At 73.5% G+C, this 180,346-nt stretch carries 160 protein-coding genes, 1 tRNA gene, 1 other RNA gene and 2 pseudogenes; 91 read left to right on the forward strand and 73 right to left on the reverse strand.

The features are described from left to right. Positions 1-315 precede the first annotated feature (315 nt). The 8 genes and pseudogenes from ACFOW4_RS24575 to ACFOW4_RS24610 all read left to right on the forward strand — a co-directional run bounded on the left by ACFOW4_RS24575 (position 316) and on the right by ACFOW4_RS24610 (position 5,398). Positions 316-726, forward strand: coding sequence for a secondary thiamine-phosphate synthase enzyme YjbQ (locus ACFOW4_RS24575; protein WP_377531752.1), 411 nt, complete (start codon positions 316-318; stop codon positions 724-726). Positions 727-936: 210 nt separating this feature from the next. After that, positions 937-1,161 carry a hypothetical protein gene (locus ACFOW4_RS24580; RefSeq protein WP_377531755.1) on the forward strand — a complete coding sequence of 75 codons (225 nt, stop codon included), beginning with the start codon at positions 937-939 and terminating at the stop codon, positions 1,159-1,161. A gap of 100 nt (positions 1,162-1,261) precedes the next feature. Further along, positions 1,262-1,675: a MarR family winged helix-turn-helix transcriptional regulator gene (locus ACFOW4_RS24585; protein ID WP_377532105.1), complete on the forward strand. Its 414-nt coding sequence runs from the start codon at positions 1,262-1,264 to the stop codon at positions 1,673-1,675. Positions 1,676-1,726: 51 nt separating this feature from the next. After that, positions 1,727-2,099 (forward strand): annotated as a pseudogene (locus ACFOW4_RS24590) (transketolase); the annotation flags it as partial. A 65-nt stretch (positions 2,100-2,164) separates the two neighbouring features. Continuing rightward, a pseudogene (locus ACFOW4_RS24595) lies at positions 2,165-4,135 on the forward strand (thiamine pyrophosphate-dependent enzyme); the annotation flags it as partial. Positions 4,136-4,247: 112 nt separating this feature from the next. Next, the gene (locus ACFOW4_RS24600) at positions 4,248-4,685 is read left to right on the forward strand and encodes a DUF3052 domain-containing protein (protein WP_121400356.1); all 438 of its coding nucleotides are present in this window, start codon (positions 4,248-4,250) and stop codon (positions 4,683-4,685) included. A gap of 83 nt (positions 4,686-4,768) precedes the next feature. Continuing rightward, positions 4,769-5,233, forward strand: coding sequence for a peroxiredoxin (locus tag ACFOW4_RS24605; RefSeq protein WP_377531758.1), 465 nt, complete (start codon positions 4,769-4,771; stop codon positions 5,231-5,233). Positions 5,234-5,323: 90 nt separating this feature from the next. Further along, positions 5,324-5,398 (forward strand) — tRNA-Val (locus ACFOW4_RS24610). Positions 5,399-5,640: 242 nt separating this feature from the next. Here the strand turns inward: ACFOW4_RS24610 and ACFOW4_RS24615 are convergent. Together ACFOW4_RS24615 and ACFOW4_RS24620 are read right to left on the reverse strand one after the other, a co-directional pair. After that, positions 5,641-6,252 carry a hypothetical protein gene (locus tag ACFOW4_RS24615; RefSeq protein ID WP_377531761.1) on the reverse strand — a complete coding sequence of 204 codons (612 nt, stop codon included), beginning with the start codon at positions 6,250-6,252 and terminating at the stop codon, positions 5,641-5,643. 224 nt (positions 6,253-6,476) lie between these two features. Next, entirely contained in the window at positions 6,477-7,112 is a 636-nt protein-coding gene (locus ACFOW4_RS24620) for a hypothetical protein (RefSeq protein WP_377531764.1), read from the reverse strand. A 917-nt stretch (positions 7,113-8,029) separates the two neighbouring features. Between ACFOW4_RS24620 and ACFOW4_RS24625 the strand changes: the two genes are divergently transcribed. From ACFOW4_RS24625 to ACFOW4_RS24635, 3 genes are all read left to right on the forward strand, one after another. Beyond that, the gene (locus ACFOW4_RS24625) at positions 8,030-8,476 is read left to right on the forward strand and encodes a hypothetical protein (protein WP_377531765.1); all 447 of its coding nucleotides are present in this window, start codon (positions 8,030-8,032) and stop codon (positions 8,474-8,476) included. 225 nt (positions 8,477-8,701) lie between these two features. Continuing rightward, positions 8,702-9,259, forward strand: a complete 558-nt coding sequence (locus ACFOW4_RS24630) for a GrpB family protein (protein WP_377531767.1) — start codon at positions 8,702-8,704, stop codon at positions 9,257-9,259. A 103-nt stretch (positions 9,260-9,362) separates the two neighbouring features. Next, positions 9,363-9,905: a hypothetical protein gene (locus tag ACFOW4_RS24635; protein WP_377531769.1), complete on the forward strand. Its 543-nt coding sequence runs from the start codon at positions 9,363-9,365 to the stop codon at positions 9,903-9,905. Between the two features lie 49 nt (positions 9,906-9,954). Here ACFOW4_RS24635 and ACFOW4_RS24640 read toward each other — a convergent pair whose 3' ends face one another. Next, a complete protein-coding gene (locus ACFOW4_RS24640) occupies positions 9,955-10,842 on the reverse strand; it encodes a winged helix-turn-helix transcriptional regulator (RefSeq protein ID WP_377531770.1) in 888 nt (295 codons plus the stop codon). A gap of 25 nt (positions 10,843-10,867) precedes the next feature. Between ACFOW4_RS24640 and ACFOW4_RS24645 the strand changes: the two genes are divergently transcribed. Further along, positions 10,868-12,106, forward strand: a complete 1,239-nt coding sequence (locus ACFOW4_RS24645) for an MFS transporter (RefSeq protein WP_377531773.1) — start codon at positions 10,868-10,870, stop codon at positions 12,104-12,106. A 23-nt stretch (positions 12,107-12,129) separates the two neighbouring features. Here ACFOW4_RS24645 and ACFOW4_RS24650 read toward each other — a convergent pair whose 3' ends face one another. Further along, complete coding sequence (locus ACFOW4_RS24650) at positions 12,130-12,876, reverse strand: SDR family oxidoreductase (RefSeq protein WP_377531774.1); 747 nt, start codon at positions 12,874-12,876, stop codon at positions 12,130-12,132. A gap of 167 nt (positions 12,877-13,043) precedes the next feature. Here ACFOW4_RS24650 and ACFOW4_RS24655 point away from each other — a divergent pair, with 167 nt between their 5' ends. Continuing rightward, the gene (locus ACFOW4_RS24655; protein WP_377531777.1) at positions 13,044-13,517 is read left to right on the forward strand and encodes a GNAT family N-acetyltransferase; all 474 of its coding nucleotides are present in this window, start codon (positions 13,044-13,046) and stop codon (positions 13,515-13,517) included. Between the two features lie 79 nt (positions 13,518-13,596). Beyond that, positions 13,597-14,739, forward strand: coding sequence for a polysaccharide pyruvyl transferase family protein (locus tag ACFOW4_RS24660; protein ID WP_377531779.1), 1,143 nt, complete (start codon positions 13,597-13,599; stop codon positions 14,737-14,739). Positions 14,740-14,745: 6 nt separating this feature from the next. Here the strand turns inward: ACFOW4_RS24660 and ACFOW4_RS24665 are convergent, their stop codons facing one another. Together ACFOW4_RS24665 and ACFOW4_RS24670 are read right to left on the reverse strand one after the other, a co-directional pair. Beyond that, entirely contained in the window at positions 14,746-14,952 is a 207-nt protein-coding gene (locus tag ACFOW4_RS24665) for a hypothetical protein (RefSeq protein ID WP_377531782.1), read from the reverse strand. 74 nt (positions 14,953-15,026) lie between these two features. Then, positions 15,027-15,899 carry a carbohydrate kinase family protein gene (locus ACFOW4_RS24670; RefSeq protein ID WP_377531784.1) on the reverse strand — a complete coding sequence of 291 codons (873 nt, stop codon included), beginning with the start codon at positions 15,897-15,899 and terminating at the stop codon, positions 15,027-15,029. 61 nt (positions 15,900-15,960) lie between these two features. On the opposite strand from ACFOW4_RS24670, the gene ACFOW4_RS24675 reads away from it, so the two are divergent. After that, positions 15,961-19,242, forward strand: a complete 3,282-nt coding sequence (locus ACFOW4_RS24675) for an SNF2-related protein (RefSeq protein ID WP_377532107.1) — start codon at positions 15,961-15,963, stop codon at positions 19,240-19,242. Then, positions 19,239-20,183 (forward strand): SWIM zinc finger family protein, encoded by a 945-nt coding sequence (locus ACFOW4_RS24680; RefSeq protein ID WP_377531787.1) that lies wholly within the window; start codon positions 19,239-19,241, stop codon positions 20,181-20,183. Before ACFOW4_RS24675 ends, ACFOW4_RS24680 begins: the two co-directional genes overlap by 4 nt. On the opposite strand, the gene ACFOW4_RS24685 is transcribed toward ACFOW4_RS24680, so the two are convergent. Further along, the gene (locus ACFOW4_RS24685) at positions 20,152-20,409 is read right to left on the reverse strand and encodes a DUF3040 domain-containing protein (RefSeq protein ID WP_377531790.1); all 258 of its coding nucleotides are present in this window, start codon (positions 20,407-20,409) and stop codon (positions 20,152-20,154) included. The two genes, ACFOW4_RS24680 and ACFOW4_RS24685, sit on opposite strands and share 32 nt — an antisense overlap. Before the next feature lie 435 nt (positions 20,410-20,844). On the opposite strand from ACFOW4_RS24685, the gene ACFOW4_RS24690 reads away from it, so the two are divergent. Genes ACFOW4_RS24690 through ACFOW4_RS24710 form a run of 5 tightly spaced genes read left to right on the forward strand, consistent with a single transcriptional unit; the run spans position 20,845 to position 27,130 of the window. Further along, positions 20,845-22,941 (forward strand): DUF1800 domain-containing protein, encoded by a 2,097-nt coding sequence (locus ACFOW4_RS24690; protein WP_377531792.1) that lies wholly within the window; start codon positions 20,845-20,847, stop codon positions 22,939-22,941. An 8-nt stretch (positions 22,942-22,949) separates the two neighbouring features. Then, complete coding sequence (locus ACFOW4_RS24695; RefSeq protein WP_377531795.1) at positions 22,950-24,332, forward strand: DUF1501 domain-containing protein; 1,383 nt, start codon at positions 22,950-22,952, stop codon at positions 24,330-24,332. Beyond that, entirely contained in the window at positions 24,329-25,747 is a 1,419-nt protein-coding gene (locus ACFOW4_RS24700; protein ID WP_377531798.1) for a ferric reductase-like transmembrane domain-containing protein, read from the forward strand. The genes ACFOW4_RS24695 and ACFOW4_RS24700 overlap by 4 nt, the downstream gene beginning before the upstream one ends. An 11-nt stretch (positions 25,748-25,758) precedes the next feature. Next, positions 25,759-26,358 carry an FMN-binding protein gene (locus ACFOW4_RS24705; protein ID WP_377531801.1) on the forward strand — a complete coding sequence of 200 codons (600 nt, stop codon included), beginning with the start codon at positions 25,759-25,761 and terminating at the stop codon, positions 26,356-26,358. Between the two features lie 49 nt (positions 26,359-26,407). Further along, a complete protein-coding gene (locus ACFOW4_RS24710; RefSeq protein ID WP_377532110.1) occupies positions 26,408-27,130 on the forward strand; it encodes an FAD:protein FMN transferase in 723 nt (240 codons plus the stop codon). Positions 27,131-27,405: 275 nt separating this feature from the next. Here ACFOW4_RS24710 and ACFOW4_RS24715 read toward each other — a convergent pair whose 3' ends face one another. Further along, a complete protein-coding gene (locus ACFOW4_RS24715; protein ID WP_377532113.1) occupies positions 27,406-28,077 on the reverse strand; it encodes a bifunctional DNA primase/polymerase in 672 nt (223 codons plus the stop codon). A gap of 250 nt (positions 28,078-28,327) precedes the next feature. Here ACFOW4_RS24715 and ACFOW4_RS24720 point away from each other — a divergent pair, with 250 nt between their 5' ends. The 7 genes from ACFOW4_RS24720 to mctP all read left to right on the forward strand — a co-directional run bounded on the left by ACFOW4_RS24720 (position 28,328) and on the right by mctP (position 35,052). After that, the gene (locus tag ACFOW4_RS24720) at positions 28,328-29,557 is read left to right on the forward strand and encodes a helix-turn-helix domain-containing protein (RefSeq protein WP_377531804.1); all 1,230 of its coding nucleotides are present in this window, start codon (positions 28,328-28,330) and stop codon (positions 29,555-29,557) included. A gap of 16 nt (positions 29,558-29,573) precedes the next feature. Continuing rightward, positions 29,574-30,146, forward strand: a complete 573-nt coding sequence (locus ACFOW4_RS24725; RefSeq protein WP_377531807.1) for a flavoprotein — start codon at positions 29,574-29,576, stop codon at positions 30,144-30,146. A 113-nt stretch (positions 30,147-30,259) separates the two neighbouring features. Then, on the forward strand, positions 30,260-31,132 hold the full coding sequence (locus ACFOW4_RS24730; protein WP_377531810.1) for a Nif3-like dinuclear metal center hexameric protein: 873 nt from the start codon (positions 30,260-30,262) through the stop codon (positions 31,130-31,132). Further along, positions 31,122-31,859 (forward strand): zinc ribbon domain-containing protein, encoded by a 738-nt coding sequence (locus ACFOW4_RS24735; RefSeq protein ID WP_377531813.1) that lies wholly within the window; start codon positions 31,122-31,124, stop codon positions 31,857-31,859. The genes ACFOW4_RS24730 and ACFOW4_RS24735 overlap by 11 nt, the downstream gene beginning before the upstream one ends. 3 nt (positions 31,860-31,862) lie before the next feature. Further along, positions 31,863-33,008 (forward strand): bifunctional RNase H/acid phosphatase, encoded by a 1,146-nt coding sequence (locus ACFOW4_RS24740; protein ID WP_377531816.1) that lies wholly within the window; start codon positions 31,863-31,865, stop codon positions 33,006-33,008. 152 nt (positions 33,009-33,160) lie between these two features. Continuing rightward, positions 33,161-33,403, forward strand: a complete 243-nt coding sequence (locus tag ACFOW4_RS24745) for a DUF3311 domain-containing protein (RefSeq protein ID WP_377531818.1) — start codon at positions 33,161-33,163, stop codon at positions 33,401-33,403. After that, positions 33,403-35,052 carry a monocarboxylate uptake permease MctP gene (mctP, locus tag ACFOW4_RS24750; protein WP_377531820.1) on the forward strand — a complete coding sequence of 550 codons (1,650 nt, stop codon included), beginning with the start codon at positions 33,403-33,405 and terminating at the stop codon, positions 35,050-35,052. Before ACFOW4_RS24745 ends, mctP begins: the two co-directional genes overlap by 1 nt. 55 nt (positions 35,053-35,107) lie before the next feature. On the opposite strand, the gene ACFOW4_RS24755 is transcribed toward mctP, so the two are convergent. Beyond that, complete coding sequence (locus tag ACFOW4_RS24755; protein ID WP_377531822.1) at positions 35,108-35,578, reverse strand: MarR family winged helix-turn-helix transcriptional regulator; 471 nt, start codon at positions 35,576-35,578, stop codon at positions 35,108-35,110. A 54-nt stretch (positions 35,579-35,632) separates the two neighbouring features. On the opposite strand from ACFOW4_RS24755, the gene ACFOW4_RS24760 reads away from it, so the two are divergent. Next, positions 35,633-36,865: an MFS transporter gene (locus ACFOW4_RS24760; protein ID WP_377531824.1), complete on the forward strand. Its 1,233-nt coding sequence runs from the start codon at positions 35,633-35,635 to the stop codon at positions 36,863-36,865. Between the two features lie 13 nt (positions 36,866-36,878). On the opposite strand, the gene ACFOW4_RS24765 is transcribed toward ACFOW4_RS24760, so the two are convergent. Continuing rightward, complete coding sequence (locus tag ACFOW4_RS24765; protein ID WP_377531827.1) at positions 36,879-37,640, reverse strand: sulfite exporter TauE/SafE family protein; 762 nt, start codon at positions 37,638-37,640, stop codon at positions 36,879-36,881. Between the two features lie 121 nt (positions 37,641-37,761). Here ACFOW4_RS24765 and ACFOW4_RS24770 point away from each other — a divergent pair, with 121 nt between their 5' ends. The 4 genes from ACFOW4_RS24770 (at position 37,762) to ACFOW4_RS24785 (ending at position 41,850) form a co-directional block, all read left to right on the forward strand. After that, the gene (locus ACFOW4_RS24770) at positions 37,762-38,280 is read left to right on the forward strand and encodes a SigE family RNA polymerase sigma factor (protein ID WP_377531829.1); all 519 of its coding nucleotides are present in this window, start codon (positions 37,762-37,764) and stop codon (positions 38,278-38,280) included. Then, the gene (locus ACFOW4_RS24775) at positions 38,277-39,734 is read left to right on the forward strand and encodes a hypothetical protein (protein ID WP_377531832.1); all 1,458 of its coding nucleotides are present in this window, start codon (positions 38,277-38,279) and stop codon (positions 39,732-39,734) included. The genes ACFOW4_RS24770 and ACFOW4_RS24775 overlap by 4 nt, the downstream gene beginning before the upstream one ends. Before the next feature lie 83 nt (positions 39,735-39,817). Then, an RNA gene (rnpB, locus tag ACFOW4_RS24780) (RNase P RNA component class A) lies at positions 39,818-40,232 on the forward strand. A gap of 436 nt (positions 40,233-40,668) precedes the next feature. After that, positions 40,669-41,850: a low temperature requirement protein A gene (locus ACFOW4_RS24785; RefSeq protein ID WP_377531834.1), complete on the forward strand. Its 1,182-nt coding sequence runs from the start codon at positions 40,669-40,671 to the stop codon at positions 41,848-41,850. A 342-nt stretch (positions 41,851-42,192) separates the two neighbouring features. Here the strand turns inward: ACFOW4_RS24785 and ACFOW4_RS24790 are convergent, their stop codons facing one another. Then, positions 42,193-42,444: a hypothetical protein gene (locus ACFOW4_RS24790; RefSeq protein WP_377531836.1), complete on the reverse strand. Its 252-nt coding sequence runs from the start codon at positions 42,442-42,444 to the stop codon at positions 42,193-42,195. Between the two features lie 58 nt (positions 42,445-42,502). On the opposite strand from ACFOW4_RS24790, the gene ACFOW4_RS24795 reads away from it, so the two are divergent. Both ACFOW4_RS24795 and ACFOW4_RS24800 read left to right on the forward strand, forming a co-directional pair. After that, positions 42,503-42,766 (forward strand): hypothetical protein, encoded by a 264-nt coding sequence (locus tag ACFOW4_RS24795; protein ID WP_377531838.1) that lies wholly within the window; start codon positions 42,503-42,505, stop codon positions 42,764-42,766. Positions 42,767-42,866: 100 nt separating this feature from the next. Continuing rightward, positions 42,867-43,073, forward strand: a complete 207-nt coding sequence (locus tag ACFOW4_RS24800) for a tyrosine-type recombinase/integrase (protein WP_377531840.1) — start codon at positions 42,867-42,869, stop codon at positions 43,071-43,073. A gap of 128 nt (positions 43,074-43,201) precedes the next feature. Here ACFOW4_RS24800 and ACFOW4_RS24805 read toward each other — a convergent pair whose 3' ends face one another. Beyond that, on the reverse strand, positions 43,202-43,573 hold the full coding sequence (locus tag ACFOW4_RS24805; protein ID WP_377531843.1) for a hypothetical protein: 372 nt from the start codon (positions 43,571-43,573) through the stop codon (positions 43,202-43,204). 516 nt (positions 43,574-44,089) lie between these two features. Here ACFOW4_RS24805 and ACFOW4_RS24810 point away from each other — a divergent pair. Genes ACFOW4_RS24810 through ACFOW4_RS24820 form a run of 3 tightly spaced genes read left to right on the forward strand, consistent with a single transcriptional unit; the run spans position 44,090 to position 46,670 of the window. Then, entirely contained in the window at positions 44,090-45,406 is a 1,317-nt protein-coding gene (locus ACFOW4_RS24810) for a ferric reductase-like transmembrane domain-containing protein (RefSeq protein ID WP_377531846.1), read from the forward strand. A gap of 53 nt (positions 45,407-45,459) precedes the next feature. Then, a complete protein-coding gene (locus ACFOW4_RS24815; RefSeq protein WP_377531848.1) occupies positions 45,460-45,939 on the forward strand; it encodes an FMN-binding protein in 480 nt (159 codons plus the stop codon). Continuing rightward, positions 45,936-46,670: an FAD:protein FMN transferase gene (locus ACFOW4_RS24820; protein ID WP_377531851.1), complete on the forward strand. Its 735-nt coding sequence runs from the start codon at positions 45,936-45,938 to the stop codon at positions 46,668-46,670. Before ACFOW4_RS24815 ends, ACFOW4_RS24820 begins: the two co-directional genes overlap by 4 nt. Positions 46,671-46,737: 67 nt before the next feature. On the opposite strand, the gene ACFOW4_RS24825 is transcribed toward ACFOW4_RS24820, so the two are convergent. Further along, complete coding sequence (locus ACFOW4_RS24825) at positions 46,738-47,310, reverse strand: TetR/AcrR family transcriptional regulator (protein WP_377531854.1); 573 nt, start codon at positions 47,308-47,310, stop codon at positions 46,738-46,740. 60 nt (positions 47,311-47,370) lie between these two features. Between ACFOW4_RS24825 and ACFOW4_RS24830 the strand changes: the two genes are divergently transcribed. Continuing rightward, complete coding sequence (locus tag ACFOW4_RS24830; RefSeq protein ID WP_377531856.1) at positions 47,371-47,856, forward strand: FBP domain-containing protein; 486 nt, start codon at positions 47,371-47,373, stop codon at positions 47,854-47,856. Between the two features lie 53 nt (positions 47,857-47,909). Here ACFOW4_RS24830 and ACFOW4_RS24835 read toward each other — a convergent pair whose 3' ends face one another. Further along, entirely contained in the window at positions 47,910-48,365 is a 456-nt protein-coding gene (locus ACFOW4_RS24835) for an ArsI/CadI family heavy metal resistance metalloenzyme (protein ID WP_377531859.1), read from the reverse strand. A 114-nt stretch (positions 48,366-48,479) separates the two neighbouring features. Between ACFOW4_RS24835 and ACFOW4_RS24840 the strand changes: the two genes are divergently transcribed. Further along, the gene (locus ACFOW4_RS24840) at positions 48,480-48,845 is read left to right on the forward strand and encodes an ArsR/SmtB family transcription factor (protein WP_377531861.1); all 366 of its coding nucleotides are present in this window, start codon (positions 48,480-48,482) and stop codon (positions 48,843-48,845) included. A 146-nt stretch (positions 48,846-48,991) separates the two neighbouring features. Then, positions 48,992-49,864 (forward strand): GyrI-like domain-containing protein, encoded by an 873-nt coding sequence (locus ACFOW4_RS24845; protein ID WP_377531864.1) that lies wholly within the window; start codon positions 48,992-48,994, stop codon positions 49,862-49,864. A gap of 25 nt (positions 49,865-49,889) precedes the next feature. On the opposite strand, the gene ACFOW4_RS24850 is transcribed toward ACFOW4_RS24845, so the two are convergent. Then, the gene (locus tag ACFOW4_RS24850) at positions 49,890-50,393 is read right to left on the reverse strand and encodes an NUDIX domain-containing protein (protein WP_377531867.1); all 504 of its coding nucleotides are present in this window, start codon (positions 50,391-50,393) and stop codon (positions 49,890-49,892) included. A gap of 56 nt (positions 50,394-50,449) precedes the next feature. Further along, positions 50,450-51,670, reverse strand: a complete 1,221-nt coding sequence (locus ACFOW4_RS24855; protein WP_377531870.1) for a M48 family metalloprotease — start codon at positions 51,668-51,670, stop codon at positions 50,450-50,452. A gap of 231 nt (positions 51,671-51,901) precedes the next feature. Here ACFOW4_RS24855 and ACFOW4_RS24860 point away from each other — a divergent pair, with 231 nt between their 5' ends. The 4 genes from ACFOW4_RS24860 to npdG all read left to right on the forward strand — a co-directional run bounded on the left by ACFOW4_RS24860 (position 51,902) and on the right by npdG (position 55,394). Next, positions 51,902-52,105 carry a hypothetical protein gene (locus ACFOW4_RS24860; RefSeq protein WP_377531873.1) on the forward strand — a complete coding sequence of 68 codons (204 nt, stop codon included), beginning with the start codon at positions 51,902-51,904 and terminating at the stop codon, positions 52,103-52,105. Between the two features lie 82 nt (positions 52,106-52,187). Further along, positions 52,188-53,075 carry a histone gene (locus tag ACFOW4_RS24865; protein WP_377531876.1) on the forward strand — a complete coding sequence of 296 codons (888 nt, stop codon included), beginning with the start codon at positions 52,188-52,190 and terminating at the stop codon, positions 53,073-53,075. 105 nt (positions 53,076-53,180) lie between these two features. Next, positions 53,181-54,611, forward strand: a complete 1,431-nt coding sequence (locus ACFOW4_RS24870; protein WP_377531878.1) for an RNB domain-containing ribonuclease — start codon at positions 53,181-53,183, stop codon at positions 54,609-54,611. 84 nt (positions 54,612-54,695) lie between these two features. After that, positions 54,696-55,394: an NADPH-dependent F420 reductase gene (gene npdG, locus ACFOW4_RS24875; RefSeq protein ID WP_377531881.1), complete on the forward strand. Its 699-nt coding sequence runs from the start codon at positions 54,696-54,698 to the stop codon at positions 55,392-55,394. A gap of 70 nt (positions 55,395-55,464) precedes the next feature. On the opposite strand, the gene panB is transcribed toward npdG, so the two are convergent. Both panB and ACFOW4_RS24885 read right to left on the reverse strand, forming a co-directional pair. Further along, positions 55,465-56,310, reverse strand: coding sequence for a 3-methyl-2-oxobutanoate hydroxymethyltransferase (gene panB / locus ACFOW4_RS24880; protein WP_377531884.1), 846 nt, complete (start codon positions 56,308-56,310; stop codon positions 55,465-55,467). A gap of 118 nt (positions 56,311-56,428) precedes the next feature. After that, the gene (locus tag ACFOW4_RS24885) at positions 56,429-58,189 is read right to left on the reverse strand and encodes an NAD+ synthase (RefSeq protein ID WP_377531887.1); all 1,761 of its coding nucleotides are present in this window, start codon (positions 58,187-58,189) and stop codon (positions 56,429-56,431) included. 214 nt (positions 58,190-58,403) lie between these two features. On the opposite strand from ACFOW4_RS24885, the gene glnA (ACFOW4_RS24890) reads away from it, so the two are divergent. The 3 genes from glnA (ACFOW4_RS24890) (at position 58,404) to ACFOW4_RS24900 (ending at position 63,664) form a co-directional block, all read left to right on the forward strand. Next, positions 58,404-59,753 (forward strand): type I glutamate--ammonia ligase, encoded by a 1,350-nt coding sequence (gene glnA, locus ACFOW4_RS24890; protein ID WP_377532116.1) that lies wholly within the window; start codon positions 58,404-58,406, stop codon positions 59,751-59,753. 91 nt (positions 59,754-59,844) lie between these two features. Further along, a complete protein-coding gene (locus ACFOW4_RS24895) occupies positions 59,845-60,270 on the forward strand; it encodes a DUF350 domain-containing protein (protein WP_377531889.1) in 426 nt (141 codons plus the stop codon). Positions 60,271-60,343: 73 nt separating this feature from the next. Next, positions 60,344-63,664 carry an NACHT domain-containing protein gene (locus ACFOW4_RS24900; protein WP_377531891.1) on the forward strand — a complete coding sequence of 1,107 codons (3,321 nt, stop codon included), beginning with the start codon at positions 60,344-60,346 and terminating at the stop codon, positions 63,662-63,664. 50 nt (positions 63,665-63,714) lie between these two features. On the opposite strand, the gene ACFOW4_RS24905 is transcribed toward ACFOW4_RS24900, so the two are convergent. Next, entirely contained in the window at positions 63,715-64,179 is a 465-nt protein-coding gene (locus tag ACFOW4_RS24905; RefSeq protein WP_377531893.1) for a hypothetical protein, read from the reverse strand. A gap of 156 nt (positions 64,180-64,335) precedes the next feature. Next, the gene (locus tag ACFOW4_RS24910; protein WP_377532118.1) at positions 64,336-65,211 is read right to left on the reverse strand and encodes an LD-carboxypeptidase; all 876 of its coding nucleotides are present in this window, start codon (positions 65,209-65,211) and stop codon (positions 64,336-64,338) included. Between the two features lie 195 nt (positions 65,212-65,406). Between ACFOW4_RS24910 and ACFOW4_RS24915 the strand changes: the two genes are divergently transcribed. Both ACFOW4_RS24915 and ACFOW4_RS24920 read left to right on the forward strand, forming a co-directional pair. Beyond that, positions 65,407-66,177, forward strand: a complete 771-nt coding sequence (locus ACFOW4_RS24915; RefSeq protein ID WP_377531895.1) for a type 1 glutamine amidotransferase — start codon at positions 65,407-65,409, stop codon at positions 66,175-66,177. Further along, a complete protein-coding gene (locus tag ACFOW4_RS24920; RefSeq protein ID WP_377531897.1) occupies positions 66,174-69,248 on the forward strand; it encodes a bifunctional [glutamine synthetase] adenylyltransferase/[glutamine synthetase]-adenylyl-L-tyrosine phosphorylase in 3,075 nt (1,024 codons plus the stop codon). The genes ACFOW4_RS24915 and ACFOW4_RS24920 overlap by 4 nt, the downstream gene beginning before the upstream one ends. Positions 69,249-69,307: 59 nt before the next feature. Here ACFOW4_RS24920 and ACFOW4_RS24925 read toward each other — a convergent pair whose 3' ends face one another. Then, positions 69,308-70,978, reverse strand: coding sequence for a hypothetical protein (locus ACFOW4_RS24925; RefSeq protein ID WP_377531899.1), 1,671 nt, complete (start codon positions 70,976-70,978; stop codon positions 69,308-69,310). 44 nt (positions 70,979-71,022) lie between these two features. Between ACFOW4_RS24925 and mptB (ACFOW4_RS24930) the strand changes: the two genes are divergently transcribed. Beyond that, positions 71,023-72,423, forward strand: coding sequence for a polyprenol phosphomannose-dependent alpha 1,6 mannosyltransferase MptB (gene mptB / locus ACFOW4_RS24930; RefSeq protein ID WP_377532120.1), 1,401 nt, complete (start codon positions 71,023-71,025; stop codon positions 72,421-72,423). 14 nt (positions 72,424-72,437) lie between these two features. Continuing rightward, positions 72,438-73,973 (forward strand): polyprenol phosphomannose-dependent alpha 1,6 mannosyltransferase MptB, encoded by a 1,536-nt coding sequence (mptB, locus tag ACFOW4_RS24935; protein ID WP_377531901.1) that lies wholly within the window; start codon positions 72,438-72,440, stop codon positions 73,971-73,973. A 68-nt stretch (positions 73,974-74,041) separates the two neighbouring features. Here mptB (ACFOW4_RS24935) and ACFOW4_RS24940 read toward each other — a convergent pair whose 3' ends face one another. The 3 genes from ACFOW4_RS24940 to glnA (ACFOW4_RS24950) form a co-directional block, all read right to left on the reverse strand. Continuing rightward, a complete protein-coding gene (locus tag ACFOW4_RS24940) occupies positions 74,042-74,998 on the reverse strand; it encodes a hypothetical protein (protein ID WP_377531903.1) in 957 nt (318 codons plus the stop codon). Further along, positions 74,995-75,354, reverse strand: a complete 360-nt coding sequence (locus ACFOW4_RS24945; RefSeq protein WP_377531906.1) for a PadR family transcriptional regulator — start codon at positions 75,352-75,354, stop codon at positions 74,995-74,997. Before ACFOW4_RS24945 ends, ACFOW4_RS24940 begins: the two co-directional genes overlap by 4 nt. A 119-nt stretch (positions 75,355-75,473) precedes the next feature. Continuing rightward, positions 75,474-76,898 carry a type I glutamate--ammonia ligase gene (gene glnA / locus ACFOW4_RS24950; RefSeq protein WP_377531908.1) on the reverse strand — a complete coding sequence of 475 codons (1,425 nt, stop codon included), beginning with the start codon at positions 76,896-76,898 and terminating at the stop codon, positions 75,474-75,476. A gap of 261 nt (positions 76,899-77,159) precedes the next feature. Between glnA (ACFOW4_RS24950) and ACFOW4_RS24955 the strand changes: the two genes are divergently transcribed. Next, on the forward strand, positions 77,160-77,555 hold the full coding sequence (locus ACFOW4_RS24955) for an RDD family protein (protein ID WP_377531910.1): 396 nt from the start codon (positions 77,160-77,162) through the stop codon (positions 77,553-77,555). A gap of 64 nt (positions 77,556-77,619) precedes the next feature. Here the strand turns inward: ACFOW4_RS24955 and ACFOW4_RS24960 are convergent, their stop codons facing one another. Further along, positions 77,620-78,306 carry a DUF4191 domain-containing protein gene (locus ACFOW4_RS24960; protein ID WP_377531912.1) on the reverse strand — a complete coding sequence of 229 codons (687 nt, stop codon included), beginning with the start codon at positions 78,304-78,306 and terminating at the stop codon, positions 77,620-77,622. Between the two features lie 182 nt (positions 78,307-78,488). Here ACFOW4_RS24960 and ACFOW4_RS24965 point away from each other — a divergent pair, with 182 nt between their 5' ends. Both ACFOW4_RS24965 and ACFOW4_RS24970 read left to right on the forward strand, forming a co-directional pair. Then, on the forward strand, positions 78,489-78,689 hold the full coding sequence (locus tag ACFOW4_RS24965) for a hypothetical protein (RefSeq protein ID WP_377531915.1): 201 nt from the start codon (positions 78,489-78,491) through the stop codon (positions 78,687-78,689). Between the two features lie 176 nt (positions 78,690-78,865). After that, complete coding sequence (locus ACFOW4_RS24970) at positions 78,866-81,763, forward strand: ATP-binding protein (RefSeq protein WP_377531916.1); 2,898 nt, start codon at positions 78,866-78,868, stop codon at positions 81,761-81,763. 186 nt (positions 81,764-81,949) lie between these two features. Here ACFOW4_RS24970 and ACFOW4_RS24975 read toward each other — a convergent pair whose 3' ends face one another. Both ACFOW4_RS24975 and lipA read right to left on the reverse strand, forming a co-directional pair. Next, entirely contained in the window at positions 81,950-83,773 is a 1,824-nt protein-coding gene (locus tag ACFOW4_RS24975) for a hypothetical protein (RefSeq protein WP_377531919.1), read from the reverse strand. Positions 83,774-83,861: 88 nt separating this feature from the next. Further along, positions 83,862-84,851 carry a lipoyl synthase gene (gene lipA, locus ACFOW4_RS24980; protein WP_377531921.1) on the reverse strand — a complete coding sequence of 330 codons (990 nt, stop codon included), beginning with the start codon at positions 84,849-84,851 and terminating at the stop codon, positions 83,862-83,864. A 471-nt stretch (positions 84,852-85,322) separates the two neighbouring features. Here lipA and aspS point away from each other — a divergent pair, with 471 nt between their 5' ends. Then, the gene (aspS, locus tag ACFOW4_RS24985; RefSeq protein WP_377532123.1) at positions 85,323-86,609 is read left to right on the forward strand and encodes an aspartate--tRNA(Asn) ligase; all 1,287 of its coding nucleotides are present in this window, start codon (positions 85,323-85,325) and stop codon (positions 86,607-86,609) included. 85 nt (positions 86,610-86,694) lie between these two features. On the opposite strand, the gene nadE is transcribed toward aspS, so the two are convergent. The 3 genes from nadE to ACFOW4_RS25000 all read right to left on the reverse strand — a co-directional run bounded on the left by nadE (position 86,695) and on the right by ACFOW4_RS25000 (position 90,144). Then, on the reverse strand, positions 86,695-87,534 hold the full coding sequence (gene nadE, locus ACFOW4_RS24990) for an ammonia-dependent NAD(+) synthetase (protein WP_377531924.1): 840 nt from the start codon (positions 87,532-87,534) through the stop codon (positions 86,695-86,697). Positions 87,535-87,581: 47 nt separating this feature from the next. Then, entirely contained in the window at positions 87,582-88,223 is a 642-nt protein-coding gene (gene lipB, locus ACFOW4_RS24995; protein ID WP_377531926.1) for a lipoyl(octanoyl) transferase LipB, read from the reverse strand. Positions 88,224-88,323: 100 nt separating this feature from the next. After that, positions 88,324-90,144, reverse strand: coding sequence for a DUF2079 domain-containing protein (locus ACFOW4_RS25000; RefSeq protein ID WP_377531928.1), 1,821 nt, complete (start codon positions 90,142-90,144; stop codon positions 88,324-88,326). 209 nt (positions 90,145-90,353) lie between these two features. On the opposite strand from ACFOW4_RS25000, the gene ACFOW4_RS25005 reads away from it, so the two are divergent. Next, a complete protein-coding gene (locus tag ACFOW4_RS25005) occupies positions 90,354-91,547 on the forward strand; it encodes an alpha/beta hydrolase family esterase (protein WP_377531930.1) in 1,194 nt (397 codons plus the stop codon). Between the two features lie 36 nt (positions 91,548-91,583). Here ACFOW4_RS25005 and ACFOW4_RS25010 read toward each other — a convergent pair whose 3' ends face one another. Next, the gene (locus ACFOW4_RS25010; RefSeq protein WP_377531933.1) at positions 91,584-92,483 is read right to left on the reverse strand and encodes a TIGR01777 family oxidoreductase; all 900 of its coding nucleotides are present in this window, start codon (positions 92,481-92,483) and stop codon (positions 91,584-91,586) included. 322 nt (positions 92,484-92,805) lie between these two features. On the opposite strand from ACFOW4_RS25010, the gene ACFOW4_RS25015 reads away from it, so the two are divergent. Further along, positions 92,806-93,657 carry an NAD(P)H-binding protein gene (locus ACFOW4_RS25015; protein ID WP_377531936.1) on the forward strand — a complete coding sequence of 284 codons (852 nt, stop codon included), beginning with the start codon at positions 92,806-92,808 and terminating at the stop codon, positions 93,655-93,657. Positions 93,658-93,681: 24 nt separating this feature from the next. Here the strand turns inward: ACFOW4_RS25015 and ACFOW4_RS25020 are convergent, their stop codons facing one another. Next, the gene (locus ACFOW4_RS25020; RefSeq protein ID WP_377531939.1) at positions 93,682-94,680 is read right to left on the reverse strand and encodes an aldo/keto reductase; all 999 of its coding nucleotides are present in this window, start codon (positions 94,678-94,680) and stop codon (positions 93,682-93,684) included. A 56-nt stretch (positions 94,681-94,736) separates the two neighbouring features. On the opposite strand from ACFOW4_RS25020, the gene ACFOW4_RS25025 reads away from it, so the two are divergent. After that, positions 94,737-95,090 (forward strand): MerR family transcriptional regulator, encoded by a 354-nt coding sequence (locus tag ACFOW4_RS25025; RefSeq protein ID WP_377531941.1) that lies wholly within the window; start codon positions 94,737-94,739, stop codon positions 95,088-95,090. A 188-nt stretch (positions 95,091-95,278) separates the two neighbouring features. Here ACFOW4_RS25025 and ACFOW4_RS25030 read toward each other — a convergent pair whose 3' ends face one another. Then, entirely contained in the window at positions 95,279-96,214 is a 936-nt protein-coding gene (locus ACFOW4_RS25030) for an LLM class flavin-dependent oxidoreductase (RefSeq protein ID WP_377531944.1), read from the reverse strand. Positions 96,215-96,299: 85 nt separating this feature from the next. Then, positions 96,300-97,637 (reverse strand): low temperature requirement protein A, encoded by a 1,338-nt coding sequence (locus ACFOW4_RS25035; RefSeq protein ID WP_377531945.1) that lies wholly within the window; start codon positions 97,635-97,637, stop codon positions 96,300-96,302. A gap of 168 nt (positions 97,638-97,805) precedes the next feature. Here ACFOW4_RS25035 and ACFOW4_RS25040 point away from each other — a divergent pair, with 168 nt between their 5' ends. Next, a complete protein-coding gene (locus ACFOW4_RS25040; protein ID WP_377531948.1) occupies positions 97,806-98,741 on the forward strand; it encodes an SDR family NAD(P)-dependent oxidoreductase in 936 nt (311 codons plus the stop codon). A gap of 75 nt (positions 98,742-98,816) precedes the next feature. On the opposite strand, the gene sucB is transcribed toward ACFOW4_RS25040, so the two are convergent. Together sucB and lpdA are read right to left on the reverse strand one after the other, a co-directional pair. Further along, positions 98,817-100,670: a 2-oxoglutarate dehydrogenase, E2 component, dihydrolipoamide succinyltransferase gene (gene sucB / locus ACFOW4_RS25045; protein WP_377531951.1), complete on the reverse strand. Its 1,854-nt coding sequence runs from the start codon at positions 100,668-100,670 to the stop codon at positions 98,817-98,819. 66 nt (positions 100,671-100,736) lie between these two features. Further along, positions 100,737-102,128: a dihydrolipoyl dehydrogenase gene (lpdA, locus tag ACFOW4_RS25050; protein ID WP_377531954.1), complete on the reverse strand. Its 1,392-nt coding sequence runs from the start codon at positions 102,126-102,128 to the stop codon at positions 100,737-100,739. Positions 102,129-102,306: 178 nt separating this feature from the next. Here lpdA and ACFOW4_RS25055 point away from each other — a divergent pair, with 178 nt between their 5' ends. Then, positions 102,307-102,636: a hypothetical protein gene (locus tag ACFOW4_RS25055; RefSeq protein WP_377531956.1), complete on the forward strand. Its 330-nt coding sequence runs from the start codon at positions 102,307-102,309 to the stop codon at positions 102,634-102,636. 61 nt (positions 102,637-102,697) lie between these two features. Here ACFOW4_RS25055 and ACFOW4_RS25060 read toward each other — a convergent pair whose 3' ends face one another. After that, positions 102,698-104,272 (reverse strand): leucyl aminopeptidase, encoded by a 1,575-nt coding sequence (locus tag ACFOW4_RS25060; RefSeq protein ID WP_377531958.1) that lies wholly within the window; start codon positions 104,270-104,272, stop codon positions 102,698-102,700. 161 nt (positions 104,273-104,433) lie between these two features. Here ACFOW4_RS25060 and gcvT point away from each other — a divergent pair, with 161 nt between their 5' ends. Beyond that, positions 104,434-105,564: a glycine cleavage system aminomethyltransferase GcvT gene (gene gcvT, locus ACFOW4_RS25065; protein WP_377531960.1), complete on the forward strand. Its 1,131-nt coding sequence runs from the start codon at positions 104,434-104,436 to the stop codon at positions 105,562-105,564. 1 nt (position 105,565) lies between these two features. Here gcvT and ACFOW4_RS25070 read toward each other — a convergent pair whose 3' ends face one another. The 4 genes from ACFOW4_RS25070 to ACFOW4_RS25085 all read right to left on the reverse strand — a co-directional run bounded on the left by ACFOW4_RS25070 (position 105,566) and on the right by ACFOW4_RS25085 (position 111,368). After that, entirely contained in the window at positions 105,566-106,858 is a 1,293-nt protein-coding gene (locus ACFOW4_RS25070; protein WP_377531963.1) for a DUF2314 domain-containing protein, read from the reverse strand. A gap of 66 nt (positions 106,859-106,924) precedes the next feature. Next, positions 106,925-107,698 carry an adenosylcobinamide-GDP ribazoletransferase gene (locus tag ACFOW4_RS25075; RefSeq protein WP_377531966.1) on the reverse strand — a complete coding sequence of 258 codons (774 nt, stop codon included), beginning with the start codon at positions 107,696-107,698 and terminating at the stop codon, positions 106,925-106,927. Then, positions 107,688-109,583, reverse strand: coding sequence for a bifunctional adenosylcobinamide kinase/adenosylcobinamide-phosphate guanylyltransferase (locus ACFOW4_RS25080; protein WP_377531968.1), 1,896 nt, complete (start codon positions 109,581-109,583; stop codon positions 107,688-107,690). Before ACFOW4_RS25080 ends, ACFOW4_RS25075 begins: the two co-directional genes overlap by 11 nt. Before the next feature lie 75 nt (positions 109,584-109,658). Beyond that, positions 109,659-111,368 (reverse strand): protein kinase, encoded by a 1,710-nt coding sequence (locus ACFOW4_RS25085; RefSeq protein WP_377531970.1) that lies wholly within the window; start codon positions 111,366-111,368, stop codon positions 109,659-109,661. Between the two features lie 134 nt (positions 111,369-111,502). Here ACFOW4_RS25085 and ACFOW4_RS25090 point away from each other — a divergent pair, with 134 nt between their 5' ends. Beyond that, a complete protein-coding gene (locus ACFOW4_RS25090) occupies positions 111,503-111,703 on the forward strand; it encodes a hypothetical protein (protein WP_377531973.1) in 201 nt (66 codons plus the stop codon). After that, positions 111,703-112,500 carry a site-2 protease family protein gene (locus tag ACFOW4_RS25095; protein WP_377531975.1) on the forward strand — a complete coding sequence of 266 codons (798 nt, stop codon included), beginning with the start codon at positions 111,703-111,705 and terminating at the stop codon, positions 112,498-112,500. Before ACFOW4_RS25090 ends, ACFOW4_RS25095 begins: the two co-directional genes overlap by 1 nt. Before the next feature lie 46 nt (positions 112,501-112,546). On the opposite strand, the gene ACFOW4_RS25100 is transcribed toward ACFOW4_RS25095, so the two are convergent. The 8 genes from ACFOW4_RS25100 to nadA form a co-directional block, all read right to left on the reverse strand. Continuing rightward, positions 112,547-113,545, reverse strand: coding sequence for an aldo/keto reductase family protein (locus ACFOW4_RS25100; RefSeq protein ID WP_377531978.1), 999 nt, complete (start codon positions 113,543-113,545; stop codon positions 112,547-112,549). A gap of 47 nt (positions 113,546-113,592) precedes the next feature. Further along, a complete protein-coding gene (locus tag ACFOW4_RS25105; RefSeq protein WP_377531981.1) occupies positions 113,593-118,971 on the reverse strand; it encodes a WG repeat-containing protein in 5,379 nt (1,792 codons plus the stop codon). Between the two features lie 444 nt (positions 118,972-119,415). After that, positions 119,416-120,156, reverse strand: coding sequence for an SDR family NAD(P)-dependent oxidoreductase (locus ACFOW4_RS25110; protein WP_377531983.1), 741 nt, complete (start codon positions 120,154-120,156; stop codon positions 119,416-119,418). Positions 120,157-120,305: 149 nt separating this feature from the next. After that, complete coding sequence (locus ACFOW4_RS25115; protein WP_377531986.1) at positions 120,306-121,217, reverse strand: LysR family transcriptional regulator; 912 nt, start codon at positions 121,215-121,217, stop codon at positions 120,306-120,308. A 72-nt stretch (positions 121,218-121,289) separates the two neighbouring features. Continuing rightward, on the reverse strand, positions 121,290-121,862 hold the full coding sequence (locus tag ACFOW4_RS25120) for a helix-turn-helix domain-containing protein (RefSeq protein WP_377532125.1): 573 nt from the start codon (positions 121,860-121,862) through the stop codon (positions 121,290-121,292). Between the two features lie 134 nt (positions 121,863-121,996). Then, positions 121,997-122,590 (reverse strand): DUF3043 domain-containing protein, encoded by a 594-nt coding sequence (locus ACFOW4_RS25125; protein WP_377531990.1) that lies wholly within the window; start codon positions 122,588-122,590, stop codon positions 121,997-121,999. A 74-nt stretch (positions 122,591-122,664) separates the two neighbouring features. Beyond that, positions 122,665-124,020, reverse strand: a complete 1,356-nt coding sequence (gene murA, locus ACFOW4_RS25130) for a UDP-N-acetylglucosamine 1-carboxyvinyltransferase (protein ID WP_377531993.1) — start codon at positions 124,018-124,020, stop codon at positions 122,665-122,667. A 212-nt stretch (positions 124,021-124,232) separates the two neighbouring features. Next, positions 124,233-125,429, reverse strand: coding sequence for a quinolinate synthase NadA (nadA, locus tag ACFOW4_RS25135; protein WP_377531995.1), 1,197 nt, complete (start codon positions 125,427-125,429; stop codon positions 124,233-124,235). A gap of 68 nt (positions 125,430-125,497) precedes the next feature. Here nadA and ACFOW4_RS25140 point away from each other — a divergent pair, with 68 nt between their 5' ends. The 3 genes from ACFOW4_RS25140 to ACFOW4_RS25150 all read left to right on the forward strand — a co-directional run bounded on the left by ACFOW4_RS25140 (position 125,498) and on the right by ACFOW4_RS25150 (position 128,311). Further along, a complete protein-coding gene (locus ACFOW4_RS25140; RefSeq protein WP_377532128.1) occupies positions 125,498-126,637 on the forward strand; it encodes a glycerate kinase in 1,140 nt (379 codons plus the stop codon). Between the two features lie 149 nt (positions 126,638-126,786). Further along, positions 126,787-127,155, forward strand: a complete 369-nt coding sequence (gene erpA, locus ACFOW4_RS25145; protein ID WP_242793048.1) for an iron-sulfur cluster insertion protein ErpA — start codon at positions 126,787-126,789, stop codon at positions 127,153-127,155. Between the two features lie 178 nt (positions 127,156-127,333). Beyond that, on the forward strand, positions 127,334-128,311 hold the full coding sequence (locus ACFOW4_RS25150; protein WP_377531998.1) for a carbohydrate kinase family protein: 978 nt from the start codon (positions 127,334-127,336) through the stop codon (positions 128,309-128,311). 13 nt (positions 128,312-128,324) lie between these two features. Here the strand turns inward: ACFOW4_RS25150 and ACFOW4_RS25155 are convergent, their stop codons facing one another. Both ACFOW4_RS25155 and ACFOW4_RS25160 read right to left on the reverse strand, forming a co-directional pair. After that, the gene (locus ACFOW4_RS25155; protein ID WP_377532001.1) at positions 128,325-128,558 is read right to left on the reverse strand and encodes a sulfurtransferase TusA family protein; all 234 of its coding nucleotides are present in this window, start codon (positions 128,556-128,558) and stop codon (positions 128,325-128,327) included. A gap of 31 nt (positions 128,559-128,589) precedes the next feature. Further along, positions 128,590-129,741 carry a cysteine desulfurase family protein gene (locus ACFOW4_RS25160; protein WP_377532003.1) on the reverse strand — a complete coding sequence of 384 codons (1,152 nt, stop codon included), beginning with the start codon at positions 129,739-129,741 and terminating at the stop codon, positions 128,590-128,592. Between the two features lie 231 nt (positions 129,742-129,972). Here ACFOW4_RS25160 and coxB point away from each other — a divergent pair, with 231 nt between their 5' ends. Both coxB and ACFOW4_RS25170 read left to right on the forward strand, forming a co-directional pair. Continuing rightward, entirely contained in the window at positions 129,973-130,944 is a 972-nt protein-coding gene (gene coxB, locus ACFOW4_RS25165) for a cytochrome c oxidase subunit II (protein ID WP_377532005.1), read from the forward strand. Positions 130,945-130,953: 9 nt separating this feature from the next. Further along, positions 130,954-131,379, forward strand: a complete 426-nt coding sequence (locus ACFOW4_RS25170; RefSeq protein WP_377532007.1) for a cytochrome c oxidase subunit 4 — start codon at positions 130,954-130,956, stop codon at positions 131,377-131,379. 237 nt (positions 131,380-131,616) lie between these two features. On the opposite strand, the gene ACFOW4_RS25175 is transcribed toward ACFOW4_RS25170, so the two are convergent. The 4 genes from ACFOW4_RS25175 to ACFOW4_RS25190 all read right to left on the reverse strand — a co-directional run bounded on the left by ACFOW4_RS25175 (position 131,617) and on the right by ACFOW4_RS25190 (position 134,917). Next, positions 131,617-131,823 carry a hypothetical protein gene (locus ACFOW4_RS25175; RefSeq protein ID WP_377532009.1) on the reverse strand — a complete coding sequence of 69 codons (207 nt, stop codon included), beginning with the start codon at positions 131,821-131,823 and terminating at the stop codon, positions 131,617-131,619. A 481-nt stretch (positions 131,824-132,304) separates the two neighbouring features. Beyond that, the gene (trpD, locus tag ACFOW4_RS25180; RefSeq protein WP_377532012.1) at positions 132,305-133,351 is read right to left on the reverse strand and encodes an anthranilate phosphoribosyltransferase; all 1,047 of its coding nucleotides are present in this window, start codon (positions 133,349-133,351) and stop codon (positions 132,305-132,307) included. A gap of 86 nt (positions 133,352-133,437) precedes the next feature. After that, positions 133,438-133,833: a hypothetical protein gene (locus ACFOW4_RS25185; RefSeq protein WP_377532015.1), complete on the reverse strand. Its 396-nt coding sequence runs from the start codon at positions 133,831-133,833 to the stop codon at positions 133,438-133,440. Between the two features lie 106 nt (positions 133,834-133,939). Further along, complete coding sequence (locus ACFOW4_RS25190) at positions 133,940-134,917, reverse strand: cytochrome c oxidase assembly protein (protein WP_377532018.1); 978 nt, start codon at positions 134,915-134,917, stop codon at positions 133,940-133,942. A gap of 108 nt (positions 134,918-135,025) precedes the next feature. Between ACFOW4_RS25190 and ACFOW4_RS25195 the strand changes: the two genes are divergently transcribed. The 5 genes from ACFOW4_RS25195 (at position 135,026) to ACFOW4_RS25215 (ending at position 140,208) form a co-directional block, all read left to right on the forward strand. Beyond that, complete coding sequence (locus ACFOW4_RS25195) at positions 135,026-135,625, forward strand: heme-copper oxidase subunit III (RefSeq protein ID WP_377532021.1); 600 nt, start codon at positions 135,026-135,028, stop codon at positions 135,623-135,625. A 73-nt stretch (positions 135,626-135,698) separates the two neighbouring features. Further along, on the forward strand, positions 135,699-136,535 hold the full coding sequence (locus ACFOW4_RS25200; protein WP_377532024.1) for a cytochrome c: 837 nt from the start codon (positions 135,699-135,701) through the stop codon (positions 136,533-136,535). A 64-nt stretch (positions 136,536-136,599) separates the two neighbouring features. Next, complete coding sequence (locus tag ACFOW4_RS25205) at positions 136,600-137,682, forward strand: ubiquinol-cytochrome c reductase iron-sulfur subunit (RefSeq protein ID WP_377532026.1); 1,083 nt, start codon at positions 136,600-136,602, stop codon at positions 137,680-137,682. After that, complete coding sequence (locus tag ACFOW4_RS25210; protein WP_377532029.1) at positions 137,679-139,310, forward strand: cytochrome b N-terminal domain-containing protein; 1,632 nt, start codon at positions 137,679-137,681, stop codon at positions 139,308-139,310. The genes ACFOW4_RS25205 and ACFOW4_RS25210 overlap by 4 nt, the downstream gene beginning before the upstream one ends. 214 nt (positions 139,311-139,524) lie before the next feature. Continuing rightward, entirely contained in the window at positions 139,525-140,208 is a 684-nt protein-coding gene (locus ACFOW4_RS25215) for a DUF4142 domain-containing protein (protein ID WP_377532032.1), read from the forward strand. A gap of 84 nt (positions 140,209-140,292) precedes the next feature. Here ACFOW4_RS25215 and ACFOW4_RS25220 read toward each other — a convergent pair whose 3' ends face one another. The 5 genes from ACFOW4_RS25220 to ACFOW4_RS25240 all read right to left on the reverse strand — a co-directional run bounded on the left by ACFOW4_RS25220 (position 140,293) and on the right by ACFOW4_RS25240 (position 145,769). Next, on the reverse strand, positions 140,293-140,580 hold the full coding sequence (locus tag ACFOW4_RS25220; protein WP_074313163.1) for an Lrp/AsnC family transcriptional regulator: 288 nt from the start codon (positions 140,578-140,580) through the stop codon (positions 140,293-140,295). Continuing rightward, entirely contained in the window at positions 140,577-141,503 is a 927-nt protein-coding gene (locus ACFOW4_RS25225) for a sugar phosphate nucleotidyltransferase (RefSeq protein ID WP_377532035.1), read from the reverse strand. Before ACFOW4_RS25225 ends, ACFOW4_RS25220 begins: the two co-directional genes overlap by 4 nt. After that, positions 141,500-142,042, reverse strand: a complete 543-nt coding sequence (locus tag ACFOW4_RS25230) for an NUDIX hydrolase (protein ID WP_377532037.1) — start codon at positions 142,040-142,042, stop codon at positions 141,500-141,502. The genes ACFOW4_RS25225 and ACFOW4_RS25230 overlap by 4 nt, the downstream gene beginning before the upstream one ends. A 54-nt stretch (positions 142,043-142,096) precedes the next feature. Further along, positions 142,097-143,884, reverse strand: a complete 1,788-nt coding sequence (locus tag ACFOW4_RS25235; protein WP_377532130.1) for a RelA/SpoT family protein — start codon at positions 143,882-143,884, stop codon at positions 142,097-142,099. A gap of 130 nt (positions 143,885-144,014) precedes the next feature. Continuing rightward, a complete protein-coding gene (locus ACFOW4_RS25240; RefSeq protein ID WP_377532040.1) occupies positions 144,015-145,769 on the reverse strand; it encodes a DEDD exonuclease domain-containing protein in 1,755 nt (584 codons plus the stop codon). Between the two features lie 127 nt (positions 145,770-145,896). Here ACFOW4_RS25240 and ACFOW4_RS25245 point away from each other — a divergent pair, with 127 nt between their 5' ends. The 4 genes from ACFOW4_RS25245 to ACFOW4_RS25260 all read left to right on the forward strand — a co-directional run bounded on the left by ACFOW4_RS25245 (position 145,897) and on the right by ACFOW4_RS25260 (position 150,384). After that, a complete protein-coding gene (locus ACFOW4_RS25245) occupies positions 145,897-147,354 on the forward strand; it encodes an NYN domain-containing protein (RefSeq protein ID WP_377532042.1) in 1,458 nt (485 codons plus the stop codon). Between the two features lie 228 nt (positions 147,355-147,582). Beyond that, positions 147,583-147,798, forward strand: a complete 216-nt coding sequence (locus ACFOW4_RS25250; protein WP_377532045.1) for a hypothetical protein — start codon at positions 147,583-147,585, stop codon at positions 147,796-147,798. A 205-nt stretch (positions 147,799-148,003) separates the two neighbouring features. Further along, positions 148,004-149,263 (forward strand): M48 family metalloprotease, encoded by a 1,260-nt coding sequence (locus ACFOW4_RS25255; RefSeq protein ID WP_377532047.1) that lies wholly within the window; start codon positions 148,004-148,006, stop codon positions 149,261-149,263. Beyond that, positions 149,260-150,384 carry a glycosyltransferase family 4 protein gene (locus ACFOW4_RS25260; RefSeq protein WP_377532050.1) on the forward strand — a complete coding sequence of 375 codons (1,125 nt, stop codon included), beginning with the start codon at positions 149,260-149,262 and terminating at the stop codon, positions 150,382-150,384. The genes ACFOW4_RS25255 and ACFOW4_RS25260 overlap by 4 nt, the downstream gene beginning before the upstream one ends. A 75-nt stretch (positions 150,385-150,459) precedes the next feature. Here the strand turns inward: ACFOW4_RS25260 and ACFOW4_RS25265 are convergent, their stop codons facing one another. The 7 genes from ACFOW4_RS25265 to ACFOW4_RS25295 all read right to left on the reverse strand — a co-directional run bounded on the left by ACFOW4_RS25265 (position 150,460) and on the right by ACFOW4_RS25295 (position 159,031). Continuing rightward, complete coding sequence (locus ACFOW4_RS25265) at positions 150,460-151,131, reverse strand: lysophospholipid acyltransferase family protein (protein ID WP_377532053.1); 672 nt, start codon at positions 151,129-151,131, stop codon at positions 150,460-150,462. A 30-nt stretch (positions 151,132-151,161) separates the two neighbouring features. Next, the gene (locus tag ACFOW4_RS25270) at positions 151,162-151,746 is read right to left on the reverse strand and encodes a TetR/AcrR family transcriptional regulator (protein ID WP_377532056.1); all 585 of its coding nucleotides are present in this window, start codon (positions 151,744-151,746) and stop codon (positions 151,162-151,164) included. Between the two features lie 327 nt (positions 151,747-152,073). Beyond that, on the reverse strand, positions 152,074-153,741 hold the full coding sequence (locus tag ACFOW4_RS25275) for a putative bifunctional diguanylate cyclase/phosphodiesterase (RefSeq protein WP_377532133.1): 1,668 nt from the start codon (positions 153,739-153,741) through the stop codon (positions 152,074-152,076). 88 nt (positions 153,742-153,829) lie between these two features. Beyond that, complete coding sequence (locus tag ACFOW4_RS25280) at positions 153,830-154,639, reverse strand: SAM-dependent methyltransferase (RefSeq protein ID WP_377532059.1); 810 nt, start codon at positions 154,637-154,639, stop codon at positions 153,830-153,832. Between the two features lie 195 nt (positions 154,640-154,834). Beyond that, positions 154,835-155,503 (reverse strand): response regulator transcription factor, encoded by a 669-nt coding sequence (locus tag ACFOW4_RS25285; RefSeq protein WP_007072219.1) that lies wholly within the window; start codon positions 155,501-155,503, stop codon positions 154,835-154,837. A 7-nt stretch (positions 155,504-155,510) separates the two neighbouring features. Beyond that, complete coding sequence (locus ACFOW4_RS25290; RefSeq protein WP_377532062.1) at positions 155,511-157,202, reverse strand: GAF domain-containing sensor histidine kinase; 1,692 nt, start codon at positions 157,200-157,202, stop codon at positions 155,511-155,513. Positions 157,203-157,216: 14 nt separating this feature from the next. Then, entirely contained in the window at positions 157,217-159,031 is a 1,815-nt protein-coding gene (locus tag ACFOW4_RS25295) for an AMP-dependent synthetase/ligase (RefSeq protein ID WP_377532065.1), read from the reverse strand. 222 nt (positions 159,032-159,253) lie between these two features. On the opposite strand from ACFOW4_RS25295, the gene ACFOW4_RS25300 reads away from it, so the two are divergent. The 6 genes from ACFOW4_RS25300 to ACFOW4_RS25325 all read left to right on the forward strand — a co-directional run bounded on the left by ACFOW4_RS25300 (position 159,254) and on the right by ACFOW4_RS25325 (position 164,548). After that, positions 159,254-159,709, forward strand: coding sequence for an SRPBCC family protein (locus ACFOW4_RS25300; RefSeq protein WP_377532068.1), 456 nt, complete (start codon positions 159,254-159,256; stop codon positions 159,707-159,709). Between the two features lie 31 nt (positions 159,710-159,740). Then, on the forward strand, positions 159,741-160,424 hold the full coding sequence (locus ACFOW4_RS25305; protein ID WP_377532071.1) for a hypothetical protein: 684 nt from the start codon (positions 159,741-159,743) through the stop codon (positions 160,422-160,424). A gap of 78 nt (positions 160,425-160,502) precedes the next feature. Continuing rightward, positions 160,503-161,450 carry an ROK family glucokinase gene (locus tag ACFOW4_RS25310; protein WP_377532073.1) on the forward strand — a complete coding sequence of 316 codons (948 nt, stop codon included), beginning with the start codon at positions 160,503-160,505 and terminating at the stop codon, positions 161,448-161,450. An 11-nt stretch (positions 161,451-161,461) separates the two neighbouring features. Further along, entirely contained in the window at positions 161,462-162,166 is a 705-nt protein-coding gene (locus tag ACFOW4_RS25315) for an endonuclease/exonuclease/phosphatase family protein (RefSeq protein WP_377532076.1), read from the forward strand. 113 nt (positions 162,167-162,279) lie between these two features. Further along, positions 162,280-163,686 carry a flavin-containing monooxygenase gene (locus ACFOW4_RS25320; protein WP_377532077.1) on the forward strand — a complete coding sequence of 469 codons (1,407 nt, stop codon included), beginning with the start codon at positions 162,280-162,282 and terminating at the stop codon, positions 163,684-163,686. 70 nt (positions 163,687-163,756) lie between these two features. Next, positions 163,757-164,548, forward strand: coding sequence for an alpha/beta hydrolase (locus ACFOW4_RS25325; protein ID WP_377532136.1), 792 nt, complete (start codon positions 163,757-163,759; stop codon positions 164,546-164,548). A 109-nt stretch (positions 164,549-164,657) separates the two neighbouring features. On the opposite strand, the gene ACFOW4_RS25330 is transcribed toward ACFOW4_RS25325, so the two are convergent. The 3 genes from ACFOW4_RS25330 to ACFOW4_RS25340 form a co-directional block, all read right to left on the reverse strand. Further along, a complete protein-coding gene (locus ACFOW4_RS25330; protein WP_377532080.1) occupies positions 164,658-166,160 on the reverse strand; it encodes a trehalose-6-phosphate synthase in 1,503 nt (500 codons plus the stop codon). 172 nt (positions 166,161-166,332) lie between these two features. After that, a complete protein-coding gene (locus ACFOW4_RS25335; RefSeq protein ID WP_377532082.1) occupies positions 166,333-167,175 on the reverse strand; it encodes a DUF308 domain-containing protein in 843 nt (280 codons plus the stop codon). Positions 167,176-167,395: 220 nt separating this feature from the next. Beyond that, positions 167,396-168,754, reverse strand: a complete 1,359-nt coding sequence (locus ACFOW4_RS25340) for a serine hydrolase domain-containing protein (protein ID WP_377532084.1) — start codon at positions 168,752-168,754, stop codon at positions 167,396-167,398. A 173-nt stretch (positions 168,755-168,927) separates the two neighbouring features. Between ACFOW4_RS25340 and ACFOW4_RS25345 the strand changes: the two genes are divergently transcribed. After that, on the forward strand, positions 168,928-169,626 hold the full coding sequence (locus tag ACFOW4_RS25345; protein WP_377532139.1) for a lysophospholipid acyltransferase family protein: 699 nt from the start codon (positions 168,928-168,930) through the stop codon (positions 169,624-169,626). Positions 169,627-169,656: 30 nt separating this feature from the next. Here the strand turns inward: ACFOW4_RS25345 and ACFOW4_RS25350 are convergent, their stop codons facing one another. Next, on the reverse strand, positions 169,657-173,133 hold the full coding sequence (locus ACFOW4_RS25350) for an AAA family ATPase (protein WP_377532141.1): 3,477 nt from the start codon (positions 173,131-173,133) through the stop codon (positions 169,657-169,659). Positions 173,134-173,265: 132 nt separating this feature from the next. Here ACFOW4_RS25350 and ACFOW4_RS25355 point away from each other — a divergent pair, with 132 nt between their 5' ends. After that, entirely contained in the window at positions 173,266-173,517 is a 252-nt protein-coding gene (locus ACFOW4_RS25355) for a hypothetical protein (RefSeq protein WP_377532086.1), read from the forward strand. Positions 173,518-173,557: 40 nt separating this feature from the next. Here ACFOW4_RS25355 and ACFOW4_RS25360 read toward each other — a convergent pair whose 3' ends face one another. Both ACFOW4_RS25360 and ACFOW4_RS25365 read right to left on the reverse strand, forming a co-directional pair. After that, positions 173,558-174,772, reverse strand: a complete 1,215-nt coding sequence (locus ACFOW4_RS25360; RefSeq protein ID WP_377532089.1) for an MFS transporter — start codon at positions 174,770-174,772, stop codon at positions 173,558-173,560. Between the two features lie 519 nt (positions 174,773-175,291). Continuing rightward, positions 175,292-175,984 (reverse strand): Crp/Fnr family transcriptional regulator, encoded by a 693-nt coding sequence (locus tag ACFOW4_RS25365; protein WP_377532092.1) that lies wholly within the window; start codon positions 175,982-175,984, stop codon positions 175,292-175,294. 281 nt (positions 175,985-176,265) lie between these two features. On the opposite strand from ACFOW4_RS25365, the gene ACFOW4_RS25370 reads away from it, so the two are divergent. From ACFOW4_RS25370 to ACFOW4_RS25390, 5 genes are all read left to right on the forward strand, one after another. Next, positions 176,266-176,763, forward strand: a complete 498-nt coding sequence (locus tag ACFOW4_RS25370; RefSeq protein ID WP_377532095.1) for a polyadenylate-specific 3'-exoribonuclease AS — start codon at positions 176,266-176,268, stop codon at positions 176,761-176,763. Positions 176,764-176,830: 67 nt separating this feature from the next. After that, positions 176,831-177,334 (forward strand): pyridoxamine 5'-phosphate oxidase family protein, encoded by a 504-nt coding sequence (locus tag ACFOW4_RS25375; RefSeq protein WP_377532098.1) that lies wholly within the window; start codon positions 176,831-176,833, stop codon positions 177,332-177,334. 173 nt (positions 177,335-177,507) lie between these two features. Next, entirely contained in the window at positions 177,508-178,536 is a 1,029-nt protein-coding gene (locus tag ACFOW4_RS25380; RefSeq protein ID WP_377532143.1) for a 6-phosphofructokinase, read from the forward strand. Positions 178,537-178,609: 73 nt separating this feature from the next. Next, positions 178,610-179,428 carry a pyrroline-5-carboxylate reductase gene (gene proC / locus ACFOW4_RS25385; protein WP_377532101.1) on the forward strand — a complete coding sequence of 273 codons (819 nt, stop codon included), beginning with the start codon at positions 178,610-178,612 and terminating at the stop codon, positions 179,426-179,428. Between the two features lie 286 nt (positions 179,429-179,714). Next, the gene (locus tag ACFOW4_RS25390) at positions 179,715-180,065 is read left to right on the forward strand and encodes a DUF2203 domain-containing protein (protein WP_377532103.1); all 351 of its coding nucleotides are present in this window, start codon (positions 179,715-179,717) and stop codon (positions 180,063-180,065) included. The last annotated feature ends 281 nt before the right edge of the window (positions 180,066-180,346 follow it).

Here is a 180,346-nt window from a genome sequence, read left to right on the forward strand (position 1 = left end):
TCGTAGCGACGACCCACGCGCTACATCATCCGACACCAAGATCCTTTGAAGACACCGCCTAGCGCCATCCTGCCCCCTGGTGGCACCCGTCGTCACGTCTAGCTCCCCCAGACGCGACGCTCAACACAGGTACTCGTCGGTAACTTAGGGCAACCGCCGTCGTCCCCTCGTGCCGGCGCGGCCGGGGGACGGGCTTGCCGGGCCGTTCCTACCCTCCGACGTCCTGGGGCTCGGTGCTGGCTGGTCCGGCGGCGGCGGCGATGGCGGTGGTGGAGGCGGCGGCAGTTTCTGACCGGCTGCGGCAGAATGCGGCGTATGCGCAGTGAGGTGATCACCGTCCAGACCGGGTCGCGGCCGACCGTCCGGGACATCACCAGCGAGGCCGAACGGTTCGTGGCCGGGCAGGGCGACGGCGACGGCCTGCTGCACGTCTTCGTGCCGCACGCCACCGCCGGCCTGGCGATCATCGAGACCGGCTCCGGGTCGGACGACGACCTGCTGCGGGCGCTCGACGACCTGCTGCCCACCGACGACCGGTGGCGACACCGGCACGGCTCGCCCGGTCACGGCCGCGACCACGTGCTGCCCGCCTTCGTGCCGCCGTACGCGACCCTGCCGGTGCTGGACGGGCGGCTGGCGCTGGGCACCTGGCAGTCGATCTGCCTGGTCGACACCAACGGCGACAACCCGAGCCGCAAGGTCCGCTTCTCCTTCCTCCCCGCCTGACCGGTCCCGGCCACGATCCGCGCGACTTCCGGCAAACCGCTGCCGGGGCCGCGCCGCGGCCGCCGTACGCCGGGGGATTCGCGCTCTGCGGGCTGGCGGTGCCCCGGCTGCGCCAGCGGCTGCGCGACGCGCTGCCGTTGGTCGGCCCACCGGTGCTCGCGGCCGTCGGCGTTCTCCGCGCTGGTCTCCACCGGCACCCTGCTCGCCGCCGTGCTCGGTGTGGCCGTGCTCGGCGGCCTCCACCTCGCCTTCCCGGCCACCCCGGCGGCCGCCGTGATGACCGCCGCCCTGCTGCTCGCCACGCCGATCGCCGCCGCCCGGTGCGCCCGCGCCCTGCGTCCCGACGACGCCGTCCCCCCACCCACCGCGGCGGGCGGTCCCAACCGGATCCCGCGTGGCGCCGGTCGGGCCGACGCCGCCCTGCCCGATCGCTGAGCTGGGCGATCGGCGGCCTGCGTACGATGTGCCGGTGGCGCAGGAGATCGTTCCCGGAACGGATGGGGCGGTGGACCGCGCCGGGCTGGCCGAAGACGTGATGCGCCGGCTGACGCACGTCGCCGCCGCGCTGCGGCACCAGCAGGACACCGCCATCGCCACGCTGGGGCTCACGCCGGCGGTCGCCCGCGCGCTGCACGAGCTGGACCCGGACCGGCCGCTGCCGGCCCGCGACCTCGCCGAGCGACTGGGCTGCGACCGGTCCAACGTGACCGCGCTGGTGGACAAGCTGGAGCAGGCCAGCCTCGTCGAGCGCCGCACCGACCCGGCGGACCGGCGGCAGAAGACGCTGGTGGTGACCGAGGCGGGCCGGGAGGTACGGGACGGGGTCGACGCCGCGATGTCCGATGCCCGACTGCTCGCCGGGCTCACCGACGCGGAGCTGGCGAGCCTGCGTGAGCTGGTCTGGAAGGTGTCCGACGGCGGCTGTCCGGAGGCCTGCGGCCCGGAGTGAGACGGCCCGCCCGGATCGTGTCCCACTGGGCGAGCCGGGCCCGCGTCGGTAATGCTGTCCGACGTGACCACCCCGCAAGATCTCGACGACCGGTTCCGGGAGGCGCTGGCGGCGCTGCCCGCCGCCGGGCGGCGCGGCGACCCCGCCCACCCGGTCACCGACGACGCCCCATTGACCGGCGCGCGGCTGCTGGACCTGTTCGACGCGCAGGTGACGAGCCGACAGCTCGACCTGGCCGGGCGCTGGCTGCGCAGCTTCGGGGAGGGCTTCTACACGATCGGCTCGGCCGGGCACGAGGGGAACGCCGCGGTGGCCGCCGCGCTGCGCCCCACCGACCCGGCCCTGCTGCACTACCGCTCCGGCGCCTTCTACTGCGCGCGCGCCGCCCAGGTCGCCGCCACCGTCGAACCGGCCGACGCGGCGTCGGACGGCGACCAGGAGCCGCCGGCGGCCGACCCGCCGGCCGAGATCACCGGCCCGTTCCGGGCGTACGCGGACGCGGCCCGGGACGTGCTGCGCGGGATGGTCGCCTCCAGCGAGGAGCCGATCGCCGGGGGGCGGCACAAGGTCTTCGGCCGGGCCGACCTGGCCGTCGTGCCGACCACCTCGACGATCGCCTCGCATCTGCCCCGAGCGGTCGGGATGGGGCTGGCCGTGGAGCGGCTGCGCCGGCTGGACAGCGCCGGACGGCGTACCGGCGCTGGCGTGCGGGTGGGCAGCGGCGCCGGCGCCGCGCAAACGGCCTGGCCGCCGGACGCGATCGTGGTCTGCTCGTTCGGCGACGCCTCGATCAACCACGCCAGCGCCACCGCCGCCTTCAACACCGCCGGCTGGTACGACCACGCCGGGCTGCGCATCCCGGTGCTGTTCGTCTGTGAGGACAACGGCCTCGGCATCAGCGTCCGCTCCCCGCAGGGCTGGGTGGAGGCGGCCCTGCGGTCCAAGCCGGGCATCCGCTACCTCAGCGCCGACGGCACCGACCCGGTGCAGGCGTACGCGGTGGCGGCCGAGGCGGCGGCCTGGGTGCGTCGGCACCGGCGGCCGGCCGTGCTGCACCTGAGCACCGTCCGCCTGATGGGGCACGCCGGGGCGGACGCCGAGTCGGCGTACCGCAGCCCGGCGGAGATCGCCGCCGACCTGGATCGGGACCCGGTGCTCGCCACGGCCCGGCTGCTCGTGTCGGCCGGCGTGGCCACCGGCGAGGAGCTGCTGGCCCGGTACGACGAGACCGGCTGGCAGGTCCGCCGGATCGCCGAGGAGGTGCTGGGCGAGCCGAAACTGGCCTCGGCCGCCGACGTGGTGGCCGCGCTGGCGCCGCGCCGACCGGTCCGGGTGGCTCGGGCGGTGGCCGACGCGGCGGCCCGCGCCGCCGGGCCGGGCGCGGGGGCGCGCGCCGAGGCGTTCGGCGGGAAGCCGCCGGAGCTGGCCGGCCCGCTGACCCTGGCGCAGAGCATCAACGCTGCGCTCGCCGACGGGCTGCTCGACCACCCGCAGATGGCGGTCTTCGGCGAGGACGTGGCCGCCAAGGGCGGCGTGTACGGGGTGACGAAGGGGCTGCGCGACCGGTTCGGTCCGGCCCGGGTCTTCGACACGCTGCTCGACGAGACCTCGGTGCTCGGGCTGGGGCTGGGCGCGGGGCTGGCCGGGATGCTGCCGGTGCCGGAGATCCAGTACCTGGCGTACCTGCACAACGCCGAGGACCAGCTGCGTGGCGAGGCGGCCACCATGCAGTTCTTCTCCCGGGGGGCGTTCCGCAACCCGATGGTGGTGCGGGTGGCCGGGCTCGCCTATCAGGAGGGATTCGGCGGGCACTTCCACAACGACAACTCGGTGGCCGTACTCCGGGATGTGCCCGGCCTGGTGATCGCGGTGCCGGCGCGGCCGGACGACGCGGCGCCGATGCTGCGGACGTGCCTGGCCAGCGCGGCGGTGGACGGCAGCGTCTGCGTGTTCCTGGAGCCGATCGCGCTCTACCACACCCGGGACCTCTACGCCGACGGCGACGGGGAGTGGATGGCCGGCTACCCGGAGCCGGGCGCCTGGGTCGGCGGGCACGTGCCGATCGGCCGGGCCCGGGTCTACCGGGTCGGCTCGGCCGACGACCTGACGATCATCACCTTCGGTAACGGGGTGCGGATGTCGCTGCGGGCCGCCGCGACACTCGCCGAGGAGGGGGTGGGCACCCGGGTGGTGGACCTGCGTTGGCTGGCCCCGCTGCCGGTGGCCGACATCATCCGGGAGTCCTCGGCGACCGGCCGGGTGCTGGTGGTGGACGAGACACGCCGCTCGGGCGGGGTCGGCGAGGGCGTGATCGCCGCGCTGGTGGACGCCGGATATGTGGGCGCGGCGCGACGAGTAGCCGGAGTTGACTCGTTTGTACCATTAGGTCCGGCAGCACGTCAGGTTCTGGTCTCCGCGGAAGCCATTACCGACGGTGCCCGTACGCTGCTGGCACGGTAAATTCCGTTCCACCCGGTGCGCCACTTGCGCGCGGAGGCACAACTGTGTGGACTTTGCCTGACGGCGTCGCACCGACGCCGCGAGCAGGGACGAGATGAGGAGGCACGCGACAGTGAGCGCGACCGCTGGTCAGGCCGCCGACGGGGTACGCAGCCTGGCGGACCGGTTCGGGATCGAACCGGGGATGGTCGTCATGGAGATGGGGTACGACGACGACGTCGACCAGGATCTCCGCGACGCCCTGACCGACCGCTGTGGAGAGCTGGTCGACGAGGACACCGACGAGGTAGTCGACGCGGTGCTGGTCTGGTACCGCGACGGCGACGGTGATCTCTTCGAGCTTCTCGTCGACGCCCTCGGCCCGCTGGCCGACAACGGGGTCGTGTGGCTGCTCACGCCGAAGGCGGGGCGCGAGGGGCACGTCGAGCCGAGCGAGGTCGCGGAGTCCGCGCCCACCGCCGGTCTCCAGCAGACCTCCACCGTCAACGCCGGCCGGGACTGGAGCGGCGCCCGCCTGGTGCTGCGCCGCGGGGCCAAGGGCAAGAAGTAGTCCGGCCTTCCCCTCGCCCGGCGGTGTCCGCCGCCGGGTGTGGCAGGCTGGCGTCATCCCCTGACCCGACCCGAGGAGTACGCATGCCGATCGAGGTTGGCGCCGAGGCGCCGGACTTCGTGCTGAAGGACCAGAACAACCAGGAGGTCCGGCTCTCGGACTTCCGGGGCAGGCGCACCGTGCTGCTGGTCTTCTACCCGCTCGCCTTCACCGGCACCTGCCAGGGTGAGCTGTGCGAGGTGCGGGACAACCTCAACGAGTACGTAAACGAGGACGTCCAGGTGCTGACGGTCAGCGTCGACTCCGTCTACAGCCACAAGATCTGGGCCGACCGCGAGGGCTACCAGTTCCCGATGCTGGCCGACTTCTGGCCGCACGGCGCCGTCGCCCAGGCGTACGGCGTCTTCAACGACGTCGCCGGCTTCGCCAACCGGGGCACCTTCGTCATCGACAAGGCCGGCGTGGTCCGCTTCGCCGAGATGAACGGCCCGGGCGAGGCCCGCGACCAGCAGGGCTGGCGCAAGGCCATCGCCGAGGCGGCCGCCTGACCTGGACGGCCCACCGGGGCACGCCGTGCGCCCGGGCCGGTGGCGAGCAGGGTAAGCTAGCCAACCTCCGGCCCGCCGTACGGGCGTTCCGGGCGCGTAGCTCAGTGGGAGAGCACCCGCCTTACAAGCGGGGGGTCGCAGGTTCGAAACCTGCCGCGCCCACCACGTACCAACAGCGCAAACCGCCCCGAGAAGATCATTCCCCGGGTGCGATGGCAGCAACGCTGACAGCAACAGCGCTCACGACAGCGGTCCGTCGAGCTTCCCGAGTGCCCGCCGGACCGGCTGGCCCTGAGGATGCGCGACGGCAGCGGCCACAAACTGCTCTGGCTCAAGGTCGATCGCGCGTACGAGGTCTTGTTCCACGCGCCTGAGGCTGCCGGGCTGACCAGCGATTGCCTCTGGGCTCACACGCCAGGTGTCGGCGTTTTCCACGTTTCGGCCGCGCACGGCTGGCCGTTTGCTTTTGGCGTCAAGACACTGATGACGTCTCCGATCGGTACCAATTGTTCGCGGGGTATGCCGAGCACTTTGAAGCGAACTCTCTGGCTGTAGAGCCAGAACCCTGCGCACGTCATATTCGGCACCGTCGCCAGTCGCAGCGTCAGGTACACCTGGACCTCGTCGTCTGGGGGGAGGTCGATAGGCCGGAACGGGACGGCGTCGAATGGGGAGCCTTGGCCCCCCCGGCCGTCGTAGTACATTCGCACTTGTTCGAGGGTGTAGTTGGATCCGCCGTCGTGAATCACCTCTTCTAGCCGCACGGTCAAGGGTCCGCGGTTCGCGATGCTCATCGCGAATTCGATGGTGCGGCCAGACCAGGCGAGATGACGGTGTTCGGTGACACCGCCGGCGGTGACAACTGAATATTCGTCGGGGGCCCAGCCGCTGCTGCCATGGGTCAACTCGTATCGCAGCGTGACCGTGAGGTAAGCGGTCAATAGCACGAGCAGGACCACAGACGCGGCGAGGGCGACCTTGATCCGGCGCCGGACGCGACGGGAAGTGGTCAGCACCATGGCAGCATCGTAGGGCGGTGACTATCACACCTGTTGTCCCGCACTTCGTCTTCTCTCGTCAACGTCGGAAGGCCCTGCTTGCTGCGCGCCGACGCGGACCGTCAGGTCGGCGGGGCTACGGGCGGGGCAGCCAAGACATGTCGCGTCGAATCAGGTTGGGCGAACATGGTGCGGATTGCGGCGGGCGTAGGGCTCAGCCGCGCGGGACCAGGGACCGTGGTGAATTACAGCGGAAGCGGTTCGCTGATCTGTAAGCCCGCGTCGAGTGCCGCGACGAACTGATCGGCGTGCTCCGGCACGATCCGGTTGGCCCAGTTGCGTGCTGCTTCGAGGAATCCGATCAGGTCGCACTGTGCTGATCGCAGGAGGCCGGGCAGGGCCGCCCGGTTGACATCGACATAGGTTCGGTCCGCCGGAGGTGTTGCCACGTCTGCGCCCTCGGTCCAAACGCGCACCACCTCGCCGCGATACTCCACATCGGGAGCCGGGCTGTGTCCGAGATCGACCGACAGCCCGTGCAGGGTGCCCAGCCAGTCGCGCCACTCGAAGAGATCGCAGCAGCAGCCGGGCTCCACCAATACGCCTGTCGTCCGATCCATGAGCAGCAGTCCGCCAGGGGCGTAGAGGGTGTCGAACTCGCTTAGCAGGCGGAGGGCGGCGGCAGGTGTGTTCGGGACTGCGAGATCGTCGCCCACGGGGGCGCTGTGGAACAGGAGCGACCATACAGCCACACCGACTTCGGCCGGTTGCATCGCCCCGTGTAACCGCAGCCACCCCAGGTCACCTGCTGCGACCGGCCAGAGGTCAAACGGCAGGACGTCCGGGCCAACTCGACTCACCACCGGTGTCAGGGTCAGCACCAGGTCACGATAGCGGCGATCCGTGGGCGGCCATTGATCTTGCAACCGGGCAGGCTTGAAGCGGTCGCCGTGCCAGGATGGGCGACCATGAGCCCAGCCTGGAGGTTGCTCGACGGCAGAGCCGAACGAGCGAAGCGCTCCATTGGCAGGTGAGACTTCGGCCAGGCGGACTCGAAGCACTGGACTGAGTGACGAACCGGGTGATCGGGGCTGGCGCGGGGAGTGGGAGGGCCCGGGGGCCGCCGCTGACGGTAGCAACGACTTTCCCGGTGACAGCGCAAGGCGTCGGAGACGGTGCCTCACCGTGTCAACCAAGATCGTAGGGATCCTGAGCAGCCATTGCCTCAGCCTCCGACAACCCAAGGCGGCTGGCGACCCGTCGTCGCACCCGGACCTGGGCGCGCGTTCGCGGCCGGAACTTCGGCTCCCGCGCGCACCCGCAGACCTCGAAACCCTCGTAGCGCAGTCCGGCCCCCAGAACTGCCGCAACCGCGGTCCAAGGGGAGTCATTCCGCCGTCGGGGGGCCGCGAAGTCGTGCCCGGCGAAGACCATCGGCTGTCGGCACGACGTGCATGGATGCTTCGCGCCGTCCCAGGCGTACTTGTGACTACGACGGCACGGCACGCACACGTAGTGGACCTTGTAGGTGGTCTCCGCGTACCGGCACATGTCCGCATGTTAGCGGCGTGCCGGGGCGGCGCGGCAGAAGCTGTCCGCCAGCAACGGTGACCGCCCCTCAGGCGGCCACACCCTCGATCCGACCGCCTGCGCGTGCAAGCACACAAGGTGACCGGAGCCTTACCGCAAAGGGGCTCAATGTCTACTTCTCCCCCCTGATGTGGACCGATCGTCGGATCTTATTCGGCCTCCGGATCATTAGCGTCGGCACGATTCACGACCAAGGAACGGAGACGCAGTGCAGCAGAAGCTTCAGACCCGTGCGTTCGAACACGTGACGCCGATCCTGCAGCCCGGTGAGCAGCCGATCGTGGCGACGCGGGCCATGGTCGGGAAGTTCTCGTCCGGCCGACTTGGGACGGTCGTCAGCCAGGCGATCAGGCTGGAGGCTGGCGGAGCGTTGTTGGGGGCAGCGCTGGCGTCGACCCGTAAGCAGTTCGTCGTGCTCACCGATCGTCGGCTGATCTTCCTGCCGCAGACGTTTCTGGGGGGTCCTGGAAAGAAGGTCCTCGGTGAGGTGCCCCGCGAACACGTCTCGCTGGCCGAGGCCAAGATGGGCGTCGTGAGCCTGCTGCGCCTCGCGTTCGGCGCTTCGGGCGACGGCGTGGCTCTCACCTTCCCCCGCGTGGACAAGAAGAACGCCGAAGCGCTCGCGGAAGCCCTGGGGCAGCCCCCGACCGCCTGATCACCGGGCACGCTGCCGGCTCGATGGCTGGCTGCAGGCGAAGGAGCAGCGCGATCGTCACGCTGTCCGGTCCGTGCAGCAGCCATCGGCGCAGCCCGAGCCCTCGTCGTACCTCACCTCACGGACTTCCATGTCGTAGCCTGGCCGACTTTGATTCTTTCGGAGGTCGAGTTGGCTCAGTATCCGCGCGAAGTCACGCAGCGCTTCCACGCCACCCCCGAGCAGGTGGCCGCCGCCCTGGTCGGCGCGCCCCCACGGACGTGGCAGTCCATCGTCATCGAGGATTACGACCCCGCCTGGGTGGGGCGATTCGCTGCTGCCAGCGCGATGCTCGATGAGGCACTGGGCGACCTGATCGTCAGCATCGAACATGTCGGGTCCACCTCGGTGCCGGGCCTGGCCGCCAAGCCCATCATCGACATCGACCTCCTCGTCGAGGACACGACGCGGGAGTCCCGCTACCTCCCGGCTCTGGAAGGGCTCGGGTACCGACTCGTGCTCCGGGAGCCGTGGTGGCACGGGCACCGGATGCTCGTGAGCCTTGCGGAGGACGTCAACCTGCACGTCTGGCCGCTGGATGCCCTCGAGCCGGTACGGCACCGGCTCTTTCGCGACTGGCTGCGCTCGCACCCGGAAGACCGCGAGCTGTACGCGACGGCCAAGCGGCGCCTCGCGCGGGACACGGCGCATCGACCTGGCGACTACAGCCTGGCGAAGAACGACGTCATCGACGACATCTACGCCCGCATCTTCGCGGCGGCCGACGAGGAGGGCCGACGCTGACCTGGACGCCCCGCCCCGGCGGCTTGCGGCAGGGAGCAGGCCAGGGTGGAGCGGAGCCGAACCGGGGCAGCCGGGAGGCCTGCCGCTCGCCATGATGGTCGGCGTGCAGGACACCGTCGCGGTCGCGCTGATCACCTCACTGTCCACGTTGGCCGCCGCCAGCCTCACCGGGCTGGTCGGCGCGCTCACCACCCGCCGACAGTTGGCCCATCAGCGCCGTCTCGCCGGTCAGGAGCGGGCCGCGCAGCGGGCGACGCGGCGCGAGGAACTCCGGCGGGACGCGTACGTCGGCTTTCTCAGCGCCTGCGACCAGGCGTACCGGCGGCTCGACCGCCGGTGGATCGAGGGCGGGGAGACCCCGACCGGCTACGACGAGGGGTACGCGGCGCTGCGCGCGCTCGACGAGGCGTACAACCTGGTGTTGCTGGAGGGGCCGACGGCGGTCGCGGCGGCGGCCCGGTCGGTGCTGGCGAGCGTCAACGAGGAGTACGCCCTCCAGCGCGGGCTCGACCCCGTACCGGACGGCGGGGCGGCGCCCCTGCGGGAGCGGCACCGTGAGCGGTGGCTCGCCGCGCTCGGTGAGCGGGGGACCCGGCGGGACTCGTTCGTCGAGGCGGTACGCCCGGTGTTGGACGGGGAGAGCTGAGCCCAGCCGAGCCTCAACAACCGGGGAGTCGTCGCGGCCCCGACTACCACTAGCCGGCGACGGGAACGTGATCCCGGACCAGTCGAAGCATCTCGCTGACCGAGCCGGCCGGATCGGTCACGGGGAACTGCACCGCGCGCACCGTCGCGGCCGGGTCGAGCAGCAGCGTGGCTCGCTTGAGCCGGTCGGCGCCGGCGGCTCGGAAGGTGGGCAGCAGCAGCGCCGCGGTGAGCCGCCCGTCGGCGTCGGAGAGCAGCGGGAACGGCAGGTCGGCGTGCGCGGCGAAGGCAGCCAGCTGGTCCGGACGCTGCGTGCTGACCCCGCGGATCCGCGCACCCGCGGCGGCGAAATCGGCGGCCCGTGCCGCATAGGTGCTCGACTCGAGCGTGCAGCCGGCGGCACCGGGGATGTCCGTCCAGTACGGCGGGAGACCCTGGACGTGGGGTACGAAGGCGCCGGGGAAGCAGTACAGAACTGTCCAGGCATCAGGATCAGCGGGCGGCACCGGTGTGCCGTCGTGGCGTACCAGGGTCAGCTCGGGGAGCCGGCGCCCGACGAGGGCGTGCACCCGGCGGGCCTCGGCCGACCCGGGCGCCGCCGTGGCGGTGAGCGACCCGTCGCCGAGCAGGTGCCGGTCGCCCCACTCCTGCAGCGCGATCAGCACCGGCAGCAGACCCTCGCCCTTCGCGGTGAGCAGGTAGTCGTAGCGCGGCGGGCGATCCGTGTATCGCCGGCGGTGCAGCACGCCCTGTTCGACGAGTGCGGCGAGGCGCTCGGTCAGGGCGCGACGGCTCATCCCGAGCCCGCGTTGCAGGCCGTCGAAGCGGGTCACTCCGCCGGCGATGTCGCGGATGAGCAGGAAGGTCCACCAGTCGGTCAGCACACCCAGGGATTGCGCGATGCCGCAGTCCGCATCGGCGAGGTCGACTCTTCTCACACTCACCACTATAGTCAGTTCCATTATGAAACTGTCTGTCTTCTGGCGCTGGTGGGTCGCCGGCACGACCAGTCACCTCGGCTCGGCGGTCGGCGGGGTGGCTCTGCCGCTGACCGCGCTGGCCGTGCTGCACGCATCGGCCTTCGAGATGGGTCTGATCACGGCGGCCAGCTATCTCGCGTACCTGCTGATCAGCCTGCCGGCCGGGGTGGTCGTGCAGCGGGTGCCGCTGCGCGGCATGCAGGTCGGCCTGGATCTGGTCCGGGCCCTCGCGATCGCGTCCGTCCCCCTGGCCTGGTGGTACGACGCCCTGACGGTGACCCAGCTGGTCGCGGTCGCCCTGGTCGTGAGCTTCGCCAACGTGCTGTTCGACGTGGCCAACCAGACCTTCCTGCCGGAGATCGTGCCGGCCGCGCAGTTGCAGGCGCGCAACAGCCTCAACTCCGGCACGCACGCCGCCACCCAGCTGGGCGGGCCGTCCCTGGGCGGACTCGCGGTGCAGCTGCTGGGTGCGGTGCCGACCCTGCTCGTGGACGCCGTCAGCTATCTGATCTCCGCCGTGCTGCTGCGCACCCTCCCGGCCCGGCGGGTGCAGCGACCGGCCGAGCGGCCACCGATGGTCACGATGATCCGCGAGGGCTGGCACTTCGTGCTCCGACACCCGATCATCGGGCCGTCCATGTGGGACGCCACCGCGACGAACTTCGTCTGCGGCGCGATGCTGGCCCTCTTCCCGTACTACCTGGTGCGCGAGCTGCACGCGTCGCCGTTCGAGGTGGGGCTGCTGCTCGCCGCCGACGGGCTCGGCACGCTCATCGGCGCCGCGCTGACCACCCGGTTCACCAACCGGGTCGGCACCGCACGCGGCCTGGTCGTCGCGGCGTTCGTCGGCGTGGCCGGCGCGCTCATCATCCCGCTGGGCACCGGCGCCGTCGCCTACCTCGCCTTCGCCGCCGGCAACCTCGTCTTCGCCGGCTCGTCCGTGGTGCTCAGCGTGACCACCCGCACCTACCGGATGCTCGCCAGCCCGCCAGCGCTCCTGTCGCGCGTGATCGCCACGGTCAAGTTCGTCTCCTGGGGTGCCATCCCGCTCGGCGGCCTGCTCGCCGGCGCCCTGGCCGGGCCGCTCGGCGCGCGCACCACGCTGCTGATCTTCGGGGCGCTCACGGTGCTGTCCCCGATCATCTACCTGTCGACCCCGATCCGCCGGATGCGCGACCTCCCGCTCGACGCCGCCCCCGAACTGGCCGAGACCCGGGTGTGATCACGGGCCCCGCCCGACCTCGGTCAACTGGTGAAGCCGCCGTCCACGTTGACCACCGCGCCGGTCACGTACCCGGCCTCCGGGCTGGCCAGGTGCGCGACGGTGGCCGCGATGTCGGCCGGCCGGGCGAAGCGGCCGACGGCGGTGAACCCGGCGATGGCCGCCGCGTTCGGTCCGTCGGCGGGGTTGGCGTCGGTGTCGGTGGGCCCCGGGTTGACCAGGTTGACCGTGACGCCCCGGGGACCCAGCTCGCGGGCCAGCCCCCGTGTCAGCCCCACCAGGGCGGTCTTGCTCATCGCGTAGAGCGCCAACCCCGGGAAGACGGCCCGTTCGCCGACGTTGCTGCCGATGCTGATGATCCGCCCGCCCTCGCCCAGGTGCCGCAGCGCCGCCTGCGCGGCCACGTACGGGGCCCGCACGTTCACCGCGATGGTCTGCTCCAACTCGTCGGAGCCGAGGTCGTCGATCGCGCCGACCAGGAACACCGCGGCGTTGTTCACCAGGATGTCCAGCCGGCCCAGGACGATGGCCGTCCGCTCGACCGCGTCCCGGACGGCGGCCGGGTCGCCGCTGTCGGCCTCCACGGCCAGCGCCCGCCGGCCCAGCGCCTGAATCTGCTTCACCACCGTGGCGGCCTGCTCCGCGCTCTGCCGGTAGGTCAGCGCCACGTCGGCGCCGTCCTGCGCCAGGCGCAGCGCGATGCCCGCTCCGATACCCCGGGCACCCCCGGTGACCAGGGCGACCTTTCCGTCAAGTGTCGTCGTCGTCATGCAAAAGATCATGTCCGCGCGCCCCGGCCTGGGTCTGGCGGCGATCGGACCCCTCGTTCCCACCCCGAGGTCCGTTTCCCGCCGGCTGGCGTTCGTCGGGCCGCTCTGCTGTGCTGCTCGCTGCTGGTGACGACGAGGAGGCACGGGTGGACCTGACCCTGACGGTAATGACGGAGCAGGAGCTGGATCGGCTGCGCGGGCCGCTGGAGCGGGCATACGTCGACGAGCTGGTGGCCCACCGCGCCATGACCCCGGAGGCCGCCCGGGAGCGGACCGCGAGCCAGTTGGGGGAGCTGCTGCCGCACGGCGCGGCCACCGAGGGGGTGCTGCTGCGGATCGCCCGGGTCGACGGCGCCGAAGTGGGTTGGATGTGGGTGACCCTGCCGGAGGCAGCCGGCGCGACCGACGCCGGCTCCCAGCGGGCCTGGATCCACAACATCGAGGTGCATCCCGCCCACAGGGGACGCGGGTACGCGCGCCGGATGATCCAGCTCATCGAGGCGGAACTGGCCCGGCTCGGCGTACCCGAGCTGGGACTGAACGTCTTTGGGACGAACACCGTGGCCATCGGGCTCTACGAGAGCCTGGGCTTCCGGGTCACCGCCCAGCAGATGGCCAAGCGGATCGAACCCACGGGCTGAGCCGCACCGGCCCCTGCCCAGGACTGTTCACCCGGCCAGCGGGAAACCGGCGCGGACCGCACCTGGGGAGGAGCGACGGATGACGCGTGGTGCCGGACTGACCATCGGTGTGCTCGGCTCGTACGGTGGCCGCAACCTCGGCGACGAGGCGATCCTGACCGGCCTGCTCGCCGACCTGCGCACTCAGGAGCCGAACGCCCGGATCATCGTCTTCTCGCGCAACCCGGAACACACGCGTGTGGCTCACCCCGACGTGGAGGCGGTGCCCTGGGAGGGCGTCAGCCGCACCGACTCGGCGCTGATCCTGGCCCAGCTCGATCTGCTCATCCTCGGCGGCGGCGGGATCCTCTACGACCGGGAGGCCCGCCGCTACCTGCGGGTGGTCCGGGTCGCCCAGGAGCGCGGCCTGCCGCTGATCACGTACGCGGTGGGGGTCGGGCCGCTCAGCGAGGGGGTGGACACCGGCATGGTCCGGGAGACGCTCGCCGGCGCGACCCAGGTGACCGTCCGCGACCAGGAGTCCCGGATGGTCCTGGAGGAGGCCGGGCTGCTCAACCCGATCACCGTCACCGCCGACCCGGCGTTCCTGCTCGAGCCGGTGGACTTCCCGGCCGAGCTGCTGCGTGAGGAGGGCGTGCCGGCGGGCAAGCGGCTGGTCGGGATCAGCGTGCGGGAGCCGGGACGGGCCGCCGAACGGCTCGACGTGGACGGCTACCACCGGCTGCTGGCGCAGATCGGCGACTTCCTGGTGCACCGGATCGACGCGTACGTGCTCTTCGTGCCGATGGAGCGTGACGACATCCGGCACGCCCACGGGGTGCTGTCACACATGATCGCCGCCGAGCGGGGGCGGATCCTGCACGGCACGTACTCCCCGGAGCAGGTGCTCGGGTTGATGCGCCACTTCGACCTGGCCGTCGGCATGCGACTGCACTTCCTGATCTTCGCGGCGATGGTCGGCACGCCGTTCCTGCCGCTGCCGTACGCCGGCAAGGTCTTCGACCTGGCCCAGCGGCTCGGTGTGCCCGCGCTGCGCGGGGTGGAGCGGGAGGTCGAGGGACCGCTGCTGGCCGAGGTCGACCGGCTCTGGGACGAGCGCGAACAGCGCGCCGAGGCCACCGCCCGCCGGGTGGCTGATGTCTGCGAGCAGGCCCGCGGCACCTCGGAGGTCACCCGGGGGGTGCTCGACAGCCTGCGCGCGCAGACCCTCACCCGGGCCTGAGTGGCGTCACAGCGCCGGGCCGGTCCAGCGGTAGCGCCATTCGCGGGCCTGCTCACCGGCGGACTCCAGCTCGTAGATCTGCGCCTCGGCCAGCCCTCCGGGCCCGAGGTGGTGGTGGGTCAGCGGCGGGCGGCCGTTGGGGTCCAGCTCGACGGTGACGGTCTGCCCGTCCGCCGTGCCGCCGACCAGGGGGATCTGCACGGTTGAAGCCATGCGCCCATCCTGCCCGCCGCACCGGCCGCTCGCAGCGGATAGTGGGGCAGCGGGGTCGGCCGCGAGCGGCCGGGTCAGCCGGTGGGCAGCAGCCCGGGCGGGTACCCCATGCCGTCGTGGGTGCAGGCCGCGGCGGCCACCCGGGCCGCGTAGCCGAGCGCCGCGGGCAGGGGCCGGTCCCGCAGCCGGCCGGCGATCAGCCCGGCCGCGAAGGCGTCGCCGGCGCCGTTGCTGTCCACCACCGGGCCCGGCGGGGCGGCGGCGGGCACCGGGACGGCCGTCCCGTCGCCGGGGTACAGCTCGGCGCCGTCCGCTCCCCGGGTCACCACCACGGTGCGCGGCGCCAGGTGGGCGGCGAGCGCGGCGGCCAGGTCGCCGAGCCGTACGCCGCTGACGAAGACCAGGTCGGCCACCTCGGCGAACGGCCGGTGGTAGGGGTTGGACCCGTCCCAGTCATGCAGGTCGGTGGAGAGCGCCACTCCCGCCGGCAGGGCGTCGCGGACGGCCGGCAGCAGCGGCACGACCCAGTCCATGATCGAAAGGTGTACGTGCCGGGCGTCGCGGACCAGCGTGGCCAGCTCGGCCGCCGGAAAGGGCGGCGGCCCCTGCCAGGGGCGGGGGTCGTACAGCGAGGTGCGCCGACCGTCCGGGTCGACCAGGTTCACCGACCGCCGGGTCCCGGCGCGGTCCTCGGCGAGCACCGTGGGCACCCCGGCCCGGGCCAGCGCCGCCCGGACCAGGTCGCCGGCCGGGTCCGCGCCGAGGGTGTCGACCACCCGCACCCGCAGGCCCACCGCGTGCCCGGCCAGCGCCACGCCGGCGCCGGTGTTGCCGATCCGCAGCTCGATCGGCTCGACGGTGTGCGAGTCGGCGGCCGGCAGCGGCAGCGCGGGTACCCGTACCCGCACATCCACCCCGAGCCCACCGATCACCAGCAGGTCGACCATGGCGCCGACGCTAGCCGAACCCGGCCGCCTATCCTGGGCCCGGGCGTCGGAGGGGGAGTACGTGCTGATCATCCACGGGCTGTGGCGGCCCGGCGCCGACGACCCTGCCGGGCTCGCCGTCTGGGCCGAGGACAGCACCGCGCCGGCCGCCGGACCGCGCCGTCCCGGGCGGGCGCCCCGGGAGCGTCCGCACCCGTTCGCCGCCGACCACGTCGCCCTGGCCGCCGCGCTCGCCGGGGCCGCCGAACCGGCCCGGCCCGACACCGCGCTGCTCACCCTGCCGACCCGGGCCGGCGCGCCCACCGACTCACCCGAGCTGATCCGGACCGCCGCCGTGCCCACGGCCCGGAGCCCGCTCACCCTGGCCGGCTGGCGGGTGCCCGTGCTGGTGTACGCCCCGGACGACGCGCTGGCGCTGCTGCGCGCCGTGGACGAGCTGCCGGCGGTACCCGGGGCGAGCCTGCGCCACCTCGCCGAACTGGCCGACTTCGCGGTCGATCTGGTCACGCGGGGTCGCGTGCTGCCCGGCGTCGCCGACGCGGCGGGCGTCGCGCCGACCGCCGGATCGGCTCGGGTTGGTGCCGCCCCGAGGACGGACGTCACGCCGGCCCGTGGATCGGGCACCGGGCCGGCCGTCCCGACCGGTTCCGCCGACCAGAGCGCGGCGCACGTGCCCGCCTGCGCGGTCTGGCGACCGCTGCTCACCGGCACCGACGCCGGCTGGGCGCGGTCGCTGGCGCTGGCCCTGCCACCGGCCACCCGGGCCGCCACCCGCCCGGACGGCTCCCCGCCGGACGCCGGGGCGCTGGTCGCCGACGCGCTCGACGTGCTGACCGACGCCGCCGCCCGCGCCGCCCTGGCCGACACCGCCCCGGCCCGCGGCGTACGCCCGGGCGGTGCCGTGCCGGCCTGGTTGGCGGCGCTCGCCGGACCCCGGCGCGACTTCACGGCCGACCCGGCGGCGCTGGCCACCCTCCGCGCGGAGCTGGACGAGTGGCAGCGCGACGCCGCCGGTGGCGCCGTCCGGGCCAGCTTCCGCCTGGTGGAGCCGGCCCCCGACGAGATCACCGAGCCGGTCGTGGCCACCGCGCCGCTCGCGTCCCCGCCCCCGTCGGCGGGCTCCGAGACAGCGACGGCCGGTCCGGCGGTGGCCGAGCCGGCCGGGCTGGAGCTGGACGGTCCGGGCCGGTGGCGGCTGGAGTTCGGGTTGCAGGCCGCCGACGAGCCCGGCCTGCACGTCGAGGCCGGGCAGGTCTGGCGGGCGCCGGAGTCGGCCGCGGCCCTCGCCGGCCGGACCGCCAACCCGCAGGAGACGCTGCTGGCCGAGCTGGGCCGGGCCAGCCGGCTCTGGCCGGACCTGGACGCGGCGCTGCGCACCACCGCCCCCGAGATCATGGAACTGGACGTCGAGGGGGCGCACCGGTTCCTCAGCGAGGGCGCGCCGGTACTGCACGCCGCCGGCTTCGCGGTGCTGCTGCCGTCCTGGTGGCAGCGGCCGTCGGCGCGGCTCGGCGCCCGGCTGCGCGCCCGCAGCCGTACCGCGCCCGGCACGGTGGCCGGCGCGGACGCCGGGGTGGGGCTGGACGCGCTGGTCGACTACCGCTGGGAGGTGGCACTCGGCGACCAGCCGCTCTCCGCCGACGAGTTGGCCGCCCTGGCCGAGGTGAAGACCCCGCTGGTACGCCTGCGCGGCCGGTGGGTCGAGCTGGACCCGAAGCGGCTCGCCGCCGGGCTGCGCCTGCTCCGCTCGACCGGCGAGCTGACCGTCGCCGACCTGCTGCGGCTCGGGCTGGCCGACGCCGAGGACACCGGTGCGCTGCCCGTGCTGGAGGTCACCGCCGACGGTGCGCTGGGCGACCTGCTCGCCGGCGCGGTGGAGCGGCGGCTCACCCCGCTGGACCCGCCGCCGACCTTCCACGGGACGCTGCGGCCGTACCAGCGGCGCGGGCTGGCCTGGCTGACCTTCCTGCGCTCGCTCGGCCTGGGCGGGGTGCTCGCCGACGACATGGGGCTGGGCAAGACGGTGCAGTTGCTGGCGCTGCTGGCCGGGGACCCGCCGGAGGCCGGGCCGACCCTGCTGGTCTGTCCGATGTCGCTGGTCGGCAACTGGCAGCGAGAGGCGGCGAAGTTCACCCCCGGGCTGCGGGTCCACGTGCACCACGGCGCCGAGCGGGCGCGCGGGGCGGCGTTCACCACGGCCGCGCACGACGCGGACCTGGTCCTCACCACGTACTCGGTGGCCGCCCGCGACGCCGTGGACCTGGCCGGCATCGACTGGCACCGGGTGGTGGTGGACGAGGCCCAGGCGATCAAGAACGCCTCGACCCGGCAGGCCGAGGCGGTCCGTGCGCTGCCGGCCCGGCAGCGGGTGGCGGTCACCGGCACACCGGTGGAGAACCGACTCGCCGACCTCTGGTCGATCATGCAGTTCGCCAACCCGGGCCTGCTCGGCCCGGCCGCGACGTTCCGCAAGCGGTTCGCCGAGCCGATCGAACGGCACGGCGATGCCGAGGCCGCCGAGCGGCTGCGCCGGATCACCGGCCCGTTCGTGCTGCGCCGGCTCAAGACCGACGCCTCGATCATCACGGACCTGCCGGAGAAGCTGGAGATGGAGGTGCTCTGCAACCTGACCGCGGAGCAGGCCGCCCTGTACCGGGCGGTGGTCGACGACATGCTGGCCCGGATCGAGTCCAGCGACGGTATCGAGCGACGTGGGCTGGTGCTGGCCACGATGACCCGGCTCAAGCAGGTCTGCAACCACCCCGCCCAACTGCTGCGCGACGGCTCGGCGCTGGAGGGCCGCTCCGGCAAGCTGGCCCGGCTGACCGAGATCACCGAGGAGGTGCTGGCCGCGGGGGAGCGGGCGCTGCTGTTCACCCAGTACGCCGAGTTCGGCGCCATGCTGCGCGGGCACCTGTCGGCCCGCTTCGGCCGGGAGGTGCTGTTCCTGCACGGCGGGGTCGGCAAGGCCGACCGGGACGCCATGGTGCAGCGGTTCCAGTCGGGGGACGGTCCGGCGCTGTTCGTGCTCTCCCTCAAGGCCGGCGGCACCGGGCTCACCCTGACCGCCGCCAACCACGTGGTGCACGTCGACCGGTGGTGGAACCCGGCGGTGGAGGACCAGGCCACCGACCGGGCGTTCCGGATCGGGCAGCGCCGGCGGGTGCAGGTCCGCAAGTTCGTCTGCGCCGGCACGGTGGAGGAGAAGGTGGCCGCGTTGATCGCCGACAAGCGCAGCCTCGCCGAGCGCGTCGTCGGCACCGGCGAGCAGTGGATCACCGAGCTCTCCACCGGCCAGTTGCGTGAGCTGTTCGCGTTGGAGGCCGGGGCGGTGGTGGAGTGAACAGCTTCGCCGACTACGGCCGGCCCCGACGGGTCGACGGTGGGCTCAGGGCGCGCAGCACCAAGGGCGCCATCGGCCGGTCCTGGTGGTCGCGGCGCTTCCTGGAGGTGCTGGAGTCGTTCGCGCTCGGCACCCGGCTGACCCGGGGCCGGTCGTACGCCCGGGCCGGTCAGGTGGTCCGGCTGGACATCACGCCCGGGCTGGTCAGCGCCGTCGTGCAGGGCTCCCGCCCGCAGCCGTACCAGGTCTCGATCGCGCTGGCGCCGTTCCCGGCCGAGCTCTGGTCCCGGGTCGAGACGGAGCTGGCCGGGCAGGCGTTCTTCAGCGCCCGGCTGCTCGCCGGGGACCTTCCCGCCGAGCTGGAGGAGTTGTTCGCCGCCGCCGGCGCGCCGCTCTTCCCGACCGGGATGGACGAGCTGACCCAGCGGTGCAGCTGCCCCGACTTCGCCGTGCCGTGCAAACACCTCGCAGCGACCTTCTACTTGCTCGCCGAGGCGTTCGACGCGGATCCGTTCGAGCTGCTGCACTGGCGCGGACGCAGCCGCGCCGAGCTGCTCGACCGGCTGCGCGCGCGCCGGGCCGAGGCGACCGGCGTGCCGGCGGGGACGGTACCGCCCGTCGAGCTGCCGGTGGAGCCGTCCACTCCCGACGGTGCGGCCTCCATCGTGGACGCTCCCGCCGGGGCGGCGCGGGTACTCGCCGGGTTGGCGGCGAACCCGCTCGACGAGGTGGTGGACCGCTTCTGGTCCGCCCCGGTGCCACTGCCGGACCGGCCGCCGAGCCTGGCCACCGGGCCGGACCTGCTGCTGCGCCAGCTCGGCCCGCCGGCGCCGGCGATCGGCGGGCCCGGGCTGCTGGAGCGGCTGCGCCGGGCGTACCGGGCGTTCGGCCCACCCGGCCGGGAGGCCGTCAGGTCCAGCGGCGGCGGTACCGCCACATGACGGCGGCGTTCGCCACCAGCACCACCGCGCAGATCGCCCCGGCGAGCCGACCGGCGAACACGGTCAGCGCCGGCAGCGAAGCCCACAGCACAATGGTCAACAGCATCAGATAACGCCCGCGCCGGGCCCGGGCCCGGTGGTCCAGTCGGGCGAAGAACGCCGGGTCACTCTCCCGGAGCTGACGGGTGATCTGGTCGAACCTGCGCTGATCCTCTTTGCTGAGCATGGCGCTGCCTTCCCCTCACGCGTTCAGCGGTCCGGCGGCATACCCGCTGCGGCGGCGGCTCACGCTCACCCACTGGTGCTACTTTTCCCGCTGCCGCCGTCCGCCTCAGGTCCGGCTTATCCGAACCTTAAGTTTGGCTGTGGCCGTGAACGACGCGGAGAGTGTCGCGTAGCGGTGGCGCTGCCCGTTCCGTGCTCGCCCGGCGCGCGTCGGCCCTGCTGGGGAGGTCCGTGCCCTACCGGGCGGTAGGCACCGGCTCCGGTGCCGCGCTGAGGGCTGTCTTAAGTGCCCGTACGAGGCCGTTCGGGGTGCCTTGAAGGCACCTGACCCCTTGGCTACCTTGCCGTAGCAACCCCCTCAGGCAACAGTCGCCGCACCTGCCGCCCCTGCCCGGTCGCAGTCGTGCCGGCGCTCATCAGAAATCGGGATTGGTACATGGCCGACCAGAATGTGCCACCACGTCGACCGCGGGACGACCGCGGCTGGGACGGACGCCAGCACCACACCTCGGACGGGTACCGCGACCACACCCCGTCCGCGCCGTACGGATACGACCCGTCCCAGCCCTACCAGGGCGGGTACCCCGCGCAGGCCGACCCGCGCGAGCAGTACGCCGGTGAGTACGCCCACGCCGGACACCCCGCCCCCGGCCCGCGCGGCCCGCAGTGGGTCGGCCCGGAGGGCCTCGGCCGTCCCGCCCCCACCCGGACGGCCGGCGCTGGACTGCCCAATCTGGACGATGACCGCGATCCCGACCGCAAGGTGGGACGGCGCAAGGCCATCGTCGCGCTCGGCGGCACCGCCGCCGTGGTCGCCGGTGGCGCGGCGCTCGCGATGACCCCGCAGTTCCGCGGTCTCTTCGGCGACGAGGCGGTGGCCGGTGACGCGACCGGCACCACGGTCACCGACGGCACCGCGGCGCGGCCCAGTGGGCAGCAGCCCAGCACGGTGCGCACCTACACCGAGCAGAACGAGAGCTACATGGGCTCGCGGGCCGGCGAGGCGCTGAAGAAGAACGCGCCCAGCGGTGGCCGTACGTTCTCCGGCCCCGCCGCCGCGGCGGCGGAGACCAAGGTGACCGTCAAGACGGTGCTGGCCAAGGACCCGATCCTGCACCTGGCCCGGCGGGCCACCTTCGGGGTCACCCCGCAGGTCGTCGCCGACATCAAGAAGCAGGGCATCGACGGCTGGATTCGCGCCCAGTTGGAGCCGGACAAGATCGCGCCCAGCAAGGCCGAGCTGAAGCTCGCCGAGCTGCCCACCCAGAAGCTCTCCGTGCAGCAGTTGCGCGACCAGCGCGACCAGCTCAACGAGCGCGGCGCCCAGCCGGAGCGCGAGGTGGTGGACGCCACCATCGCCCGGCAGATCTGGTCGAAGCGCCAGCTGTTCGAGGTGATGGTCGACTTCTGGAACGACTTCCTGCACGTCGCCGCGGACTTCGACGGCGGCGAGGTGTACCGCAGCTCGTTCGACCAGGACGTGGTGCGCAAGCACGCCCTGGGCAGCTACCCGGAGATGCTGATCGCCGCGAACAAGCACCCGGCGCTGCTGCTCTACCTGAACCAGAACGACTCCCGCGCGGACGCGGTCAACGAGAACCTCGCCCGGGAGAACCTCGAGCTCTACTCGGTCGGCGTCGACGGCGGCTACACCGAGAAGGACGTCCGCCAGGCGGCCATGCTGCAGACCGGCCGGGGGGTCGAGGACGGCAAGTACATCTTCCGGCCCGACCGGCACTACGTCGGCAAGGTGAAGGTGCTCGGCTTCACGCACGCCAACAACAGCAAGGACCCGAAGGCCGCCGACGCGGCGATCGACAAGTACATCACCTACATCGCGCTGCACCCGTCTACCGCGAAGTACGTGGCGCAGAGCCTGGCCACCCGGTTCGTCTCGGACACCCCGCCGAAGTCCCTCGTGGACCGGCTGGCCAAGACGTACACCACCAACAACGGCCTGATCAAGCCGGTGCTGATGGCGCTGTTCAGCTCCTCGGAGTTCTGGGCCGGCGTCGGCCAGAAGGTGCGCCGGCCGATGGAGTACCTGGTCGCCACGTACCGCACCCTGGGCGTCTCGCCGGATCCGTCGCCGAAGCACGACAACGGCGACAACAAGCGCACGCCGTTCGCCCGGGGCCTGCGCCAGATCCACGACAAGCTGCGCGAGCTGGGCCAGTACCCGATGGGCCAGCCCACCCCGGACGGCTACCCGGACGTCTACGTCGCCTGGACCTCGGCCGGCACCATGGTCAACGGCTGGAACGAGGCCGGCGAGATCGTGGCCGGCTACCGCACCGCCTTCACGTACACCTCGCCGGAGAAGCTGGTGGCCAAGCCGCCGACCACCGCCGGCGCGTACGTGGACGCGCTGGCCCAGCGCCTCGTGCACCAGAAGCTCAGCGCCAAGGAGAAGAGCCTGATTCTCGGCGTGGCCGGCGTGCCGGCGACCGCCAAGGTCGACGCCACGTTCAACGGGGCCATCACCGCCGTCGCGCGGGCGATCCTCGCGTCCCCCCAGCACCACCTCCGGTGAGGCACCCGATGGAGAAGACTGTGTACAACTCTTTCCCCCTGCACCCCGAATGCCCCGACGTGCGGCGGCTGGCCGACAACCCGGCCGAGGCGCTGCTGCGGGCCGAGGCCGACATCGTGGCGGCCGAGAACGCCGCCGAGGCCGACCGCTACCGCCGGCTGGAGGACCTGGAGGAGGCCCAGCAGGATGGTCGGGGCGTCACCCGGCGTACCTTCGTCGCCGGCGCCGCGGTGACCGCCACCGCGCTGGCCACGGCCCAGTTCGTCACCACCTCGGCGTCGTTCGCGGCGACCAAGACCGGCACCCTGATCCACGTCTTCCTCTACGGCGGTCTGGACGGGCTGAGCCTGGTCGCGCCGGACAACGACCCGGTGCTCGCCAAGGCCCGCCCCGACCTGCTGCTCGGCGACGACTCGCTGGCGCTCGGCCGCGGTTTCAAGCTGACCAGCGCGTTCAAGCCGCTGGAGCAGTGGCTCAAGGCCGGCCAGCTGGGCTTCATCCCGGCGGTCTCCGACGAACGGCTGTCCCGCAGCCACTTCCAGGCCGCGGACGCCTGCAACCTGGGCGGCCTGCCCAACGAGACCGGCGGCCGGGGCTGGCTGGACGGCCTCGTCGACAACCTGGGCAAGGGCACCGCGTTCCGCAGCGTCGGCATCGGCAGCACGCTGCCCCGTTCGCTGGTCGGCAACAACGGCGCGTTGTCGCTGAACAGCGTCGGCTCGTTGCGGCTCAACGGCGACGACCGGTTCCGCGCCGCCACCGAGAAGGCCATCAAGGGGCTCTTCACCGGGATCAACCACCCGGTCGAGGAGGCCGTGCACGACGGCCTCGGCGCGCTGGCCACCGCGCAGAAGCTCGCCGCCAAGCCGTACCAGCCCAGCGAGGGCGTCAAGTACGAGGGCGTCGGCTACGCCTTCCAGCAGCTCGCCCAGCTGATCAAGGGCGGCGCCAACGTCCGGGTCGCCACGGTCGGCATGGGTGGCTACGACACCCACGAGAACCAGGGCACCCGCGAGGGCGGGCAGCTGCACCGGCGCCTGAACGAGCTGGCCAGCGCCATGGCCGCGTTCTTCACCGACCTGGGCCCGCAGGCCGCCGACGTGACGATCATGGTCTCCAGCGAGTTCGGCCGACGGGTCGGCTCCAACAGCGGCGGCACCGACCACGGCCATGGCGGCGTGGTGACCCTGCTGTCCGGCAAGAAGCTGGCCGGCTCGCTGCTGGGCACCTGGAACGGCCTGGACAAGCTGGACTCCGGTGACGTGCCCGAGTACAACAACATGTTCAACGTCTACGGCGCGGTCGCGCAGGGCCGGTTCGGGCTCACCAACGCGGAGGTGGACAAGATCTTCCCCCGCCAGAAGTACGCCCCGATGAAGCTGTACGCGTGACGTACCCGCACACCCACGCCGCCGGCCGCCGCACCGGGACCACGTCCCGGCGTGGCGGCCGGCCGGCTGCTCCCGTACCCCCGCAGATCCCCGCCCGGCGCGGTCCCGGCGGCCGGCGGCTGCTGGCCGTGCTGCTCGCGGTCGGCCTGCTCGCCAGTGTGCTGCCGTGGTGGCTGGACACCCCGGCCGGCTCGCTGCGCAGCACCGCGTCCACGATCACCGCCGCCGGCCGGATCACCGGCCTGGTCGCCGGCTACCTGCTGCTGGTGCAGGTGCTGATGATGAGCCGGCTGCCGGTGCTGGAACGGTGGATCGGCGGCGAACAGCTCGCCCGCTGGCACCGCGACGTGGGCGCCACCCTGCTGGTCGCCGTGCTCGCCCACATGTCGCTGATCCTCGTCGGCTACGCCGGCCTGCACCGCCACTCGGTCCTCGCCGAGGTCGGCACGCTGCTGAGCAGGTACGAGGACATGGTCTCGGCGTTCATCGCCACCGGCATCATGGTGCTGGTCGGCTGCACCAGCGTCCGCGCCATCCGCCGCGCGCTGCCCTACGAGGTGTGGCACGTGCTGCACCTGTCCAGCTACCTGGTGCTGCTGCTCGGCTTCGGCCACCAGTTCAGCAACGGCGCGCAGCTGTTCAAGCCCGGGCCGGTGCGTACCTTCTGGATCGCCCTGTACCTGCTGGTGGTCGCCGCCCTGCTGTGGGGCCGGGTGCTCGCGCCGCTCATCCTCAACCTGCGGCACCGGCTGCGGGTCGCCGACGTGGTGGCGGAGAGTCCGGACACCATCTCCATCTACCTGACCGGGGACCGGCTGGACCGGCTGCCGCTGCTCGGCGGCCAGTACTTCCGCTGGCGGTTCCTCACCCCCGGTTGCTGGTGGCAGTCGCACCCGTTCTCGGTCTCCGCGGCGGCCAACGGCCGTTGGCTGCGGCTCACCGTCAAGGTGGTCGGCGCGCACACCGCCGACCTGCGCGACCTGGACCCGGGCACCCGGGTCTGGGCGGAGGGCCCGTCGGGCACCTTCACCGCCGCGCACCGGGTCCGTGACCGCGCGCTGCTGATCGCCGGCGGCAGCGGCATCACCCCGATCCGCGCCATGCTGGAGGAGCTTCCGCCCGGTGCCGCGCTGATCTACCGGGCCCGCACCCCGGCCGACGTGCTGCTCAGCCGGGAGCTGGACTGGTTGGCCCAGGCCCGGGACACCGCGGTCTGGTACGTCATCGGCTCCCGCGACGACCCCGGCCCCCGCCAGGTGATGAGCCCCGACGGGCTGCGTGAGCTGGTACCCGACGTGGCCCGCCGTGACGTCTACCTGTGCGGCCCGCCCGGCCTGGTCGAGCAGTCGGTGCGCGTGCTGCGCCGGGCCGGCGTGCCCCGCCGGCAGATCCACCTGGCCACCTTCGAGCTGTAGGAAGGCATCGCATGCGTCGCGCGTTCCTCGCGATCACCGGCCTGGCCGCCAGCACCACCGCACTGGTGGTGCTCAAGGGCTCGCCGGGCACGACCACCCAGGTCGCCCAGGACCTGCCGACCGCCCAGCCGGTCAGCCCCACGCCCGACGGTGGGCCGGACCCGGCCGCCAGCGGCGCACCGACGACCGCGCCGAGACCGTCGAAGACCGCCGACGCGGATCCGTCGCCCCGCCCCAGCCGCAGCACCGCTCGGCCGTCGGGCACCCGCACCACCACCACCAAGGCGCCGAGCGCGCCGCGCACCACCACCAAGGCGCCCGTGCCGACGACCCGCCGGGTCACCGGGACGGAGGTCTTCAACGAGTACGGCTCGGTGCAGGTGCAGATCGTCGTCTCCGGCAGCCGCATCGTCGAGGCCACCACGGTGAGCCTGCCCAGCGGGCCCGGCGAGACCGAGCAGCACAGCGACGACGTGCGGCGGGCGTACAACGGCAGCGGCGGCGAGGTGGTCAGGAAGCAGAACGCCAACCTCAACACCGTCTCCGGCGCCACCGAGACCAGCGACTCCTACAAGCAGTCGCTGCGCGCGGCCCTCGAGCAGGCGTTCTGAGGTGCCGGCGACGATGACCCGACCCGGGCTGCGCCGGGTCGAGCAGATCATGGGTACGGCGATCAGCCTGGACCTCGCCGACGACCTGCCGCCGGAGCGGCTGCACGAGCTGGCGGACGAGGTCTTCGCCTGGATGCGCGAGGTGGACGCCCGGTTCAGCACGTACCGGGCGGACAGCGAGGTGCGCCGCTTCGACCGGGGTGAGGTGCTGCTCTCCGAGGCGTCGGCGGACCTGCGGTTCGTGCTGGAGGCGTGCGCCGACCTGTGGGGCGACACGGACGGGTTCTTCGACGCGTACGCCACCGGCCGGCTCGACCCGTCCGGGTTCGTCAAGGGCTGGGCGGCGCAGGTCGCCTCGGACCGGCTGCTCGCCGCGGGCGCGCCGAACCACTGCGTGAACGCCGGCGGCGACGTCCGGGTGCGCGGGCTCGCGCCGTCGGGGGAGCCGTGGCGGATCGGCGTCCGCCACCCCTGGGACCCGATGGCGACCTGCCTGGTGCTCGCCGGGACCGACCTGGCGGTGGCCACGTCGGGGATCTACGAGCGCGGACGGCACGTGCTGGATCCGCGCCGGGGTGCGCCGGCGAGCGGGTTGCGTTCGGTGACCGTGGTCGGGCCCGACCTCGGGGTGGCCGACGCGTACGCCACCGCCGCCCTGGCGATGGGGGTGGCCGGCATCGGTTGGGTGGACCGCCTGTCCGGTTACACCCACGCCGTCATCACCGACGACGGCCACTGCCTGCGCTCCACCGAACTGCCGGAGGTCGGCTAGCCGCGCGGGCGGTGGGTGCCGGCGGGTCGGGTGCCGGTGGGCCGTGGGCGGCCCGGCCGGGAGCCGGACGGGCGGGTGCCGGCCCACCGGTGGGGTGGGCGGCTGTGACGGGGCGGCTCGGTGCCGCCGGGGTGAGGTGCTGTGTCGTCCGTGGACATCGATCCCCCGCTCGTGGCGCGCGTTCGCGCCGTCCTGGGCTCAACGAGGACCGGCGCCCCGGCGACGCTGTCGGGCGCCGGATCGGCTCTGCCGCCTGGGCCCGCGGGCGGTGCGGGTCACATGCCCCGCCGGGGCAGCGGCAGGTGACCGGGGAGCAGGTCGGGGGCGAGCGTCACCCCGGTCGCGCGCAGGACCTCGACCAGCGTGTTCTGCACCAGGTAGGAGTCCGGTAGCTGCCAGCGCGCCTGCTCCGGCGCGACCGCCCAGTGCACCGGCCCCTCGGGCAGCCGGGTGGGGGGCGCCGGGATCCATGAGCCGGGGCCGTGCCGGACCACGTGGAAGCAGTGGTCCAGCTCCGGCCGGAGCGCGTCGCCGGGACGGACCAGGAACATCCACCGCCCGGTCGGGGTGACGAGCACCGGTCCGCGTACGCCGGTGCCGGCGGGGTGGTCCTGCACGGCGGCGAGCGCCTGCCGGCCGACGTGTGCGGGGACCTCCAGCACGTCGAAGGCCCGGCCGGTGGGCAGCAGGACGCCGTGCGGGCGGGTCCGCCACCAGGTGGCCACCCGGGCCGGGTCGGCGCTGGCCGCCATCTCCCAGTTCTCCAGTGCCGGGTGGCAGCCGACGGTGGGACAGCCGGCGCGGCCGCACACGAACCGGCTGCGGGCCAGGCAGGCGCCGGGGGTGACCTCCCAGCCGTGCGCGGCGTACCGCACGGCGATCCGGCGCAGCCGGACCCGTTCCAATGGCGACAGTTGGGCGACGCGCGGTCCGACATTCCCCCACATGCGTGCCATCTCCCCTCGTCGGGCCCGGCCGGTGCCAGGTCGTAGTTCGAGCACCGTCACTGCCGTAACCCACGATCGTTGAGGTTGACGAACGGCTCGTGCAACTTGCACGAAAAGTACGAGGACTGGCCGGACGGCTGACGTACAGGCTGTGCGACCGGCGAAAACCTGAGAAAAGAACGGATCGCCGCACCCGCGGACACCGCCCACGGCCCGAGCGCCCGGCGGCGGACAGGGGAGGGATGGGGAGATGGACGAGCTACCCATAGGGCGGCGAGTGGCCTACTGGCGGGGGCGACGCAAGATGTCGCAGCAGGTCTTCGCGGACCGGTTGGGCAAGTCGAAGAGCTGGGTGGACAAGGTGGAGCGCGGGGTGCGCCGGCTGGACAAGTTCTCGGTGGTCTACGAGATCGCCGATATCCTCCAGGTGGACGTGCAACTGTTGATGGGCAAGGACCCGGAGCGGCGCACCGACGCGTTGAACTGCATCGACCAGGTCGAGGTGCAGGAGATCCGGGCGGCGCTGGAGCGGTACGACTCGATGAGCGCGTACTTCGACGCCGCGCCCTTCCCGCCGCCGCTGGCCGACATGCGCAAGGCCGTCAGCCACGCCTGGCTCACCTACCAGTACGGCCGCTACGGGATGCTGACCCGGGCGCTGCCCAAGCTGCTGCGCGACGCCCAGGCGGCCGACGCCGGCTACGGCGGCGACCAGGCGGCCGACGCGGCGCACCTGCTCGGTCAGGTCTACCAGATCGCCTCCTCGGTGCTGCGTAAGCTGGGCGAGTGCGAGCTGGCCTGGCTGGCCGCGGACCGGTCGATGGCGGTGGCCCAGCGGGCCGACGATCCGCTGCTGGCCGGCATCGCCACCACCCGGGTGTGCAACGCCCTGGTGGCGATGGGTCGGGCCCGCCCGGCCCTGGAGCTCAACGTCACCATCGCCAACCGCCTCGCCCCGGGCGGCGGCAACGATCCCTCCCCGGCGCGGCTCTCGGTGTACGGCCTGCTGCTGTTGCAGGGCGCGATGGCGGCCTCCCGGATCGGCGACTCGGCGACCGTCGACGACCTGATCAACGGCGCGGAGGAGGCAGCCACCCTGCTCGGGGGCGACCACAACCACTACTGGACCTCGTTCGGGCCGACCAATGTGGAGTTGCACCGGGCCGCCGCGGCGGTGGAGCTGGGCGACGGGGGCCGCGCGGTGGAGGTGCACCAGCTGCGCATCGACGAGCCGGCGTTCAACGCGCTGCTGCCCGAGCGCCGGGCTCACCACCTGCTCGACATCTCCCGCGGCTTCGCCCAGATCGGCGATGTCGCCAACGCCGGCGAGATGCTGCTGCGCGGCGACCGGCTCGCGCCGTCGGAGATCCGGTGCCGCCCGATCGCGCACGAGGTGATGTCGGACATCCTGCGTCGCACACGTGGTGCGCCGCCTTCTCCGGTAGCGGAGTTGGCTGAGCACATGGGAGTAGGGGTATGAGCCCGGAGCCGGTCTGATGGCCGGCCCGCAACGCGTCAGCGAGCACCGTGGGGTGCTCTACGTCATCGCCTGCGGTTCGCCGCTGGCCCGGCACGTCGGGCGTCTGGTCGGCCTGGCCCAGTCCGACGGCTGGGAGGTCTGCGTGATCACCACGCCGGACGGCGCCAAGTTCGTCGACCAGCCCGCCCTGGTCCGGCAGACCGGCTACCCGGTCCGCACGCACTACAAGAATCCCGGTGACCCGGACGTGCTGCCGCCGGCCGACGCCATGATCGTCTGCCCGGCGACGGTCAACACGGTCAACAAGTGGGCTGCCGGGATCGCCGACACCCTCGCGCTCGGGCTGCTGGTGGAGGCGCAGGGCAGGGGCGTACCGATCGTGGCGGTGCCGTTCACCAACGCCGCGATGGCCGCCCACCCCGCGTTCCGGGCGGGGGTGGCCCGGCTGGCCGAGTGGGGCGTGACGGTGCTCTTCGGCGACCACGTGGTCGCCCTGCACCCGCCCGGGACCGGCGAGCAGTCCCTGCACGCGTTCCCCTGGCCGATGCCGCTGGCCGCCCTGCGCTCGGTCGCCTGCCGCGCCGCGTAGGCCGCTCCACGGCCCCGCCCGGCCGCCCGGTGCTCTCCCGGTCGGTGGTCGGGCAGGGCGGGTCGGGCGGGCGTGGCCGCCCGCGGGCCCCGGCGACGGTAAGCTGGCCCGCCGTGAGCACTAGCGCATCCACCCCCACCGTCGCCGACGTGGTGGCCGAGCTGGAACGGCGCTACCCGCCCGCCTGGGCCGAGGAGTGGGACCGGGTGGGTCTGGTGCTGGGTGAGCCGACCGCCGCGGTCCGCCGGGTGCTCTGCGTGGTCGACGTGGTGCCCGAGACGGTCGCCGAGGCGCTGGCCGCCGGCGTCGACATGATCGTCGCGCACCACCCGCTGCTGCTGCGCGGGGTCTCCTCGGTCGCCCCGACCACGTTCAAGGGTCGGATCGTGCACCAGCTGATCCGGGCCGGGGTGGCGCTGCACGTCGCGCACACCAACGCCGACGTGGCCTTCCCGGGCGTCTCGGACGCCCTCGCCGCCCGGTTCGGGTTGACCGGGCTGCGCCCGCTGCACCCGCCCGCACCCTCCTCGCCCGCGCGGGGCGACGGTCGGGGCATCGGTCGGATCGGCGAGCTGCCCCGCCCGATGACCCTCGCGGAGCTGACCCGGCACGCCGCCGCCGTGCTCCCCGTCACGGCGTGGGGAGTTCGCGCGGCGGGGGATCCCGGGCGTATGGTTCGTACCCTCGCCGTCAGCGGCGGGTCGGGGGACGGCTTCCTCGCCGCCGCGAGCGCCGCCGGGGTCGACGCGTACCTCACCGCCGACCTGCGGCACCACCCGGCCGGCGAGCACCTCGCCGCCGATGGTCCCGCCCTGATCGACGCCGCCCACTGGGCGACCGAACGACCGTGGCTGGACGACCTGGCCGCCTTCCTGCGGGAGGCGCTGGGCGTCGAGACGCTGGTGTCCAACCTGGACACCGATCCGTGGACCGTACACGCCGCCGCACCCGTTGTGGACGACAAGGAGCCCGACCGTGAAGGCTGACCCCCAGGTGCAGCGTCGCCTGCTCGACCTCCAGGCGATCGACACCGCCCTCGCCCAGCTCGCCCACCGGCGTCGCACGCTGCCGGAGCGGGCCGAGCTGGAGGCGCTGGCCCGCGAGCTGTCGGCGCTGGAGGACGAGCGGGTCCGCGCCCAGGTGGCGGTCGACGATCTGGACCGGGACATCGCCCGCATGGAGAAGGACGTCGAGCAGGTCCGCGCCCGCAAGGAGAAGGACGAGAACCGGCTGGCCGCGGGCACCGGCCCGGCCCGCGAGCTGGAGGCGCTGCAGCACGAGCTGGTCTCGCTCAACCGGCGCCAGGGCGACCTGGAGGACGCCGAGCTGGAGCTGATGGAGCAGCGGGAGACCGCGCAGGGCGTCCTCGACGGCGTGGAGCAGCGGCTGGCCGACGCGCGGGAGAAGCGCGCCGCCACCGAGCAGCGCCGCGACGAGGCGCTGGCCGAGATCACCCGGGAAGAGGACTTCAAGCGCGGCGCCCGCCAGCCGCTCGCCGGTGATCTCCCGGCGGACCTGGTCACCCTCTACGACAAGATCCGTCAGGACACCGGGTTGGGTGCCGCCCTGCTGACCGCAGGTCGCTGCGGCGGCTGCCGGTTGGAGCTCTCCGGCGCCGACCTGGCCCGGATCCGCAAGGCCGACCCGGACGAGGTGGTCCGCTGCGAGGACTGCCGGCGCATCATGGTCCGCACCAACGAGTCGGGCCTGTAGGTCGTGGCGCCGCGCGTGGTCGTCGTCGAGGCTGACGGCGGGTCCCGGGGCAACCCGGGCCCGGCTGGCTACGGCGCGGTGGTGCGCGACCCGGCCAGCGGTGAGGTGCTGGCCGAGCGGTCCGAGTCGATCGGCACCGCCACCAACAACGTCGCCGAGTACCAGGGTCTGATCGCCGGCCTGTCGGCCGCCGCCGAGGTGGGTGCCGCCGAGGTGGACGTCCGGATGGACTCCAAGCTGGTGGTCGAGCAGATGTGCGGGCGCTGGCAGATCAAGCACCCCGGCCTGCGCCCGCTCGCCGCCCAGGCGGCCGGGCTGGTGGGCCGGTTCGCCGCCGTCCGTTTCGAATGGATCCCCCGGGAGCGCAACCGACACGCCGACGCCCTGGCCAACGCGGCGATGGACGCCGCCGCCGGCCGGCCCGCGGCGCAGCCCGCGCCGGCCACCGTCGCTGCGCCGGCGGCCACGAACACCGGCACCGACCCGGCGACCGCGCCGCCCTCCTGGGAGCCGCGGCCGAGTTTCACCGCCACCCGGCTGATCCTGGTCCGGCACGGCGAGACGATCTACACCGAGCAGCGCCGCTACTCCGGGCGCGGCGACGTGCCGCTCTCCGAGCGGGGCCGGGCCCAGATCCGCGCCACCGCGACCCGGGTGGCCGCGCTGGCCCCGTCCGTCGCGGCCGTGGTCAGCTCACCCCTGTCCCGGTGTACGGCGACCGCGGCGGCCATCGCCGGTGCGCTCGGCGACCCGCCGGTACGCACCGACGACGACCTCATCGAGTGCGACTTCGGTGCCTGGGAGGGGCGCACCTTCGCCGAGGTGCGTGACCAGTGGCCGGGGGAGATGGACGCCTGGCTGGCCTCCACCCGGGTCGCCCCGCCGGGCGGGGAGTCGTTCACCGCGGTCGCCGAGCGCAGCCGCCGGGCGGTCACCGGGCTGCTCGGGGCGTACCCCGGGGAGACCGTGGTGGTCGTCTCGCACGTATCGCCGATCAAGCTGGTGCTGCGCGACGCCCTCGCCGCCGGCGACGGTTTCCTGCACCGGCTCTTCCTGGACGCGGCCGGCATCTCGGTGCTGGACCTGTGGCCCGACGGCGGCGTCGCCGTCCGCACCGTCAACGACACCGCGCACCTCCCCGGCACCTGAGCCACCGCCGCCGATCCGGCCGGTCGCGCCGTTCGGCGCAGCCCGCCGGCCGTTCGGCGCAGCGCCGTCCGCTCATTGATCGTGACGGCGGTCACAGGGTCGTAGCCTCCGGCCGTTACATCGCGAGCTACGACTTACCGGAGGTGTGTCAGATGGCTGCACCCGAACCGGAGGCGCCCACCACGGCGCCGTCCAGGGCGAAGGATCACAGTCCCTGGAACTGGTTGCTCTTCGTTCCGATCGTGGTGCCGCTGATCCCGGCCTTCTTCAACGGCGACTCGCCCCGGATCCTCGGTTTCCCGCGCTTCTACTGGCTGCAACTGGCCTACATCGTGCTCGGCGTCGCCACCACCACCCTGGTCTACCAGATGACGAAGAAGCGGGGTGGACGCTGATGTGGAAGGACCATCTCACCGAGATCATCGTCTTCACGGCGCTCTTCCTGCTGGTGAGTGCGATGGGCTTCGTGGCCGCCCGCTGGCGTGCCCCGAAGGACATGGCCCACCTCGACGAGTGGGGCCTGGGTGGGCGCAGCTTCGGCGGCTGGATCACCTGGTTCCTGGTCGGCGGTGACCTCTACACCGCGTACACCTTCGTGGCGGTGCCGGCGCTGATGTTCGGGGCGGGCGCGGCCGGGTTCTTCGCGGTGCCGTACACCATCGTGATCTACCCGCTGGTCTTCCTGGTGCTGGTCCGGCTCTGGTCGGTGTCGCACCGGCACGGGTTCGTCACGCCGGCCGACTTCGTCCGCAACCGGTTCGACTCGCCGGTGCTGGCGCTGCTGATCGCGATCACCGGCATCGTGGCCACCATGCCGTACATCGCGCTGCAGCTGATCGGCATCGAGGCGGTGCTCAAGACGATGGGGGTGACCGGCGACAACGCGGTGGCCCGGCACCTGCCGATCATCATCGCGTTCGCCATTCTGGCCGCCTACACCTACCAGTCGGGGCTGCGGGCGCCGGCGCTGATCGCGTTCGTCAAGGACACGCTGATCTACATCGTGATCCTGGTGGCGGTCTTCTACCTGCCGTACAAGCTGGGCGGCTGGGGTGACATCTTCGCCGCCGCCGACGCGAAGTTCGACGCCTCGCCCAACCCGAACGACGGGGTGCTGCTCAACGGCAACAACCAGCTCCAGTACGTGACGCTGGCGCTCGGCTCGGCGTTGGCGCTGTTCCTCTACCCGCACAGCATCACCGGTGTGCTGGCCAGCCGGAACCGCGACGTGATCAAGCGGAACATGTCGGCGTTGCCGGCGTACAGCCTGCTGCTCGGGCTGATCGCGCTGCTGGGCTTCATGGCCATCGCGGCCGGGGTGAAGCCGCTGCCGGGGGCCACCGAGGGCACCGTGGACAACAACACCATCGTGCCGCTGCTGTTCGACCAGCAGTTCCCGGACTGGTTCGCCGGTGTCGCGTACGCGGCGATCGGCATCGGGGCGCTGGTGCCGGCGGCGATCATGTCGATCGCGGCGGCGAACCTGTTCACCCGCAACATCTACAAGGAGTACCTGAAGCGGGACGCCACCGCCGCCCAGGAGGCGAACGTCTCGAAGATCACCTCGCTGGTGGTGAAGGTCGGTGCGGTGGCCTGCATCGTCTTCCTCGACCCGCAGTTCTCGATCGACCTCCAGCTGATCGGCGGCGTGATCATCCTCCAGACGCTGCCGGCGGTGGCGCTGGGCCTCTACACCCGCTGGTTCCACCGCACCGGCCTGATCGTCGGCTGGGCGGTCGGCATGGCGCTCGGCATGTGGATGCTCTACCAGGTCGCCAGCCCGACCCGGAAGCACTTCGGCGGCTCGGCGTTCCCCCTGAAGGAGTTCGGCTTCGACACCACCAAGACGATCTACGTCGGAATCGTGGCCGTGCTGGTCAACCTGGCGGTCGCGGCGCTGCTGACGCTGGTGCTGCGGGCCGCGAAGGTGGCCGAGGGAGTCGACGGCACCACGCCGGACGACTACTTCGCCGACGAGGGCGACCCCCGGGTCACCCCCGGGATCGAGAAGGACGCCGACTCCGCCCGCGAGCCGGTCGCCTGAAAGGAGGGGCCCCTTGTTAACGCCCAGGCGTTAACAAGGGGCTCCTCCTTTCATCTCAGCGGCGGCGGTTGCGGGACAGCAGGGCCTGGTTGAGGCGGCCCAGCAGGGCCGCCAGGGTGGCCCGGTCCTCGGTGCTCCACTCGGCCAGCATGTCGCCGTAGAGCCGGGTGCGCGCGGCCTGCACGGCGGCCATCCGCTGCAGGCCGGCCGGGGTGGGGGAGATGACCGTGCCACGGCCGTCCGCCGGGTCGGGTGCGCGGACGATGAGGCCGTCGCGTTGCAGGGCGGAGACCTGCCGGGTCACCGTCGAGCCGTCCAGGTTGAGCCGGGCGGCGAGCGCCGAGACGTTCTGCGGGCCGGCGTCGGCCAGGTGGCGCAGGATGACGTACGCCGCGCGATCCAGCACCCGGTGCTCGGCGGTGCCGGTCGCCCGCCGGGTGGCCTCGCCGAAGCGCATCAGCATGGCCACCTCGGTCTCGATCCGGCCGAGGGTGGCCTCGGTGTCCGTGGAGTCGTCCTCGCTCATAGCTGTATCATACAGGATAAGTACCTGTACCATACAGCTATCTGGGGAGTCCGAGTGGATCGGCGTTCCGAACCGAACCGCAGTGCCATCTACGCCACCACGCTGGTGGCCTTCCTCGCCATCGCCGGCATCGCCGTCGTCGACCCGATCCTGCCCGCCATCGGCGAGGCCATCGGGGTCACCGCCTGGCAGGTCGAGCTGCTGTTCACCGCGTACATCGCGGTGATGGCGCTCGGCATGATCCCGGCGACGCTGGCCAGCGGCCGGTTCGGCTTCAAGCCGGTGCTGATCACCGGCGTCTCCGTGGTCGGCGCGGCCGCGATCCTCGCCTCGTTCAGCGACAGCATCGTGCAGCTGTCCGTGCTGCGCGGCGTCTGGGGACTGGGCAACGCGATGTTCTTCGCCACCGCCATGGTGGTGCTGGTCAACCTGGCCGTCGACCGGGAGTGGGTGGTCGGCCTCTTCGAGACCGCGCTGGGTCTCGGCTTCGCCGTCGGACCGCTGATCGGCGGCCTGCTCGGCGAGATCAGCTGGCGGCTGCCGTTCTTCGTCTGCGGGGTCTTCATGGTCCTCGCCCTCGGCGTGGCCGCGCGCAAGCTGCGCGAACCGACCAACCGGCAGGCGCCGGTGCGGGTCGGGCAGATCTTCGCCACCTACCGCCGGCCGGCGTTCATCGCGCTCTGCGTGGTCACCGCCGCGTACAATTTCGTCTTCTTCGTGGTGCTCGGCTACACGCCGCTCTTCCTGCGTCTGGACGTCATCCCGCTGGGCCTGGCGTTCACCGGCTGGGGGCTCGGCCTGGCCACCGGCATCCTGGTGATCGGGCACCGGCTCGCTCACCGGATCGGCGCGGTGCAGACCGTCGGCGTCGCCATCGTCGGGCTCCTGGCCTGCATGGTGCTCTTCGCCACCTCGACCAGCACGGCCGAGGCACTGGTCGTGCTGGTGCTCGCCGGGCTCTGCATGGGGCTGGCCAACGCCAACCTCACCGACCTGGCGCTGGGTCTGGGCTCCAGCGACCGGCGGGTGGCCACCGGGGCGTTCAACCTCGTCCGCTGGGGCGCCGCCGCACCCGCGCCGATCATCTCCGGCAAGCTCGCCGAGCACTCGCTGGCCCTGCCGTTCTGGGTGGGCTTCGGGGTGCTCTCCGTCGGCGTGCTGGTCTACCTGGCCTCCGCGCACCTGATGGCCGCCGGCTACGGCGAGCGGGTGCTCTGGTCCCGGTGGAACCGGGCCGCCTCCGACGCCGAACACGCCCCGGAGGAGCCGGTCGGCGAGGCGTACTGAACCCGGGGGTGGGTCAGCCGAGGGCGCGCCAGAGCAGGTAGAGCCCGATCACGGTGCCGAAGACCACGATCAGCGTCTTGAGCAGCACCGGCGGAAGCCGGCGGACCAGCCGGGCACCCGCGTACCCGCCGATCAGGGTGGCCGGAGCGACCACCGCGACGGTCGCCCAGTTCACCGGGCCGAAGAGGGCGAACACCACAAGCGTGGTGAGCCCCACCACCGCGGAGAGCAGGTTCTTGATCGCGCTGACCCGGGCCAGCGTCGCGTCCAGCACCAGGGCCAGGCTGGCGACCAGCATCACCCCGAGCGCCGCGCCGAAGTACCCGCCGTACACCGCGCCGAGCGCGACCATCGTCTGCACCGCGATGGTCCGCCGGCGCGGCGTCAGGTCGCGGGGGTGACCGACCAACCGGCGCAGCGGGTCCTGGAAGGCCAGCACCGCGGTCGCGCCGAGCACCAGGAACGGTACGACCAACTCGAAGGCCCGGGCCGGGGTGGCCAGCAGCAGCAACGCCCCGGCGATCGTGCCGACGATCGTGGTGGGCACCAGCGTGGCCAGCGCCCGCGGACGCGGCAGGTCGGCCCGGCTGCCCGCCACGCTGGCCAGGTAGCCGGGGAACACGGCGACGGAGTTGCTGACGTTCGCCGGCACCGGGGGAAGCCCGACCGCGATCATCGCCGGGAAGGTGATCAGCGATCCGCCACCGGCCACCGCGTTGACCGTGCCCGCAGCGAGACCGGCGGCCAGCAGCAGCGCGGCGTGGGAGAGATCCATAGGCCCCCGAGGCTAGTACGCTGCCCGCCCTCTCAACCTTTTGGGACGCCGTCGCGTCGTTGCCTGTGACGGACCCGACGGAGGGAGTGGCACGTGCACGGTCACGACAGGGGGTCGGCGGGTGGATGACCCGGACTTCCGCGAGTTCGTCGAGGTCCGCTATCCCGACCTGTTGCGCACCGCGTACCTGCTCACCGGTAGCCGGGACGCGGCGCAGGACCTCGTGCACGAGGCGCTGCTGAAGGTGATGCGGCACTGGCTGCGCGTTGACGATCCGATGGCGTACGTCCGCCGGGCGATGGTCAACGAACGGAACAGCCGGTGGCGGCGGCGCGGACTACGCGAACTGCTGACTGCCGCCATTCCGGATCGGCCGTCCCCGGACGCCACCGACGCGGTCGTCGTCCGCGACGAACTGCTCGCCGCGCTGGACCGACTGCCGAACCGGATGCGCACGGTGCTGGTGCTGCGGTACTGGGAGGACCTGTCGGAGGCCACCGTGGCGGAGGCGATGGGCTGCTCGGTCGGGACGGTGAAGAGCCAGGCGGCGCGTGGGCTGACCCGGCTGCGGGACGTGCTGGGCAGGCCGGTCCACGGCGCCGCGACGGTGCCGAACAAGCTGGTGGGGGAGCGGGGATGAGCGTCGACGAACTGCGCGCGCGACTGGCGTCGATCGCTGAGACGGTGGTCCCGGATGCGGACCCGTACACCCGATTGGTGCGGCAGGCCCGACGGCGTCGGCGGCGCCGCATCGCCGGCCTCGGGGCGGCGGTGGCCGCTCTCCTCGCGACCGCGCTGGTCGGCCCGGCGGCACTCGGCGTCGGCGGGCTCGACGGAAGGCCCCGTGATCCGTCGAAGCTCGGCCACGGCTACCCGGTCGACTCGCCGTGGACATGGCGACTGGTCAACTCACCAACCCGGGGAGACCTCGCCGACGACCGGGAGTTCGTCGCCCAGGTCACCCAGCTCTTCGACCGCGAGCGGGACAGCCTCTACATCGCTGCGGATCTGCCCAGCGTGAAGCTGCTCTACGCCGACGAATCCGCCGGATACCGACAGGTGGTGCTGGCCTTCCACTCCGACACTCACGCGGCGCTCGTGACCCGGGAGGCCTCCGTCGGGGCATCACCGCGACGCCTGCTGGACGGCGGCGGCTTGAGCAACGGCCCGATTACCCCGTTCACCGTGCTCGACGCCGCGTCCGGCCTGCCCGGCGATCAGAAGCAGTGGCTGCTGGGCCTCGCCCCGACCGGCTGTGCCGTGTCGTACAGCCGGTCCGCGTCGGTCGCCAAGGGCGAGGTACGCAGGCGGTGGGAGCCGTCCTCGGCCGGCGATCGGCTGCTGCTGGAGCGGCAGTCCGCGCGCGGCTGGTGGCGGGTCGAGTGCGACGGGCAGGTGCGCCAGGAAGGGCCGATCGGCCACTGGTACGAGATGGTCGGCGAGACTCCCACCGACTCCGTCGAGCCGGCGGACGCTCGGCCGTCACCGGCCCCGACGATCGACGAGTGGCGCGTTCCTCGGGACGCCGGCAGGTCGTACCGGACGCTGACCCGAACCAGCGGCCTCGGTGCGGCAGCGGAGCCGGTGATCCGGTGGGCAGGGCGGCTGGACCTCGCCGACGAGACCGAGTCGGTGCTCGTCGGCCCACCGGGGGACGGGCCGCTGCTGCTGCAGGTCGGCGCCGGTGAGGGCGGCCTGCTCGCTCTCGGCACCAGCGAGCAGACGGCCCTCCACGACACCGGGACGCAGGCGAGCATCGGAGGGCAGGCGGCGCTGGTCGCCACCGGAATCAGCTCCGTCGACGACCTGGCGGCGGTGCGGGTGCCCGCCCGCTCCAGGGACCACGCCGTGCTGACCGACCGCCTGCTGGTCGTACCGCCCCGGGAGGCGGTCCGGATCGAGGCGGTGGCGGCCGGCCAGGTCCGATCAGCCGCCCTGGTACGCGACGGTGCGGCGGTGCTGACCCTGCCGGTCGGGTCCTCGGTGACTGTGCGGGCGCTCGACGGCAACGGTCGGCTGCTCACCGCGGCGATGCTCACCGAACGCGCCGACGGCGAGCAGATCTTCGGCGAGCCGGTGGTGTCGAACTGGTGACGAGGTATGCCCGCGGCGGTCGGCCACCGCCCGGGGCGGAAATGGAGGTAGGCATGTGGTCGTTAGGATGAGGGCGCGACGGACGAGTCGACCGGGCGGTCGCGTCGGCGGGCCTGGCCCGCCGCCGAGGAACGTCCGGACTCCACAGGGCAGGGTGGTTGTTAACGGCAACCCGGGGCGACCCGCGGGACAGTGCCACAGAAAACAGACCGCCGACCCCATCGGGGACGGTAAGGGTGAAACGGTGGGGTAAGAGCCCACCAGCACCCCGGGTGACCGGGGTGGCTCGGTAAACCCCACCCGGAGCAAGGCCAAGCAAGGGCCGTCACCGCAAGATGACGACCCGGCGCAGACGCTTGAGGGTTGCCCGCCCGATGTCTGCGGGTAGGCCGCTGGAGCCTGCCGGCGACGGCAGGCCGAGATGGATGGCCGCCGCCGGCGCGGACCCCTCGGGGTGCGCGCCGCGCACAGAATCCGGCGTACAGGTCGACTCGTCCGTCGCCCACCAGGTCAGTCGCCCGTGCATGGTGGCTGACCTGCTGTTTCTTCGGGCGCTGCTGGTTGTCCACGGTCATCGTTGGTCGACGTTTGACGGCGGCGCGTGCGGCCCGTTGCGGGCCGCCTTGAAGACGTACAGAAACTTTGAAACCACATTGCCGGCAGCCGGCGCGGCAGATGGCTGTCGGGTCTCAGGACCTGCGTGATGAATCGGTATCAGGACCTGATCAACAGTCCGACGCCTGTAGCACCGGCCCGACGCCTGGGCCAGGTCGACGAGCTGGTCCGAACCGGCGGCGACGGATAGCAGGAGCTGACCGGCCTTACCATCGCCCGCCCGTGTAACGCGGCCACGGTCGCAGATCCGTGTTCACCAGCCCTGCCACATGGTACGAATGCCTCAACACGGGCGCAAAGCCACAGGACGGGCGAGCCGATGACGACGAGTAGGGCAGGCGAGCTGCTGCGGAAACCCGGGGATCCGCAACGGGCAACGTTCCTGGAACTGTTCTTCGACCTGGCGTTTGTCTACGTGCTCACCCAGCTCTCGCGCGTGCTCAGCCAGGATCTCACGTGGCGCGGCGCCTTCCACACGTTGGTATTGCTGCTGGCGGTGTGGTGGGTCTGGTGCAGCACGGCGACGGTCCCCGACAGGTTCAACCCGCAGCGGCCGCCGATACAGCTGCTGGTCATCGCGACCCTGTTCGGCAGCCTGGTGATGGCTGTCGCGCTTCCGGCGGCGTTCGGCGCGCAGGCCCTAGTCTTCGCGGGCGCGTACCTCGCCATCCAGATCGGTCGCAGCCTCGTCCTTCTGATCGCCCTGCGGGGCCACGAACTGCAGCGAGGCGCCGGACGGGTGCTTATCTGGTTTTGCGTATCCGCCGTGCCGTGGATCGCGGGGGCGCTCGTGCACGGCGCCGCCCGTGAGGCACTGTGGGCGCTGGCGGTAGCCTTGGACTACTCGGCAGGCAAACTCCGTTACCCCACGCCAGGCCTGGGCCGCTCGCCCGCGTCGGAGTTGCCGAGCGCGGCCGAGCACCTGGCCGAGCGCCACCGGCAGTTCTTCATCATCGCGCTCGGCGAGTTGATCCTGGTCTCCGCTTCGACCTTCGGCGGCGACGGCTTCGCGCCCGACCGGACCGCGGCGTTCGTGGTGTCGATCGCCACCACGGTGCTGCTCTGGCGCATCTACATCTACCGCGCTGGGGAGTTGTCGGCCGCAGCCATCTCGGCATCCCATGACCCGGCCCGCCTTGGCCTATCGGCGTTCTACGCCCACCTGGTCATGGTGGCCGGCATCGTCGTCACCGCCGTCGGCGCCGAACTCGTCATCGCCCATCCAACCAGGCACGCTCAACCGGCCTGGATCGCCGTCATCCTCGGCGGACCTGCGCTGTTCCTGGCCGGGCGTGCCCGCTTCGAGTACGCGATCTTCGCCCGGGTGTCCCGGGATCGACCGATCGGGCTGCTCGCGTTGGCCGCCCTAACACCGATAATGCTCCTCGTACCGCCGCTCATGGCCACCCTCGCCGCCACCGCAGTCCTAGCCGGGATCGCCATCTCCGACGCCGCACGCGCGAGAGGACGCCCACCCGAGCCGCCATCGCCACCCGGCTAGCCGGACGTGTCGCGCAAGCCAGGAAACCGATTCGCCCACAGCCCGGGTTGGGGAGACTGATAGACCACTGGCGGCGTTATTGTCTGTGCATGTCGCTGGTTTCGTGGGCCTATGAGGTCTCCCGCCAAAACCTGTCGGGCACCTTGCCTCGTCAGCGGCCGAGGCAGGCGGGGCAGGGCTTGTAGACCGGGCCGAGAACGTCGTGGATGCCAGCTGCGCGGCGCGTACGTCGACCCGGCGGCAGGCCGGATCACCTTCGGCGATTACGCCGAAAGCTGGCTCCGCATTCGCAGCTTCGACGAGTCGACTCGCGAGACCACGGAGATTCGGGTACGCCGGCACCTACTGCCGTACTTCGGCAACCGCCAGCTGGCCGCCATCAAGCCGGGCCATATCCGCGAGTGGGACGCCGGCCTTGTTGGCAAGCTTGCCCCGTCGACCCGCTCGGTGCTTTTCGTCCACCTGCGCACCATCCTCGGCGCGGCCGTCGACGACGAGCGGATCCCGAAGAACCTCTGCCGCCCGGTCGGTCAGCCAACCGCGTCCCATCGAGCGCCGCGTGGTGCGGTAGAAACTCGACGACATCGCCGCCATCCGGGCCTGCCTGCCCGAGCGTTACCGGGCCGTTGTCGACCTCGGGGCCGGCTGTGGCATGAGACAGGGCGAGGTCTTCGGCCTCGCCGTCGACGACGTCGACTTCGACGCCGGTCGGCTGCACATCCAACGTCAGGTGAAGCTGGTCCGCCACCGGCTCGTCCTCGGTCTGCCCAAGAACAACCGGGACCGCCGTGTGCCGCTGCCGGCATCGGTGGCGGACGTTCTGCGGCAGCACATGAAGGACCACCCTCCGCTGACCGTCACCCTCCGTGGGAAGACCCGACCAGCACAAAGCAGGTCACCACGGACCTCATCCTGACCACCACCTGGCGCAAGGCGATCAACCGCTGCTGGTTCGACGCCAAGCGTGGCGACCGGCCGTCACGGCGGCCGGCATCGTGCCGTCGAGGTCGACCGGCATGCACGCGCTGCGGCACTTCTACGCCTCGGCGCTGCTCGACGCGGGGGAGAGCATCAAGGCGCTCGCCTCCTACCTCGGCCACTCCGACCCCGGATTCACCCTTCGGGTGTACAGGCACCTCATGCCGGCCAGCGAGGAACGCACCCGCAACGCCATCGATCGGCTGTTCCGGCCCACCCCTGCTGACGGCTCAGAGACGGCCTGACGTGGAGGAGCGGTGGCATTCGCCCAGCTCAAAGGCTGTGTAGTCACTAAATCCGGCGTACAGGTCGACTCGTCCGTCGCCCACCAGATCGGCTGCCCCACCCGGGGTTTCTTGGCCGCTGTTGGTCGTCAGTCTTCCAACGCCCGTAGCAGACCGGGCACGTCTCCGGCCGGTTGGCTGGACGCTGGCCTCCTGGGGTTCGTCTGCGATCCGAAGTCGCTCCAGGCCGCGCGGACCGTACCCAGCTGAGGCGCGAGGGTGTCCAGCGCAATGACGAACTCGACCAGCCGGCCCTGGTCGTCGACGGCTGCGGTGAACGGGACCGTGCTGACCTTGTCGCCGAACTCCTGACGCAGGTTCTCGTCCGCGTACGGCGTCGCCATCAGGTCGACGGTGCCAGCGAACCGATGCCGTCCGTTGACCGGGCGCTGGCCGTCCCGCCACACAATCCCCACCGCCTCGACGAGCCGACGGGAACCACCGGGGTCGTCGTCGGGCATGACGTCCAGCAAACTACCTGACGGCACCTTCGACTTCGGCAGACGGAATCGCTTCCCAAAGCTGACAGATGGCACGCCCAGCGAGCCAAAGGGACCTGTGGTGCGGGGCAGCATAGCCGGTCGAGCACGGCATAACGGGCTCACTCGGGGGCACCTCGGACAGTCCGAATCCGGATTCCACCATCGGGATGTGCGCCACCGAAAATTTGGCTGTCAGGAAAGAGCGGACCCGGCTCCATTAGCATTGGCATCGGCGAGACGCAGTTGTTGTGCGGCTACCCGGAATCGTCGGTAATGGCCGCGATCGCGCTCAATCATCTCTGTCCGGAGTTAGGCCTCCTGGCCGATTCTGCGACATCGCACGCCTCGTGGGCGGATCCCGGAAGTAGCACTGGGGACCCCGAGGATTGAGCGAAGAGGGCTCGTGCCGGGGACGGGGGTCGTGTGACCGACAGGGCGCAGTCGGCCGGCGCGGCCGGGCCCGGACGAACCGCCGTGCGGTCGTGGTGGGCGGATGTGATCGCCTCCGTCGGCGCGATCAGCGTGCTGATCGTCGTCGCGCTCTGGGTGCGCGGTGGCGGTGTGCAGGGCCTCGGCAGTTGGGCGGAGGGCCTGACGTCGCTGGGCCGGTTGACCGGGCTCGTCGCGTCCGACCTGCTGCTCATCCAGGTGCTGCTGATGGCGCGCGTGCCGTGGATCGAGCGCACCTACGGACAGGACAGGCTCGCCCGTTGGCACCGTATCGTCGGTTTCCTCTCCTTTGATCTCCTGCTCACGCACATCGTGCTGATCACCGTGGGGTACGCCGGGACCGGTGGGGTCTCTGTGACAGGGCAGGCGTGGAGCCTCGTCACCACGTACCCGGGAATGCTGCTGGCGGTTGCCGGCGTTGTAGCCCTGACGATGGTCGTGGTGACCTCCCTGCGGGCCGCTCGGCGGCGCCTGCGCTACGAGGCGTGGCACCTGCTGCACCTGTACGCCTATCTCGGCGTGGGCCTGGCGCTGCCGCACCAGCTCTGGACCGGGGCGGACTTCACCGGCTCCCGGGCCGCGACGCTGTACTGGTGGACCGTGTACATCGCGTGCGCCGGCGCGGTCGTCACCTTTCGGCTCGGGCTGCCGGCCTGGCGTACGCTGCGGCACCGGCTCGCGGTCACCGCGATCGTCCCGGAAGCTCCCGGTGTCCACTCGATCTACATGCGCGGACGCCACCTGGACCGGTTGCCGGCACACGCCGGGCAGTTCTTCCAGTGGCGCTTCCTCAGCGGCCCCGGTTGGAGTCGCGGCCATCCGTACTCGTTGTCCGCTATGCCCCACGATGACACGCTGCGGATCACGGTCCGATCCCGCGGCGAGGGCAGCGAGCAGGTGTCAGAGTTACGGCCGGGCACCCGTGTGCTGGTTGAGGGGCCGTACGGCCGGCTCACCGCCGCTCGGCGCACGGCGGCGCGGGTCACCATGATCGCGTCGGGCATTGGAATTACCCCGCTGCGGGCGTTGTTGGAAGAGTTACGATACGCGCCGGGCGAAGCCACGCTGCTGTACCGCGCGCGCTCGGCGCAAGACCTGGTGCTCCGCCAGGAACTGGAGCGCCTCTCGGCTGTCCGTGGCCTGCGTGTGGAGTACCTGTTGGGGTCCCGCGGGCGCAAGAACTCATGGTTGCCGGCCGGATTCGGCGACGATGCGAAAGCCTTGAGTGAGCTCGTCCCGGACATCGCGCAGCACGACGTGTTCGTGTGCGGACCGGACGAGTGGATGCAGACGGTGGTACGCGCGGCACGGCAGGCAGGCGTGCCCGAGGAGCGCATCCACCTTGAACGCTTCACCTGGTAGATCGGCCACCCATCCTCATGGGCGCACCATCCGAACCTGAGGAGGACGACGACATGCGTAAGATCACTTTGTGGTTGCTCGCCACGATCGCCGTGGTGGTACTTCTCTTCAGCTACAAGACGTCGACCGGATCCGACAACTCGCCGGTGGCCGACACCGGCGCGAGCACGCCGGCCGTGGAGACCACCCCCGGCGCGGCGACGAAGCCCGGGACGTCCCGGGGCAGCGTCGCGCGAAGCGGTTCCACCACCGTCGCGGACGGCCCGGTCGTGCCGACCAAGCGGGGCAACGTCCAGGTGCAGGCCAGCATCAGCGGCGGCCGGATCACGGAGATCACGCCGGTGACGGTGCCGAGCACGAACAACCGCTCCCGCGAGATCAACAAGCAGGCGGTGCCGCAGCTGCGCACGGAGGCGCTCGCCGCGCAGAGCGCGCACATCGACGCCGTGTCCGGTGCGACGCTGACCAGCGACGGCTACACGCAGTCGCTCCAGGCCGCGCTCGATGGCGCTCACTTCAAGGCCCAGCCGTGACCCGGCAGGCGTTCGTCGAGCAGATCATGGGTCTGCCCATGAGCGTGCACGTGCGCGGTACCGGAGCCGACACCCCGGCGGCGGCCAACGCCGTCGCCGGGGCCTTCGCCGAACTGCGCGCGATGGACGCCGTCTTCAGCCTGTACCGCCCGGACAGCCGGCTGAGCGCCCTGAACCGCGGAGAGCCGGTGGACGACCCGTTGGTCGAAGCCGTGATCGACCTGTGCGAGCAGGCCCGGCAGCGTACGAACGGCTACTTCGACGCGTACCTCCCCGAACCCGGCGGCGGCACCCACTTCGACCCGTCCGGCCTCGTGAAGGGCTGGGCGGTCGAGCGCGCCGCGGAGCACCTGGAGGGGTACGAGTTCTACCTGAACGCCGGTGGCGACATGACGGTACGCGGATCCTGGCGCGTGGGCGTGGAGGATCCGGCACAGCCCGACCAGTTGCTCACCACCGTCGAGGTCGTCGACCAGGCCCTCGCCACCTCCGGCACGGCACACCGCGGGGCACACATCGTGGATCCGCACACCGGCGGTCCCGCCCGGGGCCTGCGCTCGGCCACCGTCATCGGCCCGTCCCTGACCTGGGCGGACGTGTACGCCACCGCGGCGGTCGCGCAGGGGCCGCCGGCGGTGACCTGGCTCGCCGAGCTACCCGGGTACGAGGCCCTGCTCGTCGACGACGACGGCGCACTGATGGCCACGCCCGGCTGGTCACTGCCCGCGTGAGGCGGTGGGCGGTGCGCCGGCGAGGATGAACAGCGAGGTCGCGGCCACCAGGGCTGCGGCCTCGCCGTCATTCCGCGGCGGGCCAGTTCCTGAGGAGCGCGTCGAGAGCGTCCAGGGACCTGGACCACGAGGCGTCCGCCGTACGCGGGTGGTGGCGGAACCCGCCGGTCCGCTCCAGGCTCACGTACCCGTGGAACGTGCTGTGCATCATGCGTACCGCGTCGGTCTGGTCGGGCTCCGACAGTCGGTAGCCGCGCAGGATGGCCCGGGTCATCTCGGCGTGCCGCGGGCCCGCGCTCGCGGCCGCCGTCTCCGGGTCGAGGTCGATCTGCATCGCGGCGTACCGGCCCGGATGCTGCTTCGCGTAGTCGCGGTAGGCGTGGGCGAAGGCGACCAGCGCGTCCTTGCCCGCGCGGCCCGCCAGCGCCTCGGCGACCCGGTCGGCGAGTTCCGCCAGAGCCAGTAGCGCCACCCTGACCCGCAGGTCGTGGGCGTTCCTGAGGTGGAAGTACAGGCTCGCGTCCTTGACGCCGAAACGGCGCGCGAGCGCCGCGACGGTCACGTTCTCCAGGCCGACCTCGTCGGCCATCTCCGCCGCGGCCAGGGTCAGGCGTTCGGCGGTCAGGCCCGCACGCGCCATCGTCACGCTCCCGAAAATTGAGTTCCGAGGCAATAGCCTAGGGGTATTAGTCTAGTGCCTATGATGCCCCTCTCCGAGCGCACCATCCGCACCTCTTTCATCAACTGCACCAAGGGCGAGGCGCAGCGCCTGTCCATGCCCAAGGACCTGGCCGAACGACCATGGGGCGACCTCGACTTCCTCGGGTGGCACGACCCCTCCGCGCCGGAACGGGCGTACGTGGTCGCCGATTCCGGCGCCGGGCCGACCGGGGTCGCGCTCCGGGTGGCGCCGAAGACCGGGCGGGTCCGGCGCAGCATGTGCTCGTTGTGCCTGACCACGCACACCGGCGACGGGGTCTCGCTGATGACCGCCCGCAAGGCCGGGCGCGAAGGACGGCAGGGCAACTCGGTGGGCGTCTACATCTGCACCGACCTGGCCTGCTCGCTGTACCTGCGCGGCAGGAAGGACGCCGGGCGCCGCCTCGACGAGTCCCTTACGCTCGACGAGAAGATCGAGCGGACCACGGCCAGTCTCGCCGCTTTTCTCGCCAGGGTCGCCTGCTGACGGGTTGGACCTGAGCGCGCCGGCCAGCCGTTGCCGGCGCGCCCATCGGCCCCTCAGCAGCAGTTCGACGCGGATCCGCTGGTGGCCGGCTCCTGGTCGGCGGCTGTGCAGCAGGCGCTCTCGGTGGCCTTCTCGAGCTGCCCCGAGTCGGCCTTGACGGTGTAGACCTCCCAGGGCTCCTTGCCGGGGCCGTGCACCCAGACCTTGTCCTGCAGGGCGTAGCAGCACTCGGTGTCGGTCTCCTCGAGGGTGACCAGGCCGGCATCGGTGAGCCGTCGGGTGGCGGCGCCGACCTCGTCGGTGCTGGACACCTCGACGCCCAGGTGGTCCAGCACGGTGGGCTGGGCCGGCTCGCCTTCGAGCAGGACGAGCTTCAGCGGCGGGTTCTCGATGGCGAAGTTGGCGTAGCCGGGGCGGCGCTTCGCCGGCTCCACGCCGAACAGCTTGGCGTAGAAGGCGACAGAGCCTTCCAGGTCGGACACGCGCAGGGCGAGCTGCACTCGGGACATGGGGAACCTCCTGGTGGGTGCGCTTCGGCGGAGCGGGGCGACACCGCCTGCTTAGACCGTTGTCGAAGCAACCCCACTGTTGCACCCTGTTTTGACAGATGTCAAGATAGGCGGGTGCCAAAACAGACCCTTCCGGTGGTGGACCTGCGCGCGGTCGCCTGCTGCGCCCCGCTGGCGGTGCGGCCGCTGGACGCCGACCAGGCGGCGGTGGTCGCGCCGATGTTCAAGGCCCTCGGCGACCCGGTCCGGCTGCGGTTGCTGTCGATGATCGCCTCGCTGCCCGAGATGTGCGTGTGCGACCTGACCCCGGCCTTCGACCTGTCCGGGCCGACCATCTCCCACCACCTCAAGGTGTTGCGCGAGGCCGGCCTGGTCGACTCCGAGCGTCGCGGCACCTGGGTCTGGTACCAGGTCAGGCCGCAGGCGATGCGTCAGCTCGGCGCGCTGCTGGACCTGCCCGCCGCGCCCGCCAGCGCCTGAGTGGCACCCCGGCGTGACCATCGGTCGGTCGGTCCACCGGGGACCGTCGCACCGGGCACCCACCCGACCGGACCGGGCACCGGATGTCGGGTCCGCCCCCTGCCCGCCCACCTAGCGTGGCAGGTCAGAAGGGGAAGGAGACCCGGGTGCTGGAACGGCTCAACGACGCGATGGCGCACATCGAAGGGCGCCTCGACCAGCGGATCGAGGTGGCCGAGCTGGCGCGGATCGCGGTGACGTCGGAGTACCACTTCCGACGGCTGTTCTCCGCGCTGGCCGGCATCCCGCTGTCCGAGTACATCCGACGCCGGCGGCTCACCGTCGCCGGCGCCGAGGTGCTGGCGGGAGAGCGGACGTTGCTCGACATCGCGGTGCGCTACGGCTACGGCTCGGCCGAGGCGTTCGCCCGGGCGTTCCACGCGATGCACGGCGTGGCACCCGGCGAGGCCCGGCGTACCGGTGCCACGCTGCGCGCCCAGCCCCGGATGTCCTTCCGACTGACCGTCGAAGGGAGTGGCAGCATGAAGTACCGGATCGTCCGCAAGGACGCGTTCCGGCTGGTGGGGCGCAAGGCGCGGGTCCCGCTGGTGCACGAGGGGATGAACCCGGCGATCGTCGCCTTCATCCGGGGCATCGACCCGGAGACCGTCGCGCGGATCGAGGCCCTCTCCGACCAGGAGCCGGCCGGGATCGTCAACGTCAGCGACAACCTGGCCGGCAGCCGCGCCGAGGGCACAGAGTTGGACTACTGGCACGGCGTGGTCACCGGCGTGGAGCCACCGGAGGACCTGGACGCGCTCACCGTGCCCGCCGGGACCTGGGCGGTCTTCACGACCTCGGGCGCGTTCCCGCAGGCCGTGCAGCACCTCTGGCGAGACGTGTTCACCCAGTGGTTCCCGTCCAACCCGTACCGCAGCCGGCCCGGCCCGGAGATCTCCCGGACCCGGCTCTCGGCGGACGGCACCGAGGCGGACGCGGAGCTGTGGATCCCGGTCGAACGGATCCCCACCTCCGGCTAGGGTGCCGCGTCGCGCACGGTGCGGCTCAGCTCGACGCGGGTACGTCGTCCCAGGTGGTGCCCGCCGGCAGGTACCACGCCGACGGCTCGTCACTCAGGGCGTGCGCGATGACCAGTCGCGCGTGCGCGTCCAACTCGGGCAGCCGGTCCATCGGGAACCACCGCACGGCCAGCGACTCGTCGTCGTTGACCCGTGCGGTGCCGCCGAGCAGCCGGCAGACGAAGCCGAGGTTGAGGTACTCGCAGTGGTCGCCGTTGGGGTAGGTGTGCGGGTGCGAGACGGCACTGGACAGCCGTACCGGCTCGACCTCCAGGCCGGTCTCCTCGGCTACCTCGCGGACCAGCGCGGTGGCCGGCTGCTCGCCCGGCTCGACGAAGCCGCTGATCACCGACCACCGCCCGTCGTCGGAGCGCTGACCGAGCAGCAGCTCGCCGGCCGCGTTGTGAACCACGGCGCTGACACTGGGCAGCCAGAGCAGGTCGTGACCGACGTGCTTGCGCATCCGCGCGATGTAGTCCGGTACCGCCATCGGGCGATCGTAGACCGCGACCGGGGACGCCCCGCGGCCACCGCGACGCGCTGCGGTCAGGCCGACCAGCTTGCGGTACGACGGAAGCGTTCGTACTCGCGGTGCAGCTCGGCGTCCATCCGCTCCAGCCGGGCGGGACTGACGACCACCTTCGGCTCCTGCCACGGGCGGTCGGCGAGCATCCGGCGACGCATGCCGGCCGGCGGGTGGCTGGCGAACAACGACGCGTCGTCCCGGACCGACAGTTGGCGCAGCAGCGGCAGCCGCGCGGCGCTCGCCGCGCGGGACCGCTCCAGCGCGGCCCGCCAGCGGTCCGGGCCGTCTCCCGCCCGCGCGCCCTGGCGGACCACCAGGGCGAGTGATTCGCCGACGAGCAGGGCGTCGAGCACGTCGGTTGCGGCAGCCGTGCCGGCGGCGCGTGCCGCCAGCTCGTCGGCCAGGTACTCCGCGCGCTGGATGTCCCGTAGCGCGACGCTGATCAGCAGCAGGTGGGCGACGAACAGCACCCGGGACAGCACCCACTGCACCGCTCGGCCCAATGCGTCCCCCACCATCTCCACCAGCCCGCCGCCGACGGTGGTCCGTACCGGCCGGAACAGGTCCGCGGCCGAGCCGAGCATGGTGAACGCGGGTTGGGTGAGCAGGCCACGCCGCGGGTCGCCGTTGACGAAGTGACCGAGTTCGTGCCCGAGCAACGCCACCCGCTCGCCGGCGGTGAGCGAACCCCACAGTGGCAGCCCGAGGCCGAGCACGCGCCGTCGGCGCAACCCGACCGCTCCGGCGTACGCGTTGATGTCGCCGTCGACGCCTACCACGTGCGGCACCGGCGCCCCGACTGCCTTGGCCACCTCGTCGATCAGCGCGAACAGCTCGGGTGCCCGGTCCCGGGAGAGCACCTCCAGCTCCGGGTCGAGCCGGCCGAACCGAGGTCGCAGCGCGACGGCCAGGCCGACCATCGCCACACCCGGCACGATCGCGAGGTTGGGGAAAGGGAACGCCACGACCAGCCACACGCCGGTCACCGCGAGCGCGAGCACGCCACCGACCAGCAGCAGCGACGCCACCGCGGTCAGCGCCGCTGCGGCGCCCGACCCGGTCGCGCCCAGCGGCCGTCCGACCAGCCGGGCGAACTGCCGCCTGGTCACCCGGTACGCCAACCGGTACGTCCACCGGTCGACCCAGGTCCAGCCGAACTCGCGCCGGCGCCGCGCCGGGTCGTACGCGTCCAGGTTCCACTCGCACCGCGGGCACCACGGTGTCGCGTCGCGAACGGACACCGTCGTGGCCTGACACTCCGGACACGTCCCCGTGCCGGCGACCGTTTCGATCATGGGGCCTGATCCTGCCCAACATCGGGACGTACCGGAACCGGCCGTTCAGCCGACGCCCCGCCGCCGGTCGTTTTCGCAGTTCCGGCCCCGTACGGCGGCAGCGGATCTACTGTGGAGAGGGTCGGTGACTTGCCTGATCCGGTGGCGGCCGACCTGTTCGCGGTGCACAGTGATCCCATGAGCGACAGCGGACGTGGTGGGCAGTACTACTGGTGCACCCGACACCACCGGGTCGAGACCGACGCCGACGTGTGCCCGGCGAAGCACGTCCTCGGCCCGTACGACTCGGCAGCCGACGCGGAGAACGCCCTGCAACGGGTGCAGGAGCGCAACGAGGCGTGGGACGCGGAGGATGCTCGCTGGGCCGGGGAGGACAGGTAGACGGCGCGGGACGGCCCGTGCCGAGGTACTCCGTGCTCCGCGCGGAGGCACCCGAGAGCACGTCCCCAAGGAGGGAACCGAGATGGCCGAAGCACAGCAGGCCACCGCCCGCCCGGCCGCCCGACGTACCACCGCGAAGAAGACCGCCGCAGCGGAGCGGAACACGGCCGCGAGCCGGACCACGCCCGCGCGCAAGTCCGCCTCGGGCGTGAAGGCGGCGAAGGCTCCCGCCCGCAAGGCGTCCGGCGGGGCGGGGCGTGCCCCGGCGCAGAAGACCACCGCCGCGGCCAAGGCCCCCGCCAAGAAGGCCGCCACGAAGGCGTCCACCACGGCGAAGAAGGCCCCGGCGAAGACGTCCACCGCCACCCGCAAGGCCACCTCGACAACGCGCCAGGGCGCCGCCGCCGCGAAGAAGGCGCCCACCGCCGCGACGAAGAAGACCACCGCCGCGACGAAGAAGACCACCGGCGCCGCGAAGAAGGCCACCGCCGCGACGAAGAAGACCACCGGCGCCGCGAAGAAGACGGTGAGTGCGGCGAAGCGGACCACGACCACGGCGGCGAAGCGGACCACCGCGGCGGCCACGGCACCGGCGAAGAAGGCCGCCACCAAGGCATCGGCCGCGAAGCAGACCGCTGCGAAGAAGACGACGGCGACGAAGACCGCCGCGAAGAAGACCGCCGCGAAGAAGACCGCTGCCAGGAAGACCGCGACCACCGGGCCTAGCGGCGGGGCCCGCAAGGCTCCGGCGAAGAAGGCTCCGGCGAAGAAGGCCCCGGCGGCCAAGGCCACCGGCGCCTCGTCGACCGCCACCCGCACGGCGGCGAAGAAGGCCCCGGCGAACAAGACCGTCGTCGTGAAGGCCCCGGCCCGCAAGGTCACCGCGCGCAAGTCGCCGGCCCGGCCGGCCGCCGCCCGGGCCACCGCCCCACGCGGCACCCGGACCGGCGCGCGCAAGGCCACGGACTGACCGGGGAGCGCCTCGGCCGGACGTACGGCGGTGCGACGCGCCGGGTCTGAGCGCTCCGACCGGTCACGGGAAGCGGATCACCGGCGGCGCTGTCAGGATTGACCCGTGGTCATCCGACGCGTACTCGCGCCCCGCATCGACTTCGGCGCGCTGCGCCGCGAGCTCGGCCTGCCCGACCAGTTCCCGCCCGCGGCGCAGCGGGAGGCCGACGAGGCGGCCGCCGCATCGCCGCGCCCCGCCGCCGACCGCACCGACGTCCCGTTCGTCACGCTCGACCCGGTCACCTCCCGCGACCTGGACCAGGCGATGCACCTCAGCCGCCGTCCGAGCGGGGGCTACCGGGTGCGGTACGCGATCGCCGACGTCGCCGCGCACGTGCGGCCCGGCGGCGCGCTGGAGGAGGAGACCTGGCGGCGCGGGCAGACCGTCTACCTGCCCGACGGCAACGTGCCACTGCACCCGGTGACGCTCAGCGAGGGCGCGGCCAGCCTGCTGCCCGACGTCGACCGGGCCGCCGTGGTCTGGACCATCGACCTCGACGCCGACGGGGCCACCGCCGCCGTCGAGCTGGAGCGCGCCCTGGTCCGCAGCCGGGCCAAACTCGACTACACCGGGGTCCAGGCGGCGGCCGACGCCGGGCGACTGCCCGAGCCGATCGCGCTGCTGCCCGAGATCGGCGACCTGCTGACCGCCCGGGGCCTGCGCCGCGGCGCCATCAACCTGCCCCTGCCCGAGCAGGACGTGGAGCCCGACGGCGACGGCTGGCGGCTGGTACTGCGCGGGCCGGTGCCGATGGAGGAGCACAACGCGCAGATCTCGCTGCTCACCGGGATGGCCGCCGCCGACATCATGCTGACCGGGCGGGTGGGTCTGCTGCGCACCATGCCCGCCCCGAAGCCGGACGCGGTGCAGCGGCTGCGCGCCGCCGCCGCCCCGCTGGGCGTGCGCTGGCCGGACGGCGCCGGCCCGGGCGAGGTGATCGCCGGGTTGGACGCCGCGCACCCCCGGGCCGCCGCGTTCATCGACCAGGCGGCCGAGCTGATGCGCGGCGCCGCGTACACCGCGTTCGACGGCGCCGCACCGGAGCAGCCGGAGCACGGCGGGGTCGCGGCCGCGTACGCCCACGTCACGGCGCCGTTGCGGCGCCTGGCCGACCGGTACGCCACCGAGGTCTGCCTGGCTCTGCACGCGGACCGGCCGGTGCCCGACTGGGCCCGCGCCGCGCTGCCCCGGCTGCCCGAGGTGATGGCCGCCACCGACCGGACGGCCTCGGCGGCCAGCCGCGGCGCGGTCGAGCTGACCGAGGCGGTGCTGCTCGAGCACCGGGTGGGGGAGACCTTCGACGCGGCGGTGCTCGACGTGGACGCCCCGCCGAACGGCAGGTCCCGCCCCCGCCCACCCGGCGGGACGGTCGCGCTGGACGCCCCGCCGGTCCGCGCCCGCTGCCTCGGCCAACTGCCGCTCGGCGAACGGGTCCGGGTCCGCCTGGTCACCGCCGACCCGGTCGCCCGCACGATCCTGTTCGAGCTGGCCTGAACGGCGTACGCCGGCTGGCGGCCGCGGGCTTTGTCACAGCGCCTCGCGCTGCTGACGGCCGGGGCGGTTTGCGAGGATGAGCCCATGGCATACGACGCGAGCACGCTGCCCGACGTGTCCGGGCTGACGGTCGGCATCATCGGCGGCACCGGAGACCAGGGCCGAGGGCTCGCCTACCGGTTCGCCCGCGCCGGGCAGACCGTCCTGATCGGCTCCCGGTCCGCCGAGCGGGCCGCCGAGTCCGCCGCCGAGATCGCCGCGCTGCCGGGAATCCCGGCCGACGCCAGCGTCACCGGCGCGGCCAACGAGGAGGTGGCCCGGCGCAGCGACGTGGTGATCATCGCCGTGCCGTGGGACGGGCACGCGGCCATCGTCGCCGCTCTCGCCGAGCCGCTCGCCGGGAAGATCGTCGTCGACTGTGTCAACCCGCTGGGCTTCGACAAGCAGGGCCCGTACCCGCTGACGGTCGCCGAGGGCAGCGCCGTGCAACAGGCCGCCGGTCTGCTGCCGGACTCCCGGGTCTGCGCCGCGTTCAACCACGTCAGCGCACCGCTGCTCGCCGACCCGGAGATCGACCGGATCGACCTGGACGTGCTCATCTGCACCGAGGACCGGGAGGTGGTCGACGTCGTCGGCGCCCTGGCCGCGCGGATCCCCGGGATGCGCGGCATCTACGCCGGGCGGCTGCGCAACGCCCACCAGATCGAGGCGCTCACCGCCAACCTGATCGCCATCAACAAGCGCTACAAGGCGCACGCCGGCATCCGCGTCACCGACGTCTGATCCCGGCGGCGAGCGCCGGCCGGCGAGGGGTGTCCCGCGTCGGCCGGCGGCCCCGCCGCCGTGACTCTGATCAGAAGGTGTGTTCGGCGCTGGGGAACTCGCCGCCGCGTACCTCGTCGGCGAAGCGGCGGGTGGCGTCGGTGAGGGCGCCGGCCAGGTCCGCGTACCGCTTCACGAAGCGCGGCGCCTTTCCGGTGCGCAGGCCGGCCATGTCCTGCCAGACCAGCACCTGGGCGTCGGTGTCCGGGCCGGCTCCGATGCCCACCGTCGGGATCGGCAGCTCGGCGGTGATCCGCTTGGCCACCTCGCCGGGCACCATCTCCAGCACCACCGCGAACGCGCCCGCCTCGGCCACCGCACGGGCGTCGGCGATGACCTCGTCGGCCGCGTCGCCGCGGCCCTGCACCCGGTAGCCGCCGAGGGTGTGCTCGCTCTGCGGGGTGAAGCCGATGTGCGCCATCACCGGGATGCCGGCGCCGACGATCGCGGCGATCTGCGCGGCGCAGCGCCGCCCACCCTCCAGCTTGACCGCGTGGCAGCCGCCCTCCTTCATGAACCGGACGGCGGTGCGCAGCGCCTGGGTCGGGCCCTCCTCGTACGAGCCGAAGGGCAGGTCGCCGACGATCAGCGCCTGCCGGGTCGCCCGGACCACGGCCCGCACCAGCGGCAGCAGCTCCTCGGCGGTGACCGGCAGGGTGGTCTCGTAGCCGAAGACGTTGTTCGCCGCCGAGTCGCCGACCAGCAGCACCGGTACGCCGGCCCGGTCGAAGATCCCGGCGGTGTACTGGTCGTACGAGGTGAGCATCGGCCACCGCTCGCCGCGTTCCTTGGCGGCGATCAGGTCGCGGGTGCGGACCCGCCGGGTGGCCGGGCCGCCGTAGAGGGCGGTCACCTCGGTCGGAGTGGACTCCACCATCACTGTCTCCCTTCCTCGAGGCCGCCTGCGCGGTCCCCGGGTTCTGCCGCGATCGTCGCACCGCACGACCCGCTCGCGGCAGAGCACAGTGCAGGATGTCACTGTCGCCGGTGCCGGATCAGCCGTTCTCGCGCCAGCGGTTGGTGATTGGCAGCCGCCGGTCCCGGCCGAACGCCTTCATCGAGATCTTCGTGCCCGGCGCCGACTGGCGGCGCTTGTACTCGGCGGTATCCACCAGCCGGAGCACCTTGTCCACCACCGCCGGGTCGTGGCCGGACTCGACCAGCCCGTCGCGGCCCAGGTCGCCGTCGACGTAGCCGATCAGGATCGGGTCGAGCACGTCGTAGTCGGGCAGGGAGTCGCTGTCGAGCTGGCCGGGGCTCAGTTCGGCGCTGGGCGGCTTGCCGATCGAGCTCTCCGGGATCGGGGGCGTCTCGCCGCGGCGGGCCGCGTCGGCGTTACGCCACTTCGCCAGCCGCCAGATCAGCGTCTTCCAGACGTCCTTGACGGGGTTGAAGCCGCCCACCGAGTCGCCGTACAGGGTGGAGTAGCCGACCGCCAGCTCGCTCTTGTTGCCGGTGGTCAGCACCAGGTGACCCTCCTGGTTCGACAGCGCCATCAGGATGACTCCGCGTACCCGCGCCTGGAGGTTCTCCACCGCCACACCGGACAGCGACAGGTTGGCCAGGAAGCCGTCCACCATCGGCTGGATCGGCTCGATCCGGTAGTCCAGCCCGGTGCGCTTGGCCAGGTCGGCGGCGTCGGACCGGGAGTGCTCGGAGGAGTGCTGGCTGGGCAGCGACACCCCGACCACCCGGTCGGAGCCCAGCGCGTCGACGGCCAGCGCCGCCACCACCGCCGAGTCGATGCCACCGGAGAGGCCGAGCACCACCGACGGGAACCGGTTCTTGTTGACGTAGTCGCGCAGGCCCAGCACCAGCGCCTGCCACACCTCGGCCTCGTCGGCGACCGGCTCGATCAGCCCGCCGGTGACCGCCGGGCCGGACGGCGCGGGCGGCACGGCCTCCAGTGCGCCGCGGACCACCCGCATCCCGTCGGCGGTGACGTGCTGCGCGGCCACCCCGTCGTCGGCGGCCGGCAGGTCGACGTCGTGCACCAGCAGGTGCTCGACGAACTGCGGCGCCCGGGTGAGCAGCTCGCCGTCGGCGGTCACAATCATCGAGTCGCCCTCGAAGACCAGCTCGTCCTGGCCGCCGACCATGTTGACGTACGCGATGGCCGCCCCCGCCTCGGCGGCCCGGCGGCGGACCAGCGGCAGCCGGATGTCGTCCTTGTTCAGCTCGTACGGCGAGCCGTTGATGTTGACCACCAGGCCGACCCCGGCCTGGCGGGCTGCGGCGAACGGGCCGCCGGCCTGCCACAGGTCCTCGCAGATGGTCAGCGCGACGTCCACCCCACCGAGGCGCACCACGGTCAGCATGTCCCCGGGAACGAAGTAACGGTCCTCGTCGAAGACCCCGTAGTTGGGCAGGTGGTGCTTGAAGTAGCGGGCGGCCACCTCGCCCCGGTGCAGCAGCGCGGCGGCGTTGCGGGCCCCCCGGCCCGGCTCGGCGTCGCCGCTGACCTGCGGCGGCCCGTCGGCGTCCAGGTAGCCGACCACCACCGGCAGCTCCCCGAGGCCGTCCGCCGCGAGGTCGGCGGCGAGCCGCTCGAGGGCGGCCTGGGACGCGGCCACGAAGGACCGGCGGAAGACCAGGTCCTCGACCGGGTACCCGGTCAGCATCATCTCCGGAAAGAGCACCAGCTGGGCGCCCGCGTCGGCGGCCCGGCGGGTCCAGCCGCGCACCAGGTCGGCGTTGCCGGCGAGGTCGCCGACGCTCGGGTTGACCTGGGACAGCGCGAGACGCAGGGTGGGCATGTCCTCATCTTGCCCCAGCCCACCGGTGCCGATACGGTCGCCGGCGCGAGACGGCGCCCCGGCCCCGCGAAGAGCTGCCGCAGGGCCGCCGTGGGCGGGCAGGACGACGGCCGGCCGGTCGCGTAACGTCGGCGTAACCGGGCCGGTGCAAACTGGTCGGTCAGGCGGGGCCGACCCGGCCTGACGGTGGAGATCTGTGGTGCGAGGGGTGGAAGTGGACCGTCAGCAGGAGTTCGTCCTCCGTACGCTGGAAGAGCGGGACATCCGGTTCGTCCGGCTGTGGTTCACCGACGTCCTGGGGACGCTCAAGAGCGTGTCCGTGGCGCCCGCCGAGCTGGAGGCGGCCTTCGAGGAGGGCATCGGCTTCGACGGCTCGGCGATCGAGGGCTTCGCCCGGGTCTTCGAATCCGACATGGTGGCCATGCCCGACCCGACCACCTTCCAGGTGTTCCCGTTCGAGGGCGGGGTCAGCGGCGAGAGCGCCCGGATGTTCTGCGACATCCTGCTGCCCGACGGCGGCCCCTCCTGGGCCGACCCGCGGCACGTGCTGCGCCGCGCGCTCTCCAAGGCCGCCGAGAAGGGCTTCACCTTCTACACCCACCCGGAGATCGAGTTCTTCCTGCTGGAGAACGGCCCGATGGACGGCTCGGTGCCGGTTCCGGTGGACAGCGGCGGCTACTTCGAGCACACCACCCACGCGGTGGCCCGGGACTTCCGCCGGCAGGCGGTGCTCGCCCTGGAGCGGATCGGCATCTCGGTGGAGTTCAGCCACCATGAGGTGGCCCCCGGCCAGCAGGAGATCGACCTGCGCTACGCCGACGCGCTCACCACCGCCGACAACATCATGACTTTCCGGCACGTGGTCAAGGAGGTGGCGCTCTCCCACGGTGTGCAGGCCACCTTCATGCCGAAGCCCTTCACCGACCAGCCGGGCAGCGGCATGCACACCCACCTGTCGCTGTTCGAGGGGGAGCGCAACGCCTTCCACGACAGCGGCGACCCGATGAAGCTCTCCAAGGTCGCCCGGGCGTTCATCGCCGGGCTGCTGGTGCACGCCCGCGAGTACACGGCGGTCACCAACCAGTGGGTCAACTCGTACAAGCGGCTCTTTCCGCAGGCGCTGCCGGACCGGGTCACCGAGAGCCCCGCGTACGTCTGCTGGGGTCACCTCAACCGGTCCGCGCTGGTCCGGGTGCCGGCGTACGGCAAGCCGAACTCGGCCCGGATCGAGGTCCGCTCGCCGGACTCGGCGGCCAACCCCTACCTGGCCTTCGCGGTGCTGCTCGGCGCTGGCATGAAGGGCATCGAGGAGGGCTACGAGCTGCCGCCGGGCGCCGAGGACGACGTCTGGTCGCTGACCAGCGCCGAGCGCCGGGCCATGGGGTACGAGCCGCTGCCGGAGAACCTGTCCGAGGCGATCGACGTGATGGCGGGCTCCGAGCTGGTCGCCGAGGTGCTCGGTGAGCACGTCTTCGACTTCTTCCTGCGCAACAAGCGGGCCGAGTGGGAGCAGTACCGCCGCGAGGTCACCCCGTACGAGCGGCAGCGCTACCTGTCGCTGTAGCCGCGCGGGCTGACGCCGTTGACCGCTGCCGCTATCGTCTCGATCACCGCGCCGGCACCCTCGCCGCGCGCAGGAGGTCGGGAGGCAGTCGGTGCTGGAGGATCTGCTCAGCGGGGCGTGGCAGAGCGTCGTGTTCGGCGTCGTCGGCGTGGGGCTGATGGCGGCGGGCTTCGTGCTGGTCGACCTGCTCACCCCCGGGCGGCTGCGGGAGCTGATCTGGGTACGCCGTAACGGGAACGCGGCGCTGCTGCTCGCCGCGAACCAGCTCGGCATCGCCGGGATCGTCTTCACCGCGATCCTCACCAGCTACAGCGACTTCGGCAAGGGGCTCGCCTCCACCGTCGTCTTCGGGCTGGTCGGGCTGGCCATCATGGCGCTCGCCTTCTTCGTGCTCGACCTGCTCACCCCGGGCAACCTGGGCGAGATCATCTGCTCCGACGAGCCGCATCCGGCTGCCCGGGTCAGCGCCGCCAGCCACTTCGGCGCGGCACTGATCGTCTGCGCCTGCATCGCCTGAGCGCGGTCGTCGTACCCCAGCCGCAATGTGTCGGGCATGGTGGGGGGCCGCCGGGCCAGAGGAGGAGCGCGGGGTGTCGGACACGCTCAGCTACGCCGACGCGGTACGCCTGCTGGGGGGCGGGAAGAGCCAGCTCGTCGACTGGTTCGACCGGCTGACCGGCGCGGTGCTGCTGGCCGCCGCGGTGCCGGTGCCCGCGTTGCTCGGCGTCATCGACGCGAAGGCGGAGTTCGTCCGCCTCGGCCACGAGCTGGTGCGGGGCATGTCCGAGAGGCGCTCCGGGCTGTCCCGTTACGGGCGGACACAGCGGCTGGAGGCGGCGCACGCCGTGCTCGCGGCGACCGCCTTCTTCGAGGTGCTCGGCGAGTTGGACCTGCCGTTCGACGTGCGCGACCTGAAGCTGCGCCGGTCGGAGCAACTGGGCTTGGCCGGGGTTCGACCCGCGGACGGGTTCGCCGCCGCGCTGTTCGCCACCGCCGCCCCGCTCCCCGGCCCGCACCTGCCCCACTCCGCCCTGCGGTCGGCGCTCACCGGCTACTACGAGGGCCTCGTCGCGGCCTTCCTCCTCTTCCTGGACGGTCTGGCCGTGGGCGAGGCGCTCGACCGCACACAGTGGCGGGACACGCGGCGGGTGCTGGCCAACCTGCCGGCTGCCGCGACCGACCGACACAGCGACCTGCTGACCCGGCTGGCCGTCGACTTCCCCGAGGTGTCGTTCTGGCTCGGCCAGCACGAGCACGAGGCGACCCGGGAGGAGGCCCGTCGGCTGTCGGTCGGGCTCGCCGACCTGCGTCGGGCCCTGGCCGACCTCTCCACCGGCCGCGTCCCCGACGAGCGGCGGGCCGCGCTCGGCACCGCGTACGCCGCCGAGCTGCGCCGACCGATCATCTCCTCCGGTGACGTGCCGGCCGGGCTCACCGTGCCGACGCTGGGCGAGGCGTACCTGCCGCCCCTGTGCCGGATCGCCGAGCTGGGCCCCGACGCGCGGCCCAGCGACGAGCGCTGGTGGGACGACCAGCCGGTCCGCGACGACCTGTGGCAGTCCCTGGTCGTCCACCTCACCTCGCCGGGCGCGACCCGGGCCCCGCTGGTGGTGCTCGGGCAGCCGGGTTCCGGCAAGTCCGTGCTGACCCGCGTGGTCGCCGCTCAACTGCCGCCGGCCGACTTCCTCGTGGTCCGGGTGGTGCTGCGCGACGTCCACGCGGCCGGCGACCTCCAGGACCAGATCGAGCAGGCGATCCGCAACGACACCGGGGAACGGCTCGACTGGCCGGCGCTGGCCCGCTCGGCGGGCGACGCTCTCCCGGTGGTCCTGCTCGACGGGTTCGACGAGCTGCTCCAGGCGACCGGCGTCAGCCAGACCGACTATCTGCGACGGGTGGCGGCGTTCCAGCGTCGAGAGGCCGACCACGGCCGACCGGTGGCGGTGCTGGTGACCAGCCGCACCAGCGTGGCCGACCGCGCCCAGCCGCCCCCCGACACCATCGCGGTCCGGCTGGAGCCGCTCGACGAGGCGCGGGTAGGGATCTGGATCGAGACCTGGAACCGGGTCAACGCCGCGGCCTTCCGGGCGCTGGGCGTGCGTCCGCTGGACCGGGCGGCCGTGCTCTCGCACCGTGAGCTGGCGGAGCAGCCGTTGCTGCTGTTGATGCTCGCGCTCTACAACGGGGAGGGCAACGATCTGCGCCTGGCCGGGGAGCTGCGCCGGGGGGAGCTCTACGAGCGGTTGCTGCGCCGCTTCGCCCGTCGGGAGGTGGTCAAGCAGCGCGACGGCCTGCCCGACCGGGAGGTGGACGAGGCGGTCGAGGAGGAGCTGCGCCGGCTGGCCGTGGTCGCCTTCGCCATGTTCAACCGGCGCGCCCAGTGGGTCACCACCGCCGAACTCGAAGCCGACCTCGCGGCGCTGCCGTTGACTCGTGTGCCGGCCGGCGAGCGTGCCGGGCTTCGGGCTCCGCTGGCGGCGGCGGAGGTGGTGCTGGGACGGTTCTTCTTCATCCACCGGTCCCGGGCAGCCCTGGACGAGCGCCACCGCGAGACGTACGAGTTCCTGCACGCCACCTTCGGCGAGTACCTGGTCTCCCGGTTCACCGTGCAGATCGTCGACGATCTGGTCGCGCGGGACGGCGCCGCGAGTGTGTCCTGGGGTGGCGGGCCGGTCGACGACGACCTGCCCGCCCTGCTGTCGTACGCGGCGTTGAGCACCCGGAGCACCGTGCTCGCCTTCCTCCGCGAGCGGCTGGCCGGGCAGGACGCGGCGCACCGGGCCGCGTGGCGGGACCTGCTGCTGCGGCTGTTCCGGGCCCTCCCGTACGCCGCGGCGGCGCGGCGGTTCGACGGCTACCGCCCACGTCGGCTGCGGACAACCGCGCTGTGCGCCGTCTACGGCGCCAACCTGCTGCTCCTCACCCTGGCCGGCGGCGGTTCGGTGACCGGGCGCACGCTCTTTCCGGAGGCCGTCGACCCGGTCGACGAGTGGCGCGCGCAGGTGGGGCTGTGGCGGTCCCAGCTCGACTCCGAGGAATGGGACAGCCTCGGCGACCTGCTGGCGCTGGAACGCCTCGGTGCCGGCGCGGACCGGGACGTGCGGATCTGGTGGGACGACAGGCTCGCGGCACCGCCCCGCATGGACGTGCTGTGGTCCCTCGGGCTGCCGTCGCCGGCCGGGGCGGCCCACGGGCTGCCGCGTGAGATGTTCGCCAGACTGCGACGCACCGCCCACCTGACCTGTGACTCCGACACCGCCGTCGTCGTACACGCCCTGGAGCCGATGTTCGACAGGCTGGCGACGGCGCTCGCCGCCTTCCACCACGTGGGGGACGCCATCGTCCCTTCGGCGGCTCACGCGCTGGTCGACGCCTGGCTCCTGCCGTTGCGTCCGGCGACACAGCAGGAGCGGACGACCGTCTACCTCCGCTGTGTGCGACTGCTGAACGAGCTGAAGGGTCTGATTCCCGACTGGGACCGGGCCGCGTTCCTCCGGCTCCTGCTCGACCGGATCGCGGCGGATACAGAGGCATCCGCCGACGTGGTCGTCGCGGCGATGCTCGCCTGCTACATCGACCTGCTGGAGGACCGGGAGGTGTCCGCCGCCCTGCTGCGCTGCGTGCGCCGGGTCCTGGGCAACGGCGACGCGGCCGACGTGCGGCTCGCCGAGGCGCTCGACCTCCTCTACGACGCGCAGGTGCTGGCTGAGGACTGGCTGGACGAGGCAGCCGCGGAGGTGGTGCTCCGCCTGCACGACCTGCACCTGGCGGCGCCACAGATCTGGGCATCCGAGTTTGCCCGGTTCGACCGTCGCTACGGCGCGCGACGGCCGGACCTCACGCGACGGCTGCGCCCGCTGGTACTGCATCCGGTCGACCTGCCTGCCGAGGGTGGCCCCGTGGCCGAGTGACGGCATCGGACCGCCGGCGGCCCCGCCCTGGTGGGCGGGGCCGCCGGAGGTCACCTGCCGGTCGTACCCCCGGCCGGGCCGTGGCCGCCGCGACCACCGTGGCCGCCCGGTCCCGGGAAGACGCCGGCCTCGACGGCCCTGGTGATGGCGTCGGCCTGCTCCTGGGTGAGCTTGCCGTCCTTGACGGCCTGGTCCAGCCGCTCCTTGAGCGCGGCCTGACGATCGGCGGCGGACGGACGCTGCGGTCGGTCGGCCTTCCGCTGCTCGCGGACCTTCTCCAGCGCGGCGGTCACCTTGTCGGTGGGGACGCCCAGTTCCTTGGCGAGCGCCTCGGCGAACTCGCCCTGCCGGTCGGCCTTCGCGGAGCCCTGGCCGTTGGCGGTGCTGCTGGCGCTCGGCGTCGGCGTGGCGCTGTCGGCGGCGAAGGCCATCGTCGGGGCCGCGATGCCCACGCCGAGGACGCCGGCGGTCGCCAGGCCGGCGAGCAGGTGCTTCTTCCTGATCGTGCGGGACATGCTGTCTCCTCCAACTGCTGGGTGCTGGTTGTCGTCACCGACGGTGACCAGCCGGGCTGGGGGAAAGCCGTGCGGAACCTGTCCGCCGGCTGGCAATTTGCGTCGGCGGTCCGGACGAACCGGGTGCATCGGCGCGGCCGGGTGGTGCGGATCGGGTCAGCGGACCGCCGGCGCCACGGTGAGGGTGCCGGTGTCGGTGTCGAGGGTGGCCTCGGTGCCGACCGGGACGGTGAGCTGGCCGGGGCCGTGCCCGATCGGCAGACCGCCCAGCACCGGTACGCCGAGGTCGCCGAGGCGCTCGGTGAGCACGTCGACGATGGTGGTGTCCCAGCCGTCGGCGCAGTCGGTGAACTGGCCCACCGCCACCCCGGCCAGGCGGTCCAGCGCGCCGGCCCGGCGGAGCTGGGTGAGCATCCGGTCGACCTTGTACGGCGGCTCCTGCACGTCCTCGATCAGCAGCACCGCCCCGGTGAGGTCGGGCAGGTCCGGTGTGCCGGCCGACGCGGCGATCAGGCACAGGTTGCCGCCGAGCAGCGGCCCGGTGGCCCGGCCCGCGACGCGTACCGCGAAGGTGTCCTCCTCGGGCACGGCGGTGACCGTCACCGGCTCGGTGGTCATCAGCGCGGCGTGCAGCGACTCGGCCGAGCGCAGGGGGGTGCGTTCGTCCCGCCAGGCGGCGCCCGGGCCGTGCACGCCGGCCAGCCGGGCGCCCCGCCAGAGCGCGAACTGCAACGCGGTGATGTCGGAGAAGCCGGCCACCACCTTCGGGTCGCGGCGTACCGCGTCCATGTCGATCGCGTCGACCACCCGCTGGGCGCCGTAGCCGCCGCGGGTGCAGATCACGCCGCGTACCTGCGGGTCGGCGAACGCCGCGTTCAGGTCCGCGGCGCGCAGTTCGTCCGCGCCGGCCAGGTAACCCTGCCGGGCGTACGCGTGCGGCGCCGGCACCGGGCGCAGGCCCCACCCGGTGAGCAGTTCCACCCCGCGGGCCACCCGCTCCGGAGAGGTCGGCCCGGACGGCGACACCAGCATCACCGTGTCACCGGGGCGCAGCACGGGCGGACGGACGGCGGTGGAGTCATGGGTGATCACGATCAACGACCCTACCGACCCTTGGGTGCCGTCCGCCGAACGGCGTTAACCGGGGGCCCCTGCTCTACCGGAGGCGTTAACAAGGGGCCCTTCCTTGCGTTCGGCGCTCGGGGAGCGACCCGCTAGCCTCGACGTGTGGCAACCGCGCTGGTGATCGAGAACGACCCGACCGACGACCTGCGCCGACTCGGCGAGTGGCTGACCGAGGCCGGTCTGGAACTGTGGGTGGTCCGGCCGCACGCCGGCGACGAACTCCCCGCCGACCTGGAGGGGTACGCGGCGCTGGTGGTGCTCGGCGGCGAGCAGCAGGCGTACCCGCTGCCGGACGGCTCGCCCGGTGCGCCCTGGTTCCCGGCCCTGGAGGGGCTGCTGCGCAAGGCGGTCCGCCACCGGGTGCCCACCCTGGCCATCTGCCTGGGCGCGCAACTGCTCGCCAGCGCGCACGCCGGGCTGGTCGAGCGGAGCCCGTCCGGGCCGGAGATCGGCCCCGCGGTGGTCGGCCGGCGCGACGCCGCCGGGTACGACCCGCTGTTCCGGTACGTGCCGTTGATCCCGGACGTGCTCCAGTGGCACTCCGACGAGATCACCGAGCTGCCCCGGGGCGCCACCCTGCTGGCCGCCTCCACCCGCTACCCGCACCAGGCGTTCCGCCTGGGCGACCGGGCCTGGGGGTTGCAGTTCCACATCGAGTGCGACACCGCCATGATCGCCGAGTGGGCCGCCGACTCGACGCAGCTCGCCGAGCTGGGCAACGACCCGGAGCTGGTGGTCGCCGCCTGCGACTCGGTGATGGTCGACGTCGAGGAGGTCTGGCAGCCGTTCGCCGCCCGGTTCGCCGCGCTGGCGCTGGGCGAGCTGGACGACAGCGCCGTACGCCGTGACCTGCCGCTGCTCGGGCACGGATGAGCAGGCCGACCAGGGCTCCGGGCCGGTTGGCCCGGTACGGCTTCGGCACCGCCGACGGCGACGGCGGGGCCCGCGCCGCCGACCTGCTCGGCCCGGACGGGCTTCGCCTGTGGCGGCCGGACGAGCAGGAGCCGGTCGACGAGCGGGCCGGTGAGCTGCTCGCCGCGCTGTCCCGGGCCGCCGACCCCGACCTGGCGCTGCGCCAGCTGCACCGCATCGTCGAGGCCGAACGCCGGGGCAACGGCCACGGCACGCCGGCCCCGGGAGTCCAGGCCAGGCCCGGCCCGCAGGCCCAGGACACCGCCGGTGTCGGCTCGGCGTTGCTCGACGCGCTGCACGCCGATCCCGGGCTGCGCCGGCGGCTGGTCGCGGTGCTCGGCGCCTCGTCGGCGCTCGGCGACCACCTGGTGGCCCACCCGTCGCACTGGTCGGCGTTGCGCACCGCCCCGGACGGGCTCGCTCCGCCCGCCGAGGGACGGCTGGAGCCGGCCGGCGACGGTAACCCGGTCGCGGTGCTGCGCGCGGCGTACCGGCTGGCACTGCTGCGGATCGCGGCGGCCGACCTGACCGGCGGGCGCGGCCTGGAGCAGACCATGGCCGCGCTCTCCGCGCTGGCCGACGCGACGCTGGACGCGGCGTACGAGATCGCCGTCGGTGAGCTGCCGGAGGGCACCGCCCGACCCCGGCTGGCCGTGGTGGCGATGGGCAAGTCCGGCGGTGACGAGCTCAACTACGTCTCGGACGTGGACGTGATCTTCGTGGCGGCCGAGGACGACGACCTTCCCGCGGCCACCGCCGTGGCCACCCGGCTGATCCACGTCTGTGGGCTGGTCGCCTGGCCGGTCGACGCCGCGCTGCGCCCGGAGGGCAGCCGGGGCCCGCTGGTCCGGACCCTCGCCAGCCACCTGGCCTACTACCGGCGGTGGGCGCGCACCTGGGAGTTTCAGGCGCTGCTCAAGGCCCGTCCGGCCGCCGGCGACCTGCCGCTGGCCCGGGAGTGGATCGACCAGCTCGCCCCGCTGGTCTGGCGGGCCGCCGAACGACCCGAGGCGGTCGAGGACGTCCGCGCCATGCGCCGGCGGATCATCGACAACATCCCGCCCCGGGAGCTGGAGCGCGAGATCAAGCGCGGTCCGGGCGGGCTGCGCGACATCGAGTTCGCGGTGCAGCTGCTGCAACTGGTGCACGGTCGCGTCGACGAGTCGCTGCGGGTGCCCGGCACCATCCCGGCGCTGCGCGCCCTGGTCGCCGGCGGCTACGTGGGCCGCGCCGACGGCGAGGCGCTGCTGCGCGGCTACCGCTTCCTGCGCGGCGTCGAGCACCGGCTCCAGTTGCAGGGCCTGCGCCGCACCCACACCGTGCCGACCGAGCCGGCCGCGCTGCGCTGGCTCGCCGCCGCGCTGGACTACACGGCCACGCCGGGCCGCAGCGCCGTGGAGAGCTTCCGGGCCGAGTGGGTCACCCACGCCACCGAGGTACGCCGTCTGCACGCCAAGCTGCTCTACCGGCCGCTGCTGGAGTCGGTGGCCCGGGTGCCGGCCGACGGGCTGCGGCTGACGCCGGAGGCGGCCCGGCACCGTCTGGAGATCCTCGGCTTCGCCGACCCGGCCGGGGCGCTGCGTCACCTCCAGGCCCTCACCGGCGGGGTGAGCCGCACCGCCGCCATCCAGCGCACCCTGCTGCCGGTGCTGCTCAGCGAGTTCGCCGACGCGCCGGAGCCGGACCGGGGGCTGCTCAACTACCGGCAGGTCTCCGACAAGCTGGGCAGCACCCCTTGGTACCTGCGGCTGCTGCGCGACGGTGGGCCGGTGGCCCGGCGGCTGGCCCGGGTGCTCTCCTCCTCCCGGTACGCGGCCGACCTGCTGGCCCGTGACCCGGAGGCGCTGCGGCTGCTGGCCGAGGAGAACGAGCTGGTCCCGCGCCCCCGCGAGGTGTTGCGGGAGGGATTCCTGGCGGCGGCGGCCCGCCACGACGACCCGGTCGAGGCGACCCGGGCGGTACGCGCGCTGCGCCGCCGGGAGCTGGTCCGGGTGGCCTGCGCCGACGTGCTCTGCCGGGCCGGTTCCCTCGCGCCCACCCCCACCCGGCCCGACGGCGAGGGGCGGCGGATCCCCGGCCTGTCCGACGTCACCGCGGTCGGCACCGCGCTCGCCGACGTCGCCGACGCCACCCTGGCCGCCGCGCTGCACGCCGCGCGGGCCACCCACCCCGGGCCGCCCGGGCTGCGGTTCGCTGTGATCGGGATGGGCCGGCTCGGCGGGTACGAGTCGAACTACCTCTCCGACGCCGACGTCCTCTTCGTCTACGACGCTCCGGCCGGGACGGGCGACGCCGCCGCCACGGCGGCGCACGCGATCGCCGAGGAACTGCGCCGGCTGCTCGGCATGCCGGCTCCCGATCCGCCCCTCGGCGTCGACGCCGACCTGCGCCCGGAGGGCCGGCAGGGCCCGCTGGTGCGCAGCCTCGCCGCCTACGCGCAGTACTACGCCCGCTGGTCGCGGGTGTGGGAGGCGCAGGCCCTGCTGCGTGCCCGGTTCGTCTGCGGGGACGCCGACCTGGGCGCCGAGTTCGACGCGATGGTCGACCCGGTGCGTTACCCCGACGGGGGGCTGACCCGCGAGCAGATCGTCGAGATCCGCCGGATCAAGGCCCGGGTGGAGAACGAGCGGCTGCCCCGGGGCGCCGACCCGGCCACCCACACCAAGCTGGGCCGGGGCGGGCTGGCCGACGTGGAGTGGGCGGTGCAGTTGCTCCAGCTCCGGCACGCCGGCGCGGTTCCGGCGCTGCGCGGCACGCGTACCCTCGACGCCCTCGCGGCCGCCCGGGAGGCCGGCCTGGTCGACCCGGCGGACGCCGCCGAGATGGCCGCCGGCTGGTCCCTGGCCGCGCAGGTCCGCAACGCGCTGATGCTGGTCCGGGGGCGGGCCGGCGACCAGTTGCCCCGGCACGGCGTGGAGCTGGCGGGTGTGGCCCGGCTGCTCGGCCGCGACGATCCGGGGGAGTTCCTCGACGAGTACCTGCGCACCGGCCGCCGCTCCCGGGCGGCCATGCAACGGGTGTTGGAAGCGTAAGGAAGGGCCCCTTCTTAACGCCCGTCGGTTAGGAAGGGGCCCTTCCTAACCGACGGGCGTCAGCTGCCGACGGTGTACTCGCCCGGTCGGGGGACGGTGACCGTGATCCAGTCGCCCGCGGCGGTGACCGTGGCGCCGCCCGAGGCGGAGAGCCAGCGGCTGTGCCGGATGCGGACCGCCACGGTCGCGGCGGTCGGGCTGCGGAAGGTCACCGACGCGCCGTCGGCGCGGACCAGCTCGGCGGGGGCACCGACGAGCGGCGTCGGGTCGGCGACCGCCCACACCCGCCAGTGCGGGCCGGACCAGACCGGGGTGAGGTAGGGCAGCCCACCCTCGACCAGCTCCGCCTCCGCCCGCCCCACCCAGGACAGCGGGGCGTCCGGCACCGCCACGTACTGCACCGCGTTCTCCGCCAGCCAGTTGCGGTAGCTGGCCGCGGTCAGCGGTACGCCGGTGCCGGCCGCACCGGGCACGGTGGTGAAGAACAGCGGGTTGCGGTCGATGTCGGCCTGCCGCAGCCAGCCCCGGGCCAGCGGCACCTCGCCGAGGCGGGCCGCCTCCCAGTAGTTGCGGGTCGGCGGCACCTCCACCCGACCAGTGAGCCGCTGCCCGGCCAGGAACGACCGCAGCGGCGCGTGGTAGCCGGGTGAGCTGGTCGGGTCGCCGATGCTGCGCAGGTCGGCGGGGACCACCGGCGGCTGCCAGGCGCAGACCCCCACCAGCAGCGCGGCCAGCCCGACGCCGGCCAGCACCCGACCCCGTCGGGACCCCGTCGCCGCGCCGCCGTCCGGCCTCGCGCGGCGGCCCAGCCGGGCCGACAGCCAGGCCGGTGGGCGGGCGGCGGCGGCCAGCACCGGCAGCGCGAACATCACCACCAGCCGGGTCGCGTTCAGCCCCACCGGGGTGTGCACCAGCGCGGCGGCCACCACCCCGGCAGCGGACAGCAGCGCGCCCACCCGCACCGGCCGGTACGCCACCAGCGCGGCCACCAGCAGGCTGGTCAGCGCCGCGCGCAGCGTGTCGGTGCGGCTGATGTTCATCCAACCGCCGTCGCCGAAGAACAGCGCCGTCGCGCCCAGCGGGACGGCCGCCGCGACGCCGAGCGCCAGGCCGTCGGCGTACCGGCGGGTGAGCAGCAGCGCGGCGCCGGCCAGGCCGACGAAGAGGCCGGCCACCGGGCTGGTCGCCGAGGCCAGCAGCGCGCCGGCGGCGGCGAGCCCGAGACGCGTCGCCGCGCCCGGGACCGGGCCGCGCCGCCCGGCCGGCCGGGCGTCCGGGCTCTCGGCCGCGGAGGGCGGACCGGTCGGCCCGAGGGTGAGGGCGAGCAACGCGGCCAGCCCGAACGCAACGCCGAGGCCGTAGGTGACCCGGCCGGAGACCAGATTGCCGGCGATGGTGACCACCCCGACCAGGCTGCCGAGCAGCGGTCGCGGCATCCCGGTGCGGACCAGCAGCGCGGCCAGCGCGGTGGCCGCCGCCACCAGGGCCAACGCCCCGGTCACCCGCACACCGAGCAGCGCCATCACCGGCTGGGACACCAGGCTGTAGCCGAACTGCTGCACGCCGGCGTACCAGCGCAGGTCCACCGGGGTGGGCCCGTGGGCGGCGAAGAAGTCCGCCCGGGCCACCTGCGCCGCGAGGTCCGACCCCATCAGCGGCAGGGCCAGCCAGACGGCGCCGAGCACGGCGGCGGAACCGGCGGCCATCGCCACCACCCGACTGCGCCGCATGCCCACCTCCGTACCGCGACCACCGTACTGGCAGCATGTCCGACGTGCCTCACCACCTCGCGCGCTGGTCCGGACTGGCGGGTTCCGTGCTGCTCGCCGTCGCCGCCTTCCTCGGTGGCGCCATGCCCGGCTCGCCCCTGCGGCCCACCCCGGTCAGCATCTGGCAGGGCCCCCACGGGCCGCTGGTGCTCGCCGCCTGGCTGGTCGGCACCACGCTGCTGGCCGGCGCCTGGTGGACGCTGCGCGACAGGGTGCCGTCCACCCGGTGGGCGCTGGTCACCGTCGGCCTGTGGCTGCTGCCGCTGCTGCTGGCGCCGCCGCTGGGCAGCCGGGACGTCTACGCGTACGCCTGCCAGGGCGCCAGCTACGCCGCCGGGATCAACCCGTACGAGCAGGGCGTCTCCACGCTGCCCTGCCCGTGGCTGGACACCATCTCCTACATCTGGCGGGACACCCCGGCGCCGTACGGGCCGCTGTTCGTGGTGCTCTCCGGCGCCGTGGTCAAGGCCACCGGCTCGCTGACCGGGGCCGTCGTGCTGTTCCGGTTGACGGCGGTGGCCGGGGTGGCGCTCACCGCGGCCTGCCTGCCGGTGCTGGCCCGCCGCGCCGGCGTACCCGCCGCGCGGGCGGTCTGGCTGACGCTTGCCTGCCCGCTGGTCGCCGTGCACCTGGCCTCCGGGGCGCACAACGACGCGCTGATGGTCGGCCTGCTCGTCGCCGGCCTGGCCGTGGTGGCGTCCGCGCCGGGCCGTCCCGGCCCGCTGCTGGCCGGGGGTGTGCTGCTCGGTCTGGCCGCGTCGTTCAAGGTCACCGCGCTGGTCGTGGTGCCGTTCGCCGCGCTCGCCGCGATCGTCGGCGGTTTCTCGATCCGGGCCCTGCTCCGCCACGGCGGCTGGGTGGTCGGCGGCGCGGTCGGCGTGACCGTGGCGGTGACCTTCGCCGCTGGGCTGAACTTCGGCTGGATCAGCGGGCTGGAGCAGGGCGGCCTGGTGATCGCCTGGACCTCGCCGACCACGGCTATCGCGCAGACGATCGGCTACCTGGCGCTGCCGTTCGGCGGGCACGTCGACGCGCTGCCGGTCACCCGGGGCATCGGCATGGCCGTGCTCGCGCTGCTGCTGGTCTGGCTCTGGTGGCGGGCCCGGACCCGGGACCCGCTCTGGCACGCCGGGCTGGCGCTCGCCGCCACGGTCGCCCTCGCCCCGCTGTTCCACCCCTGGTACTGGATCTGGCCGCTGGCCGTGCTGGCGGCGACCGCCCGGCGGACCGGCTGGTTCACCGTGGTCGCCCTGGTCTCGTCGTTCCTGGTGCTACCGGACGGCACCGGGCTGGCCAAGTACACCAAGACGGTCGGGGCGCCGCTGATGACGCTGTTGCTGATCGTGCTGATCGTGCGGTTGGTACGGTCGGCTCGGGCGGCCCGGAAGCCGGTCGCCGCCGACTGAGGGAAGGTGCGCCGGTGAGTGATCCCGGCGCCGCACCCGCCCCGGCCATCGGCACCCCGCCCGCAGCGCGTGCCGCCCGCTACGCCGGGCTCGCCGGGGCGGTCCTGCTCGCCGTGGCCGCCCACCTCGGCGGCGCGCTGCCCGACGCCCCGCTGGGCGTGACGCCCGCGTCGATCTGGCGCACCCCGGCCGGGCCCTGGACGCTCGCCTGCTGGCTGGTCGGCACCGCGCTGCTGGTCGGGGCGTGGTGGTCGCTGCGCCGGGGCACGCCGTCGACCCGGTGGGCGTACGCGACGGCGGGACTGTGGGCGCTGCCGCTGCTCGTCGCGCCGCCGCTGGGCAGTCGGGACGTCTACTCGTACGCCTGCCAGGGCTGGTCGTACACGCACGGCGCCGACCCGTACGCGGTGGGGGTCGCGGCGGCCGGCTGCCCCTGGGTGGACGCCGTGGCGCCGATCTGGCGGGACACCCCGGCACCGTACGGCCCGTTCTTCGTGCTGCTCGCCGCGCTCGCGGTGACAGTGGGCGGCGGGCTCACCGGCACCATCGTGGTGCTGCGGTCGTGTGCCGTGGCCGGGCTGCTGCTGGCCGCGTTCTGCCTGCCCGGGCTGGCCCGCGCCGCCGGGGTCCCGACCCGGCGGGCGGCCTGGCTGGCGCTGGCCGGCCCGCTGGTCGGGGTGCACCTGCTGGCCGGGGCGCACAACGACGCGGTGATGCTGGGCCTGCTGCTGGCGGGCCTGCTGGTGGTGGTCCGCCGGCCGGGCCGGGCGCTGCCACTGCTGGTCGCCGGGCTGCTGCTCGGGCTGGCGGTGAGCGTGAAGGCGAGCGCCGTGGTGGTGCTGCCGTTCGCCGCCCTGGCCGCGGTGCGGGGCCGGCACACCGTCCGGGCGCTGCTGCGCGACGGTGGCTGGCTGGCCGGCGGGGTGCTTGCCGCGCTGCTGGCCATGTCGGCGCTTTCCGGTCTCGGGCTGGGCTGGGTGGGCGGGCTGACCCGCAGCGGGGACTCCGAGCAGTGGACCTCCCCGCCGACGGCGGTCGGCTTCGTGGTCGACTACGCGGGCGCGCTGGTCGGCCGGGACCCGGACGCGGTGCCGGTGCTCCGGGCGGCGGCGCTGCTGCTGCTCACCGTGCTGCTGGCGGTGCTCTGGTGGCGGGCCTGGCGGGCGCTGCACCGGAGACCGGGTGGTCTCGCCGGCCGGCCCGGCCCGGACCACGTCCGCCGGCCGGTGACCACGATCGAGGCGGACCGTCCCCGGGTGGCGTTGCGCGGGGCCGGGCTGGCGCTGGCCGCCACGGTGGTGCTGTCCCCGGTCTTCCACCCCTGGTACGCCACCTGGCCCCTCGCGCTGCTCGCCCTCACCGCGACGCGGACCACCTGGTTCGTGGTGCCGGCCGCCCTCGCCGCCTTCCTGACCCTCCCCGACGGCACCAACCTGGCCCGGTTCGCCAAGGCCCCTGGAGCGATCGTGCTGACCGCGCTGGTGATCGTCCTGCTCCTCCTGCGCCTGACGCACCGGCCCGGCCTGCCCCGGCCCGCGGACCGTGTTTGATCATGAGGTTGGCGGCGCGCTTCGAGATCGAGCACACCGCCAACCTCATGATCAACGAGTGCCGACCGTCAGGACGGGATGGTGCGTCGGCCGGCCCGTGCGGACAACGCCACCGCGGCGCCGAGCGCGGCTGTGCCGAGCAGCGTGACGGTGGTCGCCGCCAGGGCCAGGCCGGAGAAGGCCGCGTTGCGCCCAACGGGCAGGTAGGCGGCCCCCGAACGGACCAGGTCCTGCAGGAGCAGAAGACCGATCGGGGTGAGCAGGGTCAGCGCGGCCCACCCGCCCCGACGGTCGCCGACAACCAGCAGCCCGATCGCCAGCAGCAGCGTGACCGCCAACAGGCTCCGGCCCATCCCGAGGATGATCTCGATGCTGGTCCAGCCGTAGTAGTAGTGGTCCTCCCGCGCGTAGAGCAGCTCTGTCGCCGCGGCAGCGCCCACGGCCGTGAGCGGCATTGCCAGCCGTACCGGCAGCGACAGCCGGTCCGGCAGGGCGAGCGCCACCAGCCCGAGGGCGGCCTGGGGCAGCAGCGTGAACAGCGGCGGTCGGGGCAGACCGGCCAACTCCGCGACGGGTACCACCGCGACGGTGAGCAGCAGCGCGAGCCCGATGGCCCGTCGCGCCCACCGGGCCGAGTCGACGGCCAGCGCGAGCGCCGGCAGCAGCCACGCCACCCACACCCCGGCGCCGAGGGTGGCGACCGGCCCGAGTGCCGGGACACCCCAGTAGGGCGCCGGGGGTCGCAGCTCCAGCACCGACCAGACCGCCGCGAGCGCGGTCCCGGTGAGCAGGGCCAGCACCGCCGCGAGGCGTACCCCGGGGATCAGGTCGGCGGCCCCGGTGGCCCGCAGCCGCTGGCGGACGCCGCCGCGCACGAGGTCGGCGGCGTCCGCGGGCGACGGCCAGCGACGGCCCGTGGCGGCCAGGTCGAGGTAGGTCCCGACGATCTCCGCGCCGCGAGCACGCCGGTATTCGGCGGGGTACGCGCGCAGCAGCCGCAGGTAGCGCCGTTCCAGGTCGTTCACGCCAACCCCCCGGCGGTACGCGGGGCGAGCGGCCGGGTGGTGCGGGCGCGCAGTCGGGCGGTGGCGGCCTCGACGTTGCGGCGCAGCCGCTCGGTCTCGGCGGTGAGCGTCGCGTCGCCCGCGGGGGAGAGGTGGTAGTAGCGGCGCAGCCGGCCGTCCACGATCTCCTCCCGGTCGACCTCGACCAGGCCGGCGTCGACCAGCCGGTCGAGGGCGCCGTAAAGGGTGCCCGGCCGCAGGGTGACCCGTCCGTCGGAGAGGCCGGCGACCTCGCGGATCAGCCCGTAACCGTGCAGCGGCTCGCCGGCCAGTGCGGTGAGGATCAGGAACGTCGGTTCCCGCAGGGGTGTGTCCATCGCGACAATATAACGGACGCGAAGGTATAACGGGGGGCGATAGGTGTGGTCGGGCGGGGATACGGGACCGGGCCGGCTCCGCGTCACGCGGAGCCGGCCCGGCCGGTGCTGGAGAGGGGTCAGCAGTCGAAGTACATGGCGAACTCGTGCGGGGTCGGGCGCAGGCGCACCGGGTCGACCTCGTTGGCCCGCTTCCAGTCCACCCAGGTGGAGATCAGGTCCGGCGTGAAGACGCCGCCGTCGAGCAGGTAGTCGTGGTCGGCCTCGAGCGAGTCGAGCACCGCCGACAGCGAGCCCGGCACCTGCTTGACGTCGCCCCACTCCTCCGGCGGCAGGTCGTACAGGTCCTTGTCGATCGGCGTCGGCGGCTCGATCTTGCTCTTGATGCCGTCCAGGCCGGCCATCATCATCGCCGAGAAGGCCAGGTAGACGTTGGCGGACGGGTCCGGCACCCGGAACTCGACCCGCTTGGCCTTCGGGTTGCTGCCGGTCACCGGGATGCGGGTGCAGGCGGAGCGGTTGCGCTGCGAGTAGACCAGGTTGACCGGCGCCTCGAAGCCCGGCACCAGGCGGCGGTACGAGTTGACCGTCGGGTTGGTGAAGGCCAGCAGCGACGGCGCGTGGTGCAGCAGGCCGCCGATGTACCAGCGGGCCATGTCGGACAGGCCCGCGTAGCCGGTCTCGTCGTAGAAGAGCGGCTCACCGTTGAGCCACAGGCTCTGGTGGGTGTGCATGCCGGAGCCGTTGTCGCCGAAGAGCGGCTTCGGCATGAAGGTCGCGGTCTTGCCGTTGGCCCAGGCCTCGTTCTTCACGATGTACTTGAAGAGCTGGAGCTGGTCGGCGGCGTGCAGCAGCGTTGAGAACTTGTAGTTGATCTCGGACTGGCCGGCGGTGCCCACCTCGTGGTGCGAACGCTCCACGGTGAAGCCGCTGTCGACCAGCCGGCGCACGATCGAATCGCGCAGATCGGCGTAGTGGTCGACCGGCGGCACCGGGAAGTAGCCACCCTTGTACGGGGTCTTGTAACCGCGGTTGCCGCCCGGCTCCTCGCGGCCGCTGTTCCAGGCGCCCTCGACCGAGTCGATGTAGTAGAACGACTGGTGCGCCGAGGTCTCGTGGCGGATCGAGTCGAAGATGTAGAACTCCGCCTCGGCACCGAAGTACGCGGTGTCGGCGATGCCGCTGGCGGCCAGGTAGGCCTCGGCCTTCTTCGCCACGTTGCGCGGGTCGCGGGTGTACGCCTCGCGGGTGAACGGGTCGTGGATGAAGAAGTTCAGCGCGAGGGTCTTCTGCGCCCGGAACGGGTCGATGAAGGCGGTGGCGACGTCCGGGAGCAGGAGCATGTCCGACTCGTGGATCGCCTGGAAGCCGCGGATCGACGAGCCGTCGAAGGCGAGGCCCTCGGTGAGGAGATCGTCGTCGACGGACTCGACCGGCATGTTGAAGTGCTGCATCACGCCGGGCAGGTCACAGAAACGTACGTCGACGAACTTCACGTCCTCGTTCTTGAGGTATCGCAGCAGTTCCTCGGGATTGGCGAACACACGTCCTCCTGGCACGTCCACGGGGTGGCTAGGCTTCTGGCGACGCTATGGCCAGGGGGTTGCCCGGCCATGTCTTCGGTGTTTCTGCCGTGTTACGTCCTTCGCGGAGCGTCAGCGACGCCCCTCCACCGCTTCTCAGCCGCCGCGAGCGTCGTACCGGCTGTGCCAGTGTAATGACAATTGCGGCGGTTGGCCCGATCTGGCGCACTGCGTAGGACGCACCCGAAGGGCCTGTTCGCCGCGCGGATACCCTTGACCGCTGTGACCAATCCGCACCCGCCGGTACCGCCCGCCACCGACCCCGCCTTCACCCCACCCAGCCTGGGCCGGCGGTTCGGCGCGCTGATCATCGACTGGCTGCTGTGCCTGCTGGTGTCGAACTTCTTCGGGGGGCCGATCCAACACGCGTGGCTGCCGGTGCTGCTGCTGATCGTCGAGTACGGCCTCTTCCTGGGTCTGTTCGCCCAGACGCCCGGCATGTACGTCACCCGGATCCGCTGCGTGGCCTGGTTCGACGGCGGCCGGATCGGGCTGCTGCGGGCGCTGCTGCGCGGTCTGCTGCTGGCCCTGGTCGTACCGGCGCTGATCATGGATGAGCACCGCCGCGGCCTGCACGACCGCCTCACCGGGGCGGTCATCACCGACGCCCCGCGCTGACCCCCGAACGCGAGAGGAGCCGGACCCGCTGGGGTCCGGCTCCTCTCGGCGTACGGTGCGGGGGTCAGCGACCCCGCGACTGGCGGAAGGCGCCCGGCGGCCGCATGTTCTTCGGGATCGCGCCCTTGGGCATCTGCGGCCGGGCGGTCAGCGCCTTCAGTCGCTTGTCGAGCGCGTTGACGTCCTTGCCGCTGAGGCTGCGTGGCAGCCGCAGCAGCGTCGTGCGCAGCTTGCGGATCGGCAGCTCGCCCTCTTCCTGCCCGATCACGTAGTCGTGCAGTGGCGCCGAGCCGATCACCTTGGCCAGCCGGCGCTTCTCCTGGCCGAGCAGGCCACGGATCCGCTGCGGGTTCCCCTCGGCCAGCAGGATCACGCCCGGCCGACCGATGACCAGGTGGACCATGTCCATCTGGGTGGTGGAGCTGATCGCCGGCGTCACCCGCCAGTCACCGCGCATGCTCTCCATGATCTGCGCCGCGGCACCGGGCTGGCCCTCGGCGGCGTTCATCATCGCCTTGTTGGAGCGCAGGTTGAGCACGATCAGCGCCGCGAGCACGGCGAACAGGATGCCCAGCGGCAGCCAGATCCAGCTCCAGAGGATCACCGCGACCACGGTGAGAGCGAGCGGGATGAGCACCGCGGCGGCGAGCAGCGGCGCGAACCACCGGTCCTGCTTCGCGGTGAACTGGAACACCATCCCGATCTGCTTCAGCCGCTGGCCGAACGAGACCTTCTCCTGGGGCTTTGCCATGCCCGAGAGTCTAGTGGGCGCCGCCCGCCCCGTTGATCCGCGGCCGGTGTGCCGGGCCGGCTGAGTACCTTACGGCGCTACGGACCCGCACGGCGCGGGGGTAAGGAGGGGGACGGCACCGAAGATCAGGCGGTGCACCCATGCCCCGGTGGTGCCTTCGCGCGCAGAGTCATGGTCAGCAGATGACGACGAACGCACCGAAGGAGCCCGACATGTTCGGCAACGACGCAGACTTCCTGCTCTCCCTGCACCGTACGCACGCCGCCGAGCTGCGCGCGGAGGCGGCGGCCGACCGGCTCGCCCGGTCCGTACCGCGTCGCGGCACCCGCGACTGGTTCGGCCGCCGGCAGCACGCCGGCCGGACCGGCGACGCCCGCCGGTGACCGCCCCAGCCCCGGTTCGAGCGGCCGACGGGTCCGCACTTCCTCCGCCGGCCGCGCTGCCGGCCGGAACTGGTCTGCCGGCTCCGCCGGTCGGGGTTCCGATGCCGGCCCCGCCGGCCGGTCACCGACCGATCGGCGGGGCCGGCGGCGGGCCCGGTCGTGGCATGCTCAGTCCCGTGACCGTACGTCGCGCCAGCTCTGTCCTCATCGGCCGCCAGCGCGAGGTCGTGGGGCTGCGGAACGCACTGGCGCGGGCCCGGGCCGGGGAGCCCAGCACCGTCCTGGTCGGCGGTGAGGCCGGCGTCGGCAAGACCCGGCTGCTGGAGGAGTTCGCCGGGCACGCCACCGACTCCGGAGCCCGCGTGCTGGTCGGGCAGTGCCTCGAACTCGGCGAGGCGGGCCTGCCCTTCGCCCCGTTCGCCGCCGCCCTGCGCGCCGTGCTGCGCCGCGACGGCCCCGAGGTGTTCGCCGGATACGAGGCGGAGTTCGCCCGACTGCTGCCGGAGCTGGGTCGGGCACCGGCGGCGCTGGCCGGGCCCGCCGCCGCGCCGCTCACCGACGCCCCGCGCGGCTACCTGTTCGACCTCGTCGCCGAGCTGTTCCAGCGGCTCGCCGACGCCCAACCACTGGTGCTGGTGATCGAGGACCTGCACTGGGCCGACCGTTCCACCCGCGACCTCATCGGTTTCCTGGTCCGGGCCGCCCGGCCGGGCCGACTGCTGCTGGTCAGCACCTACCGCACCGACGAGTTGCAGCGCGGGCACCCGCTGCGCGCGTTCCTGGCCGAGCTGGACCGGGCCCGGGGCGTCGAACGGATCGAGCTGGGGCGACTGGATCGCGACGGGACCGCGGCGATCCTCGCCGACCTGCTCGGTGCCGAGCCGACCGTCCGTGCCGTCGACGACGTCCACGACCGTACCCAGGGCAACCCCTTCTTCATCGAGGAGCTGGCCGCCGCCGGCGACCCGATCGGCTGCGCCAGCCTGCCCGAGACACTGCGGGACCTGCTGCTCGCCCGGGTGGACCGGCTGCCCGACCCGGCGCAGCGCGTGTTGCGGATCGCCGCCGCCGGCGGCACCCGCTTCGCCCACCAACTCCTCGCGGAGGTGGCCGGGCTGCCCGAGGCGGAGCTGGAGGACGCGCTGCGCGCCGCGGTCGCCGCCCAGCTGGTGGTGGCCGACCCGGACGGCGACTACGAGTTCCGGCACGCGCTGGTCCGCGAGGCTGTGCACGACGAGCTGCTGCCCGGCGAGCACGCCCGGCTGCACGCCCGGTACGCCGCCGCCATCGAGGCCCAGCCCCAGCTGGTCGCCGCCGGCCGAGCCCCGGCCGAGATCGCGCACCACTGGTACGCCGCGCACGACCACCCCCGGGCCCTGGTCGCCGCCCGCGCCGCGGCCTGCGCCGCCGCCGACCGGTACGCCTACGCCGAGCAGCGCCGGCTGCTGGAGCGGGTGCTGGAGCTGTGGGAGCTGGTGCCCGACGCCGCCGACCGGCTCGGCATGGACCACCTGGCGCTGCTGGAGCAGACCGTCGACGCCGCGGTCACGGCTGGAGACTTCAGCCGGGCGATCACCCTGACCCGGGCCGGACTGGCCGAGGTGGACGCCGACGCCGAGCCGCTGCGCGCCGCCCGACTGCTGGACCAGCGGGGCCGGCTGCTGGCCCTGCTCGGCAAGAGCGACGGCAGGGCCGAGCTGGGCGAGGCGTACCGGCTGGCAGCCGGCGGGCCTGCCGGGGTGGAGCGGGTGCGGCTGCTCGCCGACATCGCCGGCCACCTGGCGAAGATCGACCCGGAGCAGGCGGCCCGGGTGGCCGCCGAGGCGAGCGCGGACGCCACGGCGCTCGGTGCGGACCTGGCCCTGCTGCCCGCCCGGATCGCCCTGCTCTGCGGGGCCGACCAGGACCTCGAACGCGGGGCGGCCGAGATGCGCCGCGCGGAGTCCGTCGCCCGCGCGGCCGGGGACGTGCCGGCCCTGGTGATCGCCCTCGTGTACCAGTCGGATGTGCTCTTCGCGCTGGGCCGGTACGCCGAGTCCGCCGAGGCGGCCGAGGCCGGGGTCGCCGAGGCGCGGCGGGTGGGGATCAGCCGCTCCACCGGGGCGTACCTGCTGTCGAACCGGGCCGAGGCGCTGCTCGCGCTGGGCCGGTGGGACGAGGCCGAGGCGGTGTGCGCGGAGGCCGCCCGCATCGACCTGTCCGGCGTGACCGGGCTGCACTGGCTCCAGTTGAGCGCCGGGCTGCGGCTGGCCCGCGCCCACCCGGCCGCCGACGAGCCGGTGGACCGGGCGCTGGCCTTCCTCACCCGGCCCTACCTGTGGCCGAACCACCGGCTGCCCCTGCACGAACTGGGGATCGAAGCGGCGCTGGCGGCCGACGACAAGGTGGAGGCGGTCCGGGCGGCCCGCGTCGCGCTGGCCGACGAGCACCTGCCACAGCTACCCCGCGAGGGCTGGCCGCTGCTCAGCGCCGCCGCGCGCACCGCCGCCCGGGTGGGCGACCGGGAGTTGGCCGCCGCCGTCGCGGCGCTCGCCGCCGACCTGCCCGCGCGGCACCCGGCCGCGCGGGCGCACGCCGCCCAGGTCACCGCCCTGCTCGCGCCCGGCGCTCGGGCACTGCCGGCCTGGCGCGCCGCGGTCAACGCGTGGCGGGCCGACGGGCAGCCGTACCCGCTGGGTCGGGCGTTGCTGGCGTTGGCCGAGGCCGCTGCCGCCGAGGGGGAGCGGGACGAGGTGGCCGCGGCGATCACCGAGGCGGCCGACATCGCCCGACGGTTGGGCGCGAAGCCGCTGGGTGAGGCGGCGGCCACCCTCGCCCGCCGGGTCGGCCTGCGTGGGGCGACCCCGGGCGGGCCGGGCGCCGACCTGCTGACCTCGCGCGAACGGGAGGTGCTGCGGCTGGTCGCCGAGGGGCACAGCAACAGCCGGATCGCCGAGCGGTTGTTCATCTCCCCGAAGACGGCCAGCGTGCACGTCTCGCGGATCATCGCGAAGCTGGACGTCACCAACCGGGGGGAGGCCGCCGCCCTCGCGCACCGCCTCGGCCTGCTCACCAAACCCACCACCCCACACTGACCGACGGCCCGGCCCCCGCCGCCCCTCCTGATCGCCGGGCAACGCCCATAATCGACTCGATGTCGTTGAAATCGGGGCGTCCCAAGCTCCGCGACACCCCGACCTCCTGCATCCCGGGCCCGGGCGGGAGGCCGGCCCTTGCCCTGGCGGCGCGGTCGCCCTCGCCCGGACGGCAGGTCCGGCGGGTCAGACGCGGGGGAGGTAGATCCGCCAACCGTCGATGGTGACCAGGTCGAGGCGGGCCGGGGCGGTGCGCAGCCGGTCGTCGAGCCGGGCCGCCAGCGGCGACCCGACCGGCGCGACCCAGGCCGGCGCCGCCGAGCGCCCCACCTCCCGGCGGTACGCGGGATACCGGTCGAATCCCGGGTTCAGCTCGTCGTCGACGACCGCGCAGACCACCTGCTCCGCGCTGGCGAAGGTGAGCCGGTTGCAGGTCCAGTAGCCGGCGCGGACGTGCCGGACGCCGAGCTGGCGCAGGGTGGCCACCAGCTCCGCGTGCCGCATCTCGGCGGCCCGGGCGGCCGGCGCGGTCTGCGCCGCCCGCCAGGTGGCACAGCCGGCACTGCCCACCGTGGCGACGAGCAGCGCCACGGCGACGGGCCAGACCACCATCCACCCGGCCCGGTGCCACGCGGCCGGCACCTCTGCGCCGGGGAAGGGGGACCGGCCGGCCGTCCACCTGCCGGGCACCGCCGACCGGTCGACCGGACGGTCGCCGGGCACACCGGTGGAAGGCAGGGACCCGTCGGCCGGCCGGCGGCCCAGCCCGCGACGGGCCACCGTCCACACCGGCCAGAGCAGCGCCGGCAGCGAGATGAGCAGGCAGGACAGGTACCGGGAGCTCTCCACCGGGGTGCGCCCGGCGGCGCTGCTCACCGTGTACGAGCCGAGGGTGGCCACCGCGGCCACCACCAGGGCCAGCCGCACCGCCGCCCCCACCCGCCCCCCGTCGAGGCGCCCGCCGTTGGCGAGGCCGCCGCCGTCCGCGAGGCGACCGCCGTCCAGCGGGCCGCCGCCGTCCGGGAGGTCGGCGCGTCGGTCGGGTGCCGCGCGCAGCGCCCGCCACGCGGATGCGGCGGCGACGGCCAGCAGCACCGGCAGGGCGAGCGCCCACCACAGCTGCCAGGTCGCGCATTGCCCGGGTGCGCAGAAACCCATCCCGAGCGGGGGGCCGAGCAGCAGCCCGCCGTGCAGCCGGTCGGCCCAGCTCGCGGCCGCGTCGGCACCGCCGGCCGTGAGTACCGCGCTGAGCGGGTTGTGGCCCGCCCACAGGCTGTACGTCAGCATCGGGGCGGCTCCGACCAGGGCGGCCAGCCCGAGCAGCACCCCGGCCGCGCCGCGCAGCTCCCGACGGCGGTACGCCACCAGCACCGCTGCGGTGGCCGCGATGTACGGCAGGACCAGCGGGTCGACCCAGAGCATCAGCCCGGCGAGGAAGCCCCACGCCGCCCAGCGCGGCAGCCGGCGACCCGGCCGTCCGGTGGCCAGGTCCACGGCGAGCAGGGCGAGCGCCACGCCGGCCGCGGTCATCTCGGGATAGCCGCCGCCGGCGATGAGCTGGTTCTTGACCACCCGGTCCGAGCCGAGGGCGAGCAGCACCACCACCAGCAGCCCGAACCAGCGGTCCCCGGTCAGCCGCAGCGTCAACCGCCAGGCGAGCAGCACGAACACCGCGTACAGCGCGAGGGTGGGCAGGCGCAGGCCGGACAGCGACGGCCCGGCCACGGCGAAGACCGGCGCGGCCAGGTACGCCTCCAGCGTGCCCATGTACTGCTGCCCGTAGAACCAGACCGGAAAGTCCTGCCCCCGGGCGATGTGCAGCGCGGCCAGCCCCATGGTGGCCTCGTCGCTGTTCGTCGGCGGCGCGGCGTGGCGGAGCAACCAGACGCGGTAGCCGATCCCGGCGAGCAGGGCCAGCGCGGTGAGCCAGCCGACCAGCCCGGCCGCGCGCGGCGCCGGCCAGGGGCGCGGGCAGGCGCGGCGTGGCTGCTCGCGTACCCCGGTGGTCATCGCCCGATCATGGCATCCGTGCCCCGGCCGGCGGTGCGTCGCCCGCCGGTACGCGGCGCGTCGCCCGCCGATCGGCGGCCCGGCGGGGTCAGCCGGCGGTGACGACCCCGGCGCGGGCGTCGAGCGCCTGCCGGTAGAGCCGGCCGGCCCGGTACGACGAGCGCACCAGCGGCCCGCTCATGACGCCGGCGAAGCCGATCTCCTCGGCCTCCTCGCGCAGCTCCACGAACTCCTCCGGCTTGACCCAGCGGGTCACCGGGTGGTGGCGGGGCGATGGGCGCAGGTACTGGGTGATGGTGATCAGCTCGCAGCCGGCCTCGTGCAGGTCGCGCAGCGCCTGGGAGACCTCGGCCCGCTCCTCGCCCATGCCCAGGATGAGGTTGCTCTTGGTGACCAGGCCGTCGGCGCGAGCCTGTCGGATCACGTCGAGCGAGCGCTCGTAGCGGAACGCCGGCCGGATGCGCTTGAAGATGCGCGGCACCGTCTCCACGTTGTGCGCCAGCACCTCCGGGCGCGAGCCGAAGACCTCGGCGAGCTGCTCGGGGACGGCGTTGAAGTCCGGGATGAGCAGCTCGACGCCGCAGCCGGGCTGGAGGGCGTGGATCTGCCGGACGGTCTCGGCGTACAGCCAGGCGCCCCCGTCGGGCAGGTCGTCACGGGCGACGCCGGTGATGGTGGCGTAGCGCAGCCCCATCGAGACCACCGACTCGGCCACGCGGCGCGGCTCGTCGGCGTCGAACTCGGCGGGCTTGCCCGTGTCGATCTGACAGAAGTCGCAGCGCCGGGTGCACTGGTCGCCACCGATGAGGAAGGTCGCCTCCCGGTCCTCCCAGCACTCGTAGATGTTGGGGCAGCCGGCCTCCTGGCAGACGGTGTGCAGCCCCTCGCGCGAGACGAGCCCGCGCAGCTGGGTGTACTCCGGCCCCATCTTGGCCTTGACCTTGATCCACGGCGGTTTGCGCTCGATCGGCGTCTCGGCGTTGCGCGCCTCGATCCGCAGCAGGCGCCGCCCCTCGGGGGCTGCCGTCGCGGTACGCGCTGCCTGGCCGGTCGTCGGCGCGGAGTGCTCGATCGTCACAAAACCGAGCCTACGCCCGACGGCGGCCGTCAATGTGCGTCGGGCGACCGGCGTCACGCCCCAGCGCTTGTGACGCCCGCCACCCGTGTGCTGAAAACCGGCGTTACATTCGCCGCCGGCCGGTGCTACGGTTCCCGGCAACAGCGATGACGGAGCCGAGTAGCGCGCCGACCTCGCCAGTGCAGAGAGCCGCCGGTGCTGAGAGGCGGTCTGGCGCCGGCGCGTGAAGACCCTCCTGAGCTGCGGGAAGAACGGCCGCGGGTAAGGAAGGGCACCTTCTTACCGCCTCTGGTAGAGGAAGGGCCCCCTGTTAACGCCTCGCGGCCCAGTAGAGCCCGCCCGGCTGGCCCCGGTCATCAGGCGACGAACGAGGCCCCCGCTCGCGGGGGCGAAGGTGTGGTGGCACCGCGAGGTTCCCGCTCGCCCACACCTCCCTGGGCTCGCGTTGCGATGATCAAGGAGGTAGCCACCGTGCAACGCGTCCTCTCCCACCAGCTCATCCACCATGTCGGCGCCCCCGTGCGGGTCGCCGGGTGGGTGCACCGCCGCCGGCTGCTCAAGTCGGTGGCCTTCCTCATCGTCCGCGACGCCGCCGGCTTCACCCAGGTGGTGGTCACCGACCCTGCCGTCCGCGCCCAGGTCGAGGCGCTGCCCGAGGAGACCGTCGTCGAGGTGGTCGGCACCCCGGTGGCGAACGCGACGGCGCCCGCCGGGGTCGAGCTCACCGACCCGACGGTACGTCCGCTCGGCCCGCCCGCCGTGCCGCCGCCGTTCGACCTGTACCGGCCGGCGCTCACCGCCAGCCTGCCCACCCAGCTCGACCACGCGCCGGTCGCGCTGCGCCACCCCACCCGGTCGGCCGCGCTGCGCGTCTCGGCGGCCGCGGTCGCCGGGTTCCGCGCCGCGCTCGACGCCCGGGACTTCGTGGAGATCCACACCCCGAAGGTGGTCGGCTCGTCCACCGAGAGCGGGGCGAACGTGTTCGGGCTGGACTGGTTCGGCCGGCCCGCGTACCTGGCCCAGTCGCCGCAGTTCTACAAGCAGCTGATGGTCGGCGTCTTCGAACGGGTCTACGAGGTCGGGCCGGTCTTCCGGGCCGAGCCGCACGACACCGTCCGGCACCTGGCGCAATACACCTCGCTCGACGCCGAGCTGGGCTTCGTGGCCGACCACAGCGACGTGATGCGGGTGCTGCGCGACACGCTGGCCGGGATGCTCGACAGCGTGACCGGGCGGGCCGGCGCGGCGCTGGCCACCCTCGGCGTGACCGCGCCGGAGGTACCCACGGAGATCCCCGCCGTGCACTTCACCGAGGCGCTGAAGATCGCCGGGGCGCCTGCCGACGAGCCGGACCTCGCCCCCGCCCACGAGCGGGCGCTGGGGGAGTGGGCGCGGGCCGAGCACGGCTCCGAATTCCTCTTCGTCACCGGCTACCCGATGGCGAAGCGGCCCTTCTACACCCACCCGGACCCGGCCCGGCCGGCGTACTCCAACGGGTTCGACCTGCTCTTCCGAGGGCTGGAGCTGGTCACCGGCGGGCAGCGGCTGCACCGGCACGCCGACTACCTGGCCGCGCTCGCCGCGCGCGGGGAGCCGGTCGAGCCGTACGCCGGTTACCTCGACGCGTTCCAACACGGCATGCCGCCGCACGGCGGATTCGCCATCGGTCTGGAACGCTTCGTGGCCCGGCTGGTCGGCGCGGCCAACGTCCGGGAGGTCACCGCCTTCCCGCGCGACCTGCACCGCCTCACCCCGTAGTGCCTCAAGCAGGGGCCCCTTCTTAACACGTCCCGGTTAGCAAGGGGCCCCTGCTCTACCGCACGCGTTAACAGGGGGCCCTTCCTTACACCTCGGGCGCGAGCGGGAGCTGGCGCTTGTGGTCGGTGGCGCGGTAGCGGGCCACCAGCTTCTCCTCGACCTCCGCGGGGACCGGCCGCCCCTCCAGGTAGTCGTCGATCTGCGCGTACGTCAGGCCGAGGGCGTCCTCGTCGAGCCGGCCCGGGGCGAGGGTCTCCAGGTCCGCGGTGGGGGCCTTGCCGACCAGCTCGGCGGGAGCGCCCAGCGCCTCGGCCAGCGCGCGGACCCGGCGCTTGGTCAGCCCGGTCAGCGGCACGACGTCCGCCGCGCCGTCGCCGTGCTTGGTGAAGAAGCCGGTGACCGCCTCGGCGGCGTGGTCGGTGCCGACGACCAGCCCGTCCGTCGCCCCGGCGACGGCGTACTGGGCGATCATCCGCTGCCGGGCCTTGATGTTGCCGTGCACGAAGTCCCGCTGCCCGGCGTCGCGGAAGGTGAGCCCGCCCGCCTCCAGCGCGTCCAGCGCGGCGTCGCTGGCCGGCTTGACGTCGACGGTGAGCACCCGGTCGGCCCCGATGAAGGCCAGCGCCGCCTGGGCGTGGTGTTCGTCGGCCTGCACCCCGTACGGCAGCCGCATGGCCACGAAGGTGGCCTGGTGGCCGGCGTCGCGAGCCCGCTCGACGGCCAGTTGGCAGAGCCGGCCGGCGGTGGTGGAGTCGACGCCGCCGCTGATGCCGAGGACCAGGGTCCGCAGCCCGGTGTCGACGAGCCGGTCGGCGAGGAAGACGACGCGTCGTTCGATCTCGGCGGCGGCGTCGAAGGCCGCCGGCACCTTGAGGTCCTCGGCGATCCGCTGCTGAGTCGACAGGACGTCGGTGACGTCGGTCATCGGGGGCCTTTCCGTCGGCGGCGGTGGTCTCGGCGGCAGCCGGCTCGTCAGACCTCGACGAGGGTGGACAGTCGGCGCTCGACCGCCGGCAGCACGTCGGCGACGGTGACCGGGCGGCCCAGCTCGGCGGTGAGCGAGGTGACCCCGGCGTCGCGGATGCCGCACGGCACGATCCGGTCGAAGGAGGTCAGGTCGCAGTCGCAGTTGATCGAGAAGCCGTGCAGGGTGACGCCCCGAGCGACCCGGATGCCGATGGCGGCGACCTTGCGGGCCGGCCCGCGGTCGTCCTCCGGCACCCAGACCCCGCTGCGCCCCTCGACCCGGCCGGCGCTCAGGCCGAACTCGGCGCAGACGTCGATCAGCAACTGCTCGGTGCGGCGGACGTAGGCGACCACGTCCACCGGGTCGGGCAGGCGCAGGATCGGGTAGCCAACGAGCTGCCCCGGCCCGTGCCAGGTGATCTTGCCGCCCCGGTCGACGTCGACCACCGGGGTGCCGTCCGTCGGCCGGTCCCACGGCTCGGTGCGCTTGCCGGCGGTGTACACGCTCGGGTGCTCCAGCAGCAGCACGGTGTCGCCGCGTTCGCCGGCCACCACCGACTCGTGCAGCCGGCGCTGCTCGTCCCAGGCCGCCCGGTAGTCGAGCAGGCCGGCGCGTACGGCCGTCAGGCCGGGGGTCGTCGTGGTCACGGCGTCCAGCCTAGTCCCGCCACCGGCCGGAATCCCTGGTGAGTCGGCTCACCGCGCTCGGCCGGCCGCCGCCGGTGGGCGTGCCACCCGGCGGCGCCGGTCAGGCGGGCGGGACGCGCCAGACCCACACGTCGTCGACCCGTTGCGGCTCGCCCAGCAGGGCGGTGGCGGTACGCCGGACCGTCTCCTCGTCGACGTCGAACTTCGCGCCGTGCACCGCGTCGGGCAGCACCACCGTCTCGACGCGCCAGTACCGCAGGTCGGTCTCGACCTCCCGGCGCGTGCCGTCGGTGATGGTCGGCACCAGTCCGGTGCGGCCGGCCTGGTCCATCAGCGCGCTGAAGAGGCGGGGCACCGGGCCGATCCGGCCGCGCCCGTCCGGTCCGCCGGGGCCGAGGAAGAACCCGGCCGGGATGGCGAACTCACCCTGCCGGTGCGAGAGCGCGTACGCCTGCCAGCGCTGGCCGTCGGGGTAGATGTCGATGGTCAGCGGCACCGGCGTGAGCACGCCGCCCGGGGAGACGTACTGCCGCCAGGTGCCGGCCGTGATGAACCGCGGCACGGGTTCCCGTTCCTGGGTCAGCAGCGGCGTGGGCACCAGCGGCAGCAGGGCCGCCGCGAAGCCCAGCGTCCACGCCAGCTCCGCGGAGCGGTGCCGGGGAGGGTCCGCGCGCAACTGGTCGAGGGTGTACGCCAGGAGCACCCCGATCACCGGCGCGACCACCAGGGCCAGCCGGGCGGGCAGCGCGGCGTTCACCACCGGCAGCTGCCCGATCAGGTCGAACGGCATGGGCAGGTCGGTGCGCCGATCGTCGATTTTCGCGACCGGCCCGAAGGAGAGCACGCTGAAGATCAGCGCGGTGGCGCCCAGCGCCCAGAGGGTCGCCCGCCGGCCCGCGTCGGCCCGCCGCCACAGCGCGACGAAGCAGACCACGGAGAGCAGCAGCAGTGGAACGCCGAAGAACGAGTTCTCCTCGGTGGGATTCGGTGCCAGCGCGGTACCCAGCCCGGCCTCGCCGGCCAGCGAGCGGAGCGGGAACGCGCCGAACGCGGCGATGTCCTCGGAGTGGACCACCGGGTCGAAGCCGGTGCCGTGGTAGCGCTGCGGCCCGGCGAAGTGCAGCCACAGCGGGTACGCGAGCAGCACCCCGGCCACCACCGCGGTCACCCCGAGCCCGCGCAGGAAGTTGGGCAGCGCCGCTCGGGCCTCGGCCCGCCGGGCCGGGTGCAGGGCCCAGACGGCGAGGAACACGCAGAGCGCGAGGGCCGTGAAGAAGAGCGCTTCGGCGGCGATCGAGAAGGCCACCGCGACCAGCACGCCCAGGATCACGCCGTCGCGGATCCAGTGCCCGGGCCGGCGCAGCGCGAAGAGTCGCCACACCAGCAGTGGCACCAGCCACCCGGCGGTCCAGTTCAGGTGGGCGTTGGCGTGCGACACCATGCCGGGGGAGTACGCGATGAACAGGCCACCGACCGCCGCGGCCAGTCGCCCCCGGACCAGGTGCCGGGAGAGCAGCCAGTACCAGGCCACCGCGGTGGCGGCGAGGTTGAGCGTCAGGATGACGAGGAAGGTCGCCGGCGGCCCGATCAGGTACGTGAGCGGGGCGAAGACCACCGCGTACACCGTGATCGACGTGTTGACCGCGAGGTTGACCCCGTCCGGGACGTTGATCAGGTGGGTGAAGAGCGGGTTGTCCCCGTGGGTAACCGCGTGCCCGCCGAACGCCAGCAACCACTCGAAGAGCGCCTGGTCGCTGGAGTTGACCGTGATGGTGCGCAGGTTGGGGTTTCGCCACAGCCCGCTGGTCACCCAGACGGCGAGCGCGAGCGCCACCAGCACGACGAGCAGGTCGGCCCGGCGGTCCCGGGCGGCGCGCGGCGGGGGCGCGGGCCTGGTGGCCAGGGACGGGGAGGAGGGCACGCAGCGGACGTTACCAACCGGACCTGGACCGGCCGGTCAGACACGGAACCTTCGGGCGTACATCCGGCTGGGACGCGGCCGAACTGGCCGCACACCTCGACCATCATGAATGTGTGAGCGTGGCCCATGTCACACCCCGGACGCGCGGACGTAACGTCGCGGCAATTCGACCGTGACCCAGTTCACAGTCCGCCCCTCAGGAGGCCGCCATGCGCCGCTCCTCGTCCCTGTCCACCCGGCTGGCCGGTGCGGTCGCCGGGCTCCTGCTCGCCGTCGCGGGCCTGGTCACCCTCGCCGCTCCCGCCCAGGCCGCCGCCCTCACCCAGGTCACCAGCTTCGGCTCCAACCCGGGCAACCTCGCCATGTACGCCTACCGGCCGGACAACCTGCCGGCCAACGCGCCGGCGGTGGTGCTGCTGCACGGCTGCACCCAGAACGCCGCCGGCTATTTCGCCAACTCCGGCTGGCAGAAGTACGCCGACCAGTGGAAGTTCGCCCTGATCGTGGCGCAGCAGTCCAGCGCCAACCAGTCGCTGAGCTGCTTCAACTGGTACACCGAGGGGGACATCAGCCGCGGCCAGGGCGAGGCCCTGTCGATCAAGCAGATGGTCGACCACGCCAGGAGCGCCTACGGCACCGACGCCGACCGGGTCTTCGTCTCCGGGCTCTCCGCCGGCGGGGCGATGAGCGCGGTCATGCTCGCCACCTACCCGGACGTCTTCGCCGCCGGCTCGGTCATCGCCGGGCTGCCCTACCGCTGTTCGCCGCCGGCGTCGACCAGCACCTGCCAGTACAGCGGGGTGGACAAGTCCCCGGCCACCTGGGGTGACCTGGTCCGCGCCGCCTACCCCGGCTACACCGGCCGGCGTCCCCGGGTGTCGATCTGGCACGGCACCTCGGACACCACCGTCGTCCCGGCGAACGCCACCGAGTCGCGCGACCAGTGGACCAACGTGCGCGGCGTTTCGCAGACCCCGAGCAGCACCGCGTCGCTGCCCGGCGGGACCAGCCTCGAGGTGTACGGCAACGACGACGTCCGCCTCTACCGGGTCTCCGGCATGGGCCACGGCACCCCGGTCGACCCGGGTCCCGGCGCCGACCAGTGCGGCAGCACCGCCGCGTACTTCCTGGACACCATCTGCTCGACGTACCGCGACGCGCTCTTCTTCGGCCTGAACGGCGGCGGCACCGACCCCACCACCCCGCCGCCCACGACCACTCCGCCGCCCGCCCCGACCTGCGTGACCGCGACCAACTACGCGCACGTCACCGCCGGCCGCGCCTACCAGTCCGGCGGCTACGCCTACGCCAACGGCTCCAACCAGCGGATGGGCCTCTACAACACCTTCTACAGCAGCACGCTCAAGCAGACCGGCCCCAACTACTGGGTCGTCGGCTGCTGACCCGCCCCTGCCCCACCCCTCGGGACCGGGGGTGGGTCAGGCGGTCAGGGCGGCGTGCAGGGCGGTGGGGAGGTCGGGGTGGTGGTACTGGAAACCGGCCTTCGTGAGCACTCCGGGGAGGACGCGGGTGCTGGTCAGGGCCTCGTGGGCGAAGCCGCCGAGGGCCACCTTGAGCGCCAGCGCGGGAATCGGGATGATCGCCGGGCGGTGCAGCTGCCGAGCCAGCTCCCGGGTGAACTCGGCGTTGGTGACCGGCTGCGGCCCCACCACGTTGACCGGGCCGGCGAGGTCGTCGCGGCCCAGCAGGAACCGGACCGCGCCGAGCCAGTCCTCCATCGAGATCCACGGCAGCCACTGCCGGCCGCTGCCCAGCCGGCCGGCGATGCCAAGCTTGAACGGCAAGAGCTGCGGCTTGAGCAGTCCGCCGTCGCGGTGCAGCGGCAGGCCGGTACGCAGCCGCACCACGCGTACCCCGGCGTCCTCGGCCGGCCGGGTCGCGGCCTCCCACACCCGGCAGACGTCGGCCAGGAAGCCCTCCCCGGCCGGCGCGTCCTCCTCCACCACACGGTCGCCGGTGTTGCCGTACCAGCCGACCGCCGAGGAGTTCAGCAGCACCCGGGGCCGGTCGGCGGCCGGCAGCCCGGCGATCGCCGTCGCCAGCGTGGTGGTGCTGTCCACCCGGCTGGTGCGGATCAACCGCTGGTAGGCCTCGTCCCAGCGCTTGTCGCCGACGCCGGCGCCGGCCAGGTTGACCACCGCGTCCGACCCGGCGACCACGGCCGGGTCGAGCTGCGCCGCCGCCGGGTCCCACCGCTGTTCCCGCCCGTTACGCGGCTCCCGGCGGACCAGCCGGGTGACCTGGTGCCTGTCGGCGGTGAGCCGGTCGCTCAGCCGGGTGCCGAGGAAGCCGGACGCGCCGGCCATGAGGATCCGCATACCCCCATCTTCGCCCAGAACGCCGCCGGTGGATGCGCGGGACGGTCGACGTCACCGACGCGGAGCGCCCCCGGCGAAGAAATCTGCGCGGATTCAGCCAAGGTCGAGGAGATAGCAGGTCAGCGAGGGGTCCAGGCGCCGAAAAAGGCTGCGCCGCGCATTCTGCGGCCGTCGTGTTTTCGCAGGTCAGAGCGAACGTGAATACGTTGTTCGCAATTGCTTCCGGCGTCGATCTGGCTGACGATGAGCCATCCGAGTGCGCCCCCGAATGGCGGGTGTGGCGCTCCCTGCCCGCGGTGGGGCCGACCCCTGAGGAGGAACCATGCCGATCCTGGTGACCGGAGCGACCGGGACCGTCGGAGGCAGCCTGGTCCGGCAGTTGCTGGCCGCCAACCACGAGGTACGCGCACTGACCCGTGATCCCGCGTCTCCGGCGGCCGCCGCCCTGCCCCGCGAGGTGGAGGTGCTGGCGGGCGACTTCGCCCGGCCGCACACGCTCGCCCCGGCGCTGCGCGGCGTGACCCGCATGCATCTGGTGGCGATGGACGGGTACGGGCCGCTGACCACCGGCCCGGAAATCCTGGAGTTGGCCCGGCAGGCCGGTGTCCGGCGGATCACCCACCTCGGCCACAACGACCCGAGCCGGGCGGACGACGACCCCATCGAGGCGCCGCACCGGCCCCTGCACCGCGCCATCGAAAACTCGGGCCTGGACTGGACGCACGTCTTCCCAGGCGAGTTCATGGCCAACACCCGGGACTGGGCGGCCGGCATCCGGGCCGAGGGGGTGGTCCGGGCGCCGTTCGGGGACTGGAACAGCGCGCTGGTCCACGAGGCGGACATCGCCGAGGTCATCCTGGCCGCGCTCACCGAGGAGGGCCACGCCGGGCGGGTGTACCAGCCGACCGGCCCGGAGCCGGTGCGCCGCCGCGACGCGGTGCGGATGATCGGCGACGCCATCGGGCGGCCGGTGCGGTTCGACGAGCTAACCCCGGACCAGGCCCGCGAGCACTGGAGGGACCTCTATCCCGCCGAGGTGATCGAGTGGTTCCTGGAGATGGGGCAGCATCCCGACGGCAACGCCTGGGTGGCCCCGGACGTCGAGCAGGTGACCGGCCGCCCCGGGCGCACGTTCCGGCAGTGGGCCGCCGACCACGCGGACGACTTTCGCTGACGGCACCCGGGGCGGCGCGACCGGTCAGGCCACGCGGGCCGGCCGCAGGTCGGCCAGCAGCCGCTCCACCTCGGCGTACGCCTCCGTGCTCAGCGGCCCGAGCGTCAGCGTGGCCAGGTTCTCCTCGGCCTGGGCGACCGTGCGCAGGCCGGGGATCGGCACGGTACGCGGGCTGCGGGCCAGCAACCAGCCGAGCGCGCCCTGGGCCAGGCTGCGTCCGTCCGCGGTCAGCGCCTCGCGCACCTGGTCCACCCGGGCCGCCCAGCTCGGCGTCGGCCGGCCGTCGGTGAACCACTGGAGCCACTCGGGCGCCCGTCCGCGCACATCGTCCGCGCCGACCGCCCGGGTCGAGCCGGTGAGCAGCCCCATCGCCAGCGGCCCCCGGTTGAGGCTGGCCAGATCGTAGGTGTCGCAGACCGCGAGGACGGCGGCGTTGTCCCGCAGCACCGACAGGTCGTGCTGGATGGCGGCGCAGTGCGCACCGGCCGCCGCGAACGCCTCCGCCGACGCCGGGTTGTCGGTGCTCCAGCCGTACGCGCGGATCTTGCCCTGGCCGACCAGGTCCTCCAGCGTGCCGACGAGGTCGAGCGCGGCGGGCACCGGCAGCTCGTTGATGTGCAGCTGGTAGAGGTCGACGTAATCGGTGCCGAGCCGGCGCAGGGAGTCCTCCAGGCTGCGTACCGCGAACGCCGGGCTGGCGTCGGTGCCGACGGCCCGCCGGGTCGCCTCCTCGCTGACGTTGCCGAACTTGGTGGCGATCACCGCGCGGTCCCGGCGCCCGGCCAGCGCCCGGCCGAGGATGCGCTCGCTGTGCCCGGCGCCGTAGTTGCTGGCGGTGTCGAACAGGGTCACCCCGAGGTCGAGCGCCCGGTGGATGGTGCGGATCGACTCGTCGTCGTCCACCTCACCCCAGCCGAACGGCTGCCCGCCGTCGCCCCAGAGCGGTCCGCCGATCGCCCAGCACCCCATCCCGATCGCGCTCACCTCGATGCCGCTGCGTCCCAGCGTCCGTGTCATGGTCATGTCGTCCACTCTCGGACCTGGAGCGCGCTCCAGGTCAAGCACTAGCATCTCGGGACATGAGCGGTTACGCCCCGTCGGAGGCAGCCCGACGCAGCGGCTTCAGCCTGGACACCCTGCGCTACTACGAGAAGATCGGCCTGCTCAGCGGCGTGGGCCGGACCCCGGGCGGCAAGCGGGTCTTCACCGACGACGACCTGAGCTGGCTGGTGCTGTTCCGCTGCCTGCGCGACACCGGGATGCCGATCGCGCAGATGTGCCGCTACGCCCAACTGGCCCGCGAGGGCGAGCACACCGCCGGCGAGCGGCGCGAGCTGCTGGAGCGGCACGCGGCCCAGGTCGAGGAGCAGATGCGTCTGCTCCAACGCCAGTACGACCACCTGCGGGAGAAGATCCGCTTCTACGAAGGGTGACCGGCGGGCCGGCGCCTGGGCAGCGCGCCACGACCTCCCTCAGTCAGGGCGCTTCACGGCGTGCAGAGTCACCAACTCGTCCAGGCCGGCGAAGTCGTTCGCATGATGGAGCCAGAGTCGTTACGCAGCTCGCGCTGGGTGATCTCGCGAGGAGCATGCTCGGCCACGACAGCAGCGTAACGGATGGGCTACAGAGTGCTACACCCGGCCTCGTTCAGGCGAGGTAGTAGCGGGGCCAGTGGGTCGAGCGCGTCGGCACGGACCACGAAGCGGGTGATGCCCCAGCGGCGCCGATGCTCAGTGACCGCCGCGACGATCTCGTCCTCCGTGCCGATCAGCACGAACGGTGTGGCGAGCACCTCGGCGACGCTGAGGCCGGTCTCCCCAGCGGTCTGCGCGGCGGCGGCCTCGGCGTCGTCGGTCACCACGACCTGCTGCACCAGCGCCTCCAGTGCCGGGGGAGTCTCCCGCCCGGCCGCGCCGGCCGCGACCTGCGTCAACTGCGCTTCGAGGTCGGCTGCCCGCCAGCGCACCTCATGGGCGTGGCCGTCGGGGAGGGTACGACCGAAGCCGGTGAGCCCGACGACGTCCGCGTGCGCCCCCGCCCAGCGCAGGAGGGTCGTGTTCGCCGTGCCCACGGTCAGTGGGATCCGGGGCTGCACCGGGCGGGGCCGGTCCAGCAGGGCGCCGCGTACCACCAGGTCGGGGGAGTCCACGGTGACCTCCTCGCCGTCGAGCAGGGCGCGGACGGCCTCGGTGACCGCGATGCAGCGGCGTACCCGGGCGGCCACGTCCGGGCGCTCGCGACCCACCGCCCGCCACTCGGCCGGGGTGTGGCCGGCGCCGATGCCGAGCCGGGCCCGCCCGGCGGAGAGCAGGTCGAGGGTGGCCACGTCGGCGGCGAGCAGTGCCGGCTCCCGCACACCCGCGTTGCTGACGTACGAGCCGAGCCCGAGGGTCGAGGTGACCGTCGCCGCGGCGGCCAGGGCCACGAACGGCGCGGCGACCACCCCCGGGTGGTCGCCGACGAGCAGCGCGTCGTAACCGGCGGACTCGGCCCGTCGGGCCAGCTCGCACCAGCTGGCGGCGTCGGTGGGGCTCGCCTGGATCGAGAAGGTGACCATGGGCCCAGCCTGCGGGGCGGGGGACCGGAAGGCCAGCTGACGACCGCCGATTCTGCCAACGGGAGAAGCGACGGCCCGGTAACCATCACGGGGTGGTCGGTTCGTCCGGTTCCGAGATATGCCAGCGGGCGCGCCAGGCGGCCTCGTTCGCCTCGTGCGTGGTGCGCTCCTGGAAGACCACGTCCCGCAGGGCGTGCCGCGACCCGGACAACACCAGCACCTCCACGGCCACCAACCCGACACAGATCGCCGTGACCAGGGCCAGCGTGCCCAGCGCCGGCAGGCGCTGCCCGATCGGCAGGGCCACCACCAGCGCCACCAGCACCCCGATCCGGGTCCACGTCACGGTGTGCAGGGTGCGCAGCTGGAACAGCAGGTTGACGGCGAAGTAGCAGATCACCCCGCCGAAGAGCATCGGCACCGCCGGCCCCTCAATGCGTTCGGCCAGGCCGCCGGCCGGGTCCGTGATCGTGTGCAGGATCTCCTCGCTGCCGATGGCGAACAGGATGATCCCGGCGATCATCGGCAGGTAGAGGTAGGCGTACGCGTCGCGGGCCATCGCCACCCGGGGGGCGCCCTCCGCGGCGTGCAGGGCGATCCGGGCAGCCGGGCCGATGAAGTCGAAGTGTGCCCACCACAGGGCGGCGGTGAAGATGATCCCGAGCGTGGCGGCGGCCACCGCCGGCCAGGTGACCGGCTTGCCGATCAGGTTGCCGCCCACGCCGACGGAGATCACCGACTCACCCAGCGCGATGATCAGGATCAGGTCGTAGCGTTCGGTCCAGTGTTCGGCGCTGGTCACGCCCCAACCCCAGGTGCCGACGATGAAGCCGGTGGCGTACTGCACGACGACCACCGCTATCCACAGGACGTCTCGGACCAGCGCGGCCCGGTCCGGGTCCCCGATCTGCGGCGGGATCAGCGCGGCGCCCAGCAGCAGCACGATGCTCGCCACCAGTTCCGGGGCGAACCGGCGCAGCTGCCGGCGCTCACTCGGGCTGTCCCGCACCACATGCTGGTAGAGGATGATGTGGACGGCCCGGACCACGACATAGCTGATGGCCACCAGCATCGGGCCCGCGGTGTTGCCGGGCTCCGGGTCGGTGAATGCCTGCGGCAGCGCCAGCGCGAACGCGAACAGGGCTGCCATCGCGACGACCATCAGCACCGGCACCCAGCCCTCGCCCAGGCGCACCCGGGTCGCGACCAGGCTGTGCACCACCCAGCACCACCAGAGCACGGCGAGCACCAGACCGGCGTGCATCAGTTGGCGGCCGGAGATGTTCGAGGCGGTGGCCCGGGTGATGATGAAGAACGAGAAGACGAAGACCAGGTCGAAGAAGACCTCGAACTTGTCCACCCGGGCGCCGGGGGCGATCGCGATGGCCGGCCCCAGTTGCCCACGCCGCCGGTAGCCGCCCACGGTCCCACTCTGGCAGCGCGTGGTCCCCCGGGGGCCGGAACGGGTCAGCCCACCGGGCGATGGCAGCCCGTCCGTCAGCAGGTCGACACCGGGCGCGGCGCACCCCGCGTTACCACCGGCCCGCGATGGGAAAGCGGGTGGACCGCGGCGCTCGGACAAGGACGGATCATGACTGCGAACGCACCGATCACGACACCGTTCAACCGTGACTCCACCGCCATGGAGGTGATCCGGGGGATCGACCTCGGCGGGCGGCGGGTGGTCGTCACCGGCGGGTCGTCCGGCATCGGCGTGGAGACCGCCCGCGCGCTGGCCAGCGCCGAGGCCGAGGTCACCCTCGCCGTCCGCAACACCGACGCCGGGCATCGTGCCGCCGACGACATCACCGGTACGACCGGCAACGACCGGGTGTTGGTCGCCCCGCTGGACCTCGCCGACCAGGGTTCGGTGGCCGACTTCGTCGCCAACTGGGACGGGCCGTTGCACATCCTGGTCGACAACGCCGGCATCATGGCCTCGCCGCTCACCCGTACCCCGCAGGGTTGGGAGCTGCAGTTCGCCACCAACTACTTGGGGCACTTCGCGCTCGCCACCGGGCTGCGCCCGGCGTTGGCCGCCGCCGACGGGGCCCGCATCGTCTCGGTCAGCTCCACGGCCCACCTGCGCTCACCGGTGGTCTTCGACGACATCCACTTCCAGCGTCGGCCGTACGACCCGTGGGAGGCGTACGGGCAGTCCAAGACGGCCAACGTGCTCTTCGCCGTGGAGGTCACCCGGCGCTGGGCCGACGACGGCATCCTCGCCAACGCGCTGATGCCCGGGGCGATCAAGACCAACCTCCAGCGCTACGTCAGCGAGGAGGAGATCGCCCAGATGACCGCCGGCAACGCGTCGTACTGGAAGTCCACCGAGCAGGGCGCGGCCACCTCGGTGCTGGTGGCCGCCTCGCCGCTGCTCGACGGCGTCGGTGGGCGGTACTTCGAGGACTGCCAGGAGGCCGGCCCGGTCAAACCGGGGGAGCGGCGCGGCGTCGCCGACTACGCGCTCGACCCGGAGGCCGCCGAACGGCTCTGGCAGGTCTCCGTCGACACGCTCAAGGGCTGACCCGCCCGCGCTCCGACGGCAACGACAAGGGCGCCCCGGTCGACGACCGGGGCGCCCTTTCGGCGGTACGGACGATCAGGCCAGGCCCAGCTCCGCCTCGAAGTTGCCGGCCTCCAGCCGCTCCTTGACCGCGGCCAGGAAGCGGGCCCCGTCGGCACCGTCGATCAGCCGGTGGTCGTAGGAGAGGGCCAGGTAGACCATCGACCGGACCGCGACGACCTCGCCCAGCTCCGGGTCGTTGACCACGACCGGGCGCTTCACGACGGCACCGGTGCCGAGCATCGCCGACTGCGGCGACGGCACGATCGGGGTGTCGAAGAGCGCACCCCGGCTGCCGGTGTTGGTCAGCGTGAAGGTCGCGCCGGCGAGCTCATCCGGGCTGATCTTGTTGGTCCGGGTGCGCTCGGCCAGGTCGGCGACCCGCTTGGCGATGCCACCCAGGTTGAGGTCACCGGCGTTGTGGATGACCGGCACCAGCAGGCCCCGCTCGGTGTCCACGGCGATGCCGAGGTGCTCCGAATCCGGGTAGGTGATCGTCCCACCCTCCAGGTCCATGCTGGCGTTCACGATCGGGTGCGTCTGGAGCGCCTCGACGGCCGCCAGGGCGAAGAACGGCAGGAAGGACAGCTTCACGCCGTGCCGCTGCTGGAAGGAGTCCTTCGCCTGCGCCCGCAGCTTGGCGATCCGGGTGACGTCCACCTCGATCACCGTGGTGAGCTGCGCCATCTCGTGCAGCGACTCGTGCATCCGCTTGGCGATGGCCTTGCGGATCCGGGGCAGCTTCTCGGTGGTGCCCCGCTTGCTGCTCGGCTGCGGCTTCGCGGCCGGCTTGGCGGGAGCCGCCGCGGCGGGGGCCGGCTGCGCCGCCGGAGCCGGCGCGGCCTTGGCGGCCTTCGCCTTCTCGGCCGCGTCGAGCACGTCCTGCTTGCGGATCCGGCCACCCACGCCGGTGCCGTTGAGCGCGGCGAGGTCCACGCCGTGCTCGCTGGCGAGCTTGCGTACCAGCGGGGTGACGTAGCCGGCGGCCTCCTCGCCGCCACCCTGGGCGGGAGCGGTCGGACGCTGCGGCGTCGGGGTCGGCGCGGACGGCTGCGCGGCACGCTCCGTCTTGACCGGCTCCGCGGCCTGCTCGGTCTCCGCGGCCGGCTCGTTGTACGACATGCCCGGGGTGGGCTCCTCCACCTTCGGCTCCGGCGTCGGCTGGGCCTTCGGCTCGGGCTTGGGCTCCGGCTTCGGCTCGGGCTTGGCCTCCGCCTTCGGCGCGGGCTTCGGCTCCGGCTTCGCCTCGGCCGGCGCGGCGCCCGCGGCACCGATGATCGCCAGCTCGGCGCCGACGTCGGCGGTCTCGTCCTCGGCGACCTTGATCTCCAGGACGGTGCCGGCGACCGGCGACGGGATCTCCGTGTCCACCTTGTCGGTGGAGACCTCCAGCAGCGGCTCGTCGACCTCGATGGTCTCGCCGACCTGCTTGAGCCAGCGGGTGACCGTACCCTCGGTGACACTCTCGCCCAGGGCGGGCATCTTCACCGCGGTGCCCTGGCCCGACGGCGCGGCGGCCGGGGCCGGTGCCTCGTCCTGGGCCACCTCGTCGGCGGTGCCCTCGGCGGCGGCCGTCGGCTCGGTGGCCGGCTCGACCTGCTCGGCCGGCGCCTGCTCCTGCGGAGCGGCCTCGCCGCCGCCGGCCGACTCGCCCTCACCGGCGATGACGGCGAGCTCGCTGCCGACCTCGGCGGTCTCGTCCTCACCGACCACGATCCGGCTCAGCACGCCCGCAGCGGGCGACGGGATCTCGGTGTCGACCTTGTCGGTCGAGACCTCAAGCAGCGGCTCGTCGACCTCGACGGTGTCGCCTTCCTGCTTGAGCCAGCGCGTGACGGTGCCCTCGGTGACGCTCTCGCCGAGCCGGGGCATGGTGACCGATACCGGCATGTTCTCCAGACTCCTTCATTCCCCTTGGGGATCTTCGCCCGTCGCCGGACGCCGCGGTTGTCGTGATCAGGCGTGCGAGTGCAGCGGCTTGCCGGCGAGGGCCAGGTGCGCCTCGCCCAGGGCCTCGCTCTGGGTCGGGTGGGCGTGCACGAGCTGGGCGACCTCCGCCGGGTACGCCTCCCAGTTGTAGATGAGCTGCGCCTCGCCGATCAGCTCACCCACCCGGGCGCCGACCATGTGGACGCCGACCACCGGGCCGTCGTCCACCCGGACCAGCTTCACGAAGCCGGTGGTCTTGAGGATCTGGCTCTTGCCGTTGCCACCGAGGTTGTAGTTGTGCGTCTTGATCTTGTCGGCGCCGTACTGCTCCTTGGCCTTCGCCTCGGTGAGGCCGACCGACGCCAGCTCCGGGTCGGAGTAGGTGACCCGCGGGATGCCGGCCTCGTCGATCACGGCCGGGTTCTGGCCGGCGATCTCCTCGGCGACGAAGATTCCCTGCTGGAAGCCGCGGTGCGCGAGCTGCAGGCCGGGCACGATGTCGCCGACGGCGTAGACGTTCGGCACGCTGGTGCGCAGCCGCTCGTCGGTCAGCACGTAGCCGCGGTCCATCTTGACGCCCTGCTCCTCGTACCCGAGGTTGGCGGTGTTCGGGCCGCGACCGACGGCGACCAGCAGCAGCTCGGCCTCGACGGTCTCGCCGCCGGCGATGGTCAGCTTGACGCCGTTCTCGGTCTTCTCGACCTTCTCGAACGGCTTGCCGACCTTGAAGTTGATCTTCCGCTTGCGGAACGCCCGCTCCAACGCCTTCGACGACTCCTCGTCCTCGGCGGCGACCAGGCGGGGCAGCGCCTCGACGATGGTCACGTCCACCCCGAAGGACTTCCACACGCTGGCGAACTCGACGCCGATGACGCCGCCGCCCAGCACGATCACCGACGAGGGGACCCGGTCCAGGGTGAGCGCGTGATCGCTGGTGATGATCCGCTCGCCGTCGACCTCCAGGCCGGGCAGGCTCTTGGCGTACGAGCCGGAGGCCAGCACGACGTTGCGGCCGGTGTAGCGCTTGCCGTCGACCTCGACGACGTTCTTGCCGACCAGCTTGCCGGCGCCGGCCACGAAGGTGATGTTCTTGGAGCCACCCACCAGGCCCTGCAGGCCCTTGTACAGGCGGGAGATCACACCGTCCTTGTACGAGTTGACGCCGGCCATGTCGATGCCGACCAGCTCGGCCTTGATGCCGAACTGCTCCGACTCGCGGGTCTGGTCGGCGATCTCCGCGGCGTGCAGCAGCGCCTTGGTCGGGATGCAGCCGTTGTGCAGGCAGGTGCCCCCGAGCTTGCCCTTCTCGATCAGCGCGACCTTCAGGTCCAGCTGGGCGGCGCGCAGTGCGGTCGCGTAGCCGCCGCTGCCACCTCCGAGGATGACGATGTCGAAGGTCGCTTCGTTCGGCTCGCTCACGTCCAACTCCCAGGTCGCGTCACTGCATCGGGGGTCACGATGGGGCAACAAGGACACACCCCACCTCGGTCATCTTGTCACCACTGGGCACAGGGTGCGTAGTGAGGTGCCCAACGACACGTCATCGACACGTACCCTTGGCACCGTTGTCGATGACAGAACATGGGGGAGTCCTCCGGTGGGGTTGTTCCGGCGCCGCAAGCAGGCGCGCGTGGTGAGCCGCGATCGCGCGGCCGACCGTGCCGATCTGGACCATCTCGAGAACTTCGTCCGCACCCGGCGTGGTGTCGAGGCGTTCATCGAGCCGCGCACCACGGTCACCGAGACCACGGTCATCCTGATCGCCGACGACGGCGAGTGGACCCGCCGGCGGATCGACGGCCCGGACGGCGCCCGGCGGTTCGCGTACCGGATGGGCATCCCGGTCTACGACGTGCGGCTGATGGGCTACCCGCAGCGGATGCGCGACTTCAACGAGCGCTGCAAGCGCCGGCCCGACCGGTACTGAGACGCAAGCAGGGGCCCCTTGTCAACGCCAGGCGTTGACGAGGGGCCCCTCCTGGCATCCGTCAGCCGTTCGCGGCGACGTCCTCCACCAGCTGCACCAGGGTGCGGACCGGAACGCCCGTGCCGCCCTTGGTCCAGTAGCCGGTCGGCTCACCCGAGTGGTAGCCCGGCCCGGCGATGTCGATGTGCGCCCACGCCACGTCGTCGGTCACGAACTCGCGCAGGAACACCCCGCCCTGCAGCATGTGACCGGCCCGGTCCATCCCGGCGTTGACCTGGGAGATGTCGGCGACGTCGGAGTCCATGCCCTTGCGCACGTCGTCCGGCAGCGGCATCGGCCAGGCCGGCTCGCCGACCGAGTCGCCGACGGTCCGGACCCGCTCGCACAGCTCCGGCGTGCCCATCACGCCGGCCACCCGCTTGCCCAGCGCGATGACCTGCCCGCCGGTCAGCGTCGAGGTCTCGAACAGGTAGTCGGTGCCGTCCTCGCAGGCGCGGGCGATCGCGTCGGCCAGGATCATCCGGCCCTCGGCGTCGGTGTTGAGCACCTCGACCTTCTTGCCGTTGTACATGCTGATCACGTCGCCCGGCCGGTAGCTGGTGCCCGACGGCATGTTCTCGGCCATCGGCAGGTACGCGTTGACCGCCACCGCCGGCTTGAGCGCGGCGATCGCCAGCATGGCCGCGCCCACCGCAGCCGCGCCGGCCATGTCGGACTTCATCTCCCACATGCCCTGCGCCGGCTTGATCGAGATGCCGCCGGTGTCGAAGGTGATGCCCTTGCCGACCAGCGCGACCCGCTTGCCGTTGCCGCCGCCCTCGGGCGTGTAGGTGAGCTTCACCAGCCGCGGCGGGGCCTCGGACCCCTGCCCGACCGCGACGATGCCGCCGTACCCGCCGGCGGCCAGGGCCGCCTCGTCCAGCACCTCGACGCCGAGGCCCGCGGCGCGGGCGGCGTCGGCCACGGCGTCGGCGAACGACGGCGGGCGCAGCTCGTTCGGCGCGGTGTTGACCCAGTCCCGGCTGAGCCGGACGGCGCCGGCCACCGCCTGCGCCCGGGTGATCTCCGCCTGGGCGCCCGCGTCGCCGGCGTCCGGCACCGCGACCAGGACCTCGGCGACCGGCTCACGCCGGGTCGGCTGCGGCCGGGTCTTGTAACCGGCGAACCGGTACCCACCGAGCAGCGCGCCCTCGGCGACCGCGCGCAGCGCGGCCGGGGCGTCGGCGTCGTCCGGCAGCGGCAGGGCCAGCGCGACCTTCGGCGCGCCCGCCAGAGCCCGCACCGCCGCACCGGCCGCCCGCCGCAGCGTCTCCGGCGCCGGCGCGGCGCCCGACGGCTCGGGGCCCAGCCCGACCGCGGCGACCACCGGGGCGGTGATCGTGCCCAGCGTGGCCAGCTTGATGACCTCTCCTGGGCCGCCGGTGGCGCCGAGCAGCGCCAGCGTCTCGGTCAGCTTGCCGTCGAACGCGGCGGCGATGCTCTCCGCGCCGCTGGCCAACAACAGGGTGCCGGCGAGGCCGCTGGTGGCGCCCTGCTCTCCGGTCTGGCTGTGCACGCCGATCACGATCGCGTCGACGGCGAGCTCCGCCGGGTCGGTGTCGACCAGGCTCAGGGTGGTGTTGCGGGGCGATGTCACTGAAGCTACTCCGGGCGGGCCGGGCCGGCCGCGTCGTCGCGTACCGGCGGGAAAGGTCTCCGGCGGAACCTACCCGCCGGACGTCGGGGTTGTCCCGTCGACGGCACCGACGGGTCCCGCCGATGCTAACCAGCGGCGTTGCCCCCGGTAAGTTGCCACCCATGACCGACGTGACCTCCGCCGCCGCCGCGACCCGGCTGCGCCGTTCCCCGCTGCACGAGCGGCACACCGCTCTCGGCGCCAAGTTCGCCCCGTTCGGGGGCTGGGAGATGCCTCTGGAGTACGCCGGCGGCGGCGTACTCAAGGAGCACACGGCGGTCCGGACCGCGGTGGGCGTGTTCGACGTGTCGCACCTCGGCAAGGCCCGGGTGACCGGCCCCGGCGCCGCCGACTTCGTCAACGCCTGCCTCAGCAACGACCTGGGCCGGATCGGCCCGGGCCAGGCGCAGTACACCCTCTGCTGCGACGACGCCACCGGCGGTGTGGTGGACGACATCATCGCCTACCTGTACGCCGACGACCACGTCTTCCTCATCCCGAACGCCGCGAACACCGCCGAGGTGGTGCGCCGGCTGCGCGCCGCCGCGCCGGAGTCGGTCACCGTCACCGACGAGCACGAGGCGTACGCGGTGCTCGCCGTCCAGGGGCCGCGCTCGGCGGAGCTGCTGGGCGCCCTGGGCCTGCCGACCGGGCACGGCTACATGAGCTTCGATCCGGCCGGGCTGGGCGGCACCGAGCTGACCGTCTGCCGCACCGGCTACACCGGGGAGCTGGGCTACGAGCTGGTGGTCCCGGCGGAGCACGCGGTCGCGGTCTGGGACGCGCTGTTCGCCGCCGGCGAGGCCTTCGGGCTGCGCGCCTGCGGCCTGGCCGCCCGGGACACCCTGCGCACCGAGATGGGCTACCCGCTGCACGGGCAGGACCTCTCCCTGGAGATCAGCCCGGTGCAGGCGCGCTCCGGCTGGGCGGTCGGCTGGGACAAGCCGGCCTTCTGGGGCCGCGACGCGCTGCGCGCCGAGAAGGCCGCCGGACCCCGCCGTACGCTGCGCGGCCTGGAGGCCGTCGACCGGGCCATCCCGCGTGCCGGGATGACCGTGCACGTCGGCGACGCCCAGGTCGGCACGGTGACCAGCGGCACCTTCAGCCCGACGAAGAAGCAGGGCATCGCGCTCGCGCTGCTGGACACCGACGCTCAGCTCGCCGACGGCGATCTGGTCGAGATCGACATCCGCGGTCGCCGCGCCCAGATGCGCGTGACCCGGCCCCCCTTCGTCCACCCCTCGGTGAAGTAGCTCAGGAGGGATCGGGGCGTTCCCCGGAGTCCAGGACGGCCTGAGTCCAGCCGCCCTCGATCACGCCGGTGGCGTCCAGCACGGCCCAGTCGACGACGTCGGTCGCCTCCACCACCACGGGGGCGCCGATCCGCACGCTCGGGTCGCTGGCGGCGTCGCTGGCGCTGACCCCGACGATCCGCTCCGGCACGTCCCACGAGGTGACGCCGGCCCAGACGTACTCCGGGCCGTCGTCGCCGGGCAGCCCGTACTTCACCACCAGCTGGGACTCCGCCGGGAACCGACCGGCGACGAAGCGGGCCCGTGCGTCGCCCAGCGCGGCGCGGGCGGTGGCGACGGCCTGACTCATCGCGTCGCCGGAGCGGGCGTAGCGCACGTCGGGCTGGATCCCGGCGAAGAGTGTCGCGCAGGCGGCGGCGTAGTACCGGCCGTCCGGCCCCGGATGCCCCGCCGGTGGGCGCAGGCTGAGGAACGAGTCGGCCTCCGGATCGGTGGCCGGGTCCAGCTCCAGGCGCAGCAGCACCGGGGCGGTCGCGCCGTGCTGCTCCGGATTGCCGTACGCCACCGCGATGTCGTGCCCGGTCACCGTGGCCAGCACCGGCAGTTGCACGAACGCCGGCACCTCCTCGCCGGTGAGCCCGTCGGTCCAGTCGCGCAGCAGCCGGCGGGCCGCCCCGGTCATCACCGCGCCCCACGCGCGGGTCAGGTGGTCGGGCACCCCCTGGGTCTGCAACTCCAGCAGCCCGAAGCGGCGCAGCCCCTTGGTGGTGAACCACAACCCCTCGGCGCCCGAGGAGTACGGCACCAGCACCCAGTCGACCAGCCGGATCCGGCCCTGCTCGTCCGGCAGCGAGCGCAGCGCGGTCGCCGGGTCGAGGAACTGCAGGCCGAAGACGTCCACCACGTCGCCGCCGACCGACTCGGCCACCGCCGCCGCCACCGCCCGGGCCGCCCACTCGTGCGCTGGCGGCCAGCCGGGCCGGTACTCGGCCTGCACCACCACCAGGTGGCTCGCCGCGGCCAGGCGCTCCAGCTGCGCCTCGGTGGCGCCGAACGCGGTGAGCAGGTCCGGCGGCAGCTCGGGGAACTCGGCGATCGGGCGAGTGTCCACGCTCATCAGCGGGCTGTCGAGCATCTGCCGGGCCAGCCCGTGCACCGGCTCGGCCAGCCTGCCGGCCAGCGCCCCCACCGCGGTCTTCGTGCTGACCTTCGGCAGCCCCGCCATCGGCACCAGGTAGGTCGCGCTGAGCGACTCCGGGACCGGTACGGGCAGGAAGTCGTCCGTGATGAGCATTCTCGTCCCCCGGTTGGCCGCGCCGGTGCTGTCGAGCCGAACGCTACCCGGCCCGCGTTCCCGGCTTCAGCCGGACAGCACCAGTCCGAGGTAGACCAGCGTGGTGACCACCTCCACCGTCGCGCCGAGCACGTCACCGGTGATCCCGCCCAGCCGGCGTACCACGTGCCGCAGCAGCAGCACCGCGACGGCGAGCGCGGCGGCGACGGCCAGCGGCCCCTGCCACGGCCGGCCCGGCACCGCGGGCACCGCCAGCAGCGCGACGGCGACCGCGCCGGCGGCCAGGGCCAGCGGCCCGACGGTGCCGGCCACCAGCGCGCCCAGCCCGTCCGGTCGGGCCGCCGGTACACCCCGCCGGCAGGCCACCGTCACCCCCAGCCGGCCGGCGGCGGTGGCGGCGATGACCGCGGCCAGGCACGCGGGCGCCGACCGCCCGAGCAGTTCGGCCAGCACGGCCGCCTGCACCAGCAGGACGACCACCAGCGCGACCACCCCGAACGGGCCGACGTCCGGCTTCTTCATGATCTCCAGCGCGGCCGCGCCCCGCCGGTACGAGCCGAGCGCGTCCACCGTGTCGGCCAGGCCGTCCAGGTGCAGCCCACGGGTGAGCAGGGCGCCGCCGGCCACCGTCACCCCGGCGGCGACCAGCGGGGGAGCGAGCGCGCCGGTCAGCAGCAGCAGCCCGGCCAGCAGCACGCCGAGCAGCGCGCCGGCGGCCGGGGCGAGCGCCATCGCGGTGCCGGCCACCTGCCGGTCGATCCGGCCGGCGCGCACCGGCAGCGTGCTGAAGGTGGTGACCGCCAGTCGGGCGCCGGCGGCGAGCCGCGACTCAGCCGGCACGCCAGCCCGTCGTCGGCTGCCCGTCCGGCTCGACGGTGGCCGGCCCCGGGCCGTCCGGCTCCGGCTCGGCGAACTCCGGCGCGGCGTACTCGGGCTCCGGGTACTCCGGCTCCTCGGTGTCGACGTCCGGCTGCTCGCCGCCGTTCAGTGACGGGTGGGTGGGCAGCGCGGCGGCCAACGCCAGCACCGAGCGCAGCAGCGGGAGCGCGACCAGCGCGTTCGACCCCTCGCCCAGGTCCAGCCGCAGGTCCAGCATCGGGGTGAGGCCGAGCACGTCGGCGGCCAGCTTCACCGCCGGGTGCCCGCCGTGGTCGGCGAGCAGGCACCAGTGCCGGGCCTGCCCGGCCAGGTCCCGGCTGACCATGCCGGCGGCCAGGCCGACCGGCCCGTCGAGCATCACCGGCACCCGGCGGGCGGTCGCGCCGAGCAGCACGCCGGTGGCCACCGCCACGTCGCCGCCGCCCAACTCGGCCAGCACGTCCTTCGCGCCGCGCGGCGAGCGGCGGGTGCGGTGCAGCGCGTCGCGGACCGCGGCGCAGCGCACCATCCAGGCCGCGTCGTCGATCTCGCCGGACTCGGTGACCACCCGGCCGAGCACCGCCGGTGGCTCCGCGCCGGCGGTGGCCGCCAGCACCGCCGCGGCGGCCGCCTCGGTGCCCGCGCCGGACGCCGCCAGCACCAGCAGCTGTACGCCGGCGTCGGCGGCCTGTTCGGCCAGTCGCCAGCCGTAACGCAGCGCCGACTCGACCTGGTCGAGGCTCAGCGCCGGGCCGTCCTCCATGGCGGCGGCGGCCGGAGCGTCCACCACCTGGAGCGAGGCGCCGCTCTCGGCGGCGAGTCGGGCCAGCGCGCCCTGGCCGGCGCGGGCCTGCCGGACGCGGCGGGCCGACTCGCCGGCGACGGTGCCGGCCGCGGCCCCGCCGTCGTGGTCGCCGTGCAGCAGCAGCACCCGCACCGAGCCCCAGGCGGCCGGGGTCGAGGTGCCCTGGGTGGCGGCGGCGAAGCCGACCACCCGGTCCAGCACGCCCAGCCCGGCGCCGGGCACGTCCAGCGTCGCCAGCCGGTCCACCGCCTGCGGGCCGGCGTACTCGTCGGGCATCGGCAGTTCCATACCGGCCTGGATGACCAACCCGGTGGCCACCATCGGCAGCGCCATGGTCGGCGCGGCCCAGGGGTTGCCGGGCTCCGCGTTCGGGGCGACCGGTGGGGTGTGGGTCAGCACGTCCGGCAGCCGCACCTCGGGCGTCGGCTCGGCCGGCGCGAACCCGTTCGGCCCGGTCGCGGTCGTCGCGCTCGTCGTGGCGGCGGGCGCCGGCCGCGCGGTCGCCAGGGGGGTGACGCCCGGCTTCAGCCAGGACGGCTGGCCGGCGATCACCAGGACCACCGCGTCGCAGGCGTCGGCGACCGCCCGGTTGGCCGCGCCGAGCGCGTCGGTGAACGCGCGCCCCAGCGGCGTCGTCGGCACCAGCGACAGCCCCACCTCGGGGCTGACCAGCACCACCCGCGCGGGGCAGGCGCGCACCGCGTCGGCCAGCTCGGCGATGGTCGCCACGTCGTCGGCCGGCTGATGGGCCGGATCGAGCAGCACGGTCACCCAGCCGCCCAGGTCGTCGACCAGCAGCGTCTCGTTCGGCTCGGCGGACGCGAGCACGTCGGCCAGCCGGCGCGGATCCGCCGCCGTCTCCTCGGTGCTCCAGCTGCCCGGACGCCGGGCGCGGTGCGTCGCCAACCGCGACGCCCACTCGGTGTCCTCCGGGTCGCCCTCCGGCGCGGTGGCGACGTAGCGGACCATCGGCGCGTCGGCGACCAGGGACTCGGCGAACTCGGACTTGCCGGACCGGATACCGCCGAGCACCAGGACCGTGTTCCACCCGTCAACGGACATGCCCGTACCTTAAGGCCGCCCGGGGTCCCGGTGCCTGCCGGGCCGGCGCCCGCGTGACACCTCGGTGGTGGTCGGTCAGCCGCAGTGCTCGAACGCGCTGGCGTAGCTGGCCCCGCCGGTGGAACCGCCCCACTTCACGCACGCCCCGGCGGCGCTGGCCCGCACGGGCCCGGCGTAGTACTCGAAGGACCCACTGTCGGTGCTGCGGGCCCGCCCCTGTACCTCCAGGTACGCCGCGGCCGCCGACCGCGTACCCACCGCGGTGTCCTTGAGGGTGACCACGCAGTTGTTGCCGTTGCCCGAGTGGTAGAGCAGGTAGACCCGGCCCCGGCGGCGGCCGTCGTCGGTCAGCGTGGCCGAGTCGATGACCTGGTAGCCACTGCCGCAGACCTGCGCCGCCGTGTACGGGTTCGGCCGACTCGCCGCGGTGCTCCCGACGCTCGGGGTCGGTTCGCCGCTGGCCGTCCCGGTCGGTGCGGTGCTCGGCGCGTCGGTGGGTGCCCTCGTCGCCCCGCCGCCCGGTGCCTCCGGCCCGGCTGCGCCGGTCGGACCGGTGCTCGCGGTGCGGGTCGCGCTCGGCGTGCCACCCGGCCGGCCCGTCCCGGTGGGCGCGGTGTCCACGGGCGCGGTGGCTGGGTCGGTGGGGAGGCCGGCCGACTCGGCGCTCAGGGCGGGCGGTCGCGCGTCGCCGGGTTCGGTCCCGGGCCGCAGGGCGACCACGGCCACCACGGCGACCAGCGCCATGAGCACGGCCGCGCCGGCCCCGATCAGCAGGTTCCGACGGCGGGCCGCCGGTTGCGTCCGCAGCGGATCCTCCCGGGTCGGCCCCGGCACCGGCCCGGGGGCCGCGAACGGGTGGCCGGCCGGCGGGGACGAGTTCGCGGCGGGCGCGCCGGTGGGTGCCGGGGCGGCCAGCGCCCACGGTGGGCGGGCGGCGACCGGGATGCTGGCCAGGGTCGCCTCGCGCGCCTGCGCGGCGGCCTCGGCCAGGTCGGCGGCGCTGCCGAACCGGTCGGCCGGCCGCTTCGCCATGGCCCGGGCGACCACGGCGGCCGCCGCCGGCGGGGTGCCCGCCGGCAGTGGCGCCGGCTCCTCCTGGGCGTGCCGCAACGCCACCGCCAAGGGGTTGTCGCCGTCGAACGGCGGCTTCCCGGCCAGGCAGTAGTACGCCACGGCGCCGAGCGCGTAGACGTCGGTGGCGCCGGAGACCGGCTGCCCGGTGGCCTGCTCCGGGGACATGTACGAGGCGGTGCCGAGCACCATGTTGGCGGCGGTGAGCCCGTTCAGCGCACGGGACCGGGCGATGCCGAAATCGACCAGGACCACCCGGCCGTCGCTCTTCACCAGCAGGTTGCCGGGCTTCACGTCCCGGTGCACGATGCCGGCCAGGTGGGCGGTGTGCAGCGCCTCGGCGGCCTGGGCGACCACCGACATGGTGGACGCCGGGTCCAGCCGGCCGGCCCGGCGGATCCAGGTGCCCAGCGGTTCGCCCTCGACGTACTCCATCACCAGGTAGTCGACCCGGCCTGCGTCGTCGAGCCGGGCCTGACCGACGTCGTGCACGGCGACCACCCCGGGATGTCGCAGCGCCGCCAGCATCCGTGCCTCGGCCCGGAAACGGGCGGTGAACTCCGGGTCGGCGACCAGCGACGGCAGCAGCACCTTCACCGCGACCTCGCGTTCCAGCAGGATGTCGGTGCCGCGCCAGACCGCGCCCATCCCGCCCGTCGCCACCCGCTCGTCCAACCGGTACCGGTCGCCGAGCACCACTCCCCGAGTCAGCACCGCGTCACCGTACCGGCCGGTTGATCACCTCGTGGTTCCGCTGGCGGGGCGAGCGAGCGGCCGTACCGCGCCGGGCCGACTACGCTGGCGAGGGTTCGTCCCACGGGGACTTCAGCGGCGAGGGGAGACGCGGCATGGCGTGGAGCTGGCGGTACGAGGGCACGGACGGCCAGTCGGTCGAGGGACCGGCGGAGTCGTTCAGCAGCCAGGCCGATGCCGAATCGTGGATCGGTCAGACCTGGCGGGAGCTCGCGGCGTCCGGCGTCACCTCCGTCGCGCTCGTCGAGGACGACCGGGTGGAGTACCGGATGAGCCTGCTGCCCACGGCCGAGTGATGTCCTACGACCGTCCGGGCGGCGAACCGCTGGTCCTCGGCGTGCCCCGGGCGGCGTTCCGGCCCAGCCCGGTGTTCCTGGCCTTGGTGGCGCTCTTCGCGGCCAGCGGGGTGCTGACCTGGAACGGGTACGGCAACGTCCGGTTCGACGTGTTCCTCTTCGTGGTGTCCGGCTGGCTGGTGTCGCTGTGCCTGCACGAGTACGCGCACGCGGTGGTGGCGTACCGGGCCGGCGACCGCGACATCGCCCACCGGGGCTACCTGACCCTCAACCCGTTCAAGTACACCCACCCGCTGCTGTCGATCGTGCTGCCGGTGGTGGTGGTGCTGCTGGGCGGCATCGGCCTGCCCGGCGGGGCGGTCTGGGTGGACCGGCACGCCATCCCCGGGCGGCTGCGGCACACCCTGGTCAGTCTGGCCGGCCCGGCGACCAACGTGCTGTTCACGCTGGTGCTGGTCGCGGCACTGCGGATCGGCACGGCGGCGGGCGGCCCGGTGGAGTTCTGGGCCGGGGTGGCGCTGCTGGCGTTCCTCCAGCTCACCGCGAGTGTGCTCAACCTGCTGCCGGTGCCCGGCCTGGACGGCGGCAACATGATCCAGCCGTGGCTGAACCCGCAGTGGCGCCGGATGTACGACCTGTTCGCCCCGTACGGCTTCCTGCTGCTGTTCGCACTGCTGTGGAACCCGCGTATCGGCGGCTGGTTCTTCGACGCGGTCTTCGCCGTCGGCGATTTGCTCGGCCTGCCGGCCTGGCTCTACGCCGCGGGCCTGGACCTGATCCGCTTCTGGCAGGGCTGACCCGGCCCGGTCGGCGCGGACCCGCGCCGACCGGACCGGGTGCGGGTCACGGCCGCTGGGCGGGGGACTCGGTCTTGGCCGGGTCGCGCTCGGTGACCGGCTCGACGATCTCGTCGATCGCCTTGAGCAGCTCGGCGTCGAGCTTCACGCCGGCCGCCTTGACGTTGTCGTGCACCTGCTCCGGGCGGGACGCCCCGATGATCGCCGAGGAGACGTTCGGGTTCTGCAGCACCCACGCCACGGCGAGCTGGGCCATGCTCAGCCCGGCCTGCTCGGCGAGGGGCTTGAGCTGCTGCACCCGGGTGAGCACGTCGTCGGTCATCCACCGGGCGATGAAGCTCGCGCCGGACTTCTCGTCGGTGGCCCGGGACCCGGCCGGCGGCGGCTGCCCCGGCAGGTACTTGCCGGAGAGCACGCCCTGCGCCATCGGCGACCAGACGATCTGACCGACGCCCAGCTCCTCGCTGGCCGGCACCACCTCGGCCTCGATGACCCGCCAGAGCATCGAGTACTGCGGCTGGTTGGACACCAGCGGGATGCGCAGCTCACGGGCCAGCTGGTGGGCCGCGCGCAGCTCCGTGGCGGTCCACTCGGAGACGCCGATGTAGAGGGCCTTGCCGGAGTGCACGACGTCGGCGAAGGCCTCCATCGTCTCCTCCAGCGGCGTGCTGTGGTCGTACCGGTGGGCCTGGTAGAGGTCCACGTAGTCGGTGCGCAGCCGGCGCAGCGAGCCGTTGATCGACTCCATGATGTGCTTGCGGGACAGGCCCCGGTCGTTGCGGCCCGGCCCGGTCGGCCAGTAGACCTTGGTGAAGATCTCCAGGCCCTCGCGGCGCTCGTTCTCCAGCGCGCGACCCAGCACGTCCTCGGCCCGGGTGCCGGCGTACACGTCGGCCGTGTCGAAGGTGGTGATGCCCGCGTCGAGGGCGGCCCGCACACAGGCGAACGCCGCGTCCTCCTCGACCTGCGAGCCGTGGGTGATCCAGTTGCCGTACGAGATCTCGCTGACCATCAGGCCGGAGCGGCCCAGGTGTCGGAATTCCATACCTCGACCCTAGCCCCGCCCGATCATGGTCGCCGAGCGGCCGTCGGTCAGAGCACGGGAACGGTGTCGGTGAGCAGCCGTTCGATCTCGGCCACCACCTCGTCCCGGTCGCGGTGCACCGGGTCGATCAGCGGCTCGCCCCGCCGGTCCAGCGCACCCCACCGACCGGTCGCGGTGCCCACCAGGAACGCCACCGGGTGGATGACCAGCAGCGGATGTGCCGGCGCGACGAGCACGGCGCCGGTGCGGTCCACCACGCCCCGGCGACCGGACACCTCGACCACCGCGAGACCCTCGTCGGTGAAGCCGTCGACCTGCCGGCCGTCGGCCAGCACCGTGTCGAAGCCGTGGTAGCGGGTGGGCACCATGATCCGCCCGTTCGCGGCCACCGCACCCCACCCCTCCCGGCGCACCGCGGCCACCCCCCGGCGGAACGGCCGCACGTCGGCGAAGCCGGCCGGGACCTGCTCCACGCCCCGGTCGTCGATCGCCGACCAACCGCCGTCGTCGCCGACCACCCAGGCCAGGCCGTCGCTGAACGGGCGGACCGCGCGGTACGACGCCGGCAGCACCGTCGTACCGGTCAGGTCGATCAGCGCCCACCGGTCGCTCTCCGGCCGGCGTACCCAGGCCAGTCCGTCGTGGAACGGCTGCGCCTCGGCGTACTCGGCGGGGATCACCAGGTCGCCGTTCGGGTCGGTGTACCCCCACAGCGGCCCGTCGCGCCCGGGCGCCGGGGGCCGCTCACGCTCCAGCACCTCGTCCCGACTCCGGGGGTACGGCCCGAAGCCCTCCGTCGCGGCCTTGGTCGCGACCGCGTCCAGACCCGCCCGGATCCGGGCCAGCAGTTCGGTGTCGTCCGCGCCGCGCAGGTCGAGGGCCCGCTCGAAGTGGTGGCTGGCCTCCATGAGGCGACCCTGGTCGTAACAGGAGCGGCCGGCGTGCTCGTGCAGCGCGGCGCGCAGCCGGTCGGGCAGCTCGGTCGAGTTGGCCTCGGCGAAGAGTTGGTCGGCCTCGGCGAAGTCGCCCCGCCAGCGCAGCACGTGCGCCAGCCGGGCCTGGGCCAGGGCGGTGCGCCGCAGCTCGCCGGTGGCCTCGGCGTAGGTGAGGGCCAGCCGGCCGTCGGCCAGGGCGTCGTCCAGGTCACCGAGGATCCGTGACACCACCGCGCGCAGGCTGAGCAGCCGGGCCCGCGCCCGGTTGTCGATGGACGCGCCCAGCTTCTCGGTCAGCCGGCGCCGGATCGTCCGCAGTTCGTCCGGCTGCTCCAGCACCTCCCGCAGGCTCACCGGGTCCAACCGCCAGCGGTAGGCCGCCAGGATCTGCTCCGGGTCGCCGTGGTCCACGTCCGGGCGTACGGTCGCCGCCGGCGCGCTCGCCGTCGCAGCGGTTGCCGTCGGCGCCCCCGCCGGTGCGACGCTCACCTGGGCGGGCGGCGCCGTGTTCCCGGATGAATCGGACGCGGTCCGTGGTGCGGGCACGGTTGCGGCGGGTGCCACGGACGCGGAGGGTGCCGGTGGCGCGGACACCGGCGTTGGCGCCGGGTCAAGGATCGGTTCCAGGCGGTCCTCGTGGCGGTCGGTTGGCACTTCCCGGTCGGTTGGAGCTTCCCGGTCGGGTGGCGCCTCCCGGTCGTGTGGTGTGTCCCGGTCCTGTGGCGTCTCGCGGTCGGTTGGCGCGTCCCGGTCGTGTCGTGCTTCCCGGTCGTGCGGCGCGGGCGGGTCCGGCGTCGGTGCGGCGGGCGGGGGTCCGGCCGACGGTGGCGCGGACATCGGTCGGTCGATCGGCGCGGCGTCGGCGAGGTGTTCGGTCGACCAGGCGGCGGGTGGGCCGGAGGTGGGCCGGACCGGTGGTGCCGAGACCGGGTGGTGTGCGTCGGCCGGCTCCGGATCCGTGTCCGTCCAACTGGTGGGTGCGCCGGAGACCGGCCGGGCCGGCGGCGCGGAGACCGGCCGCTCCATCGGGCTCGGCGGCGCCGTCCGCCCGACTGACGGTTCCGGGTCGGTGTGGTCGGCGTCGGTCCAACTGGCGGGTGGGCTTGAGGTGGGTCGGACCGGCGGCGCGGAGACCGGGTGGTGTGTGTCGTCCGGTTCCGGGTCGGCGTCCGCCCAGTCGGAGGGTACGCCGGAGACGGCCTGCGCCGGAGGTGCGGACACCGGCGGCACCGGGGGAGCGGACACCGGCCGGTCTGCCTGCGTCGGCGCCGGTGGTTCCGCGTCGGTGTAGATGTCGTCGACCCGGGCGGCGGATGCGCCGGAGGTCGGCCGGGCCGGCGGTGCGGAGACCGGGTGGTACGGATCCGGTGCCGCCGGGCGGGGTTCAACGGCCGGTTCCGGGTACGGGAGATCCCCGCCCGACCATGCGCCAGGAGCGTCGGAGGTCGACTGCGCCGGCGGTGCCGAGACGGGCGGCGCGAAGACGGGCGGCGCCGAGACGGGCAGTGCCGAGACGGGCGGCGCGAAGACGGGTGGCGCCGAGACGGGCAGTGCCGTGACGGGTGGTGGCGGGGAAGGCGCCGCGGAGACGGGTGGCGCGGACACCGGCCGGATGGGCGGGGCGGCGGCCTCGACCCAGGTTGCGGGCGTCAGCTCGCCCGCGTCAGGCGAACCGGGTCCGGCGGCCGGGCCTGTCGTCGTGGCGTCCGCCGACCCGGTCGTCGGGCGGGTGGAGTCCGTACCGCCTTGCTCGGTCGACCGGTCCGTGGTCGCGTCCGCGGGCCGGCTGTCCGCCGTCGGCTCGTCCTCGACCGGCTGGGCGGGCCGGAACCAGGCCTCGGGCCCGCCGGTGCCCGTGGTCGCCCGCGGCTCGGCTGCGGCCGGCGTCGGCGGTTCCGAGGGCGGCGGGGGCACGTAGACGCGCGGCATCCCGGGGGCCAGCGGCAGCGCCGGCCCGGGCTGGGCCGGCGGGTCCGTGGCCGGCGGTTCCGACGGCGGCGGGGGCACGTACACGCGCGGCATGCCGGGAGCCAGCGGCAGTGCCGGCGCGGTCTCGGCCGGCGGTGTCGCCGTCGGACGAGTCGCGGGCGATGCCGAGGCGGGCGGCGCTGAGACGGGCGGCGCCGAGACGGGCGATGCCGAGACGGGCGGCGCCGAGGCCTGCCAGCTCGTCGGTGGCGCGACCTGCGGGCGGGTCAGCGGTCGCTTGTCCGGCGGGGTCGGGACAGCACGTCGGGTGGGAGACGCACCGGCGTCGGGGGCGGCGAACGGCTCGCCGGCCGGGCGCGGGTCCTCGGCCCGCCGCTGCTCGGCCGGTCGCTCGACGTTGCCCGGATAGCGCGGCGGGGCGGTGGGTGCCGGCTCCGGTGGTGTCGGGGGCTCGTCGACCACCGGTGGGTCGACCGGCGCGGGCAGGAACTCCAGTCGGAGCCGCGCGGCCGGCGGAACGGAGTCGGTCGCGTCCAGCGCGGGAGACACCGGGACGGACGACACCGGGCGCTCCGGGTGGAGCGGCGGTACCGGGCCCGACCGGCCGCGGTCCGGGGCGGCGGGGGAGACCGGGGCGGCGGAGACCGGCCGGTCGCGGCCGCTCGCGGCGTGCGGAGCGTTCGCGGCCGGTGCGACGGGCGCTGCCGGTGCGACGGGCGCTGCCGGTGCGACGGGCGCTGCCGGTGCGACGGGCGCTGCCGGCGAGACCTGCGCTGCCAATGGAACCCGCGCTGCGGGCGGGACCTGTGCGGCCGGCGAGACAGGCGCCGCTGGCGAGACTGGCGCTGCGGGTGGAACCGGCGCGGCGGGCGCGGCCGGGACCGGGCGGTCCGGGGTGACGGGGGCTGGCGCCCGACCGGCCGTGGCCGGCGCCGGCCGGGCTTCGGCGGCGGGTCGGACGGGTCGGTCGTCGTACCGCGAGGGTGCGGGCGGCGGCGTGCCGGGGCGGGCGGACGGGCGGGGCACTGCCTCCGGCTCACCCGTGCGGCGCGGGTCGGCCTGATGGCCCACCTCGCGGGTGCGGTCCGGCCGCACCGGGCCCGGCGGCGGCCAGGGCAGGCCGCCGTCCGGCTCGTGGGCGGGGTACGGGCGGCCCTCGCGGTAGGCCTCCGGCCGGGCGTCCTCGCGGTACGCCTGCGGGCGCCTCTCGTCGGAGGGGGCGCCCTCGTGCGGGTGCCGGTCCGGGTACGCCTCGGCGCGGGCCGCAGGCGCCGGAGCCTGCCGACGCGGGTCGCTGTCGGGTCCACGCCGGTCCCCGTCACGGTGCGGCTGACCCGGCAGCTCCGAGTCGGGCCGGCGGCGGCGTCCACCGTCCGCTGTCGGCGGTGCGTTGGTCACCTCGTCTGGTCGGTACCGATGCTCCGTCGCCGGTGCGATCCGGGCGTCCCCGCCTGCCCGCGCGGCCGGCCGGGCCTCGTCGACGGCGCGGCGCGGATCGCCGTGCGGGGAGGACGACGGCGCGCGGCGCGGGTCGCCGTGTTCGTAGGACCCGGCGCGACGGAGGTCGCCGTGCCCCGGAGCCGAGGCGCGGCGCGGGTCGCCGTGCTCTGAGGACGACGGCGCACGGCGCGGGTCGCCGTGCTCGGGAGCCGGCGCGCGGCGCGGGTCGCCGTGCTCTGAGGACGACGGCGCGCGGCGGAGGTCGCCGTGCTCGGGGACGACTTCGTGGCGGTAGAAGGCGCGCGCGTCCGCCGGTCGCTGAGCCGGCTCGTCGGCCCGCCAGCCGTCGGTGGCCCGTCCGTCGTGGGGCCGTCCCGGTCGTGCGTCGTACCCGTCGACGGGGTGCCGGTCGCGACCACCCGGCGGTCGCTCCTGAGTGCCCCGGCGGCGCGGGGCCTCGTCCGGCTCCGCCACCCAGCCGGGCTCGACGCGGGGGGCCGGAGAGACCGGCGGGGCCGGGTAGGGCCGGTCCCGATGGGTGGGCTCCGGCCGGGACCGCCGGCTGTCGTGGCGCTCCGGGCCGGGCTGGTCCCGGTGCCAGGCGGCCTCCCGGGGCGGTGTGCGCTCCTCGGCGGACCGCCGGTCGGCCCAGGAGGTCCGCCGGTCGGGCTCGGGCTGGTGGGCGGGCCGCCGCTCGTCGTGCCGGCCGGGTTCGGTCGGCGGCCGGCGGTAGGGCTCGTGGTCGTCGCGTCGGTCGTCCCGGCCGTAGCCGTTCGTCTCGGCGGGGCGCGCGTCGGTCCGGGACCGGCCGTGGGCGGGCGCCTCGACGGGCGAGTCGTCGGACCAGGACCGGCCGTAGGTCGCGGCCCCCTCGGGCGAGGGCTCGTCGGCCCAGGACCGACCGAGGTAGGTGCCGTCGGGGCGGGTGGGGGCGAGCGGGGGTACGTCGGCGCGGCCGACGACGGCCGCTCGGCCGCGTGAGGGTGGGGGCGGGGAGTACTGCACGCCGATGTCGCCCGGGTAACGCTGGCCGGGGAACTGCGGGTCCCACTCGGTGGTCGGTTCGACCACCCAGGACGGTTCGTTCGGGTCCCGCCACCGATCGCTGTAGCGGCCGGTCATTCGCGGAACCCGTCGCCGCGCCCGCGCGTTGGCCGGGCCGAACCGTCAGCCAGCCGGCCACGGTGACCACTGGGCGTACGGCCGCCGCCGGCCGCGCCCCGGTGGCCGGCTCGCGTCCGCTCGCTCACGGCGTTGTCACCTCGTTGCAAATTGTCGCGCTGGGCGCCTCGCGTGCCGGTGGAGTCGCCCGTTCCGGCAGGGCGTGGCTGCGGATGGAGGGTAACGGCGTCGGCTCGGTAACCGCCACTGTGGCACCGCCCATGCGCGCAAACGTTATCCCACGGTTTCGGACATTTGGGCCATAACCGGTTTTCGAGAATACCTACCTGTCGTCCAACGCCGCGGGCCGGTTCCACCGCCGCCATCGTCCGTTGCGGAGGTGGCCGCGCGCCGGCCCGCCGCACGAGGGCGTGCGACGGGCCGGCGCGACGGAAGCGGCCAGCCTCAGACCGCGACCCGGCCGCCGTCGACCGGCAGCACCGCCCCGTGTACGAAGCTCGCCCGGTCGGTGGCCAGGAAGGCGATCGCCTCGGCGATCTCCTCGGCCGAGCCGGGGCGGCCGGCCGGAGCCTGGGCGGCCAGCTGGTCGAGGTCGTCACCCATTCCGGAGGTACCGGAGGTACGCGTCGGCCCGGGGCTCACCGCGTTGACCCGCACCCCGGAGGGGCCGTACTCGGCGGCCCAGGACTTGGTCAGCAGGACCAGTGCGGCCTTGCTCGACCCGTAGAGGGCCATCCCCGCGGCACCGAACTCGGCAACCATCGTGGTCACGTTGATGATCGCTCCACGGCCGCGCTTGGCCATGTCCGGCGCGAGCTCGGCGACCAGGAAGAACGGGGCCTTCACGTTCAGCGAGTACACCGCGTCGAAGTCCTGCCCGGTGGTCTGCTCGGTCGGGCCGAACGGGTAGACACCGGCGTTGTTGACCAGGATGTCCACCTCGCCGACCAGTTCCCTGGCCCGGCCGGCCAGCGCCCGGGCCGAAGCCTCGTCGCGCAGGTCGACGGCCAGGAAGTCCGCCTCGCCGCCAGCCGCGCGGATCTCCCGGACCACCTCGTCGCCCCGGCCCGCGTCCCGCCCGGAGATCACCACGCGGGCACCCCGCTGGGCCAGCGCCACAGCGGCCGCCCGGCCGATGCCGCTGGTACCACCGGTCACCAACGCGGCCATTCCCTGCAGTTCCATGATCTACTCCACCCACATCTCGTGTCGCACGAAGCAACAGCTTCAGTCGGGGCGCTCTGTCCCGACCGATGGGTGTAAGTCGCGCGGGGGGTGAGGCTTTCCCGCCGGGCTGGTGGGGCCGCTTATGGCCGCCATAAGCGCCAGCCGGTCTACTCGCCTGCCTGCTCCGGCGCCCGGTCCTCCAGAGCGGCGACCAGGTGACCGAGATCGCGTCGACGTGAACTGGCCGGCCAGGCCGCCCAGGTACGCCGCACCAGGGGACCTCCGGCCAGGGGCACCCAGGCCAGCGACTCCGGGACGGGCTGCTGCCAGTTCGGCGGCGCGAGCGCGAACGCCCCGCCGGCGATCACGGCGGCGAGCTTCACCGGTGCGATCAGCTCCTGCCCCTCCGGGGCGACGAGGCCGAGGTCCAGTCCGTGACCGCGCAGGATCGCGGTGACCTCGTCGTACCAGGTGGGGCTCCCCGAACGGGGAAAACCGACCCAGTCCAACCCGACGAGGGCGTCCAGGCGGACCCCGTCCGGCCCGGCGAGCCTCGTCGCGTGGTCGGCGGCGAGCAGCACCCCCAGTCGCTCCTCCAGGACCAGCGTGGCGTCCAGGTCGGGGCCGATCGGGTGCTCCCGCACCAGGCCCACGTCGAGCTCGTCGACGCGCAGCGCGGCGATCTGGGCCGCGGTGGACATGTGCAGGGCCTGGACGCGGGTCGCCGGGTAGGACTCGGCCAGCGCGGCGAGCGGGCCGGTCAGCAGGTGGGCGGGGAGTTCCAGCGGGACCCCGAGCCGCAGCACGCTGTCGCCCGCCCCGGTGTGCCGGGTGACGGCGGCCACCGCCTGGTCGTACCGGGCGAGCACCGCGCGCGCCTCGGTCAGCAGCGTCATGCCGGCCTCGGTGGCCTGTACGCCGGTGCTGGTGCGCACCAGCAGTTGCAGCCCCAACTGCCGTTCCAGTCCGCTCACCTGTTGCGACAGGGCGGGCTGGCTCACGTGCAGCCGCCGTGCCGCCCCGGAGAGGCTGCCCTCCTCCAGGACCACGACGAATGCCCGCATCTCGCGCAGTTCCACGCGCCCATGGAACCACGCTCGCCGACGCCGCCTCCCGCAACGGGCCACCGGCGGTCCGCTGGCGCACACCGGTCAGGGGTGCTCCATGACCAGCACCGCGAGGGTGCCGGGTGTCAGCGCCTCGTAGCGGTGTGGCGCGTCGCCGGGGAACGTCGCGTAGTCGCCGGGGCCGAGCTCCACCAGGCTGGTCTCCGGGCCCACCCGCAGCCGGCCGGCGGCGACCACTACGTGCTCGACGCTGCGCGGGGTGTGCGCGTCGGCGGTGCGGACCGCGCCCGGCTCCAACTCGATCAGGTAGAGGTCCCGCCGCAGGTGCGCCGGGCCCGCGCTGAGCAGCGTGCCCGTGAAGTCGGCCTGCTCCGAGCGGACCTGCGGACCGTCCCCGGCCCGGATGACCCGCACGCCCTCGTCGGTCGGCTCGACCAGTCGGCCGAACGGCACGCCCAGCGCCACACTGAGCGCCCAGAGCGTCTCCACGCTCGGGTTGCCGGTCCCGGACTCAATCTGGGACAGGGTGGAGCTGTCCACCCCGGCCCGGCGGGCCAGCTCGGTCGGCGAGATGCCGACCCGTTCCCGTTCGCGTCGCAGCGCGGCGGCGATGATGGCCAGCGGGGGAGCCGATTCGGCGGGCGTGTGTTCGCTCATCGGATCATTGTTCGGTGTGACGAGCAGTGCGGCGGTGCTCACCATGGTGAACACCGCCGTACGGTACAACGCTGCCGCCTGCGAAGCGGCCCTGGTCGCGCCGCGGACGGCGGCGAGCCGGGATTAGGCCCGGGTCAGACCTTGTCGCCGATGGCGACCTGCGGGGCCGGGGCGCGCATCCGCCGGAAGGTGATCGAGCGCATGACCGCGTACAGGTAGAGCGAGCCCATCCGCTGGTCGGTCTTCGGGAAGCGTTCCCGGACCAGCTTGCCGATCCTGCGGCAGATCAGCACCGAGTCGACCAGCACGCCGAGTGCCAGCGCGCCCCAGAGCACGTTGGAGATCAGCCGCACCAGCGGCGGCATGGCCGAGTTCGAGCCGATCAGCACGATCAGCGCGCCGCCGAAGAACCAGGTGCCGACGGTACGCCGGGAGTCCACCACGTTGCGGGCCAGCAACCGCTCGGGCCCGCGGTCGCGGGGGCCGCCCTCGCGGCGGAACTCCGACGCGGCCTCGGCGCGCAGCTGCCGGCGGCGCTCCCGCTCCTCCTCCTTGGTGAGGGGGCGGGTGGGGCCGGCGGGCCGGCGACCGGCGACCGGCCGCTTCGGCGTCTCCCGACCCTTGGCCGGGGTGTAGGCCCGGGGGCGCGCGGAGGTCTCCTCGGGCGTCACGGACGTGACGGCCTCGTCGACGAGGTCGGTGGGCTTGCGGCGAAACAGCGACGGCACGCGGCAAGGGTAGCCAACGCCTCGCGCCCGGTGCACATCGCGGTGCACCGGGCGCGAACGGAAGGTGTTCGAGGTTACGGGCGCTCGGCGTGCGCGCCGAGGTCGGCGAGCTTCGCCTCGAAGTCCTCGTAGCCCCGGTTGATCAGGTCGACGCCGTACACCCGGGAGGTGCCCTCGGCGGCGAGTGCCGCGATCAGGTGGCTGAAGCCGGCCCGCAGGTCCGGGATGACCAGGTCGGCGGCGTGCAGCTTGCTCGGCCCGGCGATCACCGCGGAGTGCTTGAAGTTGCGCCGGCCGAAGCGGCACGGGGTGCCGCCCAGGCAGTCGCGGTAGACCTGGATGTTGGCGCCCATCGAGTTCAGCGCCTCGGTGTAGCCCAGCCGCTGCTCGTAGACCGTCTCGTGGACGATCGACAGGCCCCGCGCCTGGGTCAGCGCCACCACGAGAGGCTGCTGCCAGTCGGTCATGAAGCCGGGGTGCACGTCGGTCTCCAGCGCGACCGCGTTGAGTTCACCGCCCGGGTGCCAGAACCGGATGCCGCCCTCCTGGCCCGGGTCGCCCAGCTTCGGCGGCCGGGTGTCGGTGACCTCGTACTCGCCGCCGACCGAGCGGAAGATGTTGAGGAAGGTCATCATGTCGGCCTGCTGCGCGCCGAGCACCTCGACGTGGCCGCGGGTGGCCAGCGCCGCCGCCGCCCAGCTCGCCGCCTCGATCCGGTCCGGGATGGGCCGGTGCGTGTAGCCGTGCAGCTTCTTCACGCCCTGGATCTCGATCACCCGGTCGGTGTGCACCTTGATGATCGCGCCCATCTTCTGCAGGATGCAGATCAGGTCGATGATCTCCGGCTCCACCGCCGCGTTGCGCAGCTCGGTGACGCCCTCGGCCATCACCGCGGTCAGCAGCACCTGCTCGGTGGCGCCGACGCTCGGGTACGGCAGGGCGAACTTCGTGCCGTGCAGCCCGTTCGGCGCGGACAGGTGCAGCCCCTCCGGCCGCTTGTCGACCGTGGCGCCGAACTCGCGCAGCGCCTGGAGGTGGAAGTCGATCGGGCGCGGCCCGATGTGGCAGCCACCCAGGTCCGGGATGAACGCGTGCCCGAGCCGGTGCAGCAGCGGGCCGCAGAACAGGATCGGGATCCGGCTGGAGCCGGCGTGCACGTTGATCTGGTCGGTGCTGGCGCTCTCCACGTTCGCCGGGTCGAAGACGAGCTCGCCGTCCTCGTCCCCGTCGCTCACCTTGACGCCGTGCAGCCCGAGCAGACCTCGGACCACCTCGACGTCACGGATCTTCGGCACGTCGAACAGCCGGCTCGGGCTGTCGCCGAGCAGCGCGGCGACCATCGCCTTCGAGACCAGGTTCTTCGCGCCGCGCACGCGGATCCGCCCTTCGAGCGGAGTACCTCCGTGCACGACCAGGACGTCGTCGGTCAACGCAACCTCCAGCGCGTCGGTGCTGCCGTGTTGTTGGTGGGGCGCGCGAACTCTCTCGCTACCCCGGATGCGGCCATGTCGAAACGGCCCGCTTGCGTCGTCGCTCCGGCAGCATAGCCCTCGGTGACGGAAAAGGACTCGGTCACACCGGCGTGAGGGGCACTAATCGGTGATCCGGCACTTTTGCGTACCAAGGGGGCTACGTACGGTGATCAGACCGCGACCGGCGGGGTGTCCGCGCCGGGCAGGGCGAGCATCTGGTCCAGCGCCACCCGGGCGTGGTGCGCGGTGTCCTGGTCGACGGTGATCTGGTTGACCACCCGGCCGGCCACCAGCTCTTCGAGGGCCCAGACCAGGTGCGGCAGGTCGATCCGGTTCATGGTCGAGCAGTAGCAGACCGCCTTGTCCAGAAACATGATCTGCTTGTCCGGGTGCGCCAGCGCCAGCCGGCGGACCAGGTTCAGCTCGGTGCCGACCGCCCACGCCGAACCGGCCGGGGCCGCCTCGATGGTCTTGATGATGTACTCGGTGGAACCGACGAAGTCGGCGGCCGTGACGACCTCGTGCCGGCACTCCGGGTGCACCAGCACGTTCACCCCGGGCACCCGCTGCCGGACGTCCTCGACGCTCTCCAGCGTGAATCGGCCGTGCACCGAGCAGTGCCCGCGCCAGAGGATCATCTTGGCGTCCCGCAGCTGCTCGGCGGTGAGGCCGCCGTTGGGCTTGTGCGGGTCGTAGAGCACGCAGTCGTCCAGCGACAGGCCCATCTCCAGCACCGCCGTGTTGCGGCCGAGGTGCTGGTCGGGCAGGAAGAGCACCTTCGACCCCTGCTCGAACGCCCAGTCCAGGGCACGCTTGGCGTTGGAGGAGGTGCACACCACACCGCCGTGCCGACCGACGAAGCCCTTGATGTCGGCCGAGGAGTTCATGTACGTCACCGGCACCGTGTCGGCGGCGATGCCCAGCTCGGTGAGGGTGTCCCAGGCCGCCTCGACCTGACCCAGCACCGCCATGTCCGCCATCGAGCAGCCCGCGGCGAGATCCGGCAGGATCACCCGCTGCGCCTCGGAAGTCAGGATGTCGGCGCTCTCGGCCATGAAGTGCACGCCGCAGAAGACGATGTACTCGGCGTCCGGGCGGGCCGCGGCCTCCCGGGCCAGCTTGAACGAGTCACCGGTCACGTCCGCGAACTGGATCACCTCGTCGCGCTGGTAGTGGTGCCCCAGCACGAAGACCTTGCTGCCCAGCTTCGCCTTCGCAGCCGTGGCGCGCGCCACCAGGTCCGGGTCGCTGGGCGCCGGCAGGTCGCCCGGACACTCCACGCCGCGCTCGGTGGCGGGGTCGCTGCCCCGGCCGAGCAGCAGCAGTGCCGTCGCGGTGTTGGAGGGTTCCAGCCAGGTCGAAGTCACGTACCCCATGCTCCCACAGCGCGGGCGCGGCGCAGCGTCGGTCGGTGTGTGCTGCCACACTGCTCGGCATGCGCGTGCTGCTCTGTCCGGACAAGTTCGCCGGCACCCTGCCCGCACCCGAGGTGGCCGCCGCGGTGGCCGCCGGCTGGCGCACCGTGTCGGGCGGGGACGACCTGCTCATCCGGCCGCTCGCCGACGGCGGGCCGGGCTTCGTCGAGGTGCTCGCCGACGCCCTCGACGGCCGGCGGCTGCCGGTGCCGACGGTGGACCCGTTGGGCCGGCCGGTGCCCGGTGAGATCCTGCTCACCGCCGACGGCGCGACCGCCTACCTGGAGAGCGCCCAGGCGTGCGGGCTGCACCTGCTCGAAGCGGACGAACGTGACCCGAAGAGCACCACCTCGTACGGTCTGGGCCTGCTGGTCACCGCCGCGGTGGAGAGCGGCGCCCGGACGGTGGTGATCGGGCTCGGCGGCTCCGGCACCAATGACGGCGGCGCCGGCATGCTCACCGCGCTGGGTGTGACCCCGCTCGACGGCACGGGGGCGGCGCTGCCCTACGGCGGGGCGGCCCTGGCCGCGGTGGCCGCGCTGGACGGCGCCCCCCGACTGCGGGGCGCCCGGCTGGTCGCCGCCACCGACGTCGACAACCCGCTGCTCGGCCTGCACGGTGGGAGCAACGTGTTCGGCCCGCAGAAGGGCGCCGACCGGGCCGACGTGCTGCTGCTCGACGCCGCGCTTGAGCGCTTCGCCCAGGTGCTGGAGCGCGACCTGCCCGGCTGTCCGGCGTCCATCGGCACGCTGCCCGGCGGCGGGGCGGCCGGTGGGATCGGCGCGGCCATCCTGGCCCTCGGCGGCGGCTGCGAGTCCGGCATCGGCCTGGTCACCCGGGCCACCGGACTGGACCGTGCGCTGGACACCGCCGACCTGGTGATCACCGGTGAGGGCTCCTTCGACCACCAGTCGCTGCGAGGCAAGGTGGTCGCCGGGGTGGCCGCCGCGGCCCGCGACCGGGGGGTGCCCTGCGTGGTGGTGGCCGGCCGGGTGAGCACCGGCCGGCGGGAGGCGGCCTCGGCCGGGGTCACCGACGCGTACAGCCTGGTCGAGCACTTCGGCGGGGAAGAGGGCGGTGGGCTCGACGCCGCCATGAGCCGACCAGCGGACGGGCTGCGCGAGCTGGGCGCCCGACTGGCCCGGCAGTGGAGCCGCTGAGCGCGCCCACCTGCGCCGCCGGTCACGCCACCCGGGTGCGGCGGCCCGGGGCGGCGTACGATCGGGATCAGGACCACACCGGGAATCACTGGACGACGCGCGATGTTGGCCAGTGCGTCCGGACCCATACCGCGCAGGGAGACTTCCACGTGACCACGCCAGCGCAGACCGAGTCGACCGAGGCCAAGGCCCCTACTTCCGTCGTCCTCACCGACGTCGCGGCGCAGAAGGTCAAGGCCCTGATCGAGCAGGAGGGCCGCGACGACCTGCGGCTCCGGGTCGCGGTGCAGCCGGGCGGCTGCTCCGGCCTGCGGTACCAGCTCTTCTTCGACGAGCGTTCGCTCGACGGTGACGTCGTCACCGACTTCGGCGGCGTCGAGGTCGTCGTCGACCGGATGAGCGCCCCGTACCTGGCCGGCGCCACGATCGACTTCGCCGACCGGATCGACGCCCAGGGCTTCACCATCGACAACCCCAACGCGGGCAACTCCTGCGCCTGCGGCGACTCGTTCAGCTGAGTCGCACCACGCACCACCGGCGGGGCCGTCCTTCGGGGCGGCCCCGCCGTCGTATGTCCGGCCGATCCCGCGGCCAGGAGGGTGGCCGGGGCGTTGCCGTTGTCCGACCGACCGGACACTGACGGTTTGCCGGGCCGGTAGGCTGACCGGCGCCCTGCTCCCGACCCCGAGGGTTGACATGAAGATCGCCGTGACCGGCTCGATCGCCACCGATCACCTGATGAGCTTCCCGGGTCGCTTCGCCGACCAGCTCATCGCCGACCAGCTGCACAAGGTTTCCCTCTCCTTCCTGGTGGACGACCTGGTGCTGCGTCGCGGTGGGGTGGCGGCGAACATCGCCTTCGGCATGGGGCAGCTCGGGCTGCGCCCGGTGCTGCTCGGCGCGGTGGGCGCGGACTTCGCCGACTACCGCTCCTGGCTGGAGCGCCACGGCGTGGACTGCGACTCGGTGCACGTCAGCGAGGTGGCGCACACCGCCCGGTTCGTCTGCACCACCGACACCGACATGTGCCAGATCGCGTCCTTCTACGCCGGTGCCATGAGTGAGGCGCGCAACATCGAGCTCGCCCCGGTCGCCAACCGTCTCGGCGGGCTCGACCTGGTGCTGGTCAGCGCCAACGACCCGGAGGCGATGCTGCGGCACTCCGCCGAGTGCCGGACCCGGGGGTACGCCTTCGCCGCCGACCCGTCCCAGCAGCTCGCCCGGATGGGCGGCGAGGACGTGGTGGCGCTCATCGAGGGCGCCGAGTACCTGATGACCAACGACTACGAGAAGTCGCTGCTGCAGAGCAAGGCGCAGTTGAGCGACGACCAACTGCTGGACCTGGTCAAGGTGCGGGTCACCACGCTGGGCAAGCACGGCGTGGAGATCGCCGGCCGCGACTTCGACCCGATCCACGTGCCGATCGCACGGGAGATCCGCGCGGTCGACCCGACCGGGGTGGGCGACGGCTTCCGGGCCGGCTTCTTCACCGCGCTCTCCTGGGGCCTGGGCCTGGAACGCGCCGCCCAGGTCGGCTCGCTGCTGGCCACGTTGGTCCTGGAGACCGTCGGCACCCAGGAGTACGAGGTGCGCCGCGACCTGTTCGTCAAGCGCCTGGCCGAGTCCTACGGCGACGTCGCCGCCGACGAGGTCCGCCCGCACCTGCTCCCGTAGCGGCGCGCGGCGGTCAGTGGCTGCGGCGGACGTCGTAGGCGGGGCCGTCGGGACCGGTGATCGCGGCCAGGAACTCCTGGCCGCGCATCCGGCACCAGGCGGGGATGTCCACCGCCGCCGCCGGGTCGTCGGCGAGCACCCGGACCACCGTGCCGACCGGCACGTCGGGCATCCGCCGGGCCACCGCGATGACGGGCAGCGGGCACCGCTGGCCCCGGCAGTCGATCACCTCGTCCGGCATCGTCACGACCGCCTCCCTCGACAACCGGTCCCCACCGTCACAGCCCCGCCACCCCGGCCTCCGCCCGCAGGGCGGCGACGATCCCGGGCAGCTCGGCCAGGAACCGGTCGACGTCCGCCTCCGTCGTCTCCCGGTGCAGGCTGATCCGCACGTTCCCGTGCGAGAGCACGCCCATCGCCTCCAGCACGTGCGAGGGCCGCAGCGTCGACGAGGTGCAGGACGAGCCGGACGAGACCGCGAAGCCACGCCGGTCCAGTGCGTGCAGCAGCGCCTCGCCGTCGACGTACAAGCAGGAGAACGTCACCAGGTGGGGGAGCCGGTCCACCGGGTCTCCGACCACCTCGACGTCCGGCACCCGCGCCGCGACGCGCTCGCGGATCCGGTCCACCAGCGGCGCCAGCCGGGCCGCCTCGGCCGCGGCGTCGGCCGCCGCCGCGCGCAGGCTCGCCGCCGCCGCCACTACCGCGGGCAGGTTCACCGTGCCGGGGGTACGCCCAGCCTCCCGGTCGTCGGCCGGCCAGGGCGACTCCCAGCGGGTGCCCTTGCGGACGACGAGCAGCCCCACCCCGGGTGGCCCGCCCCACTTGTGCGCGCTGGCGGTCAGCACCGACCAGCCCGCCGGCACGGGCACCCGGCCCACCGACTGGGCCGCGTCGACGTACAGCGGCACTCCGGCCTCGGCGCACGCGGCCGCCGCCTCGGCGACCGGTTGCAGGGTGCCCACCTCGTGGCTGGCGGTGATCAGGGCGGCCAGCGCCACCCCCGGAGCGCGTACCGCTTCCCCCCACTCGGGCAGGTCCAGCAGACCCAGCCGGTCCACCGGCACGGAGACGGCGGTGCCACCCCCGGCGACGTGCCGTTCCGCGGCGTGCAGCAGGGCGGAGTGCTCGATCGCCGAGTGCACCAGCGTCGCCCCGACCCGACGCCGGCCGGTGAGGCCGCCGAGCACCGCGCCGTGCGCGGCCGCCGTACCGCTGGGGGTGAACGACACCTCGTCGGCGCGCACGCCGAGCACCTGCGCGGTGGCCTCGCGGGCGGCGTCGAGCAGCTGACGGGCACGGCGGGCCTGGCCGTAGAGCTTGCCGGGGTCGGCCCAGCCGTCGTCGAGGGCCGCCAGCAGCGCCTGCCGGGCGACCGGATGCAGCGGCGCGGCGGTCGCCGCGTCGAGGTAGACCGGGGAAGCGCTCACGGTGCCGCCTTCTGTTCGCGACTGCGGGGCTCGCAAGCCCGGCTCACTCCTCGCGCTCACGGATCCCTACGCTATCGCGGTGGTATGCCCAAGATCCCCCCGATGGGGGCGGACAGTGACCCCAACACGGTCCAGCCCGTCATGGTCGAGTAATCTGCGACCGTCGGTGACGCCTTTGCCGCCGGTGCTCAGAGAAGCCCGCACCGCGGCGCGCTAGGGAGGCAGGACCAGGTGGTCGCAAGGAGTTCGGAGGTACGGCCGTCGGCCGTACGGCACAGCGCTTCCCAGGGAGTCGGTGGACGCCGACGGCGAGGCGCTGGGCGGCTCGCCGGGCTCGGCCTCGGCGGCGTCGCGCTGCTGGTCCTGCTCACGGGTTGTGACGTCGGGCAGACGTTCGACGGCTTCGGCTGGCCGCAGGGCGGCATCTCGGCCGAGTCCCGGCGGATGTACGACCTGTGGATCGCCTCCTGCATCGCCGCGCTCGCGGTCGGCGTCTTCGTGTGGGGCCTGATCTTCTGGTGCGTGGTGCGCTACCGCAAGCGGGGCAACGCCCTGCCGGTGCAGACCCGCTACAACATGCCGATGGAGTTCCTCTACACCATCGCGCCGATCCTGATCGTCTCCGTGCTCTTCTACTACACGGCGATCGTGCAGACCGACGTGAACAAGACGACGAAGAACCCGGACGTCACGGTCGAGGTCGTCGCCTTCAAGTGGAACTGGCAGTTCAACTACCGCGACGGCCAGGGCACCGAGGCGCGCACCACCGCGTCGACCCTCGGCACCAGCGAGGTCATCCCGGTGCTGGTGCTCCCGACCAACCGGTCTATCCGGTTCGAGGAGACCAGTCGCGACGTCATCCACTCCTTCTGGGTGCCGGAGCTGCTGTTCAAGCGGGACGTCATGCCGGGCCAGATCCGCAACGTGTTCGAGGTCTCCAGCCTCGAGACCGAGGGCGCCTACGTCGGCCGCTGCGCCGAGCTCTGCGGCAGCTACCACGCGTTCATGAACTTCGAGCTGCGGGTTGTCTCGCCGGAGAAGTTCGACCAGTTCCTCGCGGCCAAGCAGGGCGGCAAGTCCACCCAGGACGCGCTGAGCGCCATCGGCGAGGAGCCGTACGCGGAGACCACCGTGCCGTTCGAGACCCGGCGCACGACCAGCAACTTCAACCCGGACACCGCTCCGGCCGGCGCGGGAAGCTGAGGCAGAGCCATGAAGACCGAATGGCGCATCTTCCTGATCATCGCCGCGTTCCTCGCCGGCGCCACGATCCTCTACGGCGCCTGGACGGGCGGTGAGTCCGGCCGCGTCGAGTGGGTGGGCACGATCGCTCTGCTGCTGTCCTTCCTGCTCTGCACGATGTGCGGCGGCTTCTTCTGGTTCGTCTCCCGCCGCATCGACCTGCGCCCGGAAGACCGGGCGGACGCCGAGATCGCCGACGGCGCCGGTGAGGTCGGCTTCTTCAGCCCGGGCAGCTACTGGCCGTTCGGTCTGGCGCTGGCCGCCGCGATCGCCGGCATGGGCCTGGTGTTCTGGCAGCTCTGGCTGGTGGGTGCCGGTCTGGCTGCGGTCATCGCCGCCGCCTGCGGCCTGCTGTTCGAGTACTACACCGGTACCCGGCGCACCGCCGAGCACTGACCCACCCGGCCGCTCGCGCGGCCGACCCCGCACCGTCACGAAGGCCCGCCCCCTCGGGGAGCGGGCCTTCGTCGTGCAAGCCCGGCGGTCGCCCGGTGGCCGGATGACCGACCGGACCACCGGCTCGGCCCGGTGCGCGGTCGCCAGGTTGGCGATGTGGCGGCTTCGGCCCGGCGTGATCGCGCCACATCGGCGATGTTGCGCCACGTGGCCAGTGAGGAACCGACTCGGCGCAGGTCAGGCGGCGCGGCGGTGAGCTGGTGGGCGGCGGCGCTGGTCGGCCAGCCGGGTCGCAGCGAACGTGAACGTGGCGATCAACACGCCGGCCCCGCAACCAGTGCAGACCAGCTCGGGACAGTCGACGCCGTGACCGTCGACGCACGGTGGAGCCTCGAACGGCGCCACGCCCTCGCAGACGTCGCAGTACAGCTCGCGGTCCGACACGGGCGTCTCCTCTCACCTCGACGACCACTTCCGAAGCGACAGACGGCGCTCGACGGAAGCGGAGAACTACTCGGCTGTAGTTTCCCACGCGGGTCCGACATTTCCCCGCGCGCCGTCACATGCGCCCTTCGTCCGTCCGGGCGCGGCCGGGCAAAGCGCCCGGTTACCAGGCTCGCTGGCTTGATCCACTCGACATCAAGGAAACCGGCCTTTCCAGGTCACCGGACGCCCCGACTTCAAGGATCTCGAGTCGATCAAGCCCGGCCCCGCGCCCGACCCACGCCTGGCCCCACGCCCGGCCGCGTGCCCGGTCCACGCCGGGCCCCCGCGAGTCCGCGCGAGTCCGCGTCCGGCCCAAACCCCCGCCCGCACCCAACCCAAGCCCGGCGCGCATCCAACCCAAGCCCGGCGCGTGCCCGGTCCGCGCCCAGCCCGTGCGAGTCCGCGCAGGCCCGCGCCGGTCCGGCCCGTGACGGGGACGTCAGGCGGTGGTGGCGATCTCGATCCAGCGGTCGAGGGTGGCGGCTGCCGCGCCGGAGTCGATCGACTCGGCCGCCCGGTCCAGGCCGGCGCGCAGGGCCTCGGTCAGGTCGCCGTCCAGCGGGCCCTGGGTGGCCAGCGCCGCCGCCGCGTTGACCAGCACCGCGTCCCGTACCGGGCCGGTCTCGCCGGCCAGCAGGCGACGGGCCACGCCGGCGTTGTAGGCGGCGTCACCGCCACGCAGGTCCGTGATGGTGGACCGGGGCACCCCGAGGTCCGTCGCGTCCAGCACGGCCTCGCGTACGGTGCCACCCTGCGCCACCCAGACCCGGGTGGGGGCGGCGGTGGTGAACTCGTCGAGCCCGTCCTCGCCGCGCATGACGATCGCCGAGTCGCCGCGGCCGGCGAACACGCTGGCCATCACCGGGGCCATCCGGGCGTCGAAGCAGCCGACCGCGCCGGCCCGGGGCCGGGCCGGGTTGGTCAGTGGGCCGAGGAAGTTGAAGAAGGTGGGTACGCCGACCTCGCGGCGGACCGGACCGGCGTGCCGCATGCCGGGGTGGAACCGGGCCGCGAAGCAGAACCCGATGCCCGCCTCCTGCACGCAGCGGGCGACCTGCTCCGGGCTGAGGTCCAGCGGGATGCCGAGGAACTCCAGCAGGTCGGCGGTGCCGCACAGGGAGGAGGCGGCCCGGTTGCCGTGCTTGACCACGCGTACGCCGGCGCCGGCGACGACCAGCGCGGTCATCGTGGAGATGTTGACCGTGTGGGCGAGGTCACCGCCGGTGCCCACCACGTCGAGCGCGGTGCGCCGCAGCTCCTCGGGGAGCACCACCGGCACCGAGCGACCCAGCATCGCCTCGACCAGGCCGGCCAGCTCGGCCGGAGTCTCGCCCTTGGCCCGCAGCGCCACGGCGAAGCCGGCGATCTGCGCCGCGCTGGCCGAGCCGGTCATGATCTCGTCCATCGCCCAGGCGGTGTCGGCGGTGGAGAGCTCGTCTCCGCGCAGCAGCGCGTTGAGCAGGTGCGGCCAGGTCCGATCGCCCATGGCGGGCCTCCCGAGCGTACGAAATGCGGGTGGGCTGGAATCGGCGCCGGCGGGTCCGGCGCCGTGGCGGTGCCGGAACGGGGACGTCAGGCGGGTGCGTGCGTCCGCAGCAGCTCGGCCACCGTGGTGCCGGTGGTCACCGGGTCGAGCGGGTGCACCAGCGTGGCGTCGACCTCGGCGTACGCGGCGAGCCATCGGTCGGCGGCGCGGGCGATCACCACGCAGGTCGGGGGGGCGTCGTCCCGGTCGTCCTTGATCTGTCGGGCGATGCCGATGCCGCCGCCCGGGCTGGCCTCGCCGTCGAGCAGCAGCAGGTCGATCTCGTAGTCGTCGACCAGGCGAACCGTCTCGGCGTACGTCGACGCCTCGACGAACTCGATCTGCAGCCCGGGCGCGGGCCGGGTGCCGACGGCGAGCCGCATCCGGTCACGGACCTGCGGGTCGTCGCTGTAGAGCAGGACGGTGCACTGACGATCGCTCATGGCTCGGCTGGCTCCCACCTCGTAGCTGCCCGCCGATCGTACCGGTCGGCGTGACGTACCCGACATCCCGCCCGGCGCCGGCGGGGCGGCGTACCGTCGGCGCAGCTCAGGCCGGGGACTCGGCGGCGCGTTCGCGGGCCTCCTGGCGGTCCAGCTCGCGGTCGACCCGGCGGGCCTCCCGCTCGGACTGCTTGACCCACTGCACCACCAGGACCGCGAGCATGGTCACACTGACGAATTCGCCACCGGCCCAGAGGATGCCGCCGGCGAGCACCTGGTCGTCCCAGGGGTCGGCCCAGCCCAGGTTGAGCGACGGGTACCAGTCGCCGCCGAAGAGGGTGGTGCTCTGCATGATGGTGAGCCCGAGCACGGTGTGGAACGGCACGGAGAGCAGCATCAGCAGTGCCCGCGCCGGGTACGGCCAGCGGCCGGGCAGCGGGTCCAGCCCGAGCAGCGGCCAGAAGAACACGCAGCCGGTCATGATGAAGTGCGCGTGCACCAGCTCGTGCGCCCAGGCGTGTTCCAGCGTGTAGCGGTACAGGTCGCTGAAGTAGAGCACGAACGGGTTCACCACGAAGATGGCGAACGCCACCAGCGGGAAGCTGTAGACCCGGGCGACGCGGCTGTGCACGATCGCCAGCAGGCGCTTGCGCGGCCGGACCGGCAGGGTCCGCAGCGCCAGCGTCATCGGCGCGCCCAGCGCCAGGAAGATCGGCGCGACCATGGACAGCACCATGTGCTGGATCATGTGCACCGACAGCAGCGTGGTGTCGTACTCGTGCAGCCCGCTGACCGTGACCAGCGCGATGCCGCCCAGGCCCGGGCCGAGGAAGAAGACGGTACGGGAGACCGGCCAGCGGTCCCCGCGGACGCGCAGCCGGTGCACCCCGTAGAGGTACAGGCCGGCGGCGAGCACCAGGCCGAGGGCCAGCCAGCTGTCCAGCCGCATCTGGGTCAGCACGGTGCCGACGGTGAACGGCGGCGGGGTCGCCTCGGCCCCGGCGGCGAGGGCCGGCGGGGTGGCCGCGAGCACACTGGCCGGGACGGCCGAGGTGGCGGCGAAGATCGGATCGACGTGCAGCACGCTTTTCAGGCTAGGCCAGGCGAACCGGACCTTGACGGTCGGGCCACGGATGGTGGGGGTTTGCCACCCCGCTGATCGCCGGCCCCGGTCAGGGGCAATAATGACGGCGTGACTGCGGCCCCAGCCATTGACAAGAGCCGGATCCACTCCCTGACCCGACCCAACATGGTCAGCGTCGGGACGATCGTGTGGCTCTCCAGCGAACTCATGTTCTTCGCGGCGCTGTTCGCGATGTACTTCTCGATCCGCGCAGCTGCGCCGGAGCAGTGGGAGAAGCACACCGAGGCGCTGAACATCCCGTACGCGACCACCTTCACGGTGATCCTGGTGCTCTCCTCGGTGACGTGCCAGCTCGGCGTCTTCGCGGCGGAGAAGGGTGACGTCCACGCGCTGCGGCGCTGGTTCACCATCACCTTCGTGATGGGCCTGATCTTCGTGCTCGGCCAGGTGAACGAGTACCGCCACCTGGTGGAGGACGGGGTGAAGATCAACTCCGACGGGTACGGGTCGATGTTCTACCTGACCACCGGCTTCCACGGCCTGCACGTGACCGGTGGTCTGATCGCCTTCATCATCTTCATGATCCGCACCACCATGGGCCGGTTCACCCCGGCGCAGGCCACCTCCGCGATCGTCGTGTCCTACTACTGGCACTTCGTCGACGTCGTGTGGATCGGGCTGTACGCCATGATCTACTGGCTTCAGTGATCTTGGCGCGTCACGTACCGCGCCGCTGCTCCGTCCCCTGAGACAAGGTCCAACCCGGTTAAGGACACAGCTCATGACTTCTGACAACGACCGCCGACGCGGTCTGCTCGCGCGGTTGCGCGAGCGGCCCGCCGCGCGCAGCAGGGGCCGCCGCCGGCTGGGCGCCGCGGTCCGGCTGTTCGCCGCGCTGATGCTCGCCGGCGGCGCCTACACCGTCTTCGCCCCCGGTGCGCAGGCGCAGGACAACCCGCCGCTGACCGGCGCCGCAGCCGAGGGCAAGGCGCTGTTCGACGTGAGCTGTGTGACCTGCCACGGACGCAACGCCCAGGGCGTCGAGGGCCGCGGGCCGAGCCTGATCGGCGTCGGCGCGGCCTCGGTCGAGTTCCAGGTCAGCACCGGCCGCATGCCGCTGGCCCGCCAGGAGGCCCAGGCGCACCGCAAGCCCCCGCTCTTCACCGACGAGCAGGTCCGCCAGCTGGCCGCGTACGTCCAGGAGCTCGGCGGCGGCCCGGCCGTTCCGGCCGGTGACAACCTGCACGAGACCGGCAACGTCGCGGCCGGCGGTGAGCTGTTCCGGGTGAACTGCTCGCAGTGCCACGCCTTCGGCGGCGGCGGTGGCGCGCTCTCCTCGGGCAAGTTCGCCCCGAGTCTGCGCCCGGCGAGCGACCGGCAGATCTACGCGGCGATGCTCAGCGGCCCGCAGAACATGCCGGTGTTCGGTGACAACCAGATCACTCCGGAGCAGAAGGCGAACATCATCGCCTACATCCAGGAGACGCTGAAGCAGGGCGAGGACCACGGCGGGTTCAACCTCGGCCGGTACGGGCCGTCCACCGAGGGCCTGGCCATCTTCCTGGTTGGCATCGTCGCGCTGGTCTTCGCTAGCCTGTGGATTGCGGGTAAGTCGTGACCGAGCGTGGCATCCGATTCAGTGCTGTGGTGCCACTCGGCACCGCCCGTAGCGAGGTGACGGCATGAGCACGCACACCGAGCACCAGGCCCAGCAGGGCCGGGAGCCGCTCGACGTGAACACTCCGGGGGTGTCCCGGTTCGACATCGTCCTCGAGGGCGCGCGTCGCGACGACATCGAGATCGTCCACTACGAGCCGCAGGTCGTCGCGGGCAGCAAGGCCGAGCGCCGGCTGACCCGGGTGGTGGCCGGCTTCTTCCTGATCACCGGCCTGGCGGCGACCGCCTTCCTGGCGATCTACATCTGGTGGCCGTGGCACTACGGCTCCGGCAGCGACAAGCTCTTCACCCCGCTGCTCGGCGCCACCCTCGGCGTCGCTCTGCTCGCCGTGGGCTTCGGCATCCTGACCTGGGGCAAGAAGCTGCTGCCCAAGGAAGTCTCGATCCAGGACCGGCACGAGGGCGCGGTGTCCGAGGACGACCGCACGATCACCGGCCAGACCATGCTCTACATGGCCGACGAACTGGGCGTGAAGCGCCGGCCGCTGCTCGGCATCTCGCTGCTGGCCGGCCTCGCGCCGGTCGCCGCGGTCGCCGCCGCGCCGCTGGTCGGCGGTCTGATCTCCGACCCGCACAAGAACAACCAGATGTTCACGACCGGGTTCGCCGCCGGCGAGGGTGGCCAGCGGATCCGCCTGGTCCGCGAGGACGGCCGTCCGGTCCGCCCGGCCGACATCAGCAGCGGTGGCCAGCTCACCGTCTTCCCGGGCATCGAGGAGGGCGTGAGCAACAAGCACGCCGACTCGCCGACGCTGCTGATCCACCTGCGCGACTCCGACGCGCAGGAGTCGCGCCGGAACAACGAGCGGGTCGGCCACGGCGACTACATGTGGGGCAACTACGCGGCGTTCTCGAAGGTCTGCACGCACGCCGGCTGCCCGGCCAGCCTGTTCGAGCAGCAGACCAACCGGCTGCTCTGCCCGTGCCACCAGTCCCAGTTCCTGATCACCGACAACGCCCGGCCCATCTTCGGCCCCGCCAGCCGGCGGCTGCCGCAGTTGCCGATCGAGGTGGACTCCGAGGGCTTCTTCGTGGCGAAGTCCGACTTCACCGAGACCGTCGGGCCCGACTTCTGGGAGCGGCCATGAAGCGTCGAAAGTTGGACCTGGCGGCGACGCCGGGCAAGGCCGCGGCGGGAGTGGATGACCGCTTCCAGGTGGCCACCCCGCTGCGCCGGCTGCTGAACAAGGTCTTCCCGGACCACTGGTCCTTCCTGCTCGGCGAGATCGCGCTCTTCTCGTTCGTCGTGCTGCTGCTGACCGGTGTGTTCCTGACCTTCTTCTACGAGCCGGCGATGACCGAGGTGGTCTACAACGGCAGCTACGCCCCGCTCAAGGGCACGCCGATGTCCGCCGCGTACGCCTCCAGCCTGGACCTGTCGTTCGACGTCCGGGGCGGTCTGGTGATGCGGCAGATGCACCACTGGGCGGCGCTGCTGTTCATGGCCGCGATCGTCGTGCACATGCTGCGGGTCTTCTTCACCGGCGCCTTCCGCAAGCCGCGGGAGACGAACTGGATCATCGGCTCGCTGCTGTTCTGGGTCGGCTTCCTGGCCGGCTTCACCGGCTACTCGCTGCCGGACGACGGCCTCTCCGGCACGGGCCTGCGGATCGCCTCGGCGATCATGCTGTCCATCCCGGTGATCGGCACCTGGGTCACCTCGTCGATCTTCGGCGGGGAGTTCCCCGGCGACATCATCATCAGCCGGTTCTTCATCGCCCACGTGCTGCTCATCCCGGGTCTGCTGGTCGCGCTGATCAGCGCCCACCTGGGCCTGGTCTTCAAGCAGAAGCACACCCAGTGGCCCGGCCCGGGCCGCACCAACGGCAATGTGGTCGGCGAGCGGATGTTCCCGCGGTACGCGCTGAAGCAGGGCGGCTTCTTCATGGTCGTCTTCGGCGTCATCGCGCTGATGGGCGGTCTGTTCCAGATCAACCCCATCTGGTACTTCGGCCCGTACGAGGCGTGGGCGGTCTCGGCCGCCAGCCAGCCCGACTGGTACGTCATGTTCCTCGACGGTTCGACCCGGCTCATGCCCGCCTGGGAGATCAACATCCCGATCGGCGACGGGTACGTCATCCCGCCGCTGTTCTGGCCGACGGTGGTGCTGCCCGGCATCCTGGTGGGCCTGTCGACGATGTACCCCTTCCTGGAGGCCCGGCACCTCAAGGACCGCAAGAGCCACAACCTGCTCCAGCGGCCCCGTGACGTTCCGGCCCGTACCGCGGTCGGCGCGATGGCGGTCGCCTTCTACCTGGTGCTGACGATCTCGGGCGGCAACGACGTGATCGCCGACAAGTTCCAGATCAGCTTGAACGCGATGACCTGGGCCGGCCGGATCGGCCTGCTGGTGGCCCCGCCGCTGGCGTACTACATCACCTACCGGCTCTGTCTGGGTCTGCAGCAGCACGACCGCGAGGTGCTCGCGCACGGCGTCGAGACCGGCATCATCCGGCGCCTGCCGGACGGCCGGTTCGTCGAGGTGCACCAGCCGCTCAGCGCGGCCAACGGGCACGCCGACGGTCACGGTGAGCTGGACTACGTCGGCTGGGTGGTGCCCAAGAAGATGAACCGGCTCGGTGCCCTCGGCCCGGCTGTCCGGGGCTTCTTCTACCCGATCGAGAAGCCGGTCGAGGCGCCGGTCTCGCCGGGTCACCCGCCGGTCGAGCCCCGGCCCGAGCGCGAGGAGATCGTCAGCGGCGAGAGCCGCCGCTGACCCCCCCCCGCGACCGTACGTCCCGTGGCGCCCGCCGGATCTCCGGCGGGCGCCACGGTCGTCTCCGGCGTACGCGCCGCGTCAATCGGCGGTGCGGGCGCCGCCCGAGTCGGACGCTCGGGCGGAGACGGGCTACCCCGCGCGACGGGGGATCGCAGGAATAACCCCGGTGAGCCGGGTATCCGTGCGGTCCAACGTCTCAAGGGGGGGAAGCATGTTGGGTATCAAACGTCTCGGCCTGCTGGCCGCGCTGGTGCTGGTCGGCGTAGCGCCGGCCGTCGCCGCGCAGGCCGCGGCGCAGCCGTCGTCGCAGGACACGCAGTACCTGCAGGCGATACACCAGGTCAACCTGTTCGAGATCACCGCCGGTGACCTGGCCCAGCAGAAGGCCCAGAACCAGGGGGTCAAGGACCTGGGCGCCATGTTCAAGACCGACCACACCCAGCTGGACCAGACGGTCCAGCAGATTGCGTCGCAGCTCAACGTCGAGCTGCCGAACGAACCCAGCGCCGACCAGCAGGCCGTCATCGAACGGCTGAACAACGCCAGCGGCGCGGAGTTCGACCGGGAGTGGGTGACCAGCGAGCTGGCCGGTCACGTCCAGGCCATCCAGGCCACCCAGACGGAGATCTCGCAGGGCTCCGAGCAGTCGGTGGTCCAGTTGGCGCAGAACGCCCTGCCGACACTCCAGGCGCACTACGACGAGCTGGTACGCCTGGCCAACCAGCTGGGCATCCCGGTCCCGCAGGCCAGCGCCAGCGGCACGCCGAACCCGGGCGGCGGCTCCTCGACGGCTCCGGGCGGCCCCACTCAGTCCCCGGCCCCGAGCGGCGGCATCACCGAGTCGCCGGAACCGGGCAGCGGCACCACCGAGCGGCCGGCTCCGAGCGGGAGCTGACGGCGCGGTAGCACGTACGCGGCCGGTCCACCCACGCGGTGGACCGGCCTCCGCGTGCGCGACGACGCGGGGGTACGGCGGCGGTCAGTCGGCGCTGGCGAGGCCGATCGCGAACGCCTCCTCCAGGTCGTGCTGCGAGTACGCCCGGAACGCGATGTGCGACTCGGTGTTCAGCACGCCCGGCACCTTCGAGATGCTGCCCGCGATGACCTGGGCGATCTGGTCGAACTCGCGGACCCGGACGATGGCGATGAGGTCGACGTGCCCAGCCACCGAGTAGACCTCGCTGACGCCGGGGAGGTTGGCCAGGTTCTCGGCCACCTCGGGGATCGCGTCGGTGGCGCAGTCGATCAGCACGATCGCGGTGATCACGGGACATTTCTCCGTTCGTCGGCGTCGTCGCCCATGCTAGATGCTTCCGCTGCGGCGGGGACGGTGCAGCCGTCACCGGCCCGGATGACGTCGCGCAGTCGCTCGCCGGTGTGCACCGTCGCTCCCGGCCAGACCACGGTGCGGTGCACGTCCCCGCGTACCGTCGCTCCGGCGCCGACCACCGATTCCGTGCAGCGGCCGGTCACCGTGGCGTCCGGGGCGACCAGGGTGCCGCCGACGCCGCCCGCTGCGTGCAGGTTGGCGGCCAGGTAGTCGGCCGGGGTGCCGGTGTCGTAGAAGGTGCCCGGGTACGGCACGACCTCGAGCGCACCGTCCGCCTCGGCCGGGCGCCAGACCGCGCGGACCAGGTCGGCGAAGACTACCGGCAGGTCCCGGACCAGCCGCCAGGGCAGCAGGGAGAAGCCGGTGAAGTGGTGCCCGGCGAAGGTGCCGGGCGCGCTGGGGTCCGCGGCCGGTTGGCCGAGCAGGCGTACCGCGTGGCCGTCCCAGCCGTCGAGCAGCGCGGCGATGTCCGGGCCCGGCGCGGCCGCCGGGTCGGCCAGGTACGCGTCGGCGTTGCCCACCAGCACCGGCCGCCCGTCGATCCAGTCCCGCAGGTTGGCCACCCCGCCGGCGGTGCCCAGCGGGTCGCCGGGCTCCACCGACAGGTGGGCCCGGTCGCCGACGTGGGCGATCACCTGGTCGGCGAGGTAGCAGGCGTTCACGGCGACCCGTCCGGGACCGCGCAGACCCAACCCGGCCAGCCGGTCCAGCGCCCGGTCCAGCAGCGGCACGTTGCCCACCGGGCAGAGCGCCTTGGGTAGGCGTTCGGTGAGCGGGCGCAGCCGGGTGCCCTCCCCGGCGGCGAGCACCACCGCGCAGACCTCGCTCCGCCCGGCGCCGGCATTGCCCGCCGCGCTCACGGGGCCGTGTCGGGCACCGGCGGCGGGAACTGTCCGGCCAGCGGCCCGATGTCGTAGTAGGCGAGCAACCGGGCGGTCGGCCAGGTCAGTCTGGGCAGGTCGTCGAGCGGGTGCCAGGCGGCCTCGAAGACCTCCGCGCCGTCGACCACCAGCTCGGTGCTGGAGGCCGGCACCTGCGCCTCGAAGACCACGTCCACCCAGCCCTTGGCGTGCACGATCGCGTTCGGCACCGCCGGGCGCAACCGGGCGGGGGAGAGCCGGATGCCGGACTCCTCGAACAGCTCGCGGGCCGCGCCCACCACCGGCGCCTCGCCCCGCTCCAGCAGACCGGCGGGGAGCGACCAGCCCTTGCCGGGCGGCTGGCGCAGCAGCAGCAGCCGACCTGCGCCGTCGGCCTCGGCGTCGCGAACCAGGGTGACCGCGCCGACGATGTACTTCGGCACGGCCAGCCGGACCAGTCGACGGCGCACCGGCAGCGGCAGCCGGTAGAAGACCTGGTAGGCGAAGGCCCGTCCGGTGACGCGGGAGCGGGGGATCATGACTTCAGGCTAGTGGTCGCGAATGGCGCTCGGACCCACCGGGGCCCGGAGGCGTCACCGGCGATGGTCGACCAGGTCGATGAGCTGGCGTACCACGGTGTCCGGTTCGATCACCCGGTCGAAGACCGCGACCAGCAGGGTCTCCAGGTCCGGGTAGCCGAGCTCCTCGGAGAGGCGCAGCAGCGGCAGGTCGCTGGCCAGCCCCCGGTTGTGCTGGCGCAGCGTCAACCCGATGGTGGCCCGGCCGAGGCGTACCTTGTCGCTGATCGTGATGCCCGGCTCGGTGTGTTCGGCGAACCACCGGTTGATCTGCATCTGCGCGTGCGGCGACTTGACGAACCCCAGCCACTCCCGGCGCGGGCCGCGCGGCGCGACGTCGGCCTCGAAGCCGTTGTCCGCGTCGTTCTCGGTGAAGATCTCCACCACGTCGCCCTCGTCCAGCTCGGAGCTCAGCGGCGCCAGCCGGCCGTTGATCCGGGCGGCGAGGCAGTGGTCGCCGCGGTCGCTGCCCAACTCGTACGCCAGGTCGACGGGGGTTGCGCCGGCCGGCAGCACCACCTGCCGGCCGTCGGCGAAGACCTGGATCTGCGCCTCGGACAGGTCACAGCGCAGCGACTCGAGGAACTGCGCCGGGTCGGCCGCGTCCTGCTCCCAGTCGAGGACGCGGCGCAGCCAGTCCAGCTGCTCGGCGCGGGCCGCCGAGCTGCTCGAGCGCGGGAAGCGGAAGTCGGCGGCGACGCCGTACTCGGCCGAGCGGTGCATCTCCTCGGTGCGGATCAGCACCTCCACCGTGCGGTCCTGCGGGCCGCACACGCTGGTGTGCAGGGACCGGTAGAGGTTGTTCTTCGGCGAGGCGATGAAGTCCTTGAAGCGGCCGGGGACCGGTCGCCAGGTGCCGTGGATCGCGCCCAGCGCGGCGTAACAGTCGGTGGCCGGGCCGTCCACCACGATCGCGATGCGGGGCAGGTCGTACGGGGCCGTGTGGCCGCCGGCGACGGTGTCCTTCCAGATCGAGTAGAGGTGCCGCGGCCGAGGGGTCACCTCGGCGTCGACCCGGCTGCGCCGCAGCGCCACCTTGGCCTGGGAGACCACCGAGTCGAGGTACGCGTCCCAGCCCGGCCGGTCGTGCACGTGCCGGGCCAGCCGGGCGTGCTCGTCCGGCTCGAGGTGCAGCAGCACCACGTCGTCAAGCTCGCGCTTGAGGGTCTGGATGCCGAGCCGGTCGCAGAGGGGGACCAGCACCTCCTGGGTCTTGCGGGCGATCCGCTCCCGCGACGCCGCGGAGCGCACCCCGAGGGTGCGCATGTTGTGCAGCCGGTCGGCCAGCTTGATGATCAGCACCCGGACGTCCTTGCCGGCCGCGATGATCATCTTGCGGATCGTCTCCGCCTCGGCGGCCTTGCCGTAGAACGCCTTGTCGAACTTGGTCACCCCGTCGACGAGGTGGGCGACCTCCCCGCCGAAGTCCTCGGCCAGCGCCTGGAGCGTGTAGCGGGTGTCCTCCACCGTGTCGTGCAGCAGCGACGCCACCAGGGTGATGGTGTCCATCCCCAGCTCCGCGCAGATCTGCGCGACGGCGAGGGGGTGGGTGATGTACGGCTCGCCGCTCTTGCGGAACTGCCCGCGGTGCATGTTCTCCGCGATGGTGTACGCCCGGCGCAGCACCGCGGGGTCGGTGCCGGCGTGGATGCTCCGGTGGGTGCGGACCAGTTGGGTGACCGGGTCCGAGTCGGTGGTCGGCCAGGTGAGCAGGGATCGCAGCCGGCGGGTCAGCGGCAGCTCACCCGCCGGGGTTGGAAGGGCGCCCCCCAGGGCGGCGCCGTGTCCGGCGTCGACGTCCACGAGGGACACCTCCTCACCCCGGCTCCGCGGTCGCCGGGACTCCGGCGGTCGGGAGCAGGCCCACGAATCGGGCAGGACTGCACTTCTCTAACAGCCTAAGCGAGTCGACGTAGTCCGATCGGTCACTTGGTCATGAGCGTTCGGTCGAGAGTTGGCGGGACGCGGCGCCCTCGGCCTTCGCCAGCAGGTCGCGGAACCGGGCCGCGCCACCGACCGGTGAGGACCAGCCGGAGGACATCTCCACCAGCCGGGTCTCCGGTCGCTCCAACCAGGACAGGATGCGTTCGGACTCCTCCGCGGTGGCCGCCGGCACCGGGCCGTGCCCGGCCGGGACCGTCTCGGCGGTGGCCCGGATGGTGGCCAGCGTCGGTCGGGGGTGGACGCCGGGCGGGGAGACGCCGGCGCCGGCCAGCCGGCCGTGCCGGACCAGGGCCAGCTCCCAGCCGCCGTGGGCGGCCGGGCGGGCCGCGGCCAGCTCGGCGATCCCGCTCAGGGCGGTCAGCCGCTGCATCCGCACGGTGGCGCGCAGCAGGGCGGCCAGCCGGGACCGCACCACCGCCGCCTCCTCGTAGCGCTGGTCGCGGGAGAGCACGTCGATGCGGGCCAGCAGCGCGTCGACCACCACCTGCGGGTCGCTGGTGGTCGCGGTGCGGAACGGCGCCGCCGCGCGGTGGTCGTACTCCTCGGGGGTGATCCGATGCTCGCAGGGTGCCGGGCAGCGGCCCAGCTCGGCCAGCGCGCAGGCCGGCGTGACGGTACGCAGCGAGAGCCGGTGGGTGCACTGGCGCAGCGGCACGGCGTCGTGGAAGCCCGCCGCCGCCAGCTCGGCAGCCCGCCGGGAGGTGAACGGCCCGAGGTAGGCCGCGTCCGTGGGGGAGATGTCGCGGACCACGGACAGTCGCGGGTACGGCCCGTCGGTCAGCTTCAGCCAGACCATCCGTTCCGGGTACTTCGAGCGCCGGTTGTACGGCGGCGCGTGCGCGGCGATCAGCCGCAGCTCGCGCACCTCGGCCTCCAGCGCGTGGGCGCACTCCACCGCCTCGACCCGCTCGGCGGCGGCGAGCATCTCCGAGATGCGCGCCCGCTTCTCCCCGGCGGTGAAGTAGCTGCGCACCCGGGTGGCGATGTCGCCCGACGTGCCGACGTAGAGCGGCCGGTCGTCGGCGGCGCGGAAGATGTAGACCCCGGGAACCTTCGGCAACCCCTCGGCCAGGTGCCGCTTGCGCCGCTGGGTCGGGGTGACCGCCCGGGCGAACTCGATTGCGTCGCCGACGGTGTCGACCCGGTGCCCGCCGAGCCGGGCGATCAGCCCGTGCAGCACGTCGACGGTGGCCTTCGCGTCGTCCAGCGCCCGGTGCGTCGGCTGGACGGCGGTGCGGAAGTAGGCGGCCAGGGTGCCGAGCTTGCGGTTGGGCACCTCGTCACGGGTCAGCAACCGGCGGGCCAGCGCCGCGGTGTCCAGTACGCGGAGGTTGGGCCAGCGGTAGCCGTGCTTCGCGCAGGCCGCCTTGAGAAAACCGACGTCGTAGGGGGCGTTGTGGGCCACCAGCACCGCGTCGGCGATGAACTCCAGGAAGCTCGGCAGCACCTGCTCGATCGGCGGCGCCGGCAGCAGCATCGCCTGGGTGATGCCGGTGAGCACGGTGATGAACGGCGGGATCGGCTGCCCCGGGTTGACCAGGGTGGCCAGCACGCCCAGCTGCTCGCCACCACGCACCTTCACCGCGCCGATCTCGGTGATGCCGCCGCCGTCCGGCGCGCCGCCGGTGGTCTCCAGGTCGACCACCACGAAGGTGGTCGCGTAGAGCGGCAGCGCCGGGTCGACCCCACCCACCGCCGGGTCGAGACCAGCGAGGGACTCCTGCACGTACTCCGCCTGTGCCATCGGCGGCACGCTAGCGCCCCGGTCCGACACTCCCGTCTCAGCGGTCCCAGGGGTCTCCATGGGGCTAGGATGAGAGATCGGCTCACTCACCGGGCGGTGGGCCCGGTCGCGGTGGGAGACTTGCCACATGCCCCTCACCGAGCCGTACGACGACCACCTCCCGCAGGAGGATCCGGTCGCGCGCGACGGTGTTGTGGGCGACCCGGACGACGACGCACCGAATGCCCAGACGCCAGCCGCATCCGGCGCGGCGGAGCCGGTCGGCGGGCCGACGATCGAGCCGGAGCCGACCCTGCCCGAGCCGGTCCGCCAGCGGATCGTGGCGTTGACCGCCGCGGTGCTGCCCGGGCTGCCCGCCGACGAGGTGCCGGTGCCGCTGCGCCGGGTGGCGAAGTTCGCCCCCAACCGGCGGGCCCGGCTCGGCGCACCGGTGATCGCCGCCCAGCTGACCGCCGACCCGCTGTTCCGTCAGCGGGTCACCGCCCGGGTGCTGGCCGACGCCGGCGACCTCGGGGCGGCCGTGGTCGAGGGGACGGCGCCGGCCGCCGCCGACCCGGTCGAGGTGGCCGCGCTGGCCTATCTGGCCCGTCCTCTCGGCTGGCGGGACCTGATCGAGGCCAGCGGCGCGGCCGTGCGCGCCGAGGCGGACAGCGCGGTCGTCGCCGAACTGGTCCGCGAGGCCGAGCAGCGGGCCACCCGCGCCGAGCACGACCGGGCGGTGGCCCGGGTCGAGGCGGAGAAGCTCCGCGACGAGCTGGCCCGGGTCCGGGAGGAGCTGGGGCAGCTGCGGGAGGAGTCCCGGCAGCTGGCCCGCACGCTGCGGGAGACCCAGGCGCGCGAGCGCCGGGCGACGGAACTGCTGGCCACCGAACGGGGCCGGGCCGCGCGGGCGAGCGCCGATGTGGACGCCGAGCTGCGTCGGGCCCGGGCCCGGCTGGCCGAGGCGGAGGCGGCGGCCGGGATGGCCCGGGCCAGCGCCAAGGAGGCCCGGTCGGTCGACGACGCCCGGCTCTGGCTGCTGCTGGAGACCATCGGCCAGGCCGCCGTGGGGCTGCGCCGGGAGCTGGCGCTGGACCCGGTGGATAAGCTGCCCGCCGACTTCGTCGCCGAGGCGTTCGCCGAGCAGCCGGGCACCGCGCCGGCCAGTCCCGCCGCCCGCGCCCGGGACACCGACGACCCCGCCCGGCTGGACCAGTTGCTCGCCCTGCCCCGGGCGCACCTGGTGGTGGACGGCTACAACGTCACCAAGCGCGGCTTCGGCGAAATGTCCCTGGAGCAGCAGCGCAAGCGCCTGATCACCGGGTTGGGCGGGCTCGCCGCGCAGACCGGCGACGAGGTGACCGTGGTCTTCGACGGTGCCGAGCGGATGCACGGGCTCCCGCCGGCGCCGCGCGGCGTGCGGGTGCTCTTCTCCCGCAAGGGCGAGACCGCCGACGAGCTGATCCGACGGCTGGTCCGGGCCGAGCCGGCGGGCCGCCCGGTGGTGGTGGTCTCGTCCGACCGTGAGGTCGCCGACGGGGTACGCCGGCACGGCGCGTACCCGCTCGGTGCCGACTCGCTGCTGCGTCGGCTCGCCCGCTCCTGACCGCGCCACCGGGCTGATCGACCCGACCTCCGTGAAATCGGGGCGTCCCGATTAGGCGGACAACCCGACCTCCTGGATGTCGGGTGGACATTGGCAACCATGTGATCGGGTCCGATGGCCGTTGTCCGGTTTCTGTCGTACCCCGTGGTTAGCGTCGATGTGACCGACGGTGCTCGGGCGGCGACGACGTCTTGGGCCCGGGCACCGCCAGCGCGATCAGGAGGTTCCATGCTCATCGACTGCGAGGGCTGCCCGCACCGGGGCGAGGGTTGCTCCGGCTGCCTGGTGGCCGCTCTGTTCGACGAGACGTCCCCCGCGGCGGGGCTCGACGCCGCCGAGGTCCAGGCGATCGAGGTGTTCGCCCGGGCCGGCTTCGAGGTTGAGGTCCTCGCGCCGCCCGCCCCCGCGCAGAGCCGGCGTCGCGCCGCCCGTCGGGTGGCCTGACCCCGGCACCGCGTCGGACGTCGTGCGGCCCGTCGGTGGCGTGACCGCGGGTCGGGCACCGGGCCCGAGGCGCACGGTTGGCGGGCCATAGGATGGGCGGTCACGGCGGGAGGAGCGGCGGGATGAGCGGGGTACGGCGCGACCACGGCGGGCCCGCCGGCAGCGGCGACGACGCCCACTGTGCGGCTGGCACGGCGGTGCCCCGGTGAGCCCGCGTGGCTGGGCGCTGCTGACCCTGGCCGGGCTGACCGTCGCGCTGGTGGTGACCGTCGCGCTGCTGATCCCCTGGCACCGGCCGCCGGCGCCCCGCGCCGACCAGCTCGCCGCGCTCCGCGACCTGCCGGCCGAGCAGGTGGCCCGCGGGCGAGAGTTCCGCGCCGCGCTGCGCCCGGGCGGCTACGGGGGGCTGGCCGTCGGGCTGCTGGCCGCCCTCGCACTCGGGTTGACCCCGCTCGGCAGCCGGCTGGTCGAGCTGGCCGGCCGGCCGTTCGGCGGGCACTGGGCCGCCCAGGCGGTGCTCGGCGGGCTGGCCGTGGTGCTGGTCGCCGACCTGGTCACCCTCCCGTTCGCGGCGTGGCGGCAGAGCGTGCTCACCCGGTACGGGCTGAGCACCAACGGCTGGGGCGGCTGGGCGGTCGACCTGCTCAAGTCGTACGCGGTCAGCGCGGTGATCGGCGCGGTGGCGCTGCTCGGCTTCTACGCGGTCATCCGGCTCGCCCCGCGCTGGTGGTGGGCGTTCGGCGCCGCCGGGGCGGCCCTGCTGGTGGTGCTGCTGTCCTTCGTGCTGCCGGTACTCGTGGAGCCGGTGTTCAACCGGTTCACCCCGATGGAGCAGGGCCCGCTGCGCACCGAGCTGATGAGCATGGCCGCACGGGACGGGGTGCCGGTGCGCGACGTGCTGGTCGCCGACGCCTCCCGGCGCACGCGGGCGGTCAACGCGTACGTCTCCGGGCTCGGGCCGACCCGGCGGGTGGTGGTGTACGACACGCTGCTGCGCGAGGCCACCCCGCAGGAGGTGACCGCCGTGGTGGCACACGAGCTGGGCCACGCCAAGGATTCCGACGTCGCGGTCGGCACGCTAACCGGAGCGCTGGGCGCGGCCGCCGCGGTGGTGGCGCTCTACCTGCTCGGCTCGTGGGGGCCGCTGCTGCGGCTGGCCGGCGTCGATTCGGTCGCCCAGCCCCGCGCGTTCCCGCTGCTGGTCGCGCTGGTCACGGTGGCCGGGCTGATCGCCGCGCCGGTGCAGGCCGTGATGTCCCGACGGGTGGAGGCGCGAGCCGACGCGCACGCGCTGGCGCTCACCGGCGACCCGGGCACCTTCGAGGCGATGCAGCGGCGGCTCTCCTCGATCAACCTCGGCGACCCCGACCCGCCCCGCTGGGAGTACCTCTACTCCGCCTCACACCCGTCCACCGTGGAGCGGATGGCCGCCGCACGCGCGTACGCCCGGGAGGTCGGCCGGTGAGCCGTACCCTGCTCATCACGAACGACTTCCCGCCCCGCCCCGGCGGGATCCAGTCCTTCGTGCACAACCTCGCGGTACGCCAGCCCGCCGGCTCGGTGGTGGTCTACGCGTCGAGCTGGCGGGGAGCGGAGAAGTTCGACGCCGACCAGCCGTTCGAGGTGGTCCGGGAACGCACCCGGGTGCTGCTGCCCACCCCGCTGATCGCCCGCCGGGCGGCGCGGCTGGCCCGGGCGTACGACTGCGACACGGTGTGGTTCGGCGCGGCGGCCCCGCTCGGGCTGCTCGCCGCCGGCCTGCGTCGCCGGGCGGGCATCCGCCGGGTGGTGGCGCAGACCCACGGCCACGAGGTGGGCTGGGCGGCGCTGCCGGCCGCCCGTCCGGCGCTGCGCCGGATCGGGCGCGGCGTCGACGTGACCACCTACCTGGGCGAGTACACCCGCAGCCGGCTGGCCCGGGTGCTGGACGGGCTGACCGAGCTGCGGCGGCTCGCCCCCGGCGTGGACGTGGACACCTACCACCCGAGCGTCGACGGCGAGCCGGTGCGGGTCCGGCTCGGTCTGGCCGACCGGCCGGTGGTGGTCTGCGTGTCCCGGCTGGTGCCGCGCAAGGGCCAGGACATGCTGATCCGGGCGCTGCCGGAGATCCGCCGCCGGGTGCCGGACGCCGCGCTGCTGGTGGTCGGTGGCGGCCCGTACCGGGCCACGCTGGAGAAACTGGCCCGTCAGGCGGGCGTGGAGCGGGACGTGGTCTTCACCGGGTCGGTGCCGGCCGCCGAGCTGCCCGCGCACTACGCGGCCGGCGACGTCTACGCGATGCCCTGCCGCACCCGCAACCGCGGCCTGGACGTGGAGGGGCTCGGCATCGTCTACCTGGAGGCGTCCGCGACCGGGCTGCCGGTGGTCGCCGGCGACTCCGGCGGCGCGCCGGACGCGGTCCGCGAGGGGGAGACCGGCTACGTGGTACGCGGTCGCGACGTCACCCAGCTCGCCGACCGGGTGTCGCGCCTGCTGGCCGACCGGGACCTGGCCCGCCAGCTGGGTGCGGCCGGTCGGGCGTGGGTGGAGCGGGAGTGGCGCTGGGAGGCCCAGGCGCAACGCATGGCCACTCTGCTCGCCGGCTGAGCGGACGGCCGCTGGCCGGGCCGCTCGGGTTCCCGCGTGCCGTTCGCGGGTTCAGGCGGCGCCGTTCGCCGGGGTTCAGGCGGAGGGGCTGCCACGGCGCGGTGCGTAGCGCGGCACGTACTCCTGGCCGGTGAGCCGCTGGATCGCGGCCATCACCTCGTCGGTGACCGTCCGGATGTCGCGCGGCCCGTCGATCCGGCCGGCGACCGCGATCGGTGGGCCGAACCGCAGGGTGACCGGATGCCGGCGGGGCAGCCGCGCGTCGACCGGCAGCACCTCGGCGGTGCCGAGCACGCCGACCGGGACGATCGGCACGCCGGCGTCGTGGGCCAGCCGGGTCATCCCGGTGCGGCCCCGGTAGAGCCGCCCGTCCGGCGAGCGGGTGCCCTCCGGGTAGACGGCGACCAGGCCACCGGCGCGCAGCACCGGTACGGCGGCGTCGAACGCGCTCAGGACGGCCCGACCGCCGGCACGTTCCACCCGGATCGCGCCCATGCCGCCGACGATCCGCCGGCTCAGCCAGCCGCGCGGCCCGTGGCCGGCGAAGTACTCGGCCTTGGCCCAGAACGCGACGTGCCGGGGCGTCACGCTGGCGAGGAACAGCTCGTCGGCGACGGACAGGTGGTTGCCGGCGAGGATCGCGCCGCCGTGCCGCGGCAGGTGCTCAAGCCCTTCCACGCGCGGTCGCCAGCCCCACCGCAGCGTGGTGCCGACGGTCAGTTTGGCGAGGTCGTACAGCAGTGGCACGGCTTCTCCCAGGGGTGTGGACGGGTCGGCTCAGGCGGGGGCCGGGCCGAGGTGGGCGTCCAGTGCGGCGCGCAACAGCGCGTCGTCCTCGTCGACGCCGGTGGCCAGCGGCAGGCTGCCCCAGGCCCAGAGCTGGGCGATGCCGTGCAGGTTGGCCCAGAGCGCGCCGGCCAGCACCGGGACCGCCGCGTCGGTCGGCCGGCGTACCTGGGCCACCAGGTCCACCAGCACCGCGAACAGCGGCAGGCTCTTCTCGCGCAGCCCCAGCCGACTGCTGGCCAGCAGGTCGTGCCGGAACATCAGCTCGAACATGCCGCGGTGCGCCGCCGCGAAGTCCAGGTACGTCCGGCCCAGCGCCGTCAGTCGGGCGCGCGGGTCCGGGCCGGCGGCGCGCAGGGTCTGCTCGACCCGGCCGGTGAGGTCGGTGAAACCCTCCCGGGCGATGGCGGAGAGCAGGTCCAGGTGGGTGGGGAAGTAGCGCCGCGGGGCGCCGTGCGAGACCCCGGCCCGGCGGGCGATCTCGCGCAGCGACACCGCCGACTGGCCCTCGCGCAGCACCAGCTCGACACCGGCCGCCACCAGCCGGGCGCGCAAGCCCACCTCCCGCTCGCTCATAGACAGTGTCTACCAGGGAGCGTAGACGTTGTCTACCCCGCGCTCCTCTCGCCTGGCGCCCAGGAGCCGACCCGCACTCGGCGCACCCGCCTTTGCTCTGCTTCAACTGAGGCGACAGCCGAGGCCCGAATCCGTTGCGCGGGTTGAAGCAGAGCAAAGGCGCCGAAGGCCGGATGGGTTCCACGCCGCGTTCCCCGGTCCCGGCGATCCAGGGGCGCGCGGTCCGCGCGGCCGACGTGCCAGCGCTCCGGCAACGTCGGTGCGGACCTCCGCGCCCGCGCGGCCACTCACGCGACCCGGTCGGCCGGCGGGGGCAGCGTGGGCCGGTCAGCCGATGCGGGCCAGAATCCGGTCGGCCGGGGCGGGCCGCCCGAAGTGCCAGCCCTGACCGGCGTCGCAACCGATCGCCCGCAGCCGCTCGGCCTGCCCGGCGGTCTCCACCCCTTCGGCGGTCACCGTCAGGTCCAGGGCGTGCGCCAGCGACACCAGCGAGGCGAGGATCCGCTCGTCGGTGCGGACGGCCTGACCCGGCTCGGGCGAGCGCAGCCCGGCGACGAACTCGCCGGCGACCTTCAGCTCGGTCACCGGCAGGTCCCGCAGGTACGCCAGGTTGCTGTAACCGGTGCCGAAGTCGTCGATGGCGATCCGCACCCCGAGGTCGGCCAGCACCCGCAGCGCGCGTACCGGTTCCTCGGCGGTCCTCATCATGGTGCTCTCGGTGATCTCCAGCTGGAGCCGTTCCGGTGGCAGCCCGGTGCGGTGCAGCAGGGCGCGGATCTCCTGCACCAGACCGGGCCGGTGCACCTGCCGGACGGCCAGGTTGACGCTCACGAAGGGCGCCGCCGCGCCGCCGGTCGACCACGCCTGCGCCTCCCGGCACGCCTCGGCCAGCACCCAGCCGCCCAACGGCACGATCAGCCCGGTCTCCTCGGCGAGCCCGATGAAGCTGTCCGGCCGCAGCACCCCCAGCTCCGGGTGCCGCCAGCGGACCAGCGCCTCCACCCCGACCAGTCGGCCGTCGCGCAGCGACGTGAGCGGCTGGTAGTCGAGGTAGAACTCGCCGCGCTCCAGCGCCGCCGGGATGGCCGCGGAGAGCGCGTAGCGGGCCAGTTCGCGGCGGTTGCGCTCGGCGTCGTAGAGCGCCCAGCGCGCCCCGCCCGCCGACTTGGCCCAGTGCAGCGTGCTGTCGGCGGCCCGCATGAGGTCACCGGGGGTGGTGCCGGCCACCTGCCGCTCCACGATCCCGACGCTCGCCGAGACCTGTAGTTCGTGCCCGTCGACCAGCGCCGGCTCTCCGACCGCGGCCAGCGCCGCCTCGGCCACCTTCACCACGTCGTCGGTGCCGCCGGCGCGCTCCACCAGGACGACGAACTCGTCCCCGCCGAGCCGGGCCAGCAGGTGCTCGCCGGCGGTACGGGACAGCCGCTCGGCCACCGCAACCAACAGCCGGTCGCCGATCTGGTGCCCCAGGGTGTCGTTGACCACCTTGAACCGGTCCAGGTCGAGGAAGCACACCCCGATGCGCTGTGCTCCGCGACCCGGCTCATTGAGCGCGGCGGTGAGCCGTTCGGTGAACAGCGTCCGGTTCGGCAGGCCGGTGAGCGGGTCGTGGGTGGCCTGGTGGCGGAACCGCGCCTCGCTGGCCCGCAGGGCCCGTTCCGCCTGGCTGCGGGCCATCATCGCGGCCCGCCTGATCGACTCCTGCTCGTCCAGCGTCCGGTCCCGCAGGGCACGGGCGTAGCCGGTCGCCACCGCGGCCAGCAGCCGCGCCATCCGGTCCTCGACGTCCTCGGCCACCAGCCCCAGGTCGCGGACCAACCGGAGCTGGATGACCTCGACGGTACGGCCCAGCCCCTCGGCGGAGGCGATGTGCGCGGCGACCAGGTCGGCGCCCACCCGGTGCCCGACGCGCAGGTCGAACGGCTCAGCGAGCAGTGCGGTGGCCAGCTGCCCGGTGAGCCGGTGCAGCAGGACCTCCAACTGGGTCTGCGTCATCGGCAGGTAGCTGGTGCCGGAGACAGCCTTGGCCCAGGCCCGGGCGAAGGTGCCTGGGCAGGATGCCGCCCCGGTCGCCCCCGGCGGCTCAACCACCGAGTCGCCCGACGCCGCCCATGAAGACCGCCCGCTCGGCTCCCTCCGCGCTCTCCGAGGTGTCCGGCCGCCACTGCGGCACCCACACCACTCCCGGGTCGACCAGCTCGAAGCCGTCGAAGAGCACGGTCAGCTCGGCGCGGCTGCGCACCCAGAGCGGACTGTCGGTACGCCGGTAGACCCGCTCCGCCTCGGCCCGCTCGTCGGAGCTGCGCCCGTCGTCGCTGGCCTGCGACAGCACCAGGTAGCTGCCGGGGGCCAGCGCTTCGCGCAGGGTACGCAGCAGCTCCGCCGGCCGGTCGGAGTCGGAGACGAAGTGCAGCACGGCCACGATCATCACGGCCACCGGCTGGTCGAGATCCAGCAGCTTCCGTACGTCGGGGTGGGTCAGGATCCGCTCCGGGTGCCGCAGGTCCTCCTGCACGACCACGGCGCGGTCGTTGCCGGCCAGGATCTCCCGGCTGTGCGCCACCGCCACCGGGTCGACGTCCACGTAGACCACCCGCGAGGCCGGGTCGACGCGCTGGGCGATCTCGTGCACGTTGCCCACCGTCGGGATGCCCGAGCCGATGTCCAGGAACTGCCGGATGCCGGCTCCGGCCAGGTGCTGCACCACCCGGCGCAGGAAGGCCCGGTTGGCCTGCGCCATCAGCGGCGCCTCCGGCACCGCGGCCACCATCGCCTGCGCCGCCGCGCGGTCGGCGGCGAAGTTGTGGGAACCGCCGAGGTAGTAGTCGTACATCCGCGCGACGCTCGGGCGCTCGATGTCGATGCTGTCGGGTGCCCAGTCCGGCCGCTGCATGCGCTCACCCTTCGAGTCCGCGACGCGGGCGTCCTTGCCCGCGCGGGTATTCTGCCCGCCCCGTTGCCCGCCAGACCATAGCCTGTCGGCGGATCGCCGCCGACGTCGGTCGATACGCGAGGTCCGCGCCAGCCCGTGGGCTGGCGCGGACCTCGCGTCACACGCGTCGTCCCGCTCGACGAACGGGTGGGAGGGTCAGAACTTCGGGGCGTCCGGGGCCTCGAGCAGACCGAGCCGCAGCGCGGTCATCAGAGCCTGCGCCCGGTTGGCCGCACCGAGCTTCTCGTAGAGCTTGGAGATGTGGGTCTTGGCCGTGGACTCGCTGACGAAGAGCTGCTTGGCGATGCCGGCCACGCTCATGCCGTCGGCGAGCAGCCGCAGCACCTGCCCCTCGCGGGGGGAGAGCTGTGGGCCGGACGGGGCCAGTCGGCGCTTCATCGCCTCGGCCAGGTCGGCGGCGGTGAACGCGCTGGGCGAGGAGGCGGCGTGCCGCGCTGCGGCGACCACCTCGTCGGCCGGCGCGGTCTTCGGCACGAACGCGCTCGCGCCGGCCTCCAGGGCACCGAAGAGCTGGTCGTCGCCGGCGTACATGGTCAGCACCACGATGCCCATCGACGCGCTGGACTTGCGCAGCGCTCGGGTGGCCTCCAGGCCGCTGCCGTCGGGCAGCCGCAGATCCATGATCACCACGTCCGGCTGCAGGGCCCCGGCCTGGCGTACCCCCTCCGCCGCCGTGGCGGCCTCACCGACGACCTCGAACTGACGGTCGCGCTCGAAGGCGTGCCGCAGGCCCTTGCGGATCAGGTCGTGATCGTCGACAAGGAGGACCTTGGTGCGGGTGGCCGGTGTCGGACTTGTGGTCATCCTCGGGTTACTCCCCTTCTGGTGCTGCGCTACCGCGCACGTTATCGCGCCGGGACGAGGAACCGAGAACCACCGCCACGGTCGTTCCGCTCGGCTGCCGCGGCCTGATCTCCAACCGGCCCCGGATACGTTCCGCCCTCTCGGCCATGATCGCAAGACCGTACCGCCCGTCGGGGCGCTGGTCAGCCATCCCCTGACCGTCATCCGACACTTCAATCTGCGCGTACGGGGGGTCCACCTCGCAGGTGACCCAGAGATTCGACGCCCCGGCGTGCTTGCGCGCGTTGGTCACCGCCTCCTGGGCGATGCGCAACAGCTCGGCCTCGGTGGCGGCGGGCAGCCGCGCGGTGGACTCGTCCAGGGACAGGTGTACCCGCAGCCCGCCGGAGGCGCCAACGGTGCGGGCGTACTCGGCGATCGCCGCGGCCAGGCCACCGTGCCGGTCCACCTCGCTGCGCAGCTCGAACAGGCTCAGCCGCAGCTCCTGGATCACCCGGGTCACCTCGGCGCGCAACGTCCGCAGCGCCTCGGCGGTCTCCTCCGCGTCGTCGAAGACGGTGGCCAGGGCGTTGTCGATGCCGTAGCCGACCATTACCAACTCCTGCGCCACCCCGTCGTGGATCTCGCGGGCCAGCCGCTGCCGCTCCTCGTTGGTGGCCAGCGAGCGGACCTCGTCGAAGAGCAGCGCCGCCTCCAGGCGCAGCGCGGCCGGCCGGGTCAGGGCGGTCACCCGGGACACCACCGGCGGCGGGTACGCGTGCGCGACGTCCGCCTCCAGCGCCACCAGACCGATCGTGCGTACGCCGGCCATCAGCGGCACCACCAGTGCGGAGACCTCCCCGCCCCGGTGGGTGCGCGACTGCGAGCGGGCCGAGGTCTGCGGTTGCTGGCTGGCCCAGGCGTCGGCGATCGCCGAGTCCGCGTCGAGCGTCGTCTCCCAGTCGACCCGGTCCGCGCCGGCCTGGGCGAGCACGACCAGGCGACCGCCGCCGCTGACCGACAGCACCGCGGCGCGGTCGGCCCGGGCGACCGTGCGCAGCTCCTCCACCAGGTGCTCGGAGATGCCGCCCGGGTCGAGGGTGGCCCCGGGCAGCTGGCGGGCCACACTGCGCAGCTGGGTCAGCAGTCGGGTCGCCTCGGCGTACGGCTGCGGCTTGCCCTCGCCTCGCACCTGCATCACCCGGTGCAGGGTGCTCGCGGCGTAGAGGCCCAGCGCGGCCAGGATCAACCACTGCGCGCAGACCGCCAGGTAACCGAGCTGGCCGAGCTGCCGAACCCCGTCCACCTCGGTCAGCGCGCCGCTGACCAGCAGGGTGCCCGCGGTGACCGCGAGCAGCGCGGTGCCCTCGCGGAAGCGGCGGCGTAGCGCGGTGACGGTCACCGGCACGGCCAGGTAGGGCAGCACCGCCGACGCGCCCAGCCCGTCGACGGAGCCGCCGATCGAGGCGACCGCGGCCACGTGGCTGGCGGCCAGGCCCAGCACCACCACCTCGGCGACCCGGCTCAGCGGGCCGACCAGCCGGTGCTGCGGGGCCAGCAGGGCGGGCAGCCCGGCGACCGCGAGCAGCGCGATCCACCAGAGCTGGGTGACGTCGTGCGTCGCGAACAGGGTCAGGACGGCGACCAGCGCCAGCATCACCAGGCGGGCTGCCGCGGCGAGGGGATGCGGGTGCGGGGCGGCGGGTGTCGAGGCGGGCACGTGACGGATGGTAGTCAGCCCCGATAGATCTCGGCGATCTCCGCCGCGTACGTCTTGTGCACGACCTGGCGCTTGACCTTGAGCGAGGGGGTCAACTCACCGGTCGCCTCGGTGAAGTCGCGGGGCAGGATCCGGAACACCTTGATCGCCTCGGCCTTGGAGACGGCCTGGTTCGCGGTGTCGATCGCCGACTGGATCTCGGCCCGCAGGGCCTCGTTCGCGCGCAGCTCCTCGACCGGCGTGTCGGCGGGCAGCCCGGCCGACTCCAGCCACTTGGGCAGCGCCTCCTCGTCCACGGTGACCAGCGCCGCGATGAACGGCTGCCGGTCGCCGACGACCACGCACTGGCTGATCAGCGGGTGCGCCCGGACCCGGTCCTCCAGCACCGCCGGGGCGACGTTCTTGCCGCCGGCGGTCACGATGATCTCCTTCTTGCGGCCGGTGATGGTGAGGTAGCCGTCGTCGTCGAGCTGCCCCAGGTCGCCGGTGCAGAACCAGCCGTCCGGCCTGATCGTCTCGGCGGTCGCCTGCTCGTTGTGCCAGTAGCCCTGGAAGACCAGGTCGCCGGAGATGAGGATCTCGCCGTCGTCGTCGATCCGGATGGTCACGCCGGGCAGCGGCCGGCCGACCGTGCCGATCCGGGTGCCGGTGGGCAGGTTCGCGGCGGCCGCGGGGGAGGTCTCGGTCAGGCCGTAGCCCTCCAGGATCGTCACCCCGATGCCCCGGAAGAAGTGCCCCAGCCGGGCGCCGAGCGGAGCGCCGCCGGAGATGGCGTCGCGGCAGCGGCCGCCGAGCGCGGCGCGCAGCTTCCGGTAGACCAGCCGGTCGAAGACCGCGTGCTGGGCACGCAGCGCCAGGCCGGGTCCCCGCGGCGTCTCCAGCGCCTCGCTGTACGCGATGGCGACGTGCTCGGCCCGGGCGAAGATCCCGCCCTTGCCGTCGGCCTCGGCCTTCTGCTTCGCCCCGTTGTAGACCTTCTCGAACACCCGGGGCACCGACAGCACGAACGTCGGCTTGAACTCCTGCAGCTCACCGACCAGGTTCTTGGTGTCGGCGCAGTGCGCCATGGTGGCCCGGGCCTGCACCACGCCGATCTGGATGAGCCGGGCGAAGGCGTGCGCCAGGGGGAGGAAGAGCAGGGTCGCCGCGCCGGCGTGGAACAGGTTCGGCAGCACCGGGACCGCGTTGGCGATGTCGGCGTACATGTTGCGGTGGGTCAGCACGCAACCCTTGGGCCGGCCGGTGGTGCCGCTGGTGTAGATGATGGTGGCCACGTCGCCGGAGCGCACCGCCTTGCGGCGTCGCTCGACCTCGGCCGGCTCGACCGCGGCGCCCGCGGTGACCAGGTCGTCGACCCCGCCGAGGTCGATCTGCCAGAGGTGGCCCAGCTCCGGCAGCCGGTCCCGGACGCCGGCGACCAGGGTGGCGTGCGCGGTGGTCTCCACCATGATCGCTACCGCGCCGGAGTCGGCGAGGATCCAGGCGGCCTGCTCGGCGCTGGAGGTCTCGTAGATCGGCACGGTGACCGCGCCGGCGGCCCAGATGGCGTAGTCGAGCAGGGTCCACTCGTAGCGGGTGCGGCTCATCAGGGCGACCCGGGCGCCCGGCTGGATGCCGGCGGCGATCAGCCCGCGGGCCACCGCGACCACCTCGTCGCGGAACTCGCGGCAGGTCACCTCGGTCCAGCGGGTGCCGGTGCCGTCGCTGGCCGCCGTCCGGCGGGCGAACTGCACCGAGTCCGGCGCGGCCTCGGCGTTGTCCCACACCGGGTCGGTGAGGTTGGCCGCGTCGCCGACGGTGACGATCGGCGGGACGGAGAACTCGCGCACCTGCACTCCCTCGTGCTCGCACTGGCCGGGCCGGCCGCCACATCGGGGGTCGGCTCTGTCGAAACCTACCCGGACGGCGCGTCCGGTGCGCTAGGCAGGTTGCCCGGTTCGGCACGGCGGGACCGGTGGCGCACATGCTCCCGGGCGGTCGGGAGGGGTCCCGCGTGGGCGCGCCGGGGGCGGCGCGGCACGCGGGCGGGGCGCGCCGGGTAGCCTCCCCCCATGGCGGACACCTCCACCCAGTCGATCACCATCGGCGCCGCACCGGACCGGGTGGCGGCGGTCATCTGCGACTTCCCGCGCTACCCGGAGTGGACCGACGCGGTGCGCCGGGTGGAGGTCGTCGAGGAGTACGAGGACGGCTACGCCAGCCAGGTGCGGTTCACCATCGACGCCGGGGTGATGGCCGACGAGTACGTGCTCGCCTACGAGTACGCCGAGGACCTGTCCCGGATCGAGTGGCACCTCGTCGCGCCGTCGAAGATGCAGCGCAGCCAGCGCGGGTCGTACGACCTGGAGGGCAACCCCGATGGCGGCACCACGGTGACCTACACCCTGGAGGTCGAGTTGTCGGTGGGAATGCTCGGAATGTTCCGGCGCAAGGCCGAGAAGATGATCATGGACACCGCGTTGAAGCAGCTCAAGCGCCGGGTAGAAGCATCCGGTGCGGCGCAGTGACGCGTCCGGCGGCAGGGTAGGGGAGCCGAGGGTGGGCGGAACGGATCCGGGTTCGGCCCGGCAAGAGGCGGAGCGTCTGGTCGCCACGCTGCTCGCGGGCGCGCGCCTGGCCTCCGCCGGCTCGCCCGCGGGTGCGTGGGGTCCGCTGGGCGGGATCGTGGCGGGTGTCCTCGGTCACAGTGCCGGCCCGGGCGGGTCCTCCGGCGCCGGTGGTGGTTTCGCCACGGGCTCGCCGGAATGCTGCGTGTGTCCGGTCTGCCGGGGTATCGCCGCCCTGCGGGACCCGAGTCCCGAATTCGCCGAGCGGCTGGCCACCGGCGCCGGCGACCTCGCGGCTGGCGTGGCCAGCCTGCTGCGCGCGTTCAACCCGGCCGAGCCCCCCGCCGAGGCCCCGGCGCCACCGTTCGCTCCGACCCCACCTCCCTCGACTCCGAGCGCCGGCCCGACCGCCGCCGCGCCGGCCCCCGAAGCGGACTCCGCCGCCGGTCCGGCAGGCCACGTGTGGCGCGATGCCACCCGCACCGGGCATGATTCTCAGCCGGCGCCGGAGCGGGACGTCTGGTCGGTCGCCACTCGGGCGGCGGATCCGGTCCCGGACGCCGCACCACCCGTCGACGAGGCCGGGCCGGTGACGGCACCGGCCGACCGACCCGTGGTGCCCGCTTCGCGGGTACCCGACGACGTGGGCGCGGACGCACCGGGCGACGACGCCTGAGCGGGGAACGTCCCGACACGACAGGCGGCGTGCCGCCGGCGCGCGCGCCGGAGAGCACAGCAGAGGGGAGCGGCAGCGGTGACGCTGACCATCGGAGTCGACGTCGGTGGCACGAAGGTGGCCGGCGGTGTCGTGGACGACACCGGCGCGGTCCTCGTGCAGGCCCGACGGGACACTCCCGCCGATGACGTCGCCAAGACGCGGGACGTCATCATCGAGCTGGTCGGCGAGCTGGCTGCCGGGCGGACGATCGAGGCCGTGGGCATCGGCGCGGCCGGCTGGATCGACGCCACCCGCTCGACGGTGCTCTTCGCCCCCAACCTGGCCTGGCGCGACGAGCCGCTGCGCGAGTACGTGAGCGCGGCCGTCGGCCTGCCCGTGATCGTGGAGAACGACGCCAACGTGGCCGCCTGGGCCGAGTTCCGCTACGGCGCGGCCCGCGACGCCGACGACTCGATGGTCATGTTCACCATCGGCACCGGCGTCGGCGGTGGCATCGTGCTCGGCGGCGAGCTGGTCCGCGGGTCGCACGGCATCGCCGCCGAGCTGGGCCACATGCTGGCCGTGCCGGACGGGCACCAGTGCGGCTGCGGCCGGCTGGGCTGCATCGAGCAGTACGCCAGCGGCAGCGCCCTGGTCCGGTTCGCCCGTGCCGGCGCTCGCCAGGAGCCGCACCGGGCCACCGCGCTGCTGGAGCTGGCCGGCGGTGAGGTCGAAGCGATCACCGGCCACATGGTGACCGCCGCGGCGCGGGGCGGCGACCCGATCTCCACCGAGGCGTTCGCGCAGATCGGGCGCTGGCTGGGCACCAGCATCGCCGACATGGCGCAGATCCTCGACCCGCAGGCCATGGTGGTCGGCGGCGGTGTCATCGACGCCGGTGAGCTGCTGCTCGGGCCGACCCGCCGTTCCTACCTCGACGCGCTGGCCCAGCGCGGCCGGCTGCCGGTGGCCGAGGTGCGCCCGGCGGAGCTGGGCAATAGCGCCGGTGTGATCGGCGCCGCCGACCTGGCCCGCCGGATCTGAGGCGGGCCGGGGTGGAGCAGACCTCCGGCGTGCCGCTGCGCGTCGTGTCGTACAACATCCACAGCCAGCGCGACGACACCGCCGCGCTGGCGGCCGTGGTCCGGGCCGCGCGCCCGGACGTGGTCATCGTGCAGGAGGGGCCGCGCCGGTTCCGGTGGCGGCAGAAGTCGGCCGCGCTGGCCGAGTCGTTCGGCCTGGTGATGGCCGCCGGCGGGCTGCCCGCGCTGGGCAACCTGCTGCTGACCAGCCTGCGCGTCCAGGTGCGGGGCACCCGCTGCCAGCGCTTCCCGCTGACCCCCGGCCGACACCTGCGCGGCGCCGCGTACGCCGACTGCCGGGTCGGCGACGCCCGGTTCACCCTCGCCGGCTCGCACCTGTCCACCGACCCGGCCGAGCGTCCCGCGCAGGCCGCCGCGTTCAAGCGCGAGCTGACCGCCGCCACTCATCCGGTGCTGGCCGGCGCCGACCTCAACGAGGGCCCGGACGGGCCGGCCTGGGCCACCGTGGCGGCCGGGCTGACCGACGCCGCGGTGGCGGCGGACCGGGCGGACCGGCTCACCTACTCCTGTGCCGACCCGCGCCGGCGCATCGACGCGCTCTTCGTCGACCCGCGGATCACCGTGGTCGACTACGACGTCGTGGACACGCCGCAGACCCGGCGGGCCAGCGACCACTTCCCCGTCCTGGTCGACCTGCTGCTGCCGACCACCGGCTGACCCCCCGACCGGCGGGCCGCGCCGCCGCTTGCGCGTCGGGGCTGGACATCCAGCCCCGATGTGGAGAAGATTTCGCGGCAACCGGCACGCGTGCCGCACAAAAGGAGAGCCCGGTGTCCACCTCCACCGACCACGGCCGGCCCGACCCGGAGGCGACCACGCTCGCGCTGAGCCGCGACGGTCGCCCGGTCTCCGACCGGGGCGACACGGTCTGCGTCATCGGGGCCGGGGCCAGCGGCCTCACCGCCATCAAGAACCTGCGCGAACACGGGTTCGGCGTGGACTGCTACGAGCGGGAGACCGGCGTCGGCGGCGCCTGGAACTGGCGGCACGACCGCAGCCCGGTGTACGCCAGCACCCACCTGCTGTCGTCCAAGCCCTTCACCCAGTTCCCCGACTTCCCGATGCCGGACGCCTGGCCGGACTATCCGCACCACAGCCAGCTGCTGTCCTACTTCGAGCGCTACGCCGACCACTTCGACCTGCGTTCGCACATCTGGTTCGGCACCGAGGTGGTGCGGGTGGAGCCGGCCGAGGGGGAACGCTGGGACGTCACCACCCGCTCGACCGGCGGGTACGGGTCGGAGCGCACCTCCCGCTACGCCGCCGTGGTGATCGCCAACGGTCACAACTGGTCGCCGAAGCTGCCCCGCTACGAGGGCCTGGAGGAGTACCGGGGCGAGATCATGCACGCCTCGTCCTACAAGGACCCGGCGCAGCTGCGCGGCAAGCGGGTGCTGGTGGTCGGCGCCGGCAACACCGGCTGCGACATCGCCGTGGAGGCCGCCCAGCAGGCGTCGCGCTGCTGGCACTCCACCCGGCGCGGCTACTGGTACGCCCCGAAGTACGTGCTGGGCCGCCCGGCCGACCAGGTCAACGACGCCCTGCTGGCACTGCGCGTGCCGCTGCGGCTGCGCCAGTGGCTCTACCACTGGACGCTGCGGCTGACCGTCGGCGACCTGACCCGCTTCGGCCTGCCCAAGCCCGACCACCGGGTGTACGAGACGCACCCGATCGCCAACAGCCAGCTCGTCTACTACGTGGGTCACGGCGCGATCGGCCCGGTGCCGGACGTCGCCCGCTTCCACCCGTACGCGGTCGAGCTGGCCGACGGTCGGCAGATCGACCCCGAGTTGGTCATCTTCGCCACCGGGTACCTGCCGCGCTTCGAGTTCCTCGACCCGTCGGTCCTGGGCGACGGCACCGGCGCCGGACGGCCGACGCTCTGGCTCAACGCCTTCGCCCCTGGGCATCCCACGCTGGCCGTGGCCGGCCTGGTGCAGCCGGACTCCGGGGTGTTCACGCTGTCGCACTGGCAGACGGTGCTCTTCGCCCGCCTGCTGCTGGCCCGCCGGGACCGGCCGAAGCGGGCGGCGGCCTTCGCCGAGCAGGTGCGGGCCCGGGCCGGGGAGCGCTACTCCGCCCACGTCAAGGACAGCAGCCGGCACTGGTTCGAGGTCGGCCACGCCGACTACCTGCGCGCCGTCCAGCGCGCCCTGCACGAGCTGTCGGGCACGTGAGCGCGAGGAGTGAGCTTGCGAGCCCCGCAGTCGCGAACGAAAGGTGGCTCAGTTGAGCGACGTGCGGATCATGCGGGGCCGGGAGTGGGCCCGCCCGGTCCGGCCGGCCCGCCGCGAGGTGCTGGGCGCCACGCCGGAGTTGGAGGAGGGGCGCCCGCCGCTGCTCTTCGTGCCCGGTTTCGGGCACGGTGCCTGGGCGTTCGCCGAGCACTGGCTGGGGCACGCGGCGGGGCGGGGGTTCCCGGCGCACGCGGTGAGCCTACGCGGGCACGGCGGCAGCGAGCCGGCCCCGGATGCGAACCTGCGGGCGTACGCCCACGACGTGGTCCAGGTGGCCGCCGGCCTGCCGCGCCAGGCGGTGCTGGTGGGCCACGGCGCCGGGGCGCTGGTGGTGGCGCACGCGTTGGCCCGCTACCCGGCCCGGGCGGCGGTGCTGGTGGCGCCGGTCTTCGGCGGCTGGGGGATGCTCGGCGCGGCGCTGCGCCGCAACCCGGCCGGCACCCTGCCGGCGGTGGTCGGTGGGCCGCTGCGGCTCAGCCGGGCACAGCTGTTCAGCCGGGAACTGCCCGAGGCGGAGGCCCGGCGGCACGTCGGCCGGCTCGGCCGGGCCGGCCGACGTGCGCAGTGGCAGCTGCTCGGGGCGCCGGAGCCCGAGCCAGCGGTCGGAGCCCCACCGGTGCTGGTGCTGGGCAGCCCGGACGACCGGGTCGTGCCGGCGTCGGCGCTGACCCGGGTGGCCCGCCGGTACGGCTCGGCCCCGCTGCTGTTCCCCGGCATGGGCCACGACCTGATGCTGGACGCGCGCTGGCCGGAGCCGATCGACGCGATCCTGGACTGGCTCGAGAAGGAACCGACCCCCTGACCGGCCGGGGCGCGGCAGCGATCGCGGCAGCGCGCTCGGCCGCGCCGGGCCAGCGACCGCGGTCCGGCTTTCCGCCGGTGGCATCGTCAGCCGCCGAGGGACTGGCGGGTCAGCCGCGGCCGGTGCGCGCGGGCGTGCCGCCGGCGATGGTGCTGCGGCTGGGCGGGCGGGGCACCACGGGCGGTGTCGCGCCGCCGTCGGTGCTGGTCAGCCGGCTGACCAGCGCGCCGCCCTCGTCCAGCGAGCTGAGGTAGGAGCCGGCCCAGGCCCGGATGTCATGCCGGTGCAGGTGTGCCCGCATGGCCCGCATCCGTTCGGCGACGTCGGCCGGGTCGGCGTGCAGCGCTGTCAGCAGCCCGAGCTTCAGCCCCTCCAAGTCGTGCGGGTTGACCAGGTACGCCTCGGGCAGCTCGGCGGCGGCGCCGGCGAACTCGCTGAGCAGCAGCGCGCCCTCGTCGTCCACCCGGGCGGCGACGTACTCCTTGGCGACCAGGTTCATCCCGTCGCGCAGCGGAGTCACCGCCATGACGTCGGCGACCCGGTACAGGGCGGCCAGCTCGGCCCGGTCGAAGGGCTGGGTGAGGTAGTGGATGGCCGGTTCGCCGACCCGGCCGAACTCGCCGTTGATCCGGCCGACCTCGCGCTCCACCCGCTCGCGCAGGATCTGGTACTGGCCGACCCGTTCCCGGCTCGGCACCGCCACCTGCACCAGCACCGTGTCGCGGACGGTGACCTGCCCGCTGGCCAGCAGCTCGCTGTACGCCTTGAGCCGCTGCTCGATGCCCTTGGTGTAGTCCATCCGGTCGACGCTGAGGATGACCTTGCGGGGGTTGCCGAGGTCCTGGCGCAGTCGGCGGGCGCGGGCGGCCACGTCCGGGCGGGCGGCGAGCGCGGCCATCTCGGCGGTGTCGATGGAGACCGGGAAGGCGCCGATGCGTACGACCCGGTCGTCGACGGCGATCCGCCGGTCGGTGGCCGGCAGCTCCAGCACCCTGGTCACGAGCTGGGCGAAGTTGTGGGCGGCCTGGGCGCGCTGGAAGCCGACCAGGTCCGCGCCGAGCATGCCGCGCAGCAGTTCGGCGCGGCGGGGCAGCTGCATGAACAGCTCCGGCGGTGGGAACGGCGCGTGCAGGAAGAACCCGATGCGCAGGTCCGGCCGGAGCGCGCGGAGCAGACCGGGCACCAGTTGCAGGTGGTAGTCCTGCACCCAGACCACCCCGCCCGGCTCGGCCACGTCGGCGGTGGCCTCGGCGAAGCGCTGGTTGACCCGCTGGTACGCCTCCCACCAGCGGCGGTGATGCTGCGGCTGCTCGACGGCGTCGTGGTAGAGCGGCCAGAGGGTCGCGTTGGCGAACCCCTCGTAGTGGTCGCGCAGGTCGTCCTGGTCGAGCGGGACGGACCGCATGCGTACGCCGTCGACGTCGGGCAGCGCCGGGGCCGGCCCGGTGCCGCCGGCCCAGCCGACCCAGGTCGCCGGGGTGTGCCGTAGCAGTGGGTGCAGTGCGCTGACCAGCCCACCCGGGCTGCGCCGCCACTCGCACGCCCCGTCGGGCGCGACACTGTCGTCGATGGGAAGGCGGTTGGCTACCACCACGAGGGAACTCTGTCGCATCTCGGGCATTCCGATCAGCAGTGGACTGACCGCCACGAGTAGGGAAGACCGGTCAGTCAGCGGGGTAAGTGACGTACAGCGGTATTCCTACTGACAGTAAGTTACACCACTGTTACGCCCCGGGTGGCCCGCACCCCGTCCCGGGATGCGGTCGACCGGTGCCCCGGGCCGGTCAGACGACGGCGCCGTCGTCCGGGTCGTGGTCGTCCTCGTCGCCGGGACGCAGCCGCCAGATCAGCGTGACGAACCCGGCCAGGATGCCGGTGAACCCGAACAGGGTGACCGCCGAGCGGTCCACCGGCAGCAGCGCCGGGAAGAGGAAGAGCGCGAAGCCGACGATCACGGAGAGCGCGCCGACCACCGCGTACTTGGACAGCCTCGGCAGCGGGGGCGGCGGAGGCGGCGTGTAGCCCTCCTCGTCCTCGTCGTCGGGCAGGTCGGCGCCGAAGGTGTCCAGCCCGTCCAGCAGCGAGGGCTCGTCCGGCCGGCTGCCGCGCCCGACGGAGATGCCGGAGATGTCGGTGGCGGACGGCAGGCGGCGCACGTCGGTGGCGGTCGGCCCGGTCTCGTCGGCCCCGGTACGCGCCAGCGGGCCGCCGGCCGGCTCGGCGGGGTCGTCGACGTCCTCGGACGCCGGCCAGGGCCGGTCACCGGTGGTCGCGGTGGTGTGGAAACCGGCGACGATCCGGGCCCACTCGGCGTCGATGTCGGGCTCGTCGTCCCGGGACGGCTGCTCGGGGGAGGTCTCGTCGGTGAGCTGGGTGAGGTAGTCCCGCGCGGTGGTGAGGTGCGACCGGTCGACGTAGAGCCGGTCGACCGGGCGGGCCGGCACGGTCGTGGTGCGGGTGACCGGGTTGAGGTCGGCGGAGGGTTGCAGGTAGGCGGCGATCCCGCCGGCCGCCAGCACGTCGAGCAGGTGCTCGCCCACGCGCGGATCCACGTCGCCGGCGACGGCGTACTCACTCGCGTCGAGCCCGTTGTCCCGCCGTCCCCGGCGGGCCCCACCCGCTGACACCGGACATCCTCCTCATCACGCGCCCGCGGCGCGGCCGCCTGAGCCCCTCGGCGTCCCCGCGCCGTGCCATGAATCGTGACACGTCGGCACCCCGTTTCGGGAGTGCGTTGTGTCGCGTCTTGCCCGCCAGCAGCCGATCCACTGGTGGTGGGCGGGGCTTTTTGTCCCTTTGCGCGCACGACGCGCGGTCCGGTACGGCCGAGACCGTCCCTCGCCCCTCCTAACGCCGGATGGTCGCGACCACGTCGGCGACCTCGACCCGGACGGGGTCCGGGTTCGCCCAGCTCCAGTTCGGGTGGGCGCGGTTGGTCAGCAGGACCAGGACCAGGCGGCGGTCCGGGTCGACCACCAGGGAGGTGCCGGTGAAGCCGGTGTGCCCGAAGGTGCGGGGACCGCTCAGCCGGCCCATGAACCACGGCTGGTCGAGCACGACGCCGAGGCCGTGCGCGGACGTGCGGTAGGGGCGCTCCGGGTCGACGGCGGGCAGGCCGAAGTTCACGTTGGTGAGCATCCGCCGGGTGATCTCCTCGGAGAGGATCCGGGTGCCGTTGTGCTGGCCGCCGCCGAGCAGCAACTGCCCGATGACGGCCACCTCGGCGGCGGTGCTGAAGATGCCGGCGTGCCCGGCGATTCCCCCCATGTGATTGGCGACGTCGTCGTGCACCACACCGCGGAGCAGCCCGCGCGACGAGCGCGCGTCGGTGGCGACCAGCCGGGCGGCCTGGTCGGCGGCGCCGAGCCAGGTCTTCGGGTTGAAGCCGGTGTCCTTCAGGCCGAGCGGTCCGGTCAGTCCGGTCCTGAGCGCCTGATCGAACCGCTGGCCGGTGACCTTCTCCACCAGGAACGCGACCACCATCAGCCCGACGCTGGAGTAGCGGTACACGGTGCCCGGCACCGCGCCGCTGACCAGGGGAGTGGTCAGGACCGCTGCGCGGCGGGACGCGTCGTCGGGCAGGCCGGCGACCTTGGCCCCGACGGGCAGGCCGCTGGTGTGCGCCAGCAGCATGGCGACGGTGACCCTGTCCTTGCTGGCACCGGTGAAGCCTGGCAGGTAGTCCACCACCCGCGCCGACAGGTCGATCCGTCCCCGGTCGACCTGCTGCAATGCCAGGATCGCGGTGTAGACCTTGGTGAGCGAGGCGAGGTCGAAGATCGAGTCGTACCGCATCCGGACCTGCCTGGACTCCGGCAGCAGCACCGGGCCGGCGTCGTAGCGCAGCGCCTTGCCCGCGATGGCCTTCGCCGCGGTCGCGCCGCCCACCTGGCAGAGCGCGACGGCGCCCGCGTACGTCGGGTGCTTCGGGTTGGCGCTGGTCGGCGCCAGGTGGCGGTTGAGGGTCACCTGCAGTCGCCCGGCCACCGGCACCCCGCCCTGGGGCGTCGCGCCGGTGGTGTCCGGGGCGGCGACCCGCGCCGCGGCGGACCGGCTGGGCGTGGGCGAAACGCTCGCACTCCGGCTGGCTTTCGCGCTCGCGGTGGGACCGGCGGTGGCCGTCCGGGCCGCCTCGCGACAGCCGGCGAGGGTAGCGGCGGCGGCCGCGAGGCCGGCGCTGAGCACGGTACGACGCCGCAGTGACATGTGGCGCATCTTGACAGGTGTCGCCGGCTGAATCCACCACCTGCCCGTGACGGGGAGGTGGCCGGCTGTCCGTTGTGGCGCGGGCCCCGCGCTCCGTAGGCTCGTCGGCGACGGCGGTGCCGCCGGCGGAACGCCGCGTGAGCCGTCGCGACCACGCCGTGGGAAGGACGCCGGTGCTGTACTGGCTGTTGAAGTACGTGATCCTCGGGCCGCTGCTGAAGCTGATCTTCCGCCCGCAGGTGGAGGGCCTGCACCACGTACCCCGGACCGGTCCGGTCATCCTGGCCAGCAACCACCTCTCCTTCTCCGACTCGATCTTCACTCCGTTGATCACGCCCCGGAAGGTCACCTTCGTGGCCAAGGCCGAGTACTTCACCGGCAAGGGGATCAAAGGCTGGCTGACCAGGATGTTCTTCGTCGGCACCGGCACCATCCCGGTGGACCGCTCGGGCGGCCGGGCCGCCCGGGCCGCGCTGGACACCCAGTTGCAGGTGCTGCGCGCCGGCGGCGTGGCCGGCATCTACCCGGAGGGCACCCGCTCCCCGGACGGGCGGCTCTACCGCGGCAAGACCGGGGTGGCCCGGCTCGCCCTGGAGAGCGGAGCGCCCGTGGTGCCGGTGGTGATGCTCAACGCCGACGAGATCCAGCCACCCGGCAAGCTCATCCCGAAGATCGCCCGCGTGCGGATCCGCTTCGGTGCGCCACTGGACTTCACCCGCTACGCGGGGCTGGCCGGCGACCGGTTCGTCGAACGCGCCGTCACCGACGAGATCATGTACGAGCTGATGGAGCTCTCCGGCCGCGAGTACGTCGACATCTACGCCCAGAAGCTCAAGAACCAGCCGGCCCGGCCGGAGCCGGTCGCCGCCTGACCCGCATCTCCCGGCGTGGCCGGCCCCGGCTCAGTCGGTGCCGCTCAGCCGGAGCAGCCCGGCCGCGTCGTGGCGTACCGCGAACTGGCGCACCCGGTCCCGCGCGGCGGCCGCACCGGCCGGATCCGTCGCGGTCAGCGGGCCGATCGACAGCGCCGTCGTGATGATCTCGTCGGTCACGTCGGCCATCCGCGCGTAGCTCGCGGCGGCCGACCGCAGCAGCCCCGCGGCAGTACGCGGGTCCCCGGCGTACCCGCTCAGGACGGCCTCGGCGACCTGACCGGCGGCCCGGGCCCACGGGGTCATCCGGGGTGCCCGGCCCAACAGGTCCCGCACCAGCCGGGCCGCGTCGGCGCCGAGGACCCCGGCGACGTGCCCGACGGCCGGTACCCACTCGGCGAACGGGATCATCCTGGTCCGCCGCCAGTCCTCGTCCAGCTCGCTCAGCAGCGTCATAGCCTCGTCCCGGCGGCCCTGCACGGCCCGGCAGAGCGCGGCGTGCGCCAGGGTCGAGCGCAGCACCCGGTGGAATCCGCTGCGCCGGGCCGCGACCAGCGCCTGCTCGACCAGGTCCGGGCCGTCGTCGCCAGCATCCGGCCCGACCGCCCGCAACCCGCGCATCCAGCCGGAGACCGCCACGATGTGCAGGTCCCACTCGGCGGTCGGCCGGCGCGTCGACTCCGCCGCCAAGGCCTGCGCGGACGTCCAGTCGCCCGCGTAGTACGACCGGGTCCACTGGTCGGCGAAGCTGGTGGCCAGGCTGTGCTCGCCGCCCAGGTCGATGCTCCGCTGCTCGTCGACCAGCCGGGCCGAGCCGGCCAGGTCGCCCTCCTCCTGCAACGCCCAGGCCAGGTTCTGCACCGCCCGGCGCCGGCTGGTCAGCCGCTCCACCCGGCAGTGCTCGGTCACGTCGGCCAGCTCCGCGTACGCCTCGGCGGAGCCGGCCAGGTAGCGCGCCACCGCCAGGGTGATCCGCGCGTTGGCCCGGACCTCGCGCAGTTGCAGGCGCTCGGCGAGCTCGGCCGCGCTGCGGGCCGCGGCGCAGGCCGGGTCGGTCTCCGCGTTGAGCATGTGCACCCGGGCCAGTTCCAGCAGCGCGCCCGCCTTCTCCTGGCTGTCCGGCAGCTCGCTGTAGAGGCCGATCGCCCGGTCCAGGCAGTCCAGCGTCGCGGACCGGTCGGCCCGACTCCACGCGGCGGTGGCCAGCAGCGTCCAGGCCCGCGCCGCGCCCGTCCGGTCGTCGCCCGCCGTGAGCCGCTCAGCCAGCCGGGTGAGCGTCTGCGTGCCGCCGTCCACCAGGAACGCGTCGCCGTCGCGGTAGAACGCCAGCTCGGCGTCGAACAGCTCCAGCGCCGGGTCCGGGTCGACGTCCAGCGTGAGCGCCCGGCCGACCAGCGCGGCGGCGGTGTCCAGCGCGTGCAGGTCGTACGCCCGCCGGGCCGCCCGGTGCAGCGCGGTTCGCGCCGCCGGGGCGTAGGGGGCGGTGTCCAGGCCGACGGTGCGGGCGATCTCGTGCGCCGCCCAGCGGTGGTTCGCCAGCACCTCGGCCAGGTCGTACAGCCGGCCGTCGGCGAGCTGCTCCAACCAGTCGGCGGCGCGGTGGTGCCGCAGGACCCGCTCGGCCCGCGGCAGCCGCTGGTAACAGACGTCCCGGACCAGGACGTGCCGGAACCGGTACTCGGAACGGCCGGGCATCGTCGAGGTGGCCTGCTCGTACACCAGGTCGCGGCGTTGCAGCCGGTCCAGCGCGCGCTCCACCCACTCCACCGGCCGCCCGAGAGCGGCCGCCACCGGCGCGGCCCAGAACTGCACCCCGACCACTGCGGCGGCCTGGAGCACCGCCCGATCGGCCGGGTCGAGCAGGTCGAGCCGGTTGGCGATGACCGCCTGCACCGTGCGGGGCATCTCCGTCCCGGCCGCGGGGTCGAGCCGGCCGGCCGTGCCCCCGGTGTCGAGCAGGCCGCCGTCGAGCAGCATCCGGGCGTACTCCTGCGCGTAGAGCGGGTTGCCGTCGGCGAACTCGATCAACGGTGGGCGGGCGGTGGTCGGCAGCGCCACCTGCCCGAGCAGCAGCGAGTAGAGGGTGTCGATGTCGCTGTCGTGCATCGGCGGCACCGAGATGGACATCGCCCCGCTGATCGTGGCGGTCCACGCCGGGTGCCGCTCCCGCAGTTCCGGCCGGGCCGTCGCGACCACCAGCAGCGGTACGCCCCGAGCCGCCGCGCCCAGCTGCTCGACGAAGGCGAGCATCGTCTGGTCGGCCCAGTGCATGTCCTCGAAGACCAGCACCGTCGGCCCGGTCGCGGCCAGCGCGAGCAGGAACCGTCGCCAGGCGGCCTCGGTCTCACCCGGGGTGAGCCGTTCGCCCGGCGCTCCGATCAGCGGCCCGAGCGCCTCGGCCAGCCGGGTCGCGTGCGGATCGGTGAGCTGGCCCAACCGGCTCCGCAGCCGCTCGCGCAGCGCGGGCGGGTCGTCGACCTCCGGCATCCCCACCCAGCTCTTCACGATGTCCGCCAGGGCCGCCCAGGTGACGTTCTCGCCGAACGGCGGGCACTGCCCGACGAGCCAGGTGACCGACTGCCCGGGCAGGTTGGCGGCGTGCCGGGAGAGTTCGCGCAGCAGGCGGCTCTTGCCCACTCCGGCCGGGCCGAACACCGTCACCAGCTGGGAGGCCCGCTCATTCACCGTCCGGTGCAGAGCGTTGAGCAGCAACCCGCGCTCGTGCTCACGGTCCACCATCGGCGTCAACTCGGCCGCCCCCGGGTCGGGGTGGGGACGGGCCCGCACGGCGAGCCAGATCCGGCTCACCGCGGACCGGCCGCGCAGGGTGACCGGTGGCTGGTCGGCGTACTCCAGCTCGTGGCGGGTGGCCGACCAGGTGCTTTCGTCGACGACGACGCCGCCGGGTGGTGCGAGCGACTGCAACCGCGACGCGGTGTTGACCACGTCACCGGTCACGAAGGCCTGCCCGCCGTCGCGGGTGGCGGAGAGGTCGACCAGGGCCTCACCGGTGGCGATGCCGACCCGGAAGCCGAGCGGCGGCTGCGCTCCGGCCGGCTGACGGGCCAGGTTGCGTTGCAGCTCCAGGCCGGCGCGGACGCACCGCAGCGCGTCGTTGTCCGTGGCCACCGGCGCGCCGAAGAGGGCCATCGCCGCGTCGCCGATGTACTTCTCGACCACGCCGCCGTACTGGTGCACGACCCGCCGCACCGTGGCGAAGTAGGACTGTTGGACACCGCGGGCCTGCTCGGGGTCGGTCCGCTCGGCGTACGTGGTGAAGTCGACGATGTCCACGAACAGGACGCTGACCTGGCGGCGGTCCTCGTGCACCACCACGACGTGGTCGCGCAGCGGGTGGCCGCAACCCGTGCAGAAGTTCGCTTCGGTGCTGTTGGCGTGCCCGCAGTTCGCGCAACTGGCCGCGAGAGGCTGCCCGCATCCGCCGCAGAAGCGGTCGTCCGGCCCGGCTGCGCGCGCGCAGTGTCCACACTTCAGGTCGATGGTCAGCTCCCGTACGCGAGGGAGGCCAGTATCGCGCCCGAGGGGCCAGTCGGGTACCCGACGTGCGGGTGGGCCACGCGACCGATAGGCCGGCGCTAATCTTCGATACCAGGAAGTTTCACATCAGGGAGAGTGCCCGTGCAGGTCCGACTGTCCGCCGCGTGGACCGATCCGGGTGGCACGACCTGGGCCTCCGGCGACATGGTCGACGTCGACGCGGTCACTCTCGCCGAGTTGGAGGAGCAGGGCATGGTTGAGGAGCCCAAGGGCGAGCCGAGCGGCTCGGAGACGACGACCTCGTCGAGCACGTCCACGTCCGGCAAGCAGACCGATCCGCAGAAGATCGGCCCGGGGCCGGGCGCGCCGCCGGCCGACGACACCGACAAGTGACGAGCCGGGTGCGACCGGCGGGCCACCCGGCCCGTCGGTCTCACCCGTTCGCCGGTGCCAGCCGCATCCGCACCCGCAGCCCCAGGGCCCGGGTGAGCAGGGGGGCGATCAGACCGAGGGCGGCCAGCACGCCGAGGCCGGAGATCACCAGCACCCACCGTGGTCCGGCCGCCGCCAGCAACGGAGCGCCGACGACGTACGCCAGGGCCTCCGCGGCGTACGGGAACATGTAGACGGTGCCGAAGACCACGCCGAGCCGGTCGGCGGGCACGCTCTGCTGGATGAGGGTGTCCGCGGCGACGTTGTGCCAGCCCGCGCCGATCCCGGCGGCCGCCTGGCCGGCGATGGCGAGCGCGATCACCGGGCTGAGGCCGGTGACGAGCGTTCCCAGCCCGAGAGCGACGAGCGCGCCGTAGAGGACCAGGTCCATCCGGATCCGCGCGCCGGCCCGGGCGAGGCACATCGGCCCGAGCACCATGCCGACCCCGTAGGCGGTGCCCAGCAGACCGATGGTCACCTCGCTGGCGTTCAGCTCGGTGCGTCCGAGAGGGACGATGGCCAGGTTGTCCAGGGCGGCGAAGCTCACCATCACCAGGAATCCGACGGAGATCGCGCGGACGACACCGTGCCCGCGCACCACCCGAAGGCCGTCGCGCAGCACCCGACGGAACGGTTCCGCGCGGCGGGCGGGCGTCGCCGCCGAGAGCCCGCGTACGCCGCTGATCAGCAGCGCGGACAGCACGAAGGTCGCCACGTTGACGAGCATCGTGGTGGTCAGCCCGAGGGTGGCCAGCAGCACGCCGCCGACCGCCGGTCCGGCCGCGAACCCGATGTTGACGCCGGTCGCCAGTTGGGCGTTCGCCGCCGGCAGGTGCGCGGGTCCGACCAGTCGGGGCAGCAGGCTGCGACCGGCCGGGGTGAACGTGGTGGCGGCGGCGGTGGCCGCGGTGACCAGAGCCAGCAGCACGGGCAGCGGCGGTGCGAGCAGCGCGACGGCGAGGTAGAGCAGTGCCTGGGCGGTGTCGCAGCCGACCATGAGCCGGCGCTGGTCGAACCGGTCGGCCAGCGCCCCGAGCAGCGGTCCGAGCAGTCGGGGTGCCGTCGAGGCCAGGAGCAGCAGGGCCACCCCGGCGCCGCCGTGCCGGTCGAAGACGGCGATCAGCAGCGCCGTCCGGGCCAGCTGGTCGCCGGCGTACGAGGCCAGGCGCGCGGACCAGTACCGACGAAAGGCGACATTGCTGCGGAGTAGTGACATGACCGTTGGCTCCTCGCTGCTGCTGGTATGTCGGCACGGGCCCGGGGACGAGGCCGGGCGCGGCAACCTTGTCAGCGCGTCAGCAGGGCGGACAACCACTCTTCAGCTAGCGATTAATGTAGATTTGTCTATTTCGTCCGGCAGTGGTGCGCCGTAGCGTCCTCCGCAGACAGCAGCTCGATCGACCAACGGAGGCGACCATGGCAACGACGACGACGACCACCACCACCGCGGCGGCGAACGGCTGGGCGGGCCCGGGCTTCTGGGCGGGCCCGGGCTTCTGGGCGGGCCCGGGTCGTTGGGCCGGCCCGACCCGCTGAACCGATCGACCCGGTGACGCCGGCTGCCATCGGCAGCCGGCGCAGCCGTGTTCACGCTGGTTGGTCAGCGGCGCCTGTCACCCTCGGCGTACCGCCGGCCGCCGTCGCGCGGCCTTGCCGGGTGGCTGTCCCGCCCCCTCGCCGGGTGGCTTCCGGACAGGACGGAGTGGACGTCGGGCGCGCGGACCAGGGAGGAGAATCAGCGCTCGTTCATGCCGGCGCGGCGACGCAGGGCGGCCACGTCGGTCACCACGATCCGGCGACCCTCGGTACGCAGCCAGCCGCGGTTGGCGAACGAGCCGATCGCCTGGTTGACGCTCTGCCGTGAGCCGCCGGCCATCTCGGCCAACTGGCTCTGGTTGAGCTCGATCGTGATCATCGGTGCCTGGCTCTCGCCGGCGAGGCGGACCAGCGTCTTGGCCACCCGACCCGGCAGGTCGAGGAAGACGTGGTCGGCGTTCTGCTCGGTGAGTCTGCGGATCAGCCCGCCCAGCGACCGCATCACCGCGTCGAGGATGCGCGGGTTGGAGTGCACCAGTTCCATGAACGCCCCGCGGGACAGCGCGAGGGCCGCGCAGTCCTCGATCGCCTCGGCGGAGGCGGAGCGGGTGGAGGCGTCGAGCAGGGAGACCTCGCCCAGCACGTCGGGTGGTCGGATGACCGACAGCACGGCCCGCTCGCCGGTGGGGGCGGTGCGGAAGACCGCCACGGCGCCCCGGCGCAGCACGATCAGCGACTCACCTGGGTCGTTCTCCACGAAGAGCAACTGGCCCTTGCGGTAGGTGCGGGGGACCGCCGCGGCGATCACGCGTTGCCGCACCTCCGGCTCCAGCCCGGCGAACATCTCGACACCTGTGAGCGCGTCACCCGGCTCCGGCAGGCGAACCTCCACGGCCCAACCCCTCCCCGGTCAAGGACCACAACTCGCTCACCGGGCGAACCTGCTGGCCCTGACAAGGTGAAACGACACCGGTTCGGCGTCCGGTAGCGGTACACATCAGATCATGACGGTCCGGTCGCTTGCTGTACACCCCTCAAGGCACTTCCGTGACTGTCCCGAGCTGCGGTGCACGGCCGGATGAGGTGCGGATCCACCGGACGGCGGGACGGCTCCCGGGCACCATTTCGGCCCCGCCCGGCGCGGCGCCCGGGCCGTGGGCGAGGATGGCCGGAATGGTCTACCGCTACTTCTACGACTGCGAGTTCATCGAGGACGGCCGGAGCGTCGACCTCGTCTCGATCGGTGTCGTCGACGAGTACGGCCGCGAGTTCTACGCGGTCTCCACCGAGTTCGACGACTCCCGTGCCGTGCCCTGGGTACGGCGCAACGTGCTGGACAAGCTCCCCTCGCCGGCCGACCGGGCCTGGCGTTCCCGGGAGCGCATCCGCGACGACCTGTACGACTTCCTGATCGAGCCGGTGCGGGACCGGCCGGGGGAGCAGCTTGAGCTGTGGGCCTGGTACGCCGCGTACGACCACGTGGTGCTCGCCCAGCTCTGGGGTGCGATGCCGGCGCTGCCCCGGGAGATCCCCCGGTTCACCAAGGAGCTGCGGCAGCTCTGGGACGACCGGGGCCGGCCGCCGCTGCCCGACGCCGACGCCGCCCGGCACGACGCCCTGGTCGACGCCCGGCACAACCTGGCCCGCTGGCGCGCGATGACGGCTCGCTGAGCGGCGGAGGTTTGACCGGTTCTGTCCCGGGCACCGGTTCGACGAGCCGAGCCGAGGGAGAGTTGTCATGAGCAACGAGCCGACCAGCCCCGCCGAGGCCCGCGAACGGGTCACCGAGCTGGCCCGCGACGCGCGGATCTGCATGCTGACCACGATCGCCCTGGATGGGCGGCAGGTGAGCCGGCCGATGGGGTTGCAGGAGATCGAGTTCGACGGCGACCTGTGGTTCTTCGCGTACGCCGACTCGGCGAAGGTCCGCCAGATCCGGGTCAACCCGGAGGTCAACGTCGCCTTCTCCGACCAGAAGCACCACGCCTGGGTCTCCGTCTCCGGCACCGCCACCGAGGGCTTCGACCGGGCCCGCGCCGAGCAACTGTGGAACCCGCTGCTCAAGACCTGGTTCCCGGACGGGCTGGACACCCCCGGCCTCACCCTGATCAAGGTCCACGCCAGCTCCGCCGAGTACTGGGACTCGCCCAGCAGCACCGTGGTCAACCTGTTCGGCTTCGCCAAGGCCGCGGTGACCGGCAGGCCGCCGCAGGCCGGCGAGAACCACGAGGTGAGTTACTGACGCCCGGCCGGTGGGTGAACGCCGCCGGGGGGCGCTGTCGCTGCCCGGGCGGGCCGACTACAGTGCGCACTGACGGCCCGCCCCGGGCCGGCAACGGCGCCGATGGTCTGATCTGACACATATCCTGGGGCTTAATCGGGCTTTACCTGATGCTCCAGGAGGATGAGCGGATCATGCGTATCGGCGTGCTCACCGGCGGCGGCGACTGCCCGGGTCTCAACGCGGTCATCCGGGCGGTGGTCCGCAAGGGCGTCGCCACCTACGGTCACGAGTTCGTGGGCTTCCAGGACGGCTGGAAGGGCCCGCTGGAGGGCCTGTCCCGCCCCCTGGGCATCGCCGAGGTCCGCGGCATCCTGCCCCGCGGCGGCACCATCCTCGGTTCGTCCCGGACCAACCCGTTCAAGATCGAGAACGGCGTCGAGCGGATCAAGGAGAACCTCGCCGCGCAGGGCGTCGACGCCCTGATCGCGATCGGCGGTGAGGACACCCTCGGCGTCGCCACCAAGCTCTTCGAGCTGGGCGTGCACGTGGTCGGCGTGCCGAAGACGATCGACAACGACCTGGGCGCCACCGACTACACCTTCGGCTTCGACACCGCGGTCAACATCGCGATGGAGGCCATCGACCGCCTGCACACCACCGCGGAGAGCCACCACCGCACCCTGGTCGTCGAGGTGATGGGTCGGCACGCCGGCTGGATCGCCCTGCACGCCGGCCTGGCGGGTGGCGCCAACGTGATCCTGCTGCCCGAGCGGCAGTTCGACGTCGAGCAGGTCGCCGGCTACGTCGAGAAGCGCTTCCAGCACCAGTACGCCCCGATCGTGGTGGTCGCCGAGGGCGCCCAGCCGCTGGACGGCCAGATGGTGCTGGCCAACCAGGAGCTGGACTCGTTCGGCCACGTTCGCCTCGGCGGCATCGGCCAGTGGCTGGCCGAGCAGTTGGAGGCCAAGACCGGGAAGGAGGCCCGCACCGTGGTGCTCGGGCACATCCAGCGCGGTGGCACCCCGACGGCGTTCGACCGCGTGCTCGCCACCCGGCTCGGCCTGCAGGCCATCGACGCGGTGCACGAGGGCGACTGGGGCAAGATGGTCGCGATGCAGAGCACCGACATCGTCCGGGTGCCGCTCGCCGACGCGACCCGCGAGCTGAAGACCGTGCCGCTGGAGCGGTACGCCGAGGCCGAGGTCTTCTTCGGCAGCTGATCGACGGTCGGCGGCGCGGCGGGCCCTGCGGGTCCGCCGCGCCGCGACCCGACGCGAGAGGGGTACGGCCGAGATGGCTGCCGGGGTGCACACCGTTGCGGTGATCGGGGCGGGCAAGATCGGGGAGCTGATGCTCTCCGGGCTGCTGCGCTCCGGGTGGCCGGTGGACCGGCTCCTGGCCACCGCCCGCCGGCCCGCCCGCGCCGAGGAGCTGACCGCCCGCTACGGGGTACGGGTGGTCGACAACCTCACCGCGGTGGACGAGGCCGCGGTGCTCGCCGTCTCGGTCAAGCCGCAGGACGCCGGCGCGCTGCTCGACGAGATCGGCCCGAAGGTGCCGGCCGACAAGCTGGTCATCTCGCTCTGCGCCGGCCTGCCCACCAGCTTCTTCAACCGCCGGCTGCCCGACGGCACGCCGGTGGTCCGGGTCATGACCAACACTCCGGCGCTGGTCGACCAGGCGATGACCGCCATCTCGGCCGGCGCGCACGCCACCGGCGCGCACCTGGCCCTCGCCGAGGAGATGTTCCAGCCCCTCGGCGCGACCATCCGGGTGCCCGAGTCCCAGCAGGACGCGGTCACCGCGCTCTCCGGTTCCGGGCCGGCCTACTTCTACCTGCTGGTCGAGGCCATGATCGACGCGGGGATCCTGCTCGGGCTGCCCCGGCAGGTGGCCCACGAGCTGATCGTGCAGACCGCCATCGGCTCGGCGGTGATGCTGCGCGACTCCGGCGAGCACCCGGTGAAGCTGCGCGAGGCGGTCACCTCGCCGGCCGGCACCACCATCTCCGCGATCCGCGAGCTGGAAAAGCACGGCGTCCGGGCGGCGCTGCTGGCGGCGCTGGAGGCCGCCCGCGACCGCGCCCGCGAGCTGGCCGCCCAAGCCGACTGAGTCGTCCTCCCGCCCGTCCGCTCCCGCTCGCCCGCTCGCCCGCCCGCTCGCCCGTCCGCTCGCCCGCGCTCGCCGGCCCGCCCGCTGGCGGCGCGCCGTCGACGTGCGCCTGACGCCTCGATCGACTCCAGGTCGGCGATCTGGCGGGGTCCGTGGCGACCTGATACCCCCAGGTCGGCGACGTGGAGTGGATCAGCACGGCCCGCCCGCCACCCGAGCCCGCGTTGGCGGTCGCGTCGGGCATGGTGGGGCTGGCCGAGGTGGGACGGTGCCGCATACTGGCGGCGTGTTCACACTCGCGCAGGCGCGACACCTGGCGGCCACCCTGCGTCCGCGCGTCGACGAGCTGATCCGGCTGCGGGCCGACCTGGCCGAGCTGCGCGCCGACCTGGCCGACCACGGGGTCAGCGCGCTCGGCGGCCGGGCCGAGCTGAAGGGCCTGGAGGCCCGACTGCACGCCGTCCTGGAGGAGCTGCATCAGCACGACATCCAGGTCAAGGGCATCGCCCCGGTACTACTGGACTTCCCCGGCGAGCGGGACGGCCGGCCGGTGCTGTGGTGCTGGCTGGAGGGCGACACCGACGTGCGCTGGTACCACCGGGCCGAGTGCGGCTTCGCCGGCCGCCGCCCAGTTTGACGCGGTTCCCGCCCGGTCCGGCGTGGGCCCCGTCCCGGGCTTGGGGGAGTCGACTCGGTTTCCTGGAAGTCGGGGCGTCCTGGCGGGCCGGACACCCCGACTTCAGGGAAGGCGAGTCGATCAACGGCCTCGCGCGCGTGACGCAGGCGGTGCGGGCACCACGTCCGGCGGCTTATCCCGTTGATCGACTCGCCTTTGTGGAAACCGGGGCATCCTGGCGGGGCGGTTTCAAGTGGTTGTTGCAACGAGGTAGTTGTGGAGTGCTTCGGCTGGATTCTGCC

It is taken from the genome of Micromonospora sp. GCM10011542 (assembly GCF_042650685.1).
In the GTDB taxonomy this organism is placed as follows: Bacteria; Actinomycetota; Actinomycetes; order Mycobacteriales; family Micromonosporaceae; genus Micromonospora.

Excerpts from the sequence above, each read along its gene's own strand:
- ACFOW4_RS24575 (WP_377531752.1), top strand. The coding sequence starts at position 316 with ATGCGCAGTGAGGTGATCACCGTCCAGACCGGGTCGCGGCCGACCGTC.
- ACFOW4_RS24585 (WP_377532105.1), top strand. The coding sequence starts at position 1,262 with ATGCGCCGGCTGACGCACGTCGCCGCCGCGCTGCGGCACCAGCAGGAC.
- ACFOW4_RS24605 (WP_377531758.1), top strand. The coding sequence starts at position 4,769 with ATGCCGATCGAGGTTGGCGCCGAGGCGCCGGACTTCGTGCTGAAGGAC.
- ACFOW4_RS24615 (WP_377531761.1), bottom strand. The coding sequence starts at position 6,252 with ATGGTGCTGACCACTTCCCGTCGCGTCCGGCGCCGGATCAAGGTCGCC.
- ACFOW4_RS24645 (WP_377531773.1), top strand. The coding sequence starts at position 10,868 with ATGAAACTGTCTGTCTTCTGGCGCTGGTGGGTCGCCGGCACGACCAGT.
- ACFOW4_RS24650 (WP_377531774.1), bottom strand. The coding sequence starts at position 12,876 with ATGACGACGACGACACTTGACGGAAAGGTCGCCCTGGTCACCGGGGGT.
- ACFOW4_RS24655 (WP_377531777.1), top strand. The coding sequence starts at position 13,044 with ATGACGGAGCAGGAGCTGGATCGGCTGCGCGGGCCGCTGGAGCGGGCA.
- ACFOW4_RS24660 (WP_377531779.1), top strand. The coding sequence starts at position 13,597 with ATGACGCGTGGTGCCGGACTGACCATCGGTGTGCTCGGCTCGTACGGT.
- ACFOW4_RS24665 (WP_377531782.1), bottom strand. The coding sequence starts at position 14,952 with ATGGCTTCAACCGTGCAGATCCCCCTGGTCGGCGGCACGGCGGACGGG.
- ACFOW4_RS24670 (WP_377531784.1), bottom strand. The coding sequence starts at position 15,899 with ATGGTCGACCTGCTGGTGATCGGTGGGCTCGGGGTGGATGTGCGGGTA.
- ACFOW4_RS24685 (WP_377531790.1), bottom strand. The coding sequence starts at position 20,409 with ATGCTCAGCAAAGAGGATCAGCGCAGGTTCGACCAGATCACCCGTCAG.
- ACFOW4_RS24690 (WP_377531792.1), top strand. The coding sequence starts at position 20,845 with ATGGCCGACCAGAATGTGCCACCACGTCGACCGCGGGACGACCGCGGC.
- ACFOW4_RS24695 (WP_377531795.1), top strand. The coding sequence starts at position 22,950 with ATGGAGAAGACTGTGTACAACTCTTTCCCCCTGCACCCCGAATGCCCC.
- ACFOW4_RS24705 (WP_377531801.1), top strand. The coding sequence starts at position 25,759 with ATGCGTCGCGCGTTCCTCGCGATCACCGGCCTGGCCGCCAGCACCACC.
- ACFOW4_RS24710 (WP_377532110.1), top strand. The coding sequence starts at position 26,408 with ATGGGTACGGCGATCAGCCTGGACCTCGCCGACGACCTGCCGCCGGAG.
- ACFOW4_RS24715 (WP_377532113.1), bottom strand. The coding sequence starts at position 28,077 with ATGTGGGGGAATGTCGGACCGCGCGTCGCCCAACTGTCGCCATTGGAA.
- ACFOW4_RS24720 (WP_377531804.1), top strand. The coding sequence starts at position 28,328 with ATGGACGAGCTACCCATAGGGCGGCGAGTGGCCTACTGGCGGGGGCGA.
- ACFOW4_RS24725 (WP_377531807.1), top strand. The coding sequence starts at position 29,574 with ATGGCCGGCCCGCAACGCGTCAGCGAGCACCGTGGGGTGCTCTACGTC.
- ACFOW4_RS24745 (WP_377531818.1), top strand. The coding sequence starts at position 33,161 with ATGGCTGCACCCGAACCGGAGGCGCCCACCACGGCGCCGTCCAGGGCG.
- mctP (WP_377531820.1), top strand. The coding sequence starts at position 33,403 with ATGTGGAAGGACCATCTCACCGAGATCATCGTCTTCACGGCGCTCTTC.
- ACFOW4_RS24755 (WP_377531822.1), bottom strand. The coding sequence starts at position 35,578 with ATGAGCGAGGACGACTCCACGGACACCGAGGCCACCCTCGGCCGGATC.
- ACFOW4_RS24765 (WP_377531827.1), bottom strand. The coding sequence starts at position 37,640 with ATGGATCTCTCCCACGCCGCGCTGCTGCTGGCCGCCGGTCTCGCTGCG.
- ACFOW4_RS24775 (WP_377531832.1), top strand. The coding sequence starts at position 38,277 with ATGAGCGTCGACGAACTGCGCGCGCGACTGGCGTCGATCGCTGAGACG.
- ACFOW4_RS24785 (WP_377531834.1), top strand. The coding sequence starts at position 40,669 with ATGACGACGAGTAGGGCAGGCGAGCTGCTGCGGAAACCCGGGGATCCG.
- ACFOW4_RS24790 (WP_377531836.1), bottom strand. The coding sequence starts at position 42,444 with ATGGCGGCGATGTCGTCGAGTTTCTACCGCACCACGCGGCGCTCGATG.
- ACFOW4_RS24795 (WP_377531838.1), top strand. The coding sequence starts at position 42,503 with ATGAGACAGGGCGAGGTCTTCGGCCTCGCCGTCGACGACGTCGACTTC.
- ACFOW4_RS24800 (WP_377531840.1), top strand. The coding sequence starts at position 42,867 with ATGCACGCGCTGCGGCACTTCTACGCCTCGGCGCTGCTCGACGCGGGG.
- ACFOW4_RS24805 (WP_377531843.1), bottom strand. The coding sequence starts at position 43,573 with ATGCCCGACGACGACCCCGGTGGTTCCCGTCGGCTCGTCGAGGCGGTG.
- ACFOW4_RS24815 (WP_377531848.1), top strand. The coding sequence starts at position 45,460 with ATGCGTAAGATCACTTTGTGGTTGCTCGCCACGATCGCCGTGGTGGTA.
- ACFOW4_RS24825 (WP_377531854.1), bottom strand. The coding sequence starts at position 47,310 with ATGGCGCGTGCGGGCCTGACCGCCGAACGCCTGACCCTGGCCGCGGCG.
- ACFOW4_RS24830 (WP_377531856.1), top strand. The coding sequence starts at position 47,371 with ATGATGCCCCTCTCCGAGCGCACCATCCGCACCTCTTTCATCAACTGC.
- ACFOW4_RS24835 (WP_377531859.1), bottom strand. The coding sequence starts at position 48,365 with ATGTCCCGAGTGCAGCTCGCCCTGCGCGTGTCCGACCTGGAAGGCTCT.
- ACFOW4_RS24850 (WP_377531867.1), bottom strand. The coding sequence starts at position 50,393 with ATGGCGGTACCGGACTACATCGCGCGGATGCGCAAGCACGTCGGTCAC.
- ACFOW4_RS24860 (WP_377531873.1), top strand. The coding sequence starts at position 51,902 with ATGAGCGACAGCGGACGTGGTGGGCAGTACTACTGGTGCACCCGACAC.
- ACFOW4_RS24865 (WP_377531876.1), top strand. The coding sequence starts at position 52,188 with ATGGCCGAAGCACAGCAGGCCACCGCCCGCCCGGCCGCCCGACGTACC.
- npdG (WP_377531881.1), top strand. The coding sequence starts at position 54,696 with ATGGCATACGACGCGAGCACGCTGCCCGACGTGTCCGGGCTGACGGTC.
- panB (WP_377531884.1), bottom strand. The coding sequence starts at position 56,310 with ATGGTGGAGTCCACTCCGACCGAGGTGACCGCCCTCTACGGCGGCCCG.
- ACFOW4_RS24885 (WP_377531887.1), bottom strand. The coding sequence starts at position 58,189 with ATGCCCACCCTGCGTCTCGCGCTGTCCCAGGTCAACCCGAGCGTCGGC.
- ACFOW4_RS24905 (WP_377531893.1), bottom strand. The coding sequence starts at position 64,179 with ATGTCCCGCACGATCAGGAAGAAGCACCTGCTCGCCGGCCTGGCGACC.
- ACFOW4_RS24910 (WP_377532118.1), bottom strand. The coding sequence starts at position 65,211 with ATGCTGGTGTCGCCGTCCGGGCCGACCTCTCCGGAGCGGGTGGCCCGC.
- ACFOW4_RS24920 (WP_377531897.1), top strand. The coding sequence starts at position 66,174 with ATGAGCAGGCCGACCAGGGCTCCGGGCCGGTTGGCCCGGTACGGCTTC.
- ACFOW4_RS24925 (WP_377531899.1), bottom strand. The coding sequence starts at position 70,978 with ATGCGGCGCAGTCGGGTGGTGGCGATGGCCGCCGGTTCCGCCGCCGTG.
- ACFOW4_RS24945 (WP_377531906.1), bottom strand. The coding sequence starts at position 75,354 with ATGGACACACCCCTGCGGGAACCGACGTTCCTGATCCTCACCGCACTG.
- ACFOW4_RS24960 (WP_377531912.1), bottom strand. The coding sequence starts at position 78,306 with ATGGCAAAGCCCCAGGAGAAGGTCTCGTTCGGCCAGCGGCTGAAGCAG.
- ACFOW4_RS24965 (WP_377531915.1), top strand. The coding sequence starts at position 78,489 with ATGACGACGAACGCACCGAAGGAGCCCGACATGTTCGGCAACGACGCA.
- ACFOW4_RS24975 (WP_377531919.1), bottom strand. The coding sequence starts at position 83,773 with ATGACCACCGGGGTACGCGAGCAGCCACGCCGCGCCTGCCCGCGCCCC.
- nadE (WP_377531924.1), bottom strand. The coding sequence starts at position 87,534 with ATGACCGACGTCACCGACGTCCTGTCGACTCAGCAGCGGATCGCCGAG.
- ACFOW4_RS25005 (WP_377531930.1), top strand. The coding sequence starts at position 90,354 with ATGCGCCGCTCCTCGTCCCTGTCCACCCGGCTGGCCGGTGCGGTCGCC.
- ACFOW4_RS25010 (WP_377531933.1), bottom strand. The coding sequence starts at position 92,483 with ATGCGGATCCTCATGGCCGGCGCGTCCGGCTTCCTCGGCACCCGGCTG.
- ACFOW4_RS25015 (WP_377531936.1), top strand. The coding sequence starts at position 92,806 with ATGCCGATCCTGGTGACCGGAGCGACCGGGACCGTCGGAGGCAGCCTG.
- ACFOW4_RS25020 (WP_377531939.1), bottom strand. The coding sequence starts at position 94,680 with ATGACCATGACACGGACGCTGGGACGCAGCGGCATCGAGGTGAGCGCG.
- ACFOW4_RS25025 (WP_377531941.1), top strand. The coding sequence starts at position 94,737 with ATGAGCGGTTACGCCCCGTCGGAGGCAGCCCGACGCAGCGGCTTCAGC.
- ACFOW4_RS25030 (WP_377531944.1), bottom strand. The coding sequence starts at position 96,214 with ATGGTCACCTTCTCGATCCAGGCGAGCCCCACCGACGCCGCCAGCTGG.
- ACFOW4_RS25040 (WP_377531948.1), top strand. The coding sequence starts at position 97,806 with ATGACTGCGAACGCACCGATCACGACACCGTTCAACCGTGACTCCACC.
- sucB (WP_377531951.1), bottom strand. The coding sequence starts at position 100,670 with ATGCCGGTATCGGTCACCATGCCCCGGCTCGGCGAGAGCGTCACCGAG.
- gcvT (WP_377531960.1), top strand. The coding sequence starts at position 104,434 with ATGACCGACGTGACCTCCGCCGCCGCCGCGACCCGGCTGCGCCGTTCC.
- ACFOW4_RS25070 (WP_377531963.1), bottom strand. The coding sequence starts at position 106,858 with ATGCTCATCACGGACGACTTCCTGCCCGTACCGGTCCCGGAGTCGCTC.
- ACFOW4_RS25080 (WP_377531968.1), bottom strand. The coding sequence starts at position 109,583 with ATGTCCGTTGACGGGTGGAACACGGTCCTGGTGCTCGGCGGTATCCGG.
- ACFOW4_RS25090 (WP_377531973.1), top strand. The coding sequence starts at position 111,503 with ATGGCGTGGAGCTGGCGGTACGAGGGCACGGACGGCCAGTCGGTCGAG.
- ACFOW4_RS25095 (WP_377531975.1), top strand. The coding sequence starts at position 111,703 with ATGTCCTACGACCGTCCGGGCGGCGAACCGCTGGTCCTCGGCGTGCCC.
- ACFOW4_RS25100 (WP_377531978.1), bottom strand. The coding sequence starts at position 113,545 with ATGGAATTCCGACACCTGGGCCGCTCCGGCCTGATGGTCAGCGAGATC.
- ACFOW4_RS25105 (WP_377531981.1), bottom strand. The coding sequence starts at position 118,971 with ATGACCGGCCGCTACAGCGATCGGTGGCGGGACCCGAACGAACCGTCC.
- ACFOW4_RS25110 (WP_377531983.1), bottom strand. The coding sequence starts at position 120,156 with ATGGAACTGCAGGGAATGGCCGCGTTGGTGACCGGTGGTACCAGCGGC.
- ACFOW4_RS25120 (WP_377532125.1), bottom strand. The coding sequence starts at position 121,862 with ATGAGCGAACACACGCCCGCCGAATCGGCTCCCCCGCTGGCCATCATC.
- ACFOW4_RS25140 (WP_377532128.1), top strand. The coding sequence starts at position 125,498 with ATGCGCGTGCTGCTCTGTCCGGACAAGTTCGCCGGCACCCTGCCCGCA.
- ACFOW4_RS25150 (WP_377531998.1), top strand. The coding sequence starts at position 127,334 with ATGAAGATCGCCGTGACCGGCTCGATCGCCACCGATCACCTGATGAGC.
- ACFOW4_RS25170 (WP_377532007.1), top strand. The coding sequence starts at position 130,954 with ATGAAGACCGAATGGCGCATCTTCCTGATCATCGCCGCGTTCCTCGCC.
- trpD (WP_377532012.1), bottom strand. The coding sequence starts at position 133,351 with ATGGGCGATCGGACCTGGCCGCACCTGCTCAACGCGCTGCTGCGCGGA.
- ACFOW4_RS25185 (WP_377532015.1), bottom strand. The coding sequence starts at position 133,833 with ATGAGCGATCGTCAGTGCACCGTCCTGCTCTACAGCGACGACCCGCAG.
- ACFOW4_RS25200 (WP_377532024.1), top strand. The coding sequence starts at position 135,699 with ATGACTTCTGACAACGACCGCCGACGCGGTCTGCTCGCGCGGTTGCGC.
- ACFOW4_RS25205 (WP_377532026.1), top strand. The coding sequence starts at position 136,600 with ATGAGCACGCACACCGAGCACCAGGCCCAGCAGGGCCGGGAGCCGCTC.
- ACFOW4_RS25210 (WP_377532029.1), top strand. The coding sequence starts at position 137,679 with ATGAAGCGTCGAAAGTTGGACCTGGCGGCGACGCCGGGCAAGGCCGCG.
- ACFOW4_RS25215 (WP_377532032.1), top strand. The coding sequence starts at position 139,525 with ATGTTGGGTATCAAACGTCTCGGCCTGCTGGCCGCGCTGGTGCTGGTC.
- ACFOW4_RS25230 (WP_377532037.1), bottom strand. The coding sequence starts at position 142,042 with ATGATCCCCCGCTCCCGCGTCACCGGACGGGCCTTCGCCTACCAGGTC.
- ACFOW4_RS25240 (WP_377532040.1), bottom strand. The coding sequence starts at position 145,769 with ATGGCACAGGCGGAGTACGTGCAGGAGTCCCTCGCTGGTCTCGACCCG.
- ACFOW4_RS25245 (WP_377532042.1), top strand. The coding sequence starts at position 145,897 with ATGCCCCTCACCGAGCCGTACGACGACCACCTCCCGCAGGAGGATCCG.
- ACFOW4_RS25250 (WP_377532045.1), top strand. The coding sequence starts at position 147,583 with ATGCTCATCGACTGCGAGGGCTGCCCGCACCGGGGCGAGGGTTGCTCC.
- ACFOW4_RS25270 (WP_377532056.1), bottom strand. The coding sequence starts at position 151,746 with ATGAGCGAGCGGGAGGTGGGCTTGCGCGCCCGGCTGGTGGCGGCCGGT.
- ACFOW4_RS25275 (WP_377532133.1), bottom strand. The coding sequence starts at position 153,741 with ATGACGCAGACCCAGTTGGAGGTCCTGCTGCACCGGCTCACCGGGCAG.
- ACFOW4_RS25280 (WP_377532059.1), bottom strand. The coding sequence starts at position 154,639 with ATGCAGCGGCCGGACTGGGCACCCGACAGCATCGACATCGAGCGCCCG.
- ACFOW4_RS25285 (WP_007072219.1), bottom strand. The coding sequence starts at position 155,503 with ATGACCACAAGTCCGACACCGGCCACCCGCACCAAGGTCCTCCTTGTC.
- ACFOW4_RS25300 (WP_377532068.1), top strand. The coding sequence starts at position 159,254 with ATGGCGGACACCTCCACCCAGTCGATCACCATCGGCGCCGCACCGGAC.
- ACFOW4_RS25325 (WP_377532136.1), top strand. The coding sequence starts at position 163,757 with ATGCGGGGCCGGGAGTGGGCCCGCCCGGTCCGGCCGGCCCGCCGCGAG.
- ACFOW4_RS25330 (WP_377532080.1), bottom strand. The coding sequence starts at position 166,160 with ATGCGACAGAGTTCCCTCGTGGTGGTAGCCAACCGCCTTCCCATCGAC.
- ACFOW4_RS25340 (WP_377532084.1), bottom strand. The coding sequence starts at position 168,754 with ATGTCACTGCGGCGTCGTACCGTGCTCAGCGCCGGCCTCGCGGCCGCC.
- ACFOW4_RS25360 (WP_377532089.1), bottom strand. The coding sequence starts at position 174,772 with ATGTCACTACTCCGCAGCAATGTCGCCTTTCGTCGGTACTGGTCCGCG.
- ACFOW4_RS25370 (WP_377532095.1), top strand. The coding sequence starts at position 176,266 with ATGGTCTACCGCTACTTCTACGACTGCGAGTTCATCGAGGACGGCCGG.
- ACFOW4_RS25375 (WP_377532098.1), top strand. The coding sequence starts at position 176,831 with ATGAGCAACGAGCCGACCAGCCCCGCCGAGGCCCGCGAACGGGTCACC.
- ACFOW4_RS25380 (WP_377532143.1), top strand. The coding sequence starts at position 177,508 with ATGCGTATCGGCGTGCTCACCGGCGGCGGCGACTGCCCGGGTCTCAAC.
- proC (WP_377532101.1), top strand. The coding sequence starts at position 178,610 with ATGGCTGCCGGGGTGCACACCGTTGCGGTGATCGGGGCGGGCAAGATC.